Here is a 230686-nt window from a genome sequence, read left to right on the forward strand (position 1 = left end):
TTTTTGCCGTCTATAAAGTAATCCTGCGCATAAACATAAAGGGCAGGCTCATCTTCCCTGATAAGGGTATGGTCGCCCAGCCAGCTTGATAGCGTCTTCGCGGAGCGGGTGTAGCGGTTATTGTCATCGGTATCGCCATCTCTTATGACGCCGAGAATCAGCCGCACCACGTTCCGGTCATGCCGGTCATAAAGGCTTTTCTGAGCCTCCGGAGAGATAACGTCATAAGGGGGCGCCAAAGCGTCTATGGCGTTTGGAACCGCCTTGGGATTGTAACGGACGCCCCTAAAAGGATTTACTTTTGCCATTCTTCAACTTTCAAGTGGAAAACGAAAACTTATACCGGATGGAGCCCGGAAAATCAAGGCTGGGCCGGGGCGGAGCCTTGCGGCAGTCCTTCTTGCGCGGCCGCGGCCGCCTCTTGTTCAGTAAGGTACGCGCCGGAATAAACCGCCGCTTTGTCGCCATCGGCTACCACATAAGCGGAAACGCCGCTGGCGGCCAACTGGGCGGCTTTGGCCCGGGCCTCGGCCACTGGGGCGGGGGCGTTCACAAGCACAGAGTACGGAAGCTTTAAAGCCCTGCCAGACCTGGCTATGCCCTGCCCGGAAAGTTTCCCGGCAAGAGCGACGGCTTCCCCGGCGCTTTTAAACCGGTCCACCGCCACGCGGCTTACGGTTCCGCCGGAGCCGTCCGGCCCTGTCATTTCAAAAGCGTTCACCCCTTTATCCCGCAGGATCTTTACCAGGGAAATGGCCTGGCCTTTATCCCGGAAGGTGGCTACATGCAATGTGAAAGGTTTGTTTTTAGAAACGGCGGCCTTGTCTTTGGCCACCGGTTTGGATTTAGGCGCCGGTATGGCCGTTTCGCCACTTACCTTGTAACCGGTTTTCCCCTTCTCCATGGTCACTGTGGACTCTTTCGGGCCGTTAGCGGTTTTCCTTACAACCTTCGCTTCCACGCGGCCGGTTTTTTCATCCACGACTTTTACGGAAACGATCTCTATATCGCCACCTTTCACGCCATTCCTGGCCTTCCACTCGGCCAGGGCTTTAAACCAGCTCATCTGGGGAGTAACCACCTTGGCTGGCGCGGGAGCGGGTTGAGCCACGGGCGCCGGCGCAGGGACGGGAACAGGCGTTACCCTGGGCTCCACTTTCTTTGCGACTTGTTCTTTAACCGGGGGCGCCACTATGGCTGGCGGGGCGGAAACCTTTACTGTCAATTTTTCCCAGGCCGCCCACTGCTGGCGGACAATCTTTCTGGCCTCATTTGCACTTATGGAGTCCGCCATTTCCTCCGCCAGCGCCCAATCCAGCACAGCGCCTTTTTTAATGCCGTGCAGGTTGCCATGGGCGAACAGTTTTTTGTTGCTCCTCCAGAGCGCCACGATCAGCCGGTCCGCATCCTGGCCACCGGTCATTTTCCTTGTGACGGCGTATAGGGTATCGCCGTGTTTAACCTTGTAAGCACCCTCGCCAACAATTCTGGCCGGGGTGGCGCCAGGAGCGGATACAGGCGCCCGCATAGCCTGTTTGGGGGCCGGGGCGGGCTCCGAATTCACGAACGTCTCATCCCCGTGTATAACGATCTCCACCGGTTCCCCTGCTGATTTGGATGGCGCTGGCGGCGCCGATGCCTCGGGCTCCTGGCTGGAAGCGGTTATGACGGGGGTTTCAGCGGTCATTACCGGGGCCGGGCCCTGCTCGGCATCGGCTTCCGAGGCGCGGATGGCTTCCAGCGTGGCTTTATCATCCGAAGAGGGGGCCATGGGTTGGGCCACCTTGGGTTGTTCACCTCTTAAGGCCGAGCGCACCGCCATCTCATCTTTGGAAAGATGCTCCTCCTCTTTTTTCATGTCGGCTATGTCCTGCCGGGCCGGGACTTCGCCGGACCGGGGTTGGCCCCCCATTTCACGGGCCACCGCCTGCATGTCTTCCTGCTCCTGTTCTTTGGACGATGACGCCTCCAAAGCCAGGTTCTTTTGGAAATCTATGGCTATGAAATAGTTTTCAAGAATTTGCCCGCCGTTGATGAAGGCCTTGATTATCAGATTGAAAGAAGGCTGATAAATAGGGTCGGCGCTGGTGATATATATGATTTTCTGCCCTTTGGCCGCGGGATGATCCGCCACTTGCAGGGAGAGGTTGTCCAAAAAATCCGGCCGTTTCAACCCAAGCTTGCTGTAATCCGCCGGGGAGCCAAAAGCCACCACAAGCCCTTCAGGTTTGGCCGCGCTTTCAAGGGGTATTTCAGCCTTGAATAGGGTGTTATAGGCGCTGGTGACCCGGATTTTGCCAAAAGAAAATGCCCAGGCGGGTTGTGATAAAGCCAAAGCGGCCACCACCGCCAGGATTATGGGATAAACGGCGCGGCGGAGCTTTATCAACTCGCGTAGCCGGGAAGTTCCATTTAAAAGCATGGGGGTTATTCTATTCGGTAGGCTGTAATTTTTCAATTTGCAATAGGCTTTGCTGAACGCAAAAAACGCGATCATGAAAAAACAGTCCCCCATCGCCAGGATTTTATTCAGTTTTGCCCGATCCCCACAAGGATTGGAGCTCCAGAAGAGCATACCCAGCGGCATACCCCTTCAATCAAAAAAACCGGCGGAGGAGAGGAATCCTCCCCCCCCGCCGGTCTCAAAACCCTAGAAGCAACCCGCCGAAACGGGCCACCGTGCCTGAAATCGCGATTAAGAAAGTTATTTCTTTTTCGCGGCTTTCTTGGCGACCTTTTTGGCAGCCGGCTTTTTAGCGGCGGCCTTCTTGGCGGGTTTTTTAGCGGCAGATTTCTTCGCAGCAGCCATTACTTTCTCCTTCTGTTTGTCCTTTTTGACTGGTACACCTTTGATTTCCATCACTTTAATATCCCATGTTGAAAACACGGGATACATCTGGACCAATTGGTTAACAAGAGACGCTGTCTTATAGTTTGTCTGTAGGACGATCCGGCCGCCATACCGCATTTCGGGCCCTTCTTGCATGGACTGCACCTGGGCGTCTGAAATGACCTGATGAAAGTTACCAAGATCTATCCCCGCATATTTCGAGTACAAAATCAGTTCCGATAAATGCTCCTTAAGCTCCCGGTCTGGATACCGGGAATTTTTCATTTCCACTTTTACAGGAGCGGAGCCTTTCAAGAAGTTCCTCCAGCTTTTACGGCTGATTTGGGTTAATTGCCCATTAACTTGATTAAACTGCTATGTTCTTACTACATCTTAGCAAATCAAATTATAGACATTATAAGAACATTAAATGATAATTTCAACAAATTTTTTAAAATTAACCAACTTTTTTCATTCGGCGAAACTATTGTAAATATAAGTATTTACGGCAACATATGTAAATTAGCGAATATTTTCTGAAAAAAATGTTTGGGGGGATTTTTCAAATTGGGCCTTTTTTAAACGGAATTTTGCCGCGCTCGATACAGATGGAATCCCGCTCACTTCAACCGCTCAAAAGGGAAGATGGACTCTAGACGATGTTGTCTTTAATCCTACCCCGTGCGATAATTCACCGTTTGCCGGAAATGCCGCTATCGTTTGAATTACCGGCGCTTTTTTACGCCAGCCGCCTGTTTGCGGCGGTTTGATGGAATATATAAGTAATGGCGAAGAAACCGATAAAAATCACCGAGGTTGTCCTGCGGGACGGACATCAATCCCTTCTGGCCACGCGGATGAAAACCGAGCACATGCTCCCCATAGCCGAGAAGCTGGACAAGGTTGGATTCTGGTCGCTGGAGATGTGGGGAGGGGCCACGTTTGACTCCTGCATAAGGTTTTTGAACGAAGACCCCTGGGAGCGTGTGAGGCTGTTGAAGAAAGCCATGCCCAACACCCCGTTCCAAATGCTCCTGCGCGGCCAGAACCTGGTGGGATACCGCCATTACGCCGATGACCTGGTGGAGAAATTCATAGACCTCTCCTGCGACGCGGGGATAGACGTGTTCCGGGTGTTCGACGCGTTGAACGACCTGCGCAATTTAAAAACATCCATCGCACGCATAAAGAAAAACGGAAAACACGCCCAGGGCGCCATTTCGTACACCACAAGCCCAGTCCACAACGTCCGGCTTTTTGTGGAGCTGGCTAAAGGGCTGGAGCAGATGGGGGTGGACAGCATTTGCGTGAAAGACATGGCCGGATTGCTGGCCCCGTGGCCCGCCTATGAGCTTATAGCTGGCATCAAGAAAGTGGTGGAGGTTCCTGTGCATCTGCACACCCACACCACCGCAGGGTTTGCCCCCATGTCCATCACCCGCGCCATAGAGGCCGGGGTGGACGGGCTGGACACGTGCATGTCGCCCCTTTCAATGGGCACAAGCCACAGCCCCACGGAAACCATTGTGGCCGCCTTGAAAGACACAGATAACGAAACCGGGCTGGACCTGGTGGCGCTGGCGGATATAGCGAATTACTTTGTGGATGTCCGCAAGGAATATTCCGCTTTCGAGTCTTCGTTCACCGGGGTGGACGTGAACATATTAAAGTCGCAGGTGCCTGGCGGGATGATCTCCAACCTGGAGTCCCAGCTTCGCCAGCAAAACGCTTACGACCGGTTACCCGAAGTGTTGGAAGAGCTTCCCCGGTGCAGGAAAGACCTGGGCTATCCGCCGCTGGTGACACCAACCTCACAGATTGTGGGTTCGCAGGCGGTGATGAACGTTTTGATGGGGCGGTACAAGGTTGTTACCAAAGAGACCCAGGCGCTGATAGAAGGCAAATACGGCAAAGTGCCCGGTGAGTTGGACCCGGAGCTTATGAAGCGGGTTTGCGGCGAGAACGCCTGTTTAACCGTGCGCCCTGCCGACTTGTTGGAGCCTGAGTGGGAGAGGCTAAAAAAAGAGGTGGCCGCCAAAGCCACCCGTGACGAGGATGTGATAATCTTCGCGTTGTTCCCCCAGGTGGCCGAGCAGTATATGAAGAAGCGCGGCACGCCGCCCGATGAAGTTTTCAAGAAAGAAGCGGTAGCTCCAGCGGCTACCGGCAAACCCCAGCCAAACGCCTTCCGCGTGACGGTGAACGGCAAGGCTTTCGACGTGCGGGTGGACGAGTCCACCGGTGTTTCCACCCCTGCGGCGGCTCCAGCCCCAACACCGACGGCTCCGTCGGCTGGCGGTTTCACTTTAAAGTCGCCGCTGGCGGGCGCCATTTTCAAGATCAATTGCCAGGTGGGCCAGCCGGTGAAAGAAGGGGAGCTTGTGATGTTGCTGGAAGCCATGAAAATGGAGACGGAGGTATTGTGCCCCCGATCTGGCGTAATCACTTCGGTTATGGTAAGACTGGGCGACAAGGTTGCCAGCGGCGACCCGTTGCTAATGATAAGCTAGCCTTCACGCCCTATTAAATTAAAACGCGCCTGGGGATAAAAACCCGGCGCGTTTTTTATTCGATTATCTGGTTGGTGTAATAGGCGGAGCCCAGCTCGTTACCCCTGGCGCCGCGCTACCTGTCCTATCCAGATAAAACGATGGTTTGGTAGTCAGGTATTTAATGGTAAGCCGCTGAACAAAGTTCATGGCGGGAGCCATGGCGTGAAATCCGGCGACCTTGGCCAAACCCCAATCGATCACATCCATCCCGAAATCACCCATGGATACGCACACCAGGTTGTTCTTGCTTAAAAACCCGGGCACGGCCCCCAGGAAGGGTACGGAGCCGTCACCGGTGTTGTTTGGATTTGGCCCGTCTGGCCATTGGTTGACCTTTGGCTTATATTCAAACCGCACATTGCCCTTATTGTCCCGCTTTGAACCCATGCTCACGAAAGTGCTCTCCCCTAAGCCCACAATAGCCATCCAACCGCCGCTATTGCCGGTGAGGTTGGTGAGAACCTGTGCGCTGTTGGCCATGGCGCGGGTATTGCTCGCTCGCTGGAGGAAAGTGGACAGAAGGTTCCTGGGATTTATATTGGCGCTGTATTTGTCTATAAACGTCTGGAGGGTGTCTTCCACGCTTGGTTGCCATGAATTCGGGTCAAACAAATTTTTAAGGCCTTCATCGGCGGCGTCCACCGCGTCAGCATAATCTGGCAGGAGTTGATAAACAGATGGCAATGAGCGGGCCGCTTCACGCTCCCGCGCCGGGCCGGGCATTAATGAGGACTGGCCCGTGGTGAGTTTCCATACCGCCTCCACCGCCCCATTGAACGGGGCGCAGATGGAAACAACCTTTCTGAACAATTTTTCCGCGCCGTATTTGTTCACGGCAATAGCGGTTATCAACCCGCCCATGGAATGGCACACCACATCCACCGGGCCGTCATAACCTTTATAATCCCCGGGTATCAGCGCCACACGGTTTTTCACTTCTTTTGCGAAGGCGTATAGCGTGTCGGCGATGTTCTCTATATCCTGCCGCCAATCGTAAGGGAACGGGAAAACAGGATGGGAGCCGGTTACGGCAAGTTCATGACGCAATTCCGACACCATTTCACCATAAGCCGCCGCATGGGGGCTAACGGAGCGGATTGCCGCAGGCTCCCTGGCTTCAAATACTCTGCTATCAGGGTGTAAGGCCAGCCTGTCGTGCTCTTCTATGGGTGAGATGTTCCAAAAAGAGTTTTGAAGCCGAAGCCTCCAAATCTCATCCGGTGGGATGTTGTAGTAATCGGAAAGGCTGGTACCTTGAATACCAGGCACTACAATAACCGGCGGTTGTAAATCTTGCGCCATTTTCGATCCCCCCGTCAAACCCCCATACCCGATTGTAGCCGCCAGCCCCAACTCATGACGGCATGAAAATCCAGACGGTATATTTTTATGCTACCAAGGGGATTGTTGGCAACGGAAAAGTGGGGGCGGGTTTCAATCCCACGCCTGACGGATGAGTCGCAGTCAGCGGCCAGGCGGGAACATGCGGGCTATTTTTTCTTCCCCTTACGGGCTTTGCCGGGCTTCTTGCCTTCAGCGTCTTTCTGCAGTTTATACTCCAGGCTGTCCACGAGGGCCTGCCAGCTGGCTTCTATCACGTTGGGCGAGACCCCAACCGTACCCCACCGGCGCGTCCCGTCGCCGGACTCTATAAGAACCCTGGTTTTAGCGGCGGTTTTTGATTGCTCGTCTAAAATGCGCACCTTGAAGTCGTGCAGTTCCACGTTGCCAAGTTGCGGGTAAAACTTCACCAGCGCTGAGCGCAACGCCTTGTCCAGCGCGTTCACCGGGCCGTTGCCCTCCGCCACGGAATGGGTGGTGGAGCCGTCTGGCATTTTAAGTTTTATCACCGCCTCGGCCCAGTTGGCCCCGCTGGTGTCGGAAAAGTTGGAGACAACCCGCGCCCGTTCCACCTCGAATTTCTTCTTCCACTGGCCCAGGGCTTTGCGCATGAGAAGTTCAAAAGAGGCCTCGGCCCCCTCAAACTGGAAACCGGCGTTTTCAAGCGTCTTCAGCTGGTTAAGGATATTTTGCGTGGCCTCTGCCTTGCTGTTTAAGTCTATGCCGAACTCCTCGGCCTTGGTAAGGATGTTGCCGCGCCCGGACAGGTCGGAAATCAACACCCGCCGCCGGTTGCCCACCAGCTCCGGCTGGATATGCTCGTAAGACAGCGATGTCTTGCGCACCGCCGCCACATGGATGCCGCCCTTGTGGGCAAAAGCAGATTTGCCCACGTATGGCTGGTGAGGCCTGTGGGACATGTTCGCCAGCTCGTAAACAAGGCTGGACAGGTCTTTCAGTTTTTTCATGTTCGCCGAAGGGACGCATTTGTAACCCATCTTCAGCTGGAGGTTCGGGATGATGGAACACAGGTTGGCGTTGCCGCACCGCTCGCCGATACCGTTGATGGTGCCTTGCGCCTGCCGAGCGCCTGCCCGCACAGCCGCCAGAGTGTTGGCCACGCCGTTGTCGGAATCGTTATGGCAATGGATGCCCAACAACGCGTCCGGGAAAGTTTCGCTCACCCGCTGAACCACAGCCTCCACCTCGAAAGGCAGGGCTCCGCCGTTGGTCTCGCACAGGCAGAGGCATTTTGCGCCCCCATCCAGCGCGGCCCGCAACGTTTCGATGGCGTAACCGGGGTTGCTTTTGTACCCGTCGAAAAAATGCTCCGCGTCGAAGAACACTTCATACACCCGCTTGGACAGGTAGGCTATGGTGTCGCGGATTATCTCCAGGTTGCGTTTCAGGTTTATCCCCAGCACCACTTCGGCCTGCATGTCCCAGCTTTTGCCCACCACGGTTACCACCGGCGCGCCAGAATCCAGCAACAGGCGCACGTTATGGTCATCCCCCGGTTTGTTCTTGTGGTGATGGGTGGAGCCGAAGGCCGCTATTTTGGCTTTTTGGAGGCGCAGTTTTTTCACCGCCTTGAAGAAAGCCTCGTCCCTGGGGTTGGAGCCGGGCCAGCCGCCCTCGATAAAGCCCACCCCGAAATCGTCCAGCGCCTCGGCGATGCGGAGCTTGTCGTCCAGCGAGAAGCTTATCTCCTCGGCCTGGGCCCCATCCCTAAGGGTGGTGTCGTAGATTAAAACCCTGCCGCTGTCTTTTTTCATTTCTTCAATGAATGGTAAGAGCGCTCTTCCGGCGCCCGGCCCAGCTCAAAAGCATCGTGCAATATCCGAACGGCCCTGTCCACCTCTTCGGCCGCCACCACGCAGGAGACCTTTATTTCCGACGTGGAGATCATCATTATGTTTATGCCACCGTCAGCCAGCGCCTTGAAGGCCTTGGCCGCCACGCCTGAATGGCTTCTCATGCCCACACCGATGATGGATACCTTGCCTATCTGGTCATCAGCGGCCACCTCGCGGGCGCCTATTTCCCTCAACGTGGGTTCTATAAGAGAGATGGCCTTTTTCACCTCGTTCTTGGGCACGGTGAACGATATGTCCGTAAGCCCCTTTTCAGAGACGTTCTGGATTATCACGTCCACGTTTATCTCCTGTTCGGCCACCTTGCCGAAAATGGTGGCGGCCACGCCGGGTTTATCCGGCACGCCGGACACGGTTATTTTGGCCTGGTTCCTGTCGTGGGCCACGGCGGCCACCAGCACGTCTTCCATTTCCTTCACCTCGGATGTGACTAATGTTCCTTTTCCATCAGAGAACGTGGACTTCACCCATATTGGCATGTTGTATTTCTTGCCGAACTCCACAGACCGGATCTGCAAGACCTTGGCGCCCAGGCTGGCCATCTCCAGCATCTCGTCGAAAGAGATGCAGTCTATCCGCCGGGCGTTGGGCACTATGTTCGGGTCCGTGGTGTACACGCCATCCACGTCTGTATATATCTCGCAACAACCGGCCTTCATGGCCACGGCTATGGCCACCGCCGAAGTGTCCGATCCGCCGCGGCCCAGGGTGGTAACGTTGCCCGTAGCCTCGTCCACCCCCTGGAAACCCGCCACCACCGCCACCTTGCGGGCGGCCAGGGCGTCTTTCAGTTTTTCACCAGTGATCTTTTTGATGCGGGCCTTCATGTGGAACGAGTCGGTGATCATGCCTATCTGCCGTCCCGTGAAGGATACCGACGGCACCCCCGCCTTGTTGAGCGCAATGGACAACAGGGCGGAAGATATGCGTTCCCCGGAACTCATCAAAAGGTCCATTTCCCGCTCGGGCGGGTCGTCATTCAGATCCTTAGCCTGGTTTATCAGCCCGTCGGTGACTCCGGACATGGCGGATACCACCACCACCACGTCGTGCCCCTGTTCGTAAACCTTTTTAACCTTGGCGGCCACGTTGCGGATACGCTCCAGCGAACCCATGGAAGTGCCGCCATATTTCTGGACGATGAGAGCCACGTTTAGCAAAACCCCAAAATTTTGATTTTACAGGAAAAGCGGGATTTTTGGCAAATTGGGGAGTGGCCAGCGCCAAAGTGGATTCCCATAACTACGGCCAAAAAACAGGCGCCCGGCGGAATATCAGGCCATAGCTTCATGGACGGCAAAACCCGGAACCCCTAATGTTATTGATAATTATGCCGATATACCATATGAGAGAGCGCCAGGAGGCTTTAATCCATGATTTGGCGTATAAACCTCTTATGCGCTATAATAAAGTGAAATTAAGAGCCTTGGGTCAATAGAAAGGTTAGGCCATGGTTCAATCTGTTGGAATGCAACAGGTTCTGAATTACTCCAATGCGGTGGAGCGGACGCAACACGCCGTGCAGGGGCAGGCGGAGGAGGTGGCCCGCGCTTTTGCCAAAGAGCTGGAAAAGACCGCGGAACATCAGCTGAGCCAGACCCACGCCACCCAGGAGACGGAGCAGACAGGCATCCGCGACTCGGACCAGCGCAAGAAGAAACATTACGCCCGCCACCTTCCAACCCCTGGCGCCAAAAGCGAAGAGGAAAAGAAGGAAGAGGTAGCGCCTCCGGCTGAAACGGGGCACGGCACAAACATCAACGTTGTGGCGTAACGCCCTCCCTAGGGCAAATTCAATAGCCCGCCGCGGTTCAATACCCGTATAATTCCCAGGATGAACGAACTGATTTTAATCCAACTGGCGGTGGACGTTTTGCTGTTCGCCATCGTCATCATCTATGTCATCCGCGACGGCAAATCCAAAGCCATGCAGGAGCATGACGAGCTTATCCGGCAAATTGAAAACCAGACACCACCATCCCAGGCGGACGTGGAAGCCATAAACACCCTGATGAACGAACTGGCGCGGCTTGTAATGCGCGCGGAGAAGGTGGCCGACAGGCTGGAGAAAGGCGCAACTAATGCGATGACGGCGGAGCCTGCGCCCGCAAGGGCGGGGCAGGGGGCGAAGCCTGCGCCCATTCCCCCGGCTCCGGTAAATCCGCCACAATCCATGCTGGATGAAGACACTTACACAAAAGCCGCCAAGCTGATAAAAAAGGGCCTGCCCGACGACGAGATAGGTAAAAAGGTGGGTCTGCCGCCCCATGAAGTGAGCCTCATCCGCAAGATGGCCACCTAGCCTGACCAATGTACATCAACCAGCTCCCGCAAACGCTTCTATCGGCCGCGTTAAAAGCTTTGGGCCAGCGGGACCTGGACGTGCTTTTCTCCAAAGGCGACGTGGTGGAGGGCAAGGTTTTAAAAAACCTCCAGAACAACCAGACGTTAGTGCGTCTTCGCGGGGTGGAGATGGTGGCCGTCTCCCAAACAAAACTTACCCCGGGGCAAACCATTGTGGGGCGCATAGAAAGCGTTCAGCCACAGCTTACGGTAAGCCTGCTTCCCGGCGGCAACACGGTGGAGGCCAAGTCGTCCACCATGATGAGGTTCCTCCTGCCCGCCAAAGCCCCTCTGGGCGAAACCTTGGCCAAGGCGCTGGACACGGTGAAAGGCGAACCTGCGGCCTCGCCCAAAGTCCAGGAGGCCCTTAAAAACCTTGGGGCCGTGATGGAGAAGGTTGTCTCCACAGACATGAACACCCTCACGCCGGAGAAAGCCGCGCAAACCATAAAGAGCTCCGGGTTGTTCATGGAATCCTCCGCGCGGCTGGTGGCGGAAGGCAAACTTGCGCCGGAAGAATTTAAAAAGTCCATGACCATGGATTTAAAAGCGGCTCTCTCCAAAACCCTGCAACTGGTGGATGAAGAGCTTGCCTCCCTTGTGGGCAGGTTCGAGAAGGAACAATCCGTCGCGACAGCGAAAACAATGGATGCCGCCCAGCAACCAAAGCAGGCGCCCCAAACCGCGCCGGAAAAAACCTTGGCCCAGCCATCCCTGCCGCAAGACGTGGCCAGGCCTCCTGCGGACAAGACAGACGAAGCGGTGGCGGAAATGGCCAAGCTCCGTGAGACAGCCAAGGGCCTGCGTCAGCTTATGAGCAATGTGGAGTTGAACCAGCTGGTGAACGCCACCCAAAAGCGGGAGGATGGTTCCGCCATGAACCCCATGCTGTACCAGATACCGTTCGCTCAAAACGGGGCCATAGACACGGCGCGGGTCTATTTCCTGCCCGATGGGGGCAAAGGTAAAGGCGAGAACGCACAGGGGGGTGAAAAATCGCTGGTGTTCATGCTGGACATGAGCAACCTTGGTCCCGTGCGGGTGGATGTTTGGGTCGGGGAGAAACAGGCCCACGGCTCCATTTACGTGGCTGACGACGCGGTGGCCGATTACGTCCGTGGAGCCCTGCCGGAGCTTTTGTCCGCGCTGGAGGCGGGCGGTTACCGGGCCACCATAAACGTATCCGCCGTGGCGGACACGGCATTCTTGACCGAGGAACTGGCGCCGTTGATCCCGGTTACAGGCGCGGGCCTTATAAACGTGAAAGCATGAAAAAAGGGGACGCCAAGCACCGCAAACACGCTGTGGCGGTGAAATACAAGCCGGGGGAACAGGCGGCGCCAACGGTGGTGGCCAAGGGTGGTGGCGAGGTGGCCGAGAAGATCATCGCTATCGCAAAAGAACACGGGATCCCCATTAAGGAAGACAAGGACCTGGTGGAGGTTTTATCCCGGCTGGATTTGAACAGCGAGGTTCCGCCGGAGCTTTATCATGTCATCGCGGAGGTGCTGGCCTGGGTTTACCGGGTAAACGGAAAACGGGCGCCCGCCACCCAGTTCAAGACGCTTTAATCCAGATACTCGTACCGCATGTTGCGTTTGCGGGGAACCATCCCGGCGCTTTCGATAATGCCACGCACATCCTTTTCCGATAAACGGAACGCCACGCCCGCCGCCGCCACCACGTTTTCTTCTATCATGGTGGAGCCCATGTCGTTGGCTCCGAAGAACAGGGAGACCTGGGCCATCTTCGGCCCCTGGGTTACCCAGGAGGCCTGGATGTTATCCACATTGTCCAGATACAGCCGGGCTACCGCCAGGGTCTTTAAATAATCGAACCCGCCGCTTTTCGCGGTGACTGGCATGGCGGTGTTCTCCGGCTGGAACGTCCACGGGATGAAAGCTGTGAACCCGCCGGTTTCGTCTTGCAGGTCCCGGATGCGGCGCATGCTTTCCACCCGTTCCTCCAGGGTTTCCATGTGGCCGAACATCATGGTGGCGGTGGTGCGCATGCCAAGCCTGTGGGCCTGGCGCATTACCTCTATCCATTCGTCCGCCGAGCATTTGCCGGGGCTTATCTGGTTTCGCGAGCGGTCGCTTAAAATCTCGGCCCCGCCGCCGGGGATGGAGTCCAGCCCGGCTTCTTTCAGGCGGCGCAAAACATCAGGAATCTCAAGATCGGAAAGTTCCGCCAGATGGACTATTTCCGGTGGGGAGAACCCGTGGATGTTTATTTTATGTTTGGCCTTGATGGCGCCGAGAGTTTGCTCGTACCACTCCAGGGGAAGGGTGGGATGTAGCCCGCCTTGCAGGAGAATCTGCGCGCCGCCCATTGAAACGGTTTCGGCTATCTTTTGGTCAAGCTCCACTTCGGAGAGCACATAAGCGTCTTCGTCCCCCTCCATCCGGTAGAAAGCGCAGAACTTGCATCCCGACACGCAGATGTTGGTGTAGTTGATGTTCCGGTCAATGATGTAAGTCACCACAGGCTCCGGTTTTTTCCGGAGCCGCGTCTGGTGCGCCGCCATGCCCAGCAGGGTGATCTCCATTGAGCTTAGCAGGTGGGCCGCCTCGTCATCTTCCAGCCGCTGGCCAGAAAGGACATCGTCAAGAATATCCTCGGCTACGGTCACGAATTACGCTCCTGCGCCGGCTTGGGTCTCAAATCCTCCACCCGCGCTGATTTCACACCCCTGGGGGTGGAATCCTCCACGGTGATGATATGGTTGTGGAAGGCCATTTTCTCGCCCGCCCTGGGGATGCGCTCCAGCGCGTCGTTTATCAACCCGCTCAGGGTTTCGTAATCCCCTTTGGGCAGGGCAAGCCCCAGCTCTTCGTTGATGCTGTCTATCTCCATGTGGGCGTCTATCAGGTATTCGCTGTCGCCCACCCGCTCATAAAGCTTAACGGGGCGGTCGTACTCGTCCTCAATTTCGCCCACCACTTCTTCCGCCAGGTCTTCAAGGGTGGTTATGCCTATGGCGCCGCCGTACTCGTCCACCACTACGGCCATGTGGATGTTCCTCTCCTGCATCTCCTTTAGCAGGCTGGAGTTCCTCATGGTCAGCGGGGCATATACGGCCGGGCTCATCACTTTGTCCACCCGCATGTTATGGTCGGCGTGCTTGAGCACGTCAAAGGCGCTTATAACGCCCACGATGTTGAAGATACGCTCATGGAACACCGGCAGACGGGAGTAGCCGCATTCGGCTATCCGGGCCTTCACCTCGCCGATGGTTGTCACCGTGGGAACGCCAACCACCGTCACCAGCGGCCGCATGACCGACTCCAGCGTGTTCGTTTTGAACTCGAATATCTTCTGGATCATCTTTTTCTCATCGTGAGCCAGCGACAGGGTTTCCTCGCTCATCCGCGTGAGGGAAATAATCTCTTCCCGGCTTACCAGCGCCGAAGGTACGCTTTTGCCCCCAAGGAACACCATGGCGAACAGGCGGGCCACGCCGGAGGTGGCGAAAAGGGCTGGCATGAAAAGTTTTTGCGCCGCAGAAAGGGGCCCGGCAAGATAAGGCGCTATAAAATCCGCCCGTTGGCGGAACAGCGTTTTAGGCACTATCTCGCCTAGAATAAGCGTTACCGGGCCCATGATGATGAACGAGTAGAAGTCGGCGTCCGCTTCGGCAAACCGTTCGGCGAAATATACCGTGGCGATGGACGATGCGGCGAACACGCTTATGTTGGTGCCCATGGATGTTGCGCCGAAAACCTTGTCGGGCTGTTTTAACAGAGCCTCCACCGCCGAGGCTCCCCGGGATCCGCTTTCGGCCAGGTGGCGCATCTTGATACGGTTGTACGAGATGAGCGCCAGCTCCGAGCCGGAGAAAAACCCTTCCGACAGGAGACAGAAAATTATAAGAATAAGCGTCAGCGCCGGATCCATTATTTCCCCTCCGGTTCCGCGGCGCCGGCCTGGGCCACGGCGACTTTCAGCTCGGTGGCGCGTCTTCCCTTCATCCGCTCAACCGTGAACGTGAACGGGCCGGACACCACAGATTCACCCATGTGCGGCACATGCCCAAGCAGATGGAACACGAATCCGCCCAGGGTTTCTATTTCCTCATGCCCCACATCTGCGTTGAACCGTTCGTTAAAATCCTCCATGCTCAAGGCGGCTGGGATTATGTAAATGCCTTCCCCTTTTTCCACTATCTCGCCGTTGGCGCTTTTCCTGCTGGCGGTCTCCCCCATGAGTTCGGCGATGATGTCGTCCAGGGTTACTATCCCCTGGATACCTCCGAACTCGTCCATGATGACGGCCATGTGGCTCTTTCGCCGCTTGAACTCCCGGAGAAGATCGTTTAACCCCAAGGTTTCGGGCACTATAACCGGCTCACGCAGAAGGCTCTTTAGCGACACCACCGGGTCGGGCGGGTAATCGTACTTCAGAAAGTCCTTTTTATACAGCACGCCTTCTATATTATCTATGGTTCCGTTATAAACGGGCGCCCGGGCAAAACTGGACTGGGCCATCTTGTCCCATGCCTCTTTCAGGGGCATGTTCACGTCCAGAGCCAGCAGGTCTGTGCGCGGGGTCATTATGTCGCGGGCCATAAGGTCGCCCAGGTCGAAAACGCTCTGGATCATCTCCTTCTCGGCCTCGTCTATGACCCCCTCGTCGGCCACCTCCTCCACCAAGGTCTTAATCTCATCCCCGGTTAGGGCGAAATTGTCGGCGGCGGTCTTGCCGCCAAACATGCTGGATATGCCGTTTGAAATCCAGGTGACTATTATCTGTACAGGATAGATGGCCACCAGGAAAATCGTGAGCGGCGCGGCCGCTGTCAGCGCCCATGTCTCGTTGGCGTAATGGGCCAGCGTTTTAGGGCTAATCTCGCCGATGACCAGAAGGATAAAAGCGCTGGCGCCAAGCATGAGGGCCACACCGATATCATCGAACGACTCCAGGGCCAGGTATGTAACCACCGCTGATATGGCCACGTTCACAAGCTCGTTGCCTATGTACAGGGTGACCAGCAGTCGCTCGGGTTTGGTCAGTAGCGCCGCTACCCACTTTCCGTAAAAACCCCTGGTTTCCTTCAACCTTTCTATCTGGAGCTTGGACAGCGAAAAGAAAGCCACCTCCGATCCGGAGAAAAAGGCCGATGCCGCCAGCAACACCGGCAGAAGCGCCCAGCGGATTACTAAAGTATCGTCCATGGTTTACATTTCAGCAGGTTTGGCTGTGTGACTATTAAAGGTAAGTGGCGCATGGCCATATCAGTTTTTAGAGTTGTAATCGCGCAGGGCTATTTTCCTGGCCGAAGAATAACCGGGGAGCGATTTTGCCAATACGTCCGGATCCCCCACCACCACCATTTTCAGCCCCTCGGGGTGAAGGTATTTCCTGGCCACCCGGAGCACATCCCCGGCGGTGACGGCCATTACCCTGTCCCGGAAGGTTTCCAGGTAGCCTTCCGGCATACCGTAATAATCAACGATCATCCTTTGTTCCAGTATCCGCGCGGGAGTGTCGAATATGAAAACAAAGGAGTTCACTATGGAGTTCCGGGCCAGCGCAAGCTCCTCCGGGGTCACCGCTTCGGAGCGGATCTTCTCGATCTCTTCGTTGAAAATCCCCGCCACTTCCCCGGCGCTGGCGGTTTTTGTTTCCGCCCCGACGGCGAAAATTCCCAGTTCCCACCGGCCCGCGTTCACATAAGACCATACCGAATAGGCCAGACCCCGTTCAGAGCGCACCTTTTGCGTAAGGCGCGAGGCGAAACCGCTCCCGCCCAATATCTCGTCCATCACCAGCACGGCGTGATAGTCCGGGTCGGTCCGTTTCAGGGTTAAATGTCCGGCGCGGATAACCGCTTGGGGCAGTTTCTTCGCCGCCACAAAAAGCCCACCCTCATAAACCTCTTTGGCCGGGGCCGTTTGAGGGTAATCGGGTTTTGGGGCTTTCCATTTCCCAAAAAGCCCTTCCAGCCGCGCCAGAAGCTTTTGCTCGTCGAAATCCCCGGTGACGCCCAAAATCATGGACGAGGGGGTAAAGTATTTTTTATGGAACGCCTGGGCGTCTTTTACCGTGATGGAGCGCAAGGTTTCCAGGGTGGCCGACCGCCCGTAAGGGGTTCCATTATAGATAAGCTTTCTCAACTCCCGGTCGCCGATATGCGTGGGCTCGTCATTCTCCCGGCGGACAGCGTCCATCGCCCGGGCCCGTTCCAGCTCGAACCTGTCCGGGTCGAACCTGGGGTTTTTAATCACGTCGGCGAATATGGATAGTCCCGCGTCCGCATCCTTTTTAAGAACCGAAAGGAAAGCCCTGGCCGATTCTTCACTTATGGAAACTTCCACATGGGCGCCCATCTGCTCCAACGTATCGTTCAGCGCGTCCGGCCCCAACGCCCCGGCCCCGCCGGAACGGATGGCAATCCCGGTGATGGCTGATAGCCCGGTCTTATTCGCGGGCTCCCACAAACCGCCGGCCTTTATCATGGCGGTCACCTGCACGATGGGTAGTTCATCGTTTCTCATCAGGTGGACTTTTACGCCGTTGGAAAGTTTCACCACCCTGGACTTGGGCAGGTCTGTCTGGATTGGTTTGTATTTTAGCGCCAGGATGTCCGCCGCCTTGGGTTTCATGGGCGGTTCCGGTTTTATGCGGCCAACCGTGGGGTAATAACAGCCGCCCAGAGAGAACGCCAGCGCCAGGGCAGTGGCGGCCTTTACCGTAGAAGTCATTTATCCCTCACTATGGAGCCCACGGTAAGGTTGTCCCGCGTGAAATATTTCCCGGCCACCCGCTGGATGTCTTCAGGGGTGACGGCTTTAATCTTTTCCATCTCTTTTATTATGTCCCGCCAATCGCCGGTTACCACCTGGTAATGGGTGAGAAGCCGCGCCATGCCATAGTGGGATTGAAGCTGGCGCACGTAATCGGCCTCCATGTTGTTCACCACTTTCTCCAGCTCTTTTTTGGAGACGGGCGCCGTTTTAAGCCGTTCCAGCTCTTCCCATACGGCCTTTTCCACATCCCTTGTGGAATGGGGCGGGCGAGGCTCTGCGGAAATGATGAACATGTTTGGATACCGGTCCCCCGGCGCCACAAAACTGCCCACGGAAAGCGCCACTTTTTTCTTCTGCGCCAGGCTCCGGTCCATCCGGCCGGTCCTGCCGAGGGTGAGGATGGAGTCTATAACCGAGAAAACGTAATCGTCCGCATGGGGCGCGTTGGGCTTGTGGAACCCCATCATAAGCGTGGGACTGGCGTCGAATTCCACATCCACCCGGCGCTCGGCCTGCTGGGGCGGCTCCACGGCCACCACCCGCTCCGGCAAAGGGCGTGAAGGGATGAACCCGAAATATTTGGTTATTACCGACTGTACCTCTTCGAACTTCAAATCCCCCACAATGGCGATAACGGCGTTATTGGGGACGTACCAGGCGTTCAAGAACCGTTTCACTTCCGATATGGAGAGAAGGGATATGTCCGGCCCCAAACCTATGACCGGCCTGCCATATGGATGTGTGGTATAAGCCGTGGCCATGAACCGCTCGAAAAGTTTCCCATCGGGATTGTTTTCGTAGCTACGTCTAAGCTCCTCCAGCACCACGTCCCGCTCGGCGTAATATTCCCGCAGAACGGCGTTTTCCAGCCGGTCGGCCTCCAGCCGCGCCCAAAGCTCGAACTTGTTGGAAGGAAGGCGGATTATGTAGGTGGTGGTGTCCCAACTGGTTCCGGCGTTGTGGCCCACGCCCCCTTCGGCGGCGTATATTTTGGAGTAGCTTTCCGGGGCTATGTATTTCTTTTCCTCTTCCAGGGCTTTGTTTAGCTCCGCCCGGAGGTTTTCAATGGTGTTTTGGTCTTTCCCTTCGCGGACAGCTATGTCCAGCTGTTCGCCTATGCTATCCACCTTCTCTAATAAGGGCTCTTCTTTCCCCCAGTCTGTTGTGCCGATGCGGGTGGTCCCCTTGAAAAGCATATGCTCCAGCATGTGCGCCGCGCCGGTATGACCGGCCAGCTCTTCCACCGAACCAACCTTGAACGCCATATGGGCGGCGAATATGGGAGCCCCTTTCCGCTCCAGGAAAAGCACCTTTAAACCGTTGTCCAGGGTGAATTCTTTTACACGGCTTTCAAGGTCGAACGCTAAGGCCGAAAGAGGGTTAAAGAGCAGGAAAACAACCAGTAACGCCGTAATAACGCGGGACGCGCAAAAGAACGGGATGCGGGATGGGCCCGCCGACGGAGGGATACTGTCTTCCCCCGATGATTTGTCCATCAGGTAAAAAATGACTCTTTCCAAACTATTTAACACCGAGGTCAATGATAGATTAGGGGTTGGAATATGTCAACGCCACGGGGTTTTGGGTAGCGTCTCAGTTTGAAAGCACAGGGGAGCTTCTTCACTTACGCTCAGAATGACAATATAACAGCCGTTGATAACATTGTCATCCTGAGCGAAGCGCAAGCGAAGTGAAGGATCTGTCTATTATTTGAGATTCAAACTAAGACGCCACGGGGTTTCTCCAACGCTCCTCACGGCTTTTTGCTAACATTGTCCGGTTATGAAAACAACATCTTTGAAAGAGGGGCAGAGCGTCCTTATCATCAAGCCCTCCTCCATGGGGGATATCCTCCACGCGCTCCCGGTGGCCGCCGAGTTGAAAAAGGCTGTGCCCGGAGTGGTTGTGGACTGGGTGGCGGCGGACAGTTTCGCCGGGCTTGTGCGGATGTCGCCATACGTGGATGGAATAATCCCATTCAGACGGCGAGCTTTGGGGCTGAACGGTTTTAGTTTCACCCCGGTCAGCGAAATTATCGAGCTGGCCCGGAACCTGAGGGCAAAAAAATACGCGGCGGTTCTGGACCTGCACGGGCTTTTGAGGTCGGGCTTGATGGCTAAATTGGCCAAAGCCCCGGTCAAGATAGGTTTTTCATCGGCACGGGAAGGGGCTGGATGGTTCTATAACCATGTGATTGCCGATGCGCCGCAAAATCATGCAGTAGAGCGCAACCTGGCGTCGCTTTCCGCTTTCGGGATAAACCCGCCCGCCGGGATAAGTTATAACCTCGCCCTCCCGGAGAGCGACAAAGAATGGGCCAACGATAATATAAAAACGCGCCCATATGTGGTTATAAACCCCAACGCCCGGTGGATTACGAAACGCTGGCCTCTGGAAAATTACGCGGCGCTGGCCACAAGCCTGGAGAAGAAACACGGGCTAATGTCCGTAATAACCGGCGGGCCGGAAGACATCCAGCGGGGCAGGGCGTTGGCGGGGCTCATAGGCCCATCGGCGCTGGATTTGACCGATTCCGGCGGATTCTCCAGATTGGCCGCGATTCTTAAAGGGGCCGAGGCGGTATTTACGAATGACTCTGGCCCCATGCACCTGGCGGCGGCGCTGGGTGTGAAAGTGGTGGCCCTGTTCGGGCCCACAAATCCAAAACTGGTGGGGCCTTACGGGAAGGGGCATATCGTTATCCGGCAAGAAGTGGACTGCTCCCCGTGCAGGAACAGAAACGGTTGCTCCAACAAGATGAAATGCCTCGCGGGCATATCCGCCGAAACGGTGTTGACTGAATGGGAAAAAACTTTGGAAACCGGTGGCACCATCCATGGACGTTGACATACTCCGGGCGTTAAACGGTATCACGAGCCCTTGGTGGGAATGGGCCATGGTGGGGGTGACCACGCCGGAGAACTGGTATCCCGTACTAGTCATTCTTGCCGCCGGGATGGTTTGGAAAGACCGGCGCCGGGCATTGCTGGCCCTGCTGGCGGCGGGCATAGCCGTAGGTGTCGGTGACGCGCTGGCCTATTACATAATAAAAGCTTTAGTCGCCCGGGCGCGGCCTTGCATAGAGCTTGAGGGGATAAACGCCATGGCCGGGTGCGTGAATTCCTTCTCGTTCCCCTCCAACCATGCGGTGAACTCTTTGGCGGTGGCGGGGGCTATCGGGTTTTATTTCCGTCCATTGCTTTGGGCGCTGGTACCGGTTGGCATCCTGGTGTGCGTCTCCCGGGTGGCCGTGGGCGCCCATTACCCTTCCGACGTGCTGGCCGGGGCCATTATTGGTTTTGCCCTGGGCTGGGGGGTATCCTATATTGTGAAGGGTTCAACCGTGAAAAAGAGCGCAAAACGGAAAGCGGTTTTCTTGGACCGGGATGGGTGCGTGAACGTGGAAGATGACCATATAAGGAACATCGAACAGTTCAGGCTTTATCCCGAAACGCTGGAGTCCATAAAAAACCTGAACGAAGCCGGGTTCCTGGTGGTGGTAATCACCAACCAGAGTGGCGTGGCCCGGGGGTTTTTCACCGAGGATCTGGTGAACGACGTGCACAAGCTGTTGGTGAAATGGGTGGACGAGGCCGGGGCCAAAATAGACCTTATCCAGTACTGCCCCCATCACCCGGAAGGGGTGGTGGAACAATACGCCATAGAGTGCGATTGCAGGAAACCCAAGCCGGGCATGATATTGCGCGCCGCCGAGGAGCTTGATATAGACCTGTCGCGGTCATACGTGGTGGGGGACAAGATAAGCGACATAGAGCTGGGCCCGGCTTGCGGCATGAAATCGGCGCTGGCCCTAACGGGATTCGGTCAGCGGGAGCTGGAGAAAATCAGGGCGGGGGAAAGCGCCGAACCGGATTTCGTGGCGGAACATATCGGTGACGCGGTGCGATGGATATTGAAAGACTCCGGGGGAGATAAAAAATGAGCGGTGAAGGTTCCCTTCACGGGTTTGTAAGCGTGCCGGTGTGTTTCACGGCCCGGTGGCGGGTGGCCGAAGAGCCGGACAAGCTGGCCCGGGAAATCATCAACCACCGCACCTCCGACAGGTTTACGGCGCCGCCCCCTTCCTTCACCGAACTGCCAGAAGACATGATGGAAATGGCGGAGTTCAAACGGGCCAACCCCCACCTGTTCCGGATGTGGATGGCGCTGGAAAAGAAGATGGATTACGTTATCAGCCTGTTAAGTAGCTCCGCGAAGAAAGATGAACAGATGGGTGACGCGCTTTGCATGGCGGTTTCGGAGGGGGGCTTGAAGTTTCAGGTTCAACAGCCGCCAAAAATCGGGGACAAGGTTCAAACGCGATTGACGTTTCCCTCGTACCCGATGCTTACCATAGAAGCCCTGGCGCAAGTTACCGGCGTGGAACCTTCTGTTGACCCCGCCGGGGAATTTGTGGTTACCGGCGCGTTTACGGCCATAAACCATATGGACAAAGAAGACATGATCCAATATCTCTTCAAACGCCAGCGGGAGATACTCCAGAAAAAACGGGAATAACTTAACCCTTGTCCACACAATTCCAGTTGTTGAAGCAATCCCTTTCCCGGTACGACACCTAAAATTGCCTTTGCCTAATAAATAGGCTCTTCTCAAAAATGCCCGCCCATTAATTAAGCGGCCAATATTGAATAAAACCCGCTATGCCTGTTCTAATGGGCATGTATCAATATGTTTTTATGGGTGTTAATATAATTGTCGCAATCCATACAAGCTCGGCCCGCCAATTGCACATAACCCTTCCTGACTTTTTTCCGGGAGATAAACGAGACAAATGGACGCCACCACATTAAAAACCAGTTCTGATGTTCTGTTCCTTATGTTGGGCGCCGTGATGGTGTTTGCCATGCATGGCGGATTCGCTTTTCTTGAAGTGGGTACGGTTCGCAAGAAGAACCAGATAAACGCGCTGGTAAAAATTCTTTCAGACTTCGGATTTTCGACCATCGTCTATTTTCTCGTGGGATTTCCGATTGCATACGGAATCCACTTTTACAGCTCGGCCGAATCGCTTGTTGGCGCAAATAACGGGTTCAACCTGATGCGGTTCTTCTTCCTGCTTACCTTCGCCGCCGCGGTACCCGCCATAATTTCCGGCGGCATAGCGGAACGTGCCCGGTTTTGGCCGCAAGTGCTGGCGGGGGCCATATTCGTTGGTTTGGTTTATCCCCTTTTCGAAGGGCTGGTGTGGGGCCAGATACCGTTACTTGGGCAGAAAGATTCCTGGCTGGCCAATTTAGGCGGCCTGCCGTTCCATGATTACGCGGGCTCGGTGGTGGTGCATGCCATGGGCGGCTGGATAGCGTTGATAGCGGTGATAAAACTGGGGCCCCGGCGGGGCCGGTGGGTGGATGGCAGGTCACATCCCATCCCGGTGAGCAACATACCCATGCTGGCGCTGGGTAGCTGGATGCTGTGCGTTGGGTGGTTCGGGTTTAACGTGATGAGCGCCCAGGAGATAACGGCCATTACGGGGCTTGTGGCGGTGAACTCGCTGATGGCCATGGTGGGTGGCATCGTGGCCTCGCTGGTGGTGGCGGAGAGGGATCCCGGTTTTGTACACAACGGAGCTTTGGCTGGCTTGGTGGCGGTATGTTCCGGGTCGGACCAGTTCCACCCTATCGGAGCGTTGTTTGTGGGCGCGGTGGCTGGCGTTATCTTCATTAAAGCGTTCACTTGGGAACAGGAGAAGTTGAAGATAGACGACGTGCTGGGCGTGTGGCCCCTGCACGGGCTATGCGGCCTTTGGGGTGGCGTGGCCTGCGGCGTGTTCGGGCAGAAGATCTTCGGCGGCGTGGGGGGTGTTTCGTTCGTGTCGCAGTTGATTGGAACCTTCGCGGGCGTGGGCGTGGCCCTGGGCGCAGGATTCATAGTGTATTACGCCATAGACGCCACAATCGGCTTCCGGCTGGACAAGGATGACGAGGCCATGGGGAGCGACCTGGCCATTCACAACATTGGCGCCTACCCGGAAGAGCATGTAAGATAGCCTGCGAATGGCCAGGCCTTCAAACTGCCATTTGACGATTATGTCTTGCCATCCCGGAAGGCGCGAAAGCGCCTATCCGGGATCACGGCTTTTAATGGGCGGGGGCGCAAGGCCATAACAACCCCGCCGCTTTCCAAATTCCTTCCTTTTATGACATACTCGATTAACAAGTTAATCGCAGGCTGTTAAACAATGAGTTCGAAAAAATACGTAATCCTCTTGGGCGACGGCATGCCCGATTGGCCCAGTAACGAGCATGGCGGCAAAACGCCGCTTATGATGGCCGTCACCCCCAACCTCAACAGATTGGCTAAAGAGGGCACGGCGGGTTCGGTGATGACCACGCCCGACGGGTACGAGCCCGGCTCGGACGTTACCAACATGAGCATCCTGGGGTATGACCCTCGCAAATACTACACCGGCAGGGCTCCACTGGAGGCGGCGGCCATGGGGCTTTCCCTCGCCCCGGCGGACGTGGCGTTCCGTTGCAACCTGGTCACCCTCCGGGCGGATAACGACGGGGTGATAATGGACGATTTTTCCGCGGGCCATATCGAGACCGATGACGCCCGGGAGATAATCGAGGACCTGGGCAAGGAACTGGGGGATGATGTCATCTCGTTCCATCCCGGCGTGTCGTACCGGCACCTGATGGTATGGAAGGGGGGCGAAAGCGGCGCCAGGCTCACCCCGCCTCACGACCTGTCGGACAAGCCCATAACCGGCAATCTGCCAAAAGGCCCCGGCTCTGAAAAACTGCTGGACCTGATGAACCATTCGCAGATGTATTTGAAGGGCCACAGGGTTAACGCCCGCAGACGCGCTGAAGGCAAGAAAGAGGCCAACAGCGTGTGGTTCTGGGGGCAGGGGAAAGCCCCCTCCATGCCCACCATGATGGAACGCGAAAAGCTTTCCGGGGCCATGATAAGCGCCGTGGATCTCATGCGCGGCCTTGGTACCTGCGCCGGACTTCGCGTTATAAAGGTGCCGGGCGCAACGGGTTGGATAGACACCAATTACGAGGGCAAGGCCCAGGCCTGTCTGGACACCTTGAAGGATGTGGATTTTGTTTTTGTCCATGTGGAGTCACCGGACGAGGCGGGCCACGCCGGATCATGGGATTACAAGGTGCAGGCCATATCCGATTTCGACAAGAAAATCGTTGGCCCCATAGTGGAAGGGTTGCGCAAGATGGGGGATTTCAGGGTGATGGCCCTGTCGGACCATCCAACTCCCGTGGCGCATAAAACCCATACGCTGGAGCGGGTGGTTTTCGCCATATACCCGGCGCTGGAAGCCGTTCACGCGGACGAGTTCGACGAACGGATAATCCAAAACTCCCCGGTTAGGTTTGATAGCGGGGTGGACCTGTGGGCGTATTTCAGGGAAGGGAAGAAATGACGCTCGATGAGTTGTGGAAGTACGCTTACGTAAAAAGGCCTCTTACGGAAATCTATTCCAGCGTGGATGATGTGCCGTTCGAGTTCAAGATGGAGTGGTTGAAAGACGCGTACGATTACAAACGGACGTACTCGGACGAAGAAATCGCCTCCCGGCCCAACCTTACTCCCGAACAGGTGTTGGACTGGCTGGAAGAGGTTGTTCCGCTTATTTGGGAAGCGAAGATGGCGGAGCTTGGCATCAAGTCCCCCAATTGACGGCCGCGCGCGCCAATGTTCTCCGGAAACACAATCCAGGTTATTTCGTTCTGCTATAATCCCAGCTTCAATTTCACAAGCGCATTCGGAGATTCAAAGAAGTGGAAGAGCTGGCCAGCCAGTATGAGCCCAAGGCGGTAGAGGAAAAGTGGTATAAAGCCTGGATAGACGCCAACGTGTTCGGCGCAAGCGACGTGTCGGACAAACCGCCGTTTTCCATCGTCATCCCGCCACCCAACGTCACCGGGGCGCTCCACATAGGCCACGCGCTCAACAACACCTTGCAGGACATCCTGACCCGCTACAAGCGGATGGACGGGTTCAACGCGCTGTGGATGCCAGGCACCGACCACGCCGGTATCGCCACCCAGAACGTGGTGGAGAAAAAGCTGGCCGCCGAGGGGATAAACCGCCAGGCGCTTGGCCGCGAAAAGTTCATAGAAAAAGTGTGGGAGTGGAAGGAGCAGAGTGGAGGAACCATAATAAACCAGCTAAAACGCCTTGGCGCCTCCTGCGACTGGAGCCGGGAGCGGTTCACCATGGACGAAGGGCTGTCCCGCGCCGTGCGGGAGGTTTTCGTGACCCTGTACGAAGAGGGGCTTATCTACCGGGGCGAATACATGATCAACTGGTGCCCCCGGTGCCACACGGCCCTGTCGGACCTGGAGGTGGAATACCACGAGCGGGACGGGCATCTGTGGCATATCCTTTACCCGCTGGAGGACGGCTCCGGCGGAGTCACCATCGCCACCACCCGGCCCGAGACCCTTCTGGGCGACACCGCCGTGGCTGTGCATCCAGAGGATGAACGGTACAAAGGCCTGGTGGGCAGGCATGTAAAACTGCCGTTGACCGGAAGGACCATACCCGTGATAGCCGACGAGTATGTGGACAGGGAGTTCGGCACCGGCGCGCTCAAAATAACCCCCGCCCATGACCCCAACGACTTCGTGGTGGGCAACCGGCATGGGCTCCAGCGGATAAAAGTAATCGCCGACGATGGCGCCATGAGCGAGCATGCCGGGGACAATTTCAAGGGGCACGACCGCTTCCGCGCCCGCAAAATGGTGGTGGACATGCTCACCGAGCAGGGCCTGCTGGTGAAAGAGGAGCATCACCGGCACGCCGTGGGGCATTGCTACCGGTGCCACACGGTGATAGAGCCGAACCTGTCCAAGCAGTGGTTCGTGAAAATCGCTCCCCTGGCCGGACCGGCCATAAAGGCCGTGCAGGACGGGCGCGTGCAGTTTGTGCCCAAACACTGGGAGAACCTGTATTTCGACTGGATGAACAACATCCGCGACTGGTGCATCAGCCGCCAGATATGGTGGGGGCACCGCATACCCGCCTGGGCCTGCGGCGACTGCGGCGAGACCGTGGTGGCCCGGCAGGACCCGGACAAATGCCCCCAGTGCGGCGGCATGAAACTGACCCAGGAAACTGACGTGCTGGACACTTGGTTCTCTTCGGCGCTATGGCCCTTCTCCACCCTTGGCTGGCCGGACAAGACCGAGGCGCTGAAAACATTCTACCCCACCTCCACGCTTGTCACCTCGTTCGACATAATCTTCTTCTGGGTGGCGCGGATGATAATGATGGGGCTCAAGTTCGCCGGGGATGTCCCTTTCAGCAAGGTTTACATCCACGCCCTGGTGCGGGACGCCGAGGGGCAGAAAATGAGCAAATCAAAGGGCAACACCATAGACCCGCTGGAGGTGATGAGCCAGTACGGCTCCGACGCAATGCGCATGACCCTCACGGCGCTGGCGGCCCAGGGGCGCGACATCAAGCTTTCCGAGAACCGCATCGAAGGTTACAGGAACTTCGCCAACAAGTTGTGGAACGCCTCCCGCTTCGCGCTGATGAACCTCGCCGGGTTCGATTTTTCGAAGACAACCGTGGCGCGGGACGATCTGGAGCTGGCGGACCGGTGGATTCTCTCCCGCCTTCAGGACACCGTAACCGCCGCCCGGCAGGCGCTGGACGAATACCGGTTCAACGAAGCCGCCGGGGTTTTATACCAGTTCACCTGGGGAGAGTTCTGCGACTGGTACCTGGAGATAATAAAGCCCAGGCTCTATGGCAAGGAAACGGGAGGCGACGCGGCCCGGCATGTCCTGGTCCACACGCTGGACAACATATTGCGCCTGCTCCATCCCATCATGCCCTTCATAACCGAGGAGGTGTGGCAGAAAATAAAACCCGAGGGCGGTTTCCTGGCCCTGGCCCCGTTCCCCAAGGCCGATGAGCGTTATGTTGACCCCAAGGTGGAAAAGGACATGGAGGTTGTCATGGACGTTACCGTTGCCATCCGGAACATCCGGGCGGAACTGGGCATAAAACCTTCACAGGGGCTTTCGGTTATGGCGCGGGTGAAAGAAAACCCCGCCACAAAAGAAATAGTGGCCCGGCAGGCGCCTTTCATCGGAAAGCTCTCCAACGCATCCATAAACCTGATGGGCGACGACGCCCCAAGGCCGCAGGAAAGCGGCGCGGGCGTGGCGGGCGACGTGGAGGTGTTCGTGGCCCTGGCCGGGCTGGTGGACATCGGCGAATGGCGCAAGAAGGCGGAAAAAGAGCTGGCCAAGGCCGAGAAAGAAATAGAGGTCTTCACGAAGAAACTGGCCAACGATCAGTATGTGAAAAACGCTCCGCCGGAGGTGGTGGAGAAGGACCGCGAAAAACTGGAGGATTACAAAGCCCGCGCCGGGAAGCTGAAGATGTATCTTTAGCCGGGCGCCGTAATCCGGCTTTTTTCATACCCATAGCGCGTTAAAACCCTTGCCAAGCGGCATGGCGGCATGATACCAATATAGGCTCTGTAAGACGTTACCGGCGATTGGTGGTGAATTTCCAAACTGCGTTTTGCCGCATTTTCCATGGCAAAGCGGGTTTACCGGCCCGGCCCATAAAGATAATAACCGGGCAGGGGCGGGCAGGAAAGGCAAGCTGATCGTTATCAAACATGCCCATGAGGTTTTTTCATAAATGGTAATCGGCAAATTTGTCACCGACGACGGTGTAACCACATTCAGGCTCAGCGGAAAACTTATCGCGGCCACGCTGGACAAGTTAAAAGCGGCTGTTGACGTGGTTTTGGAGGAGGAAGACTGCAAGGTTGTCCTCAACTTGAAGCAGGTGAACATTATGGACTCGGTGGCGGTGGGTTTTCTCATCAGCCGGTTCAAGACCGCCAAGAAGAAAAAAGGCTATTTGAAGTTTTGCGAGCTCCAGCCCGCCATCATGAAGCTTTTAAGCCTTGCCGACCTGGATAAGTGGCTCGAGATCTACGATGGGGAAGAGGACGCCATCAACTCCATCCGCTCCGAATCCAAGACCAAGGCTTAACCCGCCCCTTTTTCCGGCGGGTTATAAAAACCTCCGATTAGGCCTTGCATTTCCATAAAATCCATGTAAAAATCACAATTTACTTTCGTTTGGCGCGTTAGCGCGCCATTACTGGTAAGTGGTGGATTTGGAGGGTTTAGTGGCGATGTTCGCGGTGGTCAAGACCGGTGGCAAACAATACAGGGTTGCCCAGGGTGATATTATAGTGGTCGAAAAAATCGATGGCGACGTTGGGGCCACCGTGGAGCTTTCCGATGTGCTGATGCTTTCCGGCGACGCCGGGGTGCAGGTGGGCAAGCCCGTGGTGGATGGCAAGAAAGTGTCCGCCAGAATTGTCCGCCAGGACAAGGGCGAGAAGATAGTTATCATAAAACACCGCCGCAGGAAAGATTCTCGGCTGAAAAAAGGGCATCGCCAGCTGTTGACCACGCTGGAGATAGTCTCCATAAACTAGCGCCGCCGGGCTGTCCGAAAGCGGCGGCCGGGTTTATTAAGGGAGTTAAAAGAGAATGGCTCATAAAAAAGGACAAGGTTCTACCTCCAACGGGCGGGATTCCGCCGGGCGGCGCCTGGGCGTTAAACGCTTCGAGGGCCAGGTGGTTAAAGCGGGCAACATTCTTGTCCGCCAGCGGGGCACCAAGTTTTTCGCCGGGGCCAACGCCGGCATTGGTGTGGACCATACGATTTTCGCCAAGATGGACGGCGTGGTGAAATTCACCCAGGGCGGGCCGAAAAACCGCAGGTTCATCAACATATTGCCGGTAACGGCTTAAACGGCGTCTTTTAGTCAGGCAAAGTTTTTCAACCGTCCCGCCCGATATTCGAGGCGGGGCGGTTTTTTTATTTTAAGGTTATGGCCGATTTTATAGACAGGGTCCGCATCCAGGTAAAAGCCGGTGACGGCGGCAGGGGGGCGGCCACGTTCCGCAGGGAGAAGTTCATACCCAAAGGTGGCCCCGACGGCGGCGACGGCGGCGACGGCGGATCCGTGGCATTCGTGGCCGACCATAACCTGGGCACTTTGCTGGACTTCACCTATCAGCGCAAGTTCCGCGCGGAAAACGGCGAAGGGGGCATGAGCCGCCAGAAAAGCGGCAAATCGGGGCAGGACCTTACGCTGAAAGTGCCTGTGGGCACTGTTTTTTCCGATACGGACACAGGTGAGCGACTGGCCGACCTTACAACTCATGGCCAAACGTACCTGGCGGTTAAAGGTGGCAACGGCGGCTGGGGCAACGTGCATTTCAAATCGTCGGTGAACCAGGCCCCCCGGAGGGCCAACCCTGGCCTGCCAGGGGAGGAGCGTTCCCTTACGCTGGAGCTGAAGCTTATCGCCGACGTGGGGATCCTCGGTTATCCCAACGCCGGAAAATCCACCTTTATCGCCCGTGTCTCGTCGGCGCGGCCCAAGATCGCCGATTATCCCTTCACAACCCTGACGCCAAATTTGGGTGTGGTAGAATGGAAACAAGGCAAGACCTATGTGGTGGCCGACATCCCCGGCCTGATAGAAGGCGCCGCCGATGGGCGCGGGTTGGGGCTGAAATTTCTGCGTCACGTGGAAAGAACCCGGTTGCTGTTACATATGCTCGACCCTTCAGCGACAGGCGAAAACAGGAGCCCATCCGCAGATTACAAAGCGATAAACAGGGAGCTGGAAAAATTTTCGCCGGATCTCGCCCAAAAACCGCAGATTGTGGTTATGAACAAGGCGGATACACTGACCAGCGAAGCGCTTGAGGAAATAATAAGCGCTTTGAAGACAGAAATAGGCGTAACGCCAATGGTGATAAGCGCCGTTACAGGGCAGGGCGTGGAAGAATTGGTGAACCTTCTGGGGGTGGAAATAGACAAACTGAAAAGGGAGGAGGAACTAAAAACGGCCTTTTAAACATGCAGTTGGCGCTTTGAATACCCTCGTCATCCGCACCGGGGCCTGTTCCGAATCCTTTTTTCTTAAATGCAATCTAATTTAGCTTGACTAATCCCCCTCTTTTGTTTACAAATCGTAGTTCACGCTTCCCTTTGAGTGAAGCCTAAAAAGATGAAAAGGAGCGTCCTTTTTATGCCCCAGAGTCTTTCGAAACCACGGATTTACATCGGCATGGGCACATGCGGGATCGCCGCTGGCGGTCATAACGTGTACTCCGCCGTGATGGATACCATAAGCGCGCAGAAGCTGGACGTGGATGTGGTGAAAACCGCCTGCGTAGGCATGTGTTTCGCCGAAGTTCTCATGGACATCCATGTGCCCGGCAGAAACCGTGTCATCTACCAGAAGGTCAAACCGGAAGATGTCGCCAAGATCATAGGCGACCATATAATCTCCGACAAGCCTGTGGTAAAGAAAGCCGCCGCCCAGTGGCCCGACGGCGGCAAGCCTTACGAGGGCGTGGCTAACTTTGCCGACCTGGACCTGAACAAGAAGCAGGTGCGGTTCATCCTGCAGAACTGCGGGGTTATAGACCCGGACAGTCTCGAGGAATACGAGCGGACCGGTGGCTATAAATCGCTTCGCAAGATCCTGGTGGAAGAAAAATGGACGCCTGAACAGGTCGTCAAATTCGTCACCGAATCCAAGTTGAGGGGCCGGGGCGGCGGCGGGTTCGACACCGGCTGGAAATGGCAGGAATGCGCCAAATACAAGGCCGACGAGAAGTTCATCCTGTGCAACGCCGACGAGGGAGACCCAGGCGCGTTCATGGACCGCGCCCTGTTGGAGGGCGATCCCCATTCGGTTATCGAAGGGATGATAATAGGCGGTTACGCCATTGGCGCCACCTTTGGCTACATATACTGCCGCGCGGAATACCCGCTGGCGGTGGCCCGGTTGAACCATTCGCTGGAAGCGGCCCGGAAGGCCGGTTACCTCGGCAAGAACATCATGGGTACCGGTTACTCTCTGGACATAATGGTGAAAGAGGGCGCCGGAGCGTTCGTTTGCGGCGAGTCCACGGCGTTGCAGTACTCCATCGAAGGCAAACGGGGGATGCCCAGGCCCCGGCCGCCCCAATCGGTGGAAGCGGGCCTTTGGGACAAACCCACGGTGTTGAACAACGTGGAAACCTTCGCAAACGTTTCCCGCATTGTGGGTTTGGGCCTGGAAGAATATCTGAAACTGGGCACCCAGAAAAGCGGCGGCACCAAGATATTCGCCCTTTCGGGCGCCATCAGGAACGCCGGGCTGATCGAAGTGCCAATCGGCATGACCCTGCGCGAAGTTATTTTCGACGTGGGCGGCGGCATACCTAAAAAGAAAAAGTTCAAGGCTGTGGCCATCGGCGGCCCGTCGGGCGGCTGTCTGCCCGAGTCATGCCTGGATTTGCCCATAGACTTCGAGACGCTGACCGAAGCTGGCGCCATGATGGGCTCCGGCTCCATGGTGGTGTGCGACGAGACCACCTGCATGGTGGAGCTGTCGCGGTTCTTCATGGAGTTCTGCGCGGACGAGTCTTGCGGCAAATGCACCCCCTGCCGGGTGGGCAACACCGTGCTTCTGCAAATGCTCACCAGGATAACCAAGGGCGAGGGCAGGATTGAAGACCTGGCCTTGATGGAAGAGTACGGCAAGTACATAATGAGCATGTCGCTTTGCGGGCTGGGCAAATCCTCCCCGGCGCCCATGCTGTCTTCCTTGCGCTATTACCTCGACGAGTTCAAGGCGCACATTGTAGATAAAACCTGCCCCACGGCCCAGTGCGTGGGTCTGCGCAAATACAAGGTGTCGCCCGAGCGTTGCACCAAGTGCGGCGCGTGCATAAAACCGTGCCCCACGGGGGCCATGATGGGGGCGAGGAAAGAAACGCCGTTCCTCAACAAAGACCTCTGTATTCTCTGCGGCGTGTGTTACGAGAAATGCGCCTTTAACGCGATCTTGTAAGGGCGGGACATTTTCAAATTTTATGGTGGCCTTGCGGAAAGGCCGGGACGGCCGGATCCGGTTTTGCTTAGGTGAATGAACGTGGCTGAAAATACGGTTACTCTTACGATAGACGGCGTGCCCGTCACGATAGAGAAAGGCAAGAAAATTTACGACGCCGCCTCCAAGGCGGGCGTTTACATACCCGGCCTGTGTTACGACCCCAAGCTTACAAGGTTCGGCGGTTGCCGCATGTGCATTGTGGACGTCACCAACAGCCGTGGCAGGACGGCCTCCAAATGGGCCTGTTGCGAGCCGGTGGCTGATGGCATCACCGTCACCACCGACAACGACAAGATTAGAAAACGCCGCCAGATGATGATGGAGTTCTTGCTGGCCTGGCACCCGCTGGACTGCCCCACCTGCAACAAGTCAGGCGAATGCGGCCTGCAGGACGCCACCGTTTACATTAACCAGAAACACGGCTCCCGCATACCCACCAAGCGGCGCGACGAGCCTCTGCTGATGGACAACCCTGTCATCGAGAAGGATTTCAACCGGTGCATCCTTTGCGGCAAATGCGTGATCATCTGCGACGAGATCCAGGGCAACCGCGCCATTGATTTCCAGCGGCGCGGATTCTGGGCCGAGGTGGGCACGCCGTTCCGGATACCGCTGGAATGCGATTACTGCGGCCAGTGTCTGCACGTGTGCCCGGTGGGCTCGATACTCGACCATACGGAGCGGTTCCGGGGCCACAGCTGGGAATACAACCGCACACAAACCACCTGCCCCTATTGCGCGGTGGGTTGCTCCATATTCATAAACGAGAAGTCCGGCAAGGTGATGAAGGTCACCTCCAGGGATGACGCGGGGATAAACAACGGCAACCTGTGCGCCCGGGGCCGGTTCGGCCACGAGGCGTTCCAGCCGGAAGACCGCATCCGCACGGCCCTCATAAAGCAGGGTAACAGGCTGGAGCCCGCCTCTTGGGAAGAGGCTTTAGACAGGGCCGCCGGAAAGCTCAAGGAGATAAAAGAGAAACACGGCGAGCAGGCAATAGCGGTCATAGGAGGGGAGAGCCTCTCCAATGAAGACGCCTACGCGTTGCAGAAAGTGTTCCGGGCCGGCCTGGGCGTTACTTCCATAGACAACATGGCCAACATGCGCAATCCCCTGCTCAACTCCGGGCTGTTCGAAGAGTTCGGCGCCAGCGCCCCCATCGTGACTTACGACGCCATAAAATCCGCCGGGTCGTTCCTGTTCTTCGGTTGCGACGCGGAGAAGGAAAACCCGGTGATAGCCAACATGGTGCGCGTGGCCATGAGGGACAACGGCACACCGCTGTATGTGGCCAACGCCAGGAACACCCTGTTCCTGCCCATCGAGGACGCCAGGATAGCAATGAATTACGGCGCCGAGGCCTCTGTGGTGTCCGGCCTTATCCGGGCCGCTGGCGAAGCCATGGCGGAGAAACCCGCGAACGCGGGGGATATCGCGAAAACCGCCACTATGGACGTTGAAGCCGCGGCCAAAGCCGCTGGCGTGGCGGTGGAAGACATCAAGAAAATAGCGGCGGGGCTGGCCAAGAACGGCGCTCCGCTGATTCTCATCGGCAACGAGACCGTTACGAACCCGAAATCCGCCGAGATTGTAAAAGGCCTTTGTAACCTGGCGGCGCTGTTGGGCGGGAAAGCCCTTCTCTACAGGGAGTACTGCAACAGCCAAGGGGTGAACGACATGGGCGTGACCCCGTCGAACCTGCCGGGCTATTTAAAAGCCGATTCCGCCGAGGGCGCGGCCCATTACTCCAGCAAGTGGGGGGTGGAACTGGCCCCCGCGAAAGCGTCGGATGGGGACATTATCAAGCGGATACAATCAGGCGCGGTGAAAGCCGTGGTGCTGGCCGGGGTGGACATCATTACCCAGTATCCGGGCGGCGCGTCCATAAAGAAGGCTTTGGAGGGCATGGAGCTGGTGGTTGTGACCAGCCAGTTCGTCAACGAGACGGTCCTTTCCGCCAATGTGGTTCTGCCCAGCGCCTCGGCGGTGGAGCGGGACGGCACATACACAAACAACGAAGGCCGGGTCCAGCTGGTACGGAAGGCCGTGGAGCCTGCGGGCAGGGCCAAGCCGGAGTGGGAGATATTCAGGGAAATAGGCGCCAGGCTTGGGCTCGCAGTGAAACACAAAGAGACCCGGGACGTGACGGACGAGATCATCGCGTCGGTGCCCGGTTACGAGGGGATGACCACTCTAAAACTTAGCGAAGGCGAAGCGGTGGTCTCTTACCCCAAAGACGGGAAGACGGCCCCGTTCCAGTTCAACGCCGGGCCTTTCAATGCATCGGCGGCCGGGTTCACCCATGTGGTGATAACGGGCAACTCGCTTTACCACCTGGGTTCGCTGTCCAGACACTCCAAAACGCTGAACGAGATAGAGTCCCGCGCCACAGTGGAGATGGGCTTAAGCGACGCGCAGGCCCTCAAGCTGGAAGATGGCGAGGAAGCGCTGGTGGAATCGGCCAACGGCTCCATCCGGGCCAAGGTCAAGATTACGCCCAGGTCGAAAAGCGGCGTGGTTTTCGTAACGAAGAATTTCGAGAACGCCCCGGCTATGAGCCTTTTGGCCCAGGTGGGTGAACCTGTGATGGCGCGCATAGTTAAAGCGCATGCGTAACGGATAAATAAAGCTGTACAAACCGGCCTGTTGCGGCGGTTTTTGAATTGACATGAGTTATAGCAAAGGATAGACTTTGCCAGCCCGCGTAAGGCTGGTAAAGCCTGATACAGAAAAATCCTTTGCAAACCCCGGGGGGATCCCCCGGCTTGATGTGAATTAGGGGAGCGCCTTTAGTGAACCAGTACATCCCGGTTCTTTTACTGTTTGCGGCGGCGGTTGGCGTTGCGGCGGCCATGCTGGCCCTATCCGAGTTTCTTGGGCCCAAAGTCACGTTCCGGGAAAAGATGGAGCCGTTCGAGTGCGGTGAAAATCCGATCACCTCGCCGAAGCTCCGGTTCTCCGTGCGGTTCTACCTGGTGGCGCTGATGTTCATAGTGTTCGACATAGAAGCGGTTTTCCTTTTCCCCTGGGCGGTAAATTTCATTCCGTTGGGGTTGTTTGGATTCGCTGAGATGCTGGTGTTCATCGTCATTTTGGCGCTGGGGCTGGCTTATGTATGGAAAAAGGGAGCTTTGGAATGGGAGTGACGGGCGAAGAAAAGGCCATGGAGCTTGCGCTCGGCGACAGCGTGATAATCACCCAGCTGGACAAGCTGGTGGGGTGGGGAAGGAAATACAGCTTCTTCCTGTACCCGTTCATTACGGCATGTTGCGGCATGGAGTTTATGAGCGTGGCCGGGCCCAGGTACGACCTGGACAGGTTCGGCGCCGCTTTGCCCAGGTTCTCACCCCGGCAGGCGGACCTGCTGATGGTGGTGGGCACCATCAGCCACAAGCAGGCCCCCATACTGGTGAAGGTTTACAACCAGATGACCGAGCCCAAATGGGTTTTCGCTTTCGGCGCGTGCACCGTGTCCGGCGGCATGTACAACAACTACGCCACGGTTCAGGGGATAGACTCGCTGATACCTGTGGACGTGTACGTTCCCGGTTGCCCTCCCAGGCCGGAGATGGTTCTGGACGGTTTGATAAAACTTCAGGAAAAAGTGGCCAACCAGCGCGGACAGCTAGCTTACGCCAAGGGCATCTCGCCCCTGGGCGAAGCGGACGAGCGCAGGATAATCGGCGGCTAAAGGTTTTAACGGCAGGATGAGCGAAAAAGAGAATCAGGCGAACCAGGCCCCGGCGGAATCGCCGGTGTTGGCCCGGGTGAAATCGAAGTTTGGCGGGTCGGCCGCTCTGATACACACCCATAGCCAAAAAGGGGACGACACCATAGTTGTCCGCCCGGGAGAGCTTAAGGCTGTGATGGAGTTTTTAAAGAGCGACACTGACCTGAATTTCGACATGCTCATGGACCTGACGGTGGTGGACTACCTCAACGACATGAAGCTACTGCCATATATGAAAGAACAGGGCGCCAGGTTCGAGCTGGTCCTCCATCTTTACTCCACGGAGAAAAACCACCGCCTTCGGGTGAAAGCGCCCATAAAAGAAGAGACGCCCCAGGTGGATTCTGTGGCGGGCCTGTGGCCCTCGGCGGATTGGTTCGAGCGGGAGGCGTGGGACCTGTACGGGATTAAATTCAAGGGGCATCCCAACCTGAAACGCATATTGCTGTACGAGGGTTTCCAGGGGCATCCATTGCGGAAAGATTACTCTAAAACCAAGCGACAACCGCTCATCGGGCCGGTGAATTAGGCTATGACCGATAATTTGAAGAACGAACACGATTTTCACGCGGAGCACCACACGGAGCTCCTGACGGTGAACATGGGGCCGTCGCACCCGGCCACCCACGGCACGGTGAAATTCCTGGTGACCCTCGACGGCGAGACCATCGAGGATATAGACGTGGAAGTGGGCTACCTGCACCGGGGGTTCGAGAAGGAGTGCGAGGCGCAGACGTGGAACGGCGTGTTCCCGTACACCGACAGGCTGGACTATACAGCCAGCGCCCTCAACAACGTGGCCTTCGCCCTGGCGGCGGAAAAACTAATAGGCATTACCCCCACGGAGCGGTGCCAGTATATCCGCGTGATTGTCAGCGAAATGTCGCGGATGAGCGGGCATTACACCTGCCTGGCGGCGGCGGCGCTGGAACTGGGGGCGTTGACGGCGTTCATCTATTTCGTGGAGGCCCGCGAGCTTTTATGGGACCTGCTGGAGTCCGCCTGCGGCGCCAGGCTTACCCACAACTATGTGCGAATCGGCGGGTTGACTTCCGATTTGCCGGACGATTTCGCGGCCAACACCAAAAAAGTTTTCGAGACCAACAGGAAACTGTGGCTGGACTTCGACAAACTGCTTACCAAAAACAGGATATTCCTGGACAGGATGAGGGACGTGGGGGGCATATCCCGCGAGAACGCGCTGGCCTGGGGTTTCACCGGGCCGTGCCTTCGGGCCGCCGGGGTTCCCTACGACGTGCGCCGCGCCAACCCGTATCTGGTTTACGACCGGGTGGACTTCGCCATACCCGTGGGCGAGACCGGGGACAATTACGACAGGTTCCAGGTGCGCATGGAGGAGCTTGAGCAGTCCATGCTGATAATCGAGCAGTGCCTGGCGCAGATGCCCGAAGGCCCGGTGAACGTGAGCGACCCGGCCTGGCGGCAACCTTCCAAGGACGACAGTTTCACCGACATGGAGTCGATGATATATCACTTCAAGAGCGTCATTGAAGGCGTGAACGTGCCCAAAGGGGAGGTTTACGCGGCGGTGGAAGGCGCCAACGGCGAGCTGGGTTTCTACCTGGTTTCCAACGGCTCCGGCCATCCGGTGAAATGCCGCGTGCGGCCGCCCTGTTTCCCGATGACCTCCGCCCTGCCGCTACTGATAAAGGGCAGGATGATAGCGGACCTCATACCTACGTTTGACATGATCAACCTCATTGGCGGGGAGTGCGACAGGTAATGGAAGGCATGGCCCCGTTCATCATAGAGTCGGTGTTGAAAATAGCCTTCGTGCTGGGGCTTAATGTCGGCTTTTTCGCCCCGGTATTGGGCTGGGTGGAGCGCAAACAGTCCGCCGTGATGCAGGACCGCATCGGCGCCAACCGGGCGGACGTTTTCGGGTTCACCTTCATAGGGCTCCCCCATTCGGCGTCCGACGCGCTGAAGCTTATATTCAAAGAAGATTTTATCCCCACCGGCGCGGACAGGGTCATGCACACCCTGGCTCCGGCGCTGGCGCTTGTCCCGGCCCTGCTGGCCTTCAGCGTTATCCCCTTCGGCGGCAAATACCACCTGTGGGGTCACGAGGTGAACCTGGTTATAGCCGACCTGGACGTGGGCGCGCTGTTCGTGTTCGCCATATCGTCGCTGGCGGCCTACGGGGTGGTTATCGGCGGATGGGCATCCAACAACAACTGGTCTTTTCTGGGCGGCCTGCGCGCCTCTGCCCAGATGTTCTCTTACGAAATCGCCATGGGGCTCACCATAATGGCCCTTGTGATGTATTACCAGAGCCTGTCGCTGGTCACCATGGTGGCCAAGCAGGACAACTTCTGGCACTGGGGGATAATCTGGCACTGGCCGGCGTTTATCCTGTACCTCACCAGCGCCATAGCCGAGAACAAACGCGTCCCGTTCGACATACCCGAGGCGGAGTCTGAAATCGTGGCCGGGTATTTCACGGAATATTCCGGGCTGAAGTTCGTCATGTTCTGGACGGCGGAGTTTATAGAGGTGGTGACCATTTCCGCCCTTTGCGTGGCGCTGTTCCTGGGCGGCCACCACATACCGTTCATAACCGATCGTGACCTGCTGGAGCTCTTCGGCGGGGCCAACTCCAACGTGGCCAACCTGGCCGCCATGATCACCGGGATACTGGTGTTCATCTTCAAAGTGGTCGCGATGATATTCATCCAGATGACCATCCGGTGGACGTTGCCCCGGTTCCGTTACGACCAGGTGATGATGCTGGGATGGAAGGTGATTCTCCCGGCGTCGCTTATTTGGATAACCATAACCGGCGTGGCCCTGTTAACCGGGCTTATGCCTTTGCCGTAAGGTGGTTTAACCGCGATGGCTACTACTATAAAGAAAGTCCGGCGCAACGTGACGCTCACCCTGTGGGAGAGCTCTTATGTGCCGGAGATTTTAAGGGGCATGGGGATCACGCTGAGACATTTCTTCGTGAACCTTGGCGCCTTGGTGGACGAGTTCGTGTTCGGCGCCGGGCGGAAAAGCCGGAAGATAATGACGGTTTATTACCCGGAAGAGTCCGTCACGCCCCCTCCGGCGTTCCGGGGACGGCCCGTGCTGGTGCGCGGCGCCGACGGTATGGAAAAATGCGTGGCTTGCGGCCTTTGCGAACTGGCCTGCCCGCCACACTGCATAAGCATAATCGGCGGGGAGCGGCCTAACGGCGACAGGTTCCCGGTATCCTACACGCTGGACGGCACAAGGTGCATATACTGCGGCCGTTGCGAGGAAGTATGCCCCAAGGAAGCCATTGTGATGAGCGACGACTGGCGCAACCTGTGCGAGTATGACCGCTCGAAGATGATTTACAGCAAGGAAGACCTGCTGGTCCCCGAGGCCAGGCTTGAGCGCAGGCTTGAGACGATACGCGATAAATATTACAGCCGCGCCAGGTATTAGGCGGCGTAAACATAACAGGTAAACGGACGATGGAAATTTTAATGTTCAACCTGCTGGCGGCGGTGGCCGTGATCTGCTCTTTAGCCACGATCATGTCCAAGCGGCCCGTTACCTCCGCGGTGAACCTGGTGGTGGTGATGTTCTGCCTGGCGGGTCTTTTCGCCATGGAGAACGCCCATCTTGTGGCGGCCCTGCAGGTGCTGGTTTACGCCGGGGCGATCATGGTGCTATTCCTTTTCGTGATCATGATGCTCAACCTCCGGGAAAAAACAGGCGATCAGACCAGCAGGAAACCAGTCTACCAGCTTGCGGCCGTCGCCTTCATGGGCGCGATATTCCTTCCCGTGGTGGCCCTTTCCGGAGCCTTGGCCCCGGCGGGCGTCATACAAGCCGATTTTGGCTCCACCGCCGCGGTGGGGGAGATCCTTTTCACAAAATACCTTCTGCCTTTCGAAATAGCGTCGGTGCTTTTGCTGGCGGCGCTTGTGGGGGCGGTGGTGCTTACTAAAACGAGGTTGAGGTAATTAAGATGGTTACCATAACCCATTACATCGCGCTGTCCGGCGTATTGTTCATCATCGGCCTTGTGGGCGTCCTCACAAGGCGCAACGTTATCGTGGTGATGATGGCGATCGAGCTTATGCTAAACGCCGGCAACCTCCTGTTTGTGGCGTTCGCCAGGCATCTTGGCGACATGACCGGCCACGTTTTCGTATTCATGGTGATGGCGGTGGCCGCGGCGGAAGCGGCTGTGGGCCTGGCCATCGCCCTGTCGCTGTTCAAGAACCGCGACACTGTGGATCTGGACGAAGTAAACCTCATGAAATGGTGAGCCGGAATTAACTATGTGGGGTCTTGAGCATATCTGGTGGGTTCCGATCCTTCCCCTGATAGGGTCGGTGATGAACGGCTTGTTTGGGTTTAGAATATCCAAACCAGCCGTCGCTTTCTGGGCCGTGGGCTCCACGGGGCTTTCGTTCCTGGTGGCCGTGTCCGCGTTCCTAAACCTCCTCTCCCTCCCGGCGGACCAGAGGGTTTACGAGAATGTCCTTTTCACATGGATACAGTCGGGTTCCTTCACCGCTGACGCGGGGATACAGATCGACCCCCTCTCGGCGCTGTTCATGATGGTTGTCACGGGGGTGGGTTTCCTCATCCACGTCTATTCCATCGGCTATATGCATCATGAAGAGGGTTATCCGAGATATTTCAGCTACCTCAACCTTTTCATGTTCTCCATGCTCCTTCTTATACTGGGGAGCAACTTCCTGCTTATGTTCATAGGCTGGGAGGGGGTGGGGCTCTGTTCCTACCTGCTCATCGGCTATTATTACGACAAGAAATCCGCCGCGGACGCGGGCAAGAAAGCCTTTGTGATGAACAGGATAGGAGACTTCGGTTTTCTACTGGCCATCATGTGGATTTTCTGGACCTTCGGCTCCATAGACTACACCACGGTGTTCTCCCAGGCCCATGACAAACTGGTGATGGGCGGTGTTATAGTCACCGGGATAACCCTTCTGCTTTTCGTGGGGGCCACCGGCAAATCGGCCCAAATACCCCTTTACACATGGCTCCCGGACGCTATGGAGGGCCCCACGCCGGTTTCCGCCCTCATCCATGCGGCCACCATGGTGACCGCCGGGGTGTACATGGTGGCCCGGTGCAATGTTTTATTCAATATGGCCCCGGTCTCCATGACGGTGGTGGCGCTGGTGGGAGCTGTTACGGCCATCTTCGCGGCCACCATGGGTCTTTACCAGTTCGACATAAAACGGGTTTTGGCTTACTCCACCGTATCCCAGCTGGGTTACATGTTCCTGGCCTGCGGCGTGGGGGCCTATGTGGCGGCGGTGTTCCACGTGATGACCCACGCTTTCTTCAAGGCCTGTTTGTTCCTTGGGTCCGGCTCGGTTATCCACGGCATGTCCGGCGAGCAGGACATGCGGCAGATGGGCGGCCTGGGCGGCAAGATGCCCACCACCCACAAAACGTTCCTTATCTCCACGCTGGCCATAGCGGGCATCCCTCCGCTGGCCGGGTTCTTTTCCAAAGACGAAATATTGCTCTCCGCCTTCCTCGGCCATACCCCGGGCCATCTTGTTTACTGGGGGCTGGCCACAATGGCGGCGGGCGTTACGGCTTTCTACATGTTCCGCCTGTACTTCATAACCTTCACCGGCGATCTTAGGGCGGAAGACCATCATGTGCGGGACCATGTGCATGAGTCCCCCAAGTCCATGACTTCGCCGCTGGTGATCCTGGCGTTCCTGGCCTTCACCGGCGGTTTCCTTGGCCTGCCTATTATAGAAGGCGGGCATACTTTGAAAAATTTCCTGGAGCCGGTGTTCGCCCAGGGGCATGTGCCGGGCATGGAGCATCCTCATGCAGGGCTTGGGCTGGAGCTGGGGCTTATGCTGGTGTCTGTGGGCATGGGCGTTGCGGGCATTTTTGTGGCCCGGCATTTCTATAGCGTAAAGCCCGAGGCCGCCGAAGCGCTGGCCAAACGGGAAGGGCTCACCAGGAGCGTCTACACCCTTTTGCAGAACAAGTACTACGTTGATGAGATCTACGACGCCGCCATTGTGAAACCAATCGTTGGTTTTTCCCATACGGCGCTGTGGAAATTTTTCGACGTGAAAATAATAGACGGGCTTGTGAATTCAACCGCCGGGTTCTTTATGGGCGCGGGCGCGGCTATACGCATGGCCCACACCGGGCTTGTGCGCAACTACGCCTTCGTGATGGTGGCCGGCGCCGTGTTCTTGCTGGGTTTCTGGCTGGCCGCCCTTTAAGGCCGCAAAAACCCCTGGTGGAATGACTGGGCTTATTTAGGGCTTTTTTTAGACTGGGAATATGGAGTCTTTACCGCTTCTTTCGCTAGTGACGTTCATCCCCCTGGGCGGGGTGTTTTTGCTCCTTCTTATCGACAAGGAGAACACGGCCCTTATCCGGGGCGTGGCTTTCATCACTACGGTGGTCGATTTCCTGGTGTCCATCCCGCTGTTCACGCAGTTTGAGAACACCCACATAATGCAGTTTGTGGAGCGGAAAGACTGGCTCCCCGAATGGGGCATAAGCTACTACATGGGCGTGGACGGCATCTCGATGTTGCTGATCCTGCTCACCACGCTTACCACCGCGATATGCATGGTGTCCACCTGGACGGCCATAGAGAAAAACGTGAAAGAGTTCATGATCTCCATGCTCCTCCTGGAGACGGGCATGGTGGGCGTTTTCTGCGCGCTGGACTTCTTCCTGTTCTACGTGTTCTGGGAGATGATGCTCGTCCCCATGTACCTTATCATCGGGGTATGGGGCGGAGCCCGCAGGATCTACGCGGCGCTGAAGTTCTTCATATACACCATGGTCGGGTCGGTGCTGATGCTGGTGGCCATTTTGTGGATGTACTTCCACCACTACGCGGTGAAGGGCTTCTACACCATGGACATCCTTGCGTACCAGGGATTACCCATAGATATGTCCGCGCAAATCCTGCTGTTCCTGGCCTTCTTCGTGGCCTTCGCCATAAAGGTGCCGATGTTCCCGTTCCACACATGGTTGCCGGACGCCCACGTGGAGGCGCCCACGGCCGGTTCCGTCATACTGGCTGGCATACTGCTGAAAATGGGCACCTACGGTTTCCTGCGGTTCTCCCTGCCCATGTTCCCCGAAGCCACCCTTTGGGCGGTGGACTGGATAAGCTGGCTGGCGCTTATCGGCATCGTGTACGGCGCGCTGGTGGCCATGGTCCAGGAGGATGTTAAAAAGCTGGTGGCCTACTCATCTGTCAGCCACCTGGGTTTTGTTATGCTGGGCATTTTCGCGCTGAACGTGCAGGCCATAGAGGGCGGCATGCTCCAGATGCTTAACCACGGCGTGTCCACCGGGGCGCTCTTCCTTGCGGTGGGCGTGCTTTACGAGCGGCGTCACACCAGGCTTATATCGGAGTACGGCGGCGTGACATCCAAGATGCCTGTTTTCGCCGTGATATTCATGATAGTCACCCTGTCGTCCATCGGCCTGCCGGGCCTCAACGGGTTCGTGGGGGAATTCCTGATACTCATGGGCACGTGGAAGGCCAATCCGCTGTACGCGGCCATAGCCACATCGGGCGTGATTTGGGCCGCTGTTTACATGTTGTGGATGTTCCAGCGGGTGATGTTCGGAAAGGTGACCAACCCGAAGAACGAGAAGCTGAAAGACATGAACGCGCGGGAGATAGCTTACTTCGCGCCGTTCGTGGCGTTGATCTTTATCCTTGGCGTGTACCCCACGCCGATCATAAAAATGATGGAGCCCACCATTGTCCACCTTGTGGAACAGGTGAAACCCGGTTCGGGCGAGATGACCGCGCCGGAGGGCATTGCGCCCGCGCCAGCGGCCCATCACGGGCATGGGGCGGGCGGGGATCCGGGTCATAACCGGACGGGTTCCGGATATTAGCGGTTTTGCAAATAAAGAGAGCAGATGAAACCGATTAGCATTCCAGACATATCGCTGGGGGCCATAGCCCCTGAAATAACCCTTACCGTGGTGGCGCTGACGCTACTTATGGCGGAAGTGTTCGCCGACAAGAAGGGTAGGGACAATCTGGGTTACATCGCGCTGGGCGGTGTGGCGCTGGCCGGTTATTTCACCTACGCCCTGAAAGGGGCGCATTTCGCCACGTTCGGCGGGCTGTACATGGTGGACGATTTCTCCACCTTCTTCAAACTGATATTCACCCTGGCCGCGGGCCTGTCCATACTCATCTCTATTAAATACGGCAAGGACGAGGGGATAGACCATGGCGAATACTACGCCATGTTGCTGTTCACCACCCTTGGCATGTTTGTTATGGCCTCCGGTGAAGACCTCATCACCATCTTCATGGGCCTGGAGGTGATGTCCATATCCCTTTATGTCCTTGCGGGTATATCCAGGGGCAGGGCCATCTCCAACGAGGCGGCCATAAAATATTTCATCCTTGGCGCATTCTCGTCCGGCATATTGCTGTACGGCATGGCGCTTATCTACGGGGCCACGGGCGCCACGGGGCTGTCGGCCATAGGCTCCGCCGTGGCGGGCAACCTTGGCGGCAACGTTATGCTCTCGGTGGGCATTGTGTTTGTGATGGTGGGGTTTGCCTTCAAGGTGGCGGCGGTTCCGTTCCACATGTGGACGCCGGACGTTTACCAGGGCGCGCCCGCTCCGGTGGCCGCTTTCATGTCGGCCGGGCCAAAGGCGGCGGCTTTCGCGGCTTTTATCAGGATACTGATTGAGGCGTTCCCGGCCATGAGGGGGCATTGGTACGAAATCGTATGGGTTCTGGCGGTTGTCACCATGACCGTGGGGAACATGGCGGCGCTGAACCAGGAAAACGTGAAACGCATGCTGGCGTATTCCTCCATCTCCCACGCCGGGTACATTCTGGTGGGGCTGGCTGTTGGGACCGAGCAGGCCCAATCGTCCATGCTGTTCTACCTGCTTGTTTACACCTTCATGAACATCGGAGCCTTCGCGGTCCTTTCGGTTGTGGCGGGCAAGAACGAGGAGCGCACCAGCTACAGCGACTTTACCGGGCTTGGTTATAAAAGCCCGGTTATGGCGCTGGTGTTGAGTATCATGATCTTCTCGCTGGCGGGCATTCCACCCATGGCGGGCTTCATGGGCAAGTTCTACATATTCATGTCCGCCATTAATGAAGGGTTCATTTACCTGGCCATTATCGGCGTGCTCAACTCGGTGGTGTCGGTATTCTACTATTTGAAACTCACCGTTTACATGTACATGCGCGGCGAGGGGGAAACCACCGCCCCGGCCATCACGTTCTCGCCTTCAATGGCGGTGGCGCTGGCGCTTTCGGTTTACGGCGTCATTTGGCTGGGCGTCAATCCTGGCGCTTATATAGAAATGGCCCGCGCGGCTTTTCTATCTTTCCAATAAGCGGATTTAAGCCTGGCGGGTAAATCCGCCGGGTAGCATTACCGTCCTAAAACCCAATTTTCATTGTGATTACGCGATTCGCCTTTGTGCTATCATCGTGCAATCTTTTTTTGCGGGGTATCTTGAATGTCGAAGAATGGATTTGGCGTGATAGCGCGTTACTGGTCCGTCGCTATAACAGCGATATTCGCTTTGGCGGTTTCTGCTTGCGAGGCGCCTAAAGAGCAGTCCGGCACCTCAGCCAGCGGCATCCAATACAGCAGTGTGCTATTAAAAAGCACGGTCCTGCCCGGAGCCGTGGTGAAACAGCTGGAAACTGTGACCGGGGTGGATTCCGGTGGCGGCATGGTAACGGAAATCGTCGCCGACAGCGATGGGCTGATTTATGTGGACACGTTCAGCTCCGCCGCGGGGATTTATTACGATTACGATTACACCACCCAGTCCACAACCGGGGGTTACGCTGGATTTTACTCTTTTCAGATATACTCCGGCGGGGCGACTTTGGGCATGTTAGCGCCCGTCCGGTACACCTCAGAAGGGGATTTCCCGGGCGGTGATTACCTTATGAACTTGACCAACGCCGACCGGGCCGCGGCCAATGTAAACATCTGGCTGGTGAAAAAGAATGACCCGGATTTTACCACCGGCTCCATAACCGTAAACTTGTTCGTTTACACCGTCAGCGGGGAGACCAACCCGGTGGTATCCAGCCAGGACGACGCGGAAATAATCCGTGGATACCTGAACAACATATTCGCCCAGGCGGGGATCAGTGTGGGGGCCGTGAACCTGGAGTTCCGGGACGACCCCGGCGCCATCTCGCAGATGAGTTCAATGGACGGGCTCAGCCAGTTTCTCATAGCCGCTTCCAGGGGCACAGAAGGACGAACCGACACCGGAATAAACTGTTTTCTTATGCCCACACTGCCGGAAGGGCTGGTGGGGATGGATGGCGCCATACCGGGGCCGGGTTTTCTTCACGGCACCGGCGCTTCGGGGCTTGTGACGCTGGCCGCTTCGTATGGATTTACGGCCGCGGGATACACGTCGCATGAGACCGACCAGATTTATCTGGCCCTTACCCTGGCCCATGAGATGGGCCATTATCTGGGGCTGTACCATCCGTCCGAGAGTAGCGGGCAGGAGCATGACCCGTTGGAAGATACCCCCGAATGCGGTAGCGATAACGACACCGATGGTGACGGGATAGTGTCCGGCCCCGAATGCCGTGGTAAAGGCACAGAGTATCTTATGTTCTGGACCGACGACAACGAGTACATCTCCGCAGGTACGTTCCAAACGCTAATATCGCCCCAGCAGGGGCAGGTTATAAATACGCACCCTTCAGCGCTATAACAGGAGGTTTGAATGCTTGTGAGAAATATGGCCATAGCGGCTCTTGCGGTTTTAACGCTGGTTTTCGCCCCGTCTGTGGGCCGGGCGCAGGCGGGAACGGTTGTGGTGCCTTATGAGAACATGGTTTCTGTGCTGTCCGCTTATCACGGCATGCCCGGGAAAGATTACTGGGCGAAGCTGAACCCGGAAGCCACCCGCGCTACGCTTATCGGCATATCCAACGACGAAAAGCTGTTCCCGGCGGTTCGGGCGCGGGCCATGCTTGCGCTGGCTTATTTTAAAAATGACGAGGCGGTTAGCCTTGTGGTGAAAAAATCAAAAGGGGACCTTAACCCGTATATCCGCGCCACGGCCATAGAGGCATTGGCGGCTCTTGAAGGTGAGAAGGCGGTTACCTCTGTAGGGCCGGGGCTTGAAGATGTGGACGTGATGGTTCGCATTTCCGCAATCCGCGCCTTGAAGAAAATAGGTACGCCGGAAGCCAAAAAGACGCTGGAAGGCGCTATGGCTACGGAGAAAAACCCCACGGCCCGCTCTATCCTTCAAAAATCTTTGGGCGATATTCGCTGAACCTGCGGACCGGTTATCTTAAAAGGGGGGGGCATCTGCCGGTAGTGTCCCAGTTTGAAAGTACAGGGGAGATTCTTCACTTACGCTCAGAATGACAATATAAAAGCCGTTGATAACATTGTCATCCTGAGCGAAGCGCAAGCGAAGTGAAGGATCTGTCTATTATTTGAGATTCAAACTGAGACACCACCGCCGTCCGGAATGAAAGCAAAGCGTTTCTGGACGTCACTGGGTACCCCCTTTTCATCCATGTGCTGGAGGCCGTGGCGGATTCCAGGCACATCCGCAGGGTGTTCATAGTGGGTGACAAAACGCGGCTGGAAAAAGCGCTGGAAAAACATCCGTCCCTGGCCGCTAAAAAGCCGGTGATCTGCCTGAACCAGTGGGAAAACCTGGCCGCCAATATCTGGAACGGGTTCATCTCAACGCTGGATGGATACGTTGAAGGGTTGGAGAAAACCAGGCCGGAATTTTTCAACCGCGCCATTTTTATCCTTCCCGGCGACTCTCCTTTGATAACCACAGGCGAGATAGACGAGTTTTTCCAAAAGGCCGACATGGAAAGATACGACTATGTGGCAGGGCTTACGCCCAAAGAGTCGTTGGCCAAATATCTGCCCACTGAAAACACGCCGGGGATAACCATGACCTGTTTCCATGTGCGGGACGGGCTGTTCAGGATAAGCAACATGCACGCGGCGCGGCCTTTCGCTTTCGTCAACCGCGGGGCTATACTGAAAATATACAACGTACGGTATCAGAAAAAGCTCCGCAACATCATCCGCCTTTTACGGGAGCTATGGGCAGTAAAACCCGTCCGCTCGAAAATATGGATGTATCTGGCGATGGAGGCGGCGATGGCTTTATCCCTGTGGGGCTTTAAGGGGTTGAGCGACAGGGTGCGGCGCCTGGTGTCCACGGAGATGATACTGGACGGAGTGGGGCAGATATTGGGTGTGCGGGCCGGCCATGTGGTCACCACCCATGGGGGCGCGGCGCTGGATATAGACAATGACCGGGATTATGACGCTATTCTGGAAATGTTTGAAAGATGGCGCAAGTTAAAATAGGCAAGACCGGCTACATGGTCTGGCTTCTTGCCACGGTTTGCATGGCGGCGCTGGGAGTGACGCTCACGCCCGAGCAGGCATTGGCCTGGGGCGCCGGGATGCACGTGGCCCAGGGAAGTTTTATACTCGAAAACCTCGCCATGATAAGGCCGGAGATAGCGGCCATTCTGTCCACTTATCCTCACGATTACATATACGGTTGCATCAGCGCCGACATCTTCATAGGCAAAGGTTATAAAAGGCGGGACGACCATTGCCACAACTGGAGCGTGGGGGAGCGGGTTCTGGCGGACGCCGGTAACGACTCCACCAGGGCGTATGCCTACGGGTATCTTACCCATCTTGCCGCCGATGTCATAGCCCACAACCACCTGATACCAAACCTGCTTTATTCAACCCCCACCTCGCGGACCATCGGCCACGTGTTCTGGGAATTCAGGGCGGACAGGTTCATCAGCAAGAGGCACTGGATGATGGCCTCCAAAGTGGTGTCCATGCACAATCATGGCAACGACACGCTGATAAAAAACGTGATGAACCGGAGCCATCTGCGGTTCGGCGCCAAGAAGCTGGTATTCAAACGGGCCGTGAGACTGACCGACATAATCACTTGGCGCGAACAGGTGCAGGAGACAATATTCGAAGGTTTTCGGGTGCTGACCCGGAAAAGGGTGAACACCCTGAACAACCACTCCATCAATTTGATCCTGGATCTTTTTATCCGGGGCCGCGAAGCGGTTTGCATGAAATACGACCCCGTGGGGACGGATAACACCATCCATGCCAAACTTATCCGCCGGGCGGACCAACTGGCGTGGCGGATTGACGACGCCACCGACCTGTTCCCGGTGCCGCAAGAAATTCAATCGCTTGATTACGTGGATCACGAAACCGAGAGGCTGTAGATCTCGTTAACGCGCGATTGTTACAAGCCTTTCGAACGTCTCGATCCTTCTGCGCAAAAGCCCGGCGTTAGGCTGGGAAAGGCTTTTGATAAACCACTCGCTGGCTTTGTCCGCTTTCTCCAAACGCAAATAGCAAAGGCCCAGCCTGTAATGGGCCATGATGTCGTGGGGGAAAGATTCCATCACGCCGTTATATAGTTTAAAGGCTTCTGCGTAATTGCCCTGGGCCAGCCGGATGTCAGCCTTTAGTTTGGCAAGGAAAGGGTCGTCCTCATTATCCAGTGTGTTTTCGAGTTTGGCAAAGTAAGCCGAAGCGCTTTCCAAGTCCCCGGCAATCAGCGATAACCGGGTTAAAGACTCCAGCGGCTCCGGGTTTGCCGGGTCGGCGGCGTGGGCTTTTTCATACGCTTCACGGGCTTTGGCGTAGTTGTACAGGCCATGCCACAAGTCGCCATCAATAAGGCCGCAGTAAGTCTTTCGCCGTTGAGGGCGGGTGAGGTTGAGGATGACGTTTAGGATGCGGAACACCAGCCAGCGGATTATTATTGCCGCGTCGTCCAGCCTGTTCAACATCCATCCAGCCGGGCCACGCAACGGCTCCTCTTTTTCCTCGGCCCCCCTGTCGTTCTTGTCCAATTCATAAATGCGCTGTTCAAGATATGAAAGGGCCATGTATTGAAGCTCTATGGGCCCCATGTCAATAGACCGCTTGAGATCGGAAAGTTTGTTTAAAGCGCCATTTTCAGCGACAAAACCGGAAAGCGCAAGCAACGCATCCATTGCTGGATTTGCCCGTGACGGCGTGCCCTGCGAATAATTGCTGTTTATAAACTTTACGGCTTTAGCCGGTTCCTCGCCCTTGAAAAAGTCGAGCGCCGTAAAATAAACCGCCGGGCGGTAGCCGGGATGGTTTTCGGCGAGTTTATTAAATCCGCCAGGCTCTGGCCGGATGATCAGCGAGCGCAATTTAAGTCTTGGGTCTCCGCTGGCTATATATCCAGCGTCAAGGAACGAGGCTGTGGAGCTGACGTCCATTTTTTCCGCCGGGCGGAGCGCTTTTAAAAGCGCCAGGCTGGATTTTAACGGCATGGATTTACAGGGTGGCGCAAACTAGAGAAACATGTGGTTCTTCAAGGCGTCACTGGCGTGGCGCACCTTGGAGCAAAGTATCCTGCTCAAGTTTTGTAAAAAGTTGAAACCGAAGTTAATATCAGTATCCATCAAGTTCCTCAACTCCGCAAAAGGCAGATGGAGAGCCTTCACCTTATCCATGGCCACTACCGTGGCGGCTCTGCCCTGGCCATCCATGAAAGACAGTTCCCCCACCACTCCCCGATAAAACATGATTTCCAGGGCCTGCGGCGGTTGCGCCGTTTCGTTGAAAGAGGGTGTCGCCTTGAGCTTGAAAGATACAAGCCCTTCGTAGATAACGAAAATATCCCGGCTGTTGTCCGATTCATCTATGATGACGGCGCCTTCGGAGAATTCCATCGGGATGGCTATCCCGCCAAACTTCTTAAGAGCATCGGGAGGCATACCTTTGGCCAGCCCGGTTTCCACAAGAATTTCGGATTTATCCATAGGCCCCCCATAAAAAATCAAGCCCCGGTTCCGGAAGAATTTTTATATTCTACAATTCTCCCGGGGCCGGGGCCATATTAATAGGAATAAAAAGGCCTAGCCGTTTTCCTCCGGGGCTTCATCCTGCCCGGCTGTCTCCTGGGCTCCGGCCTGTTCCGGGGCGGCCTCGGCGTGGACGCTTATTTCCAGTCTGGCGTTCACCTTGCCATGGATGTGAAGGGTTACCTCGTGGTCCCCAAGGGTCTTTATGGGCCTGTCCAGTTCCACCTTGCGCTTGTCGAACTCATGGCCGCGCCCTTTCAGGGCTTCCACTATATCGGCGCTGGTGACGGAGCCGAACAGTTTGCCGTCTTCGCCCGAAGCGCGGGTGAAAACCAGCGGCTCCATACCTTCCAGGACGCCTTTGAGCGACTCCGCGTCGCTTATGGCGCGGGCCAGCTTGCGGGCGCGCTGTTTGAGGTTATTGTTAAACGTTTTGCGGCTAGCCTCAGTGGCTTCAAAGGCCAGGCCCCTGGGGATGAGGAAGTTACGGGCGTAACCAGGCGCCACGTTCACCTCTTCGCCCGCCGACCCCAGGCTTTGTACATAGTCGGAAAGTATGACTTTCATGGATTTACCTCCGGTTTGGCGTTATTTTTCTTTCTGAACTCAACCCATACATCGGTAAGCCCCAAGCCGCTGATGAGCAACATCATGAGCGGATGGGAGAACACCAGGAAATACCCGATGCCCCTGGCGATGAGGGGGATGTTGAATCTTAGGAACCAGCTATGGAGAATGGCCATCCCCTGGATCAGGTAGATGGACAGTGTGATGAGCAGAATGTTCATGGACGCGGTGTTCAGCGGCCCCGTGGCCATAAGAGTGCCCGCCCCTCCGGCTATCAAGGCCCACACCACCCAATCGGCGGCCGCAAAGCCCGCGAAATCGTGGTTGGCGAAATGGGCCGTCAGGCCGCGCCGCAAGGAATAAATCCGCACGGCGGCGATGTTCAGCGAAGCCATGAGCAGGAGGGTGATAAAGGCCATGCCGGGGAAAAGCCGGGCGAAAAGGCCGGCAAGCCCCTCCCGGTTCTCCTTCAACCAGTCCAGCAAAGCCTGGTCGGCGTTGACGCCGGCGTAAGAGTCCGCCAGAGAGTCCACCAGACCCAACCCCATCCGTTGCATGGTGTCCATAACACTGCGCCCGTCTAAAGAAGCGGCCGCGAAAAAAGCCAGCGCGCCCGCCAGATACACGGGAATCGTGGCGTAAGCCAGGGTGCGTTCCAGCGAATGGCCCCGGTTGTAGGAAAAAGCCATGGCCATGGCCATGAGCCCGCAGGTGGAAAGGTATAACCCAGCCTGGGCCAGGCCACCGGTAGCCAATATCACCGCCGCCGCGGCCAGAGCCACCAGGGCGCCGATAAGGTAACCGTTGGTCACCAGGGCGAAATAGAGCGGAGCGGGGGCGAAAAGCCCCAATGGAGGCGCCACCATGGAGGCGAAAAAGAACCCCAGGGAAAAAATCCCGGGCGCAATCGCCGCCAAAGGCGACCGGACGCTCACAACCTTTCCGTTAACGGACATGGACCCGGCCATTACCTATCAAGCAAACGTATAGGGGAACAGCGCTATGTACCGGGCGCGTTTTATGGCGGTGGTAACCTTGCGCTGATGGCTCGAGCAGTTGCCGGAAATCCTGCTGGGGATTATCTTGCCCCTGTCGGTCAGCAGGTTCTTCAGCGTTTTGACATCTTTATAATCGATGTTCTCGATCTTGTCCGCGCAGAACCTGCATATCTTTTTCTGGTAAAAAGTGCGTTTCCCGCCCTCCCGGGAGGAAGATCTTGTGCCTTTCTTCATATCTTTCTTACAGTCTCCAAAGAACCGTTGTAGTTAAGCCGTTAAAATGGGACATCGTCATCGAGGCTGGCCGGAGCTTCAGCATTGGAATAGCCGGTGGAAGGGCCCTTGCCTTCTTTGGCTCCGGAGCTGTCGTCGCCCCTTCCACCAAGGAACACCACCCGTTCGGCCACCACTTCCAGCTTGCTCCGTTTCTGGCCGTCTTCCGTCTCCCAGGTGGAGTAGGAAAGCCGTCCTTCAACGCATACGGGCCTGCCCTTGCTCAGGTATTCCGAGCAGTTCTCGCCCTGTTTGCCCCAAACCACGATGTCAATGAAGTTGACCCGCTCTTTCCACTCTTCCCCCTGTTTGAACCTGTCGTTCACCGCCAGGCCGAACTTGGCCACGGCCATTCCAGAGGGGGTGTACCGGAGTTCCGGATCCCTCGTAAGGTTACCGATGAGTATTACCTTATTAAGACTCGCCATTTCCGCCAGCCTCGCTTTCATCGCCCGCATCGGATTCGGCCCTGGCAGGCGCCGCGCCGGGAGCCATACGGCCGGCCGCGCCGTCAAAATAGACGGTCAGCGATTTTAAGATGTTCTCGTTCAGCCGGAAGTGCCGGTCGATAACGGGCATTTTCCCGGTTTCCAGGGAATAGCGGAGCAGGGTGTAAAACCCGTACCGGTTCTTCCTGATGGCATACCCAAGGCGCTTTTTGCCCCACCGGTCTTCTTCCATAATGGAGCCCCCTTCGGCGGTGATAAGGTCTTTCACCGTGTTGATTTCCTTGTCGATCTGCTCGTCGGCAAGGTCGGGCTTTACGATAAATACGGTCTCGTAGTCTCTTTGCATAACGCTCCTTTCGGGTTAGTGTTACTTAGCCCCGCGTGACCACAACGCGGAGCAAGGAGTTAAAAACATTTAAGTTTAATGAAACAGGCCGGTTTTTGCAAGGAAAACAGTAATAAGGTGGTGTCCCAGTTTGAATCCCAAATAATAGACAGATCCTTCACTTCGCATGCGCTTCGCTCAGGATGACGATGTTATCAACGGCTTTTATATTGCCGTTCTGAGCGTAAGTGAAGAATCTCCCCTGTACTTTCAAACTGAGACCCTACCAGTAATAACGCGGGTTTGAAAGTAGGTAAGAGTATAATAATAAAAGGGGAGTTCGTGTGCGAAATCCTGCCGCCGTCAATGTTACGATTCGCTCGGTGAAGGATTTTCGCGCCTAGGATTCACCCCACGCTGGAGGCCTGGCCATGGATATTAGCTCTGGAGACTTCCTGAGAGGGGCGCGCTCCAGCCGTGCGTTGGCCGTATTGTTGTTGGCTGTGGCGGTATTCGTCACGGCGTGCGGGGGCGCGGACATTTCATCCACGGAAGGATTGCCGGAAAAAGACCCCTCCGCCCGGGAGCTTACCCATCGGGCCATACTTGCCAAGGCTGGCAGTACAGGTTCCGCCCAGGTAATAATAAAACTCAAAACCCCCTTTGTGGCCGAAGGGGTGGAGGACGCGGCCACATCCGCCGCGCAACAGGCGGGCATTGCCACCGCCCAGGATGAAGTAGAGGCCCATGTGGCTGGCCGTAACGTAAAAAACATCAAAAAATACAAACATATACCCTTTATCGCCATGGAGGCGGATTCCCCGGCCCTGAACGCCATAATCAACCATCCAAAAGTTGAATATGTGGATTCGGACAACCCCGTTTCCACAACGTTGGCCCAAAGCGTCCCCCTCATCGGCGGGGATATCGCCTGGAACGCGGGATATACCGGGGCCGGTTATGCCGTGGCTGTGCTGGATACGGGCGTCACTAGCGGCCACGCATTCCTTTCCGGCAAGGTGGTGGCGGAGGCTTGTTATCTTACCGGTAATAAATGCCCCAATGGTCAGTCATCCATGACGGGCGCGGGCGCGGCGGCGGATGTCCATGGCCATGGCACCCATGTGTCCGGCATAGCCGCCGGGGCTTCGGCAACCATGAACGGCGTGGCCAAGGACGCCTCCATAATCGGGGTGAAAATCCTTGACGATACCGGTAGCGGCTGGGATTCGGACATCCTGCTGGGGCTGGACTGGGTGTTCTCGCAACGCAACAACTACAGCATAGCCGCCGTTAACATGAGCCTGGGCGACGGTAGCGCCTATTCGTCATACTGCGACTCCAACCACGCCGCCTATAAAGCCGCCATGGACAACCTTTCCAGCGTGAACATCGCCACGGTGGTGGCGTCCGGGAACAGCGGGTCGAAAAGCGGCATATCCAGCCCGGCGTGTGTTTCCACGGCTGTAAGCGTGGGCGCCACCACAAAGACGGACTCGGTGGCGTCATACTCCCAAAGCGCCAGCATCCTCTCGGTTCTGGCGCCAGGTTCAAGCATTTATTCTTCCATCCCGAGTGGATATCAATATAAGAGCGGCACCTCCATGGCGACCCCCCATGTGGCTGGCGCCTGGGCGGTGATGAAAAGCCAGTACGGCGCTGGAACCTCCGTAAGCGCCATATTGGCCACTTTGCAGGCTAACGGCGCATCCATAACGGACACCAACGGGTTGGCTAAAAAACGGATAAGCCTTGTGGTGGGAGGCCCATCACCGGCTCCCGCCACCATGTCCACCCCGGCTCCGGGCTCCACGCTGGCCGGAAGCTCCGTTACGTTCACGTGGACGCAATCCACCACCGCCACGGCATACGTGGTGTGGGTGGGCACCGTCCGGGGCGCCTATGACATAGGATATTTCCCATCGGCGGGCCAGACCACGGCGTTGTCTGCGGACGCTACCGGCCTGCCCACCGACGGACGGACGCTATATGTGCGGCTTTATTCCAAGATAAGCGGGGCGTGGCAGTACAACGATTACACTTATACAGCCGGGTCGCCTGGGCCTGTGGCGGCTGTTATGAGTTCACCAACCCCCAATTCCACCCTCACCGGGGCGGACATAACGTTCAGCTGGAACGCCGCTGTGGACGCAACGGGATACCGGGTGGACGTTGGAACCACCGTGGGCGGGGCCGAGATAGGCACGTTCCCGCCAGCGGGCGAGACGGCGCAAACGTCTGTTCAGGTTACGGGGTTGCCGGTGGATGGAAGCACATTATATGTTCGCCTGCTAACGAAGATCGGCGGTCAGTGGTACAGCAACGATTACACCTACACCGCGTTCAACCCTAACGCCCCGCAACCCGGCCCTGCGGTGATGACCAGCCCGGCCCCCGGTTCCACGCTGGCGGGAAGCTCCGTGACGTTCCAGTGGACGCAATCATCCACAGCCACGGCTTATGTGGTGTGGATTGGAACTGTCCCCGGAGCGTATAACATCGGGTATTACCCGGCCTCCGGCCAGACCTCCGGCACATCAGTAGTGGCCAACGGCCTGCCCACCGACGGACGGACGCTGTATGTGCGGCTCTACTCCAAGATAAGCGGCGCGTGGCAGTATTACGATTACACCTACACGGCGGGTTCTCCCGGCCCTGTGGCGGCGGTAATAAGTTCGCCGGCTCCAGGCTCCACCCTCACCGGGGCGGATCTGACCTTTAGCTGGAACGCGGCTGTTGGAGCCACCGGGTACCGGGTGGATGTGGGAACCACCGTGGGCGGGGCGGAGATAGGCACGTTCCCGCCAGCGGGCGAGACGGCGCAGACTTCCGTTCAGGCCACAGGGCTTCCTGTGGACGGTAGCGCGTTAAACGTCCGCCTGCTCACGAAAATCGGCGGTCAGTGGTACAGCAACGATTACACTTATACCGCGTTCAACCCCAACGCGCCGCAACCCGGCCCTGCGGTGATGACCAGTCCGGCCCCCGGCTCCACGCTTGCGGGAAGTTCCATAACGTTCCAGTGGACGCAATCATCCACAGCCACGGCTTATGTGGTGTGGATTGGAACTGTCCCCGGAGCGTATAACATCGGTTATTACCCGGCCTCCGGCCAGACTACGGGAACCTCCACAGTGGCCAGCGGCCTGCCCACCGACGGGCGGACGCTGTACGTGCGGCTCTACTCCAAGATAAGCGGCGCGTGGCAGTATTACGATTACACCTACACGGCGGGTTCTCCCGGCCCTGTGGCGGCTGTTATGAGTTCACCTGCTCCAGGCTCCACCCTCACCGGGGCGGATGTGACGTTCAGCTGGAACGCGGCCAGCGGAGCCACTGGATACCGGGTGGATGTGGGAACCACCGTGGGCGGGGCGGAGATAGGCACGTTCCCGCCAGCGGGTGAGACGGCGCAGACATCCGTTCAGGCCACGGGCTTGCCGGTGGATGGAAGCACATTATATGTTCGCCTGCTAACGAAGATCGGCGGCCAGTGGTACAGCAATGATTACACCTACACCGCGTTCAACCCTAACGCCCCGCAACCCGGCCCTGCGGTGATGACCAGTCCGGCCCCCGGCTCCACGCTGGCGGGAAGTTCCATAACGTTCACCTGGACCCAGTCGTCCAACGCCACGGCCTATGCGTTATGGGTTGGCACAGTCCGGGGCGCCTATGACATAGGCTATTTCCCCGCCGCGGGGCAGACCACGGCCACATCCGTACAAGCCACGGGCTTGCCCACTAACGGGCGGACGCTGTACGTGCGGCTCTACTCCAAGATTAGCGGCGCATGGCAGTATAACGATTACACCTATGTGTCGGGGCCATGACGGCGCCGGTTGACTTTTGACGGAGTAAAAACCACAATAGGCCCCATGATTTCCAATCCACTGCTGGAAGCGGCCAACCTGCGGAAAAGTTTCCCGATGCGATCCGGTGTGTTTTCCAAAACCACAGGTTACGTGCGGGCTGTGGAAGGGGTGAGTTTCTCCATCATGCCCGGCGAGACTTTCGGGCTGGTGGGGGAGTCCGGTTGCGGCAAATCCACCACAGGCCGGCTGGTATTGAGGCTTATAGAGCCCACGGGCGGGTCGGTTAAATTCGAGGGGGAGGATTTATACGCCCTACCCAAAGAAAAACTTCGCGCCATGCGCCGCAAGATGCAGATAATTTTCCAGGATCCGTACGCGTCCCTTAATCCACGCATGACCGTGGGCGCCACGCTCATGGAGCCGTTCCGTGTGCATGACGTGGGGGCAAAAGCGGAACGCAAGGATTTGGCCGCGGGGCTTCTGGAGAAGGTGGGCCTGTCAAAAGACGCCCTGCGGAAATACCCCCACGAATTTTCCGGCGGACAGCGGCAACGCATAGGCATAGCCCGGGCCATCGCCTTGAATCCCAGGTTCATCATGTGCGACGAGCCTGTGTCGGCGCTGGACGTTTCGGTGCAGGCGCAGGTGTTGAACCTTTTGATGGATTTAAAGGCGCGGCTGGACATGGCCTACCTTTTCGTGTCGCACGACCTGTCGGTGGTGGAGCGGGTGTGCGACCGGGTGGCGGTGATGTACCTGGGGAAGATAATGGAGATGGGGCCTGTGTCGGCGGTTTATTCCAAGCACACGCATCCTTACACCGAGGCCCTGCTTTCGGCCTTGCCCACGCCGGATCCGGAGAAGAAAATGGCCCGCATCCGCCTTTCCGGCGAGCCCCCCAGCGCCATCAATCCCCCGGCAGGGTGCGTTTTCCACACCCGATGCCCGCTGAAGAAAAAGGAGTGCGAATCAGTGGTTCCACCCCTTACGGAACGGGCGCCGGGCCATTGGGCCGCCTGCATCGTTCGATAGTCCTAAACCCCTGCCCGCCATCGTGACTGGAATATGAACCTTTTCAACAATAAGTTTACGGCCAGGGCGGTAACAGCCGGGTACGTGTTCATAATCTATCTCACCACCGGCCTTATGGGCTCCGTGCAGGTTTGGCTGAGACAGCGCGGTTTTTTAACCGTGGCCTCCGGACTCCTGCTGGTGGCCGGAGCCGGGGTGGCGGTGTATTTTATTGTGGCCCGGCTTGGCCGCCGGAAGCCAAAACATCTGGTTATTCTGGCCGCTTCGGCGGCGGCGTATTTTGTTCTTTCGGTCAAATTCGCCAAAACCCCATCGGACCGGATCCATCTTTTAGAGTATTCTTTACTGGCGGCCTTGGCCTATTACACGGTAAAATTCAACGTTAAAGGCTGGCCGGCCTACCCCGGGGCGTGGCTGTTGGCCACCATGGCCGGCCTGATGGACGAGGCTATCCAGCGGTTCCTTCCCAACCGCGCGGCGGATATGAGGGATTTTCTGGTGAACGCCATTTCCGCGGCCGTGGCCCTGCTGGTGGTCCGGCTTGTGATAGAGGAGAACGATGAAGTTGAAACATAAGCTTGCCGCTTTAATTCTTTGTCTGCTGGCCACCGCTCCGGTGGCGGACAGGGCATTCGCCGAACAGAAAGAAGATTTCAAGGCCGCCATAGATTTTTCGTTGCGTGAACGGTGCGTCAGCCATGACAAGACCGCCGTGCGCATCACAGACGTGGCCACCGGCGAGACCCTTTACGATTTGAACGGCTCCAGCCCATTGCTTCCCGCGTCGGTGATGAAGCTTGTCACCACCGCAACGGCCCTCAACTACCTGGGGGTCAACTATAAATTCAAGACCGACGTCCTCTATTCCGGCAAACGGGAAAGGGGCGTTATTAAAGGCGATCTCATTATTCGCGGCGGGGGAGACCCGAAACTGACCCCTGAGGTGGTGTGGCTTATCGCCGACGAGGTAAGAAGGCAAGGCATCCGGGAGGTTACGGGTAATCTCGTGCTGGACACCTCGTTCTTCGACGATCACACTATTCCCCCGGCCCGCCATGGGCGCCGTACCCAGCGGCCTTACGACGCGCCCATCGGGGCGTTATCGGTGAACTTCAACACTATCGCCGTGCATGTGTATCCGGGAGAGGCGGTTGGAGCTCCGGTTATTGCCGAGGTGGAGCCTCGCTCCGACTATTTCAGGGTGATAAACGATGCGGTGACCCGGAGCAGGGTAAAACGGCCGGTGTCCGCCCTGCGCGTTAATGGCGACGGAAAAGTGAATATCAAGATAACCGGAGCCATGCGGCCCGACGACGCTCCGGGAATCATATATATAAATATAGACGACCCCACCATGTTCGCCGGGGAGACGTTCCGGGCGTTCCTGAAAAACGCGGGAGTGAACGTGGCCGGTGGCATTGTGAAGGGGGTGACGCCCACAACGGCCCGGCTTATCCATGCGCACCAGTCCGAGCCTATATCCGTCATCCTGCGGGAGCTCAACCGGTTCTCCAATAACTTCATCGCCGAACAGGTAATTAAAACCGTGGGCGCCGAAACCATGGGCGCGCCGGGTACCCATGAGAAGGGTTTGAGCATGGTGGAGAAGTTCCTGAACGAGTCGGGGATAGACACCACCGGCGCCGTTTTCGCCGATGGCTCGGGCCTTTCCAAAGAGAACCGGGTTTCGGCGAAAATGCTTACGGACCTGTTGCTGTTGATGAGCAAAAGGTTCGACATCGGGCCGGATTTCGTGGCCTCTCCCGGAATAATGGGGGTGGACGGTTCTGTGAGAAAACGGCTTAAAACCTCCCCGGCCAAAAGCCAGGCCCGGGCGAAAACCGGCACCCTCAACGGTGTCAGTTCGTTGTCCGGATATGTATCCGGCAGGGATGGGAAACTTTTCGCCTTCGCCATCTTGCAGAACAACAACGCCTGCTATTACAAAGGCGCCCATAACATCCAGGACAAAATAGTTACAGCCATCCATCTGCTGGCCGAGAAGAAAAGGTGAGGGAAAAACTGTGGGCTATTGCCCCCGGCGACACGGAAGTTGAAAAGAATCTTTCAGACACCCTGGGGCTAAGCCCCATCATAGCCAGGCTTCTTGCCAACCGGGGTGTTGACGACCTTCAAAAGGCCAGGCTGTTCCTTGATACACCGCTCGCCGCCTTGGAAGACCCCATGAAAATGGCGGGTATGGACAAGGCTGTTTCCCGCGTCATTGAATCGCTGGACCGGGGCGAAAAGATAATGGTGTATGGCGATTACGATGTGGACGGGGTTACCGCCACGGCGCTTCTATACCTCTTCCTCAACGAAATCGGCGCCCATGCGGGGTATTACATACCCGAACGGGGCAAAGAGGGGTACGGGCTCAACTCCGCCGCCATAACCAGCCTGGCGGAGGCGGGAGCCAAGCTCATCATCACCGTGGATAACGGCATAAACGCCGTGGAAGCGGTGGATCACGCCAACGGGCTGGGGGTGGATGTCATCATTACCGACCATCATTTGCCCGGCCCCATCCTGCCCGGCGCGGTGGCGGCCTTAAACCCCAACCGGGAGGATTGCCCATACCCCTGCAAGGGCCTGTCGGGCGTAGGGGTGGCGTTCAAGCTTTGCATGGCCGTTCGCAGTCAACTGCGCCAGCGCGGAGTTGAGGTGGACACGCTTCCCAACCTGAAACGTTATCTGGACCTGGTGGCCATAGGCTCCGTGGCCGATTGCTCCCCTTTGGTGGGGGAGAACCGTTTGTTGACGCGGCATGGCATATCCGAGCTTCGCGCCGCAACGCGGCCAGGGCTTACGGCGTTAAAGCAGGTGGCCGGAGTGAACGGCGGACTTACCTCCCGCGACATAGCTTTCGCCCTGGCGCCCAGGTTAAACGCCGCAGGCAGGCTTGGAAAGGCCGACATGGGGGTGGATCTGCTTATCACCGGAAATAGCGGCGAGGGGGCGCGGATCGCCCATAAACTGGACGAGGAAAACCGCAAACGGCAGGACATCCAGAAAAAAATGCTGGACGAAGCCATCCGCAAAGCCGGGCAGGAGATAGATTTTACACAGGAAAAAGCGATAGTCATAGGCGCCGACGGGTGGAACCCGGGCGTGGCTGGGCTGGTGGCCTCCAAACTCACTGAAACGTTTGGTTTGCCCACGCTGGTGGCTTGTTTCAATGGCGAGCAGGGCGTAGGCTCGGCCCGAAGCGTGGCCGGGTTCGACGTTACGGCGGCTCTGTCGAAAGTTTCGGGGCGCCTTGTAAAATTCGGCGGGCACAAGCTGGCGGCGGGTTTCACCGTGAACCGGGACGGGTTTGAGGTGTTCCGCCGGGAGTTTTTATGCCTTGCCAGGAACGAAATTGAGCCCAGCCAGATAAAACCCACCATCAAGATTGATTGCGAGGTAAACCCCGGCGGCATAGACAGGGAGTTCTTGCGTCAGCTGGAGACGCTGGAGCCTTACGGTGAGGGGAATCCCCAGCCGGTATTTATCAGCCGGGGCGTGAGGTTTACGGAGGTCTGTTACATGGGGCGGGACGAAAGCCATGCTCGCCTGACCCTGCCGGGGGGCTTGCAGGCGCTGGCGTTTTCGAAGGCGGAAAAGTTCCGGGGGCTGGATGTGCCCAAAACACCCTTAGACATTGTTTACGTGGCCGAGGTTTCCACCTGGCGGGATATGGAGCGGATCCAGCTTCGGTTACTGGATATGGATATTTCGGTCTAGCCTGTTTATTCACCTCCCATGGCGTGCCAGCGGAAGCCCCAATGAAGGTTCGCCACGGGGTTTAAAATGAAATCTTTATTCGTGGCCGCAGTCTGTGTAAACTTGCGAGAATCCTTTGATATAATTCATTAGATGAACCATAACGACCCTGCCAGGATTCTCGTGGTGGATGACGAGGCCAGCATAAGAAAATTGTTGGACCGCAAGTTCACGATGTCGGGCTATGTTTGCGCCCAGGCCGAAGACGGCATGAGCGCCCTGGATCAGGTTCGGCAGGACAAGTTCGACCTGGTGGTCACCGACATCAGGATGCCCCGGATAGATGGCATTAACCTCATAGAAGAGATCAAGCGGCTGGACTCCGCCCTGTCGGTGATCATGATGACAGGTTACACCGACGTGGACACCGCCATAGAAGCCCTGCGGCACGGGGCTTTCGATTACCAGCTGAAACCCCTGGATTTTGACCGGCTGACGGTGGCGGTGACAAACGGCATCGAACGCACCCGTCTGTTGCGGGACCGGGCGGAGTACATGATCATGCTGGAGGCCAAGGTGCGGGAACGCACCGAGGAGCTGGCGGAAAAGAACCGGAGCATCCGCAAGTTCTTTTTCGAAACCGTCATGGCGCTGGTGTCGGCGGTGGAAGCCAAAGACAAATATACCGAAGGCCATTCCCGCCGCGTGGCGGATAACGCCAGGCTTGTGGCCCGCAGGCTTGGGATGCCCGAAGACGAGATCGAACGGATATATATCGCCGGCGTTCTCCATGACGTGGGGAAAATAGGCGTTCCCGACGCGGTTTTGCACAAGCCCGGGGTATTTACCCCCGAGGAGACGGCCATAATGAAAAACCACCCCACGCTCACCGCCGCCATCCTGGCCAACGTCGAGGATTTCAGCGACATCATTAAAATGACCCTACATCATCATGAGCGGTTCGATGGAAAAGGTTATCCGGCCGGACTGACAGGGGAGCTGATACCCTTGGGCGCCAGGATCCTCTCCGTGGCGGACGCTTTCGACGCCATGACTTCCGACAGGCCTTACCGCCCCAGGTTAACCCTTACCCGGGCCATCGAGGAGCTGGACCAGGCCGCCGGAACCCAACTGGATCCGGATGTGACTGGCACGTTTCTTTCGCTGATAGACCAGGACATGGTGACCGTCGAAAAGAAATGAAGCGGGTAGCGGCCATTGACCTGGGCACCAACACCGTGCGGATGCTGGTGGCCGAGCAAGCGCCCGAAGGGTTCTCCACCGTCTATTCCAACCAGATAATAACCCGGCTGGGCGAGGGTTTAACCGCCACGGGCCTGCTTTCCGAAAAAGCCATGAAACGGACCGTGGAAGGCATCGCCCACCTGGTGTCCCAGGCGCAAAGCCACAGGCCGTTCGACCTTTATATAGCCGCCACTTCAGCCGCCAGGGACGCGGGCAACACGGCCGTTTTCGCCCGGATGGTCAAGGAAGCCGTGGGGGCGGACCTGATGGTGATACCCTGGGAGGAGGAGGCGCGGCTGTCGCTATTGGGCGCCTCGCTTGTCACCGGCGGCAGGCTGGACAAATTCGTGCTGTTCGACGTGGGCGGGGGCAGTACGGAATACATATTGGCCGCCAGCGGCGCCCCTGCCGGGAAATGCGGCACAGACCTGGGGGTGGTGCGCCTGACCGAAAAATACATCACAAAACACCCGGTGGCGGATTATGAATACGGGCGCCTGCTGGCGGAGGTGGAGGCCAAGGTGGACACAGCCTTCGATACTCTGGGCGCCGGTGGGGGCGAGACGGTGGTGGGCACCGCCGGAACCGTTACTTCCATAGCGGCCATGGCGCTGGGATTGACGGAGTACGACCAGGGGCGCATAAACAACAGCGTGGTGACTTCCGCGGATGTGGAGGCGTTGCGCAGAAAAATATTCGCCATGACCATTGCGGAGCGTGGGCATTTAGCCTTTCTTAAAGATGGAAGGGAAGATTTGATTGTTCCCGGATTCGCCATAGTGCAGGCCACCATGAACAGGTTCGGGGCGGACAAGCTTGTGGTGTCGGATTACGGGCTTCGCGAAGGGTTTGTGATGGAGCTTCTGTATTCACCGGGGGCATGGGTATGAAGCGGTTTGTGGCGGGCCTGCTGGCGGCGGCTTGTATGGGCTTCGGTTACATGGGGCATCTGGCCATGGGCCGGGGCAACAGCCTTTATGCCGAGGGGAAATTCCGGGAGGCGCTGGAGGAGTATCAAAAAGCCCAGGGTGACGACCCGAAAATGAAAGAGGCCGACTACAACATAGGGAACGCCCTGTTCAGGCTGGGCAAGTTGGCCGAGGCCTCCGCGTCCTACGAAAAAGCGTTGGACAGCGAAGACCCCCAGTTGAGAAAAAACGCCCAGTTCAACCGTTGCGTGGCCCTATACAGCCAAGCCGCCCGGACACACGAGCAGGGGAAAAACGACGAGGCCCGGAAATTCATAAACTACGCCTTAAGCCAGTGCCGCGAATCGTTAAAAACAGACCCGGCGGACGATGGAGCCAGAACCAATTATGAGACGGCGCTTGCCTTAAGCAAAATAATTCCCGAATCACAGCCCAAATCCGGGAACATGGAAGACAAGTCCGGCTCGTCTGGCGATAAAAACCGGGACGAAAAGGGGGACGAAAAAAAGACCCAGGCTGGCAATCAGGGCGGGGCGCCCCAGGGAAAGCCCACCCCGGCCCCGCAGGCGGAAGACAAACGGCAGAATGAGGACAAGGGCAAACCCCAACAGTCGCAGTCCGAAAAAGGGGATGGAGAACAGGCGGACAACGCCCAACAAGGCGGCCAGGGGGAAGGGGGCATCAGCTCCGAACAGGCCGGGCGCGTTTTTTCGGCCATAGCCCAGGACGAAAAGAACCTGCGGGACAACATAAGAAAAAAAGCCCAGGTGAAAGAACAGAAAAGGACAGGGAAGGATTGGTGACAATTTGAGCAAGCTGGCCATTATCGGCGGTAGCGGAGCTTATGACCTTTTGCGAAGAAGCGTTTTGGGCGAGCCGGAGACGGAACAGGTAATCCAGACCCCCTTCGGCCCATCGGCCCCCATCAGGCGGTTCGGCGGCGCCGTGCCGTTCCATTTCCTTTCCCGCCACGGCGAGGAGAGGTATTCCACAGCGGCCTCTTTCGTGAATTACCGGGCCAACATATGGGCGTTAAAAGAGACGGGGGTGGAGCGGATCGTGGCATGGTCCGGCCCGGGGATAATAAACCCTTCGTTCGAGGTGGGCGCTTACGCGGTGCCCCATGACGTTATAGACCAGACCAAAAGCCGCCAGTCCACATTTTTCACCAAAGGCGGTTTGGGATTCATCAGGATGCAATCGCCCTTCTGCCCGGACCTGCGCCATTCCCTTATCTACGCCCTTTCCGGCGAGGGAAAGAAGTTTTATCCGGAAGCCGTGTATGTATGTACAGAAGGCCCAAGGCTGGAAACCCCGGCGGAAATCCGGCTGTTCCACTCTTACGGCGCAGACCTTGTGGGTATGACCCTTCTACCGGAAGCGTTTCTGGCGCGGGAGCTGGAGATGTGTTACTCGGCCCTGTGTTACCTCACCAATTACGCCGAGGGCATCTGCGACCGGGATTTTAAGGGCGGTGAGCTTTTCGAGGGAATGCAGAATGAAGAAGAGCGTTCCAGCGTGGTGATGGCCATGGACCACCTGCCACGGTTAGCCATTAAAGCGCTGGAAACGGTGGCCCCGGCGCCTCGCGGGTGCCAATGCAAAGACGCCATGCTCCGATACCGGAAGTCGGGAGTTATCGGCTCCGACTTCCGCGACTGGATAAAGCTTTAAACCGCTCCGGCAAAATCGCTCCATGAGAACCCTGTTTCATAAACTAAGCCCTATTATAAAAGTATCCACCGGGACGCTGGTCCCGGATTGCGGCGAGACATTGGCCAACGCGGTGGTGTTCGTCCACGAAGGGAAGGTGGTGGAGATATGCCCCGCCGAGTCTGTCACGAAGCGCCGTGCGGACAGGAAGGTGGATTTGAGCGGCTGTCTTGTTCATCCGGGGTTTGTGAACGCCCACTGCCACCTGGAACTGTCTTACCTGGCGGGGAAGATGATACCAGGGCTTCCATTCACCGATTGGGTTCGGGACCTGGTTAAAAAACGGGGTAAAGCTTCGCCATCCCGGGTGGATTCGGCCATCCGGAAAGCCATAAGACGGCTGATAGAAACCGGAACCACCTGCGTGGGGGACATATCTTCCACTGGCCTGTCCACCACCCATCTGCGAGAAGCCGGCCTGCGGGCCGTGGTGTTCCATGAAACGTTGGGGTATAACCCCTCGGTTGCGGGCGTCAAGCTACGGGAGCTTATGGACCGGGTGGAGCGCGCCTCCGGAAGCGAGTTTGTCACCCATGGCGTATCCCCCCACGCGGTTTATTCCACCTCCGGCGAGCTTATTAAAGGCGCCGCCGAATACGCCGCCATGCGGAAAAAACCGCTGGCTATCCATGTGGCCGAAACCATGGAAGAGAACGTTTTCGCAAAAAAGGGGACCGGCCCCTTCCGCGATTTATTAATACGCCTGGGGGCCTTTGCGCCGGGTTTCCATCCCCGTTCCGCCCCAGTGGCGGCCTTGCAAACCTTGTCGGCGCTGGAAAACGCTTTGCTGATCCACATGAACTTCCCGGCCCGTGGGGACGTTACCCGCATCGCCAGGGCTAAAGCCAAGGTGTGCCTGTGCCCCAACTCCAACCGGTGGTTTGGCAGGGACATGGAGCATCCGTTACCAAAACTTCTGGATAAAAAAGTGCCCGTGGCGCTGGGGACAGACAGCTTAGCGTCCAACATGGACCTGGACATGACGAAAGAAGCCGCCGCCGTGGCGGAAGATTTTCCGGAAATTCCGTCTCGGGATATTTTCAGGATGATGACGGAGGATGGCGCCAGGGCCCTGGGATTGCCCGAAGGGTTTGGCGCGTTGCGGGCGGGCGCCCCGTTCGACGCGGTGGCGATATATATGGATAAACCCGCCGGGGTTGCGAAGCCGTTTGAGGCTATAATAAGCCCGGATCGCCAGTTGGCCCGGGTATTTATCGCAGGCAGGGAACTGTACCGAAAGAGGGGGTAAGCGTTATGACCGACATAGTTCTGGATTACACCAACGTAATGGCCACCGCCGTGGGCCCCGAAAACGGTTTGGCCGAGGAGCAATTGACCTCACTTAAGCGCCGGGCGGCGGAAATCCATAACGAGCTTTCGAAGAAGCGAAACAGCGGAGCATTGCCTTTCTACGACCTGCCATATCAAAAAGAATCCGCCCAAGCCATAATCACAGCCGCGAAAAAGATAAAACGGGATTTTTCGAACATGGTTGTGCTGGGCATCGGCGGCTCGGCGTTGGGCACAACGGCGCTGTTCTCCGCCCTGCGGCATTCCATGCACAACAGCCTCCCGTATAAAAAACGGGGAGGGACAAGGCTCTACATACTGGACAACATAGACCCGGACTGGTTCGAGGAGATGATAGGCGGTTTGAAGCTGAAGGAAACCGTTTTCAACGTGATTTCCAAAAGCGGAGCCACCGCCGAGACCATGGCCCAGTTCATGATAATCCTGGATACCCTGAAGAAAAAGCTGGGGAAAAAGGAGTGGCGCAAACACCTCATCATTACCACAGACAAGAAGAGTGGTTCCCTCCGGCCCATCGCCGAGGAACATAAACTGAAAAGTTTCGAGGTGCCCGATGGGGTAGGGGGCAGGTTCACGGCGCTCACGCCGGTGTCGCTCCTGCCAGCCGCTTGCGCTGGTGTGGATATTGAGGCGCTTTTGGAAGGAGCCGCCCGGATGGACGAGCGGCTGAAGAACGGCGACATCATGGGCAACCCGGCGTATCTTTTCGCCTCCATCCATTATCTGCTGGACACCGTGAAGGCCAAGAAAATGGCCGTTATGATGCCGTATTCAAATAAGCTTTATTATATGGCCGACTGGTTCCGGCAACTTTGGGCCGAGTCGTTGGGAAAAAAGAAAGACATAGACGGCGCGCCGGTCCACACCGGCCAAACGCCGATAAAAGCCCTGGGGGCCACAGACCAGCACTCGCAAGTCCAGCTGTACGTTGAAGGGCCTTTCGACAAGGTTGTAACTTTCCTTGAGGTGGGGAAGTTCGAAAACGTAGCCCCCATACCCGACGAGTTTCCCGGCGTGGAAGACGTGTCATATCTTTCCGGCCATTCCTTGAACGAGCTTATCGGCGTGGAGAAACAGGGCACCGAATACGCCCTTACGAAAAACAACCGGCCAAACCTTACCATCCGCATGCCCCAGGTGGACGCCCACAGCGTGGGACAGTTGATCTACATGCTGGAGGTGGCCACGGCCTTCGCCGGGGGATTGTACAGGATAAACGCCTTCGACCAGCCCGGCGTGGAGTTTGGCAAAAACTACGCCTATGCCAAGTTCGGGAAGAAGGGGTATGAAGACCTGGCCCGCGAGATAGCGGAAACCCACGGGCAGGAAAAGCGGACGGTGTGACGCGCTACTGGCGCGCCAAAAACCTTGCCATGCTGAACCTGTCGAAGCATGGCTGGTTCAGTGTTTGCCACCCTTCGAAAAGCCCAGGGTGGCACGTTAAGTTACTTTAAACGGTATTTGAATTTTAGGCGCTTAATACAAGGCCAATTCCCTGGCGCAAATTGCTATAATCGAAAATCATGCGTGTTGCGCCCGTAGCTCAGTTGGATAGAGCAACGGACTTCTAATCCGTAGGTCGTGAGTTCGAATCTCGCCGGGCGCACCATATCAACCGGCAAAGCCGGGATACTTCAAGTTTCCATAAAATTAATCCCGCGCGACTTTCAAAATCCCCCAACAATTTTCAAAAAGCCGGGTTTCATCCGCCACCGGTGGAGGGTTTATGCTATTTTTTAAGAGCGAAACCACGATGCCTCCTTATGCTCAAGTTCAAGGAGAATGCAAATGGCGCTTAAAAACCTGTCCCTGGCGGCTCATATATTATCCGCCACCCTACTGATTTCCCCGCTCATCTTTATCCCGATAGCAACCGCTGGGCAATTGAGATTAACCGCCGTGGAAAAAATGACCGGCAATGTGGATTTCCCCGTGTCACTCTGCCAGTTCGATAAAGACACAATATTGTTCACGGAAAAAAGCGGGAGCGTACGGGTCATAAAAAACGGCATACTTTTAAAAAAGCCGATGAAAACGCTGGATGTGGCCACAGGTTTTGAGAAGGGGCTTTTGGGTATCGCCTGTAAAGACGGGGCTGTTTATGTTTACCATACCTATTCCACCGGATTATCCACCTACAACCGGGTGGTGCGACTCAACCCTGAAAAAGTGATTCTGGATAAAATCCCGGGCGCGGTGTTTCACAATGGCGGGGCGCTGGTATTCGGCCCCGACGGCATGCTCTACATCTCCACCGGAGACGCGCGGGATGAGAAGAGCGCCCAGGATATAAAAAGCCTCGCCGGTAAAATCATCCGCATAGCGCCCGATGGCTCCATTCCCGCGGACAATCCGTTTAAAGGCAGTCCGGTGTGGAGCCTGGGGCACAGGAACGTTTTCGGGATGACCTTCAACGATAAAGGGGAGCTTTTCATAACCGAGAACGGGACCAGCAGGGATGACGAGATAAACGTCATCCAAAAGGGGCGCAACTATGGATGGCCCGTGGTTTTGGGCGTAGCCGGCGACAGGAGATATGAAAACCCCCTCAAGACCTACACGCCGAACATCGCGCCCACAAACGGCGCGTTTTACAAAGACTGGTTCATATTCGGCGCATGGAATACCGGGGAGATAAGGGCGTTAAAGATAAAAGGAAAAGTCGCGTTAGCGGAGAAAACGCTATATATGGCCGGTTCCGGTGTTACGGACGTGAAATATTTTACGGACGGTTATCTCCATTTTGTGTCCCGCGATGGCATATACAGGGCGGTACTTGATGAGGGGCCGCCGTGATCATACCCCCGCCCCCTTCAGAGCCGCCTCTATGCCGCTGGAAAGGGTCACCCTGTTGCGTCCCCCCAGCTTGGAGCCGTACATGGCGCGGTCCGCGTGTTTAATAAGGGTTTGGGCCTCGTCACCGTCATCGGGGTACAGGGCCACGCCTATGCTCACGCTTATATGTAAGGAAAAGCTCTTTACTGGAACAGGCTCTTTCATCTCGTCCAGTATTTTTCTTGAAACCACCACGGCGTCGTAAGGACCCGCCAGGTCTTCAAGGAGAATCACAAACTCATCGCCACCCATGCGGGCCACCGTATCGGAGGCGCGGACGCTGTTTTTCAGCCGTTGCGCCACGGCTCGAAGGATTATATCGCCAGCGTCGTGGCCGTGATTATCATTGACGGGTTTTAGATTATCCAGATCCACCAGTAAAACGGCGATACGCTCATGCCGCCGTTTGGCCCGTTCTATGGCGCTTACAAGGCGCTCGTCCAGCAGATGTCGGTTTGCAAGGCCCGTCAGCGGGTCATGATGGGCCAGTTTGCGCAGGAGTTTTTCGCTTTCCTGCAACTGTTCATTGATACTGGTCAGGTCCCTTGTGCGGGCGCTCACCAGATCCTCCAATTCATGCTCGGTCCTGGTGAGCGCGTCTATCATGCCTTGCCGGGCGTTGTAAGCCTCTATTTGCGCGGCCTCCTTTTCCCTTTGCAGGTCGCTAATCCGCTCGGCCAGCGCAAACGAAAGCAAAAGCATCTCCAGCGCCGAACCTATTTGCATGGCGTACAGGGTAAAGAAATTGGTGGGAATCCAGCCCAGGTTCCGGGCGCCCAGCGCCGCCGTGCCCAACAAAAGCATGGTCCACGCCAGCAGGAAATAGCGGGCGCTGGTGAATCCGCGGATAAGGCAGACCACGCCGCTTAACGTGGCCACAAAAGAGAAGACCACCCCGGTGACCGACGTGAGCATGGCGCTGTGTTGATACGAAATAAACGGTATAAGCGCGATAAGCAGGGAAAATACGCCGCCGCAGGCCATGATGATTTTGTCCAGCGTGGGGGCGGAGCGGCGGGTGTTCAGGAACGTCCTGCAAAAAATGGCGCCGAACATGCCGGTGGCGTTAAACCCGGCGATGCTTGCGATGTTGGCCCAGGCCGTGTTCTCCGTCCAGAAATATTCGTTCCCCAACCCGTTCCATGAAAGCTGGCCTAGCGCCATGGCCCCCACGAACAGAACGTAATACAGGTAGCCTTTGTCACGCAGAGACAGGAATAAAAGAAAGTTATAGGCGAACAGCGCCACCAGAGTGCCAAAATACAGGCTTAAAGCCAGATATGCGTTGCGGCTGTGCAAATGGAACGCCTGGGGCGGCCACAAGGTGGAAGAGACGGTAAGACTACCCAGCGATTCCACCCGGATAATAAGGGAAACCAGTTTGGATGGAGGAAGCTTAAGCGGGAACACCATGTTCCGGTGCGGGTATGGCCGCTGGCTGAAAGCCAGCATGTCACCCGAGGTTTGGCGTGACATGACTTCGCCTGATACCGGATCCACCAGATACACATCCACATGGTCCAGGGTAGGGAAGGGAATCTCCAGAAACCAATCCGTAGGAGAGGCAAGCCGGTTGTTTATATCGGTCTTTATCCAAAACGCGGAGATGGAATATCCAAAATTAGGATTGTCCGATTCTGAGGGTTTGAACTTTGACGAGTTGGAACTGTCCAGAATATCCGCCAGGGAAAGCTTGTGTCCGGCGTCCTCTATGTAAAGGTAATGACTACCCAGGTTAATGACCGCGGAGTCATTCTCAACCACTACTTCTGAACGCGCCGGAACGGGAAAAAACAGAGGAACAATAAAAGCGAAAATTAACAGAAAAGAGACTGGCGCAGTTCTTGATGCTATCTGTGGACATTCCGGCGCAACCGGGCCGCTATTCCCCAGAGCTTTTTTCAGGCTCCTCAGATAATCATCAAGCATTAATTCCCACCCCAAGGCCACCCCGGCTTATGGAATTCAAAAAAACCCCATATGGGCACATTTTAAACCCAACCGGATTTATTTTGAATGAATATAAAAATTCGGTGGTGTCTCAGTTTGAATCTCAAATAATAGACAGATCCTTCACTTCGCTTGCGCTTCGCTCAGGATGACAATGTTATCAACGGCTGTTATATTGTCATTCTGAGCGTAAGTGAAGAATCTCCCCTGTACTTTCAAACTGGGAGACCACCAAAAATTCAATGGCGGGTGTGTTCCTAAAATTTAAAATTGTGTAAAATAAAGAACCCGATTGGTCTTTTCAATCACCTTGGCGCGCAATCCGGGCCAAGTATATAACGCATGTTTGGAGTTGTTCTTTGAGAAAAATTACCAGGTTCCTGTTTTTATCCTTGATGCCCGCCATGTTTGCGGCCTGTTCCGTTTCTGAAACAAAGGTGGACCTGGCTTCGGGCCCCAGCGGAGTCCAGGCGGCGGCGGGCAACGGCGCCGTAACCCTTACATGGAGCGGCATGACGGGGATGGACAGTTACAGGGTGTACTGGAACACATCAGGGGGAGTATCGGCGGGCAACGCCACGGCCATACAGACCGTTTCCGGAGCCCCATACACCCACGAAGGGCTCGCCAACGGGCAAACGTATTTTTACAGGGTAACCGGCGTAACCTCCGGCGGGGTGGAATCCCCCATGTCCGACGAGGTTTCGGCCACGCCAACCGTTCCAAGGGCGTCCGCTCCCTCTTCGGTTCAGGCGACGGGCGGGGATGGGGCCGTCACCCTTTCGTGGGACGCCGTGGCCGGAGCCGATTATTACATGATCTACTGGAACACCACGGGCGGCGTGAGCATGGCGGATAGGAACTTAACGGCCACATCAACAAGCTATACCCACGATTTTCTTGATAACGGCGTCACATATTATTACCGGCTTACCAGCGTGAACGGCGGCGGTGAAAGCGACATGTCCACCGAGCTTCATGTCACCCCGTCCGCCAGCGGCGGCTCCACGGGTGGAACCTGCGTGGCCGTGCCGGATCATTCAGGCTCCGTTATCTGGACCACGGCGGATTGCGGACCCTACGCCTATGGCTCCGGCCAGGCTTACCAGTTCAGCCTCTCCGGCGCTCCCACAATGACCAACGGGAAACTTTCGTTCAAGGTGACAGGTCTGTCCGACAGCATTCTGCCCTCAGGGAGGGACTTCTTCCTGATGTTCGCCAAGATGACAACGCCATCTGGAGCGGAAGGCAATTTCCAGATAGACCTGTTCATTGATGGCGCCGTAAACTCCCGGTTCATCTCGCAAAGGTTCGACGGGACCTGCTCGTCTTTCTGCGAGCGCCAGAACATCCACACGGAGGTTAGCTGGAACGGATCGGCCACCTACAAGTTCGAGTTCGAGTGGAACAGCTCCACGGTTTACATGCTGGTGACCGACGCCTCATCGGGCGCCACGGTGATGTCTGGCTCCTTGCCCACCGATGGGGCGTATGTTGGGGCGGATTACATAAGGGTAGGCAATGGCGCGCTGTCCGGCTATTCCGGGGTGGGTTCCACCATCACGGTAAGCGAGCTGAGGTTGTCGGTATTGCAATAGGTTGGGATTTATCCGGGGCGCGGCGCAAAACCGCGCCCCTTTTTATTTTTAGCGCCAGGGGATGTGAACTCAGGCTCCCCCGGTACCCATCTTGCCCAGGGCTTCGTTAAGCTCGTCAACTTTCCTCTTTAGCTCCTCCACCTCGGACTTGGTGGCAAGACCTGCCTGGTCCATGGCTTTTTTCACCGAAGAATCCACCATTTCAGCCAGTTTTTTCCTGTGCTCTTCCCCGGCGGATTGCAATTCGTTCAACAGCCGGTCCCCCTCTTCTTTACTCACCTTGCCGATTTCAGCCAGGTTATCGGTGACCTTCTTTAAATTCTCCTTGGACAGCCAAATGGCCCCCAACCCTATCTTGGCCGCGTCAAGTATGGTGTTCAACATACGCTCCTCCTTTCGCCTCTATTGGCGCCCCCTAATCGAGCCGCCCCGATACCATTATGGCCCATAATATCCTCAACCCCATAAAAAGGGATATGGCGTAACCCAGCAGACCCATCGCCGACAGCCCGAAAATCTTCGGTGGCAGTCCGGCGGACAGAACCATGGACGAACCCATGAATATGGCCGCCGTGAGTATGCCGAAAACCAGCCGGTTGGCGGAATGCTCCAGCCCCCGGTGCTCCATGTGTATCTCCATGGTCTCCTTGCGGAACCGCTCCAGTATGTCCACCAAGGCGCTGGGCGCCACCTCGAAAAAGTCATACATGGACTCGCCCAGCCGCCGGGCGGTTTTCAGTTTTCTGGCCGGGGCCAGCAGGCCCGACACGCCTATCTTCGCCTGGTATGGCGTTATGAGCGAGATAAGGTTGAAATCCGGGTTTAGCGCCCGGTTTGCGCCCTCCAGAGTCACCAGGGTTTTCATCAGCAGAACCACTTCCGACGGAAGGATTATATGGTGCCGGTGGATGATGGAGACCGCCTCGTTGAGCGCCTCGGACAGGTTCATGCGGGATAACGGGATTGAGGTGTAATAGGAAATGAACTCCGTCAGGTCCGAACCCAGCGCCGCCTGGTCCAGGTCTGGCGGGAGCTGGCCGGCCTTTATGATTATCCTCGCCAGCCGGTCGCTATCCTCAGAGATTATCACCGGGATCAGGTCTTCCAGATATCCCCGCATTTTTTCGGAGAGCCTGCCGGTCATGCCGAAATCCAGGAGGCCCAGGCCGCCGTCTTCCATGATCATGATGTTGCCCGGGTGCGGGTCGGCATGGTAAAAGCCGGTGACGAAAATCATCTTCAAATAAACCGACGCCACTTTTTCGGCGATTGCCGTGGTGTCGTAAGATTTTTTCAGCTCGTCGTCCATCATGTTCAGCGGCATGCCGTCCAGCCATTCCATCACCAGCGTCTTGGAGGTGGTGAGGTTTTCATGAACCTTGGGGATGTGGATTAAAGGGTCGCCCGCCAGGTCCTGATTGAGGTGGATTATGTTGCGCGCCTCCCGCATGAAGTCCATCTCCCGGGTTATCACCCGGGCGAACTGGGCCACGGTTTCTTTGGGGCGATAATAGCGCGCCTCTTCCATGTAGGTTTCAAGGATACCGGCCAGGTCCGCCAGTATTTCCATGTCGGTGGCGATAACCCGCTCTATGCCTTTTCTGCGCACCTTCACGGCAACCTTCTCGCCGGTCTTCAGTTTTGCCCGGTGAACCTGGCCGATGGAGGCGGACGCCACGGGGGTGGTGTCGAACTCCTCAAACACGTCGGATATGCGGCATTTCAATTCCGACTCCACCGTGTTTGTCACAACCTCCGGCGGATCGGCCCTTACGCAGGACTGGAGTTTCTTCAGCTCGTCGGACATGGGCACGCCCACAAGGTCCGGCCGTACGGAAAGAAGCTGACCCACCTTTATGAACGTGGGGCCCAGGTCCATCAGGGCCATGCGCACCCGTTCCTCGGTGGAAAGCTCCAAAAGCTCTTTGGACGCCTGGCGCTCCAGAATCTCCCGGGCGAAATCAAACTCCATGCGGTGGGCCCAGTCCGCCAGGCCATAACGGACAAGCACCGTGAATATCTCCCGGTACCGGGAGATGTAGCTTGTGGCGCGCCGGAGTCTGCCTAGGGACATTGATTTACTGGATGTTGATTTTCTTACTGGAATTATATCACCCTCGACCTGATTGCGTCCGCCAGCCGGTTTATGGCGCCCCTGTCCTTCACGTCCCAGTCCAGTGTAACGTCGGCCTGGGACCGGGTTGGCAGGGTATATTTCTCAAAGGCCGGTTCCACGGTCTCGATGAACTGGCGGATGACAGACTCTTCTGACCGGCCCCGCTCCACCGTGTCCCTGGCGATACGCCGGGCCAGCCTTATATCCCTTTCGGCGTTTACGAATATCCGGTAATCCAACAATGGCTGGATTGGTTGCGGGTAAAACAGGAGGATGCCCTCCACGATTATCACAGGCGCGGGCTCCACCCGCTCTGCGTCTGGTGTGGCCGCATGGTGGCAATAATCATAAACCGGCAAGGCTACGGGGCGTCCTGCTTTCAACGTGGAGATGTCCACGGCCAGCTGGGCGAAATTGAGCGCCTCGGGCACGTCATAATTCAGCCGGGCCCGCTCTTCCGGGGGCAGGGCGCTTCTGTCCAGAAAATAGCGGTCCACGCCTATGACCAGAGCCCCTTCTTCTGAAAGACGCTCCGCCAGCATATTGGCCACCATGGTCTTCCCGGCGGCCGACCCGCCGGAAACCCCCACTATAAACGGCCCACCGGTTGTTTCAGCCAAAATCGCCTTAAAGATAAGGTTGTTTAATGGATATGGGGCTATCATAAGGTAAAATTAGGTAATGGACAAAAAAGACCAAATCCCCGTTTCCCGGAGGCAATGGTTCAGCCAGGGTATTAAAATGCTGGGCCGGGCCGCCGTGGATTTCAACGAAGCCAGAAAAGACGCGGAAGAGATTCTCGCGCCGCCGCCCCGCGAAAAGTTTTCGCTGGATCCGGCCAGGGGATTCCTTCGCCCGCCTGGGGCCGTGCCGGAGCGGCAGTTCCGGGAGGTTTGCGACAAGTGCGACGCCTGCATAAAAGCCTGCCCGGAAGATGTGCTGTTCCGTGCGCCCGAATCAGCTGGAGACGCGGCGGGATACCCCATGTTCAACCCAAGGGCGAAAGCGTGTTTCCTTTGCGATCCTCTTCATTGCGTGGACGCGTGCGACCGGGGGGCGCTTGTGAAAGTGGAAACCATCCGCCAGCTTTCCATGGGCAAGGCCCGCATAAACCCTGCGCTTTGCCGGGCCCATGAGGATGAGGAATGCAGGTATTGCTACGATTTCTGCCCCCTCAAAGAGTCCGCCATAATTATGCTTGGCGGCGTGCCGGTGATTCAGGGCGCCGAATGCGTGGGTTGCGGCCTGTGTGAATATTACTGCGGCCGGAAAGCGGGCCGCGGAGCCATAACAACCCTTCCCCGCCTGGTGTGACCGGCCGGTAAACGATGGAGAAAACCGTTAAACCACAGGATGGACAGGGGCAGGCCCAGACGGCGCCCAGGCAGATACGGCTTCTTGTGGTGGAGAACGACCAGGATCGCTCCCATGCCATCAAGCGGATATTTGACGTCGCCTCCGGAGCCAGGTTCGACATAGAGTTCCGGGCTTTCGCCCAAACCGCCGGGTTCTCCGCCATGTCTTTCACTTACAACGCCGCCGTGGTGGATTTCACCTCCGACCCGAAGGCGGCGGCGCTGGCCGCCTGGCGGTTGCGTTCCATAAGCCAGGAGATGGGCATCGCCGTTATAGCCCCTTCGGGTGAGTTTTTAGTTCCCGTGGAAGTTCTCGAGTTGGGCCTAGGGCCGTTTGTGGCGTGGGACGATGACGGCATAGCCTCAATGCCGCAGATGGTTCTGGCCATGGCCGAACCCGGTTCCGGAGCGTCATCGGGGATTGCTTCCCAAAACGTTTTGCGCCAGCGCCACCAGGAGTTGAGGGACATTACAGACAGCCTGGCGCGGCAAAGCGTCCACCTCATCCATCTCCGTAACGAACTGGCCGCCGAAAAGAGCAAGCTTGAAACCATTATTAACGGCATGACCGACGGCGTGGTGTTCTTCGATATCTCCGGCAAACTGGAAACCATAAACCCCGTGGCGTCGGCCCTGTTCCCATATCTTGCGCTGGGTGACGAGGCCAAAGAACAGTTTGTGTCCAGGCTTATGGAAGGCCGGCAGGGAGAGCTAAAGACGGGCGGATATTTCGACGCCACCATTACGGGAAGGATATACCGGGTGCGGGTGACGGAGGTGGCAGGGGCGGAAGGGGGCCCCGCGGGCTCTCTTGTGATGCTTACGGACATCACCCAGGATAAAGAATACGAACGGCTGAAAAACGATTTCACCTCCATGATCTCCCACGAGCTTCGCACCCCGCTCACCTCCATCCGGGCCGCGGTGGACAATTTCATGAGCGGCAACCTGGGGGATGTCACCGAGCGGCAGATACGGTTCCTCGAGATGATCAAACGCAACGTGGAGCGCCAGCAAGCCCTTATAGACGACCTTTTGGACCTGGCCAAGTTCGAGGCGGGCCAGATGGAGCTTGTGCTGGAGCATGTTAACCCCGTGACGGTAACGCAATTCTGCGTGGACCAGTTCTCGCTGGCGTTCCGGGACAAGGGCATCACCCTGGAACTTTCCCACGACGGCGCCGTAAGGGAAATGGCCATTGACCAGCGGCTGTTCTCCCAGGGGGTTAACAATCTGCTTTCAAACGCGCTAAAATTCACCGGCGAGGGGGGAGGCGTTTCGGTTTCCCTCAGCGTGGCTAAGGCGGGAGGGGAGGAGATGCTACGCATAGCGGTGGCGGACACCGGCATAGGCATCCCCCGGGACCAGGCCCAGCGTATATTCGACAAGTACACCCAGCTGGACAGCTCCACCCGGCGCCGGTATCCGGGCACGGGTTTGGGGCTGGCGGTGGTACGGGAGATAGTAAAAGCCCACGGCGGAAACGTAGCCGTGGAAAGCGAGCCCGGCAAAGGAAGCGTTTTCACCATGCTCTTGCCCATAACAAGGAGAGGGAAATGACCAGGCCCAACATCCTCATAGTGGATGACGAGGAAGACATCAGGCTCAACCTTATGGCGGCCCTGTCCGCCGAAGGGTACGACATAAGGCTGGCCGCCACCGGAGCCGAGGCTCTGGACATGGTGAAGGAACGCAGGCCGGACCTGGTGATGCTGGACGTGATGATGCCGGACATGGACGGGTACGAGCTGTGCAAGCGGATGAAAGAGGACTACGGGTTGAAAAATGTGGGCGTGGTGTTCGCCTCGGCCCTTAGAAAAACCCGGGACCGGGTGGAAGGGCTGGATAGGGGCGCCGACGACTACATAACCAAACCCTTTAACATGCCCGAGTTAATGGCAAAGATCCGCGCCCACCTCCGGATGTCGGAGTACAAGAAACAGCTGGAGAGGCTGGCGGAATTCGCCCGGTCGCTAAACTCCATAGAGCTGGACCGCATATCGGCGGCGGTCTCGGAAACACTGCCGGATCTGCTCCCGTCAGACCGTTTCTCGCTGTTCATGCTGGACGGGCAGGAGAATAACCTAAGGTTGCTGGCCCACAACTATGGCGGCGAGGGGATGGATAACCTGCTCCTTCCATTGGAATCGTCACCTATCATGGCCGAGGCCCTGAAGAACGGAGTGGAGATATTGGTTGAGGATTTCCAGGCCAGCCCCTATTCCACAAGAAGCAAACGGGCCAGGTATAACGACGGGTACGCCTTTTGCGCCCCTGTCATGATGGGCGGGGAGGCCCTGGGGGTGTTGAACCTCAACGGCAACGGACAGGGGTTTTTCTCCAGGATGGACATGAACGTGGCGCGGCTTGTGACCGAAACGCTGGCCGCCACCCTGCTGAACCACCGCAGGCACATGGAGATAAACCGGCTGGCCATCACCGACGGGCTTACGAAACTTTTCAACCACAGGCATTTTTACGAGCGGCTCACCCAGGAGTTCGAACGGACCAGAAGGTTCCACCAGGACCTGACGTGCGTGATGATAGACGTGGATCATTTCAAAAAGATAAACGACACCTACGGCCACCTGGCCGGAGACGTGATATTGAAACACATAGCCGATAAGCTGGCCGCGCACCTGCGCAAGATAGACCTGGTGGCCCGCTACGGCGGCGAGGAGTTTTCGATACTGCTCCCGCAGACCGACACCCACGCCGCCGAGGCGGTGGCGGAGAGGATAAGGCAGGACGTGGCGTCGTCCCCGGCGGAAACCGGAGCCGGGCCGGTAACCGTCACCATATCCATCGGCATTTGTAGCGCCAACACCCCGGGCGTGACCAAGGTGGACGACCTGGTGCGTATGGCCGACGAGGCCCTCTACCAGGCCAAACGCGCCGGGCGGGACAAAACCTTGGTTTACGGCGCCGGAAACTAAGCAAGATGCAGTACTTTTTCCTTTCGCTGGCAGTAAGCTATCTTCTCGGCTCCGTTCCCACCGCCCTTGTCGCCGGGCGCATAATCGCCGGGGTGGACATAAGAAACCACGGCTCCGGCAACGCCGGGGCCACAAACATCTACCGCCTGTACGGGATGAAACCATACATCGCGGTGCTTTCGCTGGACATGCTGAAAGGTTTCGCGGCGGTCGCCTTTGTGGCGCCATTAGGCTACGGCTTCGTGTCGGACCAGCGGACGGCGCTTTACTGCGGCCTGATGGCCGTGGTGGGGCACATATGGACGGTGTTCGCGGGGTTCCGCGGCGGCAAAGGCGTGGCCACGGCGGGCGGTGTTTTTCTTGGGCTCAACTGGCCGGTTACGGTAATCGCCCTGGGCGCCTATCTTGCTGTGACCCTTGCCACCAAATACGTTTCGCTGGGCTCCATGACGGCGGCGGTCCTTACCCCTGTCCTGCTTTTGATGGACAAAATGATATTCGGCCACGACGTTCCCCTGGAGCTGGTGGGGGCGGGCGTGGCGCTGGCCTGTTTAATCGTTTACACCCACCGGGAGAACATTAAAAGGCTGATGAGGGGCGAGGAGAGGAAGACCGATTTCCTGGGGGGCTTGCGCCGCCCCGGGAAACCATGACCATGCGGGTCAGCCTTTATGATGCTCCAGCTTGAAGGCCACTTCCACAATCACCTGCCATTCGACTATCTTGCCGGTTTCGTCTATCCTTCCCCTTTGCTCCAGCACCTGGAACCAGTTGAGGCCCCTTAAGGTCTCATGCGCCTCCATGATGGCGTTTTGGATGGCGTCTTCGTAGCTTGTGGTGGAAATGCTGGCCACCTTGATGACTTTAAAAGTTTTGTTCATGATTTGCGCCTCCCGGATAATCTGATACCCATGTTTCAATTCCGTTTTTAGGTCGGATTCCACCGCTAGGCCTATTTTACCGTTATGCCGGTTGGCGTAGAAATGTTTTTACCGGGCCGCGCAAAAATAAAAATGCCCGGCGGCTGGTAGCCACCGGGCAGACGGAACAGGTTGTTACTGAATAGCGGAAAGCCTCAGGTCGGAAACCGTAAGCGTTCCGGCCAGCGAGTGATGATACGAAGGGAACGCGCCGTTGCCCACGTTGATGTAACTGGCCCCGGAGTAGTCCCCGTTGGTGGTCAGGCCGCCATAGGTGTAAACGGGCGCGCCGGTATCGGCATCGGTGATAACCATGGAAACCACGCCGCCGCCCCAAGTCACTTCAAACTGGTAAGTGGTAGCCGCATTCCATGATATGGCCGTCACCCTGTCCTGGTTCTCGCAGAAGTTGGAGCAGGTGCCGTCGAACCGCTGGGTGATAAGCCTCTCGTGGCTGGCGCCCTCGCTCCACATGACATACTGGAAGTTGCCCTCGCGCCCGTTTGGCGTAACCATCATGCCGAAAATTATCCACCATTCGGCCCCGGGAAGAAGGTTGTCGGCGATGCCTTTGGCCTTAAAGGAAATGCGCCCTTTGGCCCATGACACTGTGTTATTGAGCTGGAAACTGTAATACTGGCCGCCGGTGTAGTTGTAGGGGCCGCAGTCGTATGTGGTGTAAAGCACGGTTCCGGAAGCGGTATGCTCGGGTACGCACACAGACTCGGCTACGGGTTCAGTGGCGGTCTCGGTGGATGCCTGGGAGTCGGTAGATTCGGGAACACTGGAGCTGGAAGAAGAACATCCGGCTGTAACGCCGACGAACAGCAGGGCGGTAAAAAGCCCCAGGATTTTCCTTAACGTCATTTCTTGCCCATCCAAAAATTATGTGAAATTGAGAGTTCTGATCCTCGCGCCTATACCGGCAGGCCACAGGCGCGCTTATACCGCTTATAAAGGGTTCCAATAAATTTAATGAATTTTTGGTTAAAGGCCAAGAAAAAAATTCACCATCAGCGGCCATTGATGGATAATTAACACTTTAGCGCGTCCGCCGGGCGCGCCGGGAAACGCATGTTTTCAGTAAATAAGGGGCTTTCTTCATGGCCAGAAAACACCACAAGCGCAGGGCAAAGAAATCCGGCATGCCGCCGGGCACCCTCCTTGCGGCTGAAGAGTTTGTGGAGGAGACCCCTCAAGCCGAATTTGAAGCTTCCAGGATAACCATCCTCGAATACGACGAGAAATATTTCCATGCCGAGCAGACCTATTCCGTGGATGTCCTGCCCAGGTTCAGAGACAGCGCCACCATCACCTGGATCAATATGGACGCCATCAGCGACGCGAGGACACTGGAGCGCATCGGGGCGGTGTTCAACCTGCATCCTCTGACACTGGAGGACATCCAGAGCCTGGACCAGCGCCCGAAAATGGACGATTACGACGATTACCTGTACCTGGACCTGAAGATCCTGGGTTACGACACCGAGAGGAACGAGATAACATCCGAAGCCTTCAGCCTTGCCCTGGGCCCCACCTGGGTGCTGACTTTCCACGAGCGGGAGAGTGGCGCGCTCAACGCCATACGCGACAGGATACGCGCCAGCGGCGGCAGGATAAGGAAAATGGGGGCGGACTACCTGGCCTACTGCCTGATGGACGCCATTGTGGACCAATACTTCCTGGTGCTCGAAAAGCTGGACGAACGTATAGAGATACTGCAGGACGAGGTGATGAGCAACCCCACTTCAGCGTACCTGAGGGAGTTAAACTCGCTGAAACAGGAGATAATCCTTCTAAGAAAATCCGTGTGGCCCTTGCGGGACGTGATAGTAAAGATGGAGCGGAGCGATTCGGGCCTGATAAAAGAGGCCACAACCCTCTATCTGCGCGACATATACGACCACACAGTGCACATAATAGACACCATAGAAACCCTTCGGGACCTTATTTCGGGCATGCTGGACGTCTATCTTTCCAGCTCCAACAACCGCCTCAACGAAGTGATCAAATTCCTGACCATCATATCCACCATATTCATACCCCTAACGTTCCTTGCGGGCGTGTACGGGATGAATTTCCACCATTTCCCGGAATTAAACTGGGAGCACGGCTATCTCTATTTCTGGATCATCAACCTGGGCATAGCCGGGGGGATGCTGTATTACTTCAAGCGGAAAGGCTGGTTGTGATCCCGCGCCCGTCCGGAACGCCAGTTGTGGCATAATACCGCTTCTTTGTATTTTAAAGGATTGCGATGACCGGCGGAATATGGCCCTGGATAGCTTTTAACGTATTCGTGCTGGCCATGCTGGCGCTGGACCTGGGGCTGTTGAACAAAAAGGCCCACGAAATAACCATAAGGGAATCCCTTATGTCCAGCGCGGGGTGGATAAGCCTGGCCCTTCTGTTCGGCGCGGGGCTTTACTTCTTCCGGGGTCAGGAAGACGCGGTGAACTTCATCACCGGATACCTCATCGAAAAATCGCTGAGCGTGGACAACCTGTTCGTGCTCCTGCTCATATTCTCCTATTTCCAGGTTCCGGGTATTTACCAGCACCGGGTCCTTTTCTGGGGGATACTCGGGGCCATCGTGCTTCGCCTTACCTTTATCATTGTGGGCGTGGCGCTCATCAAGATGTTCCACTGGATAATATATATTTTCGGCGCGTTCCTCATATATTCCGGCGTAAAAATGGCGTTGCACCAGGAGTCGGAAATAGAACCGGAGAAGAACCCCATCCTCAGGCTGTTCCGTAAGGTCATGCCCATAGCCCCCGGTTTTGAAACCGGCCGGTTCTTCCTGACAAAAGACGGCGTCCGCCACGCCACGCCGCTTTTCGTGGCTCTGTTGCTCATCGAAACGTCGGACGTAATATTCGCGCTGGACTCCATCCCGGCCATCTTCGCCGTAACGCTGGATCCGTTCATTGTTTACACCTCCAACATTTTTGCCATCCTGGGCCTGCGGTCGCTTTATTTTGCGCTGGCGGGGCTTATGAAGCTGTTCCATTACCTGCATTACGGCCTGTCAGCGATCCTGGTGTTCCTGGGGCTTAAAATGATCGGGGAAAGTTTCCTGCATATTCCGGTGCTGGCGGCTTTAGGGGTTATCGCTTTGGTGCTTACCGCGTCCATCACGGCTTCGCTTATGTTTCCCGCGAAAAACGGCGGGGAAGAGGGGAAATAACACCGATCCCGCATTCCCTGTATAATCTTGCCTCAAGATAGGCGAGATGCGGCCCCTCGCATTGGGCCGCGGGATAGTCATTTTCAAGCGAGGCTGTATGAAAGAAGACCCAATTGTTAAACCCCTCCTGCAAAACCGTCACTTAAAGCGTCTTAAAGAGACCGTCAAACCCCTGCGCGACGGCATTACGAACCATCCTGTGTATTCGGCGGTGAAAACCATCGAAGACCTGAAAACGTTCATGGCCTGCCATGTGTTCGCCGTGTACGATTTCATGTGCCTGTTAAAGGCCCTGCAAAGCTCCCTTACCTGCGTGAGCGTCCCCTGGGTTCCCAAGAGCGAAAAACTGATCCGGCGGTTCATCAACCATATGGTGCTCGAAGAGGAGACCGATGAGGACGCCCGGGGCGGTTACGCGAGCCACCTGGAGCTTTATATCTCCGCCATGGAGCAGTGCGGAGCCGATACTGACCCCATAAACAGTTTTCTGGACATGGTTGGGCGGGGCGTTCCGCTGATGGATGCGCTGGACAAATGCGGCGCTCCGGAGCCATCCCGCCAGTTCGTTTCCACAACATGGAAAATAATAGAGACCGGCGAGACCCACAGGATAGCCGCCGCGTTCACTTTCGGCAGGGAAGACCCTATCCCGGACATGTTCCGTTCGCTCATCAAGGAGCTTCGCGCCAAGTTCCCTGGCAGGCTGGACATATTCGAGTTCTATCTGGAACGGCACATCCACCTGGACGAGGATTTCCACAATCCAATGGCAAGCCTTCTGGTGACACGGCTTTGCATCGAGGATCCGGTGAAATGGAACGAGGCGGCCCAAACCGCCGAGACCGCCATCATGGCCCGGAAAGCCTTGTGGGACGGAGCAAGGGGGCTTATAGAAGAGAACGCCGCCGCTACCGCAGGGAAATAGCCCGTGCTTAAGCCATAGGTAGTGTCTCAGTTTGAAAGTACAGGGGAGATTCTTCACTTACGCTCAGAATGACAATATAAAAGCCGTTGATAACATTGTCATCCTGAACGAAGCGCCTGCGAAGTGAAGGATCTGTCTGTTATTTGAGATTCAAACTGAGACACTACCAAGCCATACGGGCACTTGCTAGGGCTTGGCATTAGGCTTAAAATTCAGTTTGCCGCCGGAGTAGATCCATAACTCTGGCGGGAATTTTTATTTTTCCATAAGAACAATTCATTGGAAGACGAAAGAACCGTAAAGCTTAAAGAGCTGGCGACCAGCCTGGGGCTGGCCTTCAAGGATATTTCCCTGCTTAACAAAGCCCTTACCCACCGCTCTTACGCAAACGAACGGCAATTAAAATCCGTTAAGGACAACGAGCGGCTGGAATTTCTGGGGGACTCGGTTCTGGACCTGGTGGTGTCCCGCTATCTTTTCTTCCAGGGGCTCCACATGCGGGAAGGGGAGCTTTCGAGGATACGCTCCCAGATAGTGAATGAACAGTCGCTGGCGCGGTTCGCCCGGAGTATCCACCTGGGGGAATATCTTCTCCTGGGCAGGGGGGAAGAGGGCACCGGCGGGCGCGAGAAGAACTCCCTTTTGGCCAACGCCATGGAGGCGTTGATAGCCGCCATCTATCTGGACAGCTCCTTCGGCACGGCCTACCAGGCGGTTTTAAACCTTATCAAGGAAGAGCTGGACAAGGCGGCGGTGAGCCGGATGGAGACCGATTACAAGGGACTGCTTCAAAAACAGGCGAAGAACATGGGCGCCGCCGGGCTTCAATACAAGCTGGTGGAAGAGCAGGGCCCGGACCACGACAAACTGTTCAAGGTGCAGGTGTGGATGATGAACGAGCCTTTCGGGACAGGGGAGGGGCGCACAAAGAAAGAGGCGGAACAGGCCGCCGCCCAAGCCACCTGTGAAATGCTCGGCGCCAACAACCCCGGCCAGCCGCCGGTGGAAAATCCTGAGCCCGCCGATGAGCGTCATTAGAGTTTCCGAGATCTTTCTCTCCATCCAGGGGGAATCCACCCATGCGGGCAGGCCCTGCGTTTTCATACGGCTGGCCGGTTGCAACCTGGATTGCGCCTATTGCGACACCGGTTACGCCGCCAAAAGCGCCGGGGAGCCCATGGAAGTTTCCGCGGCGCTCGATAAGGCCCTGGCGCTCCGGGCGCCTCTGGTGGAGGTCACCGGGGGCGAGCCGCTTATACAGCCCGGCGCGGCGGAGCTAATTAAAGCCCTGCTGGACGCGGGGCTGGAAACGCTGGTGGAAACCAACGGGACGGTGGATTTAAGCCGGTTCGACCGCCGCGCGAAATACATAGTGGACATTAAAACCCCCGGCTCCGGGTCCGCTGGCTCCTTTCATGAGGCAAACTATGGCATGCTCCGGCCCGGTGACGAGGTGAAATTTGTGGTGTCGTCGCGGGAGGATTTCCAATGGGCCGCGGCGCTTTGCCGGGAACGGGGAATACCGGATAAAGCCATAGTGCTATTCTCGCCGGTATGGGGCAAAACAGACTTTGCGGAGCTGGCCGATTGGTTGCTGGCTTCCGGGCTGAACGCGAGGATGAATCTTCAGTTGCACAAGATAATCTGGGGCGGGGAAGCTAAAGGCGTTTAGGACTTGGTGCCGAAGGGGGGATTCGAACCCCCACACCCTTGCGGACGCATGACCCTGAATCATGTGCGTCTACCAGTTCCGCCACTTCGGCAACAAACCTCAATTATATCCCGCCTGAACATAAAATCAACGTTTTTGCTAATTGGATTGTCATGCTACCGATTGCCGGGCGGGAAGCGTTTTCCTCAAGCATGCATCATATTGAAACAACATCCCGGGCGGGTAGTGTCCCAGTTTGAAAGTACAGGGGAGATTCTTCGCTTACGCTCAGAATGACAATATAAAAGCCGTTGATAACATTGTCATCCTGAGTGAAGCGCAAGCGAAGTGAAGGATCTGTCTATTATTTGACATTCAAACTGGGACACCAGCCCCGGGCCAGTGGAAGTTGCGGCGGCGCCAAGGATAATGATAATTTAACCATTGGAAGTTTTTTGTTGTAACTGTTTTTAAAGGTGGCTTGTCCGCCGAACGCGAATAAGCTTTAACGGCCGGCCGCGCCGGGGGAAGGCGTTTGGGCCGGGGCCGTTTTTTATGCGTTATCGGATCCGAACGGTTTTAAAGGCCGCTCCGGAAGCTGTTCCGGCGGCGGTTGGGGGAGAATGAGGACTTCTACCGCGGTTATCCTGGCGGTTACCATTGTGTCCGCCGTGGGGATGTTCACCGCCTTCGCGGGGGCTGGCCGCACACAGTTTCTCCCGGCTCCGCTGGCCTCGGCCCATGCCCGGTTCGGTTATGGATGCCCGCTATGCCACGAACCCTGGCGGGGGCCGACCCAGACTATGTGCCTGAAATGCCATGCCCGGGGGCTTTATCAGGATTCGCACCCTTCCGGGAAACTGGCCAGTTCCGCTAAAGCCCAAACCCCCCCGGAACTTCGCGGATTAACCTGCATGGACTGTCACGGTGAGCATCGCCCCACAGCCCCCAAAGCCTATACCGGCCCCGACGGGCTTTGTGAAAAATGCCACGAGCCCGGCCAGATAAACCAGGATCACTCCCGGTTTTCCGGAGACTCCTGCGTAAATCCCGGTTGCCACACCTATCACTCCAGCATGAAGCCGGACAAGTTGGCGGAAAGCGGCAACGTTACCCTTAAGGCCATAACGGAAATTTGCCCCAAGCCCGCGCCCGCCAAACAATACGCCATCACGGCCGAAGAGGTGGTGAAGATGCGCTCCAGCCGGTTTTTCAAGGATAACCTTGTGGTGGCGGCGCAATACGAGATAAGCGCCCATTATGGCACCTCGGCCACTTGCGCCAAGTGCCATGCGGCCTACTTGGGAGTGGTGGACGAAAAACCGGAGATAACCGTATGCGCCCCCTGCCATGAAACCCAGGTGGACACTTATGTCACCGGCAGACATGGCGCGCCGGACATGGCTGTTTCCCCGGTATTCAGTGATAGCGCACGGATGGGATGCGGCGCCTGTCACGACGCGCACAACCTGCGGCTGGAGAAGGCGGGTGGCGAGGCATGCCAAACCTGCCATAAGGAAACCCATGCGGCCAATTTCGAGAAGTCCGGCCACAACAGGTATTTAACCGACCCCGTGTTCGCTGAAAAAGCGCTAAAGGGTGTAAATTGCGCCGGTTGCCACATGCCAAGGCTCATGGAGCTTAACGGCCACACCGACCATAACGAGACCGTCTCCGCCTCGTCGAAAGAGCGGATGGCGCTGGATGTGTGCTCCCGGTGTCATGGCCTGGGGTTCTCGTTGCAAAGCCTGTACGACGCCGAGGTGGTAAAGTCCGCATTCACCTACAGGCCCCTGCTATCGGTGGAAGGGTTGACATACCTTTTCGAACTGGCGGAAAAGAGGCAAAATATAAATAGTATGGCTGGTGGCCCGCAAACGGCCCCGGTTGAAGTATCCGCTGGAAATTAAAACAATGGACGAGTTCAGCAACCTGGAAGAAATGGCGGCCTTCCTTGAGAAAGCCCCGTTCTTTCATGGCGCGCCCCGCAAAGCGCTGGAAGACCTGGTAATAGACGGCGACATAATCCACATCCCCGCCGATGAAGTGATCATCCACGAAGGTGATTACGAGATGACCTGCTATGTCACCTTGAGCGGCCGGTTCAAGATTGAGGTGACAGATAAGGAGACCGGCAAAAAACGGCAGGTGCGAATCATAGGCGCCGGGGAGATAGTGGGGGAGATGTCGGTGCTTACGGGCAACCCCCGGTTCGCGGAAGTGTCATGCCTCGACGAGGCGGTGGCCCTCAGGATCCACCGGGAGGAGTTTCTGCGGTTTCTGGACGCCTCTCCGGAAATAAAGGAACGGATAGACGGGGATTACAGGAAACGCACCCTCGCATCGGCCTTGAGGAAGCTAAACGTTTTCTCACAGGTGGATGACGATTCCATGAACGCCCTGGCCGAGAAAGTGAAGCTTGTGACCCGGCAGAAGAACGATGTTATCTTCGCCAGTGGAGACGAGGCGGACGCGTTTTACCTCATCCGCGACGGATTCGTTAAAATGTCCCGTCCCATAAACGTGGACGAGCAATCCTTTTTCGACTCCCGGTTCAACAAGGCTTCATCCACCCTTTTGGAAAAGGCAGGCCCCAAGGAGTTCATAATGGCCTACCTGGGAGGGGGGTCCTATTTTGGCGAGAGGGCGCTATTCCACAAGCGCAAACGGGTGGCCACGGCCACTGCCATCACACGGCTGGAGCTTGTGATGATAGAAAAGGCGGAGTTCGAGGAGCTGATGCGCCGCCACCCGCTAGTGGCCGACAAGCTGAAAGCCCTGGCCGCCACCCGGTACTCCGATGAGAGCGTTGTGCGCAACGCCGCCAGCCAGGATGTGCTTACCTGGATAGAAAGCCACGACATCCTCGGGGCCGACACCATGTTAATCCTGGATTTGAACCAGTGCGTCCGGTGTCTCCATTGCATCGAGACTTGCGCCGACCTGCACGAGGGTGTGACGCGGATAACCCACAACGGCATCCGCTATAAGAATATTTTGATTCCCACCTCGTGCAGGCATTGCCGGGAACCCACCTGCATGATCGGTTGCCCCACCGGCGCCATCCAGCGGGATGTGAATGGCGAGGTGTTCCATACGGACGCTTGCATAGGTTGCGGCAACTGCGCGAAGCGTTGCCCCTTTGGCAACATAAGCATCGTAAAGGCGTTGGAAGGCTCCGGCGAGATGGGGCCCAGGGGCCAGTTGGGCCGGTGGATGAAAAGAGTGTTCGGAGTGGTGGATATGGAGCCTTCCGATGGCGCCGAGCGGCGCCGTGCGGTGAAGTGCGACATGTGCAAGGGGTTCGAGTATATGGGGTGCCAGCACAATTGCCCCACGGGCGCCATCAAAACCATTGTTCCATCGGAATTCTTCGCCAAAATGGCGGTGAAAATGGGCGCCCATGACTGAAGAGGCTAAATATCTACTGGCGCCGTTCATCGGCGTGTTGGCGGTGGTGGCCCTTGCTACCTGGCTGGAGCCTTTCGAGCCTCCGTTCGGATTCTTCGTCCATACTCCCGGCGCGCCGCTGGGCTGGAGCGCGTTGGCCCTGGGCGTTATGTCGGTGGCATATTCCGCCCGGAAACGGGTGTTTTTGCAAGGGCTCGGCCCCCTTATCTACTGGAAAGGCGCCCATGTGGCCGCCGGATACATATTCGTTGTGCTGTTTGTCCTGCACGCCAACGGCAAGGTGGGGCTTGGCGCCCAGTTCTTGCTTACAACGGTTTCGGCGGGAATAGTTATCACCGGGCTGTGGGGGATTATAAGGCAAGGACATGTTCCCCAGCTTATGACCAAAACGCTGGTGAACCCCGTTTATAAAAGCGAACTGGCCGACGCGGTGAATGTCGCGCTAAAAGAGATATCCGAAATGCTGGAAGGGCGGAGCAAAAGGTTTGACGAGGTTTATCAACGTCACATCCTGCCGTTCATCTCCATAAAATACCCCACGTTGAGCCATCACAAGGCCATGCTTCAAAGGTGTTTCGGCCCCGCCACGCTGGACCCCAACGCCGCCGTGATAGACGTGGCGGACCTGGATGTCCATGAAAAAGACATCTTTTACTCCATCGCCGAAAAAGCCGTGGACGCCCTTGAGATACGGGTTAGCCAGACCCACCAGCGCCAGATGAACCGCTGGCTGTTATGGCATATCGGCCTGTCGCTCATCATCGCCGTGGCGCTTTTCTTCCATGTATTGGCGGCGTTTTATTATTGAGGGGGGGGCGGTAGCCGCGCTAGACTGGATTAACCGTTGGAGAGTAATTGGAAGATGCCCAGGAAGAAAAACCCACGAACATTTACCGTGCTTATCGAACAGGATGAAGACGGATATTTTGTGGCTACCGTCCCGTCTTTAAAGAGCTGTTACACACAAGCCAAAACCCTTGAAGAGCTTTATCCACGCATAAGGGAAGTGATCGCCTTATGTATGGAGGAGGAAAAACCGGTTCAAATGAAGTTTATAGCGGTGCAACAGATGGAAGTTGTAGCGTAGGTATCGTCTATGCCTATGATGCCAGTCATTACCTCGAAGGTGATGACTTCTTTCCTCCTAAGTAAGGGCTTTGCCCTTATGCGCCAGAAGGGAAGTCATAAATTTTTCCGTCATCCTGATGGACGCACAGCTACAGTTCCCGAACATAAGGGGGAAGACTTGGGCCGGGGAATCACCAAAAAGATTCTCAACGACGCTGAATTGAACCAGGAGGATTTCCTGAAATGGCAAAACAAAAAGAAATGACGCGAAGATCAAAAACCACCAATGATCTAAAAGAAGCATGTGAGCATGTGAGCATGTGACATATGAGTATGTCATGTTGTGCTTAACTGCTGGATCATTAGAATCTGGAATGGCCAAGGAAGATTGGCTCAATAATGTGCTTTTTGAATCGTTCCTTGTTCACTTCAGGAATATGTATGATTTTTTCTATCCTCCGGGAAGTGCAAGGGAAGATGACATTCTGGAAGGCGATTGGTTTGATAATCCGGAACAACCATGGTCACCTGCGCCAATTGATTTGCTGGAAAAATGTAAAGAGAAAGTTCATAAAAAACTCGCGCATTTAACTTATGCTCGCCTTGAAGATGCTACCAATTGGGAATTCGCTAGGGTTGCCGGGGAAATTAAAAAACTCATGGCCTATTTTTTGGAAAAAGCGCCAGAGGGAAATATGGATGAGGGAATGCTGGCGTTGAAAAAACAATTTCGTGATTCTTCATCACAACCGGGGGTTGAAACTAACGTTTCAGGCGGGGTGGCTTTCTCAAGCAGGTTTTCCGATGAAGAGATAAAGAAGTATATTCGGCCTCTGTAGCATGTGCCCCATATTCAATGTTGCCAATCGCGTATTTTGGCTCTTTCGCTAAATTAAGTCACATAAAAACAGCAGGTTCCATTGACCTGTCCAAGTTCTGGCATCCCGCTCCCCGCCTCCCTCTGTTGATCGCGCAACTCGTTGTATATTCAGGCTATATAAACCGATATTTCCATTCCCAAACGCCAGTCCGGGTGCTATAATTTATCCCTTATTGTCTTCAATTTATTCTTATAGGCGTGACTACGCAAAAATGAACGAAATCAACCACGGAATTATACCTGTCGCCATCGAAGACGAGATGAGGAGTTCTTTCCTCGAATACTCGATGAGCGTTATCGTTTCCCGCGCCCTGCCGGATGTGAGGGACGGCCTAAAACCGGTCCACCGGCGCATCCTTTACGCCATGTACGGTATGGGGAACCTGCACAGCAGGGCGTACAAGAAATCGGCCCGAACCGTGGGTGAAGTGATAGCCAAATACCATCCCCACGGCGACGTGGCGGTGTACGAGGCGCTGGTGCGCATGGCCCAGACTTTTTCATTGCGCTACCCATTGGTGGACGGGCAGGGCAACTTTGGCTCCGTGGATGGGGACTCCCCGGCGGCCATGCGTTATACCGAGGCCCGGCTGGCGAAGATATCCGACGAGATTTTGGCCGACCTGGACAAGGAAACGGTAAATTTCGCCCCCAACTACGACGAATCCGAAAGTGAGCCTCTTGTGCTCCCCTCGCGCATTCCCAACCTGTTGGTGAACGGCGCCGGGGGCATTGCCGTGGGCATGGCCACGAACATCCCTCCCCACAACTTGCGGGAAGTTATCAACGGTCTAATACACATTATAGACAATCCCGGCTGTTCGGTGGACGACCTGATGGGGCATATCCCCGGGCCGGATTTCCCCACGGCGGGCGAGATTCACGGCTCGTCGGGCATCCGCTCGGCGTACCACACCGGCCGGGGGCTTATCATAATGCGCGCCAAGGCGCATATAGAGCCGATGGACAAGGGGGACAGGGAGCAGATAATAATCTCCGAAATCCCTTACCAGGTGAACAAGGCCCGGCTCATAGAAAAAATGGCCGAACTGGTGCGCGACAAGAAAATCCTGGGCATTTCGGATTTGCGGGACGAGTCGGACCGGGAGGGCATGCGCATAGTCGTAGAGCTAAAGCGGGACGCCGTGGGGCAGGTGGTGTTAAACCAGCTCTACAAACACACCCAGATGCAGGAAACTTTCGGCGTAATCCTCATAGCCCTGGTGGACGGCCAGCCTAAACAACTGAACCTTAAAGACATGCTCCACCATTTCGTGGAGCACCGGGTGGAGATCGTAACCCGCAGGACCCTTTTCGAACTTAAAAAGGCCCGGGAGCGGGAACATATCCTGGAAGGTTACGCTACGGCGCTGGATCATCTGGACGAGGTTATCGAGCTCATCCGGAAAGCCGCCTCGCCCGATGAGGCCCGGCGCCAGTTGATCGAGCGGTACGGGCTGTCTGAAATCCAGTCCAAGGCCATCCTGGAATTAAGGCTCCAACGCCTTACCGGGCTTGAGCGGCAGAAAATAGTGGACGAGCTGGGGGAAATCCGGGCCGATATCGAGCGGCTTGTGTTCATCCGGGACCATGAGGATGAAAAGCTCCGCATCATAAAGGCGGAGCTTGTGGAGATAGCGCAGAAATACGGCGACAGCAGGCGCACCCAAATCCTCCCCATGGAAAACGAAGTGGACATGGAAGACCTTATAGCCCGCGAGGACATGGTGGTAACCATATCCTCCATGGGTTATATAAAGCGCCTCCCGGTGGCCACATACCGGGCGCAGAAACGGGGCGGGAAAGGGGTTCGCGGCATCAGCATGAAAGAAGAAGATGACGTGAACGACCTGTTCATCGCCTCCACCCACGACAACATCCTGTTCTTCACCAATACCGGCCGGGTGTTCAGGAAGAAGGTTTACGAGGTGCCCGAATCCTCCCGCACGGGCAAAGGGAAGGCGGTGGTGAACCTTATCCAGCTCCAGCCGGAAGAGAAAGTGGCCACAATATTCCCCGTGGCTGATTTCATCCCGGGCACATATCTGGTAACAGCCACCAGGCAAGGCTACATCAAGAAAACGGATATGGAGGCTTTCTCCCGTATCCATTCCGGCGGCATCATCGCCACGGACCTGGAGGAGGGGGACGACGTGATAGCCGTCACCGTCACCAGCGGGGACAAGAACATACTTCTGGCCACAAGCCAGGGAATGTCCATAAAGTTCCACGAAAGCGATTTGCGCCCCTTGGGCCGGGTAACCCGGGGTGTCCGCGCCATACGGCTGGACGAGGGGGACACGGTGATGGGCATGGTGGCCGTGGCCCCGGAGGGGGAGCCCGGCTCGGTGTTCACCATAAAAGAGGACGGGTACGGCAAACGGTCGGAACTGGAGCGTTACCCCATCCAGGGCCGGGGCGGCAAAGGGGTTATAGACATCAAGTGCGACGCCGAATCGGGCCGGGTTGTGGGCATAAAGCTCCTGAAAGACACCGATGACCTGATAATCATCACCAAAGACGGCGTGGTAATCCGCATAAACTCCACCGATGTTTCGCTGATAGGCAGGAACACCAAGGGGGTGAGGGTGATAAACATAGCTGAAGGGGACAGGGTTGTCTCGCTGGCCAGCCTGGCATCCGAGGTGGAGGAGGCGGAGAAATCCGATACGGACGCCGAGGAGCCTGCCGCCATGGATGAGAACGGGCCTGTGGCGCAGGAGGAGGCGGAATGAGTTTCCTGACCCGGCATCTCTTGCGCCCGGTGGCGTTAGTCCTGACGCTTTTCGCCCTGGCCGGCTGTTCAGACAGGGTGCAGGAGCTATTCGACGATTCCGAAAAACTCTGGCTTGAAGGGCGGCATTCCGAGGCGGTTAGCAAGCTGAGGGTAATTGTTGAGGAATACCCCGATTCCTCCTTCACCAGCCACTCCCTTTACAAGCTGGGAGAAATTCATTATCTGGACCTCAACGAGCCGGAGAAAGCCATCCAGTTCTTCGCCAGGGCGGCGGAGCGGGAAAAATCCGGCGATTTGGCCTTGAAGGCCCACAACTACATGGGCGAGATATACGAGCAGGCGTTGAGGAACTACGACCTGGCCGTGATGCAGTACAAACGGATACTTACCGAGTTCAAGGGCCAGGTGAACGAGGAGGAATATTTAAGCCATATCGCCACCGCGTATTTCAAGAAGGGCGATTACAACCAGGCCATAGCCGAGTATCAGGCGGTAATAGCTAAAGCCCCCAGAAGCGAGTTTGCGCTGGACGCCAGCTACCAGATAGCCAACAGCAAATTCATCATGGGGGAAGCCAAGACCGCCCTGGACCTCTTCAGGAAGATCCTGCTGGAAAACCCTAAAAGCCGTTATGAGTATGATGTCCGCCTGGGCATAGCCATCTGTTACGAGGAGATGGACCAACTGCAAAAAGCCCTGGACGAATATAACGACCTGAAGAAACGTTACCCCGACAAACTGCTGATAGACCGGAAATTGGAATCCATACAAAAACGCCTGGCCAAGAAAGTGAAGTAACAGGCGATGCTTGACATCAGGCTTATCAGGGATGAAACGGCGGTTGTAGAGGCTGGCCTTGCCCGGCGCGGGGGGGCGGATTATGGCATTGGCGCCATCCTGGCCCTTGACGGGGAGCGGCGCGCAATCCTGAAAAGCAACGAGGAGCTTCTGCGCCAGCGCAACGAGATGAGCAAGCAGATCGGCGCGTTGAAAAAATCGGGCCAGGACACCACCCTCCAGCAGGCTGAAGTCCGCCGGATGGGCGATGAAATAAAAGAGAACGAGGCGAAGCTGGGGATAATCGAGAGCGATATCCGCCAGAAGCTTCTGGTTATCCCCAACATCCCGCACGTAAAAACCCCCGAGGGCAGGTCCGAGGAGGACAATCCTGAAATCCGGCGGTGGGGCTCCATGCCGGAATTTCCATTCACCCCCAAAAGCCATGTGGAACTGGGCGAATCGCTGAACATCCTGGATTTTCCCCGCGCGGCCAAACTTTCCGGCGCCAGGTTCGCCCTTTACCGGGGTATGGGCGCCAGGCTGGAGCGGGCGCTGATAAATTTCATGCTGGACCTGCACACCGGTGAGCATGGTTATAGCGAGATCCTCCCGCCGTTCATGGTGACGGGGGAGACCATGACGGGCACCGGGCAATTGCCCAAGTTCGTGGACGACCTTTTCAAGCTTGAAGGGCGCGACCTGTGGCTTATCCCCACGGCGGAAGTGCCGGTAACGAACATATACGCCGGGGAGATTCTGGAAAACGAATCGCTACCGGTCAAGATGGTGGCTTACACCCCCTGTTTCCGTTCCGAAGCCGGGTCTTACGGAAAAGACACCACAGGGCTTATCCGCCAGCATCAGTTCAATAAAGTGGAGCTGGTTAAAATAGTCCGCCCGGAAGAAAGCGACGATGAACTGGAAAAACTCACCGCCAACGCCGAGGAGGTTTTAAAACGGTTAAACCTGCCTTACCGGGTGGTGGCGCTGTGCTCGGGGGATTTGGGGTTCGCTTCCGCCCGCACTTACGACATAGAGGTGTGGATACCCAGCCAGGGCAAATACAGGGAAATATCCTCCTGCTCCACGTTTACAGATTTCCAGGCCCGGCGAATGAACTTGAAGTTCCGGCGCGACAAAAAAGAAAAAGCGGAGTTTTGCCACACCTTAAACGGCTCCGGCCTGGCGGTGGGACGCACGGTGGTGGCGATTATGGAGAATTACCAGCGGGCGGACGGCTCCATAGAAATACCACCCGCCTTGCGCCCATACATGGGTGGGCTGGATTCCATTACCGCTTCCAGACCGTGACCGTGCACGAATAAAATCCGCCCTCATGCCAATAAAGCAAGAGGGCGGGATTGTATGGTCGATGGTTAATAATGGGGATTTCCTCCTCCGGCGTTATCAGAATTGCCCTGGCCATCGCCGGAATTTCCATGGCCAACGTTTTCAGGCCTGCTTCCGGTATGGAACTCCGTATCGAAAGCATGGGTGTTGCCGATTCCCAAATTGCCAGGGTGGACGCCCAGCTCAATGGCAATCGTTCCCCAGCCCATTCCGGATTGCCGCATGGCGATAACCTCGGCCAGCGTTAGCCCGGAAGCGTCGGCTATGTTCTGGGCTATCTGAGTTTGCGTTTCGTTTTGAAGGGAGACGGCGGGATTTACTTCATAGGTAACGGACCATGTCGCGTCGCTTGAGGTTATTACCCCGTCAATATCCACATTATCGCCATCTATCACCGTAACCTGCGCCTGGGTCACTTCCAGGCCGGTTTCCCTGTCGATGACAATTATGGTGTAATCACCAGCCCTCACACCGGAGAAGCTGAAGGTTCCAGTTGAATCGGTGGTGGTCTCGTCCACAACAGCGCCGGTGGAATCGACAAGCTGGATGGTCACACTTTCATAGTCCTCAAGGGCTGTGGCCGGCGCCGTCAATCCCTTCGCGGTGGATAGGTCGCCGCCAAGGCTTATAGTTCCCGAAATTGTGTTGCCTTGGTTAGCGGACGACCCGCCTCCACTACAGCCAGCTACTATCATCCCCAAAATGACCACAGTACCGAGGATCTTCAAACATGCATTCATTGCCTGCCTCCTGGATTGGTTCTATGGCTTACTTTCAGGATAAACGGCGTGGAGTTGGAAAACGAATAAAAAAAGGACGGTCTTATGGACCGTCCCCAAGAAAAGCGTACTGCGGTTTAGATAAACAGGGAAATATTGGCGTCGGCGGCGAAATCCAGGAAAGTGGCCGCGCCACCCACCTCAACGCCGTCTATCAAGTCTTCCTTTTTAACGCCCATCACGTCCATGGTCATCTGGCAGGCTATCATGCGCACACCGAATGTCTTGCAGTCCTCCAGCATTTTGGGAATGCTGGCCACATTGGCCTTGCCCATCCAGCTGTTCATCATGGCGGTGGCCATCATGGTCATCCCGGGAAGGACCCCGATGATGTTAGGGACCGGTAGTGGCGCCGCCGGGTTGGCCAACGGGGCAACTTTCAGGTTTGCGTATTTGTGGCGGTTGACAATATCCAGACCATAGAAGGTAAAGAAGATCGCCGCCTCCATATCCAACGCCACGGCGGTGTTGGCCAAAATGAGCGGCGGATAGGCCATATCCAAAGTGCCTTTGGAGGCGATCAAAGCTATTCTCTTGGGCTTCTCACTCATGAATCATTCCCTTTCTTGAATCGGGCTTCAGGCTTTTTTAATAAAGAACTCGTACACCCCGCCGGACTCCTGAGAGCCGACAATTGGATTGCCAGTCCTCTTGGACCAAGCGGACATGTCGTTCACCGAACCAGGGTCGGTAGCGATCATTTTAAGCACTTGACCCGATGACAGCTCGTTAATGGCCATCTTAGTTTTCAGGATTGGTTCCGGGCAGGAGAGGCCCTTGCAGTCTATGGTTTTGTCCGCTGTCATGCTTGTACCCTCTAAGTTATTGTAAGTAGGTCTATTTAAGCTGTTGTTGCCATGCGGCGCCCTGTATTGCCCCGTTCACTTTTATTATACCCCCACGACGCGTACACAAGAACAGGCATGGATTATGGTTTGATTCCCGGATTTTAAAATGGATTCGGCCAGGGTAAGATTTTTGCCTGGCCGGAAATTTCGTGAAATACCGCTTTAGCCCGCTACGGGCGCAGGCTCCGGATGGGAGGAAATAATCCTGTGCTTGGTGGAATAATTCTTGTCGTTATTCACTATCTGCCGCGCAAGCCTTGATTTAGCGTTGATTATCAGCGGCCCCTGGAGGTTTGCGGTCATGTCGTAAGGATCCTCGGGGATGGTGACGATGGTTTTGATAACCAGTTCGTCCGGCCCCTGGGCGTTCATACCGGCCAAGTCCTCATCGGATATGGTCAGCGTATAATCTGCCAGGAAAAGGTACGGGTCTATCAAAAAGAACCCCAGTTCCGCGGCGTCCACCGCCTGAAGGATGGTAAGAGGAGAGCTTTCCAGAAACGGCAGTTCCACATATCTCTTGAAATCCGGGAACCCGATGATACCATCGGGAAAAGTGATTATTTCCGCGGGATTTATGGTTACGTCCCCCAGCCTGGCAGATGCGATTTTCATTTTTCAGCCTTTCCGCCGGGGGCGCCGGGTTTGTTTCCGGGAAATATGGCGGCCAGCTTCTCCATGTTCACCGCCTTTATGAATGCGGCCCGCTGGTTCTCCTCCTGGATTTTCGCGTAGATCTCTTCCCGGTGTATGGTCATATTCGGCGGGGCTTCTATCCCAAGGCGAACCTGCCTGCCCTTTATGTCTATGACCGATATCTTGATATTGTCCCCGATGGTGACAGATTCGCCCAGTTTGCGTGTAAGGACCAGCATTTTCAACCCTCCATGGTTCCGGCGCCGCCCTCCGCGCGCTCATGGGCCCGTTACCTTAAGAAGTCCAGCAACGACGGCTGGACGATAGACGATGAAGACTTCAGCGTGGCCTGGTAGGCAGTCTGCAACATGGCGAGGTCGGAAGCGGCCTTAAGGAAATCCGCATCCTCCACGAAGGATTTAAGCTTCGTGTTCTCGTACTTGCCCTGGTCCACCGAGTCTCGCGTGGAAACCACCTGGTTGGCGCGGGCCCCCACGGAGCCTCTAACCGCGTTGACGTTGGCCATCGTTGTGTCCAGCAACGCCATGGATGTCATTATACCGTTCGTATCGTTGGCTTTCAAGGCGGCTGACAGCCGCTGAAGCACAGGTATCACGTTCTGGCCGCCGCCTATGCCCAGAAACTCCGCCGTGGAGCCGGTGGCGGTGTCGAAAGCGTTGGCGACGGTGGCGGGGTTTGTGGAGGTGATATTCAGCTTCTGGCCCATGGCGTCGATGGCCGCGTTAACGTTTATCCCGGCTCCAACGGCGTTGATGGCGTCCAGCACGTTCTGGACCGTGGTTTCGGCCCCGGTGAAGGTGACGGTGGCCGAGGAGGCGCTGTTGGTAAGAGTTATATTGGTCAGCGTAAGGCCGGTTCCACCGTACAGGTCGGACAGTAATGTATTACCGGAAATCGTGGGGTTCAAGTCGTCCCCGGTGAACACGCTGGTGTTGCGTGACCCGGATATGCCCAGCGCCTGCGCCGTTCCGGAGCCGCCGTCTATTATTGAAAGCGCCTGTGTGGGATTGGCGTTGCTGTCTGTAAGTACAAGAGCGGTTCCATCCGCCGATATGGTGGCCGTGACGTTTAACCCCGTTCCGTTTATGGCGGCTATCACATCCTGAAGGTCAGTCATTGCCGCAGTGGTGATGGTGGCGGTAGCCCCCAGCCTGTTTGTAATGGAAAAATTGCCCGCCGGCACGCCGGAGCCGCCGTTAAGGCTGGCGAGCAGGGTGCCGTTGTTTGCGGAAGATAGGGCCGGGTTCATGTCGGTGGTCAAAAACTCGGAGGCGCGCACCGAGACCGGGATTATGGTGTTGGTGTTGATCTCCGCCCTCAGGTCTTTCCCGGAGCCAAGGTAGTTTCCGTTGGAGTCCACGGCCATGTTGTTGGATTTCTGGCCGGAGAAAATATACCGGTCGCCAACCCTGGTGTTGCCGTATTGGATCATCTGCTGGATTATATTGTCCACCTGGGTGGCGGCGGTTATCCGGTTTTCTGCGGTACCCATGGGAGCCCCGGCGTGCTGGACGGCCAATTCCTTCACCACCTTAAGCTGGTCATGCACGGAACCCAGGGTGGAGTCGGCCGTGCCGAGGTAAGCGTCCGCATTGTCCATGACCCTCAGGTACTGGTCGGCCTTGCCTATGTCTGTGCGGAACTGGAGAACCTCCATCATTCCAACCGGGTCGTCGCTTGGGCGGTTTATTCTTTTGCCCGTGGAGAGCTGTTCCTGGGCGGCCAGCATGCCCTGGTTGTTCCTGAAGGTGTGGAACAGGGTGCTGTCGTACATCATGCGGTTTGTTATTCTGAACATAAGATCACCTCACGGCTTGCCCGTTATGCCCCCATCCCTAACAGGGTCTGGAGAAGCTCGTCCACCACGTTCACCATCCTTGCGGCGGCCTGGTACGCATGCTGGAACTTTATCAGGTTCATGGACTCTTCATCCAGCGAAACGCCCCCAACCTGTTCCCGGCGCCGCTCTATTTCCACGTTTATCCCTTCCTGCTGGGTGAAGGCCGACATCGCCTGCTTGGACGCCACGCCAGCCTCGCCTACTATTGAATTATAGAATTGCGCGAAAGTGGCCGTGCCGGAGGCCCCCGGAGTGGCCTGGTTCATGGTCATGCTGTTCTGCAACTGGGCCAGGAGCAATGCGTTGTCGCCATCACCCTGGTTGGTGGTAAGCCCGGCGGCTATCTTGTTGGAGTCGGTAACCACCGCGGAATGCACCGCCATGTTCAGCGACGCGTCGGCGGCAGGGTTTACGATGAACTTGTCGTTGGCGGCCGGAGCGCCGTTTATAGTAACCTGCATCCCCTGCCCCAGCAGATAGGAGCTTACCTGGGGTCCACCGCCGTAAGCCTCGGTGGCCACTACGGAGCCGGTGGTAACGTCGCGGATATCATAGGAGCCGGGCGCCGTGAACTCTATCTGGAACTTGTGCACGTTCAGCGTGTCGGGCGCCACGATGGAGCCCGTTATGGTTCCCGTGCCGGTATTGTTGCGGTTGGCGGTCGTCACCATGTTGAAACCGGTGAAAAAGTCTTGCCCGGTGGAGCCGTCCAGCCCGTAGCCTGATGAGTGGATATTGTTTATGTCCCGGATGAGCGTGGCCGAAAGCTGGTCCAGCTTGTCCAGGTAGCTGGTCATGTCGGTATCCCGCATGTCTATCCAGGAGCCCATGCTACCGTTGGAGAATTCCGAAGTTATGTTGAACTCCTGGCCGGAGGTGTCTCTCCAAAATATGTCCGAGGCCAGCCCGTCGTCGGACCGCTGGCGGGCCGACAGGGTAAAAGCGGTCTGCCCTATCACAAGAGCCCGGCCATTGTTAAGGGAGAGGGTAATTTCCTTGTTGGTTGGGTCTTCAACGGTGTTCACCTGCACATAGGACGACAGCTCCCGAACCAGCGATTCGCGCTTATCCCGGAAGTCGTTGGCGTGGACGTTCTGGGCTTCGGCCTCGTGGATCACCGCGTTAAGGTTGGCTATCTCCCCCGTTATCCTGTTTATCTCGGTGATGGAGGAAGTGATCTTGGTGTTCAGGTCCACCCTTAAATTCTTAACGTCCTGGTTCACCTTGTTGAACATGTTGGACAGGTTCCGCCCCTGCGCTACCACATCGGTGCGTTCGGTGAGCCCCTTGGCGTTGGAGGCCAGGTCTTGCCAGCTTTTGAAGAAATTGTCGAAAAGCCCGTTTAACCCGTTGGTTCCGGACTCGTTGAAAACAACCTCCAGCCGCGCCATGAAATCCTGCCGGGCGTCCCAATATCCGGTGTTGGACTTGTTGAGCGTCCGCTGGCCCTCCAGAAACTGGTCGAAACGGCGGACAATTGCGGTGGCCCGGACGCCGGTGCCTACAAGCCCCGGGGAGCCGCCCGCTCTTATTGGGAAAGCCGCTTCAAGCTGGACTTCCTGTTTGGTGTAATCGGCGTTATTGACGTTGGCTATGTTCTGGCCGGTCACTTCCAGGGACAGCTGGTGCGCCATCAAGGCCACCTTGGCCGTGTTCATCGCCCCATATATGTTTGGCATGGCTTTATAGACCCTCTATCCTGGTTTTTCCGGTCTTTAAAATGTTCTGCTCACAACCTGGCCGGGCTTGAACGAAATCGCCGCCGGGCCGGTCCGCTCGTAGGTGGATTCCGGAGCGATAAGCTCTTTTAAGTTCGAAGCCGCCGAAGCGTTGAGCGTTACGAGCTTTTCTATGAAGCCCCGGTTTAAATCATTTTTCTCGGTGACCCGCGCCGTGGCGGTGTTCAAGTCCTCCCGGATGGCCATAAGCCGCGCTTTGGCTTCCCCGCCTGTCCGCTCGGCCAGATCCCTGATTCTTATATGCTTTACGGGCACGCCCAGCGCTTTGGATATTTTTTCAATGACTTTCAAACGGGCGTCCTCCACGGCCCTAAGGTTGGCCGCCAGGCTGAGTTTTCTCTTAATGGCCCCGTCCAACTGCCCTATGGAGTGGGTTTTCAACGCTGAAAATTCTTCTTCCAGCGCCGTCTCCATCTGGTTATAAAGCTTTATGTTAAGGGAAAGGATGCTTTCCAGTTCCTCTATAAGCCCTGATATTTCCATGTGTTTCCTTTTCGGGGTTTTTATTCGACCCCGCCTCCATTACTATCCATCGGTTTTTTGCCGCCATCCCTTGAAATATTTTGCGCTCCAGTCTCTTGCGCCGGGTTGCTCCCCTGGGATACCGATAACAACTGCTGAACCAGCGCTTCAGACAGGCCGCTGGTGCGGGAGTAGGCCATGTTTCTGGCCAATTCGTCGTCGAGAAGGCTACTGTAAACCTCTTCGCCGCGCCCGCCGTCTATAAAGCCGCTTTTCTGCACCGTTGATCTCATGGCCTTTAGCATCTGTCCCATAAAAACCGACTCAAACTCTTTGGCCAGCGTAGTCAGCTTTTCCTTCTCGGAAAGCTTCTTGTCACCGGAGAGGGAAAGAACCTGCCTGCCGCCGAAGCCAGCCGCCGGCTCTTGGATATTCTGGAGATCCTGGGCCCTGAGGGGCGTTAGGCTCACCTTCGAATCCATCTTTTCCTCTCTCTGTTTATCAAATGTTGCAGTTTGGGCGCCAATTCTTTGGCCCGCCCGCCAGTTAGATTATCTCCAGCTCCGCTTTCAAGGCGCCGGATACTTTAAGTGTCTGGAAAATCGCCACTAAATCCCGTGGGGCCACCCCTAGGGAGTTTAGGGCCTTCACAATGTCGGCTATGCTTACCCCCGGTTCCATTACCGCCACCCGGTCAGATTTGCCGCCCAACTCTTCCACCGTGAGAAGGGTTCTAGGTACCGATACCATCTGGCCGCCGGTCTTGGCGCCATCCTCCACCCGGATGGTCAGGTTCCCGTGGGATATGGCTACCCGGGATATACGGACGTTCTCGCCGATTATCACCGTGCCGGTACGTTCATCCAGCACCACTTTGGCCTGGTTGTCCGTCTCCACGTCTATATTTTCGATACGGGCCAGCAGGTCCACTTTCCTGTCTGCGTAATCGGCGGGGATGGTTATTTCAATGGCCGCGGAGTCCAGCGCCTTGGCCGTGTCCGGCCCCAGCGCGGCGTTTATGGCCGCCGTGGTCCGCTGGGTAGTGGTGAAATCCGGGTTGTGCAGGGATATGGTGAATTTAGCCAGTTTGGAGAATTCAAACTCCACCTCTTTTTCCACCACGGCTCCGCTGGCTATCCTGGCCACAGTGGGGTGGTTTTTCGTTTCACTCACCCGGCGGACCCTCTCACTGTACCCGCCCACCGATATGGGCCCCTGCGCCACGGCGAACACTTCGCCATTGGCGGCTTTTAACGGAGTAAGCAGAAGCGTGCCGCCATGAAGACTGCGGGCGTCCCCCAAAGAGGATACCACCACGTCTATTTTCGAGCCCTGTCTTGAAAACGGGGGAAGCTCGGCGGTAACCATCACCGCCGCCACGTTCTCCACCCGCACGTCACGGAGCATCCTCACGTCGGACACTCCCACGCGGGAATCGGTAAGTTGCCTCACGTCCACGGTGGTGCCCAGCCGCTCCAGCATGGAGAGCAGGGTTTGAATGGTGAACGGGCTTTTGTATGACTTGTCACCAGTGTTTTTAAGGCCCACCACCAGCCCGTAACCTATCAGCTGGTTGCTCCGCACACCCTCCACAGAGGAGATGTCTTTGAGCCTGGAGCCTTCCACCACCGCCGGGCTGGCTAATGTTATAACCGCCACGGCCAGAAGGGTAATGGCCTTTGTCAGTCTGTTACGTCCTGGTTTCATGAAATCCTCCTGAGCCTTTAGAAAGGCCATACTTTGTTTAGAGCCTTCCCTAGCCAGCCCGGGGCCTTGCCGCTGTCCATGCCGCCACCGCCGGTGTATTGGATGTCCACATCGGCCATCTGCGAGGAAAGGACCGTGTTGTTGTACTTAATGTCGTCTGGCCGCACCATGCCGCGCACCAGGATGTACTGTTCCTCGTTGTTTACGGCCATCCGGCGCTGGCCCTCCACCAGCATGTTGCCGTTGCCAAGCACCTCTGTAACCACGCAGGAAACCGTGGCGGAGAACTGGTCGGACCGCCCGGTGCTACCCCTGCCGGTGTATTTCTTGCCGCCGCCCAGCTTTATCTCCGTGGGGGTCACAGAGCCGGTGTCCAATGAAATGCTGTTGTCCAGCGATGAGCTGTCGGACGTGTCGGACTTGTTGAGCGCCGTGGTCTTTTCGATTATATGGACGGTCACTATGTCCCCGATCCTGCTGGCCTTGTTGTCGGAGAACAAAATGTTCTTCTTCGTGGCGCCGGGCCACAGAGACCCGTTGTTGTAGGTGTGTTTCTCCGGCTCCGCTTCCACCGAGGGCCGTGGCGGCGGGGTGGTGGAGCAGGCGGCGGTGAAGGCCGTAAGGGCCAGTAACAGCGCCGCCGCGGACCGGATCAAAATGTTTGTCATGGTAAATGTCTCCACGTTTTTTCTGTATTTAAAATTCCACGGTCACTTCCGCCGGGCCGGTTATCTTGGCGGAAAGCTGTCTGCCCGACTCCGCATTCACAACCCTTATCCTGTCGCCCATGTCGCCGGCCTGTTTGGCCTGGCCGGTGACGCTGATCTGAAGGGCGCCTTTGCCGGCGATTATGGAGACGGTGTCTCCGGTATTAACGAGCCTGGGTGTTGATAGCCATTCAGGCCTCACGGGGGCGTTGGTCTTTATCGCCCTTTCGGCCAGCTTGCCAGCCACATCGGCCACGTCGTTGGCGAACCGGTCGAACTCGCCGCCCACGGTCAGTTTCTCCACCCGCACGTCATCGGGGGCGATTATGGCGTTTCGTTTTATTTCCCTGGCCGCTACCACGGCGCTTAAAGTGACCCGGGCGGTGGCGGTGGCGCTGATACGGCCAATTGCCGTTTCACCTTTTTTTAATGTGATGGTGGCGTATATCCTGTCGCCGGTCCGGTTAAGGGAAGGCATCGTAACCTCCAGGCTGTCCGCCCCGGCCGGAATTTTAACGGCGCCGGGCAGAAAAACCTCCACCGACTCCACCACCCGGCCCGGCGCGTTCAATTCGGCGGCCACCTTGTCTTTCACGGCCTGTTTAACGCCCACGGCAGAATTTGCCGGGTAGATAATTCCTGGCCCGGCCTCGCCCCCCCATGCGGCAAAGGCCGCCGAGAGGACGATGGTCACCGCCGTAAATAATCTGCCTTTCATGGCTTTATTCCCGGATTATCCATTTACCGTTTTATGTTCGTGGCCGTCTGGAGCATTTCGTCCGACGCGGTGACCGATTTGGAGTTCACCTCGTAACCGCGCTGGGCCATGATCATCTGCGTAAGCTCTTCCACCACCGAGACGTTGGAAACTTCCACATATCCTTGCAGGATGGTGCCAAGCTCGTTGGTTCCGGCGGAGCCCACCATGGGAGGGCCGGAAGCGTCTGACTCCATGTATAAACTCTTGCCGTCGGACAGAAGCCCGGCGGGGTTTACGAAATTGGCCAGCTCTATCTGCCCCACCTCGTTGGGCGTGGTGGAGCCGGGCTGGGTGACGCTGATCTTCCCCTGCTTGTCCATGCTTATCAGCGTGGCGTCTGAAGGGATGGTGACGGGTGGATACAACGGGTACCCGTCTATGTTGACGATGGTTCCCGTGTTGTCCAGCTGGAAGTTGCCAGCCCGGGTGTAGGCCACTGTGCCGTCGGGTTTTTGTATCTGGAAAAACCCTTTGCCCTCGATGGCCATGTCCAGCTCGTTCGATGTGGATTTTAAGTCGCCCTGTAGAAATGTTTTGGTTACGCCCGCCGGTTTTACGCCCAAACCCACCTGGATTCCCGTGGGAACCTGGGAGCCGGTGGCGTTCACCGTGCCAGGCGCTCGGAGGGTTTGGTAGAGCAGGTCCTGGAAATCCGCCCGGCTCCGTTTGAACCCGTAGGTGTTCACGTTGGCCAGGTTGTTGGCGATTACGTCCACGTTCATCTGCTGGGCCACCATGCCTGTGGCGCCGGTGTATAACGACCTTATCATGGCTTTTTATCTCCCGCCTTTTTTCATGTTTTTATCTGCCCACCTGGCTTATCATCTGCCCGGTCATTGCGTCGTTCTCGGTTATCAATTTCTGGTATGTCTCCGCCAGCCTCTGGTTCTGGATAAGCTGGGTCATCTCCATGATCATGTTCACGTTGGACTGCTCCAATGTCCCCTGGGAAACCCTGGCGTTTTCCGCTTTCAGGGCCGCTCCGGGGTCTTCGGCCCTGTAAAGGCCGTTCCCTTCTTTCGTAAGCTCCAATGGTTTGGAAAACTCCACTATCTTCAGCTTTCCGGCGCTCCTGCCCGAGGCGGACATCTCCATGGGGACGTCGGAGTTTTGCCCGGTGGCGGACTCTTTCTCCACCCATATCTGGCCCGACTGGTCAACAGTCACCACGCCGTCATTCACTATGATGGGGCGGTCCATGTCGTCCAGCGCCACGTCGCCGTTGGCGGTTACAAGCTCTCCGTTGGGCCCCACCTGGAAATTGCCGGCCCTGGTGTAACGCTCGCCATTGGCGGTCATCACCGCGAAAAACCCTTCGCCTTCGATAGCCAGGTCCAACGGATTGCCGGTGCTTTTCATGGGGCCCTGGGCCTGGTCGGTGTACTGCTCGGAGGGAACGACAAAATCGCTTGGACGTGTTCCCTCGGAGCGGGTTGCGGCTGTTGGCTCCGAAGCCCCGGCCTTGGAAAGATAACTTTCAAACACAAGCCTGTCGGCCTTGTAACCGGGCGTGTTAATGTTCGCCAGGTTGTTGGTGATGGTCTCCAGCCGCCGCTCCGAGGCTAAAAACCCGGTGGCGGCCACGTACATCCCGCTGTGCATGCGTCAAGCCTTTCCATGTCAAAAATAGTCAACACCCACCAAAGCAAAGACGATGCCAACGGGTGAAAATCCAAAATATTGACGCTCAACTGGCGAAGTATGGCGGGTTTGGGCTATAGTTTTCCTATGGAAAGGGGCATTTTCCGAGCCATGAGCGTCAAAACCCGCAATCCTCTTGTCGGCGACCGGCTGTATGTCTCCCAAAAGGAGTTTTACCGGAAGACATATATAGAAGAGACCGCGCCGCCCTGGGAAAAGTCTTTCGACCAGGGATGGCTGGGAGCGACTTTAGAAAAGCTCGGCCCCGGCCAGGGGAAACTGGCGCTGGACATAGGCGCGGGCTCCGGACGCGCCTCCATAATCATGGCCCGGCGCGGTTATAAGGTTGTTGGGGTGGATTATGTTTTCCATCCACTCCCCTCGGCTTTAGCCAGGGCGCGAAACCGCCCATGGCCCAAGTTCATAAACACGGACCTTTTCGAGGCGCCGTTCAGGCAAGGCTCGTTCGACATGGCGCTGGACTGGGGGGTGTTCCACCATATAAGGCGCAGGGACACGGCGGGATACATTTCCGCTGTGACGGCCTTGTTAAAACCTGGCGGCGTTTTTCTGCTGGGTTGTTTCTCACGGAACTTCCGGCACGAAGGGGAAGGGAATAGAAAACGGAACTGGACCGTTCACCGGGGCCATTACGACCGGTTCTCCAGCGCCGGGGAACTGCGCGCCATATTCGCTCCATATTTTATAATGGGCCGGGTGTGGGAAAGCCCTTCGGGATTTTATTACCTGTCCATGCGCAAGGCGGGCTGACCATGGAAATATGCGACCGGTGCGGCGTGATGATCCAGCCGGGAGACGTGCGTTACATGGTGAAGGTCACCGTTAAAGTGGATGACGGCGGCGTCATCAACCAGCCCATCTCCGAAGAGGAGATGAAAAACATCATAGACCAGCTTTCCACCATAAGCTCCGACGAGCTGGAGAAACAGGTGTACGAGGAACGTTCCTTCATCCTTTGCCCAACCTGCAAACGGGCGTTCATGGATAGGCCTTTCGGCGACAGCCTGGACCGGCCACCGGGCGACTGGCCCACGGGCCCCTATTGAATACCGGCGGGGGGCGTTGATATTGGCGAAGGTTAAACAACACCGCGTGGCCATAATCGGCTGTGGCAGGATAGCCAGCATTTTGGAGGGAGACCCGTTGCGGGCCAAGCCCTGCACCCATGCCGGGGCGTTCGCCGCCCATCCGAAAACCAAGATAGTGGCCGGGGCGGACATCAATCCGGAACGGCTGAAACTTTTCGGCCGGAAATGGCGCGTGAAGGGATTGTACGACGATTACCGGAAGATGCTGGCCGCCGAGAAACCGGACATTGTAAGCGTGGCCGCGTGGACCGAGTATCACGCCGAGATGGTGATAGCCTGCGCCGAGGCGGGCGTGAAAGGGATATATTGCGAAAAACCCCTGGCTGTGAGCCTGCCCCAGGCGCGCAAAATGATAAAGGCTTGCCAGAAACATGACGTGGCCATGGTGGTGGGCCACGAGCGCCGGTGGGACAGGCGTTACCAGGTTATCCGTGAAAAACTGGCCGCGGGCGAACTGGGCCAATTGCGCTCCGTCACCGGGTATTGTCTCTCGGGCGCGTGGCCAAAACTGTCCCGCAAAAAATACGGCGGCGGCCCGGTGTTTCACGACGGCACCCACCTGGTGGACCTGTTCCGGTTCATCGCTGGCGACGCGGTGGCCGCCATGGCGGTGGAGGACAGGCGTCACGGGAACGCCAACGTGGAGTCCACCGTGATGGGAGTGATAGAGTTTGAAAACGGCGCCCGGGGGATGATAATAGGCGGCGGCGAACGGCAATATTTCCATTTCGAGCTGGACATCCAGACCGACCGCGCCCGCGCCGTGATAACGAACCATTCCGCCCATCTATATATGAAAGCCGAAAGCATGCATTTCACCGGGTTCACGGAACTTGAGCCCGCTGAGTTCCCGCCGGTCCCGGATTACATCAACCCGTTCGTTGGCGGGGTGGAGGATCTTGTAAACCAGGTGGAGACCGGAGCCCCCTCACTATCCTCCGGCGTGGATGGATACAAGGCGCTGGAAATAATCATGGCCCTCTACCGTTCGGCGGGCGGTGGCGGCCAGCGTGTGAAAATACCGCTCCGGTGAATTCCATGACGGACCGTTACACTAAAAACCTGATGGCGCTGGAGGCCAGGTTCCCCACAGCCGCTACCGCCGTGAGGGGCGCCGGGGACGATGTGGAAATCCTCCCGTCGCGCAAAGGCGTCCCCACTGGAAAACTGAGCGGCTCGTATCTGCACAGCGCCTACGATCCTATGGATGAGGCGATAAAATTCACACGCGGCCACGGCCTTGGCCCCGGCGACCATGTGGCGCTGTACGGCATGGGGCTGGGGCATCATCTAAAACCACTGCTGGACATCATCGGGCCCCAAGGCTTGCTGGTGGTGGCCGAGGCCAACGCCGCCATACTCAAGGCCGCATTGGCCGTGGTGGACGATCCGGCTGTTTTGAACGACCCGCGTTTAACGGTTGTGGCCGGTTCCGGCGAGGCGGAGTTCCTTTCCCAATGGGCCAAGGCGCTGGCCGCGCTGGACACGGAGCGGACGAGGGTGGTGATATTCAGCCCCTCTTTGAGGAATATGCCCGCCGGATTTAACATGGCCCGCCGGGCTGTGGAGATGGTGAGGATGGAGCGGCGCTTCCCCGTAATCATGGGTGAAGTGGAAAATGAAAATTTCCGGCGGAACCTGCCTCGGATAAAAAAATCCGCGGGGGTTAGCGCTTTGCGTGGAACGCTTACGGGGCGCGGGGCATTCGTGGTTGGCGCCGGGCCTACGCTGGACAGGGATATAGTGGAGCTTTGCCGTAACAGCCCCATGGCCATATTTTCCAGTGACACCGCCTGTCCCGTCCTGCTCTCGGCTGGCATCACCCCCCACATGGTTTTCACCGCCGATCCTCAGCCCGTCAGCCGGTGGCATTTCGACCTGGCCGGGAGATATGACATCCCGCTGGTCCTACCGCCCACGGCCTGCGCGAACCTTGTGGGAAGCTGGAGCGGCCCGCTTTATTTCGGTTTTCCCGCGCCGGAGCGGCACAAAGATCCCGCCCGGTCGTGGATGCGCTCCATGGGGGTTTTTGAAGGGGGCGGCTCGGTTTCCGCCTATGCGTTGGAGACGGCTTTCATGGCGGGCGCCAGTCACGTGGTTCTTGCGGGTCAGGATTTCGGATACCCATGGGGGCGCGTTTACGCCACCGGGTGCCTGCCGGATTGGTCGCAGGTTTCCATGTCCCAGGAAGGGCTGGCGCGGGAACGAAATTATTTTAATAACGGGACAACCCTTACGGCCCTGGCATTATACTCATATAGAAGAGCGTTTGAGGATTTGATCCGCGCCCATGATGGAACCAGGGTTTACACCCTTTCCGCCCATGGGGTGGCGCTGGAGGGAGTGGAGGCCATCCCGTCGCCCGCTGTTTTGGGTATTAAACCCGGCGAAGGTTTTGAATTCAACGCCCCGGCGTTTTCCGGCAACGGATATACCGCCGAGGTGGAGCGGGCCTTTATGGACTGGCTGGAAGGACAATGAAAGGCAAGATAGTCCACGCCGTAATCACCGTCTCTGACAGGGAGGGGGTGGAGAGCGAGGAAATACCCTTCCGCACCACCCGGAGCTCGCCGGGATACGAGGCGTACTGGCCCACATACAGGATAGTGGCGCAAGGTGAGATTGCCCCGGTCTTAGGCCCAACCCCCCTGGGGTACCGGGTGAAAGCGTTCAAGGGCAACTTCACCATAGTGGAAATGGAATGCGGGTTTGAAAACGACGCGGCAGTCAACGTCCTGGCCCTGAAGAACGCTTTGAGCCGTAAAGCCCTGGAGATTGCCAAAGCGTGGGATGCCGCCGCTGGATACGAGGAATACACTTTCTACTGCGTATCCGATTATGAGGGGTACGATGGTTTCCTGTCGCAAAACGGGCTGATGATATCCCAGCTGATAAAAGATGAAACGGCGGACCTGGCCCCTGAGGAAATCAAGGAAACCCTCGCAAGCTCCCTGCGTTACGACAACGAGGACCTGACGGTCATCGAGTGGGACGGCGCCCTGCTTCTGGACAAAGACGGCAATTTCGACGACAACATTACCTTGCTGGAGCTGGCGAACATCCAGCTTCTGGCCCTGCGCACCCTGGACAATAACCTGTCCCAGGAGATAGCCCGGTTCAAAAGGTTCGGGGACATCAAGACATCGAACATTTTCCGGCTTTCATCGTTCTTGAAATCCGTGGTCAACGTCCGCACGAAAAGCCTGTTCGAGCTGGACTCCATAGACGACGCCATAAAACTGTACGGCGACTGGTATTCGGCGAAAGTCTATTCCATCGCCGCCCGCAAGCTTTACCACGTCAAATGGCGCGACGCGGTGGAGAAAAAGCTGAACCTGCTGGAGAACATGTTCGAGATGGTGAGCCACCGCCAGGTGGAGCTGTACAACCTGATACTGGAGTTCTCCATAGTGGCCCTTATCGTTTTCGAGATCGCGCTTCTTTTGGCGGGGGTGGCGTAACTTGCCTTTCCCGCGCAAAGAAGGCGCGTTATACTTTACCGGGGTAAATTTTTAACTTATGAACACAACTATGGACATGCGCCCGGCGATGAAGGCTTTGGCGGTCTTTGTCGGGCTGGCGCTGTTTACGTGGATGCTTTACGCCGCACGGGACGCGCTGTTCCCCTTCGCCGTGGCGTTCGTGTTCGCCTATCTTTTAGACCCGGTGGTGGACCGGCTGGTAAAAGCCGGGGTGAGCCGGTCCACGGCCATACTCATCCTGCTGGCCGCGCTGTTCTCCATGCTGGCGCTGGCGGTGGCGCTGTTGGCTCCGCTCATTTCCGCCCAGGTGGAGGCGTTGGCCCGCAACGCTCCCGGATATGTGGAATCCGTCAAATCCCGCGTTGCGCCATTTATCGAAAGCCTCCCGGAAATGGACAGGGCCAAGGTGGAGGAATCCATCCGGGATTCCATGGGGGCTTTGGGTGACGCGCCGCTGAAAATAGTAAAAGCCGTATCCCAATCCTTGTGGGCCGGGTTCTCCTCGGCGGTGGGGTTCATATTCGCGCTCTTCAACCTGATAATAATCCCCGTGGCCACGTTCTACCTACTCAAGGATTTCGACGTGATAACCTCGAAACTCGCCAGCCGCGTGCCGCCCCGGAACAGGGAGCGGGCGCTGGGCTTTTTCACCAGGCTGGACGAGGTGCTCAACAGTTTCTTTCGCGGCCAGCTTACGGTGGCCTCCATTCTTGCGGTCTATTACGCCACCGGTCTGTTCTTCATCGGCGCGCCCATGGGGATACTCATTGGCCTGCTGGCCGGCTTTTCCAACATTGTGCCTTACATGCCCATATTCGTGGGGTTGCTACCCGCGCTGTTCCTTACCTGGTTGCAATATCCCGGCTGGGAATATCCGCTGATGACGCTGGCGCTTTTCGGCGTGGGGCAGGCGTTCGAGGGCTTGTTCCTTACGCCCCGGGTTATGGAATCGGCGGTGGGGCTTCATCCTGTGGCGGTGATGGCGGCGATATTCATCGGGGGCAGTTTCTTCGGTTTCACCGGGATTTTGCTGGCGGCTCCCGCGGCGGCGGCGCTGAAAGTGGCGCTGGAGGAACTGGACAGGGTTTATACCGAGTCGGATTTTTTCAAACAGGGCGCCGGGCCGGAGCAGGAATAAGCCTCACCGCTCCAAGGGCAGGCTTATGGTGATCAGCCCTTCCTTGCCGTTTATCTCCACGGCGAACCGGGACAAAAAACTCATCCCCACGATGGCGCTCACGGGGCCGCGCCCCTCAAAATTTAAAATCGCCGCGGGCACATCGTGGGCCGTGGCGCCGCCCACGCTCATTTTAGCCAAAATTATCACCGGGGCCGTCACCGCGCCACTGGGGGTGTGGAACACCCTTTTCTCCGCTTTCCGGCCGCTGTAACCCAGGGAATGGGCCAGTTTCTCGGTGATAACCACATATTCAGAGCCGGTGTCTATCCATGCGTCCCGCGCCGTGGACTTGTGGAATACCGCCGGGACAGTAATGGGGGAAACCTCCGGGTTGAACCCCAAGGTTGTGGCGCCGCCAGCCACATCCACCGCGCCGGAAGGCGCTTGATGGCTCCCGCCGGCCACCACTTCCACGGTGATGGGTTTTGATTTGCCCCTGTATCGCTCCGGGATGTTTTTTATGCCCCGGGTGATGCGCACCGAACCTTCATCATCACTCCAGATGTAGGCGGCATCGTTACCGGCATGGGCGTTGATGGCGGCGAAGAGGAGAGCCGCAACGATAAGCGGGACTTTCATCAGTCCGCCACCACGAAAGATTGGGCGAAGCCTTTACCTTTAAGCGTCTCCATCGCCTCGCGGGCCACATTAATATCGCCATAGGGCCCCGCCTGCACCCTGGTAAGGGCCTGACCGGCCGGGTTGGTGTATGGCTGTAACCGGGCCGTGAGGCTCATGTCGCCCAGGGAATCCCTCACCCGCCCGGCGTTGGCCGTTACGCCGAAGGCCCCCACCTGCACATAAAACTCCCCATGGGTAAAATCCGGCAGGGGGGTTGTGGGAGCGGGAGCCCCGTCCGCGCCCGGTTTGCCCTGGGCCAGCGCCACCACCCGCACCCTTGCTGTGCCGGGGCCTACTATCCCCAGTATTTTGGCCGCGCCGTAAGAGAGGTCTATAACCCTGTCGGGCACGAAAGGCCCCCGGTCGTTCACCCTCACCGCCAGCTTATTGCCGTTGTCCAGCCTGGTTACCTCCACCATTGTTCCCAGAGGAAGGGTTTTGTGGGCCGCGGATACGCCGTACATGTCGTAAGTTTCCCCGTTTGCGGTGGGTTTGCCGTCGAAATCCTTGCCGTACCAGGAGGCGATGCCCTCCTCCGAAAAACCGTAAGCCTCCGCCAGGGGGTAATATGTAACCCCCATCACCGTGTAGGGTTTAACGTTTTTCAACGCGCCCGGCGCCGGGGCTTGAGAGGGTGGCATTACCCCCACCTGTTTTTTTATTTGAGCCTTGGGCGCGCATGACGGAACAAGGAAGATGAATACGGTCAGGGCCAAAAGCCCGGCGCGGCGGTTCCGGAGATGATTTATAATGTTTTGCATGGCGCAAGGAATTTTCGCAGAACCATGGGCGTAGAGCAAACCAAAGTTTCCTTTCCCCTGCAAAGGGAGAGGGGGGACAGCCACCGGATATTGATCCAGGTGAATCCGGCGGACATCGCCTGGGTGGTGATGGTGGTGGAAAGCCACGAATTCCTGGGCGTCCCCCGCACCATCGACCAGAGCGACGGGATAGTGGAGATTCTCACCACCGGCGACTTTGTGGAAGACGCCCTGGCCCTGCTGGAATCATTGAAAGGCGAGATACCCTTAAACATATTGAACTACCGGTGAAGGAACTTTTCGATTCGCGCGTCACGGGCGCTGGAGCATAACCCCCAGCGGCTCTTAACCGGTTGTATTTACAAAGATTGTCCTTGGGCGCGCCCAAGGGTTGCCCCTATCTTGCGTCCGGTGGTGTCTCAGTTTGAAAGTACAGGGGAGATTCTTCACTTACGCTCAGAATGACAATATAAAAGCCGTTGATAACATTGTCATCCTGAGCGAAGCGCAAGCGAAGTGAAGGATCTGTCTATTGTTTGGGATTCAAACTGAGACAACGCTTCAAAAGCGCAATTTCCGCGCGGGCCTGTGGTGGTTTAGCCATAATATATTTGTATGGAAGAAGGCAGGATTTCCCCGCTCATCCTCAAAGTGGCCGATGTGCCCGAGGAGGGGTTGGATGAACAGTGGACGCTGACCACGGAAGACTTTTCCGTGGATACGCACCCCCTGCCGGTGAAAGGCGCTGTGTCTCTGGCCGGGCGGGTTTACCGCGACGGTAAAACGGTGTATTTCTCCGGCGAGGTTGAAGGCGATCTGGGGCTGGAATGCTCCAGGTGTCTCAAAGAGTTCCCGCTCCATTTAAAGGAAGCGGTGACGGCCGTGTTCATGCCAAAGGCGGACCTGGCGGCGGAAGCCGGGCTGGAAGAGGTGGAGCTTAGCGGCGAAGACCTGGACGTCCAGCTGTACGCCGGGGACGATATAGACCTTTATCCGCCGGTGCGGGACCAGCTGGCGCTTTCGGCGCCGATGAAACCGCTTTGCGCGGAGGATTGCAAGGGGCTGTGCCCCACATGCGGGGCGGACTTGAACGAGGCCCCGTGCGGTTGCGAGGCCCGGGAGGCGGACAACAGGTTCGCCGCCCTGAAGAAACTGTTTAATAAAAACGACTGACGCGTTTATTTTTGTTTTAGGAGGATTTTAAAGCCATGCCGGTTCCGAAGAAAAAAACCACCCGCGGTAAGCGGGGTCAGCGCAGGTCCCACGACAGGATCAACGCTCCTTCTTTTTCCGCCTGCCCCAATTGCGGCGCCGCCAGACAGCCCCACAGGGTATGCCAGGTTTGCGGCCACTACGCCGAAGCGCAGGTGCTGGAAGCTGAAGAGGCATAGGGCTTTGGGCTTTATGGCCCTTACGGTCTTGTCATGAGGGCTTCCGGGAATTAAGGTGGCAGAGCAGGATAGTTTTCGCAAAGGCGGTTCCGCCGATGGACATGGCTCCGTTCGCATAGCCATAGACGCAATGGGGGGGGACTACGCCCCCGGCGTAAACATAGACGGCGTAATCCAGGCCGTTGAATCCATAGACGACGTAAAGATAATCCTGGTGGGGGATGAGAATGTGATCCGCGCCGAGATGTACAAGCGCTCGTTCTCCCATCCGGCGGTGTCCATCCGCCACGCCGATGAAGTCATTCTTATGGACGACGCCCCGGCCGTGGCCCTGCGGAAAAAAAGAAACTCGTCTATCCATGTGGGCATACGCATGGTGCGCGAGGGCCAGGCCGACGCTTTCGTGTCCGCCGGGAACACAGGCGGGGTGATGGCGGTGGCGGCGGTTTTGCTGGGAACCGTGGAGGGTATAGACCGGGCGGCCATAGCCATACAGCTCCCCACCCAAACCGGGCACACGGTGCTTCTGGACGCCGGGGCCAACGTGGCTTGCAAAGCCATGCATCTATACCAGTTCGGCATCATGGGCTCCATATACGCCCAGTACGCGCTGGGGGACAGCCGCCCGAAAGTGGGCCTGCTATCCATCGGCGAAGAAGACGTGAAGGGGAACGATACCACCCGCGAGGCGTTCGACATGCTCCAGCGCTCCACCCTCAATTTCGTGGGGAACACCGAGGCGAAGCTCCTTTACCGGGGCGTGGCCGACGTGGTGGTGTGCGACGGGTTCACCGGGAACATCGCGCTGAAGATATCCGAATCGGTTGCGGAGATGATAACTGTCTTCCTAAAGCAGACTTTCGCTTTGAACTGGCGCTCCAAGCTTTCGTACCTTCTGCTGAAACCCTATCTTGAAAAAATGAAAAAGCGGATAGACCACGCCGAGATTGGGGGCGCTCCCCTGTTGGGCATAAACGGGGCGGTGTTCATATCCCACGGCTCTTCATGCCCCAGGGCCATAAGAAGCGCCATAATGGCGGCCAAACGGTTTGTGTCTGGCGACGTGAACGGACACATCCGCGAGAGCCTCATGCAGAACACCCACATCCTGGATCCGCGCAAGCTTAAGGCCGGCGAGCCGGAAGAAAAACCGGGCATATGGGAGCAGGTCAGGCGGAAGATGGGCATATCCAAAACCGGCGGGCACGAATCCCAGGAGAACCCGTGAGCGGACAGGGGATTATGGCCAGGGTGGCCGGCCTGGGAATGAACGTGCCGGAGCGAATACTTTCCAACGCCGACCTTGAGAAGATGGTGGACACCACCGATGAGTGGATAATCACCCGCACCGGGATAAAAGAGCGCCGCATAGCCGACAATGGCGTTTCCGCCTCCCAGCTTGCGATCCCCGCCGCCCTGGAGGCGCTGGAGCGAGCCGGGGTGGCCCCGGCCCAGCTGGACATGATAATCTGCGCCACCTCCACTCCGGACATGATGTTCCCCTCCACCGCCTGTTTCATACAGAACGGCATAGGCGCCAGGGGTTGCGCCGCGTTCGACCTTCTGGCGGCCTGCTCGGGGTTTGTTTACGGGCTTACAGTCGCCGACAAGTTCATAAAAAGCGGCGCCGCGAAAAACATACTCCTCGTCTCCAGCGAGATTTTCTCCCATATAGTGGACTGGAAAGACAGAAGCACCTGCGTGCTGTTCGGCGATGGCGCCGCCGCGGCGGTGATAACCGCTGGCAACGGCCCCTCGGGCGTGATGGATTCCCGCATATTCGCCGACGGCTCCTATGGCGACCTTCTTTACGCCGGAGTGGGCTCGGCCAATCCGGCCCATGCGTTGTACAAGGACGGCGCCACCCAGTTTGTGAAAATGAAAGGGAACAACCTTTTCAAGATAGCCGTAACCCTCATGGCCGACGTTTGCAGGAGCATTTTGGCGGACAACGGGCTTACCGCCGAAGACGTTTCCATAGTGATACCCCACCAGGCCAATGTGCGCATCATAAACGCCGTCGCCAAGGCGCTGGGGATGCCGGAAGAGAAATTGTTCGTGAACGTCCAGAAGTACGGGAACACCTCGGCGGTCACGGTGCCCCTGGCCATGTACGAGGCGCAAAAGGAAGGCAGGCTCCGCGAGGGGGACCTGGTTCTGCTGGTTGCTTTCGGCGGCGGCCTTACCTGGGGCGCCTCGCTTCTCCGCTGGTAAGAGGGTTTAACTTGATCCGGCCCGGCAAAACCGTTTGATTTTGGCGGGATCGGCCTTACAATATCAGAGCGTTGGGCTTAAGGGTTTTGCGCCCCGCTTTGCGCCGCTTGCGTGACTTGAAAAGCTTATAGTTCATAGGGGTTTTTATATGCGCGATCCTCACGAGAAAGAAGCCATACTGGAGCTTAGTTTCTACCGCGATTGGGTGGCCAAACGCGAAAAGGCCATTGAAAGGGATAAAAAGAAAGCCACCTTCTTTATAACGATCTCGCGGGAGTTCGGTTGTGAGGGGTTCGAGCTGGCCGAAAAACTGGTGGAAAAGATCAACGCCAAAGGCGGCGCCCAATGGACGCTTTTCACCCGCAGAATGATCGAAGAAGCCTGCGCCACCGAGACCATGGAAGCTAAAGACGTCCACGAGATCTCCGAGAAACGCTGGTCGTTCAAGGACTGGTTTGTGGACGCGCTGGTGCCGAAATATCTGCAATCCCACTCTTCCGTGGTGTTCCAGCGGATGAGGAACATGATTTTAAACCTTGTGGACAAAGGCAACTGCATTATTCTCGGGGCCGGGTCGCAAATACTCACCCAGAACCTGGATCCCAAAAAGTTCCACGGTATCCACATAAGGATAGTGGCCTCGTTCAACTGGCGGCTCCAACGCACGGAGGAGCTTTTCAAGGTGAGCCGGGGCGAGGCGGAAAACCTCCTGCGCTCCAGACAAGACGCGCGCGACAAGTTCATCGCCGATTTCACGGGCCTGGGCGCCGGGGACCAGTCGCTATACCATGTCATATTCAACAACGCCAGAAACAATCCGGACACCATGGCGGACCTGATCTTCGAGTACATGCGCCTCAACGGGATGCTCGAGTAAGGCGTATCGGGTTTTATAATGGCGGGCGGCTCGCTGGGCCTCCCGCTTTTTTATTTCCATTCTTGTTATTTTTTACCGCCCGGGTGGCTGAAAATAAGCTAAGTCGTGGTAAATTAATCCCATGGAAAAAACCACGCGGTTTATTATCCACCTTTCGCCGGCCAGTATGGAGAGGTGATCGTCCATGGCCGGTGAGATTACTTCCATAAAAATCCTTCTGGTGGACAACCCCACCGAGATCCGCAACATGCGCGAGGCCTTGAGGGAAGCGGGGTTCGGCAACGTGTCGGAGATGACCACCGGCCTCCAGGTGCTCACGGAAATCAAGAAAAACCCGCCGGAGCTTGTAATAGTAAGTTTCATACTCCCCCAGTATTCCGGGATGCAAGTGTTCAAATCCATGCGGGCGGACAAAGCCTTGTCGCAAATAAAATTCATCATGGTCACCCCCAAGGTAAACCGCCGGGAGCTGGACGAAATAAAAACCCAGGGGGTGGAGCATATCCTGTCGCGCCCGTTCGAATCGGTCCAGCTTAGGGACATGATTTACACAGCCTTCGGCATGGAGGCGGCCGATGTGAAAGCCGAGGGGGCAAAGGCGCACGGTGAAGGGTTGTCGCTCTTCGCCTCGGGCAGTTTCGAGGAGGCGCTCAAGATGTTCCGCGCCGCGTCGGACGCCTATCCGGACGCGGAGCATTTTTTCATGCAGGGGCGTTGCTACCTGGAAATGAATATGTACGACCTGGCCATCGCCGCCTTTCAGAACGTGATAGAGCGGGACCGTCACCACCGTGATGTGGATCACATGTTGGGCGTGGCCCTGCAAAAGAAAAAGGATTACAACGCCTCCATCCAGGCGCTGGAGCGGGCGGCGCGAAAGGAGAGCGCCAAAGCCCAAACCCACCTGGAACTGGGCAAGAGCTACCTGGGCGCGGACATGGTGGAGAAAGCGGACACCTCGTTCGCCACCGCCGTGACAATGGAGCCCCAGAATGTCGAGCACCGTACGGAGATAGGCAACGCCTACCTGGATAAAGGGCTTTATGAGAAGGCGGAGTCGGCTTTCGGCGCGGCGCTGGCGATAAATCCGGAGAACATCCCCCTCTACAACCGCATGGCCATTGCCCTTCGCAAGCAGGGGAAATTCATGGAAGCCATTAACATCTACGTTAAAGCCTTAAACGTTGCGCCGGACGACGAGGGGCTTTATTACAACCTGGCCCGCGCCCTGTTCGAGTCGGGCCAGAAAGACAAGGCCATAAAGGCGCTAGACAAGGCGCTGGCGCTGGACGGGGAGTTCAAGGAGGCGAAACAGCTAAGGGAGGAATATTCGAAGCTGTAAACATCGCCCCTTTCTTCCAGCCCCTCTTGTTTACGCTACTTCTTAATAAACGATGCATCAAGGCCACAAACCCAAAGGTGGTGTCTCAGTTTGGATCTCAAATAATGGACGGATCCTTCACTTCGCTTGCGCTTCGCTCAGGATGACAATGTTATCAAGGGCTTTTATATTGCCATTCTGAGCGTAAGTGAAGAATCTCCCCTGTACTTTCAAACTGAGACACTACCAACCCAAACCTTTCTCAAGTTTAATTATAGATTTCAATAGTTAAAGAAAGGCCATTTTCTTTAACTATGGCTTGACATAATTAAAGATATGCCATTATCTTTAATTATGTTTTTCTTTAATTAAAGAGACTAGCATGGAAAAATTTAAAGCTGGCGTATTCAGACAGCAGTATGAATATAAAAGCTTTTCACCAAACTTCATAAATAAACCATTTGCCTGGTTCGATCCGGAGATAAATGTACTACTAGAAGAGGCGATGAGGCTAATTGGTGAACTGAACGCCTACTCGCAACTTGTGCCGGACGTGGATTTCTTCATTCGTATGCATGTGATGAAGGAAGCTACCGCTTCCAGCAGGATTGAAGGAACGAGGACAGGAATAGAAGAGGCCTTTCTGCCGGAAATGGATGTAAATCCGGAAAGAAAAGATGACTGGCGTGAGGTTCATAACTATACCAAGGCGATGAATTATGCCATAGGGCAACTCCAGGATTTACCGCTCTCAATGAGGGTGCTAAAGAGCGCTCACAACATTCTCTTGGATAACGTCAGGGGTGGGCATAAACTTCCTGGGGAAATCAGGGCCAGTCAGAACTGGATTGGCGGAGCCACCCTTAAGGATGCGTTTTTTATCCCGCCCCAACATTCCGAAGTGCCCGGCCTTTTGGGTGACTTGGAAAAATTCTGGCATAACGGCAATCTTGGCATCCCGCACCTTATCAAGAACGCCATCAGCCACTACCAATTTGAAACCATACATCCGTTTCTGGACGGCAATGGCCGCATCGGCAGATTATTAATAACCATGTATTTGATGGACAAAAAGATCCTTTCCAAGCCTACGCTGTACATATCAGACTTTTTCGACCGCAACCGGGGCGCCTATTATGATTCGCTCACTGTTGTCAGGGCTTCCAACGACATTGAGCAGTGGGTCAGATTCTTTCTTGCAGGAGTGGCCGAGACAGCGAAAAAGGGAAAATCCTCGTTAGAAAAAATCATCGATCTCAGGCGGCGGGTGGAGTCGGAAATTCTGACCCTCGGAAAGAGGGCCAAGCTTGCCGCCAGTTTGCTTGAATTATTATATTATCAGCCAGTCATCAACGCCGCGGATGTTGGGAGAAAGCTTGGCGTTTCCGCGCCAACCGCTCATCAGATTATCCGTGTTTTTTGCGAAAGAGGCGTCTTGGTGGAAATAACCGGGTTCAAAAAAAACCGGCTCTTTGCTTTCAGGGAATATATAAGCATATTTATATAATTCAAGCGGGGCCCGCCTGCAAATAATGGGGCCCTGTGCCTTGCCTGTCACGGCCTTACTGTCTCGTTCATGCTTCCGGTCCTGTACCCCTTGATATCCACCGCCACGTATTTAAACCCTATCTTCCGGAACTCGGCGTAGATGGTTTCAGCGGTCTGCGGCTGTAACGCCAGGCTCGCCTCCTGGGGGGCAAGCTCCAGCCTGGCCACGTCACCGTGGGCGCGCACACGCAATTGGGTGAATCCCAGGCCCCGCAAAAAATCCTCGGCCCGCTCAACCATCCCCAGTTTTTCAAAAGTTATGGTGGTCCCGTAAGGGAACCGGGAGGCCAGGCAGGCGAATGATGGTTTGTTCCACGTGGGCAGGCCCATGTTTCTGGAGAGTATGCGGATATCCTGTTTCGTAAACCCGGTTTCCTGGAGCAGGCTGAGCACGCCGCTCTCCCGGGCCGCCTGGGCGCCTGGGCGGTGGTCTTTTAAGTCGTCTGCGTTGGCTCCATCCAAAACCATAGCCAAACCCTGATCCCGCGCCATGGCCGAAAGCTTTCCAAAAAGCTCCCCCTTGCAGAAGTAACAGCGGTTGACGGGATTCTGGGCGAATCCCTCTATCTCCAGCTCCTCAGACTCTATCACCACATGCCGCGCACCGATAAGCTTGGCGATGCTCACCGCCTCGTCCAGCTCCCGTTTCGGATAGGTGGATGACCGCGCGGTGACCGCCATGGTTTTTTCAATGCCAAGGGTATCGAAAGCCACCTTTAAAAGAAAAGAGCTGTCCACACCGCCGGAAAACGCTATCAGCGCCGAGCCTAGCGAAGCCAGCCGCTTTTTCAGCTCCACAAGTTTTTGCCGGGCCGGTTCGGCTATGGCCGTATCTTCAGACATGGAACCAGAAATATTTTCGCTCATGTTTAAATTATATCCGAAGGGAGGGATTGGCGCCCTAATCGCCGCCCAGCATGTCCTTTAACAGGGGTGTCACGTCGTCCAGTTTCCGGCGGGGGTTGAACGCCGGAAGGCTGTTCATGAAAACCTTGCCGTAACTTTTGGTGGAAAGCCGTTTATCCAGCACCGCCAGCAGGCCTTTGTCGCTTTTGGCCCTTATCAAGCGGCCCAGCCCCTGTTTCAGCAGTAACGCCGCAGACGGAACCTGGTACTCCATGAAAGGCGAACCGCCCCGTTTGGAGATAAGCTCTATTCGTGCCTCCACCACCGGGTCGTCCGGCGCGGCGAAAGGGAGTTTGTCTATTATCACCGCCGAGAGCGCCTCGCCCGGCACGTCCACCCCCTGCCAGAACGAAGTGGTGGCGAACAGCACCGAATGGGTGTCTTCTTTGAACATCGCAAGTATGGCCGACCGGGGCGCTTCCCCCTGTTTAAACAGGGTAAACGGCAGTTTGCCTTGGAGCGCCTCCCACGCCTTGTCCATGTTCCTGTAACTTGTAAACAGCACGAAAGCCCGGCCCCGGGTAAGTTTTAACAACGTTTCTATACGTTCGGCCGCCTTATCGGGAAAAGTGTCCGATGCGGGATCCGGCATGTCCTCCGCCAGGTAGAACACCGTTTGCGAGGCGTAATCGAAAGGGGAGGGGGCCGTAAGCTCCTCGGCCACGCCCAGCCCCAGACGGGCCTTGATGAAAGAAAAATCCCCGTTGGTGGAGAGGGTGGCGGAGGTGAACACCGTTGATTCAAACCTGGGCGCCATTTTGGTTTTCAGGCAGGTGGATACGTCTATTGGAGACGACTGGAGGAAAACGCCCCTGCCCCGGGTTTCCACCCAGTAAACGTAATCTTCCTTTTCCATTTTCACAAGCTCGGCCAAAGTGTCGGCGATGTCCGAAAACCTGGTGGCGCAGGCCCTAATGGGGTCTGTGGCCTTTGACAGGGTGGACAGGTAATCCCGGATGAGCCGCAGAGTGTTTAGAAATTCCTCCGCCTGTTTTGCGGCATGGGCCGCGTCCCGCTGTTTTAAACGCCGCCGGGAGCTGTCCGGATTTTTTATGGAGTCGAAAAAAGTTTGCGACCGGCGTGTCAGGTTATGCAGGGCCGATTGGACGTCGGCGTCTAGCAGTTTTTCCGCCCTCAACTCCCGTTCGGTGTCCCGGGCGGCCTCGGTAACCCGGTAATTGGACACGCCCGCGCCGAAATAGTTGGAGGCCACCTCTTCCACCATGTGAGCTTCGTCGAATATAACCGCGTCACACCTGGGCACCACCTCGCCGAAAGAGTTTTCGCGCACGGCCATGTCCGCGAAGAACAGGTGGTGGTTTACTATTACGATGTCGGCGATGGCGGCCTCCTGCCGCATCCTGGTGACGAAGCAGGAATCGTAGGTGGGGCAGGCGGAACCAAGGCATAGTTCCGATTTGCTGTTCATCTCCTGCCATGCGGAGTAATCGTCCGGCATACCTTGTATCTCGGCCCGGTCGCCATACTCCGTCCGCTCGGCCCAATCCTGTATGAGCCCGAAGGTTTTTCCTTCGGCGGTGTCCCTGAACAACGGTTGCTGGGAAAAGTTTTTGAAACGGCGTTTGCACAGGTAGTTGCCCCGCCCCTTCATGCAGGCGGTTTTCACCTTGCCGGGGAAGAGTTTTTCCAAAACAGGCGCGTCCTTGCCTATTAACTGCTCCTGCAGGTTTAGCGTGCCGGTGGAAATGGCCACCTTGCGGCCTGATAGGGCGGCGGGAATGAGGTAGGCCAGGGTTTTGCCGGTGCCTGTGCCAGCCTCCACCAGCAGGGAACCCCCGCCGGACAGGGCGCGGCTTACCGCTTCGGCCATCTGGCCCTGGCCGGGCCTGTGCTCGTAACCGGGGAGGATGGAGCATAACGCCCCGCCCGGCCCAAAATATTTGTCCATTTAGCCAAACGGCCCCGTGACGGGATGGGCTATCGCCAGCGCCTCTTAGAAAGACTTGCCAACGGCGGCCGCAACCTTTTTCAGCTCTTCCATCAACGTGGCGAACTTGTGGGGCTTTAGGGACTGGGGCCCGTCGGAGAACGCCTCTTCCGGTTTCCAGTGCACCTCTATCATCAGGCCGTCGGCACCCGCGGCGATGGCCGCCTTGGACATGGAGGCCACGTATTGCCAATGCCCCACGCCGTGGCTCGGGTCCACAATGATGGGCAGGTGGGTTTTTTCCTTGGCCACCGGCACCGCCGAAAGGTCCAGCGTGTTCCGGGTGGCGGTTTCGAACGTGCGTATGCCACGCTCGCAAAGGATAACCTGGGTGTTGCCTTCCGACAGGATGTACTCCGCCGACATGAGCCATTCTTCTATGGTGTTGGCCAAACCCCGTTTCAGCAACATCGGCTTGTCCATCTTGCCCAGCTCTTTTAGCAGTGAGAAGTTTTGCATGTTGCGGGCGCCTATCTGGATGATGTCGGAATACTTGTAAACAAGCTCCGCCTCCCGGGTGTTCATAACTTCCGTGACGATCGGCATACCCGTGGCTTCCGAAACTTCTTGCAGTATTTTAAGCCCCTCTTCGGCCATCCCCTGGAAGCTGTACGGGGATGTGCGGGGTTTGAAGGCCCCGCCGCGCAATATGGCGGCTCCGGCCGCTTTCACCGCCATGCCGGTTTCGGTGAGCTGTTCCTTGCTTTCCACGGAACACGGCCCGGCCATAACCACAAGCTTGTCGCCGCCTATTTTTATACCTTTAACGTCCACCACGGTGTTCTCGCGCTTGGCCTCCCGCGAGCAAAGCTTGTACGGCTTTAGTATCGGAAGAACGCTCTCCACATGGTGGAGCGACTCCAGCGCCTGCAACTGCGCCTTGTCCCGCCCGTCGCCCAGCGCGGCGATAACTTTGCGCAAAGAGCCTTCAATGGCTTTGGGGGTGTACCCGAATCTTTTTACCCGTTCGAAAACATCCGCCACATCCTGTTCCGTGGCGTTTTCCTGCATCACGATAATCATCGCTTCGACCATCTCCAGTTATCAAAAACCCTCAAAACGCCCACGGCATGACGCCGGTTTGGGAAATGACGAGGGCTGTTATCACCGTAAAGACCCATGCCCTGGCCGGCTGTTAACACCAACCTGGGGCGTAAATTCAAGTTTATTCCTTTTTTTCAGCGCGGGCAATCCGAAAGGGTTTATAATCAATGTTCGTCTCTAGCCGGAGTGGTGAAACTGGTAGACGCGCGGGACTCAAAATCCCGTATGGGTAACCCCATGTGTCGGTTCGATTCCGACCTCCGGCACCATCCTGCTCAACAAACCAAATAAAAAAGCGCCTGTCCTTTTGCCGGACGGCGCCTTCCGGAAGCTTTGGCTTACAGCGTTTTCAAATAATCCACCAGGTCTTTTATTTCCTGGTCGGACAGGGCTTTGGATTGGTGGGCCGGTTTCGGCTTGCCCTCTTTTTTCATCTCGGACTTCAGCTTGGCCGTGTAGGCGTCATTGGCGTCCCAGGTTCCTTGGGTGTCCTTGAGCCATTTGGACATCCACTCGTCGGTGGTTCGTTTGGAAACACCCGCCAGTCCGGGGCCAACTTTTTTCTTGTCGGTGATATTGTGGCATGGCCCGCATTTACCAGCCCCTTCGAATATGGCTTTCCCGGCGCCGGCGTCGGCCCAGGCGGACCCTGTGGTGGCCAAAGAAAAGGCCGCGATAGTAATAAAAGAGCCCAAAAACCTCATTGGTTCCTCCTCGAAATTAACTGGTTAAACCGTTCCCGTCCGCAAAAAATCCAGGCCAGGACGCCCGCCATTGTACCATTGGGAAGATAGGCTTAAACAACTGTAAAACATTGACGCAAAGTAAGGGTTTTATTTACTTGACTGTTCCAAGAATGAATCTATTATAGATGCAATCTAGATAGATAATCCCTCTGTAAGGTGACCATGAGTGATATAGACCCTAATATAAAAGTGCTGGTGGTTGACGATTTCGCCACCATGCGGAAGATAGAAAAAAACATTCTTGGCCAGCTGAACGTTAAGAATGTGGACGAGGCCGACGACGGCTCCACAGCCCTCCCCAAGGTCCAGCAGAACCATTACGATGTGATATTGCTGGACTGGAACATGCCGATAATGAGCGGGCTGGAATTCCTCAAAGCGCTAAGGGCTGACCCGAACACCAAGAACGTGCCCGTGATAATGGTTACCGCCGAAGCTTTGAAAGACAACATCATCGCCGCCGCCTAGGCTGGCGTGAACGATTACGTGGTGAAACCTTTCACCGCCGCGGTCCTGGAAGAAAAACTCAAGAAGGTGCTGAAGAAATAACCGCCCGCCGCTTTTAAGACGGCGGCTTATTTCAGCCCGTTCTTCGTCAAGGCCGCATGGAGCATCTTGGCTTCATTGAAAGACGGATGCAGTTCCAACGCCTTTTCCAGAAACTTCACGGCCTCGTTGGTTTTCCCGCTTTCCTGGAACGCCCGGGCCATGTTGAAATACAGCGCCTCGTCTTCCGGGTCTATATCCAGCGCTTTCCTGTAATTGTCCAGGGCCAGGTCGTACATCTTTCCCCGGCGAAGCTCTATGCCGTATTCGTTGAAGAGATGTTTGTTTTCCTTGTCGTACAGGGTGTCTATCTTGGATAGGTTCTCAAACGCCTCTTTGGCCTTGTCCACCTCGCCCAGTTCCAGGTGGGCTTTGCCCTTGCCCAGGTGGGCGTGAAGGTTGTTCTGGTCAACTTTTATTGCCTGGCCATATTCGAAGGCGGCGGCGTGGAATTCTTTTTTCTCCATGTGCCGCTGGGCCTCGTTCACCTTCTTGTCGGCGGCCTCTTTTTTCTTGTCCTCCGCGGACTTGGGCTTGAAATCGCATTCATGGGTGGAGCAGTCTTTAAACCGGGCGTCGAAATCCACCCGTTCGACAGTGTCCACCACTATGGAAGTCGGGGCGCCGTCGGGTTTCAGGTAGAAAAGTTCCACCTGCCCCTTCTGGTTGCTCTTGGCGAAATAGTGCAGGTCGTGAGGCGTATCGTGCACCCGGCGGGTGGCCATGGTGCCTGCCTCCATTTTTTTTCTTTCGTAGAATATCCCTTTAATAGCTTCCTGGGACATGGTTACTCCAACCGGTTAAAGGCCATAGGATAGCACAAATCAGCATGGCTTTATCCCCGGGCGACCATGGAGGCGAAAGATACCAAGGTTTCGCGATCTCCCTCCATGTTCTGCCGGTACTCCAGCGTTTCCCCCCTGGTATTTTCCAGGGCGGCTAAAAGGGTGTAAAGGGCCGGGAAACCGCACACCCTGTTATTGCCGTTGACCCCCCTCAGCTTTTCCAGGAACCCGGCGCGGTCACCATCGTTAAAAAGCGCCATTATCTCCCTGTCGTCCACCCCTATGCGGGCCAGTTGGGCGTCGTCCAGTTTCCCCATGTCGCCAAACCTGCGCCCAACATGCGAGAAGTCCACGCTGGCCACATATAAAGCCTGACGGCCGCTTTCCTCCACGGTTTTTTTCAGGGCATTAATGAACCGGTCCACCCGGTCGCCGTTGAATTTTTCATGCCCGTAATCCCAAACGTTTTCCGGGAATGAAAGCAGAATGGGCGCGGCGGCCGCTTCCGGGTTATCCCCAAAAAGCCGGGCGAAGAAGAGGGACTGGAACTCTATAGAATGTTCGTTCATGTGGGCTTCGGGTTGCGAATAAATGTCCTCCCCGAAGTTTCGCCGAAGGTTTTCCAGAAAGCCTTTGTCCACCCGCATGGGCCCTGCCGGGGTCTCAAAATCCTTTGCCAGGCAGGATACGAAATCTTCCGTCAGCGAATGGCCAATGCCAAGGATGATAAATAGATCCGCCCCGCTGTTCCGGGCATGGCTCCAGCCGGCGGCCATCATGTCCCCACCGACGCGGAAATCAATGTGAGGCACGATTATGGCCTTCACTCCGCCGGCTCCAGGGCTGGCTTTGGCTAGCAGGCCGTCTATCAGCTTCAAGAGCCCCTCGCGGTCCGCCGGGTAGCTTTTCCCCGCCAGCGCCGGTTTGCGCGTGGGGCTTTCCGCAAACTTGCGGATAACCGCCGCCCGGTGGGCCCGGAACCTGCCATTGTCCAGGTAAAACGCCTCGTCCAGGGCGGTTATGATTTCCTGTATCTCGTCTTTGGCCGCCAACTGGCCGGTGGCTTTATGAAACGCTTCGCGTATCTCCGTCAGGCCGTTATTACCGTCCATCAGCGTCATAAGGAAGAACGCCCCCGGCGAAACGGCCAGGGGGTTGGAAAATCCGAATGGGTCGTGGATGTGGATGAGCTGTTGCCCCTCATGCTCTATGGGCGCCGCCTCCACCTTGCGGAACACCGGGTATTTGTTCATCGGCAAAGGTGTCCTACTCGTTATAGAACTCCAGCGTGTCCCTTTTTACAAGACCTTGGGCCTTCGCGGCGGACAGGAAAAACTCCAGCCCGCTTTTTTCCTCCTTGCCCAGGTCGTAATATATCCGCTCGGTAAGGTAATGCAGGTATGTCTCGGCGCTCACCAGCCCCTTGGCCTCTTGCCGGGCGATAAGCTCCCGGTGGTTTTTGCCCTCTTCCTTCGCCGTTTCGATAGCCTTTATGGCGGAGGGCCATTTGGCGCCGCGGCGGGCGCAAAGGGCCGCATGGACGAAAGGCCGCCCGCTATACTGATACCAAAGCTCCCCCATGTCGTGAACCACATATTTTTCGCGATCCACGCCGAAAGCCGCGTCCCCGATCACAAGCCCCGCGTCCGCCGCCCGGAGCATGTGCGCCGGGTTCTCGCCGCCTTTCACTATTGTGATGTCCCGCCCGAATTTTTCCTTGAACAGTATTTTCAGCATGGCCACCGACGAGCGGGACTTGGGATCCACGCTTACCGACTCAATATCCTCGATCCCCATCTCGGAGAACAGCAACACGGTCTCCACCCGCCCCAGCGATGCGATGCACACCACCGGGACGATCACCGCGTCCGGCGAGAGGCCGTATTCCACCGAGGGAATCAGCGCCATGTCCAGCTCGCCGCCGTGGAACCGCTCCGCCAGGTTGGCCGGGGTGTCTATCACCAGCTCGAAAGGCATATCCACAAGGCCGTGCCGGAACGGGTGCAGTATTGGGCGTGAATTCAGAAAATCGTGGAACCCAACCTTGGGCCGCGCGGGAGTACTGGTCATACGGCCACCAGGTTATAAACTGTGTCCCGCTCCATGGGAACCCGGCCCGCCTCGCGGATGAGTGATTCCAGCTTTTCCTTGGCCAGCTGTTGAGCCGTCTCCGCCCCGGCGGAGTGGGTGATTTTTTCCTCCACCACCGTGCCGTCCATGTCGTCGGCGCCGAAAGAGAGGGAAACCTGGGCAATCTTTTCGCCTATCATTATCCAGAAGGCTTTTATGTGCGGGAAATTGTCCAGCATAAGCCGTCCCAACGCTATCATTTTTAAATCCATGGCTCCGGATGTTTTGGGCATGTCGTCATACTTTGTGTTTTTCGGGTGGAAAGCCAGGGGGATAAAAGTTAAAAACCCTCCCGTTTCGTCCTGCGCCTCCCGCAGGCGGACAAGGTGGTCCACCCGGTCTTCCGGTTTTTCTATGTGGCCGTAAAGCATGGTGGCGTTGGAGCGGAGCCCGGCGCGATGGGCGGTTTTGTGGACAGCAAGCCATTCGTCCGCCGGTATTTTCTCGGGGCATATTTTTTTGCGCACCCTGTCGTTGAATATCTCCGCCCCGCCGCCGGGCAAGGAGCCCAGCCCCGCCTCTTTTAGCTCCAGCAGGACGGTTTCAACGGATTTGCCGGAGATTTTGGCGAAATAGGCTATCTCCACGGCGGTGAAAGCCTGCAAATGGGTCTCCGGGAAATCCTCATGCAGGCGGCTGATCATATCCAGATAATACTCGTAAGGGAACGTGGGATGCAGGCCGCCGACAATGTGGAACTCCGAGAATTTCTGCCCATCATACATGTGGGCCGAGCGCAGAACTTCATCCAGCGCCATGGCGTAGGCTCCCTCCTGCCCCTCTTTGCGCTGGAAAGCGCAGAACCGGCAGGAGTTCACGCAGATGTTTGTGTGGTTTATGTGGCGGTTGTTTATGTAATAGGCGCTGTTCCCGTTTAGCCTTTCGCGGGCGATGTTGGCCATGTAGCCCACGCCTAAAAGGTCCGCCGAGAGGTCTATGGCCAGCCCGTCCTCATACGACAGCCTTTCCCCAGCCATTACTTTGTCTAAAACCGGCGAAAGGGCCGGGTCGGATATTTTATTCATTCCACGCGCTACAACTTTGAAGGTAGAGGATTAATTCTATCTTTATTTGCCATGGTTGCCAAGGAGGGTGATCCGCGATGGGCATTACACGGGTGGAGCTAGCCAGGCAGTTGAAATGGCCTCTTGCCTCTCCGGGGTCGCCCGACCCCGGTTTCCCGCGCGTTGATAAAAATCCGTGGTCAGCGACCACGGGGAAGCGCTCATATGGCGGTCACGGGGAAGCGGCGTGTCACCACGGGCTTGCCGAGGGGCGCATTATCCGTCATGGTTCGTGGCTCTACAGGCTCGCCATGACGGGCTCACCATGACAAGGGCAGGGAAGGATTCCGAGGAATAACACGTCGGATGGCGGGAAGTTGTCATGCCGGGCTTGACCCGGCATCGGGGCTTCGTCCATTCCCCTCGAGGCCCTGATCCCGGCTCGCGCTATCGCTTGGCCGGGATGACAAATGGCGCTCCGCTAGATGTTTTCCTCCTAGGACAGCAGGAATGTCATGGCTCGGCATGACAATTAAGTGTGCCACTCTCCCCAAACCCCTCCCATTCGAAGGGGCAGGGCGAAGATCGGCCACTTCCCCGGCCCTCCCGCCCGAACACGTTGCCAAACTCCCCCGTTGGTTTATAATTACCGGATGATTGACACGCAACAAATTACCCTTCACGGGCTGACTTACGACGAATTCGACCTTGCGCTGGAAATCCTGGGCCGCCAGCCAAACATGGTGGAACTGGGCATATTTTCAGTGATGTGGAGCGAACATTGCTCCTATAAAAGCTCCAGGGCCCATCTTGGCAAATTCCCTACCAAGGGGCCGCAGGTTATCCAGGGGCCGGGGGAGAACGCCGGTGTTGTGGACATTGGCGACGGGCTAGCTGTGGTGTTCAAAATGGAATCGCACAACCACCCATCGTATATCGAGCCATACCAGGGCGCGGCCACGGGGGTCGGTGGCATTTTGCGGGACGTGTTCACCATGGGCGCCCGGCCCGTGGCGTTGCTGGATTCGCTCCGGTTCGGGGACATCAACCATCCAAAAACAAAATATCTTGTGGACGGCGTGGTGGCTGGCATTGCCGGATATGGCAACTGCATGGGCGTTCCCACCATCGGCGGGGAGCTTTATTTTCACGAAAGTTACAACGGCAACTGCCTTGTGAACGCTTTCAACCTGGGCATAGTAAGGAAAGACAAAATTTTCCTTGGCGCCGCCGCCGGGGCGGGGAACCCTGTCATGTACGTGGGCTCCAAAACCGGGCGGGACGGCATCCATGGCGCCACCATGGCCTCCGCAGAGTTTGGCGAGGGGAACGAGGAGCGCAGACCAACCGTTCAAGTTGGCGACCCTTTCACGGAAAAACTTCTGCTGGAAGCCTGCTTGGAGCTGTTCAAGACCGATTATGTGGTTGGCATTCAGGACATGGGCGCCGCCGGGCTTACATCGTCATCTTTCGAGATGGCGGGCCGCGCCGGAACCGGCGTGGAGATGAACCTGGACAAGGTGCCCCGCCGCGAAGAGGGGATGACACCTTACGAGATAATGCTTTCCGAATCGCAGGAGCGGATGCTCCTCGTATGCCGGAAAGGCACAGAAGATAAAGTAAAAGCCATTTTCGAAAAATGGGGCCTTGCCGCCGAGGTGGTGGGAGTGGTCACCGCCGACGGGATGGTGAGAATACGGGAAAACGGCGTGGTGGTGGCCGAAATGCCCGCCGCGCCCCTGGCGCAGAAAGCGCCGGTTTACAGCAGGCTGGCCATGCCGCCGGAGGAATTGGCAAAACGGAACACGCTGGACATAACCCTCCTTCCCGCGCCGAAAGATTACACCTTCGCCCTGGGGGAGATGATGGCCTCGCCAAACATCTGCTCGCGGGAATGGATATTCAAACAGTACGACCACATGGTACGCACAGACACCATAGAGCTTCCCGGGTCCGACGCCTCGGTGATACGGGTGAAGGGGACCTCCAAGGCCGTGGCCATGAGCGTGGACTGCAACTCCCGCTACTGTTATTTCGACCCCTTCGAGGGGGGCAAACAGGCGGTGGCCGAAGCGGCGCGCAACGTGGCCTGTTCCGGCGCGAAACCACTGGCCATTACGGACTGTCTCAATTTCGGCAGTCCCGAGCGCGAAGAGGTGATGTGGCAGTTCACCCAGGCCATCAGCGGAATGTCCGAGGCGTGCCTCGCCCTGAACACCCCTGTGGTTTCCGGCAACGTATCGTTCTACAACCAAACCGGCGACCAGGCGGTGAATCCCACCCCGTCCGTTGGCGCCGTGGGTTTGCTGGAGGACGCCTCCAAGCTCGTGGGCCAGTATTTCAAAAACGAGGGGGACACGATTATCGTTCTCGGCGACACCTTCGCAGAGATAGGCGCCAGCGAATACCTGGCCGTGTCGCACGGAATGGAAAAAGGCGCCCCGCCGGTGGTGGACCTGAAAAAAGAGGCGGCCCTTCAAAAACTCATGTTCCAGCTGGCGGATAAACGGTTAGTCAGCTCCATGCACGACGTGTCCGACGGCGGGCTGGCGGTGGCCCTGGCGGAAGCCTGTTTCAAGAAAGAGCAACCCTTCCGGCCCGGCATGGCGGTTTCGTTCAACACCACTTTGCGGCCGGACTTTTTCCTGTTCTCCGAAACCCAGTCCCGTGTAGTGTTATCCTGCAACCCCTCCAAGGCGGCGGAAGTGATGAAGCTTGCAGGGTCGCTGGGCGTACACGCGTTCAAGGCGGGGAAAGTTACCCGTGACGATGTGGAGATTATGGTGAACGGCCAGCTGTTGGTGAAAACCAGCGCCACGGCGTTGATGAAAAGGTGGAGCGAAGCCCTGCCGAAAATGATGGCCTGACCATTGGGCGTGCCGTCGCCATCGCCCTTTTGTATAGCGGGTTATGGCCGGTTGGTTTAAAATCCAGTAAGAAGACTAAAAGCGGGGTACATCCATGTTCGGAATAGGCATGCCGGAGCTTCTTGTAATTCTGCTCATCTGCCTTGTGGTGTTCGGGGCCAGCCGTCTGCCGGACATCGGAAGCGGTCTTGGCAAGGGGATAAAGAATTTTAAAAAATCCCTGAGCGACACGGAAAAAGCGCTAAAAGAGCCCGAGGCGGACAAACCTGATAAGGACGAACCAAAAGCGTAATAAACGCCCAGGTTTTGAGTCATGGAAAGAGAGTTGAAAATATCCTGCCCTGGTTGCGGGGTGGTGTTGATAGTGGACAGGGTTACCGGCGAGGTGCTGGAAACCCGCAAACCGCTGGTGGAGAACAGCACCGGCGACCGGCTTTCGGACGCTTTCCTGAAAGTGAAGAAGGATAAGGAAAAGCGGGATTCCATTTTCGACAACATGGAGGCCCACCTGGAGCAGAAGAAAAAAACCGCCGAAGACCTTTTCAACGAGTCGCTGAAATCCGCCTCCAAAGACCCGGATAAAAAACCCCTCAATATTTTCGACATGGACTAGCGCCGCGTCCGGCCCATTCTTTACAAAACATTAACGATTCACCCCCGCTTTTCGCTGGTATCCTTTATTTGGTATGGGCAAACTGAAAACACTTTTCCTTTGCGTGGGCAATTCCTGCCGGAGCCAGATGGCCGAAGGGTTCGCCAGAAGCCTGAAAGGGGAATTGATCGAGCCGTATTCCGCCGGGTCCCGTCCGGGCCAGCTGAACCCATTGGCCGTGCGCGCCATGGCCGAGGCGGGGGTGGACATATCCGGCCAAGCGCCCAAACATGTGGACGTGTTAATGGGGATACCTTTCGATTACGTCATAACCCTATGTGACGAAGGGGCGCGGGACTGCCCCATATTTCCCGGCGCGGCCAGGAAAATCCACAGGGGTTTCGACGACCCGCCCAGGCTGGCGCAAAACGCCGTTAATGAAGAAGATGCCATGTCCCATTACCGCCGCGTGCGGGATGGGATAAAAGCGTTTGTGGAGACACTGCCGTGGAGTTTGACCGGCGAGTTATGACTGGCTCCTGCCCTCTTCCTTTTTCTTGACCGCCGAAGGGTCTGGCAAGAGGCCGCAACACACCCCCTCCTTATTGTTGGCGGGGTTGTATTTGAGCGCCATGCCAAGCATTTTCGCGGACATTATGGCGTCGCCTTCCGCCTCGTAAGCGCCCTGCAACTCCACGTAGGCGTAATAATGGGTCGGCTCTTTTTCGATGACGCCGCTCAATATCCCGATGGCTCCTTTCCTGTCGCCAAGCCGGTTCTTTACCGCGCCCAGGAAATACGAGGCGCTTACGTCCCCAGGATTTTTCGTCAGATATTCTTCCAGGGCGGCCTCGGCCAGGTCTTCCCGTCCGGCGATATGATAAACGCCCCCCAGCGCCCGGTCCAGGTCTTTGGCGTTGGGCCTGCCAGCTATTTGCGTTTGCATAAGGGAGGTGAATTCTTTTTCCCCGGCGCCCTTAAATACTTCCGCCATCTGTTGATACGGGAACTGGTCGTGTGGATTTACGTAATTTAGCCGCAGGAACACCGCTATGGCGTCGCCGTACTTCTTGTCTGAAGCCAGGCGGATACCTTCTATCCGGAGTTTTTCAAGCTCCTTTAACTGCTCAGCCCTAGTTTGCGACTCCAGCCCGGCCACGGGGACGTCACTTTTGCCGAAAAGCCCGGCCCCTGTCCCGATAATGGCCCCAGCCAGCGCCATCAATGCCCATAACTTCAGGTTTGACATGAGAGCGTCCGCGCTGAAAACGTTAGAACCGCTTGTCCGGTCACTTCTTTATCATAGCCGCCAGGGTGTCGCCGAACTCCTGGGGATCCACCTTGGTGCCATATATCTGCTTGGTTATCACGCCCCCCTTGTTTACGGCGGTGACCATGGTTATGTGCGCCCAAATCTCGTCTTTGGAGGGCATGAAGGAGAAACCGAAAGCCTCGGTGAGTTTGTTGACGGACTCTTTTTCCGCCACGCCGAAGGTCCAGAACTTGGGGTTGGTGGTGAAGTTGGTGGCGTAATCTTTTATGCGTTTCACGTCGTCCCGCTCCGTGTCGAAGCTTATGGTGAGCATGCGGAACTTGTCGCCATACTTGTTTTTAGCCTCGGCGGCGGCTTTGCCCATGTTCCCGGCGATGGTGGGGCATATATGGGGGCAATCGGTGAAAATGAAGGTTATAAAGAACGGTTTGTCCATGTAATCCTTCAGTTTCACTTTCTTGCCGTTCTGGTCGATGAAGGTCAGGGCGCCATCCACCTTCTGGCCCACCTTGGCCTCCGCGCCGGGGATCCATTTCATCATCCGCTTGCGCATTTCGTCTTCGCTGAGGGGCTTGTGACCGGCGTGGGATCCATGTTCCATCTGAGAATCCTGCCCGTGCGAGCCGTGGTCGTGCTGGCCGAAGGATTTCATCGGCCACAGCGCCACTATGGCGCATGAAATGAACAAAGTTATGGCGCTTATACGATGGGGGCGCATGAATAAATCTCCAATAGATAAGTGGACATACTTCTTAACGATTCAAAAAAGCCTCCGCTAAACGGGGCTTTTTAAGGTATCCAGTATCCCGGCCAGTTCATCCCGCGTTTCTTTTAACGCCATAAGCGCCGCCGATGGCCCTGCGGAGGTTTCCCTGGCCGGGGGGGAATGCCCCCGCTTTTTCTTCAACGCCTGCCGGGCCCCGGCTATCGAAAACTTCTCATGGTGGAGAAGCCGCCGGATTTCAATGGCCAGCTCCACATCTTTTCTGGTGTAAACACGCTGGCCGTTCTTGTTTTTCTGCGGCGACAGCTGGGGGAACTCCGTCTCCCAATAGCGCAGGACATGGGGCTTTACCCCTACAAGCTTGGCCACGTCCCGGATCTTGTAAAACATCCTGTCCGGGCCGGGGGCGCTAAAAAGGAGATCCTGGACCTCCTGGTCTTCTTTTTCCATAATCAGGTTATTTTACCCCGAATTCATTCCAAAAGTTCCACTAAGCATTCTATCCCGCGCCCTTTTAGGGCCCGGGCGGTTTTCTCCGCCTCCTCTTTTACAGGGTAGGTAATGCCGCCGTAAACCTTATAAACCCTGCGATTTTCCCGGGCTAGGCCCCCTTCGGCCTTAAGTCCCAATGACTTGGCCATGGCAAGCGCCCCTTTTTGCGATTTTAGATCCAGATAAGTTTCAGCTCCAAGGTAGTACCGGTCTTCCGCCATGAAAGGGGCCAGGTTATAGCCATTGGATTTAAACCGCTCCGCGGACTCTATGGCGTGGGTCTTGGTGGGGAATGGGCCGATCATCACCTTGTGGGCCGTTATTTCCGCCAGTCCCTCCTCCATGCCGATTAACAGACCCCTGGATTTGAGGTTCGTCAAAAGCTCCGTACAGCTTTTTGAGTAGATGCAAACCCCAAACCGGAGCCTCCATTTTTTGGGGCCTGTGGACGGTTTTTTCTTTTCAGCCTGCCCGGGTTTTACCTGCGCGTCCTGGGCCACCGGGCGGGAAATGAGCTCCTGCGGAACAAGGGCTGGTTCCATTTGCGGGGCGGGAGCGATGGGCGCCACAGACGCTTCCCGTTCTTCCATTTTCTCCCGCGCGGCTGGCTGGGGCATCTCGTCATACAATGGGGCCGGGGATGTTTCCGCCTTCAGCGTCTCGCCGCCCCGCCAGGGAAACCGGGAAAAGGCGCCGTTGGACCACAATGCGAATGCAACGGCGCCTGCCGCCAGCAGAAGCCCGGCGGCGGTTTTTTTGTTCGCGCCAAAGCCCCGGTTTTTTCCATGGTAGGAGCCGTCGGGGCGCAGGGTGTTGCGAATGCTTGGGATTTCGGCAAGGAGGTTTATTTTCCTCATGTCAGGGCGCTATATTTCACCCCTTGCCTTGCTGGTTTCTGGCCGCCGAGCTGATGACCTTCTGGGCCACTGGCGGCGGGGCCTCCTCGTAAGCGTGGAAATGTATGGCAAACCTGCCTCTGCCGCCGGTTATGGAGCGCAGGTTCTGGTCGTAATCCAGGGTTTCGGATAATGGGGCCAGGGCTTTTATCTGCTCATCGCCCCCCATCATACCCACGCCCGTAACCCTCCCGCGCCGGTGGGATATGTCCGACAACACGTCCCCAACGCAATCGGCTGGAACCACCACTTCCAGCTCCATCACAGGCTCCAGCAGTACCGGCCTTGCGTCGGCCATGGCCTGTTTGAACGCCATGGAGGCGGCTATTTTAAAGGCTATCTCCGAGCTGTCCACCTCGTGGAATTGGCCGTCCACCAGGGTCACTTTCAGTCCCGTCACGGGAAAGCCCGCCAGCGTTCCGGATTCCATGGCCTCCCGCACCCCTTTCTCCACGCCGGGGATGTATTGCCGGGGAATCACCCCGCCCACTATGGCGTTTACGAACTCGAAAGGTTTCCCGTCGCCGGAAGGCTCAATCTCTATCCAGCAATCGGCGAACTGGCCATGGCCTCCGGTCTGCTTTTTCAGCCTGCCATGGGCCTTGGCCCTGCCGCGGATGGTTTCCTTGTAGGCGATTTTGGGGGGATGGGTGGTCACATCCAATCCATACCGGCTTTTGAGCCGGGCAAAAGTCACCTCCATATGGATTTGCCCCATGCCGGACACCACAAGCTCCTTGGTCTCCCGGTCCATCTCCACATGGATAGCGGGGTCTTCTTCCATCAACCGCGCCAGTGAACTGGTAAGCTTGTCCTCGTCGTTCCTGCCGGCGGCGTCCACCGCCACCCACACCACGGGGTGAGGGGGCTCTTCCTTCTTGAACATCGCCGGAGTTTTGCCATCGCAAAGGGTGTCGCCCGTCAGCGTGGCCTTAAGCTTGGCCACGGCCACTATATCCCCGGTCACACCCTGCCGGGCGGGCTCCTGTTTTTTACCTATCACCGTTAACAGAGGGCCGATATGTTCTTTCTGGTCATGGCTGGCGTTGGTGATGTTGCTGTCCGGAGCGAGTGACCCCGAGAACAGCCGGATATAGCTCATCCGGCCCGCGTAAGGATCCACCACGGTCTTGAACACATAGGCGGTCAGCGGCCCTTCCGGGTCCGGCTTTACGGACACGGGTGAGCCGTTTGGCGCGGTGGCCTGCCTTGGAGGGATGTCCAGGGGTGATGGCAGGAAGTGGATGATGGTGTTCAATGTTTTTCGCACGACGATGTTCAGCAGGGCGGAGCCGCAAAGCACCGGAACCACCTCGCCGGATATCACGGCGCGGCGCAGGCCAGCGAACAGTTCCTCCTCCGTAAGGTCACCCTGGGCCACGTATTTCTCCAGCAACTTCTCGTCGGTTTCCGCCACCGACTCCACCATCTCCCGCCGTTCCTTCTCGGCCCATTTCCGGAAGTTGTCCGGAATCTCCTCCACCCGGAACCTTCCCTCGCCGTCTTTGTCGTATATATAGGCTTTCATGAATAGCAGGTCCACCACTCCGGCGAAACCGGGGCCGGAGCCTATGGGGATGGTGAACTTCAAGGTCTTCTGGTGGAACACCGAGTCTATCTGGCCGAAGGCCGCTTCGTAGGATGCCCGTTCCGAGTCCATCTTGTTTATAAAGATTACCCGGGGCAGTTTGTGGTCGCACGCCCAGCGCCACACCCTTTCGGTCTGGGCCTTGATGCCTGAAATGGCCGAGACTATCACCAGCGCCGAATCCATCACCCCCATGCAAAGCAGGGCGTCGGCCACGAAGTTCTGGTCGCCGGGAGTGTCCAGGATGTTTATCTTGTGCCCCTCCCAGTCCAGCGAGGCCACGGAGGTGGAGATGGAAATCTGCCGTTTTATCTCGTCGGGGTCGTAATCCATAACGGTGTCGCCGGTGGTGGTAAGCCCCCGTTTCTTGATCATCCCCGCGTCGTACAGGATGGACTCGGCCAGGGTGGTTTTCCCGGCCCCGCTGTGGGCTATGATTCCTACGTTTCGTATCTTGTCCGGCGTATAGGTTTTCATCGCGCTCCCCGTTATTTTAGGACGTTTTCGGAGAAGGAGTTAACAGCGCCGCGCCGAAAAAACTCTTGGGCCGATTGGCCAGTCCCGGCTTTAGGTTAATCTTCGCACAGAAAAAGCGGTGGATGCAAACCGCTTGCTGGATTTGGACGCAAAAAGTTTTTACGGGTCTTCCCGGCGGGAAAGATGGAATATAATACGCTTTTTCATTTCATCTAAATAAGATTATGGCGGTCATGCGAAAAAATCTGTATTCCTCGTTTGCGTGGGTGATAGTAGCGGTATTTATGGCGGGTTGCGGTGGCGGCGCAGGCAAACCGGCAGGAGGCGCGTCGCCAGGCGCGGTCACGCAAAAAGATGTTCAAGTGATGTTTCGCGGCGGCCCTGCCAGGACCGGCGTTTACAGCAACGCCGGGTTGCCGGAGTTTCACGGACTGGCCTGGAAATTCAAGACCGGGAAATGGTGGAACAAGCTCAGCGGCGGGATTTTCATCTACTCCACCCCGGCGGTGATGGACGGAGTGGCCTATTTTGGCGCCGGGGACGGCAACATTTACGCTGTGGATATAAAGACCGGCGCCGAGAAATGGCGGTTCGTCACGGGGCGCGATGTTTCCTGGATGGGCAGATGGGTCATCAGCTCCCCGTCGGTCCTGAACGGCGTGGTGTACATCGGGGCCGGGGACGGCAAGCTGTACGCCCTCAACACCGACACCGGAGCCGTAATCTGGGCTTTCCAGACCGGCGGCGATGTTATATCTTCCCCGGCGGTGGAAGGAGATGCGGTTTATTTCGGCTCCCTGGATGGCAAGCTTTATTCGGTGAACATCCATACCGGCAAAGAGAACTGGAATCTGGATACCTTTGGCGGGGTGTTCACCGCCCCCGCGCTGGACGGCGGCATGATATACATCGGCAACCGCTCCCACGACCTTGTGGCGGTGGACAAGGCTACCGGCAAAGAAAAATGGCGCTACCGCACCAAAAAAGATGTGGATAGCACCCCGGCTGTGGCCGATGGGGTGGTGTATTTCGGCTCCGGCGACACGGGGATATACGCTTTGGACGCCCTCACAGGCAAGGAGAAATGGAAGTACAAGACCACCCATGGGGTGTATTGCTCTCCAACGGTGGGCGGCGGCATGGTTTACACCGGTAGCTGGGATGGCAACCTGTACGCTTTGGACGCCGTCACTGGCAAGGAGAAATGGCGGTTTAAAACCCGGTACAGGGTGGATTCTCCCCCCGCGCTGGTGAACGGCCTTCTCTATTTTGGATCGGGCGACAAATTCCTTTACGTTGTGGACGCCGCCACCGGGCAGGAAAAATGGAAATTCGAGACCGGGGAGGAAGTTATTGCCTCTCCAGTGGTCCTCGATGGCCTTGTGCTGGCGGGTAGCAGAGACGGTTATTTATACGCCTTGCGATAATACCGGGCATTAATGTTTAACAAGACCGCCACGGCGGCGTACATCCTCGCTTGCGTCTTGGCTCTGCCAGCCTGGGCGGGCGAGGTACATCTCCGCCATGGCGGGCTTGAGTTAAACGCCAATCTGGAGCCGGCCCCTGGCGGATCGATTAATGACGGGCCGGTGATCCTTATGGCCCATGGAACCATGGGCCATAACGGGATGGAAACCATATCCACCCTGCAAAAACTGTTCGGCGAAAACGGTATAAGCTCGCTGGCCATAAACCTTAGCCTCTCGGAAAGCGCCAGGCATGGCATGTATCCCTGCGAAAACCTGCAACGCCATCGCCATGAAGACGCGGTGGGCGAAATTTTCGCTTGGGTAGAGTGGTTGAAAGCCCGGGGCGTTAAGGATATTTACCTGTTCGGCCATTCCAGGGGCGCAAGCCAGGTGGCGCTGGTGGCGGGCAAACTGACATCTGGCGCCGTGAAAGGCGCCATATTGCTGGCTCCCATTACGTGGGAATCGAAAACCGTTCACGAAAACTACCTGGCCCGCCGCGGGAAACCGCTGGAGCCTTTATTGGCCCATGCGCAGGCGCTGATTTCTTCCGGCAAACCGGAGGCTGTGCTGGAGAAAACCGGGTTCCTGCATTGCGCCGAAACCAATGTCACCGCAGGGTCTTTCGTTTCATACTATGGCGGCGGGGTGGAGCAAGACACCCCATCGCTATTGTCCAGAGTCAACACGCCGGTACTGGTTATCGCCGGGTCGAACGACGATGTGGTGGGAGACCTTGTTGAAAGGGTGAAACCACACACCGGTGGCGGGAAAATAAAACTTGTGATTGTGGATGGGGCAGATCATTTCTTCCGGGACATCTTCGCTTATGACGTGGCCGATGCGGTCAAGAGTTTTACAACCGGCAAATGACCTTCCCGTGATACGTTTGCCATGAAAAAACCATCCAGCCCCATCAAGATAGCCCATTGCGGTATCGGTTTGGGCTCTGGCGGGGGGATACCCCGGATGGACACGTTCCATCACAGGTTCTTGAACCGGGACGTATTCGAGCCCGTTTTCGTAATACCCAACCGGCCGGATCCGGCGGATGTCCCTTTCGACCCTTCCATGGAATATATCTACACCGGCGCCGATGACAGGTTTTCAAAACTTGTCGAGATATTCTCCGGCGTGGACATCGTGCAGTTTCCCGGGGGGTTCTCGCCCGCCATTTGCGAGGCGGCCCGGCAGGCCCGGGTTCCCGCGCTGGTGGAAACTATGCACCTTTGTGAGCCGGGCCAGCTTTACCCGGATATAGACGTGACAATCTGCGTTTCCGAAACCGTCAGGAAATATCAGCCGGATCAATCCAAAACCGCAGTGGTGTTGAATGGCATAGACCTGGCGGAGTTTCCATTCCGGGAACAGCCCGCGCCGGGAAATCGTGTGGTGGTTCTGGAATCGGCCCGGCGGGAGAAACCGAAACATTTCCATCTGGACGAACTGGCCGAAGAGCTTCTGCCCCTCGACCCGCGGCTGGAATTGTGGCTGGCGGGGCGCAACCAGACCGGCCCATCCACCGGCAGGGTGAAATTCATGGGTTTGTCCGGCGACATGGGCGCATTGTACGCCAAGGCGGACATAATGTTGCTGGTCTCCAAAGTGGAGCCTTTCGGGCTGGTGGCGCTGGAGGCCATGGCGTGCGGCGCTCTCCCGATAGTGGCTGGGGACGGCGGCATGGCGGAGATCGTCACCCACGGAGTGGACGGCTGGATAGTAAAAGGGGACGACCGCCGGGATATTGCGGATACCGTTAAGCAGGCCCTGGCCATTCGCGGAACGCCCCTATGGGAACAAATGCGCCGCGCCGCCCGGGAGAAGGTGGAGAAACGTTTTGACGCCCGCCATTGCGTGGCCGGATACGAGAAAATATATCTTGAGCTGTTGGAGAAAAAGGGCAGGCGCAAGGACCATGGCCCATTCACCCCCAGACCCACCCCCGAGACGGCGCTGGACGACGCGGTGAACCATTTCAACATCGGCGACTGGCAGGGCATCGAACAAGACATAAAGCAAATGGCCGATTCGACAGGGTTATTCACCATCCCCCTTTGCGCCAAAGTGGCCGCGGACTTGGGGATGCAAGCCTTCGCCAGGGGGGAAAACGAACTGGCCGAGCGGGTTTTCGAGAAACTGTTCCGCTCCGGCCTCCGGGGGAAAAACTGGATGCGCCAATGGGCCTCCATCACGCCCGAGGGGGAATTGAAGTTATCGGCATTGGCCGAACTTGTACGGCTGGAGCCGGGAAACCCCGAAACGGTCATGCTGTACGCAGAGGCTCTCATAATGGCCGGGCGCATGGATGAAGCCTTAACCGCCCTGGCCGAGGGGGCGCTATTAAATCCCATCGCCACGGAACTTTCAGAAACTCTGGAACTGCTCAAAAGAAAGCTGGCGGGTAATAGGTAAATAGCCGGGCCATGCTCCCCCGTTGCCTCATGGGAAAAGGTAACCGAAGGCGGCAGATTTTTTAATCCGATGTCATCGTCTCATGTTCCGGAGTTTTGAGGGCATTAAGCGCCTTCCTTGACTTTCTCACAATTTCTTTTGCTTCCCTGTGGTCGCCCGGCCACGGCTTCCTGGGGCGGAATTTAGGGCCGAGGTCATGCGACCTCGGCGAAGCGACATGGGGGGTGGACCCTTCCCTCTGCTTCTCCGTGGCCGCCCGACCACGGATTTCCTGGATGTATGCGGGGCGATCCGTGGCAGTTTCACTCTCAGGCGTGTGAGACCGAGGTCATGCGACCTCGGCGAAGCGCATAATGTATGCAAGAGTTGGCTTTATGGACAAAACATTTTTCTGATGAATCAAAGCGGGTTTTAAAGCATCATTAATATTTATCAATTTGAAGGTGGATTATTTGCCGTTATGGTGACGTCGTTTCCCAAAAACAAGATATCCGTTCTCCTTCTGGAAAACATCCACGAAGCCGCCATTGACGCTTTTCGCAATGAGCAGTTCCAGGTGGAAGCCTTGCCCGGCGCGCTGGACGTGGCGGCGCTCAAGGAGAAAATAGCCAGCGCCCACATAATCGGCATCCGCTCCAAGACCAGGATCCCGGCGGAGGCGTTCCAGTCCGCCCGCCGCCTGCTGGCGGTGGGGGCTTTCTGCATCGGCACCAACCAGATAGACCTCGGAGCCGCCCAGGAGATGGGCGTTCCCGTGTTCAACGCGCCGTTTTCCAACACCCGGTCGGTGGCGGAGCTTATCATTAGCCACTGTATTTCCCTCATGCGCCGCATCCCTGAAAAAGACAGGGCCACCCACCAGGGGCTTTGGCTGAAAAGCGCCGAGGGGTGCCGCGAGGTTCGCGGGAAAACGCTGGGCATTATCGGTTACGGCCATATCGGCTCCCAGGTGAGCGTGCTGGCGGAATCCATGGGAATGAAGGTCATTTTCTTCGACATCCTCGACAAGCTGGCGCTGGGCAACGCCCACAGGTGCCGCAACCTCAAGGAGCTTCTAACCGCTTCGGACATAGTAACCCTTCACGTGCCCGCCACGCCGCAAACCGCTGGCATGTTCAACCGGGAGCGGGTTGGGCAGATGAAGAAAGGCGCTTACCTTATAAACTACAGCCGGGGCAACGTGGTGGACATAGAGGCGCTGGCGGACGCCTTAAGGTCCGGCGCCCTGGCAGGCGCGGCAATAGACGTGTTCCCGGAAGAGCCCAAGGCCAAGGGCGATGTATTCAAGTCACCGTTACAGGGGCTGGAGAACGTGATCCTCACCCCCCACATCGGCGGCTCCACCCTGGAGGCGCAGGAGAACATCGGTTACGAGGTTTCCTCCAAGCTCATAAAGTTCATCAACAACGGCTCCACCACATCGGCGGTGAACGTGCCGGAGGTGGAACTTCCCATCCACGAGGGGAAACACCGCATACTCCACCTGCACAAGAACGCGCCCGGAGTGTTGCAGAGGATTAACTCCTACTTCGCCGAACGCAACGTGAACGTGCTGGCCCAGTACCTTATGACCGACCCCAAGATAGGCTATCTTGTGATGGACGTGTCCAGGAAGGTGGGGAACACGTGGATAGAAGACCTGCGGAAAATGCCCGGTACCATAAAGGCCCGCATTCTTTACTGAGCAAAAAAGGAAAGGCCGCGAGTTGAAACTAACCTCGCGGCCCTCCTGCGCCCGCTAATAAGCTCCCGTTATTCCGCCCCGCCCACACGGAAGGCCGTGGCCTGGGTGAGGTCTCTCCGGTTTTTATGATGCGCTTCCGCCGGGGCCGAGTGGGGCGCCTTAAAATCCAGCGCCGCCACCGCGCCGGTCTTGTTCCATGCCACTTTCGCAGTGGCCTCGCCGTCGAAAAGCGGCGCCTCGTAGGGAACCACGGCTTTCCGTTTCACCCTGTCCTTCATCACCCGCTCCGCCCACAGCGGATGGTGACGCATGGCCCAATCCATGCTCACGTCGCCGTCTATGATGGAGGATATGCTGGGCCGGGTGGCCTTGTTGCCGATGGCCATGTAAATGTGCCCGGTAAGGGCCAAGGCAAGCATGAGCGCCACCAGCGTGTGGACCAGAAGAGCCAGGATCGGAGAGCCGGTGGTCCACATGATAATGCCGGTTCCCACCAGGAGCGCCGATCCGGAAATAGCGATGTAGGCCCAGGTTTTCTGGCCGGGGTTGAATTTGTCGTCCAGCGGCAGTTCCATGTTCTTAAAAATGGCGGCCAACGGTTTTTTCATCAACCATTCGATATCCTTGCGGCTCCAGCTGGTGACGAGCCTGAAATTTTCCTTCCAGATTTTTCTATTTCCCAGGGCCACTAGAAGTACCGGGATAACCATAAAAATTACGCTTATCAGCTTATGGGAAGACACCAGAAACTTCCTGGACTCCCCCTGGTCTCCCTGAAGGTTGAAATACAACATGGCCAGGCCGGTAAGCAGTAACAACACAAACGTGACCATCACAATGTTGTGCAACCACCGCTCCGATGGGGTGAACCTGGTTATAGAACCTTTCATTTACCTGCCTCTCGTAATTTAACTACCCACCCTGTACATAAACAATTTCCATGCCTTAATTGGCTAGGTGTAACGGCTTGTAAAACAGGCGGATAAAATGGCGATGTGCCCCCATGTCCATAATCAGGACAACGGGGATGGCGAAAATGTGTCTTGAATGCGGACAGTTGAATTCATGAAAGCCGGTCAAAACAGGAAGGGGCAACGCGAAGCGGAATTTGGTAAACATGTTAATAAATTGCTTGTTATCAAGCAATTGCCTTGCAAGGTTTCCCACAAAGCTACTGAAATGAGATACAATTTTGAGTAGTACATTTTTTAATCTCGTAAGCTTGTTGCGCCCTCTCTAACCGAGGCAAATGAGACATCCGGTTTGGTTGAAGTACACCTTTGCCGTTTGCGTCATTGCCCTCTGCGCCAGCCAGTCCTGGGCGCAGGGCGCAAAACCGTCCGCCGACTCGGAGAGTGTGGTGGCGGTGATCCCTTTTGATTCTCCCCCCACATACTTCAAAGATCCGCTGACGGGCAAAGCATCGGGTTTCGCCGTGGATGTGATGGACAAGATCGCCCTGGGGGCGGGGCTGACAGTGGATTACATCTTCGCCAGCGACTGGAAGGAAGTGACTGCCAAAATATTGAGCGGTGAGGCGCGGGTGGCCCCGGGCATGGGGTTAAGTCCAGAGCGGCAGGAGCGGCTGGCCTTCACAAACCTGATAGACGCTTTCCCTGTCTCGTTTTTCGTGCGAGCCCAGAACGATGACATGAACCTGCCCAATGGCAGTTACACGGTTGGGTCGATAAAGGGAAGCGTGGCTTACGAGAACCTGAAAAAATATCCAAACCTGCGGCTGGAGACGTATGACAGTTTCCAGCACGGCTTGTTCGACCTGCTGGCGGGAAAGATAGACAGTTTCGCGTGTCCCGGCCCCACGCTCCTTCAACTGGCGCGGGAGTCCGGCGTGGAGGACAAGATCAAGGTTGTCGGCAAACCCCTGGCCGAAATTAAAAGGGCCATAGCCCTTCGCAAGGATGAGCCCCATCTGCTCCAGCGGCTCAACGCCTCCATCGAGGATTTCGTGGGGCATGACGAGTACCAGGCCATTTACATCAAGTGGTATGGCAAACCAACGCCTTACTGGACGCCGCAAAGGATAGGCTTGGCCAGCGTGGTGGTGTTGCTGTTGATGGGCGCGGCCATGTTCCTGTGGCGTCACCTTTCGCTACTTCATCTGAACCGTGAACTCCTGTCCGAGATAGAAAAACGCAGGCAGGCCGAGGAGGAAATAACGCGGCTGAACGAAAACCTTGAACATAAAGTGGCGCAACGCACCGGGGAGCTGGCCGTTTCCAACCAGAAGCTTATGCTGGTAAACAAGGAGATGGAGGAGTTCGCCTACGCCGCCAGCCACGACCTGCAGGAGCCCCTGCGGACGATTTCCAGTTACACCCATTTTCTAAAAGGCGATTTGGGGGGAGAGTTGTCCAAGAAGGCGCTGGACGACATCTATTTTGTGGAAGACGCGTCCAAACGCCTGATGTTGATGGTGCAGAACCTGCTCCAGCTCTCCCGCGCCGGGCGCGTGGAGCTTCATATGGCCCGCATAGAATTAAACGAGACAATGGGCAAGGTGGCGAAGGAACTGGAGTCTCGCATCCAGCAAACGAAAGGCAAAGTGGAGTGGGATACGTTGCCGGTGGTATTCGCCGATGGCGAATCCATCCACCGCCTGCTTCAGAACATAGTGGGCAACGCGTTAAAGTTCCATGGCGAGGCGGCTCCGGTGGTAAAAATATCCGCCCAACGGCAGGGCGAGTTCTGGGAGCTCACCGTGGAGGACAACGGCATAGGCATAGATCCGGAATATGCGGAAATGGTGTTTGTCCCGTTCAAACGCCTGCACAGCGTGGCCAGTTACGAAGGTAGCGGCATCGGGCTTTCCATATGCCGGAAAACCGTGGAGAGGCACGGCGGCAGGATATGGGTGGAGTCGCAACCGGGGAAGGGGAGCCGGTTCAAGTTTACCCTGCCAGCGGCGGAGTGAGGGATAGCTCGAAGGCTCTTAATAACTGGTGTTCCGCTGATAATGTTCATTATGATTATTTAGGGGAACCAAAGTGAAAACAGCCAGGGCTACCGACATTAAAACCGGGTTCGGGCAGTGTCTGGACACGTCCATGGCCGAACCGGTGCTTATAGAGAAGAACGGCAGACCCGTGGCGGTGATGATGTCCATAACCGATTATGGGCGCCTTTCGGCCATGGAGGATGAATATTGGGCCATGCGGGCCGCTTCCGCTGAGAAAAGCGGTTATATCGGGGAAAAAGCCGCCACCAGCCTGCTACGCTCCCGGTAGTTTGTGAATTATTCGCTGGACATCACCCGGCAGGCCAAAGATTTTCTGGACGGGCTGGACGCAAAACAGTTCAGGCAAATAGCCAGAAAAATCCTGCCGCTGATGGACGGTCCGGAAACGCCGGACCCCGCCAAGCTGTACGGTTTCCCCTATCGCCGCGCGGATGCGGGCGGGTATCGCATTATTTATCCGTGTGGATGGCGACTGTCTCAAGGTGGCGTTCTCCGAACTGCCACACCATGCCGAGCGGGAGCGCCATTCGTCATCCCGGCCAAGCGAAAGCGCGAGCCGGGATCATGCCTCATTCACGAGGAAGGATTGAAGCCCCGATGCCGGGTCACGCCCGGCATGACAATGTTCCCGCTGTCCGTGGTGTTGTCACCACGCGGATTCTTTGCCCGATGTAACATCACGCCGGGGTGGCGCTCTCCGGACTGCAACACAGCGCCGAGCGGCAGTAGTGGTTCAAATCGGGTTGAACACGTCTATAAACTTAACCTCCACCCCGAACTTTTTCGCCACCGCGTCCCCCAGCGCCATCACGCCGAAGCGCTCGGTTGCGTGATGACCGGCGGCGATGTAATGTATGCCCTCCTCCCGGGCCAGGTGATACACCCATTCGCTCTCCTCGCCGGTCAATAGCGCGTCGGCTTTCCTTGCGATGGCTTCCCGCAACGTGTCCTGCCCGCCGCCGGAGCAAATGGCCACCCGCCCAATACTTCCCGGCCCGAAGGCGTGGATCCTTGCGTCACGGTTTATCTCCCGCTTGACCGTATCCATAAACTCCGCCACCGACTGGGTCTTGCCCGTCCGGGCCAGGTAACCAATGGTTTTCCCCTTGTACAGGCCGAAAGGCTCCTCGCCGCCCAATCCCAACCGCTTCACAAGCTGTATGTTGTTGCCCACTTCCGGATGCCTGTCCAGCGGCAGATGATAGCCGATAAGGGAGATGCGGTTCTCCAGCAGGAATTTTAAACGTTCTTTCAGGCTACCCTTCACCACCCGGGGTTCCGAATCCCAGAACATGCCGTGATGTACCAGGATCGCCCCGGCCCCCCACTCACAGGCCAGCTGGAAAAGTTCCATGCACGCCGAAACGCCAGTGGCGATTTTTTTAACTTCGGCGCCCCCTTCCACCTGCAAACCCTGCGGGCCGTAGTCATTTATGGATTTAGCTTCCAGATACTCGTCCAGGTAAGAGGTGATCTCGTGAAGGTCCGCCATTTTCCGCTCCATAACCGGTTGGGATAATACATTTTAACCTGCTCCGCGAAGAACCTGTGCTAGAATCAGCGACGGACTTTGTTCGCGCCCGTAGCTCAGCGGATAGAGCGTCTGACTCCGGATCAGAAGGCCGCAGGTTCAATTCCTGCCGGGCGCGCCATGATAGAAGAACCTGATTAATAGAGCCCGGGGGTATCGCCAGCCGTGAAAAAAATAGAAGCCATCATCAAGCCCTTCAAGCTGGACGAAGTAAAAGACATCCTAAACGACATAGGCGTGCATGGCCTTACTGTCACCGAGGTAAAAGGTTTCGGGCGCCAGAAGGGGCATACGGAATTATACCGGGGCGCCGAATATGTGGTGGATTTCCTGCCCAAGATAAAGCTTGAGATAGTGGTGAACGACGACATGGTGGAGGACGTGGTGAACGCTGTGTCCAAAGCCGCCCACACAGGCAGAATAGGGGACGGCAAGATTTTCGTTATCCCGGTGGAAGAAGCGGTTCGCATCCGCACCGGCGAACGGGGCGACGCGGCTATTTGATGAGATTCTCTTGAGCTACCTTGGCGAAGCGGACAAAAAAGAAGCCGCCCGCCTGGGGTAGTTGAGAGGGGGATCAGGCGGACGGCTGGTTGGCTTATATAAGGCTTCTTTAGGCTTGGCCCATCTCCAAACTTTGTTAACCTATAAAAACCAGTTTGGCTATCAGGGCTATTACCGCGTTCACGGCTAAAATGGAGCCAAGCCCGAAAATCTTCATCAGGTTCATTTTGAAGTCTCTGGACATTTTCAAATCCCCCCGCTCCCCGTTAATCAGGATGTCGTATATTTCTTGCCTCCTAATAAGCAGGTTTTGTGCCAGACATCAATGGGTTGTTATTTAACGGTTTATTAATAAACGTGAGTTTTGTAGCCTTTAAATGTCTCAATTGAGGTCAGGGGCCATGTCCGGTATCAGGACATGCGGGAGGGGACGCAAGCCTAAAGGTTTCCTTAAATACCTCCATGTCAAAAATGCCGTTGAATAGCGGCTTGCCTCCGGGGGATAATCATGGTTTACGTCAAGGAATGTAGAGAATAATGATCGGCTCCATTTTAAATAAAATCTTCGGCTCCCGGAACGACAGGGAGCTTAAGCGCATAACCGAGAAATATGTTGGCCCTATTAACGCCCTGGAACCGGGCATCAAGGCCCTGTCCGATGGCGACCTGCGCGCCAAGACGGCGGAGCTAAAAGAGCGGATAGCCAACGGCTCCCCCCTGGACGACGCGCTGGCGGAAGCCTTCGCCGTGTGCCGGGAGGCCGGCTGGCGGACGCTTTCCATGCGTCATTTCGACGTCCAGCTCATCGGCGGCGCGGCCCTGCACGAGGGGAAAATATCGGAGATGCGCACCGGTGAAGGTAAAACCCTGGTGGCCACCCTGCCTTGCTACTTGAACGCCCTTTCGGGCAAGGGTGTGCATCTTGTGACGGTGAACGACTACCTGGCCCGCCGCGACGCGGAATGGATGGGGCACATATATAAATTCCTGGGCCTTTCGGTGGGCGTTATCCAGCACGGCCTTACAGACAGGGAGCGGCAGGAAGCCTACGGGGCCGACATCACCTACGGCACCAACAACGAGTTCGGGTTCGACTACCTGCGGGACAACATGAAATTCTCACTGGCCGACTGCGTCCAGCGGGAGCTCAACTTCGCCATTGTGGACGAGGTGGACAGCATATTGATAGACGAGGCCCGCACGCCTTTGATCATCTCCGGGCCGGGGGAGGAGTCCACCGATAAATATTACGTGATAAACCGCATCATCCCCTCCCTGTTAAAGAAAGACGTCTGTTACACCATAGACGAAAAGGCCCGCGCCGTGATGCTTACCGAAGAGGGCGTGGCCATGGCGGAGAAGGCGTTATCCATAGAAAACCTTTACGACCCGGAGAACGTGGACATACTCCACCATGTCCAGCAGGGTTTGCGCGCCCATACCCTTTACAAGCTGGACGTGGATTACGTGGTGAAAGACGGCAAGGTGATGATAGTGGACGAGTTCACCGGCCGCCTCATGCCCGGCAGGCGGTGGAGCGACGGCCTTCACCAGGCTGTGGAGGCCAAGGAGGGGGTTACCATCGAGAACGAGAACCAGACGCTGGCCACCATAACATTCCAGAACTTCTTCCGCCTTTATAACAAGCTGGGCGGCATGACCGGCACCGCCGACACCGAGGCGGCGGAGTTCGCCTCCACCTACAACCTGGAAGTGCTCATCATACCCACCAACCGGGACATGGTAAGGAAAGACCAGGCGGACCAGATATACCGCACCGAAACCGAGAAGTTCGGCGCCATCATAAACGAGATAGGCGCCCTGAACGAAACCGGCCAGCCCATACTGGTGGGCACCATATCCATAGAGAACTCCGAGAAAATCTCCGGCATGCTCACCCGCAAGGGGGTGAAACACCATGTGCTGAACGCCAAACATCACGAAAAAGAGGCCGAGATAGTGGCCCAGGCCGGCAGGCTTGGCGCAGTGACCATCGCCACCAACATGGCGGGCCGTGGAACGGACATCATATTGGGCGGCAACCCGGAGATGATGCTGAAAACCCGCGGTGTAACCGAAGAGGATGAAGGTTACAAACAGGCGCTGGATGAACTGAAAGCAGTCTGCGCCGAAGAGCATAAACAGGTGGTGGGCGCCGGAGGCCTGCATATCATCGGCACCGAGCGGCACGAGTCCCGCCGGATAGACAACCAGCTACGCGGCCGCTCCGGCCGCCAGGGGGACCCGGGCTCCTCGCGGTTCTACCTGTCGCTGGAGGATGACCTGATGCGCATATTCGGCGGCGACAAGCTGAAAAGCATGATGACGCGGCTGGGTATGGAAGAGGGGGAGCCTATAGAGCACGGGCTGGTGACAAAATCTATAGAGAACGCCCAGCGGAAGGTGGAAGCCCATAACTTCGACATAAGGAAGCATCTGCTTGAATACGACGATGTGATGAACAAGCAGAGAGAGGTGATATACGAGCAGAGGCGCTCGTTGCTGGCCGGGGAGAGCCTGGGCGAAATGGTGGAAGACATGGCCCTGCAAGTGCTGGACGACGACATGGCCCGGTACACCCCCGAAGCCCAGAATCCTGAGGAGTGGGATTATAAAGGGTTAAAAGACGCCCTGCTTCGCCATTTCGGGCTGGATATAAAAGTTGATGACGATAGCAACATGACCGTGGGCTCCGACAGGTTCGAGTTTGCCACGGTTACCCATGCGCCGCTGAAAGAGCGGCTTGAAAAAGAGGTTCGCGGGCTGGTGCAGGCCAAAGGCGCCAGGGTGGGCGAAAAACCCTGGGGCGAGATAATAAAGTACATAACGCTCAACATTGTGGACAACAACTGGCGTGAGCACCTGCTGAACATGGACCATCTCAAGGAGGGCATAAACCTTCGCGGTTACGCCCAGAAAAACCCGCTGAACGAGTATAAGCGGGAGGGTAGCCAGATATTCATGGAGATGATAGACCGCATCCGGGAAGACTCGGTTACGGCCCTTTGCCACGTGGAGGTCCGCTCCGAACAGGCCCAGCAGGAAGAGGCCCGGCTGGAGCATAAGCTGGCGGAGCGGCAGGAGCGCCGGAGGGTAATTGAAAGCCATGGAGCGCCGCCGCCATCGGAACAAAGCCACGAGCCAGCCCACCGGGATCCGAAAAAAGTTGGGCGCAACGACCCGTGCCCGTGCGGTAGCGGAAAGAAGTACAAGAAATGCCACGGGGCTAAAGATTGAATTTTGCGGTATGGTTTGTGGACCATGCCGCGTCTTTTCAAACCCGGCGGATCCAGCCTGGAAAAACGGGAAGGGCGGATTAACTGTCACCCCGGAGTCCGTAGGCAGTGACTCAAGGCGCGCCTGGTCATGCTTTTCCAATCCCGGCATGGCTGGAAGTTATTACGTATAAATGGCAGTCATAACATTTATAGGAAGACAGGTAGCGTCGTGCGTCTTTCCATTCCCGTGCAATGAAATAAGCCTTTAAAATCAGGTCTGCTCCATCATTTGTTGAAAGAAACCGGATTAGACGAATCGGGTTTTTAATGTTTTGCCGCCGCCGCTCCGTATTCCAGGCTAAAACTACCCGCCCGCCGGAACTTTTATCACCACTTTTTTCACCCGCGCCGGGCTATCGCCCAAAATAACGCCGGGGCGGTGCGCGTCGCTCGGGTAAAACACCGCGAAGTTTCCGGGAACCACAGAGATGGACGTGTAAATTCCGGGCGGCTCGAAGAACATCACGTCCCGCGAGGGGTCATACTTTTGCGATATGGACAGGGTGTTTGTGAAGGCGCAATCCATCCGCTCCAGGCCGGTTACAACAAGCTGGATGTCTATATTATCCCGGTGCGCCTCGAACCGTTTGGAGTTGGCCGGGGCGGTGGGGTATGTTTCCACGATGGCGCGCATGCCGCCGCCAATGTCGTGCTTGCCTTCGGGGAGCAGGATTAAATCCGCGGACAGCAAGAACAGGAATCCGCCGCGCAGGCGCTCGTCCGGCATTGGCGAGCCTTTTTCGACGCGGTCCAGCTGGCCGAATATCATTGTGTTTGTATCAACGCCGGTCTATCACGTTTTCCGGCGTGTCCAGCCTGTCATGTTTTACGGCCCTGCCCCGGGCTTTTTCCACGGGGTATTTCATCGCGTTTTTTACGATCTTTTCCCGGGCGGCCTGTTTAACGTCCACCCCCAGCTTGTCCGCCAGGTTGACAAGATATATGAAAGTGTCGCCGATCTCGTCTTTCACCTCGGCCAGCTTGTTGGGGGGCAGTTTTGCGCTTTCCTCCTCGGTGAGCCACTGGAAATGCTCCAGTATTTCGGCGGCCTCCACCGCCAGCGCCATGGCCAGGTTTTTCGGGGAGTGGAACTTGCCCCATTCCCTTTCGCTGGCGAATTTCCGTAATTGCGCCTGGATGTCTTTCATGCTCCCCTTATTTCCCAAAGAACCTGAAGAACAGGTTTAACAATAAAGATACGGCCACGCTAACCAGTATCATGGTGGCTACGGGGAAGTGAAACGTGAAATTTTCCCGCTCCACCACTATGTCCCCGGGCAGTCTGCCCAGCCCCAGTTTCTGGATCAAGGGCCATGATATACCCAAAACCAGGATTGCCAGCCCAAGAAAAATAAGGAGCCGAGACATGTTCTAAAACCCGGAGCGAAGTTATAATTACAGACAATATTACTGGATTCCATTATCGCATGGCCATAAGCGGGTTGTGGAGGCAGGCGCTGGCGCCGGTGTGGCGGCTGTTCCCGCCACGGTGCGTGTCCTGCGGGGGCCAGGAGTTATCCACTCTATGCCCGGAACTGTGCGACGCATGTTTGCGGGACATAGAGTACCCGCCGCATAACATTTGCTCCACCTGCGCCAAACCGCTGGAGTTCGAGTACGAGCTGGAGACGCTGGAAACGTACCAGTGCGGAGAATGTCTGGAAAACCCGCCCAAGTATGAAAAACTGCGGTTCGGGCTTATGTATGGCGGCCCGGCGCGGGAGATGATCCACGCGTTCAAGTTTTCCGCCCGGCCATATTTGTGGAAGAGCCTGGCGAAGCTGGGCGAAGAGCGGCTGGCGCCGTTTTTCGTCGAGACCCCAGGCGCCGTGGTGGTTCCCGTGCCGTTACACCCGTGGAAACTTTTCAAACGCGGCTATAACCCGGCCTATCTGCTGGCCCGTCATTACGCCGATATGGCCGGGCTTGCCATGGCCGACGGCGCCTTAAAACGGGTCAGGAACACCCGGCACCAATATGGGTTGACGATAAAGGAGCGGGCGGAGAATGTTAGAGGCGTTTTCATCTTGAGAGACGCCCGCAAGTTGAAAGGGCGCACGGTGATATTGTTCGACGACATCCACACCACCGGCGCCACCGTGAACGAATGCGTGAAAGCGATACTGAAAGCCAAACCCGAAAGCGTAAGGGTGGCCACGTTACTGTGGGCGAGGTGAGGGGATTGTTGTCAACAATTAACCAGGAAAATCTTGGCTGAGGATTTTCTGGATTCTCTCTTGAAGAGCAGGCGTTTCGTCTTTGGCGGCATTCCAAACAATTTCCCAGTCAACCGAAAAATATGCGTGAATTGCGTAGTTTCGAAATCCGATAATGTCACCCCATTCAATGTCAGGATGACGAGTCTTAAGCTCCGAGGATATCCTGGACGCAGCCTCACCGATCAAGGTCAGTTTTTGCATCACGGCGCTCCGTTGCATCTCGTTGGCCATGAAATCCTGATAAGTCGCATGCCCAAGGAATGACCGGATCGAAATAGCCGCTTCGACAATATCCGCAAGATAAAGCTTGTCAGGCCGCATAGAGAGTTGTGGCGGATTCTATCACTTCTTCACGGATCACAGGATTAAGCCCTTTTTTTGAAACCAGATCAACCTTACGGCCAAATACTTCCGCCAGTTCGCGTTGCATCCGTGTAAATTTCATGATGCCGGTTTTGGCGCCGGGCTCGAACTCTACGAGAATATCAATATCGCTTCTGTCATTTAAATCGCCACGCGCGGCGGAGCCGAAGAGGGACAATTCCCGCACACTATATTTCCTGCAAAATTCAGCAAGAAATTCTTTTGACGGCTCTAGCTTATTTGGTTCCATGATTACCGCTTATTATATATCGGTTTGTTGATGGGTAAAAATTTTGGAAGGATTTTGGTAAAACGTTACCACCTTTATTCTCTGTCTCGTTTAATCTGATAAACTTCCCTTGAACAAATCAACTGGTGTGACCGCGATGCTCGAATTCCGTTTAAAAGTTTTCCACGTGGTGGCGCGGAGGCTTTCGTTCTCCAAGGCCGCCAGGGACCTGGGGTTAACCCAGCCCGCCGTGACCCATCAGGTGAAACAGCTGGAAGACCAATACGGCGTGTCACTCTTCGACCGGTTCACAAACCGGATAGAGCTTACCCCCGCCGGGGCAATGCTGGTGGAGCGGCTGGAAAAACTTATGGACGCCGCCGAACAGGTGGAAGAGGAAATCCGGGCGTTTCAGGACCAGCGGGTTGGGGTTCTCAAAATCGGCGCGTCTTCCACCATCGGCGCGTATCTTCTGCCCCCGGCGCTGGCGGCCATGAAAAAACGCAATCCCGGGGTGGACCTCAAAGTATCCGTCGGCAATTCCGACGAGATAGTGGCATGGCTTTCCGACCATATATTAGACATCGGCATAGTGGAAGGCCCCGTTAACGCCGGAAAACTTATCCGCGCCCCATACGCCGACGACGAGCTGGTGGTGGCCGTAAGCCCCAATCACCCGGCGGCGAAGAAAGGGAAGATATCCGTGGCCGCCCTGGCGCGGGAGCCGTTCATCATCAGGGAAGAGGGTTCCGGCACCAGAAGTTTTATAGACGGGCTGGTGAAGAACGACGTTATAAACATCCCCAACGAAAACATTGTGCTGGAGCTGGGCTCCACCACCGCCATAAAAAACGCCGTGCGGGAAGGGATGGGTGTTTCTATCGTTTCATTAAAGGCGCTGGAGAACGAGGTGGCTTTGGGAGTTCTGGCGGCGCTGAGGGTGGAAGGGCGGCCCATGGTGCGCAAGCTGCAGTTCCTTGTGCGCGAGGGGCGCACCCGCTCGAGTCTAATCAGCGAGTTCATGGACATTTGTCGGGAAAAAACCGCTTAACCTTCCCGTCCGCCCGGAAATTTTTTCAGCCCCTACCCACAAATTGTCATCGCCCCAAAGCTCGCGCTAATTTTTTGACACCAGCCTGCCGATATAGATAGTTGTAAAACAACGCATTGTGTTTTTTTGTAAGGCTAAGGTAAAAATGGCGCCAGCTTTGCTTTGTAATGGGGCAAAGGAGAATTGACGTTATGACAGCAACCACGAAACGGCAAGCGGGAATGTTAGTCGGGATACTGAACATCTTTTATGATGAAGCCTTAAGGATATCCGGCAGTGAAGACGAGGCGAGGCTAATAACCCAGGAAGCCATGAGAGGGTTCATGAACCAATACACCGCTTCCCGGGAGGAACGGTTATCTGATAGCCTGTCCAACCCCCTGGCCCTGGGTTTTAATTAATAGCCAACCCTCCTTTGGATTGAGTTGCGCCCTTTGGCCGTGGGGGTTACACCTCAAACCAAACCGGCCTTAAAGCTTCATTTGCCCGAAAGGGCCTCCAGAATAGTCCTTCCGAAATCCCTGGCCGCCGAAGGCCCATTGGCGGTGACGATTTTCCCGGCCCGGACCACCGGTTTGTCCACAAAATGCACTTTGTTATCCGTGTATGCTTTCATGGTCTCGTCGGATTTCCACACCGTGGCGTCCACCCCCGTCAAAAGCCCGGCGTTGGCCAGCACCCCGCCGGATACGCAAATTGCCGCCACCACCTTCCCCGCGCCATGATGACGGCGGAGGATGTCGTGTAGCCGTTTGTTGTTGTAAAGGTATTGGTGCGATCCGCCGCCACCCACCACCACAACCGCGTCGAAGTTTTCCCCGGCCACGTCGTCCAGGGTTTTGGAGACGTTCTCTTTATAGCCAAGCTTGCCGTTGGCCACGCCCGTGCGCGTTGAGGCCACAGTAACCTGGGCCCCGGCCCCGTTAAAAACCTCGCGCGGATGGTTCAGCTCTTCATCCCGGAACTGTTCGGGAGCGATTACCATTAGGATTTTAGCGCCTGTTGAAGCCATAACGACCTCCTTAGCCTATTTTCCCTTGATTTTGATTTCCCCCGCAACGGCCGCGGCGGTTTTTGAAAACTCCCCAGCGGGATATTTTTCCATAAGCCGCGTGAAAATGGCGGCCGCTTCCCGGAAATTCTGTTCGCGGTAATAACATTCCCCTAGCATATACATGGCCTCTTCCGCATCTTTGGCGCCGGGATTTTGTTCGATAAATTCCTTCAACCTGCCGATTGCCGCCTGGTTTTTTTCCAGCCGGTAATAAAGGCGGGCCACCTCCATCCGGGAATCCACGATCAGGACATCCATTTCCCCTTTCATTTTCCGGGCCAGCGGCGCCAGCTGGTGGTTGGGGTATTTTGCCAGGAACCTGTTCAGGGCCTCGGTGGCTTTTACAGTGTTGCTCTGATCCCGGTCAGCGGTGTGTGTGTCGCTGTAGTAGCCCATAGCGTAGTAGAAATAGGCCCTGGGGGTGGCCGTGTCCAGCGGGTAAAGTTCCAGGAACCTTTCGTAATAAAGCACCGCCTCGAAATACTGCTTGTCCTTGTAGAGGGCGTCGGCCAGACCCAGCAGGGCCTGTTTTCTATAAGGAGAGTCCGGGTTTTCCTCCACAGAGCGGCGGTAATTGTCCGCCGCTTCGGAGAACCTTTCCCGGGCATACATGTTGTTGGCCTTGTTTATGGTTATAGCTTCTGGCTGGGCCAGCTGTTGGGCGCTGGAACATGAAGCCAGGGCCGACAGTAGCAATAAAGCCGCCAGCTTTTTGGCCGGGTGTTTTTTCATCGTTACCTTGCGAGAATTCCGGTTGTCAGATTGCCTTTATTCTAGCCTTTTATTTCCTGTTTGCCCCACATTTTTCGCCGCGCCGGGTCTGGCCGTATGTCCATGCCGCAAGGTACAGCTAGCGCCCTGATTCAGGACACTTTTTGCCCACAAGCAGGCTGGCCAGGAATCAGTCGGCCTTTAAACCTTTGATTGGGTTGCGCCGCAGGTTTAGGCATGTGCATTGCTACATTTTCCCTCAAGTGGTGTGTGGGCCTTTATCCGGCTGTCAATTATGCAGGAGGGTGTTAAATGGAAAAGCTGAAGTCCCCAGCGAAACCTTTTGACGATGAAGAGTGGAACGGCAAATTGTCCCTTCTTTTTGTCTTGACCCCCGTGGCGGTGGCGTTCGGGATAAAGTCCGCTATTCTCCTGTTAATCTCTTATTACTTGTGACAGGCGGGACGGATTCATAAAGTTGCCGGGATTTCCTGGCGCTTGGATGTAATATGGTGGTGAAAGAGGGCATTGCCACAGGAGCAAAGTTATGAACACCGCGGAAAAGCTGATTCCGTTGAAAAACGCCACCGTGCTGGCTAACATCCCCTTCACCATAGACGAAACCCGGGTTTTGCGTGAGATGAAAGTGCCCCACGCGAAAACGGTGGCTGAGATAGAGGAAAAACCGCTGGCCGCCGCCATAAAACGGTCCATCGAAAAAGCCTATACCCTTATAGAAGGAAAAGGCGTTTTCAGGACTTATGCGTTGTCCGGTGTCGGCAAAGACATGGTGGCCGGGCCGGAAACCGGCGATCTTTTCCAAGGGCTCCACATGGTAAAACTTTTGGCGGGGTGCGACTACGCCACCCTCATGGCGGCCACCATCGGCCCCAGGCTGGAGGCGGAAGTGGAACGCCTGCAGAAAGCCGGGGAGCTAACCGGCGCGTTCATTTTAGAGATGATCGGCGGCTGGATGGGTGACTATATGGCCGAGCGGGTGGACGACAGGATCGCCCGGGAAATCGAACGGGCGGGCTATGGGCGCACCATGCGGTTTTCCCCAGGCTATGGGGACTGGAGCCTGAACCACCAGCCGGACGTGCTCCGGTTATCGGAGGCGGCCCGGATAGGCATAATGGTTACCGAGTACAACATAATGATCCCACGCAAATCGGTGAGCGCCGTTATCGGATGGAAAAGAGGCTGATGGCGCGGATTCTTGGCAAGGGGGTGTTAGTGGCCCTTTGCGCCCTGTCATTGGGCGGAGTGTGCCACGCGGGGCAAAAACCGGCCAGCCACGATGAATATAATCCGTTGCTGGAGCCCGCCACAGCCACCATGGCATGTTTCAAAGCTTCCGGAAGTGACGATGCCGGGCCGGATTGGCGTCATCTTGCCGAAAGCGCGGCTCCGGAACAAAAACCCGGAAACCGGGAGCCGGGTTTCGTTTTTTCATATCCCGTGAATTTGGATTCTGCGGATGAAGACATCCTGAGCGATAAAGCCTATGACGCCATAACAGTGCGGGTGGTAAACATGAGCCTGCAACGGGCCGGAGCCATGCTTGGCTGGCTGGATCCCGGCCAGGACAATCCCCGGGCGCACGAGGCCGAGGTTTGGCTGGGGCTGACCATAAGGGTGGGCGGGTCATAGCGGTAACGGCGATCTTTGTATGTGACGCTTTAAATTAAGAACCCCGTGAAGCTGTAAGCCTCACGGGGTTTTCTATTGGCGATAACGGTTAGTTGACGTACAACGTCAGCGTAACGGTGTTGTTGTGGCAAGAGTTGCACGACCCGTTGGAGCCCTGGCTCGCCATATTCAGGGCGTTGCCCTGGATGGCCGCCGTATAGGTGGCTCCTCTGGTCCCGCTGAGGGTATAGAAATTCCCGCTCTGGTCTGTGGTGACGGCTATCCTGTTCCCGCCGGTTTCTGTAATTACCACTATCGCGCCGCCGATGGTGGTGGCGCTACCCGCCCCGTTGTACACAGTTCCCGCGTAAACAAAGCGTTTGTCGGCCTCCATTCCCGATGAGCCGTGGCAGGATGAGGATGAGCAGTCCTGCCCCGCCCGGTGGGATGTGCCGCCAGCGCCGCTTTCGCTATCGGAGCTACCGTCGTTTGGGGAAAAATCGCCATCTGACTCCCCGCCTGAATCGGACGAGCCGTTGTCATCGGAGCCATCTGAACTGGATGAAGAGCCACCCCCGCCGCACCCTGTCAGGACTAAAGCCGGGGCGAAAACCATAGCCAACGCAAATAAAACCCTTAACGACCATTCACGCATGACAATAAAACCTCCAACTTCAAAATTTGTGTTTGCCAGATCAAACTCCGGGAATTCACCGGGCCGGCGTAAATCGCCTTTTCTGGCGCATTAACTGAATAAGAATATGTAAACCATGCTGACCGGGCCGGACAGGATGATCAAAGCTGAAATCATGACAGGAATGTCATCCCGTTCGAACATTGCCGGATCCTTCAATGCGGATTATTTAAAATGGCATCCATGGTTTCAAATCAATTGTTAACCCGGCCATTTGCCGGTCACCTTGGCCACCGAACAGGGAGCCGCCGCCGTTTCCGCCGTCAAGGTGAGCGAGTAAACAGAACCATCTATGGTAAAAGAGCATTCCCCGGTGGCCCCATCGGCGATGGACACCCCGGAAGTGGACAAAGCGCCGTTTAGCAACGCGCAGGTGGTGATGGCCGGAGGCGGGGCTGTTTTAGTTTGCACAGCCGCGTAATTGACGGCGCACGCCGAAGCGGCGGCGCCCAGCACACCGTCGGCCGTGGCGGAACGCGCCTCGGCCTGCAGGTCTATATATTTGGGTATGGCCACGGCGCTTAAAATGCCCAGGATGATTATCACCGTAATAAGCTCTATCAGGGTGAAGCCTGCGTTGTTTTTCATGGTCGAGTTTGTCGCCGAGCCGGTTGAACAAATGAAAAACGCCCGCCGTAAAGAGCCTGGGCGGGAACAGGTGGATTATAACCTTTGCCGCTGAAAATGATAAGAACTCTTTATTCCGCTCAAACAAAAATGGCGGCCCCGGACGGAGCCGCCATTCAATGTTGAATGCCGGGGGAAACCTACCGCTTTCCTTTACTGGCGGGTTTTTTGGCCGCAGGCTTTTTAACCGCTTTGGGAGCGGCTTTTTTCGGCGCTACGGCTTGCTTGGCGGCGGCCTTTTTAGGCGCCGCTTTCCTGGCCGGGACTTTCTTCACCTGGGGAGCCGGGGCTTTTTTGGCCGCGGCGTCTTTCAGCGCCGCCTGGGCCGCCGCCAATCTGGCTATCGGCACCCGGTACGGGGAGCAGGAGACATAATCGAACCCTGTCCGGTGGCAGAACTCCACCGATGAAGGCTCACCGCCATGCTCGCCGCATATGCCAACTTTCAGGCCCGGCTTGGTGGCGCGTCCCTTGGTTACGCCGATGCGGATCATCTCGCCTACGCCCTCCTGGTCTATGGCCACGAACGGGTCCTCCGGCAATATCCCGGCCACCACATAGTGGGGCAGGAACCGGCCAGAGTCGTCCCGGGAGAGACCGAAGGTTGTCTGGGTAAGGTCGTTTGTTCCGAAAGAGAAGAAATCCGCGTAGGCGGCTATCTGGTCCGCTGTCACGGCGGCGCGGGGAAGCTCTATCATGGTGCCGATGGTGTACTTTAGCTTCACCCCCGTCTCCTTCATCACCCGGGCCGCAACCTTCTCCACCCGCTCCCGCAAGATGGAAAGCTCCTTGAAGTGCCCCACCAGCGGTATCATTATCTCCGGAGCCACCTTCTGGCCCCGTTTGGACAGATGGCAGGCCGCCTCGAAAATGGCCCGGGCCTGCATGTCGTAAATCTCGGGGAAGGTTATGCCCAGCCGGCATCCGCGATGTCCCAGCATGGGGTTGAACTCGTGGAGCATGCCGGCCCGGTGTTTCAAATCCACCACGGAGACGTTCAGGTCCTTGGCCAGGGCGGCGAAATCGTTGTCGTCCTTGGGCAGGAACTCGTGTAGAGGCGGGTCCAGCAGGCGGATGGTTACGGGCAATCCTTCCATCGCCTCGAAAATCCCCACAAAATCGCTCTTCTGCATGGGCAGAAGCTTGTTAAGGGCCTTCTGGCGCTCTTGGACGTCTGTGGCCAGGATCATCTCCCGCACGGCCACTATCCGGTCCCCCTCAAAGAACATGTGCTCGGTGCGGCAAAGGCCGATGCCTTCGGCGCCGAAATCCCTGGCGACGCGCGCGTCGTGCGGAGTATCGGCATTGGTGCGCACGTTCAGTTTGCGCGTGTTGTCGGCCCAAGCCATAAGTGTGCGGTACTCGTTGGAAAGCTGTGGTTTCACCAGCGGCGCCTTGCCAAGGATAACCCGGCCCGTGGAGCCGTCCAGCGTCACCCAGTCCCCCCGGTTCACCGCCACGTTGCCCACGGTGAAAAGCCCCGCCTCTTCCGATATTTTTATGGCCTCAACCCCTGCCACGCAACACTTGCCCATGCCCCGGGCCACCACCGCCGCGTGGGAGGTCATGCCGCCGGTGGCGGTGAGGATGCCCTGGGCGGCGTTCATGCCGCCGATGTCCTCGGGGCTGGTTTCCTGCCGCACCAGCACCACCTTCTCCCCCTTGCCGGCCATTTCGATGGCCTCCTCGGCGTTGAACACCACCCGGCCCACGCCCGCCCCCGGCGAGGCCGGAAGCCCCTTGGCCAGCACTTCCACCTTCGCCTTGGGGTCTATGGTCTCGTGCAACAGCTGGTCCAGCTGTTCGGGGTGGACACGGTTGATCGCTTCATTTTTGGTTATCAGTTTCTCGTTCACCATCTCCACGGCGATGCGCACCGCCGCTTCCGCCGTGCGTTTGCCCACCCTGGCCTGGAGCATGTAAAGGATCCCGTTCTCCACGGTGAACTCTATGTCGAGCATGTCCCGGTAGTGTTTTTCCAGTTTCTTGTATATCCGGTCCAGCTCCGCCTTGGCGCTGGGGACCCGGTCCCCCAACTGCTCCACCGAAAGGGGCGTGCGGATACCCGCCACCACGTCTTCCCCCTGGGCGTTGAAAAGGAACTCGCCGAAGAACCGGCGCTCCCCGGTGGAAGGGTCACGGGTGAAGGCCACTCCGGTGCCGGAGTTCTCTCCCATATTGCCGAACACCATCGCCTGCACGTTTACCGCCGTGCCCCATGATTCGGGGATGTTGTATAACCTGCGGTATTCCTGGGCGCGCTTGTTGTTCCAGGAACTGAACACGGCGTTGATGGACATGTTCAACTGTTCCACCGGGTCTTGCGGGAAAGGCCTGCCACGCTCTTTTTGCACAAGCTCCTTGTAGTCGGCCACGAGTTTCTTTAACGAGTCCACCCCCAGGTCGGTGTCCCCTATGGCGCCCACCTCTTCTTTTCTCTTGTCCAAAAGCCGCTCGAACTTGATCCGGTCGATGTTGAGCACCACGTCGCCGAACATGGTGATAAACCGCCGGTATGAGTCCCACGCGAACCGGTCGGCCCCGTTTTTCTCGATGAGCCCGGTGATGGTTGTGTCGTTGAGGCCCAGGTTCAACACCGTGTCCATCATGCCAGGCATGGAGGCCCGGGCGCCGGAACGCACCGACACCAGCAGGGGGTTCTTCGGGTCGCCGAACTTTTTGCCCATCACCTTTTCAAGCCGGGCAAGGTTCTTTTTCATTTCGGCGTCCAGCCCGGCTGGCCACTTGTTGCCGTTGGTGAAATAGCTTACGCAGGCCTCGGTGGAAATGGTGAACCCTGCGGGCACGGGGACGGACAGGTTGCACATCTCCGCCAGGTTGGCCCCTTTGCCACCCAGCAGGTTTTTCATGCTGGCGGCTCCCTCGGCGCCGCCGGTCCCGAAGAAATAGATATATTTTTTATTAGCAGGCATCGGCTTTCTCCTCAGTAAAACTGGCCTTTTTCCTTTAATAACGTTCACACCCCGCCGCGCCAACGGCGCCGGCGCCGCCCCCTATGGCGAGACTATCTTCGAAAAATCCACTATCTCCCCGAAAAGGCCCGATACCCCGCAAAGAAGGTTCAGCCTGTTCCGGCGGACATCTTCGTTCTCGGCCATCACCAGCACGTCGTCAAAAAAAGTGTCCACCACGCCCCGCAGGGCCGCTATGCGCTCCAGTGCCGGCAGATAGTCACGCTGTCCGGTAAAAGGGGCTATTTCGGACTGGGCCGCTCCGGTTTCCGCCAGCAGACGCCCCTCCACCTCTTTTTCGAACAGCTTTTCATTCACGGGGCCTATGGCATGGCCTTTTGTAATGTTGGCCACCCGTTTGAAAGTGATGGCCAGCGGCTCGAAAAAGTCCCTCTTCTTTAGCTCGGCCATGGCATAGGCTTTCATGTTGGCCCCCGACAGGTCGTCAAACCCGGCCGCCAGCACGGCGTCGGCCACGTCATAAGGGATGCCTCCGGAAACCCAGAGGTTCTTGAGCCGCCCGGAGAAAAATTCCATGACCTTCGGGATTACCTCTTCCGGCGCCGATTCCAGCTTGCCGCCGTAATTGCGCGCCGCCTCAAAGGTAAGCTCTTTTAGCGACACCGGCGTCTGCAACCGGTGGAAAAGGATCTGGATGACGCCCAGCGCGCTCCGCCGCAGGGCGAAAGGGTCCTGCGCGCCGGTGGGTATGAGCCCCACGCCGAAACAACCGGCCAGGGTGTCCATCTTGTCGGCCACCGCCACCACGGCCCCGGCCTGGGTGGCCGGTAATGTGTCTGCCATGCCTTTGGGCAGGTAATGCTCGTAAATGGCCGCGCAAACCTCGGCGCTCTCCCCGGAATGAAGGGCGTACTCGCGCCCCATAACCCCCTGGAGCTCCGGGAATTCATAAACCATCTGGGTGGCCAGGTCGAACTTGCACAGCTCCGCCGCCCGCTCCGCCACGGATTTGGCCGAAGGGCAGACCCGCTCGGCCAGCCATGCCGACAGGGCCCGGACCCGCGCGACCTTCTCGGACATCACTCCAAGTTTTTTCTGGTAAGTCACATGGGCCAGCTTGCCGTTGAAATAGTCCGGGGTTTTCTTGCGGTCTTCGTCGAGGAAGAACTTGGCGTCGGCCAGCCTGGCCCTCAACACCCGCCGGTAACCGGCGGTTACCACCGAGTCGTCGGGCGTATGGGTGTTGGAGACGCCTATGAATCCGTTCGTAAGTTTTCCGTCAAGGCCCCGCGCGGCGAACATTTTTTGATGGGCTTTCATGGAGGCTATGAGAAGCTCTTCGGGCAGGGCCAGAAACTCGTGGTCGAACTGCCCCCACAACGGCACGGGCCATTCGGTCAGGAACGTCACCACTCCCAAAAGCTCATCGTCCCCCACAAGCTGGGCGCCATGTAACGCCGCCTGGGCGGTGGCGTTGGCCACGATGGCCTCCCGCCGCTCATCGCTGTCGGCCAGGACGTGGTTTTCTTTCAGTTTTCGCAGGTAATCTTCCCGGCCGGATACCTGTATTTCCTGGTCCCCCAGGAACCTGTGCCCCCGGGTGGACGGGCCGGACCATATTCCCGCCACTTCCATGGGCACAACCTGCCCGTCGAAAAGCATGACGATCCAGCGGATGGGCCTGGCGAACCGGGCCTCCCCGGCGCCCCAGACCATGGACTTGGGGAAGGGCAGGCCCAGGGTTATTTTCGGCAGGGCCGAGGCCAGCGACCCGGCCACCTTCTCGCCCCCCTCTTCCACCTCCACGTATATGTATTCACCCTTGCCGGTGTTCTCCACGCGGATGGATTCAGGCTCCACCCCCTTGGACTTGGCGAAACCGTAACCCGCCTTGGTCAGCGAACCGCCCGAGTCGAACGCCGCTTTCGCCGGAGGCCCATACTGTTTTACCAGCCGTTGCGGCCGACGGTCCGGAATGTCTTTGATGGATATGGCAAGCCTTCTGGGAGTGGCGTAGGTCTGCGCATCGCCATATGGTATGCCAAGCCCCTCCAGATGGGCCAATACAGCTGTTTTTAAAGCTTCTACCGCCGGGCGGACATAACCTGCCGGAAGCTCTTCAACTCCGATCTCGTAAAGAAATTCGCTCATGAAAGCGTTGTTATCAATCCAAAATTTAAAAGGCGCAAGAAACCACCGGGGCCGGACGAAGGGCGATTGCTTTAGAGCAGGGTTTATGCGCCTGCCCGGCTTGCGGGAAATTATACCAGACAGTCCGCGAACAATGATTTTAATTCAGTATGTTTTGAGGCTGGAAATGCCTGTTCATAAGGAAAATAAACCACGCTTTTTTTCCTGTTGAATAAAGCCGGGCCCAGGAAAAATATTTCTATATCCACAACCGTAAAGGGAAAAATAAATTTTCGGTAGTGTCTCAGTTTGAAATTACAGGGGAGATTCTTCACTTACGCTCAGAATGACAATATAAAAGCCGTCGATAACATTGTCATCCTGAGCGAAGCGCAAGCGAAGTGAAGGATCTGTCTATTATTTGAGATTCAAACTGGGACACCACCTAATTTTCAATTATCTTGCTTGCCTAAAATCTGATTTATCGTGCTTTGAAGGGGATCATGTTTTTCTTGTCACAACTAAGGCAGAGAAACAACGCTTAGAGAATTTGCTAAATTTGTTGGAACTGGCAAATTTTCGCGTGGAGCAAAACCGTAACATTTTGTTATCAGTAAGTTAATTTAGGTATTAATAAATTATGGGAAGCTTAATTACTAGTATTACACGCCCAGATGATTCGCAAGATAATCCAGATCGTGGGCAAACTGGAACTAGACCTGCGCCCACAATTAATATTACTGAATATGCAGGCGATACTTCTGCAGTAGATGCGGCGCAAGTAGTTGCTGATGCTACAACAGATGCGGCCCAAGCGCAGGCTGACCTTGACACTCAGCTAGCCCAACTACAAATTGATTCAAATATGTCAATAGCTATGGCGCAACTAAGCTTTAGCATTGCATCTATGCTTTCACAAATGAGCTATAATTTAGTATCGAAATTAAAACGAAAATGGATTATATTAGTTGTGTTGGATTTATGAAGGAGGCTTGGATTAATTGAAGATGTGATGAAAACCCATATGGGGAAAAGCTGTGGAAAGACTGTTTAGAAAAATTTGTTGACGTACAACATATGGTGGCCTAGTATGTAGCTGGACACTACAGGATGTAGAAACATGAGGCGAATGTCGCGCCACATGGTTCTGGCTTGAAGATGTCCGCATCAGGGGGAGCAAAGTACGGGGGCTTTGGTGACAGACTTTTTCCAATAGCTCCAAACAGGTTGTAAGATGTTTACTTATATATACATAGTAATCAGCAAAATGATGTCATGAGGGAGGGGCTTATTATGTCCATGAGCGGTTCTACCGGTTCCATCGAGCTGACCGACGTTAAGAAAACGGGGTTGGATTATTTGAGAGAATCCGGCGGGGAGCCGCCTGTGCCCGAAGACTATATTTCCGAAAACGCCATCCGCGTGCTGGAGCGGCGGTATCTTAAAAAAGACGAGAACGGCGAGTTGGTGGAGACCCCGGCCCAGATGCTCCGCCGGGTGGCCAAGAACATAGCCCAGGCCGAGGCCCGCTATGGCTCGGTGGAAGACGTGTCATTGGCGGAGGATGGGTTTTACGGCCTCATGGCCCGGCTGGAGTTTCTGCCCAACTCCCCCACCCTCATGAACGCGGGCCGGGAACTGCAACAGTTATCCGCATGTTTCGTGCTACCGGTGGAGGACTCCATGGAGTCCATATTCGACGCGGTGCGGGACACGGCGCTCATCCACAAATCCGGCGGCGGCACGGGTTTCTCATTTTCCCGCCTGCGCCCCAAGGGTAGCCGGGTAAAGACCACTTCCGGGGTTTCTTCCGGCCCGGTCTCTTTTATGAAAGTGTTCGACGCGGCCACCGAGTCCGTCAAACAGGGCGGCACCCGGCGCGGCGCCAACATGGGCATTTTGAGGGTGGACCATCCGGACATCCTGGAGTTTATAGACTGCAAGAGCGACAACAAGGGTTTTAACAACTTTAATATTTCCGTCACCATCACAGACGCTTTCATGCGCGCCGTGGAGGAGGGGAAAGATTACGACCTTATCGCCCCCCACAACGGCCAGCCCATCGGCAAGCTCAACGCCCGGATGGTGTTCGACAAGATAGTGAAATCCGCCTGGCTCAATGGCGACCCGGGGATTATTTTCATCGACCGGATAAACCGCGCCAACCCCACGCCCCAGGTGGGGGAGATGGAGTCCACCAACCCTTGCGGCGAACAGCCACTGCTTCCTTACGAGTCCTGCAACCTGGGCTCCATAAACCTGGCCCGCATGCTTAACGCGGACAACGAGCTGGATCTGGAGAAGCTGAGAAGGGTCACCCATGTGGCGGTGCGGTTCCTGGACAACGTCATAGACATGAACCAGTACCCGCTCGACAAGATAGATAAAATGACCAAGGCCAACCGCAAGATAGGCCTGGGCGTTATGGGGTGGGCGGACATGCTTATAAAAATGGGGGTCCCCTACAATTCCGAGCGGGCCGTGCAACTGGCCGACGAGGTTATGCGCATCTTGAACGCGGAGTCCAAGGCGGCCTCGGCGGAACTGGCGGCGCGGCGCGGGGCGTTCCCGAATTTTATGGGTTCCGCCTACGACAAGCCCGGCGCGCCCAAACTGCGCAACGCCACCACCACCACCATCGCCCCCACCGGCACCATCAGCATCATCGCCGGGGTTTCTTCCGGGATAGAGCCGTTGTTCGCCCTGTCGTTCATCCGCACGGTGATGGACAAGGACAAGCTGGTGGAGGTGAACCCCATATTCGAGGAAGCGGCCCACAAGCGCGGTTTTTACAGCAAGGAGCTTATGGAGAAGGTGGCCTACCACGGCCATATAGAGGACATGGAGGAGATGCCCGAGGATGTCCGCAAGGTGTTCGTGACGGCCCACGGCATCACGCCGGAATGGCATGTGCGGATGCAGGCGTCGTTCCAGCGTCACACCGACAACGCCGTTTCGAAAACCGTCAACTTCGGCAACTCCGCCACGGTGGACGACGTGAGCAAGGTCTATATGCTGGCCTACCATTTGGGTTGCAAGGGGGTCACCATCTACCGCGACGGCTCCAGGGACGAGCAGGTGCTTTCCACCGGCGCAACCTATGACAAGGGCAAGGAGCCGGGCAAGGCCCAGGAGAAAGTCAAACTGTCCGTGCGCCCCCGGCCCAAGATCGTGCTGGGCTCCACCCAGAGGATCCACACAGGTTGCGGTAGCATGTACGTCACCTTGAACCAGGACGAAAGCGGCCGGGCGCTGGAGCTTTTCACCCAGCTGGGGAAAGCCGGCGGGTGCGCCGCCTCGCAGACCGAATCCATCGGCAGGCTGGTGTCCCTGGCTTTGCGGGCCGGGATAGACCTGGAGGAAATCCGCGCCCAGCTTTCGGGCATCTCCTGCCACCAGCCCTCGTGGGACAACAACGAGCGGATACTCTCCTGCGCCGACGCCATAGGCAAGGCCATCAATAACTGGCGGAAGATGAATGGCGCGGCGCAGAAGGCCGAAGCCCATGGCTCCGCCAGCCCGGCCAAATCCGTTCCGGCCAAGCCTGATATGGGCGACGCCCCAACGGTTGCCGTGGGCGCCTGCCCGGACTGCGGCTACCCCCTGAACTTCACCGAGGGGTGCCTGCTGTGCTCCAACCCGGATTGCGGGTATTCCAAGTGTTGAGCCTGTTGTTCATCTAAATCGTCCGGCCCTGAAGGGCCGGGCTTTTTTTGGGAGGCCCTTATGGAGATCGCGCCGCCGGTTGTATCGCAAACGTCCTGCGCTGTAAGAATCCTCCCGGACACGGTGGCCAACCAGATAGCCGCCGGAGAGGTGGTGGAGCGTCCCTCGTCGGTGGTGAAGGAGCTGGTGGAAAACTCGCTGGACGCTGGCGCGCGGCGGGTTTACGTTTCCATCCGCCATGGGGGCAAATCCTTCATCGAAGTGGTGGACGACGGTTGGGGGATGGGCCGGGACGACGCCATGATGGCCTTCGAGCGCCACGCCACATCAAAAATCCGCGACGCCGCCGACCTGCAATGCGTAACAACCCTGGGTTTCCGGGGCGAAGCCCTGCCTTCCATAGCCTCCGTGAGCCGGGTGACGCTTTCCACCGCCCGGGGGGGCGCTTCGGCGGGCTCGGAGATAGTCATCGAGGGAGGGGTTTTAAAGGAAGTCCGGGACAGCGCCCCCATAAAAGGGACCAGGATCCAGGTGAGGGACCTTTTTTTAAACGTCCCGGCGCGGCGGAAATTCCTGCGGTCGGAGCAGACCGAGTCCACAAGCGTGGAGGAAGTGGTCATCCGGCAGGCGCTGGCCCGGCCGGGGGCCGGTTTTACATTCATCCGCGATGGCAGGCCCGTGTTCGAGACGGAGCCGGGTGGCGCAGGTGAGGGCCTTTTGGGCAGGATCGCCTCGCTTTTCGGCGACGGGATGGAAGAGCGGCTGATGCCGGTGCGCCGGGAGGCTTTCGGCATGAGGGTGTCCGGGTTTGTCTCCCGGCCCGGCTATTACAAATCCTCCGGCGAGGCGCAGTATGTGTACATCAACGGCAGGTTCGTCCGGGACCGGCTGGTGAACCTGGCGGTGAACGAGGGGTTCCACTCGCTGGCCCCGAAAGGTTTGAGGCCCATGGCCTTCCTGTTCCTGGACATGCCCGGAGGGATGGTGGATGTGAACGTCCACCCGGCCAAGCTGGAAGCCCGGTTCGTGGACGGCAGGGCGGTGGTAAGCCTGGTGAAAGGGGCCATACTGGAGGCCCTTATGGCCGGGAACAGGGGAGGAGAGGCTCCGGCTCCGGCCGCCGCCGCTCCATCAGCCGCCAATGGGCCCGCTCACGGCTGGGCGCCACATTTTAACAGCCCTCCGCCCATGGTTCACCGGCCCGCTTTCGCCGAACCCGTGGCGGCGATGGAAGCCCCGGTGGAACGGGGGTTGACCCCCCAAACGCCAGACTCAAGAGATGTGGCCGCCGCGTTAAAAATGTTTACAGGCGGCGCGCCCCGGGAGTTTTCCGTGGTGGGGCAGGTGTTCAAAACTTTCATCCTGGTGGAGGAGGCCGGGGGGCAACTTCTTCTGCTGGATCAGCATACAGCCCACGAGCGCATCCTGCACGAGCGGCTCACCAGGAAATACCGGGAAGGGCGGATAGAGTCCCAGGACCTTCTTTTTCCCGCGGAGGTCCGTTTTTCCAGGAGCGACGCCCGGATAGCCGCTGAAAGCCGCGAGATCTTCGATAGGCTCGGGTTTGTTTTGGAGGAATTCGGCGGGGACACTTTCGCCATCCGTTCCGCCCCCTCAATCCTTATGGGCAAAGACCTGTCTGCGGTGGCGGTGGGCGTTGTAAGCTCTATCGCCGTGGGGCGGGAAGGCGGTTTGGACCGGGTGGCCGAAGAAGCCATAAACATCATGGCCTGCCGGGGCGCCGTGAAAGCCGGGCAGAGGCTTGATCCGAGGGAAATGGAAGCCCTGGTGGCCCAGCTGAAAGATTGCGCCCTGCCTTACACCTGCCCCCACGGGCGGCCCGTGGCGCTATCCATCACCCAGGAAGACCTGTTGAAGCTGTTCCTGCGCAAATAGCGCGGTGAGCTTCTAGTTTTCCCCGGGCTTTGCCCTACCGGTGCGCTCGAGCACTTCGCGGATGGTGGACTTGAGCTGGTCGAGGTTGAACGACTTCACCACGTAAGCCTCCGAGGCCCACACCTTGAAGTCTTTCTTGTAATCGGCGTAGGCGGTGCAAAGGACCACGGGGGTTTCCTTGTCCTTTTCCCGGAATTTGCGCAGGTATTCCAGCCCGTCCATGCCTGGCATCTTGATGTCCAGCGTTATCAGGTCTGGTTTGAAACCGGGGATTTTCCTGTCCGCGTCCATGGCGTCCCGGGCGGTTTCCACTTCATACCCGGCCTCGGCCAGTTCCTCGCGGTACAGCAGGCGTATGTTCTCTTCGTCGTCCACGACGAGTATCTTAATCTTGTTCAATTTTCAGCGTTCCGTAATTTAAAGCTCAGCCTCATCCGCCCCGGAGCCTTTATTGGCCCCGTTTCTAGGCAGGGTAATTGTAAAAGTTACCCCATCCCCCGGACGGTTGTCAATTTCCAAACTTCCCCCGTGAAGGCGGGTGATTTTCTTGCATAGTGACAGCCCCAGCCCCGTTCCGCCGGGTTTGGAGGTGAAGAAGGGATTGAAAATCTCGTTCAAATCCCTCGGGGGTATTCCTCCGCCGGTGTCGGCCAGTCCGATACGCGCCATTTCACCCCCCTCGGCCTGGACGAGGCTGGTGGTTATCTTCAGCCTCTTGGCGATCCTGGGGTGCCGGTCGCAGGCCATGGCCTCAATGGAGTTTAGGATCAGGTTTATGAAAAGCTGTTTCATTTGGGCCGGATCGCAGAAGACCTCTTTTAGCTCGTGGCTCAAGTCCAGTTCGGCTTTTATGCGCTCCTCGGCCATTTTCCGCCAGTACAGCTCGATGCTTTCGCGGATGATCTGGTTTAAATCCACATTTTTCCTGCTACCGGCGAAACCCTTGGTGGCGTCCAGGGTGTCCCTCAAAAGCCCTTCCAGCCGCTCCACTTCCCGCATGATTATCCCGGCGTACTTTTTTACGTCTATCTTGGTGGTAGTGGACTGGGCAAGGATCCTGCGGGCGAACCCCCCTATGGTCATCAGGGGATTTTTTATTTCGTGGGCCAGTTCCGAGGATATTTCCCCCAGCGACGACATGCGCTCCACCTGGGCCAGCCTGCTTTCCAGCGTCACCAGCTCTTTGTTTATCGCCGACAGGGCATCCAGCAGTTTAACGTTGCTTATGGCCCAGGCCGCCGGGGCCGAGAACCGGGTTAGGAGCGCAAGGTCGGAATCGGTTATGGGTTTGCCGTTATACATGTTATCCACCAGGATGACGCCCAGCGTCCTGTCATGGGCCAGAAGCGGCGCCACGGCGAACCGGTCGCATCCCAAAAGGCGGCTGAATTCCCGGTCCTCAAAAGTCATGGCGTCGTAACCGTGGATGTTGACGGCTTCACGTTTTCCCACCGCCATGGCCAGGGCGTTATCACCGTCCATCGGGGCCCGGAGGGAGCGGGCCAGGTGGTTGAAGGGGGAGCTGAGTATTTCCTGGGGGTCGCGGCTCAAGATCCACTGGATAAGGTCCTGGCCCTGGATAAACTGGGATTCTATGTTGGACCATGTCCTTCCGGCCTCGTCGGGGGAGGAGGGGCCCATCCCCATCATCCCCTGGAGGGTGTTGTTGTTTTCGTTGGCCAGGAAAAGGATGGCCCGGTTGAAACCCAGCCCCTGCCCCACGGTGACGCAGGAGAGGATCACCCGCAGAAGGTCGTCCAGGTCTATGACCCGTTGCATGGCGGTGGATATCTGGAAGAGGATCGAAAGCTCTTTTACGTTTTGCCGGTTGACGTCCAAAGCTTCCTGGAGCTGGAAACGGGTCCTGGCCCTGAAAAGCCCGTGGGCGGCGGTGCGGGCCACCTCGGTGAGGGATGCCACCTCCTCGGCGGAAAAGGGGGCAAGATAGCCGGAGCCCGTCACCCGGTCGGCTATGAGGGCCACTCCCAGCGTGGTCTCCTGGTAGCTCATGGGGAGACAGATGAGAGACCGGAGGGCCACCCGGTTCAAACCCTCGTACCCGGTTTGGGCTTCGATATCGTCAATCCTTATAAGATGGCGGGTTTCCATGACCTGCCTTACCAGGCTATCCCTCACCGGCTTTAGATACCACTGGTCCCCAGGCCCTTCGGGGATATGTTGTTCCACCAGTTCCCCCCCGGGAGACACAAGCCACACAAGCTGGGTCCTGGCCCCGGTAAGCGAGGCGGCGTACTTGGCCGCCAGCCTGGCCATTTCGTGGGGATCATCGGTGGAGTTTATGAGCCTGCCAAGGTCGTTTATCTCCGAGAGGGCCCTTACTTTTTCCTGGGAGCGCTCCAGGAACCACCGGGCGCGGATGGCTCCGGCCACCGCCTGGGCAACCCTCACCAGGTTGGCCATATCTTCCTGCGTGTACTCCCGGGGCTCGATGTTCTGGATGTATATGGCGCCCAGGCAGTCGTCCCCGTCTATGATGGGAGAGCCCAACAGGCTTTTGAATTTGGCCTCCCCCGACTCCGGGATGTAGTAGAAGTCCGGATCGCTCCATACGTCGCTTACGGCCACGGGGCGACGTTCCCTCACTATTTTCCAGCTCAGGCCCCTTCCCTTGGGGACGCGGATGGAATTCACCGCCTCCTCGCTTAGGCCCCGGCTGGCTTTCAGCGACAGGGTGCGCCCCTCCTCGTCCAGGAGCAGGATGGCCGAAGCGTCCCCTTTAAGATAGCGTTGGGCCGTGTCCGCTATCTGGTCGAGCATGTTGGTGAGGTAGAGCCGGGCCAGGGTGATGCCCGAAAGTTCGTTTATGAAATTCTCGCCAAGGTTCTTCACAGGTTAAAACCCCCTCCGGCCCGGGCCCGGGCCTGGCGGTAAAGCGACTGGTAGCTCCTGGCGGATTTTGACCAGGAATGGTCTTCCTTCATACCCTGCCTGATCATTTTCTCCCACTCGCCGGGACGGTTCTTCAGGAGGGTAATGGCCTCCACGGTTTTCCAGTAAAGGGCGTGAGGGGTCGGCTCGTGAAACTTGAACCCGTTGCCATCCCCGGTGGCGGGGTTGAATTCCCGGATGGTGTCGTTGAGCCCGCCGGTGGCCCTCACCACAGGGGCGGTTCCGTACCGCAAGGAGTATAACTGGTTGAGCCCGCAGGGCTCGTAACGGGAGGGCATAAGGAAAATGTCCGCCCCGGCCTCTATCCTGTGGGCCAGCGTCTCGTCGTACCCCACTATGCAGGCCGCCCGGTCCGGCCTTCTGGCGGCCAGGCCCCGGAAGAATTCCTCGAACCTGGGCGACCCCGTTCCCAGCGCCACCAGCCGCACGTCGTTGTCCAGCAGGCCGTCGGCCATCTCCGCCAGGATGTCCATCCCCTTCTGCTCCACCAGCCGCGACACAACGCCAATCACCGGGGCTTCACAGGGATTGAATCCCATCTCGGCCATCAGGGCCTGTTTGCACTTTTTCTTCCCCTCAAGGTTCCTGACGGAAAAATTGGCGGGTATGAGCTGGTCCGTGGCGGGATTCCACGCGTCGGTGTCTATCCCGTTCAACACTCCGTACAGGTCCGCGGAGCGGTCTTTCAAAACGCCTTCCAGCCCCCATCCATGCTCCCTGGTCTTTATCTCGGAGGCGTAGGTTCCGGAGACGGTGGAGATGATGTCCGAAAAAAGCAGGGCGCCTTTCATCAGGTTTATTTTTCCGTAGAACTCCAGCGCTCCGGAGGTGTACAGCCCCCACGGCAGGCCCGTAAGATGCCAGTCCAGATGCCAGAAAACCCCCTGGAACCCAAGGTTGTGGATGGTGAAAACCGATGGGACCCCACCCACCACGGGATCGTCTTTGTAAAGGGTTTTGAGGTACACCGGGATGAGGGCGGTCTGCCAGTCGTGGGCGTGGATCACGTCGGGCCGGATCTTGAGGGCGCGCAGGGCCTCCAATACACCCCGGCAAAAAAAGACGAACCGCTCACAGTTGTCGGCGTAATCACCGCCTGGGGTGTTGTAAAGGTGGTCCCGGTCGAAATAAGCGGCCTGTTCGATGAAATGCACCGTAAGCCCGTTTCGCCGGACGGTGTAGGCCTTTCCGGAGGGTACCCTGGCGGAGATGGGGACATTCAGGGGAATCCCTTTGGATGTGACGCCAGCCGCGCGGCGATCCACCTGCCTGTAAAGGGGCATGAACAGGTGGACATCGTGACCCAGTTCCGCCAGGGCATGGGGCAGGGCGCCGCCCACGTCGGCCAGGCCGCCGGTTTTGGCGAAAGGCGCCGCTTCTGAAACGGCGAAGGCCACCGTGAGAGGTTTTGCGGTCTTGCGGGAGATGCTCATTTCAGGGGGGCGCCCTCCGCTAACACCCGGGCGGCGGTCTCCGGTGAAACCGTGTTTATGTTCATTCCGGCCCCCCATTCAAACCCGGCCATCCTTCCCAATACGGGGAAAATCTCCAGCCGCCAATGGAAATGTTCCCGGAGCGCATGCCGGTATGGCGCGGTGATCAATATCATGTTGAAAGGCGGCCGGCCGAAAACCCCGTCCAGTTTTCCTGCGGCCTTTTTAACCAGCCTCGCCAGGCTGAGCGTGTCCTCATCGGCCATATCTTCAAAAGCTGACATGTGTTTTTTCGGCAATATCCATGTTTCGTAGGCGAACCGTGAAACGTAAGGCGCCACGTGGGCAAAACCGCCCTCTTCGGCCACCAGCCTCCCGCCTTGCGCCGCCACGCCGGAAGCCTCCGCGCAGAAGGCGCACTGGCCCGTATGGCTAAAGTGGGCGCTGGCCGCGGACAGTTGATCTTCCATATTCCCTGGCGTCACCGGGACCCCCATGACCTGGGAGTGCGGGTGGGAAAGAGACGCGCCCGCCATAGCCCCGTGATTTTTAAAGAAAACCGGCCAAGCGACAGACGCCGCCCGGCCAAACGCCGCTATCCTGGAGCGGATGGCGCGGAAAAAACCGTCCATTTCCCCCTCCGTCATCAATGAAAACACCCCCTTGTGATCGGGAGTCTCTATTATAACCTCGCTAATGCCCGGCGACGAGGAGCTTTCCGCCCATCCGGGGGAATCTCCAGCGGGCCGTCTTTCCATTTCCCCGGCGAACGCCGGGAATTTATTCGGAACCACTCTCAGCCTCCAGCCCGGCGCGTTGGGACGCGAGCCTGGCGCCCGGTGGGCGAAGGTCTCAGGTGGGGTCATTTCTTCCCGGCCTTCGCAAAACGGGCAAGGCTCCTGATCATCCACCTCCGGGACGCGCAACCGGGGCATGGGCCTCAAGCGCCGTTCCTCGGCCACCACCACCTGGCGGCAGGTGACCCGGTCCAGCCTTATGCGGTTCTCTCCGCCCGTCCCGCTTTTGTCTTCTCCCATCGCTGGAGTGAATCGTAGTTTTTGGCGTCTCCGATGTCAACAGAAAGGGTGTCCGTCCCTGCCCCGCATCGGGTCAAAAAAGGGCTTGGGTGGCGCTCCCGTATTCACCATCATTGCCCATATCCCAAGGTTACATTAGAATGAGCGCTTTATTGTCGGCCCTTCGGCCCAGGCCATGCGTGGATTATGGAGCAAAAAGTTTTAATCATCATCCCGACCTATAACGAGATGGAGAACATCGAAAACCTCCTGCGGGCAATCCATGGGGAGGTTCCGGCCGCCCACATATTGGTGGTGGACGACAATTCTCCCGACGGCACCTCTGGTCTGGTGGAAAATATCATGGCGGGCGACCCTCGCGTGAAGCTTTTGAAAAGGGCGGGGAAGCTTGGCCTTGGAAGCGCGTACATCGCCGGGTTTAAATACGCCCTGGCGGAAGGGTATGACGTGGTGTTCGAGATGGACGCCGACTTTTCCCACAACCCGGCCTATCTGCCCAGGTTCCTAAAAGCCATCGAGGAGGCCGACCTGGCGTTGGGCTCCCGGTATGTGGAAGGGGGCGGGGTTGAAAACTGGCCCGTCACAAGAAAGCTCATATCCATCGGCGGGAGCCTCTATTCGCGGATGATCCTGTCCGTCCCCTATCACGACCTTACCGGGGGCTTTAAATGTTTCCGCAGGACGGCCCTTGAGGCCATAAACCTGGACGACGTAAGGTCTGAAGGCTATTCGTTCCAGATAGAGATGACCTACCGCGCCCACAAGAAGGGACTGCGGATTAAAGAGATCCCCATCGTTTTCACCGACAGGGCAGGGGGCAAGTCTAAAATGTCGTGGAAGATATTTCTGGAGGCCATTTACAGGGTATGGCAGATACGCCTGACGGTGTGATGAGGTCGCCGGTGTTTTTGAGGCCCATGGCCAGGAAAATCCTTGTTGTGGCTGGCGAGGAGTCTGGCGACGTTTACGCGGGAAGGTTGTGCGCGGAGCTTTATAGGCTCATCGAGGGAGTGGCCATAGAGGGGGTGGGGGGAGCCAAGGCCCGCGCCGCCGGGGTGAAAACCCTGTACGACATAGCCGACCTGTCTTCGGTGGGGCTGGCTTCGGCCATGGGGAAGATGGGCGTGTTCATCAAGGCGCTGAACGACATCAAGGCCCGCGTGGCGTCCGGAGAATACGATGCGGTGGTATTGGTGGATTTCCCGGACTTCAACCTGCGGGTGGCCAAAGCGGCGGACAAATCCGGCACGCCGGTGTTTTATTACGTGTGCCCCCAGTTCTGGGCCTGGCGCCGTTACCGGCTTAGGGCTGTGAAAAAATATGTGGATTCCATGTTCGTGCTCTTCCCGTTCGAGGAGGAGTTCTACAAGGGCAGAGGCATCAACGCCCGGTTCCTGGGGCACCCGATGCTGGACGAGCTGGACTTCAACCTGGACCGGGCCGGGTTAAGGAACAGGTTCGGCGCCAAAGGTGACGAGATTCTGCTGGGGCTCGTGCCCGGCTCGCGCCATGGAGAGGTGGAGCGGATTCTGCCGCTGATGCTTTCGGCGGTGAGGATAATCCGCACCCGCAAACCGGTGAAAGTGGTGATACCATGCGCATCGTCGCTTGCTCCCGCGGATATTATGAAGATTGCCCGGGAGATGGGGGAAGAGCCCCAGGTTGTCCAGGGAGCCACCTGGGAGGTTATGAACGCGTGCGATTTCCTTATATGCAAATCCGGCACTTCGACCCTGCAGGCCGCCCTGGCCGGGGTTCCGATGGTTATCGTTTACAAGACGGACATGCTTTCGTACGTTCTGGCAAAATCCTTGAGCCACACGAATATAGTGGGCCTGCCGAACATAATCGCGGGCAAACAGGTGGCGCCGGAACTGCTTCAGGGGGACGCCACGCCGCAGAACCTGGCGGGCGCCGTTATCCCTTACCTCCTGGATCCGGCCCTGCGGGAAAATATGCGGGAAACACTCCGGGGCATCCGGCCCATGCTCGGCGAACCCGGCGCGGCGGGGCGCGCGGCTTTGGTGATTACGGATTTTCTACGCAGGCTCAAAGAGAGCTGACCGGCCCCGTGGCGGCGCCCATGGGGCCGCGCCGGGCAATCGCTCCAACACCTCCAATGTCCGCCCGCTTCCCATGCCGGAAAACGCCAGGTGGCTTTCGCAATGGCAATCTGAAGAGCCAAATCCCTTGCAGATGGTTGCCCCGCCCGCGGCCTTAAAAATCCGCGCCGCAAGGGCGCACTCTTCTTTCATCCCCGGGAAAACCACCGCGCCTGCCCATGAAGAGTTTTCCCGCAGATAGTCTATGTGCCACCGCAGGGTTTTTATCTTTTTGCGATGGCGGGAAACCCGGCTTTCGAGATTTTTAATGGCGCTACCGGTGTAAACGTAAACCCCGGCGGGGAACATGAAAACCCCAAGCTTTCCCACCGTAACGCGCTTGGGCCGGGCCAGATGGATTACGATGGCGTACAGCCCGGAACCGGTCATCTCGGGGAAAACCCGCCATCCGCCGAAGGCTCCAGGGCGCCGCTCCCCACAAAACGCATAAGTCTTATAACCGGCCCAAGCTTGGCCAACTCCATCTGGATGTGGGATATATGGGCCAGCTTGTGAATGGGTTCCCCTTCCATTACTTTCAAGGGAACACCTTTCCCGCCCGCTTGCTGGGCGTACCGGAGGCTTGCGGTGATCGACAGTTCCCCGCTCCTGGCGGTTATTTCCACCCGCTCCGGAGTGGCGAATTTGAGCATGGCCCTGGCGCTCGCCACTTGAGGGGAGCGCCCTTCCGGGTCCAGGAACGTCAAGAGATTGTCGAAAGCTTTCGCTCCAATGCGGGTGAACACCATGTGGGTGTCCATCCGGGAAATGACCGGCTCTTCAAGACCGTAACCGCCCGGAACGCTTAATCCAAGCTCCACCACCCCGTCCACTTCCGCCTCGTGGCCGGAAAGGCGGAAAGCCGGGGGCAGAAGGCGGGAGAAATTCAGCCCTGCGAAAGTGTCCCGCGTCCTAAGGGCGTAGCCGTCCCCTTCGCCCCGGATATGAAGCGAACCGGCCATGTTCCCGCCCATGGCCCGGGCTTTGAAATGATCCACCGAAAGGCGGGTTTCCTTGAAGGCCACGTCGAACGCCAGGTTTTTCAGCGCCAGCGGACCGAAACTTAAAAACTCCGCCGTCAGGTTTTCTTTCGCCGGGCTGTTGGCGGGGGCGGGGCTATCCTTACCACTTGGCTTCACCGGCTCCGCCGCCATGGCGGGGGATGTGTTGTCTTTGTAAACGAGAGCGAACTTTTTAGAGAAGGGGACGCGTCCGTTTAGTTTTTCTACTATCAACCGGCCTTCATCTTCCAACGTAAAGTCCTTGAATTCCGTCATGCCGGAAACAGCCAGGCTTTTGCGCGCCACGCTTTTTAAAGAAAGGTCCGCGCTGAAAGCCCCCGTTACTCCCCCGAGGGGTAAAAAGCTGGTTTGTTTTGCGGCTTTTACCGAGGTTTGGCTCTCTATATTTATCGAGATCTCAGGGATCGCCGCAATGGGGTTGTCCCAAAGTTTTATCAGGCTGTTGTAACCTGCGCCCGTAGCCGTTCCCTTGAGCGACTGGTAAAGTCCCATCTGTGGCGCGTTGAAAATGAATTTTTTTACGCCAAGTTTCCCCGGCGCCGATAGAGTCATGTCCACGTTAAACGACGAGGGGCCGGCCGAATCCCCCATAAAGTCCTTGTCCACATATCTTTTCGCGGCGATATCGGCCATTATTCGCGCCCGGTCTTTGCCAAGGTCGAAGTCCATCCAGCCGGTGGCCCCGTCCACCTCCAGCCCCCGGGCCTTGGACAATAAAGAACCGTCCTGTATCTTCATTTTCCCCGAAAGCTCGAAGGGTAGCGTTTTACCGACGCTCTTCATGGACTCCGGGAGCGTCCCTTCTCCCGCCGCGTGGAACGACAGCGTTCCGCCCATCCGCTGTATTCCCATGGCCTGTCTCAACCATGGAGGGGTGATTTTATAGATGGTCTTAAGGTCCAGCGAAGTCCCTGTCAGGTCGCCTTTGAACTGGCTTTTCCCTCCGTCATAAATCCCCTCGGCCTGGGCCGTGGAAGCGCCCAGCCGCGCCAAAAGGGTTTTGATGGTGTAAGAATCCTTGCCCGGTCCGGCTGTGGCGATAAGGTCGAATGTGGCGGGGAAATCCCGGAACTCCTCTTTCTTGCTACCGGCGGCGGCCACCCTGTCGGCCTTTACGCTCAGGGAGAAGTCGGTTTTCCTGGTTCCCGGATCCTGCGCCCAGGTGGACATTCCCAGCGAAAGGGTGACCGGCGCCGCCCTGAAAGAGTCCGCGATTTCTATGGACTCCGCCTGGAGCGCCGTTTGCGACCAGTACCGGGTTATTCCCCACCCTTTGCCTATTTTGCCGTTAAACCGGAGCGTCCCTCCGCCCCCGGTGAGCGATGATGAACCGTCCTGCATGTCCATCGAAAGTTTGATTAGCGCCGCGTTACCGGCGAACATTATGGCGGGATCCTCAGCCGCCGCGCCGGTGGGGCCCTCTATGGTGAAGCCAGCGGCTATCCGGCCGGACGAAATGTTGTATGGTGTTTCTTTCAACACCCACTCGCCCCACTTCTCGATGGGTGCGTAAATCTCCCCTTTGGCCTTTATCCCCCTGGCCCCATAGCCGGACACGGAGCCGCCCACCCGCATCGAGGAGCCGTCCTGGGCGGCATAGGCCAGCTGGACATCCGAAAGGTCCCCCTTTAAAAAATCCCCCAGGGAATGCAGGGTAAGTTTCACACCGTCCAGCCTAAGAGCGCCCTGTTTTACTCCGGCGATGAACATGTTCATGTCCATCATTCCCTGGGCGCCGGTTTGTTTATCCCCGAGTGAGCCTTCCAGTTTGGCGAAGGCGCCAGTCATGGCTATCTCGTCCTTCTCCAGCTTGGGGATGGCCATGCTGATCCTCAAAGCCCCGGTGTAACCGGTTTCGGACAGTTTGAGGTCCTTGAACTTCACCTCCATCCTCCCACCCTCAGGCAGGACGGCCCCAGCTACATCAGCGTAATATAGCCGCAGATGCCCATCGGCGGACATCAGTATCTCCGCCTTCCGCGCGTCACCGCCTGGCAGGAAACCTTTCACCTCCAGCGTGGAAACGTCCGCCTGGCCGTTTACCTTGCCTGCCCGCATGGCCATTACCCGAAGGAGCCGGTCCAGATTTAGCTTGAATTTCCTGGTGGTAACGGCGAAGGCCAGCCCGTTTTCCTTTTCACTGGCCTCCACGGAGATGTCCAGCGCCTGTTCTCCGTCTAGGGCCATCACAAAATCCGCCTTGCCGGAGGGCAGGCCGTTAAGCTCTCCGGTGGCCCGCATGGCCATCTTCATGTGGGTGGGGGCCAGCTCCCTTTTGTCCTTCACGGTTTTGGAAACCATGTCCATATCAGCCCTGGCCGCCATTTCCCCTGACTCCTGGATCGAGGCGTTGAATATCAGGCGGGGGATTACCCTGGTCTGGCCGCCGGGCCGTTCCCGGGCGAGCCATGCGTCGTCCGCCGTGACAGCGGAAAAAATCAGGTTCGAGCCGGACGGCCCCACTGTACCCTTGGCCGAAAGGTGGATGCCGGACAATTTCAGGCGTTCCTGTGGATACAGCCTCTCGATGGAAAGGTCATCAACCTTCACCGGTCCCAGTTCCAGAACGAACGGGAGCCGCATGGATGGGGCGTGGACGTACATAGGCTCCGGCTCCACCGTAGCGGATACCGCAGGGGAACGGGCTGGTTGCACAGCCATCATTACGGACGGGCTGATGATGGAAACCTCTGGTACAGATACCTTCCCAATGAACAGCGACCCCAATTCCAGCCGCGCTGAAACCCTCTCAGCGGAAAAACCACCATCCGGCGTTTGAATTTTTATCCCCTTGAGGATTATGCCGCCGTCACCGGAAGTTTGGGCCGATTCTATTTCCGCCCGCCCGCCTGTGAACGCTTCCATGAGGTAAATGGAGGCGCCTTTTACGTCGCCATGTTTCAGCCAGTAGTTATATAGCCAGTCCGCCGCCAGAAGCAGGATGAACAAACCCGCCGCAAAGCCCAAGGCTCCATACGCGAACAGCCGGAGGGCGTTTTTGCCGGTTAAGGGGATTTGAAATTTCCTGTTAGGGTTAGACACAGCTTTGTTAGGGGAAGATCAACTTACGATAGGCGCAATAGGGCCCGGGTCAGTCATGGGCCGGACTCTGCAGAAGCATGCTCATGGGGGCTATTTTACATGATTTAACCGGCCGTGTAATGGCTTAGCGCCCAACGGCCTCCATCTCCGCCTGATGCGTGGTAACATGTTGTTCAATAACACAAAAAGCGGGGGGGCGGGTCATGATTACGCCGGAAGGAAGAAAAACGGTTGAGGGGCTTTTGAAAAGGCTCAACGTGGTGTGGATAATCCTTTTCGCGGCGGTGGCGGCGGTGGCGGCCGTAAACATTTTCATCCTGCAAAGCGGCGGCCCGCTTATCCCCATAGAGGCGGCGTTCATCACCCCGTTGTCGGCGATGCTTGGGATCGTGGCGCTGGTGGACGTGGGGGCCATAGTTTTCATAGACCGGTGGCTAAAAAGCGACAAAGGGTTAAAGAATTACATGCAAGGGCGCGGCCCCACCGCCATCAAGATAAACCTGCCCACCGCAGGCCTGCTGGACGACGACAAACTGGTGGTAACGATGTTGCCACACTATTTCCAGATATGCGTGATCAGGTGGGCCCTGGCGGCGTCTGTGGGGATATACGGTTTCGTCATAGCCGCATTGAGCGGCACGGCCTATGTGCCTTCGCTGTTCTACGCCGCGGCGGTGGCGCTACTGTGGGTGTTCCGCTACTCTTTTGAGGAGGTGGAGGCCTTGGCCATGAGAGCCCGAAGCCTTTAGAAGCCTGCCCGGAAAAAAGGATTGCCGGACTAAAGCGCCCTGAGAGCCTCTTTTTTCCTGGGAAGGCCTTCCCGCAGGGCTCTGGCCGCCCTTATTTGAGCCGGATCACTAATGCGGATATCGTCAAACACCATTTTTTCCGCCGCGTAAGTCTCTTCAAGCACTTTTAGGGCTTCCGCCAGGGAGCCGGACGCGCCCATATCCTTTAACCCGGCGATAACTTTTTGTTTTTCCGGCAGGTCGCGGCCCAGCTTTTCACGGGTTTGCCTGAGCCGGGCCATGTTCATGGGGGCGGAGAGGATTTCCTCGTCTCGCGCTATTTCTTTTACAAGAATGGCCGCCGCGGAGGCCGCCGGATCCCCTAAATCGGTATTGTGCTGGGCGAAGGCTGGGGCATGGCCGGAGGCTATCAGCGCCGCCAGCGCAAACAACCAGCCCACCAGCCGGGAAGGTTGCGGTATAATGTTGCCCATCGAAAAAACCATAAGCGTCATTATACTATGCAATTTGAAATCATAAGAAAGCTTGAGGAAGAGCTTGGCAAGCTCAGCCACGAGCTTATCCACGTTATCCCCAAGGAACTGAAAAAAGCCGCCGATTATGGCGACCTTTCCGAAAACGCGGAGTACGACGCGGCCAAGCAGAGAAAACTGTTTGTGGAGTCGCGCATCGGCCATCTCCAAAAGCGGATAAGCGAGATACTGGCCATAAACATGTCGGCCATCCCGCAGGGCAGGATTGGGCTTGGCTCCGTGGTGAAACTGACCGACACCAACACCGGCGAGGAGGTTGTTTACACCTTCGTTTTCCCTGAAGAGGTGGATCCGGAAAAGGGCAAGATCTCGCTGGCTTCCCCCATAGGAAAAGCGCTGGTGGGAAGGCGCGAAGGGGATGAAGTGGTTGTGGCCATGCCCAAGGGCCAGCGCAAGCTTGAGGTGATCGAGCTGACCACCATCCACGACAAATCTAACTGACGTTTCTTGGCCGGGTTGACCGGCGTTAAACCTTATTCGAAAGGAAGTATATGAACAGAAGAGACTTGTTGCTGGCGGGTGTGGGAGCTGTGGCCCTTGGGGCCGGGCAGGCTTTGGCGGCGGAAAAACCGGCCATGGAAGGGCATGCCCACCATCACATGGGGCATGGCGCCGCTAACCAGGCGCTCATAGACGCCGCCGCGGGATGCGCCACCAAAGGCGAGATTTGCGTTTCCCACTGTATGGACTCTTTCGCCGCCGGAGACACTTCGCTGGCCGCCTGCGCCAAGTCCGTGATGGAAACCATGGCGCTTTGCCAGGCCGTCATCACCCTGGCCGCGCAGAATTCGAAGAACCTTGCCGCCACGGCGAAGGTGGCCATGGCCGCCTGCAAGGCTTGCGAGGATGAATGCAGAAAGCATGAAGCCAAACACGCCACATGCAAGGATTGCGCGGACGCTTGCGTTAAATGTTACGAGGAGTGCAAGAAAGTGGCGGCCTGACCTTTTCCGCCGGAATAAAGCCAGGGGGCGCGGAAATCCGCGTCCCTTTTTTTACGCTCCGTAAAGCTCGTCAAAATAGGGCTCGCCGCTACGGTCCCCCACATGTTCGAATTTCGGCACACCATAGCCGCAGGAGGTCTGCACCCGGTAAACGTCGAACCATAATATCTGCCGCAGTTTTTCGGGGCCGGTTTGGGGGAAATGCGCGGAGTGGAGTTTTTCAAATTCCTGCGAGTCTTTGGAGACAACCCTGCCCGTGCAGTAAAACCGCAGGATGAGCGGCTTCTCGCCGAAAGACATGAAGGTGATTACCGATTTGCCGCCACCGGCCAGGTGCCGGGCGGTCTGAGCGCCGGAACCGTGATAATCGGCGTAGATGACGGTTCTTTCGTCCAATATCCTCAGGCTGTCCAAACCTTTGGGGGAAAGGTTCACGTCTTCATCCCCCAGCGCCGAGGCCACGAAAAATATCTTCTGGTCCTGCGCGAATTTTTTGTGGCTTTCAGTTATGGCGCCCCACTCCTTGGCCATCGCTCACTCCTCCCTGATTATTTGCCCACGCACATTTCCCGGCGGGCCATGGTCTTTATAACGTTGAAAAGCTCCAGCGACGCCGCCTTCGGCCCTTCCTGCTCGAACCCCTCTATGCCCAGCCTGGTGCGCATCTGCCCCACCTTGGCGCCGGATTCGAACAGGGCGCCGAACACGGTGGAGGCGATTACCTCATGCTCCTCACGCCGCTGGGGCGCCCCGAAGGGGTTGGCGAAATATGAGCGCGACAGCCCCTTCTCGTCGGTGGTCCCCTTGGCCATGCGCGCCCCCTCGCGGAACACGGCCATGGCCTCGTCCTTACCGCCGAAAAATTCTATGGCGGACTGGTCCGCGTCCACCATCTCGTAATTGTTGGCGTACAGCAGGATGTCCAGCGGATGCCCCGCAACCACGTCGTGATACCTGGTGATGGGGATAACAAGCCGGGCGTTCACCTGGCTGGGGTTCATGAAAATGGCCCGGTCGAACTCGTCGTAGGCGTATTCCGGCGAAAGGTCGTCCAGCCGCACAAAGGCGCCGGTCTCCGTGCCGTAAGCTTTTACCACGCCGTCCTCCACCGCCAGCGAGCCCATGTCGTCGAAAATCACCTTCATGTCGCAAATGTGGTCTTCGGCCAGGGCGCGAAGGGCTTCCAGAGTCTCCGACTTGCCCGCGCCGGAATCCCCCACCAGCGCCACGTTGGCCGCGCCGCCATTTTTAAGGATTACCGAAACCATGGCTCCATGCACCGGAAGCCTTCCCCTTTTCAGCATGGCCACGTTATGGAGCGTGAGGGCGGTTTTCTTGAAATAGCCGAAATAATCCACCTGGTCCCCATCCCGCACGAGGCCGATGAAAAGGTTGTTCTCTTTGTCTTCGTAGAAGGCGGAATCCGCCGGGAGCGAGCCGTGCCGCACGCCGAAAAGCATCAGCAGGTCGGGCCGTTTTTTTTCTATCTCCTTGTGGCTGGCCATTTCGAACAGGTTTCCCATGGAAAGGCCCAGGGTAACGTAATCCTGATGGAAATATATGAAGGCCATAAGCTCCCCCACCTTGGCGGGGAAACAAAACCATTCCGACGGGTTTAACGCCAGCGCGTCCTCGGACAGGCGCGGAAGCTCTATAATCTTCCCCTTACGGGTGTTGGAGCGGGAATAGAGCGTAAGCGGCGGCTCTATAACAGTAAGGGCGGTGAAGGGCACCTCCTTGAGATGGGAAAGCTCGTAAGGGCAGTCCCAATCAATCTTCTCCACCAGCACTCCCATGTTGGCCCCGGCGGGAAGCTGGCGGTAAATGGTGGGGGTTTTGGAAGTGATGTTTTCGGCCACCCGCCGGTAAACCGACAATACGAGGTTCTTGAACTTTTCGTTGGCGGTGATGAACTGGGCGTGGTGTATGGAGCCTTCGGCCACGCCGGTGCGGGCCGGGGCCCGGTGGTATATCACCCGCTCGTGCCCGCGCCAGAAGTTATACAGCCCTTCCACGAAAGCGTGGAGCCGCTCCCGGTCGGACAAAATGGCCCGGTACTCCTCGTTTATTTCTATCACCTCGCCGGCGGTATGGGTGGCCAGAAGTTTGAAAAGGGCCACCATTTTATCGGACATCTCCGTAAGGTTGGCCCGGGGCATTACCCCCTTAACGAAGGCGAAAACCGAACTGCCCCGCCCGGCGATCTTTTCGACGTACCGTTCGACCATCTCCGAAAACAGCGGGCTTTTTATCAACTGCTCCGGCGAGTCGCAATACATGGAGCCGTAATCGATAATCACCTTGTTGCGGGTAAGGGTGAACGGCGCGCGGTGGTTTCCTGTCATTTCCTACACACCATGAAGCTTGTTTTTGACCACGTATTAAATGATAGCACAACGGGAATTATAACTGCGGATATGGGCGGCGCAGGGCTGATTGGATGGAGTTATTGGCGATCCGGCTTGATGAAATTACAGCATGAGGTTGCGAAATCCTTGAATTTTCGTAAATACCCCTCACCGTTTCTCCACAAACCTGACACCGGCGATTTCTCTGAAATGCTCATCTTGTGTCCAGATGGTGGCGTTGTGGGCGCGGGCGGTGGCAAGTATTACGCTGTCGGCAAGTGGCAATCTTAAATCCACGCCTAGTTTGGCGGCGCTAAGGGCTATGTCCGCGTTGAGATCCACAACATGACCCTGGCTCATGGCGGCGGCGGCCTGAAGGGCCGCGTCCTCGCCCCGTTGCTGACAAACTATCTTGAACACCTCAAGAAGGCAGATGGTGGGCACTGTGAGGCGGGCAATTTTCTCGATAGGCTTTGCGAAAAAACCCGCATTGGGGCCATCGGCGAAATATTCGAGCCAGCCGCATGAATCGACAAGGTTCACACCCGGTCCTCATCCCTTGTAACAGATGCGCCTATGCCCTTCAGGAAGCCGCGCATTTTTTTCAGATCTCTTACCGGTATGAACTCCAGCCGGTTTTCATACTGGAAAATCCGGATTTTTTCGCCCGGGGTGATCCCCATTGACTCTCTTACTTCCTGGGGAATAACCACCTGGTACTTTGGGGAGACTGTGACAACGGCCATAACGCATCCTGTCGATAAGGTATTTGTATTACATTATAGCTATCGATATGGAAGCCCGCAACCCAACCGGTGAGTGGCGGGCCGCCGCCACCGGGAAAACCGTCAGTTATACTGCGTCTCCACGTCGTCCATGCTACGCACGTAAACCTCGCGGGGCTTGGCGCCGTCGGCGGGGCCTACCAGGCCCTGTTTCTCCATGATCTCCACTATCCGCGCGGCGCGGTTGTAGCCGATTCGAAGCCGCCTTTGTATCATGGATATGCTCACCTGCCGGGTTTGGGCCACAAGCTCCACGGCCTGGTCGTAAAACTCGTCCATGTCCTCTTCAGTTCCGCCGCCGTTCTCCTCGGTGGAGGGGCCTTTTAAAATATCCTCAATGTAATCGGGCTGGCGCTGGCCTTTCAGGAAATCCACAACGCGATGGATCTCCGCATCGGAAACGAACGGGCCCTGGATGCGGTGTAGCTTCGCGTCGCCGGGTGGCAGATATAAAAGGTCTCCCTTGCCCAGCAGTTTCTCGCCGCCCATGGAGTCCAGAATCGTGCGGGAGTCCACCCTCGAACGCACCTGATAGCTTATCCTCGCCGGGAAGTTGGCTTTTATAAGTCCGGTCAAAACGTCCACGCTGGGGCGCTGGGTGGCCACGATAAGATGGATACCCGCCGCCCGGGCCATCTGCGCCAGCCGGGCCAGCGAATCCTCCACCTCTTTGGACGAAACCATCATAAGGTCCGCCAACTCGTCTATCACCACCACGATGTAGGGCAGTTTTGAAAGCGGCCCGGTCTCGCTTTCCGCGCTCTTTCGAGACCTGCGGGACGATCCGCCGGATTCCACCATCTTGTTATAGTTGTCTATGTTGCGCACGCCCAGGTCCGAAAGTTTCTGGTAGCGCCGCTCCATCTCCGCCACCAGCCATTTGAGGGCGTTGGCGGCCTTTTTAGGATTCGTCACCACAGGGGCTATAAGGTGCGGGATGCCGTCGTAGATGGAAAGCTCCAGCATCTTCGGGTCTATCATGATCATCTTCACGTCGGACGGGGCCAGCCGGTAAAGGATGGAGCATATCATCGCGTTTATGCCCACGCTTTTTCCGGAGCCGGTGGAACCGGCTATGAGCAGGTGGGGGATGGAGGCCAGGTCCGCCACCACGGGTTTCCCGGCCACGTCTTTGCCCAGCGCCAGGGGTATTTTGGCGCCGTTGCCGTCGAACTCGTCGTTGGACAATATCTCTTTTAGATACACCGCCTCACGGTTGGGGCTGGGCGCTTCTATGCCCACCACGGATTTGCCGGGGATTGGCGCCACCACGCGGATGGAAAGGGCCCTCAGGCTCATGGCCAGGTCGTCCGCCAGGCTCACGATGCGGGAGACTTTCACCCCGGGGGCGGGCTCGAACTCATATATGGTTATCACCGGCCCCGGGAGCACTTGCGTCACCCGGCCCTCTATGCCGAAATCCAGCAGTTTCTTCTCCAGTATGCGGGAGCTTTTTATCAGGTCGTCCTTGGATTGTTTGACGACGGCTTTGGGCTCCGAGTCCAGAAGGCCTAACGCCGGAAACTCGTATTCATTAGCCTCGTCAAATTCGAAGATCTCCTGCTGGAACGTCTCTTCGGCGGGCTCCCTCTTTTTGGCCTTCGGAGCCTGCTTTGGAGCGATGGGAATGATCATCTCCTCATCCCGGGCAGAGAAATCCACGATCTTCGGTGGAGGCGGCGCTTCTTCTTCGTAAGGCTCCCCGAACTCCTCGGCGATCTCTTTTTCGCGGATGCGGGTCCGCTTTTCCCTTATCCCACGCTCTTCGGGAGTTTCAGGCTTGAACGGCGATTTTATGGGAACGGTTTTGAGTTTTTTCATCATGGGCCAGGAAACCCGGCCCAGCGATATCATCCAGCCTTTCATGATCCATGTGAGGCGGGCCATGCGCATCATGGCCACCGAGGCGGAAAGGTGGAACATCACCAGCACCGACAGGACCATCACCGCCATCAGTACCACGAAAGATCCGTAAACGCCGAACCATGGAAGAGTCATCTTCTCCGCCACGAAGTGGCCTATAATACCACCCCCGGCCACGCCATCGAAAAGCGGATCCACCCGCCAGACAAGGCTTGCCAGAGCCGAGAAAGAAGGGATCAGGAGGATCAGACCTCCCACATACGCCCCTAAAGAGGTTATCTCAACCCCCAGGGCCACCCTGGCGCCAACATAGAGCAAACCCAGCGCGAACAGCCAGGAAATGCCCCCGAGCGATTGAGCCAAAGTATCCGAAAGGGTCGCGCCGATGATTCCGGCTTTGTTGATTACCTCCCGGTCTCCGGAGAGATAACGGTTGAAAGACGGATCCGCCTGGTCATAAGTGCCAAGGCTGATAGTGAGCAGAACGGCAAAGGCTACCAGCAGTACCCCGGCCGCTTCACCAAGAAATTTCCACTTTGGAGAGTCCACGCCCTCCTCCTTAAAGAAGAACTTAAATTAAGCTTTGCAATCGCTTGAAATATAACATTGAAATTTGCCAGTTTCAAGTAATTTTCGTTTCCCGGAAAATGGGAGGTAAATTCTGGGCGGGAAAAATCCAGTGAACGATACAATCCAAAATGTGATAAATTTTACCCCTTGTTTTGCGCAAGCGTCTGATACAAAACGATTCCAACGCTCTTTTAAACTGGAGTTCGCACTGTGGGTTTTCTGGAAGATGGCGACAAAAAGCCGGAGAGTTACATACAGAAGATTTTCGCCAACCGCATAGGCGGCGACATGTTCGGGAAAGACCCGACCATATATAAATTCGAGAAGATCAAGAGAGCCCGGCGGCAGGTAGAGAGGGAATATCCCGACGCCGAGATCATAGACCTGGGCGTGGGGGAGCCGGACGAGATGGCTTTCCCCCAGGTGGTGGAGACCCTGCAGAAAGAGGCCCCCAAGCCTGAAAACAGGGGTTACGCCGACAACGGCATCCAGGAGTTCAAGGACGCCGCGGCCGGATACATGAAGAAAATTTACGGCGTGGATCTGGATCCGGAGACGGAGGTATGTCATTCCATAGGCTCCAAGCCTGCCTTGGCCATGCTCCCTTACGCCTTCATAAACCCCGGCGAGATATTGGCCATCACCGTGCCCGGCTACCCTGTGATGGCCACGCACACCAAATATCTTGGCGGCCGGGTGCGGAACCTTGCCCTCACCTCCAACCGCAATTTCCTGCCGGACTTGAATGTAATAGACGCCGAGGACAAGCCGTTTCTGAAGATGATCTATCTCAACTACCCCAACAACCCCACCGGCGCCCAGGCCACGGTGAAGTTCTACGAGGAAGTGGTTGAATACGCTTTGAAAAACCGTTGCGTTGTGGTGCAGGACGCGGCTTACGCGGCGCTCACTTACGGCTCCAAGCCGTTAAGCTTCCTTTCTGTGGACGGCGCCAAGGAAGTGGGGGTGGAGGTGCACTCGCTTTCAAAGGCGTTCAACATGACCGGGTGGCGCATGGCTTTTGTGGCCGGAAACCCGCTCATGGTCAAGTCTTTCGCCACCGTGAAGGACACTTACGACTCCGGCCAGTTCATACCCATACAGAAAGCGGCCATTACCGCCCTGGAAAACCCCTGGATAACCGGGAAGATAGTCACCAAGTACGAACGGCGGCTGAAATTGCTGGTGGAGGTTTTAAACAAGGCCGGTTTCGAGGCGAAAATGCCAGCCGGAAGTTTTTATCTCTATGTGCGGGCGCCAAGAGAGGTGGAGAACGGGCCAAAATTCCTCAACTCCGAAGAGTTCGCCCAATGGCTAATCATGTTCAAGCATATCTCCATTGTGCCCTGGACGGAAACGGGGGACTTCATCCGTTTCTCCGTAACATTCTCCGCCGCCTCGGAAACCGAGGAGCGGCGGGTGATGGCGGAAGTGGGCCGCAGGCTTTGCATGGACAGATACATTTTCTAGCATGACGCGCGGCCTTTGGCGGATAAGCCTGGGCCGCGCTTTTGGGGGCGCCAGTAAAATTGCCGGAAGCGTATCTTTCCCTGGGCTCCAACGTTGGCGACAGGGCCGGTTACATCCGCGCCGCCGTTGAGTTACTGATAGCCGGTGGCGGCGCGGCGCTGGCCGCAACGGGCCGGTTTTACGAGACCGAGCCTGTGGGGGAGAAAGACCAGCCGTGGTTTGTGAACACGGCCATCATGATTGAAACCTCCATGACCCCGGAGGGGCTTCTGGCAAGGCTCAAACAGATCGAGAAACAGATGGGCCGGATAGACACCGGCCGGTGGGGCCCCCGGGTGATAGACATGGATATTATCTTCTACGATGGGCTTGTAATGGACACGGCGGAGCTTAAAATACCCCATCCGCTGGCCCATGCGCGCAGGTTTGTTATGGCCCCGCTGGCGGACATGGCGCCGGAGTTCGTACACCCCGCGCTGGGGCGTACCGTAAAAGGGATACTTTCTTCCATCGCGGACGATGGACAAACCGTAAGAGTGTTCAAGGAATGAAACGAAAAGCCAGGTATATCGCCGTTGAGGGCCCGATAGGGGTTGGCAAGACAAGCCTTGTACACTCGCTGTGCCGGAAGTTCGGCGTGGAGCCTGTGCTGGAGGACCTGGAGGACAACCCTTTCCTGGAACGGTTTTACAAGGACCAGGCCAACTATGCGTTCCACACCCAGGTGGCCTTCCTCATCTCCCGCCACCGACAGCTGGCGGAGCTAAAGCAGGTTGACCTTTTCAACCGCCTGATTTTCAGCGATTACATTTTCGAGCGGGACATGGTTTTCGCCAGGCTCAACTTGAACCAGAACGAGCTGAGGCTGTATAGTGAGATTTACAGGATCCTGCAAAGGGATGTGCCAAAGCCGGATCTTGTGATTTATCTCCAGTGCGACACGCCCACGCTGATGAGGCGTATAAGGGCCCGCGCCAGGGATATGGAGCGCACCGTCCCGGAGGAGTACATAGAGAAGGTGAACGGGGCGTTCAACGAGTTTTTTTTCAACTATCGTGAAGGCCCGTTGCTTATAATAAACACGAGCCATATAGACTTCGTGATGAATGACGACGACCTGGAGAAAGTTTCGGAGAAAATATTCTCCGACGTGAAAGGACAGGAGTATTACAACCCGCTTGGATCGGTATAACGGCCGGGACGGGGAGGAATAAAGAAGAAACAAAGCCTTATTTAGGCGGCGCGGCAAGGCCCCGCCTGGATCCGGATTTATACGGACCGGGACGGTATTCCTTACAAAGAGCGCATGGCGGCCATCTAAAAGGCCGCAATGAAGCCAGTCACCGGCTTTATGTCCGCCGGTGGAGGAACGCCATTCCATCACCCATCATAAATCCATATCCAGCCAGGCCCGTTTCGCGCGAAATGGGAGTTTTTACAATGAGCGCTGGAAAAGTGACCGTCACCCAACTTAAGCAGATGAAAGAGGCCGGGGAGAAAATAACCGCCGTGGCGGTGTTCGACTACGGTTTCGGAAAGCTGGCGGACATGGCCGGGGTGGACGTGGCGCTGGTGGGGGACTCCCTGGGAATGACGTTCCGGGGCGAGGAAAACACCCTTACCGTAACCGTGGACGAGATGGCCTATCACACAAAAGCCGTACGCCGCGGGGTGAGCCGCGCTCTGCTGGTGGGGGACATGCCGTTCCTGTCATGCCACCTGGGGGTGGAGGAGACTCTGAAAAACGCCGGAAAGCTGGTGGCCGCCGGGGCCGAGGCCGTGAAGGTTGAAGGTGGCGGGAAGATGATAGCCGTGGTGGAGGCGTTGGTTTCCGCAGGAATACCTGTTATGGGGCATCTGGGGCTGACGCCACAATCCATCCATCAACTGGGCGGTTACAAGATACAGGGACGCGGCAAGGAAAAAGCGCTCCGCATGATGGAGGAGGCCCAGGCGCTGGCGGCGGCGGGTGTTTTCTCGCTGGTGCTGGAATGCGTTCCGGCCCAACTGGCCGAAGAGATAACCCGCGCCATACCCGCTCCCACCATAGGCATAGGCGCCGGGCCCGCCTGCGATGGCCAGATACTGGTGGCCTACGACCTGTTGGGGATGCCTTCCAAGGTTACCCCGAAATTCGTCAAAAAATACGCTGACCTTGCCGGGGTGGCAAGCCATGCCATGGGGGAATATATTGCTGAGACAAAACATGGGGTTTTTCCCGGCGAGGAACACAGCTACACCACCCAGCCCAGGCATCTTAAGGCTATCTGATGGGGGGGGGCGATAAAGAGCGTGGCATTTTAACTCCCGCGCATGTGGGAATAGCCGCCAAGTACAAAGAAATGTAGAGGTTTTCTACCCCGGAGTTATGCAAGCAATTATGCGTCCTGTGCGCTTTGAATGATTATGATAATAATTTCTGAAAAAACCAGAAGTGATTAATCTTGGCAAGGGAAGGAAAAAAGGGAATAATCATTGTCAGTTTGTCATATTAAAGTCCTAGCGGGGCAATATTGATGAAAAATGAAAATCCATTAACAAAGATTCTGCGCAAGGTGAGTTCCCTTTACTCTCATAATGAGGTCGCCAATTATCTTGGGGTGGAGCCAAGAACAGTACATAGATGGAAAATAGGGGAATGCACTCCGCCGCCTTATGCAAAACGGTCACTTCAACAGCTTCTTTTGCCGATAAATCCATCCATGCATGATCAATGTGGAGACTTCACTTTTATAGACCTTTTTGCAGGGATAGGTGGTATCCGCTTGGGTTTTGAGTCTCAAGGCGGAGTTTGTCTCTTTACCAGCGAATGGGATGAACGCGCCAATGATACTTACCGGGCAAACTTTAGTGATAACCACCCTATAGTGGGCGACATTACCAAAGTTCCCATCCAACTCATTCCTGACCATGATGTGCTGTTGGCCGGTTTTCCGTGCCAGCCGTTCTCAATAGCGGGTGTTTCCAAAAAGAACTCCCTTGGCCGGGAACACGGTTTTAAATGCCAAACCCAAGGAACCCTCTTTTTTGATGTGGCGCGGATAATCGAGGCAAAACGCCCTGTCGCTTTTCTGCTGGAAAACGTGAAAAATCTGGTAAGCCACGACAAAGGTAATACCTTCAGGGTAATCAAGGAAACTTTGGAGAAAGAGCTTGGCTACGAACTCCACTACAGGATTATTAATGGCCAGCATTTTGTACCACAGCACCGGGAAAGGATTTATATGGTCGGTTTCAGGGAAAAAACCGATTTCTCATGGGATGTCCTTAAGCTTGCGCCTTTAGGCAAAGGCCCCAAAATTGAAAGTGTTCTTCATCCGGAAGACTGTTCGGAAGCCCCTGAAGCGCCTTACACCAAGGACAAAACCGGGTCAGTCAGCGAAAAATACATTCTTAGTGATCATCTCTGGAAGTACTTGCAGGATTACGCCGCAAAACACCGGGCAAAAGGAAACGGCTTTGGTTTTGGACTTGTGAAAAATGGGGGGGTAGCGAGAACCCTTTCCGCCCGTTATTACAAGGACGGTTCAGAAATTCTTATAGATCGTGGCCGGGGCAAAAATCCGCGCCGCCTTACCCCCCGCGAATGCTCCCGCCTGATGGGATTTGACAACAGGAAGAAAAAGTTCCAAATCCCCGTTTCGGATACACAGGCATATAGGCAATTCGGCAATGCCGTGGTAGTGCCGGTTATAAAAGAGATTGCCCGCATTATGAAGCCTCATGTGATGGCAATTAAGGCCAAGACAGAGTCAAAATCCAGAAAGTACGCTTAGCAGGCGTGGTTGATATTGTCGATTCCGCAACCAGAAGCAGGATTATGTCCCGGATTAAGGGTAAAGACACCAAACCGGAAATCCTCATTCGCAAAGCACTATTTAAGCAAGGTGTTCGATTCCGCATCCAGGGCAAGTCCCTTCCCGGCAAACCCGATCTAGTATTAAAAAAGTACAGCACGGTTATCTTTGTTCATGGCTGTTTTTGGCATGGCCACGATTGCTCCCATTTCAGGATGCCTTCCAGTAACCGTGTCTTCTGGAAAAAGAAAATCCAAGGGAACAAGCGGAACGACATGCAGCACCTTGCAACACTTCGAGAAAACGGGTGGCGCGTTCTATGGATATGGGAATGCTCCATAAGGCGAGCTGATTCTGATGCCGCTGAGAAGGTGGCGCATAAAGCGGTAAAATGGCTCCTGACTAAAAGTGCCTTTAAGGAAATAAAAGGGGGAGCAAATGTCACGAAGCGCTAATAGCCTCTATTCGGAGTGGTCAAGAGACCTGAAAGCACTATTGCGCATGTTCAGTGAGAAAGGGGGGCGCAGATTTTATTTCAAGTATCTTGCCGAGAATGACAACTCCAAGAATCAGGTTTATTTCGGCTCCAGTTTTGAATCATTAAACATCATTCCTTTTGGGAACTTGTATGCGGAGCATAAGAATTCAAATCCGATATTCAAAGCGGAGGTGAACTTTGCATGGATAAGTGGGGATGGGGTGGAATGCGAGGCTCCCAATTCCCGATTGATTCTTTATCCGCAATATCCCGAGGTCCGATTTTCGGGTTTTTTGCAGGACTGCGCCAACCCTCCGTCTTCTCTGATGGCGGGAAGAATCATTGGGCGGGTGCTGTTCTTCTCAATCACCAGCGAAGGAAAGGTGTTGGGACATGTAATTGGTAGAAGTAATCCGCTTAAGCGGGAATTGGATGATCTTTTTAGGGCAAGGGACGAGAAAGCGGTTTTTACTGAAATCCCTTACGAGGGAGAGCGCCTGATTGGTGACACCGAAGCTGAATTGTTAAGGGAGCTTTTGCGAATCAACCGGAAGGGATGGATAAAGTCCAAGAGGCTTGGTCCGTGTGGGGAAATTGCCCCCTGCAATGCGTCCAACTGCGGGGGATACACCCTTGAGGCCGAGCTGGGTATCACTCCTAATGGCTACTCTGAACCTGATTTTTTGGGCTGGGAGGTTAAGCAACATGCTGTGTCAGCTTTCGACAGGTTCAGGTCCGGTGTGATTACCCTGATGACTCCTGAACCGACCGGTGGGGTTTACAAGGAAAAAGGGATTGAAGAATTCATTAGAAAGTACGGCTACCCTGATAAAAATGGCAAACCTGATCGACTGAACTTTGGTGGTATTCACAAATTCGGAGAAATGCAGAGAAACACCGGCCTCACACTTTCTTTAATGGGTTACGACGCACAGAATGGAAAAATTAAAGATGCTTCCGGGGGTATTGCGCTCCTAACTTCCAAAGAAAAAGTTGCGGCCGCATGGGATTTCAGCGGATTAATAACACACTGGAATCGTAAACATGCTCAAGCCGTTTATGTGCCTTCAATGAAGGAGAGCTGTCCAGAATTGAGGTACAGCTACGGAAATGTTGTTCGGCTCTGCACCGGCACAGACTTCCTCCGACTATTAAAGGCCATCGTTAGAGGCAGTGTTTACTACGATCCCGGCATTAAATTGGAGAACGTTACCACTAAGCCAAAACCAAAAAGGCGCAGCCAATTTCGCATCCATTCAAAGGATATCCCCACTCTCTATGAAACCACACGGGAAAAGAACCTTTTTGAGTAGCCTTCCTTTGAATTATTTTGTTCCATGAGGACGATTCTGAAAAATTGTCTGTGAAATGGGCTTATATCTCCACGTCCGGGTAAAACCGGTCCATCTCGTAGCTGACGAGGCCGGATTGAATTAACGGGTCGCCCTGTAACAGCGCTTCCGCTTTTACAGGGTCATCGGCTTTTAAAATAACCATTCCGCCCGCCGCGCCCCATCTGCCCGCTTGGACTATTTCACCTGAGGCGATTTTGTTTTTCGTCCACTGGATATGGGCCGGTACAGCTTCCGCCAGCCCCGCCTTGCCCGCGCCGGGCAGGACCTTGTTCACCACCAGAAAGTACATTTCAAACAACCTCCCTAACGACAGGTTCCCATGGCCGTCAATGTTATTCCCCAGGCGGCTCTTTTATGGCCGCAAGTTTTTCCAGGGCGTGCGCCGCGTTTTTCAGGTCGCGGCTTGAGAGGGATTCAAGCCACCGCCTGTTCCATGCCTCAAATTCCTCCATCCCGCTGTTCACCACCCCCTCGCCTTTCTGGGTGGTCACAAGCAGGGTGGCCCTGCCGTCTTTCAGCGAGCGTTTCATTCTCACGAGGTTTGCGGAAACGAGTTTGCTTACTATTTTGGATACGTTGGACTTTTCCAGCAAAAGATCTGAACAGACATCTTTCTGCGTTACCGGCCCCTTTTCCTGTATCTCCTTGAGGGTTACGAACTGTTGCTGGGTGAGGCCATGCTTTTTCATAAGCCGGTCCCCCTGCCTCTGGAGACTGGCGCCCAGCCGCAAAAGGTTTTTTACTATCCGCCCGCTTCCGTTTCCCGCCATGGCTTAGTATCGCCGTATAATGGTTTCCGTGTCAACTAAATTTCCGCTCGCCTCAATGCGGAGGCGGCGCGTATCAAGCGCCACGGCGGGTAACCATCCATGCCGGGCGGCGCTGAATAATTAACCCTCATTAACGTTGACTTGCGGGAGGGGGGAATATATTTTATCCGTATGCGCTTAACGCATGGGGTGGTTCGCCCTGAGGCTCTTTAAGTATAAGAATGGGAGGGTTTTGACTGTATGTCCATAAAGGTTGGCATCAACGGATTTGGCCGGATAGGCAGGAACTTCTTCAGGGCTTGCCAGGGCCATTCAGATATCGAGATAGTGGCGGTTAACGACATCACCGACGCCAAGACCCTGGCCCATCTGTTAAAGTACGACTCCACTTTCGGTGTGTACAGCGCCGACGTGAAGGCCGAAGAGGGCGCCATAGTGGTGGACGGTAAGAAGGTGCGGATCACCGCCGAGAAAGACCCCGCCAAGCTTCCCTGGAAGGAGATGGGGGTACAGGTGGTGGTGGAGTCCACGGGGCTGTTTACCAAGAGGGCCGACGCGGCCAAGCATCTGGAGGCGGGAGCCAAGAAGGTCATAATCTCCGCCCCGGCCACCGATGAAGATCTAACCGTGGTCATGGGGGTCAACGAGGACAAATACGATCCGGCCAAGCATCACGTGCTCTCCAACGCCTCTTGCACCACCAACTGCCTTGCGCCGGTGGCCAAGGTCCTGCTGGAGAACTTCGGCATAGTCAACGGCCTGATGACCACCATCCACAGCTACACCAACGACCAGCGCATACTTGACCTGCCGCACAAGGACCTGCGCCGGGCCAGGGCCGCGGGGCTTTCGATGATACCCACCACCACCGGCGCGGCCAAGGCCGTGTCTCTGGTGCTTCCCCAGCTCAAGGGCAAAATGGACGGCCTTTCCATCCGCGTGCCCACTCCCAACGTGTCGCTGGTGGACCTGACGGCCGTCACGGAGAAGGCCACCACCAAGGACGAGATCAACGCCGCCATGAAAAAGGCCGCCGAGGGGCCGCTGAAAGGCGTGCTGGAGTATTGCGACCAGCCGCTGGTGTCCAGGGATTTCGTCGGCAATCCGGCTTCGTCCATATTCGACTCCGGCGTGACGTACGTTGTGGGTGGAACCACGGTGAAGGTCATGTCCTGGTACGACAACGAGTGGGGTTATTCCTCCAGGGTGCGCGACCTGCTCAAGTTCGTGGCTTCCAAAGGTCTTTAACAGGCGGCCTTAATTTTAGCTGGAGGGGGATCGGGGGCCATGGACAAGCTGTCTATCGACGAAGTCGAGCTTAAGGGAAAACGGGTTTTCATCCGGGTGGACTTCAACGTGCCCGTGGAGAACGGGCGCGTCACCGACGACACGCGGATAAGGGAAGCCGTCCCCACCATTAAGTTCGCCGCCGAAAAAGGCGCCAGGGTTGTCGTGGCATCCCACCTGGGCCGCCCCAAAGGGGTGACGCCGGAGTTTACGCTGAAGCAGGTACTGTCCACGTTCTCCGGCCTGCTGGGCAAGCCGGTGGCCTTCGCGGAGGACTGCGTGGGCGAAAAGGCCGAGGCGGCCGTGGCGGCCATGAAAGACGGCGACGTGCTTCTGCTGGAGAACGTCCGGTTCCACAAAGAGGAAGAGAAGAACGACGAGGCTTTTTCCAAAAGCCTCGCGAAACTGGCCGACGTGTACGTCAACGACGCGTTCGGCACGGCCCATCGCGCCCATTGCTCCACCGAGGGGATTACCAAATTCGTCCCGGTGTCGGCGTCCGGGTTCCTGATGAAAAAGGAGATCGACTATTTCAACAAGTCGATGACCGCGCCGGAGCGCCCCATGGCGGTGATCCTCGGCGGCGCCAAGGCATCCACGAAGCTTGCGGCGCTGGAACACCTGGTGGAAAAATGCGACATCATGATAATCGGCGGCGGTATGGCTTTCACCTTTCTGAAGGCCCTGGGCCGCGAGGTGGGAAAGAACATCCTGGAAGAGGATATGATCCCCAAGGTCACCGACATCATGGTGAAAGCCAAACAAAAGGGGGTGCGGCTGTATCTTCCGGTGGACTTTGTCGTGGCCGACAAGATCGAAGACGGCGTTCCCACGGAACTGGTGACAAGCCAGGAGCTTCCGGCGGACAAGGTGGCGCCGGATATCGGCCCGGCCACCATAGCCCTTTTCAAGCTGGCCATCCGGCCCGCCAGGACCATAATATGGAACGGGCCCATGGGGGTGTTCGAGAAGAAAAGTTTTTCGGCGGGCACCATGGCCATGGCCCACGCCATGGCGGATTGCGGCGCCCTTACGGTGGTAGGCGGGGGAGACTCGGTGACGGCGGTGAACGTGGCTGGCCTGGCGGACAAAATGAGTTTCATGTCCACCGGCGGCGGCGCGTTCCTGGAACTGCTGGAGGGCAAGACCCTGCCCGGGCTGGCGGCGCTTACGGACAGAAAATAAGCCGCCGGTTTGAAGAACGCGGACATTGAAAAACAGCCCTTACAAGGAGTGACCAGGTGGCTCGAAGATTGTTAGTGGCCGGCAACTGGAAGATGAACAACACCGTCGGCCAGTCTCTGGACCTGGTGGAATCGCTGAAGAAGGAGACCCGTGACATCCACAAGGTGGACATAATCGTGGCCCCGCCGTTTACTGCCATAAAACCTGTTTACGACATCCTGGAGAACTCTTCCATCCAGATTTCCGGCCAGAACGTTTTTTGGGAGGAATCCGGCGCCTACACCGGCGAGGTCTCGCCGATGATGCTAAAGGAGGCCGGGTGCAAATGGGTGATTGTGGGCCATTCGGAACGGCGCCAGTATTTCGGCGAAACCGACGAAACGGTGAACCGCCGTTTGAAGGCCGCGGCCCCCGCCGGGCTGAAGGTGATAGCCTGCGTTGGGGAAACCCTCGAAGAGCGCGAAAAGGGAGAGACCATGGCCGTCCTGGAGCGGCAGGTGAAAGGCGCTATGGCTGGCGTTAGCCATTCGGAGATAGAAAAAGTGGTGATAGCCTATGAGCCTGTATGGGCCATAGGCACGGGCAAGACCGCCACATCGGACCAGGCCGAGGAGGCCCACGCTTTCATTCGAAGCGTTGTGGCCGGGCTGTACGACGTGGGAGTGGGGGAATCCACCCGCATACTCTACGGCGGGTCTGTAAAAGCGCAGAACGCTCAGGAGCTTTTCAGCCGAGCCAACGTGGACGGGGGGCTTGTGGGCGGGGCCAGTTTAAAGGCCCAGGAGTTTATAGCCATCATCCGCGCCGCCCTGGAATCGTCCGAATGATGTTCCCGCGGGTTTAGATTTAACTTTACATGGGGCCATCTGTTTTGGTAGCATTTCACGCTTATTGATAACTTGAGCTGATTTTTAATGCTTTACGGTCTGGTAGTAGCGGCGCATCTGTTAGTGGCGCTGATCCTTATAATCATAGTCCTCTTGCAACAGGGCAAGGGCGCGGCCATGGGCGCTTCGTTTGGCGGATCCAGCCAAACCATATTCGGCTCCCGCGGGCCCGCGTCGGCGCTGGCCAAGGTAACCACCGGCGCCGCCATTGTTTTCATGTTCACGTCGATAGCGCTTTCGATGATGTCGAACACTTCCGTGGAATCGTCGGTAATGCCGGCCGGGTCCGAACCGGCCCAGTTGCCAGTCGATCTCCCCGCGCAGGTTCCGGCGTCCGAGGCGACGAAAAATACACCAGCTCCTGTAGGGGCGGTTCACGAATCGGGAGGCCCGCAGGAACAGTCCGCCGGGTCGAAACCTGAAGCGATTGGGCCGGTAGATGCAGGCAAGGTTGGTGGAAAAACTGGAGGATAAAGGATAATGAAGAAGGCTCTTACTGTTTTGGCCGCTTTGGCCACCGTTGGTATGGTTGCTTGCACGCAGACCGAAGCCCCGGCTCCGGCTCCTGCTCCGGCTCCCGAGGCCGCTCCGGCCCCGGCTCCGGCTCCCGAGGCCGCTCCGGCTCCTGAAGCCGCCGCTCCGGCCGCTCCCGAAGCCGCCGCTCCGGCCGCTCCGGCCGCCGCCCCGGCCGCTCCCGCTGGCAAATAAGTATCAATGCGTCGAGGGTGGCTGTGTTTAACGGTCATCCTCAGCGTTTCTTTGCAGGCATGCCAGGCTCCCGAGGGAACAAAGGCGCCGGACTCGCCGCAAGGGATATCCAGCGAATCTGAGACCTCCGCGAAGGGTTCGCCCTCCGCGGAGGATTTTGGTGACATCTTCATCACGGCGTCCATCGGCGACGCTTCAAACCTGATCCCTTACCTTTCAGCAGACAGCGCTTCGGCGGACATCGCTGAAATGGTTTTCGCAAGCCTGCTTACAGCGGATAAAAATTTAGACCTCACCCCGGAAATAGCCGAGAGCTGGGAAATTTCCAGCGACCAGAAGACCATTACGTTCCATTTGCGGAAAAACGTCAAATGGCACGATGGCCAGCCCTGCACCGCCAAAGATTTTCTTTACCAGTACGAGATGATGATTCATCCGGACATGCCTTCCGGTTACAAGGAGGATTTCCTCCAGGTAAGCCGCGCGGAAGCGCCGGACGATTATACGTTCAAGGTCACGTTCAAGGAGCCTTACGCCCCGGCGCTTGTGCGCATAGGAGGCATGACCGGCCTGCCCCGCCACCTTTTAAAAAACGTGAAACCGGCGGACATAATAAAATCGCCCCTGGCCAGAAAACCCGTTGGCAACGGCGCCTGGCGGTTTGTGGAGTGGAAAGACCAGACGCACATTATCCTGGAGTCCAACCCCGGCCATTACGACGGCAAGCCAATGATGGCAAGGACCATCACTAGGGTCATTCCCGATACGGCCACGCAGTTTCTGGAGCTGAAATCCGGCGGGATAGACATGATGGGCCTGCAACCGCTCCAGTATTTGAAGCAGACCGGCTCGCCGGAGTTTTCCGGAAATTACGCGAAATACAAATATCTGGCCAGCGCTTACACCTACCTGGGGTACAACCTGAAACGCCCCATGTTCGCCGACAAGCGTGTCCGCCAGGCCATCGCCGCCGCCATAGACAAAAAAGAGCTTATAGACGGCGTACTGATGGGGCTGGGGCAAGAGGCCGTGGGGCCATACAAACCGGGAACGTGGGCTTACAAGGCGGACACCCAGTCCATCAAGTACAACCCCACCAGGGCCAGGGAGCTTCTAAAAGAGGCTGGCTGGGCCGATAGCGACGGCGACGGCATGGTGGATAAAAACGGCAAGCCTTTCGAGTTCGAGATAATAACGAACCAGGGGAACGCCATGCGGGCCAAGACCGCCGAGATAATCCAGCAAAGGCTCAAGCAGGTTGGGGTCAAGGTGAACATCCGCATCGTGGAGTGGTCTTCGTTCATAAACAACTTCATCAATAAAAGGAACTTCGATGTATGCCTTCTGGGCTGGACCATAGGGCTGGACCCGGACCAGTACAGCATATGGCACTCGTCCAAAACCGGCGAGCAGGAGCTAAACTTCATCTCATACTCCAACAAGGAGGTGGACGGTATCCTGACGGCCGCAAGGAAAACCTTTGACCGGGAAGAGCGGGAAAAGCTTTATTACAGGTTTCAGGACATCCTGGCCGACGAGCAGGCCTATACCTTCCTTTATGTGCCTGAAGCCCTGCCCATAGTGTCCAAACGCGTCCGGGGGATAGACCCCGGCCCCGCTGGCATAGCCTATAATTTCAACAAGTGGTGGATTCCCAAGGCGGAGCATAAACGCCCGCTGATGGCCCAGTAGCTACGGCCTAATCTAAAAACGGGCTTGAACCGTATCTCCCGCCGGTTCCCCGGATCAGGTTATTAAACCGCGCTTCGGCCTTCTCCAGAAGGCCCATGACCGGCAGGGCGAAAGCCACGTTCAGCAGTGAAAAGAAAAACCCCATCTTCCATGCGGAAGTTATGGAGGACACCCCGGCGAAGGTCTCCGTAAGCGTTTTGTACAGGACCACGTCTATTATTGAAAAGGTGAGCGTAAGGGCTATGCGGGAGATGGGAGAGTCGTTTATGTATTTTTCCCGGAACTTTCCCACGGCGAACCCGCAAAGGGTTTTGGAAATAGTATTGGTTCCCATGGAGCCGTAGGACAGCATGTCTTCCAGAAACCCCGCCGCAAGCCCGGTCTTTAGCCCCCCCAGTTTATGAAGCTTGAGCCCCGCGTAGATGGAGATGACCAGCGCCAGGTCCGGCCATATCCCATAACCGCCGGTGAAGTGGAAGGCCGTGGTCTGAGCGATCAAAACCACCAAGACGGCGGACAGGAAAAACAGGGTTCTCATTTGACTTCCGTAAACTCCTCCTCCTCGGGGCCGGGCCATTGCGCCTTGAGTATCAACGCCTCCTCCAGACGCGTAAAATCCTCCGTGGGGCGGATCCGCGCGGTCATGAACAGGCTTCCGGAAACGCTCTTGGCCTCTTCCACAACCCCGATAACGAGCCCCTTGGGGAAAACGCCCCCAAGGCCGGATGAGATTACAAGGTCGCCATTTTTCACTCCGGCGTTGAATGGGAGGTATTTGGCCTCCAGCGTAGATTTGTTGTCCCCGGCGGCCACCAGGCTGTCGCGCGATTCTAAGGCTATGGCGTCCACCGCCGAACGGACGTCTGTTATCAGAAGCACCTTGGAGGATGCCCTGGCCACGCTCACCACCCGGCCCACCACGCCCCGGTGGGTAACCACCGCCATGTTCTCGGCCACCCCTTGGGCGTAGCCCTTGTTGACCACAAGCATTTTGGCCCGGTCCGCCGGATCCCGCCCTATCACCTGGGCCACCTCGAATGGGACTTCCGCGAGCCTCGGAAATGTCAAAAGGCCATCCAGCCGCTGGTAGGTTTTAAGCCGCTCCACCAGTTGAAGGTTGTCGAAAGCAAGCTTGTCCAGCGCGGCTTTCAGCCGCTGGTTTTCCTCTTGTACCCCGACCAGGGAAATATAGCCGTTCCAGATGTTGGACAGGCTGGAGACGCTGAACGCCGTGACCTCCTGGAACGGGGCGACCACGGTCATGGCCGCTTTTTCCATGAAGTTGAGGGTCTTCTTCCGCCGGAGGTTGGAGGAGAGCATGAAAAGCGAGAGGGCCAAAAGCGCCACCAGGACTATCATGTCCTGATACCTGCGCATAAAATCGTTCATTCGCCCACCGTTTCCCGGAAAGCCCTAGCACACGGCGATAAAACCACGCGGCCCGCCGGGCGCCCTGGCATGAGCGTGTATGCCATGGCCTGTAAAGCCTTAGATGGAGACTTTGCGGAGCAGGTCCATGTCCTCCAGGGCTTTGCCCGCCCCGATGGCCACGGCTGAAAGCGCGTCTTCGGCCACGATGATGGGCAGGCCGGTCTCCTCCCTTAACAGCTGGTCCAGCCCCTGTAACAGAGAGCCGCCGCCGGCAAGCACAATTCCTTTGTCCACTATGTCCGCCGCCAGCTCCGGCGGGGTGCGCTCCAGCGCGATTTTCACCGTTTCCACCACCGTGGCCACAGGCTCCGCCAGCGCCTCGCGGATCTCGGAATCGTTGATCAACAGGGTTTTGGGGATGCCCGCCATCAGGTCGCGCCCTTTAATCTCCATGGTCTGCGGCTTCTCGGGAGAGAACGCGGAACCGATGGTCATTTTTATTTCTTCAGCAGTCCGCTCGCCGATGAGCAGGTTGTATTTGCGCTTTATGAAGTTTACGATGGCCTCGTCCATCTCGTCGCCGGCAACGCGGACGCTCCGGGAATAGACGATGCCGGAAAGGGAGATAACAGCCACCTCTGTGGTGCCGCCGCCGATGTCGAGAATCATGTTGCCGGAGGCCTCGGCGATGGGCAGGCCCACGCCTATGGCCGCCGCCATGGGCTCTTCGATAAGGTAAACCTCCCGCGCCCCGGCGGAAAGGGCCGCGTCCCGCACGGCCCGTTTTTCAACCTGGGTTATCCCCGACGGCACGCCGATGACTATCCTGGGGCGCACCATGGAGCGGCGGTTGTGCGCTTTCTGGATGAAGTAACGTATCATCGCCTCGCACACCTCGAAGTTGGCGATGACGCCATCCTTGAGCGGGCGGGTGGCCACTATGTTGCCCGGCGTGCGGCCCAGCATTTTTTTCGCCTCGGAACCCACGGCCAGCACCTGCTTGGTTTCGGCGTGGACAGCCACCACCGAAGGCTCCCGAAGCACCAGGCCGTGCCCCTTTTTTATAACGAGGGTGTTGGCGGTGCCCAGGTCCATCGCCAGGTCGGACGAGAACATTCCCCAAAATGAGTCGAAAAACATCGGTTCTCCTTGTATCAACCAAAGGGAGAGGTGTCGCCCTCCCCCCTTTTTTGTAAACTTCCAACGCCGCCCGGGCATGGCGGGCGCGACTCCGGCCAAGAACGGCCTTAAAGCCGCCATAACCGGGTCTAAATGCTAAACGATACCATTATCAGAACGAAATTTACAGTTCTTTTGGTGGTGTCTCAGTTTGAATCTCAAATAATAGACAGTTCCCTCACTTCGCTTGCGCTTCGCTCAGGATGACAATGTTATCAACGGCTTTTAGATTGTCATTCTGAGCGCAAGTGAAGAATCTCCCCTGTACTTTCAAACTGAGACACTACAGCTCTTTTAAGCCTGTTTGCGGCTTTTTAGCGCTGTGTTTTAACGGGTCGTCACGTAGCCTGGCGGGAGCGCGGGCAACCAGCCTGGGGATTTTACCGCTGGGCTTTTTTATGGCTTTCGTCTATGGCGCGGTTGGCCAGCTGGTCGGCCCGTTCGTTCTCCGCGTGCCCTGCGTGCCCTTTAATCCATTCCCACTTTACATGGTGGGTGGAGGACACTTCTTCCAGCTTGCGCCATAGCCCGGCGTTTTTAACCGGCTGTTTGCCGGAGGTCTTCCAGCCGTTCTTCTTCCAGCTGTGGATCCATTCCTTCATCCCCTTCACAAGGTAGTTGGAGTCCGTAACCAGCCGCACTTTGCAGGGGCGTTTTAAGGCCGACAGCGCCTCGATGGCGGCGGTCAGCTCCATCTCGTTGTTGGTGGTGTGGGCCTTGAACCCGTAAAGCTCTTTTTCATTGTCGCCAAAGCGGAGTATTGCCCCCCAGCCGCCTGGCCCCGGGTTCCCCTTGCAGGCTCCATCGCAGAAGATTTCAACCGTATTCATTTGTATGCGCGGAAATAAAAAGGGATGGCGGACACGTTTAAATGGCGGCCCGCCATCCCCGATAAAGCCGGTTGGCTAGAAATCAATGTCGAACTGGATGGTTACCGTATCTTCACCGGCCAGCTTGCGTTCGTTGTACACGTCGTAACCGAGTATGGCGCTTATGTTCGGCGAGAAACGCCAGGAAATGCCGAAATTCAGAGAGCCGTAAACGTTCTGCCCCCCCATGTAGTCTATGCCGAACCAGAGCTTGTTGTTTATCTCGGCCATCACCCTGTCGAAAGAGAGAAGCACGCCGTCGTTTTCCTTGTTGCCGCTGGCGTCGCGCAACAGAGTGTCGTTACCCACGTAATAGCCCACAGCGAACCGGCCCACGGGCGCCAGGGTTTTAGCCATTTCGAGGTAGAAGATGTTGTAATCGGTGGTTCCGGACTTGGTTCCGAAATCGTACCCGCCCACGGCCACAGCCGGGAAAAAACCGAACAGTGAATCCTCTTTTATCTGCAACTTGGCGTTGAGATACAAAGGATCGTCGGTGGGCTCCCGCAGGTCCACGCCAATTTCCGCGCCGATGACAGAGGTGTCCGCCGCGCCCACTGTAACGCCCATGGTGACGGGCAGGGCGTGGCCGCCATCCTCTATTTTCTTGAACACGGTGGTGTAATTGTCCACCCCCAGGTGGACCGTGCCGAAAGGCTGGGTGTCTGTTGATGGTATCCATATCTGGGTCGAAGGGGTGGCGCCGGCCGTGGAGGGCCAGGCGCAAAGGGCCAGGGCGAAAAGCCCGGCGAGCGTGTTGATAACTTTCCGCGCCATTGTGTCTCCTTAAATTACTCTGTTCAGAACCGGACTGCCAAACCGGCGAAAGCGCCGTTCCATTGCGTGTCCGCCTTTTTGTCCTCAATATCCACGTTTATGCGGATGGTGCGATAACCCACGGTAAGCCCAACGTTGGGCATGGGGTTGATGTCGAAATAAAGGGAAGCGTCGTACACTGTGGATTTGTCGTATCCCACACCGGCGATGTCCGCTGTGAACGAGAGCCAGTCCGTGGCGCACAGGCGGCCCGAAAGCCCCACCACCGGCGCCGTGGCGCTTACCGAGGCGCTGTTGGACAGCACCCCGCTGGCCACGATGGAGGCATTGGCGTAAACATAATCCGCCGCAAGCCGGAAGGCGATATAACCACCAGTATCGCGGAAAATGTCATATTCATAACTCAGCTTCATATCCCTCAACTCCAGGTTGGTTTTCACCTGGGAGCTTACTGGATAGGTGATGCCGTTGAAGATGATCTCCTTGGACACCGCCTTGTCACCGGAATAGGTGAAGCTTGTATAGTCGAACCGTATTTTGTGCCGGTCGGCGAATTTTATGATCACCTCCGCCACGGGAAGCCCCTTGGAACTGTCCAGCCCAAGGTCTGAAACCAGGTCTATTTCAGTGCCTGTCAAGGCGCCCGCGTCGCTTCTTACGGTGTTGCTCAGGGTTGGCATCCAATATTGCCCCCGCAACTCGAAATTGAACTGTTCACCCAAGGTCCTGTCACCCTCGGAAGCCTGGGCAAAAGCGGGAGCGCTGTATAGGGACATTACAATAGCGGCGGCGAAATGGATTATTTTACTGTTCATATACATACAAATATTGTGTTTAAAAGTATTAGAATTGTACGCCAGTAGTACAGGAATCGTCAACAGGAAAGGAGGTTAATGGAACTCCTTGGTTTGTGCGACGAGGGAGCCCATGTTAGAATCGGAGTCTGCTTTTTTCGGAGAGGTGTCCGAGCGGCTGAAGGAGCCGGTCTCGAAAACCGGTGTGCGGGGAACCGTACCGTGGGTTCAAATCCCACCCTCTCCGCCAATTATTTACCTGGCGTTTCTTCGTGTACATCGCTATGGCTTGGTTATATCTTGCGCTGGCCGGGGTTGTGGAGATAGGCTGGGCGGTGAGCCTTAAATACACCGAAGGTTTCACAAGGCTGTGGCCCAGCGCAGGGTCTTTGGCGCTGGCGGTGGTCAGCGTTTACCTGCTATCCGTGGCCATTAGAACCATTCCCATCGGCACGGGTTACGCCGTGTGGACCGGCATAGGGGCCGCGGGCACGGCCATTATCGGCGTGATGTATTTTGAGGAGCCCCGGGACGCGGGCCGGTTGTTGTGTATCGGGATTATCATCGCCGGGATAGCCGGGTTGAAGTTTTATTCGAGGTAAGATTCAAACCTTGAATTCCTGGTTCCCCCGGTCAAGCGAAACGTAGCGTAGATGTCATGCTGAGCCCGCCGAAGCATGACTGCGAGTTGATGGACAGGGCTTCGACAGCCTGACAGCGGCGGTTCCCTAAAAAATCCTTTTCTTTTCCCAAACAGGCTAGTAGGTATTAAAATAGCTCCTTTGTTTCACATTATTTTTCAGGAATTGCGATGGCGAAGAAAATAAAAAAAGTGGTGCTGGCCTACTCCGGCGGGCTGGACACGTCGGTAATAGTCCGCTGGCTCATTGAACATTACAATTGCGAGGTTATCTGTTTCGCCGCCGACCTGGGCCAAGGGGAAGAGCTGAAACCACTGCACCAAAAGGCCAAGGCCGCCGGGGCTTCAAAACTGGTTATCCGGGACTTGAAAGAGGAGTTCGCCAGGGACTTCGTGTTCCCCATGCTCCGCGCCAACGCGGTTTACGAGGGGATATATCTTCTCGGCACCTCCATCGCCCGCCCCCTGATAGCCAAGGAGCAGGTGGCCATCGCCAAAGAGTTCGGGGCCGACGCGGTATCCCATGGCGCCACCGGCAAGGGGAACGACCAGGTGCGGTTCGAGCTTACCTATGGGGCGCTCAACCCGTCGTTAGCCTGCATCGCCCCCTGGAGGGAGTGGGAGTTTAATTCCCGCGAGAGCCTGCTCAATTACGCGGCCAAGTGGAACATCCCCGTATCCGTCACCAAGAAAAAACCCTGGAGCATGGACCGCAACCTGCTTCACCTCTCTTTTGAAGGTGGCATTCTGGAAGACCCTTGGGCCACGCCGCCGGAGGAGATGTTCGTGCTGTCGGTGTCGCCTAAAAAGGCGCCCGATAAAGAAACGGTCATCACAGTGGGTTACGAAAAGGGGAACCCTGTATCGTTGAACGGCAAACCCATGACCCCGGCCAAGTTGCTGGCGAGGCTGAACACCCTGGGTGGGCAGAACGGAATCGGCCGGGTGGATCTGGTGGAGAACCGGTTCGTGGGGATGAAATCCCGCGGGGTGTACGAAACCCCCGGCGGCACTATCCTGCATGTGGCCCATCGAGCGGTGGAGTCGCTCACCATGGACCGGGAGACGCTGAAACTGCGCGACGGCCTGATACCCCAATACGCCGCCATGGTGTACAACGGTTTCTGGTATTCGCCCGAGCGGGAAGCCTTGCAGACCTTCATGGACAAGGCGCAGGAGAACGTGACCGGCGAAGTGAAGCTGGGGTTGTACAAAGGCAATGTGCGGGTGATGGGCAGGCGGTCGCCCAATTCGCTGTTCGATCCGGCGTTCGCCACCTTCGAGGCCGACACGGTGTACAACCAGGCCGATGCCGAAGGGTTCATACGGTTGAACGCGTTGCGGCTTAAAATCCGGGCGCTGGCCAAGAGCAAGAAGAGATAGTTTTAAGCAGGGGAGGATGGCGGTTGTCATCCTCTCTTTTTATTACATAATCCTCCGAAAAACGAACCATGCGAAAGTATTTATTCCCGGCGCTGGCGCTGGCCGCCACGATAGTAGCTTCCTGCGCCTCCACCACAAAACGGGTGGCCGATAACACCGAGGTAAAGCTGGAGCGGGCGCATGTGGAAAACCCCATGGCCCAGGGTTTTAACGTAATTAAAGAGCTGGCCGGGGCCATGATAGGCGCCCCTTCCTCCACCCGGGATAACGACCTGCGGGTGGATATTATGCTCTACCTCAAGAACAAGAACGATTTCGCCCTGAACGTGATGAAGGTCACATACACTTTTTCCGTGGAAGGGAAAACCGTGGCCACCGGAAGCCGTGAGGGGAAAACCGGTGAGCTGGTTCTAGATGCCGGTTCTGAAAAAACCGTGTCGCTACCTTTAAAAGTGTTTACCCGGGAACTGATAGGCCACACGCTTGCAGGCATGGTGAAGAAAGGCGCCAAGCTTAACGTGAAAGGCAACCTTAGCTTCGACACCATGTTCGGCCAGGTGACGTTCCCCTATTCGGTGGACCAGACGATTTAGGTTTACCCGGGCAGTAGCTTGCGGCAATAAAAAAGGGGCGGTTTTTTAACCGCCCCTTTCGTTTTGGCGAAATTGGCGTCTAGGTGAACAACAGCTTCCGGAGCGCCTCCACCCGTTTTTCCACCGGCGGATGGGTGGAGAAAAGCGAGGCGAAATCGGATCCGGTAAGGGGGCTTACGATGAACATGTGCGCCGTGGCAGGCTCCGCGTTCATAGGTATGCCCGCCGCCGCGCTGTGGATTTTCACCAGCGCCCGGGCCAGCGAGTCCGGATTCCGGGTAAGCTCGGCTCCGGTCCTGTCCGCCTGGTATTCCCTGGCGCGGGATATGGCCATTTGCACCAGCATCGCCGCTATGGGCGCAACCAGCATCATCACCACGGCCACCGCCGGGTGTACGTCCCGTTCGTCGCTCCTGCCGCCGAACATCAGGGCCCATTGGGCCATGTTGGCTATCATGGAGATGGCGCCCGCGATGGTGGCCGCCAGCGTGCCGATAAGGATGTCCCGGTTTTTCACATGGGCTATCTCGTGGGCCAAAACCCCCGCCAGCTCCTCACGGTTCAACACCCGCACGATACCCTCGGTAACCGCCACGGCGGCGTGTTCCGGGTTCCTGCCGGTGGCGAAAGCGTTCGGCTGGTCTGTGGGGATTATGTAAACCTTGGGCATGGGTATCCCGGCCCGCATGGTAAGCTCCCGCACCGTCTGGAACAGCCAGGGCGACTCGTACTCGCTGGTTTCCCGGGCGTTGTACATGCGGAGCACCAGCTTGTCGCTGTAGAAATAAGAGAAGAAGTTCATGCCAACGGCCAAAACAAAGGCGAAAATCATGCCGCTTCTACCGCCGAGCGCCGCCCCGATGAGAATGAAGATAAGGGTTAACGCCGTCAACAACAAAGCAGTGCGGAACGTATTCATCTAAATTAGCGTCCTCCAATAGGTAAACTGGTTGGTTCTTTAAAATCAACCAGTTCGTAAGTTCTTTATAAAGTATAAAATCGCCTTGGGGGGTTGTCAATGCCGCCCCCAGGTTTATAAAACGCGTACAATAATTATTATCACCCCTCCAGCCCGCCACGGAACATGAAATATGCCGCCCCGGAAAGGCAAAGCATGGCCCAAAGGTAGTCCAGTTTCAGCGGCTGTTTCATATAAACCCAGGCGAACCCGGCGAATACCGTCATGGTTATTATTTCCTGGATAACCTTCAGTTGGCCCAGTGTGAAATATTGGGCGCCTATCCTGTTGGCGGGCACCTGGAGGACATATTCGAAGAAGGCGATTCCCCAGCTTATGAGGATAACGAAAAAAAGGGGCTGGCTCCCCATGCTTTTCAAGTGCCCGTACCAGGCGAAGGTCATAAAGCAGTTGGAGAGCATCAGCAATAAAACAGTCTGCCACATTTCTTAAATCAATCCTTGGATTGTGATTATTTGCGCAAGCCGGTCCAGTTGAAGCCAGCTCCGTCAGGCGTTGAGAGGGAACATCAGGGTAACCTGGGTTCCCCTGTGCTCGCCGGAGCTGGAGATGGAAAGCCTGCCGCCGAGCCGTTCCATGATCATCCGGGCCACCGTAAGCCCCAGTCCTATGCCGCCACCTTTGTATTTGTACATCCCGGTGGAATGGCGGAGCGGGTCTTCCAGCGCGAAATACGGCTCGAAAACATGCTCAAGCCTTTCGCGGGAGATGCCCAGCCCTTCGTCCTTGATGTCCAGAATGGCCAGCCTGGGAAGCACCCGGCCGGTGATGTAAATGTTCTTCCCGTCGGGGGTGTACTTGATGGCGTTGGAGATTATCTCCATGATGGCCATGCGCATCATTTCCATGTCCCCGTAGATCATGGTTTCCGCCGGAAGGTTCTCCAGGCTGGCCTTTATTATAACGTTGCGCTTTTCCATGCGGCTCATGTCCTCGGCGCTTTCCACGCAAGACTGCGCCGCCGAATACAGGTAAACCGGGTTCCTTGCCGGCTCCAACCCGCCAACGATGAGCTTGGAGATAAGCTCTGTCATGGAAACTATCCTGTGGAAGTTGTGGAAAGACTCTTCCAGCACGTCCATGGTTTGGGCAAACTTGCCCTCTTCCTCCCCCTCCGCCGCCTTGCGCAAAAGTATCCTGGCCAGTTCCAGCTTGGCCAAAGGTGTTCGCATCTCATGGCTTGTGATGGAGGTGAAATATTCGCGGGCGCGGGTGAGCATGGCCTCCCGCGTAATGTCCCTCTGCACGGCCACGTAGTTTATTACGTTACCGTCGGCCCCCAGGGTGGGAGAGATGGTGCTGTCCACCTCGAAAAGATCACCGTTCTTCCTGCGGTTGACTATTCTGCCGGACCATACATTGGCCGACGCCAGCCGCGCCCACATGTTGTGATAAAAGGAATTATCGTGCAATCCGCTTTTCACTATGCTCGGCTTTTTGCCCATGGCTTCGTCTTTTGAAAAGCCGGTGACCCGCTCGAAGGCTGGATTGACGTACAGGATTACGCCAGTCTCGTCGGTGATAACCACCATTTCGGCGGATTGCTCTATGCCCTTGGCCAGCCGTGCCCGCTCCTCGTCCCCCTTTTTCCGCTCGGAAATGTCTCGGATGGCCGCCACCCTGGCGGGCTTGCCCTCCCACATCACGTTCCGGCTGGTGACTTCCGCCAGAAACGTCCCGCCCCCCTTGCGCAGGATGGTTATTTCGTAAGGTGTGTCCAGCCGCTCTCTTATTTGCGCGCTTACGGCGGCCCTGCTTTCCGGAGCCACGAAATCCAGCACGTTTTTCCCTATGGTTTCCTCTATCCTGTATCCGGCCATCAGGGCAAGGGTTTCGTTGGCCATCAGGATGGTTCCATTGTCGTGCACCAGTATCCCCTCGAAACTGGCGCCGGAAAGCTGGCGGAACCGCTCCTCGTTTTCCCACGCCATGGTTTCGGCCGCCTTGCGCTCCGTCACATCGGTGATAACCGAAATGATTCCGGCCACCTGTCCGTCCTTGTCTTTCCTGTAACACCAGTCCACCTGGGCGTTTTTCGGGGGCCTGTCTTGCCGGTTTATCTTGATGTCGTACCTGGAGGGTAAAGGTCTTTGAAGGATGAGCATCTCGTGGAACACGCGGTTGGCGTTGCGTTCGGTCTTGTCGCCGTAAATGTCCCAAACCTTGGAGCCGACCACCTTTTCCCGGGGCGCGCCCAGCAGATCCACAAAAGCCTTGTTGGCGAATGTAATGGAGCCGTCCAGTCCGCTCTCCACGATACCGTGCGGGATCATATCTATGAGTGTCCGGTATTTCTCCTTGTTCTCTAAAAGCTCGTCCTGGGCTTTTTTCCGGTCGGTGACGTCTTCCAGCACCCATATGGCGCCTTTGGACGGGTCCGCGTAATCCACCGGTTTGCCGAAAAGGCGGCAGGTGAAAAAAGAACCGTCGCGCCTGCGCATGGGGGTTTCCACCAGGTATGGTTTTCCCTGCGCGAAAGAGCGGCTTATGGCTTCGCCGGTTTTCTGGAAATCCTCTTCTGATGTGTATGAAAGCGAGGTGGAAAATCCATCAACCATTTCCTCGCCGGAATAGCCGAAAAGCTCTTTGCATTTCTGGTTGGCCCAAATAAGCTTCCTGTCAACGATGAAGGACACGCCCACCACGGCGTTGTCCAGCACGGTACGCTTTTGGGCCAGGGCCGTGGCCAGTTCCTCCACCGCCCGCTTTTTGGCCTCCCGCGCGCGAATGGCCGCCACGCCGTATGCCAGGTTGGAGGAAAGCTCTTCCAGGAACTCCATTTCAGCCCGGCCGAAAGCCTCTTTCCGGTAGCAGTAAATGACCAGTACACCCATCACCTGCCCGTCGTTTTGCAAAGGGACGGCCACTACAGATAAATTATCCGGCCCATTGGGATCCATGGGTGGCAGGCTGTCATTATCCCGGCTGAAGGCAGGGGCTCGTGTTTTAACCGCCGCTTGGGACAGGGCCACGCCTGCCTCCTCCACGGCGCTTTCGATAGTGAAAAAATCCGGCAGATACCCTTCAGTAAACCCTTTCCGGGCTACGATGGTTATTTTGCTTTCATCATTCTCCGGGCAAAGCCCGATCCATGCCTTGGGGAATTCGCCGGAATCCAGAATGGCGGTTACGCATTGGGACACAAGCTCCTTTTCACCGGGCGCCCGGGCCACAATGGCGTTGATGGAGCCCAGCAGGCTGGCGAAACGGCCGGAAAATTCCGCCTCGCATTTCAGCGCCATGATCCTGCCGAACCATATGGTTGTCATGTAGTAAATGATTACAGACGTGACCGCCATGAACCCGACACCTTTTACCGACTGGTAGAAAGATATCTGGGGCTGGCTTAAGGAGAGGATATCCATGATCCTGTCGGACAAGACTATCCAGGCGGAGCCCACCACCAGATAAACAAGCGCTATCTGTTTGGGGCCTGAGGAATTTTTGTCACTCATTTATTTCAAGCGTATCGCCCGGGCGGCCTGTGCCGCTTAAATACATAAAATTTACAGGCAGGCCAATTTAACGCCCAAGTGTGGGAACAACCACCATGTTGGGAGCGTTATGTTCCCATTAATTTTACAGGAAAAACGCCATCAAGAAAACGCGCCTTCTAGAAAAAGGCCCTTAGCTCCATTGAAACGCCTTCGGGCAACGACCCGAACTGGCTTTGGACACCTTCCATTCCTGGTTCCGTTCCCCATGGGACATAGCCTGAAAACGCCAGGTCCGACTCGTCCCCAACGGAGTAAACCAGGGTGGCCGATATTATCCCCGAACCGTCCCCGAAGTTGATGACCCCAACCGTTTCGCCAGTTAAAAGGGGGGTGAATTCGTAGCTTGCGCCAAGACCGGCGTATTCCCTGGCCGGATATGGTTTATCCAGATCATATAGGGCTGGAGACGCGGCCCCCGCGCCGTTTAAAAAGTATTCGCCACGCAGAATGAGCGTATTTTCGAACCGCCGCTCCAGCTGGGCCGATACGGCTCCATAACCTGTGGAGCCGGTGGTTTTATAATGCCCCTCCGCCCTGTAACCGATGTTGAACACCGTTTCTCCCTGCACCGCCCCGCCAGCCACCATCTCGCCCCGGAGCGACCCTCCCAGCAACACCACCTCCAAATTCTGGAAAGCATGGGAGAGCCTGCCCAGGTAAGAGGCCAAACCGCCATCGGGGCTTCGCTCAAAGCTTCCCGGGTTTTCCAAATCCCGTTCATATCCCGCCACGGCCATCAGGCTGGCTTGGGTGAGGTTGTCCAGCCGGGCCTCCATACGCAACGCGTCCACGCCGGGTTTGTAGGCCCGGTAAAACGAGTTGAAGGAGAAGGGCGCGAAAAAATCGTTGGGGGTGAAATGGTAGCAGGTGGCCAGGTTTATCGCCTGCCGCCCGGCGATGATGTCCACAGCCCCGGCGGAATGGCGTACCGAAAACCTGTCCAGGCCGAAATCCGCCCGGGATGTATCGTCGCGCCGCTGGGCCTGATTAAAAATGGCGCTTCGCTCAATAGCGGCCGGGGCCGCCGTGTATGGGGTTCCAGCCCGCGCGCGCCATGCCTGAACGGCGTGTATATCGTAATGCCATTCCGCGGCTCCTCCTTCAAGGATAAGCCGGGCGGTGGTCAGGGTCTCCTGCGACTTTTCTTTCATACCCGGCAGTTGAAACCCCGGTGCGGGGCCAGTGACCGATAGGGACTCCGAAAAGAAAACATGGATAAAATCGGGCCAGAACAGGCTTTCGCCCCCGGCGGCCCAGGCTGGGGACGCGATGAGCAGGGCCGCCACCAAGCATATGGCGCCTCTGGTCACCCTTTGCCCGCTTCAGCTACGGCCTCATCGGAAACCACACGCCCGTCACGCATGGTGATTATCCTGTGCGCCCGGTCTATAACCCGTTTGTCGTGGGTGGAGAACAGGAACGTCACCCCGTCCTCGTGGTTGAGTTTCTCCATGATGTCCAGCAGGGAGTCGGCCGTGGCCGAATCCACGTTGGAGGTTGGCTCGTCCGCCAGCACTATGGCCGGGTTGTGGGCTATGGCGCGGGCGATGGCCACCCTTTGCTGTTGCCCGCCGGAAAGCTCTGAAGGGCGCCGCCTCTCCAGCCCTGCCAGCCCCACTTCGTCCAGCACGCTCAAAACTTTTTCACGGCGCTGTTTTTTAGGGACGCCCTGCAGGGACAGGACGAACTCGGCGTTCTCGAACACGGTAAGGGTAGGTATAAGGTTGTACGCCTGGAAAACGAAACCTATCCTATCCCGCCTCAGCCTGGCCACTACCGAGCGGGAGAGCAGGTTTAGCTCCTGCCCCTCCAGCGATACCTTGCCCGAAGATGGCGCGTCCAGCGCGCCGATAAGGTTCAACGTGGTGGTTTTGCCCGAGCCGGATGGGCCGCACAGCACGGCGAACTCCCCCTTCTCCACCGCCAGGCTCACCGCCGAAACCGCGTTGATTACAACCTCCCCGTTTATATACGAGCGGGTGACGTTGTCCAGTAAAACTATGGCGCCGCCGGAGGAGGCCTGGCTCATAAGGCTACTTGCTTTTCCCCATATGAAGTATTACCGCCGCAAGGATTCCCCCCATGCTTATAAGGGTCAAAATCACCCCGGCGAAAATGAAGTATTCCGCCGTGACCGCCAATGGCTTCTCCAGAAATACGCCGTTCTGGTTTAGAGGGTCGTAAAACGCCTTAACCTTGGCCCCCACGGTGTATTTGCGCGCCTTGGCCTCCGCCTTTTCGCGGGTTTTGTAAGTAAGTTTTTCCCCGTCAGGCAGTAATGCCTCCGACCGGAGCCCCGTGCCGTTCATCATGTATGTATAGGCCACTCTGGGGCTGAACGAGCCACCTGTTTCCACCACATCGGAGTTTGTGACCACCGCTTCCACCTCCGGCAACCCCACAGGCATGGCGGCAATCATCACCTGCCGGAAACCGAACAGGATAAGCCCCACGCCCACCAGCGCCAGTACGATGAAAAACACAGGCAGTCCCTTTTTCTTTTTTATGTCCTGCCTGGCCTCTTTTGCCCCGGTCTTCGGGGCCATGGGCTTTTGCGCCGGAGCGGGCCTTTGGTCCGCGGGCAGTTTTATTTTCGGTTTCCGTTTAGATTTGGTCTTCACTTCGGCTCCAGGAAAAACATTTGGGTGTTTAAATAAACTACATCATCCGGCGTCCCGCCAGTTCATCGTAAACGCCAGGCTATGGGGCCCTGCCTGATTGCAAAGCCAATCGTATCATTATAATCGCAATGGCGATAAACCGGGTTTTTGAACCTGGGAATAATTAAAAACAGGAGGGGATAAAAAAGGTGAGCGTGAAAAGTGGTTTATCGCGCGAGGCTGGCGCGGCGGATATGAGAGGTATATCCGCCACGCCAAACCACGTTACGACTTCTTTAAACGAAGCAGGAACCTTCCCCCCTCGTAAGGGGTGATGGATAAAACCAAGTGACCCTCGTTCTTCAGGCTTTCCGGCACGTTTTTAATAGGCGCTCCTTCGTCCAGAATAACGTCCATCTGCGCACCAACCGCCAGCCCTTCCAGCGCCAGCTTCACCTTAACGAAGTTATAGGGGCACTTCACACCGGTCAGGTCCAGTACATCCACCTTCTTGGTTTCCACGGCGGGTATTGCGCCGCCGTTTAGCGACCCGTACACCGCCAACACGTTCTGGTGGAACGATTCCGCCGCGGTCAGCCTTTGAGCGGCGATAGCCTCACCCTCGCCCGGTTCGGACAAAAGCTCCGCGAAAACGCCATCCGCCAAGGCTCCACGCGACGCGAACTTGGCGTTGAACTCGTTTAGTAGCTCCTGCTCGGTAACCGGGTCCAGCCCATAGGCCGCCAGCAATCCGCGCACGCCGTTTATGGCGGAGCTTTTCGTTTGGCGGCGGACCAGCGCCAGGTCTCCACTGGCCAGGGCGGCTTTCGCCTCCGCAAGGCTCAGGGCCGACTGGTTGAACAACCCCTCAATAAGCTCCTGGGCGGCCCCGGCGCATTCGCCCGGTTTCACACCCTCCAGGCTGAACTCCTCATCAGCGTCCCAATCCACGTAAATTTGCGAAGTGTCATCCGGCGAGGCGAACGGCTTCAAAATCTCCTCGAAGCTTTTCGCGCCCAGCCTTTTGAAAACATCCGCTACGCTCTCACCTGAATTCCGTTCGGCAAGGATCAGTTTCAATACCACCTCCAGAGCCTCCGGCGCCCGCCTTGCTAAAACCCGGCCCGCTTGCGCGGCGAATTTCGGCTCCGGCCCGGATCCAATGCCGCCCAGGTAGAACTGGTAATGGGGCGCCAGCTTGCCATCCACCTTCCTGGCGGCGCCTTGCAGGCCGATGTCGGCCGTGTGGTGCCGCGCGCAGGAGTTGGCGCATCCGCTAACAGCCACGGAAAGATTCATAAATCCGTCCAGCGCGGAGTATTTCCGCACAATCCCGTCTATCTGCTTTGTAAGCCCCTGGGAATTGGTTATGCCCTCGTTGCACGAGGAGGAGCCTCTGCACGACAGCAGGCACGCCCCGCAGTTTTTAACCTGGGGAACCAGCCCGGCGTTGATGAGCCCCGACCGGAAGGATTGGGCCTTCAGCGGCTCGACGCCATAAAATATAAGCCCTCCGGCTTTTGATATCCGGGTGTAAACACCGTTGTTATCGCCCAGAAGCAGACCAATCTGTTCCATCTGCGCCGAAGAGACATCCCCGGCCAGCGGATTTACCTCGATGGTTTCTCCCAAAGTCGCTGGCGAAGAGCCCAATGCAACTTTTAAAGGCGGAAGGGCGCCTTGGGCGGCCAGCTCCTGCCGGTACAGGCCCTTGAAATTCTCGAACCCCACGGTTTCCAGGTAATACTTCAGCCTGGCCCGGCTCCGGACTGTCCTCTGGCCGTTCCGGTTGAAAACTTTCAGCACCGCCAGCGCCGCTTCATGAACTTTATCCGCAGGCACGAATTCTTCCAGTGTCTTGCCGAGACGCGGGGCGGAGCCTTGCCCGCCACCCACCAGCATCCTGAATCCATGTCTGTGGCCGCCATCTTTGGGCTGTACCGCCACAAAGCCGATGTCGTCCACAAAGGCCCCCGCGGCGTCCGTTGGGCTGGCCGAAAAGGTGATTTTTATTTTCCTCGGCAGGCCCTTGGAAAGGGGGCTTTCCAGCAGGTAGTCCGACAAAGCCCGGGCCAATGGGCCCACGTCGAAAAGCTCATCGCCATAAGCCCCGGAGGGGTGGCTGGTGGTGATGTTGCGCACGGTGTTACCCCCCGCGCCCACAGTTTTTATCCCGGCGTGGTAAAGGGATGTGATCAGCGGCGCAAGCCCCTCCAGTGGCACGTAATATATTTGTATGTCCTGCCGCGTGGTCAGGTGGGCCTTCCCGTCACCATATTCTTTTGCGGCGGCGGCCATTGTGAAAAAAGCCTCCCTGGCGATAAGGCCGGAGGGTATCTTGGTGCGGACCATGTAATACCCGTCCTGGCGCTGGGCGTAGATACCGAATTTTAACCGTTCAGCCTTGAACTGCTCGCGGTTGATGCGGCCAGCCGCAAAATCGTCCACAGCGGCGTAAAGCTCGTTTAATTCAGCGGCCCTGGCTGTTTCCGGCTGGGCCAATGCTGTGACGGCGCTCATAATGATAAATCTCCAATCCGTCCAGGCGTCTTTAACCGGGCGCCCGGATCCGGAGGTTTTTAGCGGGGTAAACGGTTTTATAACCGCTCACCCAAGGTCTTTTTTAATTTCCAGCCATAGGGGACGACGGTGGCGGAGGGCTTTCGCCCCTCCATCGGCCCCTATGGCCGGGTTAAGAACGTTGGCGGAAACGGCCCTGGCCTTAAGCCGGGGTGGCCGCTTCCTTCTCCTTCTTAAGAGGCTGGGTGTGGATACCGCACTCGCCTCCGCACTTGGAGGTGTTTATCCACCTCCCGGCGCGCTCGTTCTCGTCGGCGGTGATGTGCGTGCAGGGGGCGCATCCCAAAGAGCGGTACCCCACGCCGTAAAGCTGGTTCACCTTCACCCCGTAGATCGCCAGGTACTGCCAAACCTCCCGCTCCTTGAAAAGGAGAATGGGATTTAGCTTAATAAGCCCCTTGTCACGCTCTTCGATTTCCTTAAAATCGGTGCGGGTCCTGCCCTCGGTGCAACGCAGGCCGGTTATCCAGCAGGAGACGTCCATCTCCTCCACGGCGCGGCGCACCGGTTCCACTTTCAGCAACTGACAGCAGAGGTCCGGATTGGTTTTGTAAAGGTCGCCCACTTCCTTGTCGGATTTGTATATTTTCAGCCCCGGGTTTTCCTTCACCAGGTCGTTCATGAAATCTATGGTCTCCACCGGCTTGAACTGGGTGGTGACTATGAAACCCTTCACGTCCGGGTTCACCTTTTTGGCCAGGTCCCAAACCACCATGGAGTCTTTGCCGAGACTGTTGGCCACCACGGCCTGATCCCCATAGTTTTCGAACGCCCAGGCCAAAAGCTTTTTGGCCCGCTCCACCTTCTCCGCGAAATGGAGGGAATCCACCAGCGTAGTCAGACTTTGTTCTTCATTTCCAAATGGCCCCGCCATAACCATACCTCCAAAAATATAATTCCGATGATTTATATATGAATTATAGATTAAGGCTGATTTCCCTGTTTTGTCAACAGGGTTTTTGAAAAAAACTATGGGCCTAACCATATGAGAAAGCGGTTAATTTCATATATAAGTGAAAATCAATAAGTTGCGGATTTGCAAATTTACGAAAAGATATGCTACAATTCCTATGTAAATTTATAAGGAACATGGCGCCGTGAAATTTTCAGCCAAGTTTGAATATGCCTTGCTGGCTCTTCTATATCTAAAATGCGAGCCCGACGAGGCTCCGGTTTCGGGTAAAACGCTTTCGGAAAAGCTGAACATCCCATACCGGTTTTTGGAACAAATCCTGTCCGACCTTAAAAAGGCCGGGCTTACGAGAAGCGTGCGCGGATACCAGGGGGGATACACCTTGAACCGTGGCCCGGAGGAGATTTCCCTGTACGACATTTTCCAGGTAACCGAAGGGAAGATGGAACCTTGGGATTGCGGGATAACATCCTCCGCCAAATGCGGCCAGGACCATAACTTCTGTGTGATAAACCAGTTTTACGCCGATTTTAAGAGCACCTTCAGCGACCTTCTCAAAAGCTACACCCTGGCCCGCCTGTGCGCCCAGAACCAGGCGCTGAAGATGAGCGCCGGGCTGATGCGCGTGGCGGCCCCGGTGGTGGTGGGAGGTTAGCCTCTTGCCCCCTCTTTACCGGCCACGGGGGGATTTTATTTCTGTTGACAGGTTTCCAAAAAAACCGTACCTTCTTACTTGGTAACGACCATTACTGTCCAGCGGCGAACCGTTCGGCTATCAACAACACATTAACAAAAGCTTTGCTTTTCACCTATCGGCCTTAACTCAACACATAGGATACACTTCACGCGGTCACACCGGCCGGCATCAATTCCCATTCCGGCATTGCGACGCGGCGAGTTTTCATAAATAACGCGACACAAAAAACCCTTCTATTTAAAGACAAGGACATGGCTGTAAAAAACGACCAACCAAAAGAGACCGAAACCGAAGAGAGCGGCCCGGTAGTGGCCACCGCCTCGCATGGCCTGCTGAACATAGGCTCGCTGAAGGATAAAACCATAAACGAGCTTACCGACATAGCCACCCAGTTCAACATCGAAGGCATCCGCGGCCTGCGCAAGCAGGAGCTGATGTTCAAGATACTGGAGGCGCAGACCGAGCAGGAGGGGCTAATTTACGGCGAGGGCGTTCTGGAGATCCTGCCGGACGGTTTCGGGTTCCTGCGGGCCCCTTCCTTTAACTATCTGCCCGGCCCGGACGACATTTACGTTTCCCCCAGCCAGATAAGGAAGTTCGACCTGCGCACCGGGGATACCATCTCAGGCCAGATCCGCCCCCCCAAGGAGAACGAGCGCTATTTCGCCCTGTTGAAGGTGGAAACGATAAACTTCGAAGTCCCCGAGGCCCAGAAAGACAAGATACTTTTCGACAACCTGACCCCCATCTATCCCCACAAGCGGTTTGTGATGGAATCCGCGCCGGAGAACATGTCCGGCCGGGTGCTGGACCTGGTTTGCCCCATCGGCAAGGGCCAGCGGGCGCTTATAGTTTCGCCGCCCCGGGCCGGTAAAACCATGCTGATGCAGTCCATAGCCAACTCCATCACGAAAAACCATCCGGACTCCGTCCTGATAGTCCTGCTCATAGACGAGCGGCCGGAAGAGGTGACGGACATGGAGCGGAGCGTCAAGGGGGAGATAATCAGCTCCACCTTCGACGAGCCCCCCACCCGCCACGTGCAGGTGGCCGAGATGGTCATAGAAAAAGCGAAAAGGCTGGTGGAGCGCAAAAAGGACGTGGTTATCCTGCTGGACTCCATTACAAGGCTGGCCCGCGCCTATAACACCATCGTACCCCCGTCGGGCAAGGTGCTTTCAGGCGGTATAGACTCCAACGCGCTCCAGCGCCCAAAACGCTTCTTCGGCGCGGCCCGCAACCTGGAGGAGGGGGGCTCGCTCACCATAATCGCCACGGCGCTGGTGGACACCGGCTCCCGGATGGACGACGTTATTTTTGAAGAGTTTAAGGGCACCGGCAACATGGAGGTGCATCTGGACCGCCGCTTGGCTGACCGGCGCGTGTTCCCGGCCATAGACATAAGCCGCTCCGGCACCCGCAAAGAGGAGCTTCTGCTGGATCAAGACGACCTGCGCCGGGTATGGGTGCTAAGGAAGGTGCTCCAGCCGATGGACTCCATAGAGGCCATGGAGCTTCTGATAGACAAGATGCGGAGCGCCAAGACTAACAAGAAATTCCTGGAGTCAATGAACGCTTAACATGGCCCCCGGTTTTTGCTATACTAAACGTTTTTGGAATTGGAACCGTGGAGGTTTAAAGGACAGGTTATGAAAAAGGATATCCATCCGGAATATATAGACTGCGAAATTCACTGCGCCTGCGGTAGCGCCGTGAAGACCAGGGCCACCGTGCCCGTGATGAAGGTGGACATTTGCTCCGCCTGCCATCCGTTCTATACCGGCAAGCAGAAGCTTATCGACACCGCCGGGCGCATAGAGAAATTCCAGCGCAGATACGGCAAGTCCCAGGACGCGGCGGCAAAGGCTTAACGGCCTTAAGCCGCGCTGGCTTTCCCCCCATTCAAGGCTCCTCTTACCCTAAAGAAACATGTTCGCCGCGTTAGACAGCATCGAAAGAAAGTTCGACTCCATCAACGAGAAGATGGCCGACCAGGCCATCGCCTCCGATCCTTCCGCCTACGAGAAGCTGGCCAGGGAGATAAAAGAACTGCGCCCCGTGGTCACTTTCTACCGGGATTACCGCAAGCAAAAGGAGAAGCTGGACGAGGCGCTGGCGGTGATAAACGAAGGGGTGGATAAGGACCTTATGGAACTGGCCGCCGAGGAAAAAGCCGAACTGGCCCCCATAATTGAGAAAATGGAGCGGGACCTGCGGTTGATGCTCCTGCCCAAAGACGAAAACGACGAGAAGAACGTTATCCTTGAAATCCGCGCCGGAACCGGCGGGGACGAGGCGGGACTTTTCGCGGCGGAACTTTTCCGCATGTACTGCAGGTACGCCGAACGTCAGAAGTGGAAGGTGGAAATACTCTCCATCAACGAGACGGGCATCGGCGGGTTGAAAGAGGTCATCGCCTCCATCAACGGGCGGGGGGTCTATTCCCGGCTGAAATTCGAGAGCGGCGTCCACCGCGTCCAGCGCGTTCCGGCCACCGAGGCGCAGGGGAGGATCCACACCTCGGCGGTGACGGTGGCCATCCTGCCGGAGGCGGGAGAGGTGGATGTGGACATAGACCCCAACGACCTGCGGATAGACGTGTTCCGCGCCGGGGGGCATGGCGGCCAGTCGGTTAACACCACGGACTCGGCGGTGCGCATCACCCACATCCCCACGGGGCTGGTGGTGTCCATGCAGGACGAGAAATCGCAACACAAGAACAAGGCCAAGGCCATGAAGGTGCTGGCGGCCCGGTTGAAGGATCAAAAAGAGCGGGAAGAAGCCGCCAAACGCTCCGCCGAGCGCAAGAGCCAGGTGGGTACCGGCGACCGGAGCGAACGCATCCGCACCTATAACTTTCCCCAGGGCCGGGTGAGCGACCACCGGATAAACCTGACCCTATACAAGCTGGAAATATTCATGACCGGCGAGATAGACGAAATGCTGGACGCGTTGACTTTCGCCAGCCAGGAAGCGGCGTTAAGGGCCCAGGCCGACAAGGAAACGGCAGGGGTCTAACTTTTCGGCTGGCGGCGCGCCGCCGGTATTTTTAATGCCCGTCGGCGTATGTCCTGGCTATCTCGGAAAATTCGGTTTCGGCCCGCTGGAAAGCCTCTATAACGGCGGGGTCAAAGTGGTTTCCCCTTCCTTCCATTATTATCCCGCGGGACTTCTCGTGGGTGAACGCCTCCTTGTAAACCCGTTTGCTTATCAAAGCGTCATACACATCGGCCACGGCCATCAGCCGCGCCGATAGGGGTATCCGCTCCCCGGTCTGCCCGTCGGGATACCCTTTTCCATCCCAGCGCTCATGGTGACCCCCGGCTATTTCCCGCGCCAGCCGCAAAAAAGAGTTGGAGCCCAAACGCCCCTCCGCCCGTAACAGCGCCTCCCGCCCCATGCTGGCGTGGGTCTTCATTATGGTGAACTCGTCATCCGTAAGCTTGCCGGGCTTTAGCAAGATCGCGTCGGGTACGCCTACCTTGCCGATGTCGTGCAACGGGGCGGACTTGAAAAGAAGCTCTATATAACCATCATCCAGCAACTCGGGATGATTGTGGCCATCCATGTCACGCAACCTCAGCGCCAGCGCCTTTATATAACGCTGGGTTCGTAATATGTGGGCGCCTGTCTCGTTGTCCCTGGTTTCCGCCAGGGAGGCCAGCGAATGTATGGTTACATCCTGGGTGAGCGCCACCTCCCGCGTGCGCTCTTTTAGCGCGGTTATCATAATATTGGTATATTCGCCCATAACGCCGAACTCGTCCCGGGTGCTCACTGGCACCCGCGACTCCAGCTCGCCCCGGGTTACTGCCGAAAGGGCGCCATTCTGATGGGTAAAGAAGAGCTTCAGGTTCCTGGAATAGGAGAAAATAATGTTGATAGCCTCCGCCAGCGCCACGGCGCCCACCAGGGCGATTTCCGCCAGCACCACCATGGCGGGCATCATGAGGTTGTCGCCACGCTCATATTCCACCAGCCACTCCATATCTTTCACCACCACGAGGAATAGCGTGCCGGACCAAAGGGTAACCAGCGCCACGGCGGTCAAGGCAAACCGGGTTGTGAGAGGAAAAAGCCGTTCGCCGGAGACTTGTATGGAAAGGCCAGAGGCGGCCAGTTGACCGGAAATCATCCTTTCCCGCTCCAGCGCCAGGTCCAGCGCGGCGAAAAACCCCGGGGTCAGGAAGCCTAATCCCATTTTCAGGGCGCTGGCCAAAGGAAAATGGTGAGCAAGGGTGTTATACGTTATCAGGAGGCCGCCGGCCATCAAGAACAGCCCAAAGTCCAGTATGAACTGGCGGCGGACACGCCGGTCGAATTCCACCGACTCAATGAAATGTTTTACCAGCCCGCCCCGGATGGCGAAAGTGGCGCCAAGGGAGGCGGAAAGTATAATGATCCACTCGCCCGGGTGCATCCCTTCCACGAAAGGGCAAACCTGGGCGCCATAAAGGGTAAGAAAAGACAACGTGACCATGTAATGGACGAAAGCCCTCATAACAACACCCTCATGTTTTGGCGATGGCCGGTACAGATTCTTCTACTATATTTCAGGATCTTGGGTTAATCCATTCTTTGTGAACCGGGGGCCCGGGAGAAGGTAAACTGTAAAGCGATGGAAACGAAGATGGAAGAATCCGGCGGGGAGCCAAAAACCCTATTAAAGCTGTTGGCCGATGCCGATGGCCTGTTGCGCCAGGCTGGCGCGCCCACCCCCAGGCTGGACGCGGAGATATTGCTTTGCCACGCTTTGGGTTGCGAGCGGGCCTGGCTTTTCACACATATGAACGATGTGGCCCCGGAAGGAATAGCGG

Annotated in this window: 220 protein-coding genes, 5 tRNA genes and 1 pseudogene (2 of these 226 only partly in view); 130 read left to right on the forward strand and 96 right to left on the reverse strand. The window is 56.8% G+C overall.

The window, feature by feature from the left end; translation table 11 throughout:
• The 3 genes from HY751_10225 to HY751_10235 form a co-directional block, all read right to left on the reverse strand.
• Positions 1-308 carry the start of a DUF1015 domain-containing protein gene (locus HY751_10225; GenBank protein MBI4666770.1) on the reverse strand. It extends 1000 nt beyond the left edge of the window, so only the first 308 of its 1308 coding nucleotides appear in the window; it begins with the start codon at positions 306-308; its stop codon lies beyond the left edge, outside the window.
• Positions 309-361: 53 nt separating this feature from the next.
• Positions 362-2422, reverse strand: a complete 2061-nt coding sequence (locus HY751_10230) for an SPOR domain-containing protein (GenBank protein ID MBI4666771.1) — start codon at positions 2420-2422, stop codon at positions 362-364.
• 282 nt (positions 2423-2704) lie between these two features.
• Positions 2705-3145, reverse strand: coding sequence for a hypothetical protein (locus HY751_10235; protein MBI4666772.1), 441 nt, complete (start codon positions 3143-3145; stop codon positions 2705-2707).
• Positions 3146-3615: 470 nt separating this feature from the next.
• Between HY751_10235 and oadA the strand changes: the two genes are divergently transcribed.
• On the forward strand, positions 3616-5340 hold the full coding sequence (gene oadA / locus HY751_10240) for a sodium-extruding oxaloacetate decarboxylase subunit alpha (protein ID MBI4666773.1): 1725 nt from the start codon (positions 3616-3618) through the stop codon (positions 5338-5340).
• 63 nt (positions 5341-5403) lie between these two features.
• Here the strand turns inward: oadA and HY751_10245 are convergent, their stop codons facing one another.
• From HY751_10245 to HY751_10255, 3 genes are all read right to left on the reverse strand, one after another.
• A complete protein-coding gene (locus HY751_10245; GenBank protein MBI4666774.1) occupies positions 5404-6684 on the reverse strand; it encodes an alpha/beta fold hydrolase in 1281 nt (426 codons plus the stop codon).
• A gap of 188 nt (positions 6685-6872) precedes the next feature.
• Complete coding sequence (locus tag HY751_10250; GenBank protein MBI4666775.1) at positions 6873-8498, reverse strand: citramalate synthase; 1626 nt, start codon at positions 8496-8498, stop codon at positions 6873-6875.
• The gene (locus tag HY751_10255) at positions 8495-9748 is read right to left on the reverse strand and encodes an aspartate kinase (protein MBI4666776.1); all 1254 of its coding nucleotides are present in this window, start codon (positions 9746-9748) and stop codon (positions 8495-8497) included. Before HY751_10255 ends, HY751_10250 begins: the two co-directional genes overlap by 4 nt.
• Positions 9749-10065: 317 nt before the next feature.
• Between HY751_10255 and HY751_10260 the strand changes: the two genes are divergently transcribed.
• The 4 genes from HY751_10260 to HY751_10275 are packed head-to-tail and all read left to right on the forward strand — an operon-like array spanning position 10066 to position 12511.
• Complete coding sequence (locus HY751_10260) at positions 10066-10371, forward strand: hypothetical protein (GenBank protein MBI4666777.1); 306 nt, start codon at positions 10066-10068, stop codon at positions 10369-10371.
• 60 nt (positions 10372-10431) lie between these two features.
• Complete coding sequence (locus tag HY751_10265; GenBank protein ID MBI4666778.1) at positions 10432-10899, forward strand: hypothetical protein; 468 nt, start codon at positions 10432-10434, stop codon at positions 10897-10899.
• Between the two features lie 8 nt (positions 10900-10907).
• Positions 10908-12212: a flagellar hook-length control protein FliK gene (locus HY751_10270; GenBank protein MBI4666779.1), complete on the forward strand. Its 1305-nt coding sequence runs from the start codon at positions 10908-10910 to the stop codon at positions 12210-12212.
• Positions 12209-12511, forward strand: a complete 303-nt coding sequence (locus HY751_10275) for an EscU/YscU/HrcU family type III secretion system export apparatus switch protein (protein MBI4666780.1) — start codon at positions 12209-12211, stop codon at positions 12509-12511. Before HY751_10270 ends, HY751_10275 begins: the two co-directional genes overlap by 4 nt.
• Here HY751_10275 and mqnC read toward each other — a convergent pair.
• Genes mqnC through HY751_10300 form a run of 5 tightly spaced genes read right to left on the reverse strand, consistent with a single transcriptional unit; the run spans position 12508 to position 19209 of the window.
• Positions 12508-13572, reverse strand: a complete 1065-nt coding sequence (mqnC, locus tag HY751_10280) for a dehypoxanthine futalosine cyclase (GenBank protein ID MBI4666781.1) — start codon at positions 13570-13572, stop codon at positions 12508-12510. The genes HY751_10275 and mqnC overlap by 4 nt on opposite strands.
• Positions 13569-14837 carry an HlyC/CorC family transporter gene (locus tag HY751_10285; GenBank protein MBI4666782.1) on the reverse strand — a complete coding sequence of 423 codons (1269 nt, stop codon included), beginning with the start codon at positions 14835-14837 and terminating at the stop codon, positions 13569-13571. The genes mqnC and HY751_10285 overlap by 4 nt, the downstream gene beginning before the upstream one ends.
• Positions 14837-16114: an HlyC/CorC family transporter gene (locus HY751_10290; protein MBI4666783.1), complete on the reverse strand. Its 1278-nt coding sequence runs from the start codon at positions 16112-16114 to the stop codon at positions 14837-14839. The genes HY751_10285 and HY751_10290 overlap by 1 nt, the downstream gene beginning before the upstream one ends.
• Before the next feature lie 60 nt (positions 16115-16174).
• Positions 16175-17644, reverse strand: a complete 1470-nt coding sequence (locus HY751_10295) for an insulinase family protein (GenBank protein MBI4666784.1) — start codon at positions 17642-17644, stop codon at positions 16175-16177.
• The gene (locus tag HY751_10300) at positions 17641-19209 is read right to left on the reverse strand and encodes an insulinase family protein (protein MBI4666785.1); all 1569 of its coding nucleotides are present in this window, start codon (positions 19207-19209) and stop codon (positions 17641-17643) included. The genes HY751_10295 and HY751_10300 overlap by 4 nt, the downstream gene beginning before the upstream one ends.
• A gap of 262 nt (positions 19210-19471) precedes the next feature.
• Between HY751_10300 and waaC the strand changes: the two genes are divergently transcribed.
• The 28 genes from waaC to HY751_10440 all read left to right on the forward strand — a co-directional run bounded on the left by waaC (position 19472) and on the right by HY751_10440 (position 49621).
• Positions 19472-20536, forward strand: coding sequence for a lipopolysaccharide heptosyltransferase I (waaC, locus tag HY751_10305; protein ID MBI4666786.1), 1065 nt, complete (start codon positions 19472-19474; stop codon positions 20534-20536).
• A complete protein-coding gene (locus tag HY751_10310) occupies positions 20526-21632 on the forward strand; it encodes an HAD-IIIA family hydrolase (GenBank protein MBI4666787.1) in 1107 nt (368 codons plus the stop codon). Before waaC ends, HY751_10310 begins: the two co-directional genes overlap by 11 nt.
• Complete coding sequence (locus HY751_10315; GenBank protein MBI4666788.1) at positions 21629-22207, forward strand: PilZ domain-containing protein; 579 nt, start codon at positions 21629-21631, stop codon at positions 22205-22207. The genes HY751_10310 and HY751_10315 overlap by 4 nt, the downstream gene beginning before the upstream one ends.
• A gap of 274 nt (positions 22208-22481) precedes the next feature.
• Complete coding sequence (locus tag HY751_10320) at positions 22482-23696, forward strand: ammonium transporter (GenBank protein ID MBI4666789.1); 1215 nt, start codon at positions 22482-22484, stop codon at positions 23694-23696.
• A gap of 192 nt (positions 23697-23888) precedes the next feature.
• Positions 23889-25097, forward strand: a complete 1209-nt coding sequence (locus HY751_10325) for a cofactor-independent phosphoglycerate mutase (GenBank protein ID MBI4666790.1) — start codon at positions 23889-23891, stop codon at positions 25095-25097.
• Complete coding sequence (locus HY751_10330) at positions 25094-25354, forward strand: hypothetical protein (GenBank protein ID MBI4666791.1); 261 nt, start codon at positions 25094-25096, stop codon at positions 25352-25354. The genes HY751_10325 and HY751_10330 overlap by 4 nt, the downstream gene beginning before the upstream one ends.
• 101 nt (positions 25355-25455) lie before the next feature.
• On the forward strand, positions 25456-28086 hold the full coding sequence (locus tag HY751_10335; GenBank protein MBI4666792.1) for a valine--tRNA ligase: 2631 nt from the start codon (positions 25456-25458) through the stop codon (positions 28084-28086).
• 256 nt (positions 28087-28342) lie between these two features.
• The gene (locus tag HY751_10340) at positions 28343-28702 is read left to right on the forward strand and encodes an STAS domain-containing protein (protein ID MBI4666793.1); all 360 of its coding nucleotides are present in this window, start codon (positions 28343-28345) and stop codon (positions 28700-28702) included.
• Positions 28703-28847: 145 nt separating this feature from the next.
• Positions 28848-29156, forward strand: coding sequence for a 50S ribosomal protein L21 (gene rplU, locus HY751_10345; GenBank protein MBI4666794.1), 309 nt, complete (start codon positions 28848-28850; stop codon positions 29154-29156).
• A gap of 55 nt (positions 29157-29211) precedes the next feature.
• Complete coding sequence (gene rpmA / locus HY751_10350; protein ID MBI4666795.1) at positions 29212-29475, forward strand: 50S ribosomal protein L27; 264 nt, start codon at positions 29212-29214, stop codon at positions 29473-29475.
• An 80-nt stretch (positions 29476-29555) separates the two neighbouring features.
• A complete protein-coding gene (obgE, locus tag HY751_10355; GenBank protein ID MBI4666796.1) occupies positions 29556-30593 on the forward strand; it encodes a GTPase ObgE in 1038 nt (345 codons plus the stop codon).
• Positions 30594-30767: 174 nt separating this feature from the next.
• The gene (locus HY751_10360; GenBank protein ID MBI4666797.1) at positions 30768-32582 is read left to right on the forward strand and encodes an SLBB domain-containing protein; all 1815 of its coding nucleotides are present in this window, start codon (positions 30768-30770) and stop codon (positions 32580-32582) included.
• 81 nt (positions 32583-32663) lie between these two features.
• Positions 32664-35240, forward strand: a complete 2577-nt coding sequence (locus HY751_10365; protein MBI4666798.1) for a molybdopterin-dependent oxidoreductase — start codon at positions 32664-32666, stop codon at positions 35238-35240.
• 236 nt (positions 35241-35476) lie between these two features.
• Positions 35477-35770: an NADH-quinone oxidoreductase subunit A gene (locus HY751_10370; protein ID MBI4666799.1), complete on the forward strand. Its 294-nt coding sequence runs from the start codon at positions 35477-35479 to the stop codon at positions 35768-35770.
• Positions 35761-36315, forward strand: coding sequence for an NADH-quinone oxidoreductase subunit NuoB (nuoB, locus tag HY751_10375; GenBank protein MBI4666800.1), 555 nt, complete (start codon positions 35761-35763; stop codon positions 36313-36315). The genes HY751_10370 and nuoB overlap by 10 nt, the downstream gene beginning before the upstream one ends.
• 16 nt (positions 36316-36331) lie before the next feature.
• On the forward strand, positions 36332-36883 hold the full coding sequence (locus HY751_10380) for an NADH-quinone oxidoreductase subunit C (GenBank protein ID MBI4666801.1): 552 nt from the start codon (positions 36332-36334) through the stop codon (positions 36881-36883).
• A gap of 3 nt (positions 36884-36886) precedes the next feature.
• Positions 36887-38098, forward strand: a complete 1212-nt coding sequence (locus HY751_10385; GenBank protein ID MBI4666802.1) for an NADH-quinone oxidoreductase subunit D — start codon at positions 36887-36889, stop codon at positions 38096-38098.
• 8 nt (positions 38099-38106) lie between these two features.
• Complete coding sequence (locus tag HY751_10390) at positions 38107-39195, forward strand: NADH-quinone oxidoreductase subunit H (GenBank protein MBI4666803.1); 1089 nt, start codon at positions 38107-38109, stop codon at positions 39193-39195.
• Positions 39196-39210: 15 nt separating this feature from the next.
• Positions 39211-39789, forward strand: a complete 579-nt coding sequence (locus HY751_10395) for an NADH-quinone oxidoreductase subunit I (protein MBI4666804.1) — start codon at positions 39211-39213, stop codon at positions 39787-39789.
• A gap of 29 nt (positions 39790-39818) precedes the next feature.
• On the forward strand, positions 39819-40313 hold the full coding sequence (locus HY751_10400) for an NADH-quinone oxidoreductase subunit J (GenBank protein MBI4666805.1): 495 nt from the start codon (positions 39819-39821) through the stop codon (positions 40311-40313).
• A gap of 5 nt (positions 40314-40318) precedes the next feature.
• Positions 40319-40621, forward strand: coding sequence for an NADH-quinone oxidoreductase subunit NuoK (gene nuoK, locus HY751_10405; protein MBI4666806.1), 303 nt, complete (start codon positions 40319-40321; stop codon positions 40619-40621).
• A 13-nt stretch (positions 40622-40634) separates the two neighbouring features.
• Complete coding sequence (gene nuoL, locus HY751_10410) at positions 40635-42584, forward strand: NADH-quinone oxidoreductase subunit L (GenBank protein MBI4666807.1); 1950 nt, start codon at positions 40635-40637, stop codon at positions 42582-42584.
• Positions 42585-42645: 61 nt separating this feature from the next.
• Positions 42646-44235 (forward strand): NADH-quinone oxidoreductase subunit M, encoded by a 1590-nt coding sequence (locus HY751_10415; GenBank protein MBI4666808.1) that lies wholly within the window; start codon positions 42646-42648, stop codon positions 44233-44235.
• Positions 44236-44259: 24 nt separating this feature from the next.
• Entirely contained in the window at positions 44260-45717 is a 1458-nt protein-coding gene (locus HY751_10420; protein ID MBI4666809.1) for an NADH-quinone oxidoreductase subunit N, read from the forward strand.
• Between the two features lie 126 nt (positions 45718-45843).
• A complete protein-coding gene (locus HY751_10425) occupies positions 45844-47076 on the forward strand; it encodes a hypothetical protein (GenBank protein ID MBI4666810.1) in 1233 nt (410 codons plus the stop codon).
• 12 nt (positions 47077-47088) lie between these two features.
• On the forward strand, positions 47089-47646 hold the full coding sequence (locus HY751_10430; protein ID MBI4666811.1) for a HEAT repeat domain-containing protein: 558 nt from the start codon (positions 47089-47091) through the stop codon (positions 47644-47646).
• 218 nt (positions 47647-47864) lie between these two features.
• Positions 47865-48716 carry a hypothetical protein gene (locus tag HY751_10435; protein MBI4666812.1) on the forward strand — a complete coding sequence of 284 codons (852 nt, stop codon included), beginning with the start codon at positions 47865-47867 and terminating at the stop codon, positions 48714-48716.
• Positions 48698-49621 (forward strand): zinc dependent phospholipase C family protein, encoded by a 924-nt coding sequence (locus tag HY751_10440; protein MBI4666813.1) that lies wholly within the window; start codon positions 48698-48700, stop codon positions 49619-49621. Before HY751_10435 ends, HY751_10440 begins: the two co-directional genes overlap by 19 nt.
• Positions 49622-49627: 6 nt before the next feature.
• On the opposite strand, the gene HY751_10445 is transcribed toward HY751_10440, so the two are convergent.
• From HY751_10445 to rpsF, 7 genes are all read right to left on the reverse strand, one after another.
• Positions 49628-50710 (reverse strand): tetratricopeptide repeat protein, encoded by a 1083-nt coding sequence (locus tag HY751_10445; GenBank protein ID MBI4666814.1) that lies wholly within the window; start codon positions 50708-50710, stop codon positions 49628-49630.
• 21 nt (positions 50711-50731) lie between these two features.
• Entirely contained in the window at positions 50732-51202 is a 471-nt protein-coding gene (locus tag HY751_10450; GenBank protein ID MBI4666815.1) for a Crp/Fnr family transcriptional regulator, read from the reverse strand.
• A gap of 96 nt (positions 51203-51298) precedes the next feature.
• Positions 51299-51811, reverse strand: coding sequence for a 50S ribosomal protein L9 (locus HY751_10455; GenBank protein MBI4666816.1), 513 nt, complete (start codon positions 51809-51811; stop codon positions 51299-51301).
• On the reverse strand, positions 51808-52767 hold the full coding sequence (locus tag HY751_10460) for a DUF2232 domain-containing protein (protein ID MBI4666817.1): 960 nt from the start codon (positions 52765-52767) through the stop codon (positions 51808-51810). Before HY751_10460 ends, HY751_10455 begins: the two co-directional genes overlap by 4 nt.
• 18 nt (positions 52768-52785) lie before the next feature.
• Positions 52786-53043, reverse strand: a complete 258-nt coding sequence (locus HY751_10465) for a 30S ribosomal protein S18 (GenBank protein MBI4666818.1) — start codon at positions 53041-53043, stop codon at positions 52786-52788.
• Positions 53044-53084: 41 nt separating this feature from the next.
• On the reverse strand, positions 53085-53510 hold the full coding sequence (locus HY751_10470) for a single-stranded DNA-binding protein (GenBank protein MBI4666819.1): 426 nt from the start codon (positions 53508-53510) through the stop codon (positions 53085-53087).
• Positions 53497-53877, reverse strand: a complete 381-nt coding sequence (gene rpsF / locus HY751_10475; protein MBI4666820.1) for a 30S ribosomal protein S6 — start codon at positions 53875-53877, stop codon at positions 53497-53499. The genes HY751_10470 and rpsF overlap by 14 nt, the downstream gene beginning before the upstream one ends.
• A 410-nt stretch (positions 53878-54287) precedes the next feature.
• Here rpsF and HY751_10480 point away from each other — a divergent pair, with 410 nt between their 5' ends.
• The 13 genes from HY751_10480 (at position 54288) to HY751_10540 (ending at position 70402) form a co-directional block, all read left to right on the forward strand.
• On the forward strand, positions 54288-57689 hold the full coding sequence (locus HY751_10480) for a S8 family serine peptidase (GenBank protein MBI4666821.1): 3402 nt from the start codon (positions 54288-54290) through the stop codon (positions 57687-57689).
• Positions 57690-57734: 45 nt separating this feature from the next.
• Positions 57735-58703: an ATP-binding cassette domain-containing protein gene (locus HY751_10485; protein ID MBI4666822.1), complete on the forward strand. Its 969-nt coding sequence runs from the start codon at positions 57735-57737 to the stop codon at positions 58701-58703.
• Positions 58704-58736: 33 nt separating this feature from the next.
• Entirely contained in the window at positions 58737-59279 is a 543-nt protein-coding gene (locus HY751_10490; protein MBI4666823.1) for a VanZ family protein, read from the forward strand.
• Positions 59263-60717 (forward strand): D-alanyl-D-alanine carboxypeptidase/D-alanyl-D-alanine-endopeptidase, encoded by a 1455-nt coding sequence (gene dacB / locus HY751_10495; protein MBI4666824.1) that lies wholly within the window; start codon positions 59263-59265, stop codon positions 60715-60717. The genes HY751_10490 and dacB overlap by 17 nt, the downstream gene beginning before the upstream one ends.
• Positions 60714-62429, forward strand: a complete 1716-nt coding sequence (recJ, locus tag HY751_10500; GenBank protein MBI4666825.1) for a single-stranded-DNA-specific exonuclease RecJ — start codon at positions 60714-60716, stop codon at positions 62427-62429. Before dacB ends, recJ begins: the two co-directional genes overlap by 4 nt.
• A 132-nt stretch (positions 62430-62561) precedes the next feature.
• The gene (locus HY751_10505) at positions 62562-63611 is read left to right on the forward strand and encodes a response regulator (GenBank protein ID MBI4666826.1); all 1050 of its coding nucleotides are present in this window, start codon (positions 62562-62564) and stop codon (positions 63609-63611) included.
• The gene (locus tag HY751_10510; protein ID MBI4666827.1) at positions 63608-64543 is read left to right on the forward strand and encodes a Ppx/GppA family phosphatase; all 936 of its coding nucleotides are present in this window, start codon (positions 63608-63610) and stop codon (positions 64541-64543) included. The genes HY751_10505 and HY751_10510 overlap by 4 nt, the downstream gene beginning before the upstream one ends.
• The gene (locus HY751_10515) at positions 64540-65385 is read left to right on the forward strand and encodes a tetratricopeptide repeat protein (GenBank protein ID MBI4666828.1); all 846 of its coding nucleotides are present in this window, start codon (positions 64540-64542) and stop codon (positions 65383-65385) included. Before HY751_10510 ends, HY751_10515 begins: the two co-directional genes overlap by 4 nt.
• Positions 65386-65389: 4 nt before the next feature.
• Positions 65390-66256, forward strand: coding sequence for an MTAP family purine nucleoside phosphorylase (locus HY751_10520; protein MBI4666829.1), 867 nt, complete (start codon positions 65390-65392; stop codon positions 66254-66256).
• A gap of 22 nt (positions 66257-66278) precedes the next feature.
• On the forward strand, positions 66279-67544 hold the full coding sequence (locus HY751_10525) for an amidohydrolase family protein (GenBank protein ID MBI4666830.1): 1266 nt from the start codon (positions 66279-66281) through the stop codon (positions 67542-67544).
• A gap of 5 nt (positions 67545-67549) precedes the next feature.
• On the forward strand, positions 67550-68950 hold the full coding sequence (locus HY751_10530) for a glucose-6-phosphate isomerase (protein ID MBI4666831.1): 1401 nt from the start codon (positions 67550-67552) through the stop codon (positions 68948-68950).
• Positions 68951-69138: 188 nt separating this feature from the next.
• Positions 69139-69215, forward strand: a tRNA-Arg gene (locus HY751_10535).
• A 275-nt stretch (positions 69216-69490) separates the two neighbouring features.
• Entirely contained in the window at positions 69491-70402 is a 912-nt protein-coding gene (locus HY751_10540) for a PQQ-dependent sugar dehydrogenase (protein ID MBI4666832.1), read from the forward strand.
• On the opposite strand, the gene HY751_10545 is transcribed toward HY751_10540, so the two are convergent.
• On the reverse strand, positions 70403-72205 hold the full coding sequence (locus tag HY751_10545) for a GGDEF domain-containing protein (protein MBI4666833.1): 1803 nt from the start codon (positions 72203-72205) through the stop codon (positions 70403-70405).
• Between the two features lie 545 nt (positions 72206-72750).
• Between HY751_10545 and HY751_10550 the strand changes: the two genes are divergently transcribed.
• Positions 72751-73989 carry a fibronectin type III domain-containing protein gene (locus HY751_10550; GenBank protein MBI4666834.1) on the forward strand — a complete coding sequence of 413 codons (1239 nt, stop codon included), beginning with the start codon at positions 72751-72753 and terminating at the stop codon, positions 73987-73989.
• 69 nt (positions 73990-74058) lie between these two features.
• Here the strand turns inward: HY751_10550 and HY751_10555 are convergent, their stop codons facing one another.
• Genes HY751_10555 through udk form a run of 3 tightly spaced genes read right to left on the reverse strand, consistent with a single transcriptional unit; the run spans position 74059 to position 76725 of the window.
• Positions 74059-74373: a phasin family protein gene (locus tag HY751_10555; GenBank protein ID MBI4666835.1), complete on the reverse strand. Its 315-nt coding sequence runs from the start codon at positions 74371-74373 to the stop codon at positions 74059-74061.
• 31 nt (positions 74374-74404) lie between these two features.
• The gene (locus HY751_10560; GenBank protein ID MBI4666836.1) at positions 74405-76063 is read right to left on the reverse strand and encodes an AarF/ABC1/UbiB kinase family protein; all 1659 of its coding nucleotides are present in this window, start codon (positions 76061-76063) and stop codon (positions 74405-74407) included.
• Between the two features lie 32 nt (positions 76064-76095).
• Positions 76096-76725 carry a uridine kinase gene (gene udk / locus HY751_10565; protein ID MBI4666837.1) on the reverse strand — a complete coding sequence of 210 codons (630 nt, stop codon included), beginning with the start codon at positions 76723-76725 and terminating at the stop codon, positions 76096-76098.
• Positions 76726-76786: 61 nt separating this feature from the next.
• Here udk and HY751_10570 point away from each other — a divergent pair, with 61 nt between their 5' ends.
• From HY751_10570 to plsY, 4 genes are read left to right on the forward strand one after another with little or no spacing between them, the layout of a single operon-like run.
• Positions 76787-77419, forward strand: a complete 633-nt coding sequence (locus HY751_10570) for a 4Fe-4S ferredoxin (GenBank protein ID MBI4666838.1) — start codon at positions 76787-76789, stop codon at positions 77417-77419.
• A 14-nt stretch (positions 77420-77433) separates the two neighbouring features.
• On the forward strand, positions 77434-79020 hold the full coding sequence (locus HY751_10575) for a hypothetical protein (protein ID MBI4666839.1): 1587 nt from the start codon (positions 77434-77436) through the stop codon (positions 79018-79020).
• The gene (locus tag HY751_10580; GenBank protein MBI4666840.1) at positions 79017-80396 is read left to right on the forward strand and encodes a diguanylate cyclase; all 1380 of its coding nucleotides are present in this window, start codon (positions 79017-79019) and stop codon (positions 80394-80396) included. The genes HY751_10575 and HY751_10580 overlap by 4 nt, the downstream gene beginning before the upstream one ends.
• A 5-nt stretch (positions 80397-80401) precedes the next feature.
• A complete protein-coding gene (gene plsY, locus HY751_10585; GenBank protein ID MBI4666841.1) occupies positions 80402-81049 on the forward strand; it encodes a glycerol-3-phosphate 1-O-acyltransferase PlsY in 648 nt (215 codons plus the stop codon).
• Between the two features lie 9 nt (positions 81050-81058).
• On the opposite strand, the gene HY751_10590 is transcribed toward plsY, so the two are convergent.
• A complete protein-coding gene (locus HY751_10590) occupies positions 81059-81277 on the reverse strand; it encodes a dodecin domain-containing protein (protein MBI4666842.1) in 219 nt (72 codons plus the stop codon).
• A gap of 174 nt (positions 81278-81451) precedes the next feature.
• Positions 81452-82183 (reverse strand): hypothetical protein, encoded by a 732-nt coding sequence (locus tag HY751_10595; GenBank protein MBI4666843.1) that lies wholly within the window; start codon positions 82181-82183, stop codon positions 81452-81454.
• A gap of 236 nt (positions 82184-82419) precedes the next feature.
• Between HY751_10595 and corA the strand changes: the two genes are divergently transcribed.
• The 5 genes from corA to HY751_10620 all read left to right on the forward strand — a co-directional run bounded on the left by corA (position 82420) and on the right by HY751_10620 (position 87103).
• Complete coding sequence (gene corA / locus HY751_10600) at positions 82420-83508, forward strand: magnesium/cobalt transporter CorA (protein ID MBI4666844.1); 1089 nt, start codon at positions 82420-82422, stop codon at positions 83506-83508.
• A gap of 65 nt (positions 83509-83573) precedes the next feature.
• On the forward strand, positions 83574-84506 hold the full coding sequence (locus HY751_10605) for a TerC family protein (GenBank protein MBI4666845.1): 933 nt from the start codon (positions 83574-83576) through the stop codon (positions 84504-84506).
• A gap of 97 nt (positions 84507-84603) precedes the next feature.
• Positions 84604-85431, forward strand: coding sequence for a DUF3050 domain-containing protein (locus HY751_10610; GenBank protein ID MBI4666846.1), 828 nt, complete (start codon positions 84604-84606; stop codon positions 85429-85431).
• 279 nt (positions 85432-85710) lie between these two features.
• Positions 85711-86469, forward strand: coding sequence for a ribonuclease III (gene rnc / locus HY751_10615; GenBank protein ID MBI4666847.1), 759 nt, complete (start codon positions 85711-85713; stop codon positions 86467-86469).
• Positions 86456-87103, forward strand: coding sequence for a radical SAM protein (locus HY751_10620; GenBank protein MBI4666848.1), 648 nt, complete (start codon positions 86456-86458; stop codon positions 87101-87103). Before rnc ends, HY751_10620 begins: the two co-directional genes overlap by 14 nt.
• A gap of 4 nt (positions 87104-87107) precedes the next feature.
• On the opposite strand, the gene HY751_10625 is transcribed toward HY751_10620, so the two are convergent.
• Positions 87108-87194: transfer RNA gene (locus HY751_10625), tRNA-Leu, on the reverse strand.
• A gap of 511 nt (positions 87195-87705) precedes the next feature.
• Here HY751_10625 and HY751_10630 point away from each other — a divergent pair.
• The 9 genes from HY751_10630 to serS all read left to right on the forward strand — a co-directional run bounded on the left by HY751_10630 (position 87706) and on the right by serS (position 97269).
• Complete coding sequence (locus HY751_10630; GenBank protein MBI4666849.1) at positions 87706-88992, forward strand: cytochrome c3 family protein; 1287 nt, start codon at positions 87706-87708, stop codon at positions 88990-88992.
• 4 nt (positions 88993-88996) lie between these two features.
• Positions 88997-90493 carry a cyclic nucleotide-binding domain-containing protein gene (locus tag HY751_10635; protein MBI4666850.1) on the forward strand — a complete coding sequence of 499 codons (1497 nt, stop codon included), beginning with the start codon at positions 88997-88999 and terminating at the stop codon, positions 90491-90493.
• Positions 90486-91301, forward strand: coding sequence for a hypothetical protein (locus HY751_10640; GenBank protein ID MBI4666851.1), 816 nt, complete (start codon positions 90486-90488; stop codon positions 91299-91301). Before HY751_10635 ends, HY751_10640 begins: the two co-directional genes overlap by 8 nt.
• Before the next feature lie 54 nt (positions 91302-91355).
• A complete protein-coding gene (locus HY751_10645; GenBank protein MBI4666852.1) occupies positions 91356-91580 on the forward strand; it encodes a type II toxin-antitoxin system HicB family antitoxin in 225 nt (74 codons plus the stop codon).
• Positions 91581-91589: 9 nt separating this feature from the next.
• Positions 91590-91826, forward strand: coding sequence for a type II toxin-antitoxin system HicA family toxin (locus HY751_10650; GenBank protein ID MBI4666853.1), 237 nt, complete (start codon positions 91590-91592; stop codon positions 91824-91826).
• Between the two features lie 109 nt (positions 91827-91935).
• Entirely contained in the window at positions 91936-92400 is a 465-nt protein-coding gene (locus tag HY751_10655) for a hypothetical protein (protein ID MBI4666854.1), read from the forward strand.
• A 253-nt stretch (positions 92401-92653) separates the two neighbouring features.
• On the forward strand, positions 92654-95176 hold the full coding sequence (gyrA, locus tag HY751_10660; GenBank protein ID MBI4666855.1) for a DNA gyrase subunit A: 2523 nt from the start codon (positions 92654-92656) through the stop codon (positions 95174-95176).
• The gene (locus HY751_10665; protein ID MBI4666856.1) at positions 95173-95976 is read left to right on the forward strand and encodes a tetratricopeptide repeat protein; all 804 of its coding nucleotides are present in this window, start codon (positions 95173-95175) and stop codon (positions 95974-95976) included. Before gyrA ends, HY751_10665 begins: the two co-directional genes overlap by 4 nt.
• 6 nt (positions 95977-95982) lie before the next feature.
• A complete protein-coding gene (serS, locus tag HY751_10670) occupies positions 95983-97269 on the forward strand; it encodes a serine--tRNA ligase (GenBank protein ID MBI4666857.1) in 1287 nt (428 codons plus the stop codon).
• A gap of 65 nt (positions 97270-97334) precedes the next feature.
• Here the strand turns inward: serS and HY751_10675 are convergent, their stop codons facing one another.
• From HY751_10675 to flgF, 14 genes are all read right to left on the reverse strand, one after another.
• Entirely contained in the window at positions 97335-98048 is a 714-nt protein-coding gene (locus HY751_10675) for a carboxypeptidase regulatory-like domain-containing protein (protein MBI4666858.1), read from the reverse strand.
• A gap of 116 nt (positions 98049-98164) precedes the next feature.
• Positions 98165-98638, reverse strand: coding sequence for a DsrE/DsrF/DrsH-like family protein (locus tag HY751_10680; protein MBI4666859.1), 474 nt, complete (start codon positions 98636-98638; stop codon positions 98165-98167).
• A 27-nt stretch (positions 98639-98665) separates the two neighbouring features.
• The gene (locus tag HY751_10685; protein ID MBI4666860.1) at positions 98666-98893 is read right to left on the reverse strand and encodes a sulfurtransferase TusA family protein; all 228 of its coding nucleotides are present in this window, start codon (positions 98891-98893) and stop codon (positions 98666-98668) included.
• 204 nt (positions 98894-99097) lie between these two features.
• On the reverse strand, positions 99098-99550 hold the full coding sequence (locus HY751_10690) for a flagellar assembly protein FliW (GenBank protein ID MBI4666861.1): 453 nt from the start codon (positions 99548-99550) through the stop codon (positions 99098-99100).
• A complete protein-coding gene (gene csrA, locus HY751_10695) occupies positions 99547-99810 on the reverse strand; it encodes a carbon storage regulator CsrA (protein MBI4666862.1) in 264 nt (87 codons plus the stop codon). The genes HY751_10690 and csrA overlap by 4 nt, the downstream gene beginning before the upstream one ends.
• Before the next feature lie 50 nt (positions 99811-99860).
• On the reverse strand, positions 99861-101390 hold the full coding sequence (gene flgL / locus HY751_10700) for a flagellar hook-associated protein FlgL (protein MBI4666863.1): 1530 nt from the start codon (positions 101388-101390) through the stop codon (positions 99861-99863).
• Positions 101391-101413: 23 nt separating this feature from the next.
• Positions 101414-103111 (reverse strand): flagellar hook-associated protein FlgK, encoded by a 1698-nt coding sequence (flgK, locus tag HY751_10705; protein ID MBI4666864.1) that lies wholly within the window; start codon positions 103109-103111, stop codon positions 101414-101416.
• 36 nt (positions 103112-103147) lie between these two features.
• Positions 103148-103654, reverse strand: a complete 507-nt coding sequence (locus tag HY751_10710; GenBank protein MBI4666865.1) for a flagellar protein FlgN — start codon at positions 103652-103654, stop codon at positions 103148-103150.
• A gap of 20 nt (positions 103655-103674) precedes the next feature.
• On the reverse strand, positions 103675-104115 hold the full coding sequence (locus HY751_10715; protein MBI4666866.1) for a rod-binding protein: 441 nt from the start codon (positions 104113-104115) through the stop codon (positions 103675-103677).
• A gap of 64 nt (positions 104116-104179) precedes the next feature.
• Positions 104180-105340, reverse strand: a complete 1161-nt coding sequence (locus HY751_10720) for a flagellar basal body P-ring protein FlgI (GenBank protein ID MBI4666867.1) — start codon at positions 105338-105340, stop codon at positions 104180-104182.
• 17 nt (positions 105341-105357) lie between these two features.
• A complete protein-coding gene (locus HY751_10725) occupies positions 105358-106008 on the reverse strand; it encodes a flagellar basal body L-ring protein FlgH (protein ID MBI4666868.1) in 651 nt (216 codons plus the stop codon).
• Between the two features lie 28 nt (positions 106009-106036).
• A complete protein-coding gene (gene flgA, locus HY751_10730; protein MBI4666869.1) occupies positions 106037-106765 on the reverse strand; it encodes a flagellar basal body P-ring formation protein FlgA in 729 nt (242 codons plus the stop codon).
• Between the two features lie 23 nt (positions 106766-106788).
• Positions 106789-107577 (reverse strand): flagellar basal-body rod protein FlgG, encoded by a 789-nt coding sequence (gene flgG, locus HY751_10735; GenBank protein ID MBI4666870.1) that lies wholly within the window; start codon positions 107575-107577, stop codon positions 106789-106791.
• Positions 107578-107608: 31 nt separating this feature from the next.
• Positions 107609-108409, reverse strand: coding sequence for a flagellar basal-body rod protein FlgF (gene flgF / locus HY751_10740; GenBank protein ID MBI4666871.1), 801 nt, complete (start codon positions 108407-108409; stop codon positions 107609-107611).
• Positions 108410-108559: 150 nt separating this feature from the next.
• On the opposite strand from flgF, the gene HY751_10745 reads away from it, so the two are divergent.
• Genes HY751_10745 through HY751_10770 form a run of 6 tightly spaced genes read left to right on the forward strand, consistent with a single transcriptional unit; the run spans position 108560 to position 114177 of the window.
• Entirely contained in the window at positions 108560-109219 is a 660-nt protein-coding gene (locus tag HY751_10745) for a class I SAM-dependent methyltransferase (GenBank protein ID MBI4666872.1), read from the forward strand.
• 2 nt (positions 109220-109221) lie between these two features.
• The gene (locus HY751_10750; GenBank protein MBI4666873.1) at positions 109222-109515 is read left to right on the forward strand and encodes a hypothetical protein; all 294 of its coding nucleotides are present in this window, start codon (positions 109222-109224) and stop codon (positions 109513-109515) included.
• 22 nt (positions 109516-109537) lie between these two features.
• Positions 109538-110590, forward strand: coding sequence for a Gfo/Idh/MocA family oxidoreductase (locus tag HY751_10755; GenBank protein ID MBI4666874.1), 1053 nt, complete (start codon positions 109538-109540; stop codon positions 110588-110590).
• 5 nt (positions 110591-110595) lie between these two features.
• A complete protein-coding gene (locus HY751_10760) occupies positions 110596-112038 on the forward strand; it encodes a motility associated factor glycosyltransferase family protein (protein ID MBI4666875.1) in 1443 nt (480 codons plus the stop codon).
• Entirely contained in the window at positions 112035-113018 is a 984-nt protein-coding gene (locus HY751_10765; GenBank protein ID MBI4666876.1) for a hypothetical protein, read from the forward strand. Before HY751_10760 ends, HY751_10765 begins: the two co-directional genes overlap by 4 nt.
• A gap of 58 nt (positions 113019-113076) precedes the next feature.
• A complete protein-coding gene (locus HY751_10770) occupies positions 113077-114177 on the forward strand; it encodes an AI-2E family transporter (protein ID MBI4666877.1) in 1101 nt (366 codons plus the stop codon).
• 3 nt (positions 114178-114180) lie between these two features.
• Here HY751_10770 and HY751_10775 read toward each other — a convergent pair whose 3' ends face one another.
• Both HY751_10775 and HY751_10780 read right to left on the reverse strand, forming a co-directional pair.
• Positions 114181-114798, reverse strand: coding sequence for a clan AA aspartic protease (locus tag HY751_10775; protein ID MBI4666878.1), 618 nt, complete (start codon positions 114796-114798; stop codon positions 114181-114183).
• A complete protein-coding gene (locus HY751_10780; GenBank protein ID MBI4666879.1) occupies positions 114798-115481 on the reverse strand; it encodes a septal ring lytic transglycosylase RlpA family protein in 684 nt (227 codons plus the stop codon). The genes HY751_10775 and HY751_10780 overlap by 1 nt, the downstream gene beginning before the upstream one ends.
• A 99-nt stretch (positions 115482-115580) precedes the next feature.
• Here HY751_10780 and HY751_10785 point away from each other — a divergent pair, with 99 nt between their 5' ends.
• The 8 genes from HY751_10785 to HY751_10820 all read left to right on the forward strand — a co-directional run bounded on the left by HY751_10785 (position 115581) and on the right by HY751_10820 (position 122911).
• Positions 115581-115892: a DUF4911 domain-containing protein gene (locus HY751_10785; GenBank protein MBI4666880.1), complete on the forward strand. Its 312-nt coding sequence runs from the start codon at positions 115581-115583 to the stop codon at positions 115890-115892.
• A 324-nt stretch (positions 115893-116216) separates the two neighbouring features.
• On the forward strand, positions 116217-116774 hold the full coding sequence (locus tag HY751_10790) for a DUF177 domain-containing protein (protein MBI4666881.1): 558 nt from the start codon (positions 116217-116219) through the stop codon (positions 116772-116774).
• 35 nt (positions 116775-116809) lie between these two features.
• Complete coding sequence (gene rpmF / locus HY751_10795) at positions 116810-116992, forward strand: 50S ribosomal protein L32 (GenBank protein ID MBI4666882.1); 183 nt, start codon at positions 116810-116812, stop codon at positions 116990-116992.
• A 130-nt stretch (positions 116993-117122) separates the two neighbouring features.
• Complete coding sequence (plsX, locus tag HY751_10800; GenBank protein MBI4666883.1) at positions 117123-118220, forward strand: phosphate acyltransferase PlsX; 1098 nt, start codon at positions 117123-117125, stop codon at positions 118218-118220.
• A gap of 14 nt (positions 118221-118234) precedes the next feature.
• Positions 118235-119206, forward strand: coding sequence for a ketoacyl-ACP synthase III (locus HY751_10805; GenBank protein ID MBI4666884.1), 972 nt, complete (start codon positions 118235-118237; stop codon positions 119204-119206).
• Between the two features lie 148 nt (positions 119207-119354).
• Positions 119355-120083 carry a cytidylate kinase-like family protein gene (locus tag HY751_10810; GenBank protein MBI4666885.1) on the forward strand — a complete coding sequence of 243 codons (729 nt, stop codon included), beginning with the start codon at positions 119355-119357 and terminating at the stop codon, positions 120081-120083.
• A 184-nt stretch (positions 120084-120267) separates the two neighbouring features.
• Positions 120268-121425 carry a tetratricopeptide repeat protein gene (locus HY751_10815; GenBank protein MBI4666886.1) on the forward strand — a complete coding sequence of 386 codons (1158 nt, stop codon included), beginning with the start codon at positions 120268-120270 and terminating at the stop codon, positions 121423-121425.
• A gap of 361 nt (positions 121426-121786) precedes the next feature.
• Positions 121787-122911 carry a Fic family protein gene (locus HY751_10820; protein MBI4666887.1) on the forward strand — a complete coding sequence of 375 codons (1125 nt, stop codon included), beginning with the start codon at positions 121787-121789 and terminating at the stop codon, positions 122909-122911.
• A 47-nt stretch (positions 122912-122958) separates the two neighbouring features.
• On the opposite strand, the gene larE is transcribed toward HY751_10820, so the two are convergent.
• The 3 genes from larE to aroF are packed head-to-tail and all read right to left on the reverse strand — an operon-like array spanning position 122959 to position 126829.
• Positions 122959-123795 carry an ATP-dependent sacrificial sulfur transferase LarE gene (gene larE / locus HY751_10825; GenBank protein ID MBI4666888.1) on the reverse strand — a complete coding sequence of 279 codons (837 nt, stop codon included), beginning with the start codon at positions 123793-123795 and terminating at the stop codon, positions 122959-122961.
• Between the two features lie 58 nt (positions 123796-123853).
• Positions 123854-125767, reverse strand: a complete 1914-nt coding sequence (locus HY751_10830; GenBank protein MBI4666889.1) for an ATP-dependent DNA helicase — start codon at positions 125765-125767, stop codon at positions 123854-123856.
• Positions 125768-125812: 45 nt separating this feature from the next.
• Positions 125813-126829, reverse strand: coding sequence for a 3-deoxy-7-phosphoheptulonate synthase (gene aroF, locus HY751_10835; GenBank protein MBI4666890.1), 1017 nt, complete (start codon positions 126827-126829; stop codon positions 125813-125815).
• A gap of 201 nt (positions 126830-127030) precedes the next feature.
• On the opposite strand from aroF, the gene HY751_10840 reads away from it, so the two are divergent.
• Positions 127031-127119, forward strand: a tRNA-Leu gene (locus HY751_10840).
• Between the two features lie 69 nt (positions 127120-127188).
• On the opposite strand, the gene HY751_10845 is transcribed toward HY751_10840, so the two are convergent.
• Positions 127189-127554 (reverse strand): cytochrome c, encoded by a 366-nt coding sequence (locus tag HY751_10845; GenBank protein MBI4666891.1) that lies wholly within the window; start codon positions 127552-127554, stop codon positions 127189-127191.
• A 213-nt stretch (positions 127555-127767) separates the two neighbouring features.
• Here HY751_10845 and HY751_10850 point away from each other — a divergent pair.
• A pseudogene (locus HY751_10850) lies at positions 127768-128145 on the forward strand (response regulator).
• A 26-nt stretch (positions 128146-128171) separates the two neighbouring features.
• Here the strand turns inward: HY751_10850 and HY751_10855 are convergent.
• The 4 genes from HY751_10855 to mqnE are packed head-to-tail and all read right to left on the reverse strand — an operon-like array spanning position 128172 to position 132082.
• The gene (locus HY751_10855; GenBank protein MBI4666892.1) at positions 128172-128927 is read right to left on the reverse strand and encodes a tetratricopeptide repeat protein; all 756 of its coding nucleotides are present in this window, start codon (positions 128925-128927) and stop codon (positions 128172-128174) included.
• A gap of 50 nt (positions 128928-128977) precedes the next feature.
• Positions 128978-130180 (reverse strand): AmmeMemoRadiSam system protein B, encoded by a 1203-nt coding sequence (amrB, locus tag HY751_10860; GenBank protein ID MBI4666893.1) that lies wholly within the window; start codon positions 130178-130180, stop codon positions 128978-128980.
• A gap of 13 nt (positions 130181-130193) precedes the next feature.
• Positions 130194-130997, reverse strand: a complete 804-nt coding sequence (locus HY751_10865) for a menaquinone biosynthesis protein (GenBank protein MBI4666894.1) — start codon at positions 130995-130997, stop codon at positions 130194-130196.
• Entirely contained in the window at positions 130994-132082 is a 1089-nt protein-coding gene (gene mqnE, locus HY751_10870; protein MBI4666895.1) for an aminofutalosine synthase MqnE, read from the reverse strand. Before mqnE ends, HY751_10865 begins: the two co-directional genes overlap by 4 nt.
• A gap of 632 nt (positions 132083-132714) precedes the next feature.
• On the opposite strand from mqnE, the gene purL reads away from it, so the two are divergent.
• From purL to HY751_10890, 4 genes are all read left to right on the forward strand, one after another.
• Entirely contained in the window at positions 132715-134928 is a 2214-nt protein-coding gene (purL, locus tag HY751_10875; protein MBI4666896.1) for a phosphoribosylformylglycinamidine synthase subunit PurL, read from the forward strand.
• A gap of 94 nt (positions 134929-135022) precedes the next feature.
• Entirely contained in the window at positions 135023-135220 is a 198-nt protein-coding gene (gene tatA / locus HY751_10880) for a twin-arginine translocase TatA/TatE family subunit (GenBank protein ID MBI4666897.1), read from the forward strand.
• Between the two features lie 21 nt (positions 135221-135241).
• Entirely contained in the window at positions 135242-135541 is a 300-nt protein-coding gene (locus HY751_10885) for a hypothetical protein (GenBank protein MBI4666898.1), read from the forward strand.
• Between the two features lie 73 nt (positions 135542-135614).
• Positions 135615-136052, forward strand: coding sequence for an arsenate reductase ArsC (locus HY751_10890; GenBank protein MBI4666899.1), 438 nt, complete (start codon positions 135615-135617; stop codon positions 136050-136052).
• Here the strand turns inward: HY751_10890 and HY751_10895 are convergent.
• From HY751_10895 to fusA, 5 genes are read right to left on the reverse strand one after another with little or no spacing between them, the layout of a single operon-like run.
• A complete protein-coding gene (locus HY751_10895; protein MBI4666900.1) occupies positions 136047-136769 on the reverse strand; it encodes a hypothetical protein in 723 nt (240 codons plus the stop codon). The two genes, HY751_10890 and HY751_10895, sit on opposite strands and share 6 nt — an antisense overlap.
• A gap of 40 nt (positions 136770-136809) precedes the next feature.
• Entirely contained in the window at positions 136810-137511 is a 702-nt protein-coding gene (locus tag HY751_10900) for an SCO family protein (protein ID MBI4666901.1), read from the reverse strand.
• 57 nt (positions 137512-137568) lie between these two features.
• Complete coding sequence (locus tag HY751_10905) at positions 137569-137967, reverse strand: MerR family transcriptional regulator (GenBank protein ID MBI4666902.1); 399 nt, start codon at positions 137965-137967, stop codon at positions 137569-137571.
• 23 nt (positions 137968-137990) lie between these two features.
• Entirely contained in the window at positions 137991-138866 is an 876-nt protein-coding gene (locus tag HY751_10910) for a hypothetical protein (protein MBI4666903.1), read from the reverse strand.
• Positions 138867-138882: 16 nt separating this feature from the next.
• Positions 138883-140970, reverse strand: a complete 2088-nt coding sequence (fusA, locus tag HY751_10915; protein MBI4666904.1) for an elongation factor G — start codon at positions 140968-140970, stop codon at positions 138883-138885.
• Positions 140971-141203: 233 nt separating this feature from the next.
• Here fusA and HY751_10920 point away from each other — a divergent pair, with 233 nt between their 5' ends.
• From HY751_10920 to serA, 4 genes are all read left to right on the forward strand, one after another.
• Positions 141204-142397 (forward strand): PQQ-binding-like beta-propeller repeat protein, encoded by a 1194-nt coding sequence (locus HY751_10920; protein MBI4666905.1) that lies wholly within the window; start codon positions 141204-141206, stop codon positions 142395-142397.
• A gap of 12 nt (positions 142398-142409) precedes the next feature.
• Positions 142410-143312 carry an alpha/beta hydrolase gene (locus HY751_10925; GenBank protein ID MBI4666906.1) on the forward strand — a complete coding sequence of 301 codons (903 nt, stop codon included), beginning with the start codon at positions 142410-142412 and terminating at the stop codon, positions 143310-143312.
• Positions 143313-143333: 21 nt separating this feature from the next.
• A complete protein-coding gene (locus tag HY751_10930; GenBank protein MBI4666907.1) occupies positions 143334-144851 on the forward strand; it encodes a glycosyltransferase in 1518 nt (505 codons plus the stop codon).
• 460 nt (positions 144852-145311) lie between these two features.
• Positions 145312-146535, forward strand: a complete 1224-nt coding sequence (serA, locus tag HY751_10935; protein ID MBI4666908.1) for a phosphoglycerate dehydrogenase — start codon at positions 145312-145314, stop codon at positions 146533-146535.
• Positions 146536-146603: 68 nt separating this feature from the next.
• Here serA and HY751_10940 read toward each other — a convergent pair whose 3' ends face one another.
• Positions 146604-147425: a cytochrome b/b6 domain-containing protein gene (locus HY751_10940; GenBank protein ID MBI4666909.1), complete on the reverse strand. Its 822-nt coding sequence runs from the start codon at positions 147423-147425 to the stop codon at positions 146604-146606.
• A 359-nt stretch (positions 147426-147784) separates the two neighbouring features.
• On the opposite strand from HY751_10940, the gene HY751_10945 reads away from it, so the two are divergent.
• The gene (locus HY751_10945) at positions 147785-149467 is read left to right on the forward strand and encodes a transporter substrate-binding domain-containing protein (GenBank protein MBI4666910.1); all 1683 of its coding nucleotides are present in this window, start codon (positions 147785-147787) and stop codon (positions 149465-149467) included.
• 73 nt (positions 149468-149540) lie between these two features.
• Positions 149541-149780: a type II toxin-antitoxin system Phd/YefM family antitoxin gene (locus HY751_10950; GenBank protein ID MBI4666911.1), complete on the forward strand. Its 240-nt coding sequence runs from the start codon at positions 149541-149543 to the stop codon at positions 149778-149780.
• 465 nt (positions 149781-150245) lie between these two features.
• On the opposite strand, the gene HY751_10955 is transcribed toward HY751_10950, so the two are convergent.
• A complete protein-coding gene (locus HY751_10955) occupies positions 150246-151004 on the reverse strand; it encodes a Nif3-like dinuclear metal center hexameric protein (GenBank protein MBI4666912.1) in 759 nt (252 codons plus the stop codon).
• Between the two features lie 84 nt (positions 151005-151088).
• Between HY751_10955 and HY751_10960 the strand changes: the two genes are divergently transcribed.
• The 3 genes from HY751_10960 (at position 151089) to secA (ending at position 154784) form a co-directional block, all read left to right on the forward strand.
• Positions 151089-151164: transfer RNA gene (locus HY751_10960), tRNA-Arg, on the forward strand.
• Positions 151165-151208: 44 nt separating this feature from the next.
• Positions 151209-151547 carry a P-II family nitrogen regulator gene (locus HY751_10965; GenBank protein MBI4666913.1) on the forward strand — a complete coding sequence of 113 codons (339 nt, stop codon included), beginning with the start codon at positions 151209-151211 and terminating at the stop codon, positions 151545-151547.
• A 537-nt stretch (positions 151548-152084) separates the two neighbouring features.
• Entirely contained in the window at positions 152085-154784 is a 2700-nt protein-coding gene (gene secA / locus HY751_10970; protein ID MBI4666914.1) for a preprotein translocase subunit SecA, read from the forward strand.
• 345 nt (positions 154785-155129) lie between these two features.
• Here secA and HY751_10975 read toward each other — a convergent pair whose 3' ends face one another.
• The 3 genes from HY751_10975 to HY751_10985 are packed head-to-tail and all read right to left on the reverse strand — an operon-like array spanning position 155130 to position 156193.
• Positions 155130-155594, reverse strand: a complete 465-nt coding sequence (locus HY751_10975) for a YhcH/YjgK/YiaL family protein (protein ID MBI4666915.1) — start codon at positions 155592-155594, stop codon at positions 155130-155132.
• A 10-nt stretch (positions 155595-155604) separates the two neighbouring features.
• Positions 155605-155973: a nucleotide pyrophosphohydrolase gene (locus tag HY751_10980; GenBank protein ID MBI4666916.1), complete on the reverse strand. Its 369-nt coding sequence runs from the start codon at positions 155971-155973 to the stop codon at positions 155605-155607.
• Between the two features lie 7 nt (positions 155974-155980).
• Positions 155981-156193, reverse strand: a complete 213-nt coding sequence (locus HY751_10985) for a DUF2905 domain-containing protein (GenBank protein ID MBI4666917.1) — start codon at positions 156191-156193, stop codon at positions 155981-155983.
• 59 nt (positions 156194-156252) lie between these two features.
• On the opposite strand from HY751_10985, the gene HY751_10990 reads away from it, so the two are divergent.
• Positions 156253-157002 carry a ComF family protein gene (locus HY751_10990; GenBank protein ID MBI4666918.1) on the forward strand — a complete coding sequence of 250 codons (750 nt, stop codon included), beginning with the start codon at positions 156253-156255 and terminating at the stop codon, positions 157000-157002.
• A gap of 18 nt (positions 157003-157020) precedes the next feature.
• Here HY751_10990 and HY751_10995 read toward each other — a convergent pair whose 3' ends face one another.
• The gene (locus HY751_10995) at positions 157021-157365 is read right to left on the reverse strand and encodes a DUF86 domain-containing protein (GenBank protein MBI4666919.1); all 345 of its coding nucleotides are present in this window, start codon (positions 157363-157365) and stop codon (positions 157021-157023) included.
• A complete protein-coding gene (locus HY751_11000; protein MBI4666920.1) occupies positions 157355-157657 on the reverse strand; it encodes a nucleotidyltransferase family protein in 303 nt (100 codons plus the stop codon). Before HY751_11000 ends, HY751_10995 begins: the two co-directional genes overlap by 11 nt.
• Positions 157658-157793: 136 nt before the next feature.
• Between HY751_11000 and HY751_11005 the strand changes: the two genes are divergently transcribed.
• The gene (locus tag HY751_11005; GenBank protein ID MBI4666921.1) at positions 157794-158687 is read left to right on the forward strand and encodes a LysR family transcriptional regulator; all 894 of its coding nucleotides are present in this window, start codon (positions 157794-157796) and stop codon (positions 158685-158687) included.
• A gap of 191 nt (positions 158688-158878) precedes the next feature.
• Positions 158879-159088, forward strand: a complete 210-nt coding sequence (locus HY751_11010) for a hypothetical protein (GenBank protein MBI4666922.1) — start codon at positions 158879-158881, stop codon at positions 159086-159088.
• 77 nt (positions 159089-159165) lie between these two features.
• On the opposite strand, the gene HY751_11015 is transcribed toward HY751_11010, so the two are convergent.
• Positions 159166-159699, reverse strand: a complete 534-nt coding sequence (locus HY751_11015) for a DJ-1/PfpI family protein (GenBank protein ID MBI4666923.1) — start codon at positions 159697-159699, stop codon at positions 159166-159168.
• A gap of 15 nt (positions 159700-159714) precedes the next feature.
• Complete coding sequence (gene bamD / locus HY751_11020; GenBank protein ID MBI4666924.1) at positions 159715-160473, reverse strand: outer membrane protein assembly factor BamD; 759 nt, start codon at positions 160471-160473, stop codon at positions 159715-159717.
• Between the two features lie 291 nt (positions 160474-160764).
• Here bamD and HY751_11025 point away from each other — a divergent pair, with 291 nt between their 5' ends.
• From HY751_11025 to HY751_11035, 3 genes are all read left to right on the forward strand, one after another.
• A complete protein-coding gene (locus HY751_11025) occupies positions 160765-160908 on the forward strand; it encodes a hypothetical protein (protein MBI4666925.1) in 144 nt (47 codons plus the stop codon).
• A 91-nt stretch (positions 160909-160999) separates the two neighbouring features.
• Positions 161000-161659: a hypothetical protein gene (locus HY751_11030; protein MBI4666926.1), complete on the forward strand. Its 660-nt coding sequence runs from the start codon at positions 161000-161002 to the stop codon at positions 161657-161659.
• Complete coding sequence (locus tag HY751_11035; protein ID MBI4666927.1) at positions 161659-162105, forward strand: hypothetical protein; 447 nt, start codon at positions 161659-161661, stop codon at positions 162103-162105. Before HY751_11030 ends, HY751_11035 begins: the two co-directional genes overlap by 1 nt.
• A gap of 88 nt (positions 162106-162193) precedes the next feature.
• Here HY751_11035 and HY751_11040 read toward each other — a convergent pair whose 3' ends face one another.
• The 4 genes from HY751_11040 to HY751_11055 all read right to left on the reverse strand — a co-directional run bounded on the left by HY751_11040 (position 162194) and on the right by HY751_11055 (position 168489).
• Positions 162194-162739: a hypothetical protein gene (locus HY751_11040; protein ID MBI4666928.1), complete on the reverse strand. Its 546-nt coding sequence runs from the start codon at positions 162737-162739 to the stop codon at positions 162194-162196.
• 240 nt (positions 162740-162979) lie between these two features.
• Positions 162980-163366 (reverse strand): prepilin-type N-terminal cleavage/methylation domain-containing protein, encoded by a 387-nt coding sequence (locus HY751_11045; protein MBI4666929.1) that lies wholly within the window; start codon positions 163364-163366, stop codon positions 162980-162982.
• A 179-nt stretch (positions 163367-163545) separates the two neighbouring features.
• Positions 163546-166338 (reverse strand): pyruvate, phosphate dikinase, encoded by a 2793-nt coding sequence (locus HY751_11050; GenBank protein MBI4666930.1) that lies wholly within the window; start codon positions 166336-166338, stop codon positions 163546-163548.
• Between the two features lie 81 nt (positions 166339-166419).
• On the reverse strand, positions 166420-168489 hold the full coding sequence (locus HY751_11055; protein ID MBI4666931.1) for a glycine--tRNA ligase subunit beta: 2070 nt from the start codon (positions 168487-168489) through the stop codon (positions 166420-166422).
• A gap of 619 nt (positions 168490-169108) precedes the next feature.
• Here HY751_11055 and HY751_11060 point away from each other — a divergent pair.
• From HY751_11060 to mutL, 3 genes are all read left to right on the forward strand, one after another.
• Positions 169109-169453: a hypothetical protein gene (locus HY751_11060; protein MBI4666932.1), complete on the forward strand. Its 345-nt coding sequence runs from the start codon at positions 169109-169111 to the stop codon at positions 169451-169453.
• Between the two features lie 314 nt (positions 169454-169767).
• The gene (locus HY751_11065; protein ID MBI4666933.1) at positions 169768-172134 is read left to right on the forward strand and encodes a vitamin B12-dependent ribonucleotide reductase; all 2367 of its coding nucleotides are present in this window, start codon (positions 169768-169770) and stop codon (positions 172132-172134) included.
• 60 nt (positions 172135-172194) lie between these two features.
• Positions 172195-174030, forward strand: a complete 1836-nt coding sequence (gene mutL / locus HY751_11070) for a DNA mismatch repair endonuclease MutL (GenBank protein ID MBI4666934.1) — start codon at positions 172195-172197, stop codon at positions 174028-174030.
• A gap of 12 nt (positions 174031-174042) precedes the next feature.
• Here mutL and HY751_11075 read toward each other — a convergent pair whose 3' ends face one another.
• Genes HY751_11075 through HY751_11090 form a run of 4 tightly spaced genes read right to left on the reverse strand, consistent with a single transcriptional unit; the run spans position 174043 to position 179410 of the window.
• The gene (locus HY751_11075) at positions 174043-174429 is read right to left on the reverse strand and encodes a response regulator (protein MBI4666935.1); all 387 of its coding nucleotides are present in this window, start codon (positions 174427-174429) and stop codon (positions 174043-174045) included.
• A gap of 18 nt (positions 174430-174447) precedes the next feature.
• Positions 174448-176880, reverse strand: a complete 2433-nt coding sequence (locus tag HY751_11080; GenBank protein ID MBI4666936.1) for a GAF domain-containing protein — start codon at positions 176878-176880, stop codon at positions 174448-174450.
• Positions 176877-178373, reverse strand: a complete 1497-nt coding sequence (gene glgA, locus HY751_11085; GenBank protein ID MBI4666937.1) for a glycogen synthase GlgA — start codon at positions 178371-178373, stop codon at positions 176877-176879. The genes HY751_11080 and glgA overlap by 4 nt, the downstream gene beginning before the upstream one ends.
• Positions 178370-179410, reverse strand: coding sequence for a galactose-1-phosphate uridylyltransferase (locus HY751_11090; protein ID MBI4666938.1), 1041 nt, complete (start codon positions 179408-179410; stop codon positions 178370-178372). The genes glgA and HY751_11090 overlap by 4 nt, the downstream gene beginning before the upstream one ends.
• Before the next feature lie 186 nt (positions 179411-179596).
• Here HY751_11090 and HY751_11095 point away from each other — a divergent pair, with 186 nt between their 5' ends.
• On the forward strand, positions 179597-180301 hold the full coding sequence (locus HY751_11095) for a polyprenol monophosphomannose synthase (protein ID MBI4666939.1): 705 nt from the start codon (positions 179597-179599) through the stop codon (positions 180299-180301).
• Positions 180277-181473, forward strand: a complete 1197-nt coding sequence (lpxB, locus tag HY751_11100; protein ID MBI4666940.1) for a lipid-A-disaccharide synthase — start codon at positions 180277-180279, stop codon at positions 181471-181473. The genes HY751_11095 and lpxB overlap by 25 nt, the downstream gene beginning before the upstream one ends.
• On the opposite strand, the gene HY751_11105 is transcribed toward lpxB, so the two are convergent.
• Positions 181450-181902, reverse strand: coding sequence for a GIY-YIG nuclease family protein (locus tag HY751_11105; GenBank protein MBI4666941.1), 453 nt, complete (start codon positions 181900-181902; stop codon positions 181450-181452). The two genes, lpxB and HY751_11105, sit on opposite strands and share 24 nt — an antisense overlap.
• The gene (locus tag HY751_11110; GenBank protein ID MBI4666942.1) at positions 181899-185483 is read right to left on the reverse strand and encodes a hypothetical protein; all 3585 of its coding nucleotides are present in this window, start codon (positions 185481-185483) and stop codon (positions 181899-181901) included. The genes HY751_11105 and HY751_11110 overlap by 4 nt, the downstream gene beginning before the upstream one ends.
• A 296-nt stretch (positions 185484-185779) precedes the next feature.
• Here HY751_11110 and HY751_11115 point away from each other — a divergent pair, with 296 nt between their 5' ends.
• A complete protein-coding gene (locus HY751_11115; protein MBI4666943.1) occupies positions 185780-186325 on the forward strand; it encodes a hypothetical protein in 546 nt (181 codons plus the stop codon).
• Positions 186326-186354: 29 nt separating this feature from the next.
• On the opposite strand, the gene HY751_11120 is transcribed toward HY751_11115, so the two are convergent.
• Positions 186355-186798: a hypothetical protein gene (locus HY751_11120; GenBank protein MBI4666944.1), complete on the reverse strand. Its 444-nt coding sequence runs from the start codon at positions 186796-186798 to the stop codon at positions 186355-186357.
• A 27-nt stretch (positions 186799-186825) separates the two neighbouring features.
• On the opposite strand from HY751_11120, the gene HY751_11125 reads away from it, so the two are divergent.
• Both HY751_11125 and HY751_11130 read left to right on the forward strand, forming a co-directional pair.
• Positions 186826-187299: a transcription elongation factor GreA gene (locus HY751_11125; protein ID MBI4666945.1), complete on the forward strand. Its 474-nt coding sequence runs from the start codon at positions 186826-186828 to the stop codon at positions 187297-187299.
• A gap of 50 nt (positions 187300-187349) precedes the next feature.
• Entirely contained in the window at positions 187350-187802 is a 453-nt protein-coding gene (locus tag HY751_11130; GenBank protein ID MBI4666946.1) for a four-helix bundle copper-binding protein, read from the forward strand.
• Between the two features lie 51 nt (positions 187803-187853).
• On the opposite strand, the gene HY751_11135 is transcribed toward HY751_11130, so the two are convergent.
• From HY751_11135 to HY751_11155, 5 genes are all read right to left on the reverse strand, one after another.
• Complete coding sequence (locus tag HY751_11135; GenBank protein ID MBI4666947.1) at positions 187854-188333, reverse strand: pyridoxamine 5'-phosphate oxidase family protein; 480 nt, start codon at positions 188331-188333, stop codon at positions 187854-187856.
• Between the two features lie 17 nt (positions 188334-188350).
• Positions 188351-190147: a phosphoenolpyruvate carboxykinase gene (locus HY751_11140; GenBank protein ID MBI4666948.1), complete on the reverse strand. Its 1797-nt coding sequence runs from the start codon at positions 190145-190147 to the stop codon at positions 188351-188353.
• 171 nt (positions 190148-190318) lie between these two features.
• Positions 190319-190693, reverse strand: a complete 375-nt coding sequence (locus HY751_11145; GenBank protein MBI4666949.1) for a type II toxin-antitoxin system VapC family toxin — start codon at positions 190691-190693, stop codon at positions 190319-190321.
• Complete coding sequence (locus tag HY751_11150) at positions 190690-190896, reverse strand: AbrB/MazE/SpoVT family DNA-binding domain-containing protein (GenBank protein MBI4666950.1); 207 nt, start codon at positions 190894-190896, stop codon at positions 190690-190692. The genes HY751_11145 and HY751_11150 overlap by 4 nt, the downstream gene beginning before the upstream one ends.
• Positions 190897-190998: 102 nt before the next feature.
• Positions 190999-193347 (reverse strand): DNA translocase FtsK 4TM domain-containing protein, encoded by a 2349-nt coding sequence (locus tag HY751_11155; protein ID MBI4666951.1) that lies wholly within the window; start codon positions 193345-193347, stop codon positions 190999-191001.
• Between the two features lie 309 nt (positions 193348-193656).
• Here HY751_11155 and HY751_11160 point away from each other — a divergent pair, with 309 nt between their 5' ends.
• The 7 genes from HY751_11160 to HY751_11190 all read left to right on the forward strand — a co-directional run bounded on the left by HY751_11160 (position 193657) and on the right by HY751_11190 (position 200426).
• Entirely contained in the window at positions 193657-194838 is a 1182-nt protein-coding gene (locus HY751_11160; GenBank protein ID MBI4666952.1) for an LL-diaminopimelate aminotransferase, read from the forward strand.
• 59 nt (positions 194839-194897) lie between these two features.
• Positions 194898-195389, forward strand: coding sequence for a 2-amino-4-hydroxy-6-hydroxymethyldihydropteridine diphosphokinase (gene folK / locus HY751_11165; protein MBI4666953.1), 492 nt, complete (start codon positions 194898-194900; stop codon positions 195387-195389).
• The gene (locus tag HY751_11170) at positions 195386-196030 is read left to right on the forward strand and encodes a deoxynucleoside kinase (GenBank protein MBI4666954.1); all 645 of its coding nucleotides are present in this window, start codon (positions 195386-195388) and stop codon (positions 196028-196030) included. Before folK ends, HY751_11170 begins: the two co-directional genes overlap by 4 nt.
• Before the next feature lie 248 nt (positions 196031-196278).
• On the forward strand, positions 196279-197109 hold the full coding sequence (panB, locus tag HY751_11175) for a 3-methyl-2-oxobutanoate hydroxymethyltransferase (GenBank protein MBI4666955.1): 831 nt from the start codon (positions 196279-196281) through the stop codon (positions 197107-197109).
• 245 nt (positions 197110-197354) lie between these two features.
• On the forward strand, positions 197355-198614 hold the full coding sequence (gene dcm, locus HY751_11180; protein MBI4666956.1) for a DNA (cytosine-5-)-methyltransferase: 1260 nt from the start codon (positions 197355-197357) through the stop codon (positions 198612-198614).
• Positions 198615-198619: 5 nt separating this feature from the next.
• Positions 198620-199090 (forward strand): DNA mismatch endonuclease Vsr, encoded by a 471-nt coding sequence (gene vsr / locus HY751_11185; protein MBI4666957.1) that lies wholly within the window; start codon positions 198620-198622, stop codon positions 199088-199090.
• A 46-nt stretch (positions 199091-199136) separates the two neighbouring features.
• Positions 199137-200426, forward strand: coding sequence for an MvaI/BcnI restriction endonuclease family protein (locus HY751_11190; protein MBI4666958.1), 1290 nt, complete (start codon positions 199137-199139; stop codon positions 200424-200426).
• A gap of 61 nt (positions 200427-200487) precedes the next feature.
• On the opposite strand, the gene HY751_11195 is transcribed toward HY751_11190, so the two are convergent.
• Complete coding sequence (locus HY751_11195) at positions 200488-200757, reverse strand: hypothetical protein (GenBank protein ID MBI4666959.1); 270 nt, start codon at positions 200755-200757, stop codon at positions 200488-200490.
• A 43-nt stretch (positions 200758-200800) separates the two neighbouring features.
• On the reverse strand, positions 200801-201238 hold the full coding sequence (locus HY751_11200) for a winged helix-turn-helix transcriptional regulator (protein MBI4666960.1): 438 nt from the start codon (positions 201236-201238) through the stop codon (positions 200801-200803).
• A 240-nt stretch (positions 201239-201478) separates the two neighbouring features.
• Here HY751_11200 and gap point away from each other — a divergent pair, with 240 nt between their 5' ends.
• The 6 genes from gap (at position 201479) to HY751_11230 (ending at position 206997) form a co-directional block, all read left to right on the forward strand.
• On the forward strand, positions 201479-202486 hold the full coding sequence (gene gap, locus HY751_11205; GenBank protein MBI4666961.1) for a type I glyceraldehyde-3-phosphate dehydrogenase: 1008 nt from the start codon (positions 201479-201481) through the stop codon (positions 202484-202486).
• 39 nt (positions 202487-202525) lie between these two features.
• Positions 202526-203710, forward strand: a complete 1185-nt coding sequence (locus HY751_11210) for a phosphoglycerate kinase (GenBank protein MBI4666962.1) — start codon at positions 202526-202528, stop codon at positions 203708-203710.
• A 56-nt stretch (positions 203711-203766) separates the two neighbouring features.
• A complete protein-coding gene (locus HY751_11215; protein ID MBI4666963.1) occupies positions 203767-204537 on the forward strand; it encodes a triose-phosphate isomerase in 771 nt (256 codons plus the stop codon).
• Positions 204538-204624: 87 nt separating this feature from the next.
• A complete protein-coding gene (secG, locus tag HY751_11220) occupies positions 204625-205071 on the forward strand; it encodes a preprotein translocase subunit SecG (GenBank protein MBI4666964.1) in 447 nt (148 codons plus the stop codon).
• Between the two features lie 6 nt (positions 205072-205077).
• A complete protein-coding gene (locus HY751_11225) occupies positions 205078-205305 on the forward strand; it encodes a hypothetical protein (GenBank protein MBI4666965.1) in 228 nt (75 codons plus the stop codon).
• Positions 205306-205311: 6 nt separating this feature from the next.
• A complete protein-coding gene (locus HY751_11230; GenBank protein ID MBI4666966.1) occupies positions 205312-206997 on the forward strand; it encodes a peptide-binding protein in 1686 nt (561 codons plus the stop codon).
• 7 nt (positions 206998-207004) lie between these two features.
• On the opposite strand, the gene mreD is transcribed toward HY751_11230, so the two are convergent.
• From mreD to HY751_11260, 6 genes are all read right to left on the reverse strand, one after another.
• Positions 207005-207535 (reverse strand): rod shape-determining protein MreD, encoded by a 531-nt coding sequence (mreD, locus tag HY751_11235; GenBank protein ID MBI4666967.1) that lies wholly within the window; start codon positions 207533-207535, stop codon positions 207005-207007.
• Positions 207532-208386, reverse strand: coding sequence for a rod shape-determining protein MreC (gene mreC / locus HY751_11240; GenBank protein ID MBI4666968.1), 855 nt, complete (start codon positions 208384-208386; stop codon positions 207532-207534). The genes mreD and mreC overlap by 4 nt, the downstream gene beginning before the upstream one ends.
• Positions 208387-208485: 99 nt before the next feature.
• Complete coding sequence (locus HY751_11245) at positions 208486-209484, reverse strand: rod shape-determining protein (GenBank protein MBI4666969.1); 999 nt, start codon at positions 209482-209484, stop codon at positions 208486-208488.
• Between the two features lie 443 nt (positions 209485-209927).
• A complete protein-coding gene (gene rnhA / locus HY751_11250; protein MBI4666970.1) occupies positions 209928-210383 on the reverse strand; it encodes a ribonuclease HI in 456 nt (151 codons plus the stop codon).
• Between the two features lie 69 nt (positions 210384-210452).
• Positions 210453-211193: a hypothetical protein gene (locus tag HY751_11255; protein ID MBI4666971.1), complete on the reverse strand. Its 741-nt coding sequence runs from the start codon at positions 211191-211193 to the stop codon at positions 210453-210455.
• Positions 211194-211216: 23 nt separating this feature from the next.
• Entirely contained in the window at positions 211217-212008 is a 792-nt protein-coding gene (locus HY751_11260; GenBank protein MBI4666972.1) for a hypothetical protein, read from the reverse strand.
• Between the two features lie 139 nt (positions 212009-212147).
• Here HY751_11260 and HY751_11265 point away from each other — a divergent pair.
• From HY751_11265 to HY751_11280, 4 genes are all read left to right on the forward strand, one after another.
• Positions 212148-212237, forward strand: a tRNA-Ser gene (locus tag HY751_11265).
• Between the two features lie 34 nt (positions 212238-212271).
• Entirely contained in the window at positions 212272-212589 is a 318-nt protein-coding gene (locus HY751_11270; protein ID MBI4666973.1) for a multidrug efflux SMR transporter, read from the forward strand.
• 209 nt (positions 212590-212798) lie between these two features.
• Positions 212799-214010 (forward strand): argininosuccinate synthase, encoded by a 1212-nt coding sequence (locus tag HY751_11275; GenBank protein ID MBI4666974.1) that lies wholly within the window; start codon positions 212799-212801, stop codon positions 214008-214010.
• A gap of 68 nt (positions 214011-214078) precedes the next feature.
• Positions 214079-214603, forward strand: coding sequence for an LEA type 2 family protein (locus tag HY751_11280; GenBank protein MBI4666975.1), 525 nt, complete (start codon positions 214079-214081; stop codon positions 214601-214603).
• A gap of 79 nt (positions 214604-214682) precedes the next feature.
• On the opposite strand, the gene htpX is transcribed toward HY751_11280, so the two are convergent.
• From htpX to HY751_11320, 8 genes are all read right to left on the reverse strand, one after another.
• On the reverse strand, positions 214683-215522 hold the full coding sequence (gene htpX, locus HY751_11285; GenBank protein MBI4666976.1) for a zinc metalloprotease HtpX: 840 nt from the start codon (positions 215520-215522) through the stop codon (positions 214683-214685).
• Positions 215523-215662: 140 nt separating this feature from the next.
• Positions 215663-216007, reverse strand: coding sequence for a DMT family protein (locus tag HY751_11290; GenBank protein MBI4666977.1), 345 nt, complete (start codon positions 216005-216007; stop codon positions 215663-215665).
• Positions 216008-216070: 63 nt separating this feature from the next.
• The gene (locus HY751_11295; protein ID MBI4666978.1) at positions 216071-219037 is read right to left on the reverse strand and encodes a PAS domain S-box protein; all 2967 of its coding nucleotides are present in this window, start codon (positions 219035-219037) and stop codon (positions 216071-216073) included.
• 158 nt (positions 219038-219195) lie between these two features.
• Positions 219196-220389, reverse strand: coding sequence for a hypothetical protein (locus tag HY751_11300; protein MBI4666979.1), 1194 nt, complete (start codon positions 220387-220389; stop codon positions 219196-219198).
• Positions 220386-221108 (reverse strand): ABC transporter ATP-binding protein, encoded by a 723-nt coding sequence (locus HY751_11305; protein MBI4666980.1) that lies wholly within the window; start codon positions 221106-221108, stop codon positions 220386-220388. The genes HY751_11300 and HY751_11305 overlap by 4 nt, the downstream gene beginning before the upstream one ends.
• A gap of 4 nt (positions 221109-221112) precedes the next feature.
• Positions 221113-221700: a DUF3592 domain-containing protein gene (locus HY751_11310; GenBank protein ID MBI4666981.1), complete on the reverse strand. Its 588-nt coding sequence runs from the start codon at positions 221698-221700 to the stop codon at positions 221113-221115.
• A gap of 264 nt (positions 221701-221964) precedes the next feature.
• Positions 221965-224199: a sulfurtransferase TusA family protein gene (locus HY751_11315; protein MBI4666982.1), complete on the reverse strand. Its 2235-nt coding sequence runs from the start codon at positions 224197-224199 to the stop codon at positions 221965-221967.
• A gap of 202 nt (positions 224200-224401) precedes the next feature.
• Positions 224402-225133, reverse strand: coding sequence for a phosphoadenylyl-sulfate reductase (locus HY751_11320; GenBank protein ID MBI4666983.1), 732 nt, complete (start codon positions 225131-225133; stop codon positions 224402-224404).
• A 223-nt stretch (positions 225134-225356) separates the two neighbouring features.
• Here HY751_11320 and HY751_11325 point away from each other — a divergent pair, with 223 nt between their 5' ends.
• The 4 genes from HY751_11325 (at position 225357) to prfA (ending at position 228887) form a co-directional block, all read left to right on the forward strand.
• Positions 225357-225827 carry an Rrf2 family transcriptional regulator gene (locus HY751_11325; protein MBI4666984.1) on the forward strand — a complete coding sequence of 157 codons (471 nt, stop codon included), beginning with the start codon at positions 225357-225359 and terminating at the stop codon, positions 225825-225827.
• Between the two features lie 374 nt (positions 225828-226201).
• The gene (gene rho / locus HY751_11330; GenBank protein MBI4666985.1) at positions 226202-227449 is read left to right on the forward strand and encodes a transcription termination factor Rho; all 1248 of its coding nucleotides are present in this window, start codon (positions 226202-226204) and stop codon (positions 227447-227449) included.
• Positions 227450-227518: 69 nt separating this feature from the next.
• Positions 227519-227740 carry a 50S ribosomal protein L31 gene (gene rpmE, locus HY751_11335; GenBank protein MBI4666986.1) on the forward strand — a complete coding sequence of 74 codons (222 nt, stop codon included), beginning with the start codon at positions 227519-227521 and terminating at the stop codon, positions 227738-227740.
• 58 nt (positions 227741-227798) lie between these two features.
• The gene (gene prfA, locus HY751_11340; GenBank protein ID MBI4666987.1) at positions 227799-228887 is read left to right on the forward strand and encodes a peptide chain release factor 1; all 1089 of its coding nucleotides are present in this window, start codon (positions 227799-227801) and stop codon (positions 228885-228887) included.
• Positions 228888-228918: 31 nt separating this feature from the next.
• Here the strand turns inward: prfA and HY751_11345 are convergent, their stop codons facing one another.
• Positions 228919-230370 carry an HD domain-containing protein gene (locus tag HY751_11345; protein ID MBI4666988.1) on the reverse strand — a complete coding sequence of 484 codons (1452 nt, stop codon included), beginning with the start codon at positions 230368-230370 and terminating at the stop codon, positions 228919-228921.
• A gap of 117 nt (positions 230371-230487) precedes the next feature.
• On the opposite strand from HY751_11345, the gene prmC reads away from it, so the two are divergent.
• Positions 230488-230686, forward strand: the 5' end (the start) of a protein-coding gene (prmC, locus tag HY751_11350; GenBank protein MBI4666989.1) for a peptide chain release factor N(5)-glutamine methyltransferase. 683 nt of this gene lie beyond the right edge of the window; 199 of the gene's 882 nt are visible here — the first part of the coding sequence; it begins with the start codon at positions 230488-230490; its stop codon lies beyond the right edge, outside the window.

Source organism: Nitrospinota bacterium (assembly GCA_016208975.1).
In the GTDB taxonomy this organism is placed as follows: Bacteria; Nitrospinota_A; UBA7883; order UBA7883; family JACRLM01; genus JACQXA01.

Bases quoted from the DNA above. Each gene is read 5' to 3' on its own strand.
- lpxB (MBI4666940.1), top strand. From the start codon at position 180,277: ATGGCAGATACGCCTGACGGTGTGATGAGGTCGCCGGTGTTTTTGAGG.
- HY751_10440 (MBI4666813.1), top strand. From the start codon at position 48,698: ATGGCGCAAGTTAAAATAGGCAAGACCGGCTACATGGTCTGGCTTCTT.
- flgF (MBI4666871.1), bottom strand. From the start codon at position 108,409: ATGCACAGCGGGATGTACGTGGCCGCCACCGGGTTTTTAGCCTCGGAG.
- HY751_10685 (MBI4666860.1), bottom strand. From the start codon at position 98,893: ATGACAGCGGACAAAACCATAGACTGCAAGGGCCTCTCCTGCCCGGAA.
- serA (MBI4666908.1), top strand. From the start codon at position 145,312: ATGGTGACGTCGTTTCCCAAAAACAAGATATCCGTTCTCCTTCTGGAA.
- HY751_10765 (MBI4666876.1), top strand. From the start codon at position 112,035: ATGAAAGGCAAGATAGTCCACGCCGTAATCACCGTCTCTGACAGGGAG.
- oadA (MBI4666773.1), top strand. From the start codon at position 3,616: ATGGCGAAGAAACCGATAAAAATCACCGAGGTTGTCCTGCGGGACGGA.
- HY751_10815 (MBI4666886.1), top strand. From the start codon at position 120,268: ATGGCCGGTGAGATTACTTCCATAAAAATCCTTCTGGTGGACAACCCC.
- dacB (MBI4666824.1), top strand. From the start codon at position 59,263: ATGAAGTTGAAACATAAGCTTGCCGCTTTAATTCTTTGTCTGCTGGCC.
- HY751_10680 (MBI4666859.1), bottom strand. From the start codon at position 98,638: ATGAGTGAGAAGCCCAAGAGAATAGCTTTGATCGCCTCCAAAGGCACT.
- HY751_11050 (MBI4666930.1), bottom strand. From the start codon at position 166,338: ATGCCTGCTAATAAAAAATATATCTATTTCTTCGGGACCGGCGGCGCC.
- obgE (MBI4666796.1), top strand. From the start codon at position 29,556: ATGGCCGATTTTATAGACAGGGTCCGCATCCAGGTAAAAGCCGGTGAC.
- HY751_11015 (MBI4666923.1), bottom strand. From the start codon at position 159,699: ATGGCTTCAACAGGCGCTAAAATCCTAATGGTAATCGCTCCCGAACAG.
- larE (MBI4666888.1), bottom strand. From the start codon at position 123,795: ATGTCTGAAGATACGGCCATAGCCGAACCGGCCCGGCAAAAACTTGTG.
- rpmA (MBI4666795.1), top strand. From the start codon at position 29,212: ATGGCTCATAAAAAAGGACAAGGTTCTACCTCCAACGGGCGGGATTCC.
- HY751_11255 (MBI4666971.1), bottom strand. From the start codon at position 211,193: ATGGCGCGGAAAGTTATCAACACGCTCGCCGGGCTTTTCGCCCTGGCC.
- HY751_10855 (MBI4666892.1), bottom strand. From the start codon at position 128,927: ATGTCCCAGGAAGCTATTAAAGGGATATTCTACGAAAGAAAAAAAATG.
- HY751_10515 (MBI4666828.1), top strand. From the start codon at position 64,540: ATGAAGCGGTTTGTGGCGGGCCTGCTGGCGGCGGCTTGTATGGGCTTC.
- HY751_11270 (MBI4666973.1), top strand. From the start codon at position 212,272: ATGGCTTGGTTATATCTTGCGCTGGCCGGGGTTGTGGAGATAGGCTGG.
- HY751_10370 (MBI4666799.1), top strand. From the start codon at position 35,477: ATGCTGGCCCTATCCGAGTTTCTTGGGCCCAAAGTCACGTTCCGGGAA.
- HY751_10920 (MBI4666905.1), top strand. From the start codon at position 141,204: ATGCGAAAAAATCTGTATTCCTCGTTTGCGTGGGTGATAGTAGCGGTA.
- HY751_10630 (MBI4666849.1), top strand. From the start codon at position 87,706: ATGAGGACTTCTACCGCGGTTATCCTGGCGGTTACCATTGTGTCCGCC.
- HY751_10665 (MBI4666856.1), top strand. From the start codon at position 95,173: ATGAGTTTCCTGACCCGGCATCTCTTGCGCCCGGTGGCGTTAGTCCTG.
- HY751_10675 (MBI4666858.1), bottom strand. From the start codon at position 98,048: ATGAATGCATGTTTGAAGATCCTCGGTACTGTGGTCATTTTGGGGATG.
- flgK (MBI4666864.1), bottom strand. From the start codon at position 103,111: ATGCCAAACATATATGGGGCGATGAACACGGCCAAGGTGGCCTTGATG.
- HY751_10790 (MBI4666881.1), top strand. From the start codon at position 116,217: ATGGAAGAAGGCAGGATTTCCCCGCTCATCCTCAAAGTGGCCGATGTG.
- HY751_10290 (MBI4666783.1), bottom strand. From the start codon at position 16,114: ATGGACGATACTTTAGTAATCCGCTGGGCGCTTCTGCCGGTGTTGCTG.
- HY751_11005 (MBI4666921.1), top strand. From the start codon at position 157,794: ATGCTCGAATTCCGTTTAAAAGTTTTCCACGTGGTGGCGCGGAGGCTT.
- HY751_11150 (MBI4666950.1), bottom strand. From the start codon at position 190,896: ATGGCCGTTGTCACAGTCTCCCCAAAGTACCAGGTGGTTATTCCCCAG.
- HY751_10270 (MBI4666779.1), top strand. From the start codon at position 10,908: ATGTACATCAACCAGCTCCCGCAAACGCTTCTATCGGCCGCGTTAAAA.
- amrB (MBI4666893.1), bottom strand. From the start codon at position 130,180: ATGAACAAATACCCGGTGTTCCGCAAGGTGGAGGCGGCGCCCATAGAG.
- HY751_10890 (MBI4666899.1), top strand. From the start codon at position 135,615: ATGGGCAAACTGAAAACACTTTTCCTTTGCGTGGGCAATTCCTGCCGG.
- fusA (MBI4666904.1), bottom strand. From the start codon at position 140,970: ATGAAAACCTATACGCCGGACAAGATACGAAACGTAGGAATCATAGCC.
- HY751_11115 (MBI4666943.1), top strand. From the start codon at position 185,780: ATGATTACGCCGGAAGGAAGAAAAACGGTTGAGGGGCTTTTGAAAAGG.
- HY751_10510 (MBI4666827.1), top strand. From the start codon at position 63,608: ATGAAGCGGGTAGCGGCCATTGACCTGGGCACCAACACCGTGCGGATG.
- mreC (MBI4666968.1), bottom strand. From the start codon at position 208,386: ATGAACGATTTTATGCGCAGGTATCAGGACATGATAGTCCTGGTGGCG.
- HY751_11040 (MBI4666928.1), bottom strand. From the start codon at position 162,739: ATGCGTGAATGGTCGTTAAGGGTTTTATTTGCGTTGGCTATGGTTTTC.
- HY751_10360 (MBI4666797.1), top strand. From the start codon at position 30,768: ATGCCCCAGAGTCTTTCGAAACCACGGATTTACATCGGCATGGGCACA.
- HY751_11315 (MBI4666982.1), bottom strand. From the start codon at position 224,199: ATGAGCGCCGTCACAGCATTGGCCCAGCCGGAAACAGCCAGGGCCGCT.
- panB (MBI4666955.1), top strand. From the start codon at position 196,279: ATGAGCGCTGGAAAAGTGACCGTCACCCAACTTAAGCAGATGAAAGAG.
- HY751_10750 (MBI4666873.1), top strand. From the start codon at position 109,222: ATGGAAATATGCGACCGGTGCGGCGTGATGATCCAGCCGGGAGACGTG.
- HY751_10330 (MBI4666791.1), top strand. From the start codon at position 25,094: ATGACGCTCGATGAGTTGTGGAAGTACGCTTACGTAAAAAGGCCTCTT.
- gyrA (MBI4666855.1), top strand. From the start codon at position 92,654: ATGAACGAAATCAACCACGGAATTATACCTGTCGCCATCGAAGACGAG.
- HY751_10845 (MBI4666891.1), bottom strand. From the start codon at position 127,554: ATGAGGTTTTTGGGCTCTTTTATTACTATCGCGGCCTTTTCTTTGGCC.
- serS (MBI4666857.1), top strand. From the start codon at position 95,983: ATGCTTGACATCAGGCTTATCAGGGATGAAACGGCGGTTGTAGAGGCT.
- HY751_10325 (MBI4666790.1), top strand. From the start codon at position 23,889: ATGAGTTCGAAAAAATACGTAATCCTCTTGGGCGACGGCATGCCCGAT.
- HY751_10560 (MBI4666836.1), bottom strand. From the start codon at position 76,063: ATGTCCCTAGGCAGACTCCGGCGCGCCACAAGCTACATCTCCCGGTAC.
- HY751_11245 (MBI4666969.1), bottom strand. From the start codon at position 209,484: ATGTTCTCGTCCGACCTGGCGATGGACCTGGGCACCGCCAACACCCTC.
- nuoL (MBI4666807.1), top strand. From the start codon at position 40,635: ATGTGGGGTCTTGAGCATATCTGGTGGGTTCCGATCCTTCCCCTGATA.
- HY751_11305 (MBI4666980.1), bottom strand. From the start codon at position 221,108: ATGAGCCAGGCCTCCTCCGGCGGCGCCATAGTTTTACTGGACAACGTC.
- flgG (MBI4666870.1), bottom strand. From the start codon at position 107,577: ATGATAAGGTCGTTATACACCGGCGCCACAGGCATGGTGGCCCAGCAG.
- HY751_10310 (MBI4666787.1), top strand. From the start codon at position 20,526: ATGGACGTTGACATACTCCGGGCGTTAAACGGTATCACGAGCCCTTGG.
- HY751_10900 (MBI4666901.1), bottom strand. From the start codon at position 137,511: ATGCGCCCCCATCGTATAAGCGCCATAACTTTGTTCATTTCATGCGCC.
- nuoK (MBI4666806.1), top strand. From the start codon at position 40,319: ATGGTTACCATAACCCATTACATCGCGCTGTCCGGCGTATTGTTCATC.
- HY751_10910 (MBI4666903.1), bottom strand. From the start codon at position 138,866: ATGAGGAAAATAAACCTCCTTGCCGAAATCCCAAGCATTCGCAACACC.
- HY751_11275 (MBI4666974.1), top strand. From the start codon at position 212,799: ATGGCGAAGAAAATAAAAAAAGTGGTGCTGGCCTACTCCGGCGGGCTG.
- HY751_10975 (MBI4666915.1), bottom strand. From the start codon at position 155,594: ATGATATTCGGCCAGCTGGACCGCGTCGAAAAAGGCTCGCCAATGCCG.
- HY751_10710 (MBI4666865.1), bottom strand. From the start codon at position 103,654: ATGGAAATATCAGGGCTTATAGAGGAACTGGAAAGCATCCTTTCCCTT.
- HY751_10895 (MBI4666900.1), bottom strand. From the start codon at position 136,769: ATGTCAAACCTGAAGTTATGGGCATTGATGGCGCTGGCTGGGGCCATT.
- HY751_10455 (MBI4666816.1), bottom strand. From the start codon at position 51,811: ATGAAAGTCATACTTTCCGACTATGTACAAAGCCTGGGGTCGGCGGGC.
- HY751_11090 (MBI4666938.1), bottom strand. From the start codon at position 179,410: ATGGGAGAAGACAAAAGCGGGACGGGCGGAGAGAACCGCATAAGGCTG.
- HY751_11295 (MBI4666978.1), bottom strand. From the start codon at position 219,037: ATGAGTGACAAAAATTCCTCAGGCCCCAAACAGATAGCGCTTGTTTAT.
- HY751_10570 (MBI4666838.1), top strand. From the start codon at position 76,787: ATGGACAAAAAAGACCAAATCCCCGTTTCCCGGAGGCAATGGTTCAGC.
- HY751_10810 (MBI4666885.1), top strand. From the start codon at position 119,355: ATGCGCGATCCTCACGAGAAAGAAGCCATACTGGAGCTTAGTTTCTAC.
- HY751_10995 (MBI4666919.1), bottom strand. From the start codon at position 157,365: ATGCGGCCTGACAAGCTTTATCTTGCGGATATTGTCGAAGCGGCTATT.
- HY751_10645 (MBI4666852.1), top strand. From the start codon at position 91,356: ATGCCCAGGAAGAAAAACCCACGAACATTTACCGTGCTTATCGAACAG.
- rpmF (MBI4666882.1), top strand. From the start codon at position 116,810: ATGCCGGTTCCGAAGAAAAAAACCACCCGCGGTAAGCGGGGTCAGCGC.
- HY751_11045 (MBI4666929.1), bottom strand. From the start codon at position 163,366: ATGAAAAACAACGCAGGCTTCACCCTGATAGAGCTTATTACGGTGATA.
- HY751_10745 (MBI4666872.1), top strand. From the start codon at position 108,560: ATGAGCGTCAAAACCCGCAATCCTCTTGTCGGCGACCGGCTGTATGTC.
- purL (MBI4666896.1), top strand. From the start codon at position 132,715: ATGATTGACACGCAACAAATTACCCTTCACGGGCTGACTTACGACGAA.
- HY751_10385 (MBI4666802.1), top strand. From the start codon at position 36,887: ATGACCGATAATTTGAAGAACGAACACGATTTTCACGCGGAGCACCAC.
- HY751_10865 (MBI4666894.1), bottom strand. From the start codon at position 130,997: ATGACCAGTACTCCCGCGCGGCCCAAGGTTGGGTTCCACGATTTTCTG.
- HY751_10575 (MBI4666839.1), top strand. From the start codon at position 77,434: ATGGAGAAAACCGTTAAACCACAGGATGGACAGGGGCAGGCCCAGACG.
- HY751_11055 (MBI4666931.1), bottom strand. From the start codon at position 168,489: ATGAGCGAATTTCTTTACGAGATCGGAGTTGAAGAGCTTCCGGCAGGT.
- HY751_10905 (MBI4666902.1), bottom strand. From the start codon at position 137,967: ATGGAAAAAGAAGACCAGGAGGTCCAGGATCTCCTTTTTAGCGCCCCC.
- HY751_10505 (MBI4666826.1), top strand. From the start codon at position 62,562: ATGAACCATAACGACCCTGCCAGGATTCTCGTGGTGGATGACGAGGCC.
- HY751_10580 (MBI4666840.1), top strand. From the start codon at position 79,017: ATGACCAGGCCCAACATCCTCATAGTGGATGACGAGGAAGACATCAGG.
- HY751_10830 (MBI4666889.1), bottom strand. From the start codon at position 125,767: ATGGACAAATATTTTGGGCCGGGCGGGGCGTTATGCTCCATCCTCCCC.
- HY751_10885 (MBI4666898.1), top strand. From the start codon at position 135,242: ATGGAAAGAGAGTTGAAAATATCCTGCCCTGGTTGCGGGGTGGTGTTG.
- HY751_10780 (MBI4666879.1), bottom strand. From the start codon at position 115,481: ATGCCACCCTCTCAAGCCCCGGCGCCGGGCGCGTTGAAAAACGTTAAA.
- HY751_10465 (MBI4666818.1), bottom strand. From the start codon at position 53,043: ATGAAGAAAGGCACAAGATCTTCCTCCCGGGAGGGCGGGAAACGCACT.
- HY751_10425 (MBI4666810.1), top strand. From the start codon at position 45,844: ATGTCGAAGAATGGATTTGGCGTGATAGCGCGTTACTGGTCCGTCGCT.
- HY751_10430 (MBI4666811.1), top strand. From the start codon at position 47,089: ATGCTTGTGAGAAATATGGCCATAGCGGCTCTTGCGGTTTTAACGCTG.
- flgA (MBI4666869.1), bottom strand. From the start codon at position 106,765: ATGAAAGGCAGATTATTTACGGCGGTGACCATCGTCCTCTCGGCGGCC.
- mqnE (MBI4666895.1), bottom strand. From the start codon at position 132,082: ATGAATAAAATATCCGACCCGGCCCTTTCGCCGGTTTTAGACAAAGTA.
- secG (MBI4666964.1), top strand. From the start codon at position 204,625: ATGCTTTACGGTCTGGTAGTAGCGGCGCATCTGTTAGTGGCGCTGATC.
- HY751_10490 (MBI4666823.1), top strand. From the start codon at position 58,737: ATGAACCTTTTCAACAATAAGTTTACGGCCAGGGCGGTAACAGCCGGG.
- HY751_10380 (MBI4666801.1), top strand. From the start codon at position 36,332: ATGAGCGAAAAAGAGAATCAGGCGAACCAGGCCCCGGCGGAATCGCCG.
- waaC (MBI4666786.1), top strand. From the start codon at position 19,472: ATGAAAACAACATCTTTGAAAGAGGGGCAGAGCGTCCTTATCATCAAG.
- HY751_11095 (MBI4666939.1), top strand. From the start codon at position 179,597: ATGGAGCAAAAAGTTTTAATCATCATCCCGACCTATAACGAGATGGAG.
- HY751_11125 (MBI4666945.1), top strand. From the start codon at position 186,826: ATGCAATTTGAAATCATAAGAAAGCTTGAGGAAGAGCTTGGCAAGCTC.
- HY751_11025 (MBI4666925.1), top strand. From the start codon at position 160,765: ATGGAAAAGCTGAAGTCCCCAGCGAAACCTTTTGACGATGAAGAGTGG.
- HY751_10985 (MBI4666917.1), bottom strand. From the start codon at position 156,193: ATGTCTCGGCTCCTTATTTTTCTTGGGCTGGCAATCCTGGTTTTGGGT.
- HY751_11345 (MBI4666988.1), bottom strand. From the start codon at position 230,370: ATGAGGGCTTTCGTCCATTACATGGTCACGTTGTCTTTTCTTACCCTT.
- HY751_10640 (MBI4666851.1), top strand. From the start codon at position 90,486: ATGACTGAAGAGGCTAAATATCTACTGGCGCCGTTCATCGGCGTGTTG.
- HY751_11170 (MBI4666954.1), top strand. From the start codon at position 195,386: ATGAAACGAAAAGCCAGGTATATCGCCGTTGAGGGCCCGATAGGGGTT.
- HY751_10340 (MBI4666793.1), top strand. From the start codon at position 28,343: ATGGTAATCGGCAAATTTGTCACCGACGACGGTGTAACCACATTCAGG.
- HY751_10610 (MBI4666846.1), top strand. From the start codon at position 84,604: ATGAAAGAAGACCCAATTGTTAAACCCCTCCTGCAAAACCGTCACTTA.
- HY751_10390 (MBI4666803.1), top strand. From the start codon at position 38,107: ATGGCCCCGTTCATCATAGAGTCGGTGTTGAAAATAGCCTTCGTGCTG.
- HY751_10265 (MBI4666778.1), top strand. From the start codon at position 10,432: ATGAACGAACTGATTTTAATCCAACTGGCGGTGGACGTTTTGCTGTTC.
- HY751_10955 (MBI4666912.1), bottom strand. From the start codon at position 151,004: ATGGCGGACCTTCACGAGATCACCTCTTACCTGGACGAGTATCTGGAA.
- HY751_10275 (MBI4666780.1), top strand. From the start codon at position 12,209: ATGAAAAAAGGGGACGCCAAGCACCGCAAACACGCTGTGGCGGTGAAA.
- HY751_10605 (MBI4666845.1), top strand. From the start codon at position 83,574: ATGACCGGCGGAATATGGCCCTGGATAGCTTTTAACGTATTCGTGCTG.
- HY751_11320 (MBI4666983.1), bottom strand. From the start codon at position 225,133: ATGGCGGGGCCATTTGGAAATGAAGAACAAAGTCTGACTACGCTGGTG.
- nuoB (MBI4666800.1), top strand. From the start codon at position 35,761: ATGGGAGTGACGGGCGAAGAAAAGGCCATGGAGCTTGCGCTCGGCGAC.
- plsX (MBI4666883.1), top strand. From the start codon at position 117,123: ATGGGGGGGGACTACGCCCCCGGCGTAAACATAGACGGCGTAATCCAG.
- HY751_10925 (MBI4666906.1), top strand. From the start codon at position 142,410: ATGTTTAACAAGACCGCCACGGCGGCGTACATCCTCGCTTGCGTCTTG.
- dcm (MBI4666956.1), top strand. From the start codon at position 197,355: ATGAAAAATGAAAATCCATTAACAAAGATTCTGCGCAAGGTGAGTTCC.
- HY751_10930 (MBI4666907.1), top strand. From the start codon at position 143,334: ATGAAAAAACCATCCAGCCCCATCAAGATAGCCCATTGCGGTATCGGT.
- HY751_10820 (MBI4666887.1), top strand. From the start codon at position 121,787: ATGGAAAAATTTAAAGCTGGCGTATTCAGACAGCAGTATGAATATAAA.
- HY751_11060 (MBI4666932.1), top strand. From the start codon at position 169,109: ATGGGAAGCTTAATTACTAGTATTACACGCCCAGATGATTCGCAAGAT.
- HY751_10980 (MBI4666916.1), bottom strand. From the start codon at position 155,973: ATGAAAGACATCCAGGCGCAATTACGGAAATTCGCCAGCGAAAGGGAA.
- HY751_10395 (MBI4666804.1), top strand. From the start codon at position 39,211: ATGGCTACTACTATAAAGAAAGTCCGGCGCAACGTGACGCTCACCCTG.
- HY751_11195 (MBI4666959.1), bottom strand. From the start codon at position 200,757: ATGTACTTTCTGGTGGTGAACAAGGTCCTGCCCGGCGCGGGCAAGGCG.
- HY751_10445 (MBI4666814.1), bottom strand. From the start codon at position 50,710: ATGCCGTTAAAATCCAGCCTGGCGCTTTTAAAAGCGCTCCGCCCGGCG.
- HY751_10785 (MBI4666880.1), top strand. From the start codon at position 115,581: ATGATTTATAATGTTTTGCATGGCGCAAGGAATTTTCGCAGAACCATG.
- HY751_10245 (MBI4666774.1), bottom strand. From the start codon at position 6,684: ATGGCGCAAGATTTACAACCGCCGGTTATTGTAGTGCCTGGTATTCAA.
- HY751_11290 (MBI4666977.1), bottom strand. From the start codon at position 216,007: ATGTGGCAGACTGTTTTATTGCTGATGCTCTCCAACTGCTTTATGACC.
- HY751_10650 (MBI4666853.1), top strand. From the start codon at position 91,590: ATGCCTATGATGCCAGTCATTACCTCGAAGGTGATGACTTCTTTCCTC.
- HY751_10555 (MBI4666835.1), bottom strand. From the start codon at position 74,373: ATGTTGAACACCATACTTGACGCGGCCAAGATAGGGTTGGGGGCCATT.
- HY751_11190 (MBI4666958.1), top strand. From the start codon at position 199,137: ATGTTCAGTGAGAAAGGGGGGCGCAGATTTTATTTCAAGTATCTTGCC.
- HY751_10470 (MBI4666819.1), bottom strand. From the start codon at position 53,510: ATGGCGAGTCTTAATAAGGTAATACTCATCGGTAACCTTACGAGGGAT.
- HY751_10525 (MBI4666830.1), top strand. From the start codon at position 66,279: ATGAGAACCCTGTTTCATAAACTAAGCCCTATTATAAAAGTATCCACC.
- HY751_10770 (MBI4666877.1), top strand. From the start codon at position 113,077: ATGAACACAACTATGGACATGCGCCCGGCGATGAAGGCTTTGGCGGTC.
- HY751_10990 (MBI4666918.1), top strand. From the start codon at position 156,253: ATGGCCATAAGCGGGTTGTGGAGGCAGGCGCTGGCGCCGGTGTGGCGG.
- HY751_11105 (MBI4666941.1), bottom strand. From the start codon at position 181,902: ATGACCGGTTCCGGGCTGTACGCCATCGTAATCCATCTGGCCCGGCCC.
- HY751_10315 (MBI4666788.1), top strand. From the start codon at position 21,629: ATGAGCGGTGAAGGTTCCCTTCACGGGTTTGTAAGCGTGCCGGTGTGT.
- HY751_10635 (MBI4666850.1), top strand. From the start codon at position 88,997: ATGGACGAGTTCAGCAACCTGGAAGAAATGGCGGCCTTCCTTGAGAAA.
- HY751_11135 (MBI4666947.1), bottom strand. From the start codon at position 188,333: ATGGCCAAGGAGTGGGGCGCCATAACTGAAAGCCACAAAAAATTCGCG.
- HY751_11065 (MBI4666933.1), top strand. From the start codon at position 169,768: ATGAGCGGTTCTACCGGTTCCATCGAGCTGACCGACGTTAAGAAAACG.
- csrA (MBI4666862.1), bottom strand. From the start codon at position 99,810: ATGCTGGTCCTTACACGCAAACTGGGCGAATCTGTCACCATCGGGGAC.
- HY751_10320 (MBI4666789.1), top strand. From the start codon at position 22,482: ATGGACGCCACCACATTAAAAACCAGTTCTGATGTTCTGTTCCTTATG.
- bamD (MBI4666924.1), bottom strand. From the start codon at position 160,473: ATGAAAAAACACCCGGCCAAAAAGCTGGCGGCTTTATTGCTACTGTCG.
- HY751_10620 (MBI4666848.1), top strand. From the start codon at position 86,456: ATGAGCGTCATTAGAGTTTCCGAGATCTTTCTCTCCATCCAGGGGGAA.
- HY751_10230 (MBI4666771.1), bottom strand. From the start codon at position 2,422: ATGCTTTTAAATGGAACTTCCCGGCTACGCGAGTTGATAAAGCTCCGC.
- HY751_11140 (MBI4666948.1), bottom strand. From the start codon at position 190,147: ATGACAGGAAACCACCGCGCGCCGTTCACCCTTACCCGCAACAAGGTG.
- rpsF (MBI4666820.1), bottom strand. From the start codon at position 53,877: ATGCAAAGAGACTACGAGACCGTATTTATCGTAAAGCCCGACCTTGCC.
- HY751_11260 (MBI4666972.1), bottom strand. From the start codon at position 212,008: ATGAACAGTAAAATAATCCATTTCGCCGCCGCTATTGTAATGTCCCTA.
- HY751_10260 (MBI4666777.1), top strand. From the start codon at position 10,066: ATGCAACAGGTTCTGAATTACTCCAATGCGGTGGAGCGGACGCAACAC.
- HY751_10480 (MBI4666821.1), top strand. From the start codon at position 54,288: ATGGATATTAGCTCTGGAGACTTCCTGAGAGGGGCGCGCTCCAGCCGT.
- HY751_11035 (MBI4666927.1), top strand. From the start codon at position 161,659: ATGGCGCGGATTCTTGGCAAGGGGGTGTTAGTGGCCCTTTGCGCCCTG.
- mutL (MBI4666934.1), top strand. From the start codon at position 172,195: ATGGAGATCGCGCCGCCGGTTGTATCGCAAACGTCCTGCGCTGTAAGA.
- HY751_10805 (MBI4666884.1), top strand. From the start codon at position 118,235: ATGGCCAGGGTGGCCGGCCTGGGAATGAACGTGCCGGAGCGAATACTT.
- HY751_11120 (MBI4666944.1), bottom strand. From the start codon at position 186,798: ATGGGCAACATTATACCGCAACCTTCCCGGCTGGTGGGCTGGTTGTTT.
- HY751_10530 (MBI4666831.1), top strand. From the start codon at position 67,550: ATGACCGACATAGTTCTGGATTACACCAACGTAATGGCCACCGCCGTG.
- rplU (MBI4666794.1), top strand. From the start codon at position 28,848: ATGTTCGCGGTGGTCAAGACCGGTGGCAAACAATACAGGGTTGCCCAG.
- htpX (MBI4666976.1), bottom strand. From the start codon at position 215,522: ATGAATACGTTCCGCACTGCTTTGTTGTTGACGGCGTTAACCCTTATC.
- HY751_11200 (MBI4666960.1), bottom strand. From the start codon at position 201,238: ATGGCGGGAAACGGAAGCGGGCGGATAGTAAAAAACCTTTTGCGGCTG.
- HY751_11230 (MBI4666966.1), top strand. From the start codon at position 205,312: ATGCGTCGAGGGTGGCTGTGTTTAACGGTCATCCTCAGCGTTTCTTTG.
- HY751_11160 (MBI4666952.1), top strand. From the start codon at position 193,657: ATGTTCGGGAAAGACCCGACCATATATAAATTCGAGAAGATCAAGAGA.
- HY751_10760 (MBI4666875.1), top strand. From the start codon at position 110,596: ATGACGGACCGTTACACTAAAAACCTGATGGCGCTGGAGGCCAGGTTC.
- HY751_10775 (MBI4666878.1), bottom strand. From the start codon at position 114,798: ATGAAAGTCCCGCTTATCGTTGCGGCTCTCCTCTTCGCCGCCATCAAC.
- HY751_10420 (MBI4666809.1), top strand. From the start codon at position 44,260: ATGAAACCGATTAGCATTCCAGACATATCGCTGGGGGCCATAGCCCCT.
- HY751_10940 (MBI4666909.1), bottom strand. From the start codon at position 147,425: ATGAAAGGTTCTATAACCAGGTTCACCCCATCGGAGCGGTGGTTGCAC.
- HY751_10485 (MBI4666822.1), top strand. From the start codon at position 57,735: ATGATTTCCAATCCACTGCTGGAAGCGGCCAACCTGCGGAAAAGTTTC.
- flgL (MBI4666863.1), bottom strand. From the start codon at position 101,390: ATGTTCAGAATAACAAACCGCATGATGTACGACAGCACCCTGTTCCAC.
- HY751_10715 (MBI4666866.1), bottom strand. From the start codon at position 104,115: ATGGATTCGAAGGTGAGCCTAACGCCCCTCAGGGCCCAGGATCTCCAG.
- HY751_11210 (MBI4666962.1), top strand. From the start codon at position 202,526: ATGGACAAGCTGTCTATCGACGAAGTCGAGCTTAAGGGAAAACGGGTT.
- HY751_11130 (MBI4666946.1), top strand. From the start codon at position 187,350: ATGAACAGAAGAGACTTGTTGCTGGCGGGTGTGGGAGCTGTGGCCCTT.
- HY751_10945 (MBI4666910.1), top strand. From the start codon at position 147,785: ATGAGACATCCGGTTTGGTTGAAGTACACCTTTGCCGTTTGCGTCATT.
- HY751_10450 (MBI4666815.1), bottom strand. From the start codon at position 51,202: ATGGATAAATCCGAAATTCTTGTGGAAACCGGGCTGGCCAAAGGTATG.
- HY751_10250 (MBI4666775.1), bottom strand. From the start codon at position 8,498: ATGAAAAAAGACAGCGGCAGGGTTTTAATCTACGACACCACCCTTAGG.
- HY751_10460 (MBI4666817.1), bottom strand. From the start codon at position 52,767: ATGTCCGTTAACGGAAAGGTTGTGAGCGTCCGGTCGCCTTTGGCGGCG.
- HY751_10400 (MBI4666805.1), top strand. From the start codon at position 39,819: ATGGAAATTTTAATGTTCAACCTGCTGGCGGCGGTGGCCGTGATCTGC.
- HY751_10725 (MBI4666868.1), bottom strand. From the start codon at position 106,008: ATGACAAACATTTTGATCCGGTCCGCGGCGGCGCTGTTACTGGCCCTT.
- HY751_10415 (MBI4666808.1), top strand. From the start codon at position 42,646: ATGGAGTCTTTACCGCTTCTTTCGCTAGTGACGTTCATCCCCCTGGGC.
- HY751_11225 (MBI4666965.1), top strand. From the start codon at position 205,078: ATGAAGAAGGCTCTTACTGTTTTGGCCGCTTTGGCCACCGTTGGTATG.
- HY751_10285 (MBI4666782.1), bottom strand. From the start codon at position 14,837: ATGGATCCGGCGCTGACGCTTATTCTTATAATTTTCTGTCTCCTGTCG.
- secA (MBI4666914.1), top strand. From the start codon at position 152,085: ATGATCGGCTCCATTTTAAATAAAATCTTCGGCTCCCGGAACGACAGG.
- rpmE (MBI4666986.1), top strand. From the start codon at position 227,519: ATGAAAAAGGATATCCATCCGGAATATATAGACTGCGAAATTCACTGC.
- gap (MBI4666961.1), top strand. From the start codon at position 201,479: ATGTCCATAAAGGTTGGCATCAACGGATTTGGCCGGATAGGCAGGAAC.
- aroF (MBI4666890.1), bottom strand. From the start codon at position 126,829: ATGATTATCGTGATGCAGGAAAACGCCACGGAACAGGATGTGGCGGAT.
- HY751_11010 (MBI4666922.1), top strand. From the start codon at position 158,879: ATGACAGCAACCACGAAACGGCAAGCGGGAATGTTAGTCGGGATACTG.
- mreD (MBI4666967.1), bottom strand. From the start codon at position 207,535: ATGAGAACCCTGTTTTTCCTGTCCGCCGTCTTGGTGGTTTTGATCGCT.
- HY751_10655 (MBI4666854.1), top strand. From the start codon at position 91,936: ATGGCCAAGGAAGATTGGCTCAATAATGTGCTTTTTGAATCGTTCCTT.
- tatA (MBI4666897.1), top strand. From the start codon at position 135,023: ATGTTCGGAATAGGCATGCCGGAGCTTCTTGTAATTCTGCTCATCTGC.
- HY751_11280 (MBI4666975.1), top strand. From the start codon at position 214,079: ATGCGAAAGTATTTATTCCCGGCGCTGGCGCTGGCCGCCACGATAGTA.
- glgA (MBI4666937.1), bottom strand. From the start codon at position 178,373: ATGAGCATCTCCCGCAAGACCGCAAAACCTCTCACGGTGGCCTTCGCC.
- HY751_11000 (MBI4666920.1), bottom strand. From the start codon at position 157,657: ATGGAACCAAATAAGCTAGAGCCGTCAAAAGAATTTCTTGCTGAATTT.
- HY751_10295 (MBI4666784.1), bottom strand. From the start codon at position 17,644: ATGACTTCTACGGTAAAGGCCGCCACTGCCCTGGCGCTGGCGTTCTCT.
- HY751_10720 (MBI4666867.1), bottom strand. From the start codon at position 105,340: ATGAAACCAGGACGTAACAGACTGACAAAGGCCATTACCCTTCTGGCC.
- HY751_10690 (MBI4666861.1), bottom strand. From the start codon at position 99,550: ATGAAAATCGCATCTGCCAGGCTGGGGGACGTAACCATAAATCCCGCG.
- plsY (MBI4666841.1), top strand. From the start codon at position 80,402: ATGCAGTACTTTTTCCTTTCGCTGGCAGTAAGCTATCTTCTCGGCTCC.
- HY751_11030 (MBI4666926.1), top strand. From the start codon at position 161,000: ATGAACACCGCGGAAAAGCTGATTCCGTTGAAAAACGCCACCGTGCTG.
- corA (MBI4666844.1), top strand. From the start codon at position 82,420: ATGGCCAGAAAACACCACAAGCGCAGGGCAAAGAAATCCGGCATGCCG.
- HY751_10595 (MBI4666843.1), bottom strand. From the start codon at position 82,183: ATGACGTTAAGGAAAATCCTGGGGCTTTTTACCGCCCTGCTGTTCGTC.
- HY751_10590 (MBI4666842.1), bottom strand. From the start codon at position 81,277: ATGAACAAAACTTTTAAAGTCATCAAGGTGGCCAGCATTTCCACCACA.
- prfA (MBI4666987.1), top strand. From the start codon at position 227,799: ATGTTCGCCGCGTTAGACAGCATCGAAAGAAAGTTCGACTCCATCAAC.